The 225,042-nt window shown below is 66.0% G+C and carries 217 protein-coding genes and 2 pseudogenes (1 of these 219 cut by a window edge); 84 read left to right on the top strand and 135 right to left on the bottom strand.

Annotated features, from left to right (window positions below):
* Positions 1–117 precede the first annotated feature (117 nt).
* From QF040_RS27795 to QF040_RS27780, 4 genes are all read left to right on the top strand, one after another.
* Positions 118–1,458, top strand: a complete 1,341-nt coding sequence (locus QF040_RS27795) for an efflux RND transporter periplasmic adaptor subunit (protein WP_429613661.1) — start codon at positions 118–120, stop codon at positions 1,456–1,458.
* Between the two features lie 16 nt (positions 1,459–1,474).
* Positions 1,475–4,639: an efflux RND transporter permease subunit gene (locus QF040_RS27790; RefSeq protein WP_429613660.1), complete on the top strand. Its 3,165-nt coding sequence runs from the start codon at positions 1,475–1,477 to the stop codon at positions 4,637–4,639.
* Entirely contained in the window at positions 4,632–6,053 is a 1,422-nt protein-coding gene (locus QF040_RS27785; RefSeq protein WP_306882594.1) for an efflux transporter outer membrane subunit, read from the top strand. The genes QF040_RS27790 and QF040_RS27785 overlap by 8 nt, the downstream gene beginning before the upstream one ends.
* Positions 6,054–6,169: 116 nt before the next feature.
* Entirely contained in the window at positions 6,170–6,814 is a 645-nt protein-coding gene (locus QF040_RS27780) for a c-type cytochrome (RefSeq protein WP_429613659.1), read from the top strand.
* A gap of 64 nt (positions 6,815–6,878) precedes the next feature.
* Here QF040_RS27780 and QF040_RS27775 read toward each other — a convergent pair whose 3' ends face one another.
* From QF040_RS27775 to QF040_RS27765, 3 genes are read right to left on the bottom strand one after another with little or no spacing between them, the layout of a single operon-like run.
* On the bottom strand, positions 6,879–7,442 hold the full coding sequence (locus QF040_RS27775; protein WP_429613658.1) for a DUF2946 family protein: 564 nt from the start codon (positions 7,440–7,442) through the stop codon (positions 6,879–6,881).
* Positions 7,443–7,446: 4 nt separating this feature from the next.
* Entirely contained in the window at positions 7,447–8,469 is a 1,023-nt protein-coding gene (locus tag QF040_RS27770) for a YheT family hydrolase (protein WP_429614700.1), read from the bottom strand.
* 50 nt (positions 8,470–8,519) lie between these two features.
* Positions 8,520–8,972, bottom strand: coding sequence for a YybH family protein (locus tag QF040_RS27765; RefSeq protein WP_013543846.1), 453 nt, complete (start codon positions 8,970–8,972; stop codon positions 8,520–8,522).
* A 215-nt stretch (positions 8,973–9,187) separates the two neighbouring features.
* Between QF040_RS27765 and rutA the strand changes: the two genes are divergently transcribed.
* From rutA to rutF, 6 genes are all read left to right on the top strand, one after another.
* Positions 9,188–10,300 carry a pyrimidine utilization protein A gene (rutA, locus tag QF040_RS27760; RefSeq protein WP_429613657.1) on the top strand — a complete coding sequence of 371 codons (1,113 nt, stop codon included), beginning with the start codon at positions 9,188–9,190 and terminating at the stop codon, positions 10,298–10,300.
* Positions 10,301–10,312: 12 nt separating this feature from the next.
* A complete protein-coding gene (gene rutB, locus QF040_RS27755; protein ID WP_429613656.1) occupies positions 10,313–11,116 on the top strand; it encodes a pyrimidine utilization protein B in 804 nt (267 codons plus the stop codon).
* A 25-nt stretch (positions 11,117–11,141) separates the two neighbouring features.
* Positions 11,142–11,534: a pyrimidine utilization protein C gene (rutC, locus tag QF040_RS27750; protein ID WP_307511150.1), complete on the top strand. Its 393-nt coding sequence runs from the start codon at positions 11,142–11,144 to the stop codon at positions 11,532–11,534.
* A gap of 82 nt (positions 11,535–11,616) precedes the next feature.
* Positions 11,617–12,435: a pyrimidine utilization protein D gene (gene rutD, locus QF040_RS27745; protein WP_429613655.1), complete on the top strand. Its 819-nt coding sequence runs from the start codon at positions 11,617–11,619 to the stop codon at positions 12,433–12,435.
* The gene (locus QF040_RS27740; protein ID WP_306882587.1) at positions 12,432–13,028 is read left to right on the top strand and encodes a malonic semialdehyde reductase; all 597 of its coding nucleotides are present in this window, start codon (positions 12,432–12,434) and stop codon (positions 13,026–13,028) included. The genes rutD and QF040_RS27740 overlap by 4 nt, the downstream gene beginning before the upstream one ends.
* Positions 13,029–13,066: 38 nt before the next feature.
* On the top strand, positions 13,067–13,627 hold the full coding sequence (rutF, locus tag QF040_RS27735; protein ID WP_429613654.1) for an NADH-dependent FMN reductase RutF: 561 nt from the start codon (positions 13,067–13,069) through the stop codon (positions 13,625–13,627).
* A gap of 162 nt (positions 13,628–13,789) precedes the next feature.
* On the opposite strand, the gene rutR is transcribed toward rutF, so the two are convergent.
* Positions 13,790–14,500 (bottom strand): HTH-type transcriptional regulator RutR, encoded by a 711-nt coding sequence (rutR, locus tag QF040_RS27730; RefSeq protein WP_307646247.1) that lies wholly within the window; start codon positions 14,498–14,500, stop codon positions 13,790–13,792.
* Between the two features lie 250 nt (positions 14,501–14,750).
* Here rutR and QF040_RS27725 point away from each other — a divergent pair, with 250 nt between their 5' ends.
* The 8 genes from QF040_RS27725 (at position 14,751) to QF040_RS27690 (ending at position 21,627) form a co-directional block, all read left to right on the top strand.
* Complete coding sequence (locus QF040_RS27725) at positions 14,751–15,752, top strand: isopenicillin N synthase family dioxygenase (RefSeq protein ID WP_429613653.1); 1,002 nt, start codon at positions 14,751–14,753, stop codon at positions 15,750–15,752.
* A gap of 13 nt (positions 15,753–15,765) precedes the next feature.
* The gene (locus QF040_RS27720) at positions 15,766–16,152 is read left to right on the top strand and encodes a VOC family protein (RefSeq protein WP_429613652.1); all 387 of its coding nucleotides are present in this window, start codon (positions 15,766–15,768) and stop codon (positions 16,150–16,152) included.
* Positions 16,153–16,217: 65 nt separating this feature from the next.
* Positions 16,218–17,324, top strand: a complete 1,107-nt coding sequence (locus QF040_RS27715; RefSeq protein ID WP_429613651.1) for a BMP family ABC transporter substrate-binding protein — start codon at positions 16,218–16,220, stop codon at positions 17,322–17,324.
* Positions 17,325–17,344: 20 nt separating this feature from the next.
* On the top strand, positions 17,345–18,247 hold the full coding sequence (locus tag QF040_RS27710) for an ATP-binding cassette domain-containing protein (RefSeq protein WP_429613650.1): 903 nt from the start codon (positions 17,345–17,347) through the stop codon (positions 18,245–18,247).
* 21 nt (positions 18,248–18,268) lie between these two features.
* Positions 18,269–18,871 (top strand): hypothetical protein, encoded by a 603-nt coding sequence (locus tag QF040_RS27705; RefSeq protein WP_429613649.1) that lies wholly within the window; start codon positions 18,269–18,271, stop codon positions 18,869–18,871.
* Positions 18,864–20,027: an ABC transporter permease gene (locus QF040_RS27700; RefSeq protein ID WP_429613648.1), complete on the top strand. Its 1,164-nt coding sequence runs from the start codon at positions 18,864–18,866 to the stop codon at positions 20,025–20,027. The genes QF040_RS27705 and QF040_RS27700 overlap by 8 nt, the downstream gene beginning before the upstream one ends.
* Positions 20,024–20,956 (top strand): ABC transporter permease, encoded by a 933-nt coding sequence (locus QF040_RS27695; RefSeq protein WP_429613647.1) that lies wholly within the window; start codon positions 20,024–20,026, stop codon positions 20,954–20,956. Before QF040_RS27700 ends, QF040_RS27695 begins: the two co-directional genes overlap by 4 nt.
* Positions 20,953–21,627: a cysteine hydrolase family protein gene (locus QF040_RS27690; protein WP_429613646.1), complete on the top strand. Its 675-nt coding sequence runs from the start codon at positions 20,953–20,955 to the stop codon at positions 21,625–21,627. The genes QF040_RS27695 and QF040_RS27690 overlap by 4 nt, the downstream gene beginning before the upstream one ends.
* Before the next feature lie 7 nt (positions 21,628–21,634).
* On the opposite strand, the gene QF040_RS27685 is transcribed toward QF040_RS27690, so the two are convergent.
* A complete protein-coding gene (locus QF040_RS27685) occupies positions 21,635–22,402 on the bottom strand; it encodes a hypothetical protein (RefSeq protein WP_429613645.1) in 768 nt (255 codons plus the stop codon).
* A 47-nt stretch (positions 22,403–22,449) separates the two neighbouring features.
* Between QF040_RS27685 and QF040_RS27680 the strand changes: the two genes are divergently transcribed.
* From QF040_RS27680 to QF040_RS27670, 3 genes are read left to right on the top strand one after another with little or no spacing between them, the layout of a single operon-like run.
* Positions 22,450–23,049 carry a LemA family protein gene (locus QF040_RS27680; RefSeq protein ID WP_013543848.1) on the top strand — a complete coding sequence of 200 codons (600 nt, stop codon included), beginning with the start codon at positions 22,450–22,452 and terminating at the stop codon, positions 23,047–23,049.
* 13 nt (positions 23,050–23,062) lie between these two features.
* The gene (locus tag QF040_RS27675) at positions 23,063–23,971 is read left to right on the top strand and encodes a TPM domain-containing protein (protein ID WP_429613644.1); all 909 of its coding nucleotides are present in this window, start codon (positions 23,063–23,065) and stop codon (positions 23,969–23,971) included.
* Positions 23,972–23,973: 2 nt separating this feature from the next.
* Positions 23,974–24,510, top strand: a complete 537-nt coding sequence (locus QF040_RS27670; protein WP_307511178.1) for a TPM domain-containing protein — start codon at positions 23,974–23,976, stop codon at positions 24,508–24,510.
* A gap of 117 nt (positions 24,511–24,627) precedes the next feature.
* Here QF040_RS27670 and pdeM read toward each other — a convergent pair whose 3' ends face one another.
* Positions 24,628–25,311 carry a ligase-associated DNA damage response endonuclease PdeM gene (gene pdeM, locus QF040_RS27665; protein ID WP_429613643.1) on the bottom strand — a complete coding sequence of 228 codons (684 nt, stop codon included), beginning with the start codon at positions 25,309–25,311 and terminating at the stop codon, positions 24,628–24,630.
* Between the two features lie 77 nt (positions 25,312–25,388).
* On the opposite strand from pdeM, the gene trxC reads away from it, so the two are divergent.
* Positions 25,389–25,835 carry a thioredoxin TrxC gene (gene trxC, locus QF040_RS27660; RefSeq protein WP_306882573.1) on the top strand — a complete coding sequence of 149 codons (447 nt, stop codon included), beginning with the start codon at positions 25,389–25,391 and terminating at the stop codon, positions 25,833–25,835.
* A gap of 9 nt (positions 25,836–25,844) precedes the next feature.
* Here trxC and QF040_RS27655 read toward each other — a convergent pair whose 3' ends face one another.
* The 20 genes from QF040_RS27655 to QF040_RS27560 all read right to left on the bottom strand — a co-directional run bounded on the left by QF040_RS27655 (position 25,845) and on the right by QF040_RS27560 (position 46,947).
* Entirely contained in the window at positions 25,845–28,595 is a 2,751-nt protein-coding gene (locus tag QF040_RS27655; protein ID WP_429613642.1) for a ligase-associated DNA damage response DEXH box helicase, read from the bottom strand.
* Entirely contained in the window at positions 28,592–30,247 is a 1,656-nt protein-coding gene (locus tag QF040_RS27650) for an ATP-dependent DNA ligase (protein ID WP_429613641.1), read from the bottom strand. Before QF040_RS27650 ends, QF040_RS27655 begins: the two co-directional genes overlap by 4 nt.
* The gene (locus QF040_RS27645; protein ID WP_429613640.1) at positions 30,244–31,371 is read right to left on the bottom strand and encodes a ligase-associated DNA damage response exonuclease; all 1,128 of its coding nucleotides are present in this window, start codon (positions 31,369–31,371) and stop codon (positions 30,244–30,246) included. The genes QF040_RS27650 and QF040_RS27645 overlap by 4 nt, the downstream gene beginning before the upstream one ends.
* A gap of 73 nt (positions 31,372–31,444) precedes the next feature.
* Positions 31,445–31,966 carry a DUF3617 domain-containing protein gene (locus tag QF040_RS27640; protein ID WP_429613639.1) on the bottom strand — a complete coding sequence of 174 codons (522 nt, stop codon included), beginning with the start codon at positions 31,964–31,966 and terminating at the stop codon, positions 31,445–31,447.
* A 76-nt stretch (positions 31,967–32,042) separates the two neighbouring features.
* A complete protein-coding gene (locus QF040_RS27635) occupies positions 32,043–32,702 on the bottom strand; it encodes a phosphatase PAP2 family protein (RefSeq protein ID WP_429613638.1) in 660 nt (219 codons plus the stop codon).
* Between the two features lie 82 nt (positions 32,703–32,784).
* On the bottom strand, positions 32,785–33,951 hold the full coding sequence (locus QF040_RS27630) for a Gfo/Idh/MocA family protein (protein WP_429613637.1): 1,167 nt from the start codon (positions 33,949–33,951) through the stop codon (positions 32,785–32,787).
* Between the two features lie 147 nt (positions 33,952–34,098).
* Entirely contained in the window at positions 34,099–35,061 is a 963-nt protein-coding gene (locus tag QF040_RS27625; RefSeq protein ID WP_306882566.1) for a substrate-binding domain-containing protein, read from the bottom strand.
* 139 nt (positions 35,062–35,200) lie between these two features.
* Positions 35,201–36,232 (bottom strand): ABC transporter permease, encoded by a 1,032-nt coding sequence (locus tag QF040_RS27620; protein WP_429613636.1) that lies wholly within the window; start codon positions 36,230–36,232, stop codon positions 35,201–35,203.
* Complete coding sequence (locus QF040_RS27615) at positions 36,192–37,733, bottom strand: sugar ABC transporter ATP-binding protein (protein WP_429613635.1); 1,542 nt, start codon at positions 37,731–37,733, stop codon at positions 36,192–36,194. Before QF040_RS27615 ends, QF040_RS27620 begins: the two co-directional genes overlap by 41 nt.
* Positions 37,730–38,899, bottom strand: a complete 1,170-nt coding sequence (locus QF040_RS27610; RefSeq protein ID WP_306882644.1) for an ROK family protein — start codon at positions 38,897–38,899, stop codon at positions 37,730–37,732. The genes QF040_RS27615 and QF040_RS27610 overlap by 4 nt, the downstream gene beginning before the upstream one ends.
* A 235-nt stretch (positions 38,900–39,134) precedes the next feature.
* Positions 39,135–39,554 carry a F0F1 ATP synthase subunit epsilon gene (locus tag QF040_RS27605; protein WP_429613634.1) on the bottom strand — a complete coding sequence of 140 codons (420 nt, stop codon included), beginning with the start codon at positions 39,552–39,554 and terminating at the stop codon, positions 39,135–39,137.
* A 22-nt stretch (positions 39,555–39,576) separates the two neighbouring features.
* Positions 39,577–40,977 carry a F0F1 ATP synthase subunit beta gene (gene atpD / locus QF040_RS27600; RefSeq protein WP_429613633.1) on the bottom strand — a complete coding sequence of 467 codons (1,401 nt, stop codon included), beginning with the start codon at positions 40,975–40,977 and terminating at the stop codon, positions 39,577–39,579.
* 131 nt (positions 40,978–41,108) lie between these two features.
* Entirely contained in the window at positions 41,109–41,501 is a 393-nt protein-coding gene (locus tag QF040_RS27595) for a hypothetical protein (protein WP_176662063.1), read from the bottom strand.
* 94 nt (positions 41,502–41,595) lie between these two features.
* Positions 41,596–42,471 carry a F0F1 ATP synthase subunit gamma gene (atpG, locus tag QF040_RS27590; protein WP_198788346.1) on the bottom strand — a complete coding sequence of 292 codons (876 nt, stop codon included), beginning with the start codon at positions 42,469–42,471 and terminating at the stop codon, positions 41,596–41,598.
* Between the two features lie 33 nt (positions 42,472–42,504).
* Positions 42,505–44,118: a F0F1 ATP synthase subunit alpha gene (gene atpA, locus QF040_RS27585; protein WP_093443448.1), complete on the bottom strand. Its 1,614-nt coding sequence runs from the start codon at positions 44,116–44,118 to the stop codon at positions 42,505–42,507.
* 48 nt (positions 44,119–44,166) lie between these two features.
* A complete protein-coding gene (locus QF040_RS27580; RefSeq protein ID WP_429613632.1) occupies positions 44,167–44,697 on the bottom strand; it encodes a F0F1 ATP synthase subunit delta in 531 nt (176 codons plus the stop codon).
* An 8-nt stretch (positions 44,698–44,705) separates the two neighbouring features.
* Entirely contained in the window at positions 44,706–45,176 is a 471-nt protein-coding gene (locus tag QF040_RS27575; protein ID WP_007830193.1) for a F0F1 ATP synthase subunit B, read from the bottom strand.
* 77 nt (positions 45,177–45,253) lie between these two features.
* Entirely contained in the window at positions 45,254–45,517 is a 264-nt protein-coding gene (gene atpE, locus QF040_RS27570; protein WP_007830191.1) for a F0F1 ATP synthase subunit C, read from the bottom strand.
* Positions 45,518–45,587: 70 nt separating this feature from the next.
* Complete coding sequence (atpB, locus tag QF040_RS27565; protein ID WP_176662066.1) at positions 45,588–46,457, bottom strand: F0F1 ATP synthase subunit A; 870 nt, start codon at positions 46,455–46,457, stop codon at positions 45,588–45,590.
* Positions 46,458–46,461: 4 nt separating this feature from the next.
* Positions 46,462–46,947 carry an ATP synthase subunit I gene (locus QF040_RS27560; RefSeq protein WP_306882561.1) on the bottom strand — a complete coding sequence of 162 codons (486 nt, stop codon included), beginning with the start codon at positions 46,945–46,947 and terminating at the stop codon, positions 46,462–46,464.
* 157 nt (positions 46,948–47,104) lie between these two features.
* Between QF040_RS27560 and QF040_RS27555 the strand changes: the two genes are divergently transcribed.
* Genes QF040_RS27555 through lipA form a run of 4 tightly spaced genes read left to right on the top strand, consistent with a single transcriptional unit; the run spans position 47,105 to position 50,014 of the window.
* Positions 47,105–47,998, top strand: a complete 894-nt coding sequence (locus tag QF040_RS27555; RefSeq protein ID WP_429613631.1) for a D-amino acid aminotransferase — start codon at positions 47,105–47,107, stop codon at positions 47,996–47,998.
* Positions 47,995–48,306 carry a YbeD family protein gene (locus QF040_RS27550; RefSeq protein WP_013543873.1) on the top strand — a complete coding sequence of 104 codons (312 nt, stop codon included), beginning with the start codon at positions 47,995–47,997 and terminating at the stop codon, positions 48,304–48,306. Before QF040_RS27555 ends, QF040_RS27550 begins: the two co-directional genes overlap by 4 nt.
* A gap of 12 nt (positions 48,307–48,318) precedes the next feature.
* Positions 48,319–49,023, top strand: a complete 705-nt coding sequence (gene lipB, locus QF040_RS27545; RefSeq protein WP_429613630.1) for a lipoyl(octanoyl) transferase LipB — start codon at positions 48,319–48,321, stop codon at positions 49,021–49,023.
* A 7-nt stretch (positions 49,024–49,030) separates the two neighbouring features.
* Positions 49,031–50,014: a lipoyl synthase gene (gene lipA / locus QF040_RS27540; protein ID WP_307511211.1), complete on the top strand. Its 984-nt coding sequence runs from the start codon at positions 49,031–49,033 to the stop codon at positions 50,012–50,014.
* Between the two features lie 252 nt (positions 50,015–50,266).
* Here lipA and QF040_RS27535 read toward each other — a convergent pair whose 3' ends face one another.
* The 21 genes and pseudogenes from QF040_RS27535 to QF040_RS27435 form a co-directional block, all read right to left on the bottom strand.
* On the bottom strand, positions 50,267–51,166 hold the full coding sequence (locus tag QF040_RS27535) for an Imm71 family immunity protein (RefSeq protein WP_429613629.1): 900 nt from the start codon (positions 51,164–51,166) through the stop codon (positions 50,267–50,269).
* Positions 51,167–51,199: 33 nt separating this feature from the next.
* The gene (locus QF040_RS27530) at positions 51,200–52,048 is read right to left on the bottom strand and encodes a hypothetical protein (protein WP_429613628.1); all 849 of its coding nucleotides are present in this window, start codon (positions 52,046–52,048) and stop codon (positions 51,200–51,202) included.
* Positions 52,045–53,049, bottom strand: a complete 1,005-nt coding sequence (locus QF040_RS27525; RefSeq protein ID WP_429613627.1) for a DUF2345 domain-containing protein — start codon at positions 53,047–53,049, stop codon at positions 52,045–52,047. Before QF040_RS27525 ends, QF040_RS27530 begins: the two co-directional genes overlap by 4 nt.
* Before the next feature lie 6 nt (positions 53,050–53,055).
* Positions 53,056–53,709: an Imm72 family immunity protein gene (locus QF040_RS27520; RefSeq protein ID WP_429613626.1), complete on the bottom strand. Its 654-nt coding sequence runs from the start codon at positions 53,707–53,709 to the stop codon at positions 53,056–53,058.
* Positions 53,710–53,781: 72 nt separating this feature from the next.
* Positions 53,782–54,147: an Imm71 family immunity protein gene (locus QF040_RS27515; protein WP_429613625.1), complete on the bottom strand. Its 366-nt coding sequence runs from the start codon at positions 54,145–54,147 to the stop codon at positions 53,782–53,784.
* 21 nt (positions 54,148–54,168) lie between these two features.
* On the bottom strand, positions 54,169–54,294 hold the full coding sequence (locus QF040_RS27510; protein WP_429613624.1) for a hypothetical protein: 126 nt from the start codon (positions 54,292–54,294) through the stop codon (positions 54,169–54,171).
* A gap of 44 nt (positions 54,295–54,338) precedes the next feature.
* Complete coding sequence (locus QF040_RS27505; protein WP_429613623.1) at positions 54,339–55,361, bottom strand: PoNe immunity protein domain-containing protein; 1,023 nt, start codon at positions 55,359–55,361, stop codon at positions 54,339–54,341.
* Complete coding sequence (locus QF040_RS27500; protein ID WP_429613622.1) at positions 55,358–57,043, bottom strand: hypothetical protein; 1,686 nt, start codon at positions 57,041–57,043, stop codon at positions 55,358–55,360. The genes QF040_RS27505 and QF040_RS27500 overlap by 4 nt, the downstream gene beginning before the upstream one ends.
* The gene (locus QF040_RS27495) at positions 57,040–59,961 is read right to left on the bottom strand and encodes a type VI secretion system Vgr family protein (protein ID WP_429613621.1); all 2,922 of its coding nucleotides are present in this window, start codon (positions 59,959–59,961) and stop codon (positions 57,040–57,042) included. Before QF040_RS27495 ends, QF040_RS27500 begins: the two co-directional genes overlap by 4 nt.
* A 51-nt stretch (positions 59,962–60,012) precedes the next feature.
* Positions 60,013–63,300 (bottom strand): T6SS effector BTH_I2691 family protein, encoded by a 3,288-nt coding sequence (locus QF040_RS27490; protein ID WP_429613620.1) that lies wholly within the window; start codon positions 63,298–63,300, stop codon positions 60,013–60,015.
* A complete protein-coding gene (locus tag QF040_RS27485; protein WP_429613619.1) occupies positions 63,293–64,192 on the bottom strand; it encodes a hypothetical protein in 900 nt (299 codons plus the stop codon). The genes QF040_RS27490 and QF040_RS27485 overlap by 8 nt, the downstream gene beginning before the upstream one ends.
* Positions 64,193–64,211: 19 nt before the next feature.
* Entirely contained in the window at positions 64,212–64,799 is a 588-nt protein-coding gene (locus QF040_RS27480; RefSeq protein ID WP_429614699.1) for a DUF2345 domain-containing protein, read from the bottom strand.
* 220 nt (positions 64,800–65,019) lie between these two features.
* Positions 65,020–67,017: pseudogene (locus tag QF040_RS27475) on the bottom strand (type VI secretion system Vgr family protein); the annotation flags it as partial.
* A gap of 74 nt (positions 67,018–67,091) precedes the next feature.
* A complete protein-coding gene (gene tssH, locus QF040_RS27470) occupies positions 67,092–69,812 on the bottom strand; it encodes a type VI secretion system ATPase TssH (RefSeq protein ID WP_429613618.1) in 2,721 nt (906 codons plus the stop codon).
* A 61-nt stretch (positions 69,813–69,873) separates the two neighbouring features.
* A complete protein-coding gene (tssG, locus tag QF040_RS27465) occupies positions 69,874–70,995 on the bottom strand; it encodes a type VI secretion system baseplate subunit TssG (RefSeq protein ID WP_429613617.1) in 1,122 nt (373 codons plus the stop codon).
* A complete protein-coding gene (gene tssF / locus QF040_RS27460) occupies positions 70,959–72,809 on the bottom strand; it encodes a type VI secretion system baseplate subunit TssF (protein ID WP_429613616.1) in 1,851 nt (616 codons plus the stop codon). Before tssF ends, tssG begins: the two co-directional genes overlap by 37 nt.
* An 11-nt stretch (positions 72,810–72,820) precedes the next feature.
* Positions 72,821–73,312 carry a type VI secretion system baseplate subunit TssE gene (tssE, locus tag QF040_RS27455; RefSeq protein ID WP_013543887.1) on the bottom strand — a complete coding sequence of 164 codons (492 nt, stop codon included), beginning with the start codon at positions 73,310–73,312 and terminating at the stop codon, positions 72,821–72,823.
* A gap of 109 nt (positions 73,313–73,421) precedes the next feature.
* Complete coding sequence (locus QF040_RS27450) at positions 73,422–73,934, bottom strand: Hcp family type VI secretion system effector (protein ID WP_176661952.1); 513 nt, start codon at positions 73,932–73,934, stop codon at positions 73,422–73,424.
* Positions 73,935–74,025: 91 nt separating this feature from the next.
* Positions 74,026–75,516, bottom strand: coding sequence for a type VI secretion system contractile sheath large subunit (gene tssC, locus QF040_RS27445; RefSeq protein ID WP_429613615.1), 1,491 nt, complete (start codon positions 75,514–75,516; stop codon positions 74,026–74,028).
* A gap of 2 nt (positions 75,517–75,518) precedes the next feature.
* Positions 75,519–76,034, bottom strand: coding sequence for a type VI secretion system contractile sheath small subunit (tssB, locus tag QF040_RS27440; RefSeq protein WP_429613614.1), 516 nt, complete (start codon positions 76,032–76,034; stop codon positions 75,519–75,521).
* A 125-nt stretch (positions 76,035–76,159) separates the two neighbouring features.
* Positions 76,160–76,825 (bottom strand): hypothetical protein, encoded by a 666-nt coding sequence (locus tag QF040_RS27435; protein ID WP_429613613.1) that lies wholly within the window; start codon positions 76,823–76,825, stop codon positions 76,160–76,162.
* 233 nt (positions 76,826–77,058) lie between these two features.
* Between QF040_RS27435 and tssJ the strand changes: the two genes are divergently transcribed.
* The 4 genes from tssJ to tssA all read left to right on the top strand — a co-directional run bounded on the left by tssJ (position 77,059) and on the right by tssA (position 81,033).
* Positions 77,059–77,682, top strand: coding sequence for a type VI secretion system lipoprotein TssJ (gene tssJ, locus QF040_RS27430; RefSeq protein WP_013543892.1), 624 nt, complete (start codon positions 77,059–77,061; stop codon positions 77,680–77,682).
* A 72-nt stretch (positions 77,683–77,754) separates the two neighbouring features.
* Positions 77,755–79,101 (top strand): type VI secretion system baseplate subunit TssK, encoded by a 1,347-nt coding sequence (tssK, locus tag QF040_RS27425; protein WP_013543893.1) that lies wholly within the window; start codon positions 77,755–77,757, stop codon positions 79,099–79,101.
* Positions 79,102–79,126: 25 nt separating this feature from the next.
* Positions 79,127–79,909 carry a type IVB secretion system protein IcmH/DotU gene (gene icmH, locus QF040_RS27420; protein ID WP_041944055.1) on the top strand — a complete coding sequence of 261 codons (783 nt, stop codon included), beginning with the start codon at positions 79,127–79,129 and terminating at the stop codon, positions 79,907–79,909.
* A complete protein-coding gene (tssA, locus tag QF040_RS27415; protein WP_429613612.1) occupies positions 79,906–81,033 on the top strand; it encodes a type VI secretion system protein TssA in 1,128 nt (375 codons plus the stop codon). Before icmH ends, tssA begins: the two co-directional genes overlap by 4 nt.
* Before the next feature lie 39 nt (positions 81,034–81,072).
* On the opposite strand, the gene QF040_RS27410 is transcribed toward tssA, so the two are convergent.
* The 6 genes from QF040_RS27410 to QF040_RS27385 all read right to left on the bottom strand — a co-directional run bounded on the left by QF040_RS27410 (position 81,073) and on the right by QF040_RS27385 (position 89,543).
* Positions 81,073–81,894 carry an OmpA family protein gene (locus tag QF040_RS27410; protein ID WP_429613611.1) on the bottom strand — a complete coding sequence of 274 codons (822 nt, stop codon included), beginning with the start codon at positions 81,892–81,894 and terminating at the stop codon, positions 81,073–81,075.
* A gap of 7 nt (positions 81,895–81,901) precedes the next feature.
* Positions 81,902–82,891: a type VI secretion system-associated protein TagF gene (gene tagF, locus QF040_RS27405; RefSeq protein ID WP_429613610.1), complete on the bottom strand. Its 990-nt coding sequence runs from the start codon at positions 82,889–82,891 to the stop codon at positions 81,902–81,904.
* The gene (gene tssM / locus QF040_RS27400; protein WP_429613609.1) at positions 82,888–86,733 is read right to left on the bottom strand and encodes a type VI secretion system membrane subunit TssM; all 3,846 of its coding nucleotides are present in this window, start codon (positions 86,731–86,733) and stop codon (positions 82,888–82,890) included. The genes tagF and tssM overlap by 4 nt, the downstream gene beginning before the upstream one ends.
* Positions 86,734–86,757: 24 nt before the next feature.
* Positions 86,758–88,227, bottom strand: coding sequence for a hypothetical protein (locus QF040_RS27395; RefSeq protein ID WP_429613608.1), 1,470 nt, complete (start codon positions 88,225–88,227; stop codon positions 86,758–86,760).
* Between the two features lie 117 nt (positions 88,228–88,344).
* Complete coding sequence (locus tag QF040_RS27390; RefSeq protein WP_013543900.1) at positions 88,345–88,638, bottom strand: PAAR domain-containing protein; 294 nt, start codon at positions 88,636–88,638, stop codon at positions 88,345–88,347.
* A 59-nt stretch (positions 88,639–88,697) separates the two neighbouring features.
* Positions 88,698–89,543, bottom strand: coding sequence for a M15 family metallopeptidase (locus QF040_RS27385; RefSeq protein ID WP_429613607.1), 846 nt, complete (start codon positions 89,541–89,543; stop codon positions 88,698–88,700).
* Positions 89,544–89,691: 148 nt separating this feature from the next.
* Here QF040_RS27385 and QF040_RS27380 point away from each other — a divergent pair, with 148 nt between their 5' ends.
* From QF040_RS27380 to QF040_RS27350, 7 genes are all read left to right on the top strand, one after another.
* Positions 89,692–90,519: a hypothetical protein gene (locus QF040_RS27380; RefSeq protein ID WP_429613606.1), complete on the top strand. Its 828-nt coding sequence runs from the start codon at positions 89,692–89,694 to the stop codon at positions 90,517–90,519.
* Positions 90,520–90,546: 27 nt separating this feature from the next.
* Positions 90,547–93,558, top strand: coding sequence for a type VI secretion system Vgr family protein (locus tag QF040_RS27375; RefSeq protein ID WP_429613605.1), 3,012 nt, complete (start codon positions 90,547–90,549; stop codon positions 93,556–93,558).
* Entirely contained in the window at positions 93,555–94,433 is an 879-nt protein-coding gene (locus tag QF040_RS27370; RefSeq protein ID WP_429613604.1) for a DUF4123 domain-containing protein, read from the top strand. The genes QF040_RS27375 and QF040_RS27370 overlap by 4 nt, the downstream gene beginning before the upstream one ends.
* Positions 94,434–94,450: 17 nt before the next feature.
* Positions 94,451–94,993: a DUF3304 domain-containing protein gene (locus QF040_RS27365; protein WP_429613603.1), complete on the top strand. Its 543-nt coding sequence runs from the start codon at positions 94,451–94,453 to the stop codon at positions 94,991–94,993.
* Positions 94,990–96,996 carry a T6SS phospholipase effector Tle1-like catalytic domain-containing protein gene (locus tag QF040_RS27360; RefSeq protein WP_429613602.1) on the top strand — a complete coding sequence of 669 codons (2,007 nt, stop codon included), beginning with the start codon at positions 94,990–94,992 and terminating at the stop codon, positions 96,994–96,996. The genes QF040_RS27365 and QF040_RS27360 overlap by 4 nt, the downstream gene beginning before the upstream one ends.
* A gap of 44 nt (positions 96,997–97,040) precedes the next feature.
* Positions 97,041–97,520: a DUF3304 domain-containing protein gene (locus QF040_RS27355; RefSeq protein ID WP_429613601.1), complete on the top strand. Its 480-nt coding sequence runs from the start codon at positions 97,041–97,043 to the stop codon at positions 97,518–97,520.
* 72 nt (positions 97,521–97,592) lie between these two features.
* Positions 97,593–98,093 carry a DUF3304 domain-containing protein gene (locus QF040_RS27350; RefSeq protein ID WP_429613600.1) on the top strand — a complete coding sequence of 167 codons (501 nt, stop codon included), beginning with the start codon at positions 97,593–97,595 and terminating at the stop codon, positions 98,091–98,093.
* A gap of 28 nt (positions 98,094–98,121) precedes the next feature.
* Here the strand turns inward: QF040_RS27350 and QF040_RS27345 are convergent, their stop codons facing one another.
* Positions 98,122–98,616 carry a hypothetical protein gene (locus tag QF040_RS27345; protein ID WP_429613599.1) on the bottom strand — a complete coding sequence of 165 codons (495 nt, stop codon included), beginning with the start codon at positions 98,614–98,616 and terminating at the stop codon, positions 98,122–98,124.
* 200 nt (positions 98,617–98,816) lie between these two features.
* On the opposite strand from QF040_RS27345, the gene QF040_RS27340 reads away from it, so the two are divergent.
* The 5 genes from QF040_RS27340 to QF040_RS27320 all read left to right on the top strand — a co-directional run bounded on the left by QF040_RS27340 (position 98,817) and on the right by QF040_RS27320 (position 103,564).
* Entirely contained in the window at positions 98,817–100,349 is a 1,533-nt protein-coding gene (locus QF040_RS27340) for a class I adenylate-forming enzyme family protein (protein ID WP_429613598.1), read from the top strand.
* Entirely contained in the window at positions 100,330–101,466 is a 1,137-nt protein-coding gene (locus QF040_RS27335) for an SLC13 family permease (protein WP_429613597.1), read from the top strand. The genes QF040_RS27340 and QF040_RS27335 overlap by 20 nt, the downstream gene beginning before the upstream one ends.
* A 39-nt stretch (positions 101,467–101,505) precedes the next feature.
* Entirely contained in the window at positions 101,506–102,216 is a 711-nt protein-coding gene (locus QF040_RS27330; protein ID WP_429613596.1) for a helix-turn-helix domain-containing protein, read from the top strand.
* 72 nt (positions 102,217–102,288) lie between these two features.
* Positions 102,289–103,140 carry a DMT family transporter gene (locus tag QF040_RS27325; protein ID WP_429613595.1) on the top strand — a complete coding sequence of 284 codons (852 nt, stop codon included), beginning with the start codon at positions 102,289–102,291 and terminating at the stop codon, positions 103,138–103,140.
* 103 nt (positions 103,141–103,243) lie between these two features.
* Entirely contained in the window at positions 103,244–103,564 is a 321-nt protein-coding gene (locus QF040_RS27320; RefSeq protein WP_176661975.1) for a hypothetical protein, read from the top strand.
* A 6-nt stretch (positions 103,565–103,570) separates the two neighbouring features.
* Here QF040_RS27320 and QF040_RS27315 read toward each other — a convergent pair whose 3' ends face one another.
* The 20 genes and pseudogenes from QF040_RS27315 to QF040_RS27220 form a co-directional block, all read right to left on the bottom strand.
* Positions 103,571–104,587, bottom strand: coding sequence for a fimbrial protein (locus QF040_RS27315; protein WP_429613594.1), 1,017 nt, complete (start codon positions 104,585–104,587; stop codon positions 103,571–103,573).
* Entirely contained in the window at positions 104,584–107,235 is a 2,652-nt protein-coding gene (locus QF040_RS27310; RefSeq protein WP_429613593.1) for a fimbria/pilus outer membrane usher protein, read from the bottom strand. The genes QF040_RS27315 and QF040_RS27310 overlap by 4 nt, the downstream gene beginning before the upstream one ends.
* A gap of 20 nt (positions 107,236–107,255) precedes the next feature.
* Positions 107,256–107,678, bottom strand: a complete 423-nt coding sequence (locus tag QF040_RS27305) for a fimbrial biogenesis chaperone (RefSeq protein WP_429614698.1) — start codon at positions 107,676–107,678, stop codon at positions 107,256–107,258.
* 3 nt (positions 107,679–107,681) lie between these two features.
* A pseudogene (locus QF040_RS27300) lies at positions 107,682–107,961 on the bottom strand (fimbria/pilus periplasmic chaperone); the annotation flags it as partial.
* Between the two features lie 298 nt (positions 107,962–108,259).
* Positions 108,260–108,817 (bottom strand): fimbrial protein, encoded by a 558-nt coding sequence (locus tag QF040_RS27295; RefSeq protein WP_429613592.1) that lies wholly within the window; start codon positions 108,815–108,817, stop codon positions 108,260–108,262.
* Positions 108,818–109,308: 491 nt separating this feature from the next.
* Entirely contained in the window at positions 109,309–110,199 is an 891-nt protein-coding gene (locus QF040_RS27290) for a DUF4019 domain-containing protein (protein WP_429613591.1), read from the bottom strand.
* 220 nt (positions 110,200–110,419) lie between these two features.
* Complete coding sequence (locus QF040_RS27285) at positions 110,420–111,595, bottom strand: fimbrial protein (protein WP_429613590.1); 1,176 nt, start codon at positions 111,593–111,595, stop codon at positions 110,420–110,422.
* The gene (locus tag QF040_RS27280) at positions 111,592–114,225 is read right to left on the bottom strand and encodes a fimbria/pilus outer membrane usher protein (RefSeq protein ID WP_429613589.1); all 2,634 of its coding nucleotides are present in this window, start codon (positions 114,223–114,225) and stop codon (positions 111,592–111,594) included. Before QF040_RS27280 ends, QF040_RS27285 begins: the two co-directional genes overlap by 4 nt.
* A gap of 91 nt (positions 114,226–114,316) precedes the next feature.
* Complete coding sequence (locus tag QF040_RS27275; protein ID WP_429613588.1) at positions 114,317–115,111, bottom strand: fimbrial biogenesis chaperone; 795 nt, start codon at positions 115,109–115,111, stop codon at positions 114,317–114,319.
* Between the two features lie 215 nt (positions 115,112–115,326).
* Positions 115,327–115,905, bottom strand: a complete 579-nt coding sequence (locus tag QF040_RS27270) for a fimbrial protein (RefSeq protein WP_429613587.1) — start codon at positions 115,903–115,905, stop codon at positions 115,327–115,329.
* 167 nt (positions 115,906–116,072) lie between these two features.
* Complete coding sequence (locus QF040_RS27265; protein ID WP_429613586.1) at positions 116,073–117,116, bottom strand: NADP-dependent oxidoreductase; 1,044 nt, start codon at positions 117,114–117,116, stop codon at positions 116,073–116,075.
* A 118-nt stretch (positions 117,117–117,234) separates the two neighbouring features.
* Positions 117,235–118,587 (bottom strand): ATP-binding protein, encoded by a 1,353-nt coding sequence (locus tag QF040_RS27260; protein WP_429613585.1) that lies wholly within the window; start codon positions 118,585–118,587, stop codon positions 117,235–117,237.
* 38 nt (positions 118,588–118,625) lie between these two features.
* Positions 118,626–119,333, bottom strand: coding sequence for a response regulator transcription factor (locus QF040_RS27255; RefSeq protein WP_429613584.1), 708 nt, complete (start codon positions 119,331–119,333; stop codon positions 118,626–118,628).
* Between the two features lie 145 nt (positions 119,334–119,478).
* Entirely contained in the window at positions 119,479–119,955 is a 477-nt protein-coding gene (locus QF040_RS27250) for a DUF4260 domain-containing protein (RefSeq protein ID WP_429613583.1), read from the bottom strand.
* Entirely contained in the window at positions 119,948–120,412 is a 465-nt protein-coding gene (locus QF040_RS27245) for a Spy/CpxP family protein refolding chaperone (protein ID WP_429613582.1), read from the bottom strand. The genes QF040_RS27250 and QF040_RS27245 overlap by 8 nt, the downstream gene beginning before the upstream one ends.
* Positions 120,413–120,544: 132 nt before the next feature.
* Positions 120,545–120,919 (bottom strand): DUF4148 domain-containing protein, encoded by a 375-nt coding sequence (locus QF040_RS27240; protein WP_307611750.1) that lies wholly within the window; start codon positions 120,917–120,919, stop codon positions 120,545–120,547.
* Between the two features lie 245 nt (positions 120,920–121,164).
* On the bottom strand, positions 121,165–122,964 hold the full coding sequence (gene ptsP, locus QF040_RS27235; protein ID WP_429613581.1) for a phosphoenolpyruvate--protein phosphotransferase: 1,800 nt from the start codon (positions 122,962–122,964) through the stop codon (positions 121,165–121,167).
* Between the two features lie 146 nt (positions 122,965–123,110).
* The gene (locus QF040_RS27230; protein ID WP_354357669.1) at positions 123,111–123,380 is read right to left on the bottom strand and encodes an HPr family phosphocarrier protein; all 270 of its coding nucleotides are present in this window, start codon (positions 123,378–123,380) and stop codon (positions 123,111–123,113) included.
* On the bottom strand, positions 123,349–123,804 hold the full coding sequence (locus QF040_RS27225) for a PTS sugar transporter subunit IIA (protein ID WP_013543931.1): 456 nt from the start codon (positions 123,802–123,804) through the stop codon (positions 123,349–123,351). Before QF040_RS27225 ends, QF040_RS27230 begins: the two co-directional genes overlap by 32 nt.
* 100 nt (positions 123,805–123,904) lie before the next feature.
* Positions 123,905–124,444 carry a hypothetical protein gene (locus tag QF040_RS27220; RefSeq protein WP_429613580.1) on the bottom strand — a complete coding sequence of 180 codons (540 nt, stop codon included), beginning with the start codon at positions 124,442–124,444 and terminating at the stop codon, positions 123,905–123,907.
* Between the two features lie 91 nt (positions 124,445–124,535).
* On the opposite strand from QF040_RS27220, the gene QF040_RS27215 reads away from it, so the two are divergent.
* Complete coding sequence (locus QF040_RS27215; protein ID WP_042578715.1) at positions 124,536–125,033, top strand: TlpA disulfide reductase family protein; 498 nt, start codon at positions 124,536–124,538, stop codon at positions 125,031–125,033.
* Between the two features lie 64 nt (positions 125,034–125,097).
* Here the strand turns inward: QF040_RS27215 and QF040_RS27210 are convergent, their stop codons facing one another.
* Positions 125,098–125,544: a c-type cytochrome gene (locus tag QF040_RS27210; protein ID WP_429613579.1), complete on the bottom strand. Its 447-nt coding sequence runs from the start codon at positions 125,542–125,544 to the stop codon at positions 125,098–125,100.
* Between the two features lie 160 nt (positions 125,545–125,704).
* Between QF040_RS27210 and QF040_RS27205 the strand changes: the two genes are divergently transcribed.
* Both QF040_RS27205 and QF040_RS27200 read left to right on the top strand, forming a co-directional pair.
* Positions 125,705–126,415 (top strand): cytochrome b/b6 domain-containing protein, encoded by a 711-nt coding sequence (locus tag QF040_RS27205; protein ID WP_429613578.1) that lies wholly within the window; start codon positions 125,705–125,707, stop codon positions 126,413–126,415.
* A complete protein-coding gene (locus QF040_RS27200; protein ID WP_307602717.1) occupies positions 126,412–126,999 on the top strand; it encodes a GNAT family N-acetyltransferase in 588 nt (195 codons plus the stop codon). The genes QF040_RS27205 and QF040_RS27200 overlap by 4 nt, the downstream gene beginning before the upstream one ends.
* Before the next feature lie 16 nt (positions 127,000–127,015).
* On the opposite strand, the gene QF040_RS27195 is transcribed toward QF040_RS27200, so the two are convergent.
* From QF040_RS27195 to QF040_RS27085, 23 genes are all read right to left on the bottom strand, one after another.
* Positions 127,016–127,522, bottom strand: a complete 507-nt coding sequence (locus tag QF040_RS27195) for a peroxiredoxin (RefSeq protein ID WP_013543937.1) — start codon at positions 127,520–127,522, stop codon at positions 127,016–127,018.
* 70 nt (positions 127,523–127,592) lie between these two features.
* Positions 127,593–127,862 (bottom strand): 30S ribosomal protein S17, encoded by a 270-nt coding sequence (gene rpsQ, locus QF040_RS27190; protein ID WP_013543938.1) that lies wholly within the window; start codon positions 127,860–127,862, stop codon positions 127,593–127,595.
* A gap of 9 nt (positions 127,863–127,871) precedes the next feature.
* The gene (gene rpmC, locus QF040_RS27185) at positions 127,872–128,123 is read right to left on the bottom strand and encodes a 50S ribosomal protein L29 (protein ID WP_429613577.1); all 252 of its coding nucleotides are present in this window, start codon (positions 128,121–128,123) and stop codon (positions 127,872–127,874) included.
* Positions 128,124–128,136: 13 nt separating this feature from the next.
* Entirely contained in the window at positions 128,137–128,553 is a 417-nt protein-coding gene (gene rplP, locus QF040_RS27180; protein WP_007838137.1) for a 50S ribosomal protein L16, read from the bottom strand.
* Positions 128,554–128,581: 28 nt separating this feature from the next.
* Positions 128,582–129,496, bottom strand: coding sequence for a 30S ribosomal protein S3 (gene rpsC / locus QF040_RS27175; RefSeq protein ID WP_013543940.1), 915 nt, complete (start codon positions 129,494–129,496; stop codon positions 128,582–128,584).
* 17 nt (positions 129,497–129,513) lie between these two features.
* Positions 129,514–129,846 carry a 50S ribosomal protein L22 gene (gene rplV, locus QF040_RS27170; protein WP_007838134.1) on the bottom strand — a complete coding sequence of 111 codons (333 nt, stop codon included), beginning with the start codon at positions 129,844–129,846 and terminating at the stop codon, positions 129,514–129,516.
* A 9-nt stretch (positions 129,847–129,855) separates the two neighbouring features.
* Positions 129,856–130,134: a 30S ribosomal protein S19 gene (gene rpsS / locus QF040_RS27165; RefSeq protein ID WP_007838132.1), complete on the bottom strand. Its 279-nt coding sequence runs from the start codon at positions 130,132–130,134 to the stop codon at positions 129,856–129,858.
* Positions 130,135–130,145: 11 nt separating this feature from the next.
* Positions 130,146–130,970: a 50S ribosomal protein L2 gene (gene rplB / locus QF040_RS27160; RefSeq protein ID WP_013543941.1), complete on the bottom strand. Its 825-nt coding sequence runs from the start codon at positions 130,968–130,970 to the stop codon at positions 130,146–130,148.
* A gap of 2 nt (positions 130,971–130,972) precedes the next feature.
* On the bottom strand, positions 130,973–131,308 hold the full coding sequence (gene rplW, locus QF040_RS27155) for a 50S ribosomal protein L23 (protein ID WP_007838129.1): 336 nt from the start codon (positions 131,306–131,308) through the stop codon (positions 130,973–130,975).
* On the bottom strand, positions 131,305–131,925 hold the full coding sequence (rplD, locus tag QF040_RS27150) for a 50S ribosomal protein L4 (RefSeq protein WP_013543942.1): 621 nt from the start codon (positions 131,923–131,925) through the stop codon (positions 131,305–131,307). Before rplD ends, rplW begins: the two co-directional genes overlap by 4 nt.
* Positions 131,925–132,605 carry a 50S ribosomal protein L3 gene (rplC, locus tag QF040_RS27145; protein WP_013543943.1) on the bottom strand — a complete coding sequence of 227 codons (681 nt, stop codon included), beginning with the start codon at positions 132,603–132,605 and terminating at the stop codon, positions 131,925–131,927. Before rplC ends, rplD begins: the two co-directional genes overlap by 1 nt.
* A 243-nt stretch (positions 132,606–132,848) precedes the next feature.
* Positions 132,849–133,379, bottom strand: coding sequence for a hypothetical protein (locus QF040_RS27140; RefSeq protein WP_429613576.1), 531 nt, complete (start codon positions 133,377–133,379; stop codon positions 132,849–132,851).
* 11 nt (positions 133,380–133,390) lie between these two features.
* Entirely contained in the window at positions 133,391–134,971 is a 1,581-nt protein-coding gene (locus QF040_RS27135) for a hypothetical protein (RefSeq protein ID WP_429613575.1), read from the bottom strand.
* A 148-nt stretch (positions 134,972–135,119) separates the two neighbouring features.
* Complete coding sequence (rpsJ, locus tag QF040_RS27130; RefSeq protein ID WP_007838118.1) at positions 135,120–135,434, bottom strand: 30S ribosomal protein S10; 315 nt, start codon at positions 135,432–135,434, stop codon at positions 135,120–135,122.
* Between the two features lie 24 nt (positions 135,435–135,458).
* On the bottom strand, positions 135,459–136,652 hold the full coding sequence (gene tuf, locus QF040_RS27125) for an elongation factor Tu (protein WP_013539103.1): 1,194 nt from the start codon (positions 136,650–136,652) through the stop codon (positions 135,459–135,461).
* 141 nt (positions 136,653–136,793) lie between these two features.
* Positions 136,794–138,893, bottom strand: a complete 2,100-nt coding sequence (gene fusA / locus QF040_RS27120) for an elongation factor G (RefSeq protein WP_306881965.1) — start codon at positions 138,891–138,893, stop codon at positions 136,794–136,796.
* 95 nt (positions 138,894–138,988) lie between these two features.
* Positions 138,989–139,462, bottom strand: coding sequence for a 30S ribosomal protein S7 (rpsG, locus tag QF040_RS27115; RefSeq protein WP_013543947.1), 474 nt, complete (start codon positions 139,460–139,462; stop codon positions 138,989–138,991).
* Between the two features lie 153 nt (positions 139,463–139,615).
* Positions 139,616–139,993: a 30S ribosomal protein S12 gene (gene rpsL, locus QF040_RS27110; RefSeq protein WP_013543948.1), complete on the bottom strand. Its 378-nt coding sequence runs from the start codon at positions 139,991–139,993 to the stop codon at positions 139,616–139,618.
* A 183-nt stretch (positions 139,994–140,176) separates the two neighbouring features.
* On the bottom strand, positions 140,177–141,346 hold the full coding sequence (locus QF040_RS27105) for a D-alanyl-D-alanine carboxypeptidase family protein (protein WP_307511309.1): 1,170 nt from the start codon (positions 141,344–141,346) through the stop codon (positions 140,177–140,179).
* 41 nt (positions 141,347–141,387) lie between these two features.
* Positions 141,388–142,020, bottom strand: coding sequence for an alpha/beta hydrolase (locus QF040_RS27100; protein ID WP_429613574.1), 633 nt, complete (start codon positions 142,018–142,020; stop codon positions 141,388–141,390).
* 70 nt (positions 142,021–142,090) lie between these two features.
* Complete coding sequence (locus QF040_RS27095) at positions 142,091–142,444, bottom strand: (2Fe-2S) ferredoxin domain-containing protein (protein ID WP_307651059.1); 354 nt, start codon at positions 142,442–142,444, stop codon at positions 142,091–142,093.
* 36 nt (positions 142,445–142,480) lie between these two features.
* The gene (locus tag QF040_RS27090) at positions 142,481–143,605 is read right to left on the bottom strand and encodes a VanZ family protein (RefSeq protein ID WP_429613573.1); all 1,125 of its coding nucleotides are present in this window, start codon (positions 143,603–143,605) and stop codon (positions 142,481–142,483) included.
* A 5-nt stretch (positions 143,606–143,610) separates the two neighbouring features.
* Positions 143,611–144,039, bottom strand: coding sequence for a CopD family protein (locus QF040_RS27085; protein WP_429613572.1), 429 nt, complete (start codon positions 144,037–144,039; stop codon positions 143,611–143,613).
* Between the two features lie 371 nt (positions 144,040–144,410).
* On the opposite strand from QF040_RS27085, the gene hemB reads away from it, so the two are divergent.
* Both hemB and QF040_RS27075 read left to right on the top strand, forming a co-directional pair.
* Positions 144,411–145,397, top strand: a complete 987-nt coding sequence (gene hemB / locus QF040_RS27080) for a porphobilinogen synthase (RefSeq protein WP_429613571.1) — start codon at positions 144,411–144,413, stop codon at positions 145,395–145,397.
* A gap of 65 nt (positions 145,398–145,462) precedes the next feature.
* The gene (locus QF040_RS27075; protein ID WP_429613570.1) at positions 145,463–146,641 is read left to right on the top strand and encodes a magnesium transporter CorA family protein; all 1,179 of its coding nucleotides are present in this window, start codon (positions 145,463–145,465) and stop codon (positions 146,639–146,641) included.
* Positions 146,642–146,725: 84 nt separating this feature from the next.
* Here the strand turns inward: QF040_RS27075 and QF040_RS27070 are convergent, their stop codons facing one another.
* Together QF040_RS27070 and QF040_RS27065 are read right to left on the bottom strand one after the other, a co-directional pair.
* On the bottom strand, positions 146,726–147,094 hold the full coding sequence (locus QF040_RS27070) for a DUF4148 domain-containing protein (protein WP_429613569.1): 369 nt from the start codon (positions 147,092–147,094) through the stop codon (positions 146,726–146,728).
* Between the two features lie 216 nt (positions 147,095–147,310).
* The gene (locus tag QF040_RS27065; protein ID WP_429613568.1) at positions 147,311–147,652 is read right to left on the bottom strand and encodes an alpha/beta hydrolase; all 342 of its coding nucleotides are present in this window, start codon (positions 147,650–147,652) and stop codon (positions 147,311–147,313) included.
* Positions 147,653–147,761: 109 nt separating this feature from the next.
* Here QF040_RS27065 and QF040_RS27060 point away from each other — a divergent pair, with 109 nt between their 5' ends.
* Entirely contained in the window at positions 147,762–148,664 is a 903-nt protein-coding gene (locus QF040_RS27060; protein WP_429613567.1) for a LysR family transcriptional regulator, read from the top strand.
* Positions 148,665–148,711: 47 nt separating this feature from the next.
* On the opposite strand, the gene QF040_RS27055 is transcribed toward QF040_RS27060, so the two are convergent.
* Both QF040_RS27055 and QF040_RS27050 read right to left on the bottom strand, forming a co-directional pair.
* Positions 148,712–149,395, bottom strand: coding sequence for a dienelactone hydrolase family protein (locus QF040_RS27055; protein ID WP_429613566.1), 684 nt, complete (start codon positions 149,393–149,395; stop codon positions 148,712–148,714).
* Positions 149,396–149,450: 55 nt separating this feature from the next.
* Positions 149,451–150,053 carry a 2-hydroxychromene-2-carboxylate isomerase gene (locus tag QF040_RS27050; protein WP_429613565.1) on the bottom strand — a complete coding sequence of 201 codons (603 nt, stop codon included), beginning with the start codon at positions 150,051–150,053 and terminating at the stop codon, positions 149,451–149,453.
* Between the two features lie 74 nt (positions 150,054–150,127).
* Here QF040_RS27050 and QF040_RS27045 point away from each other — a divergent pair, with 74 nt between their 5' ends.
* Both QF040_RS27045 and QF040_RS27040 read left to right on the top strand, forming a co-directional pair.
* Positions 150,128–150,874, top strand: coding sequence for an SDR family oxidoreductase (locus QF040_RS27045; protein WP_429613564.1), 747 nt, complete (start codon positions 150,128–150,130; stop codon positions 150,872–150,874).
* A 5-nt stretch (positions 150,875–150,879) separates the two neighbouring features.
* Positions 150,880–151,533 carry a MarC family protein gene (locus tag QF040_RS27040; protein WP_080898413.1) on the top strand — a complete coding sequence of 218 codons (654 nt, stop codon included), beginning with the start codon at positions 150,880–150,882 and terminating at the stop codon, positions 151,531–151,533.
* A gap of 10 nt (positions 151,534–151,543) precedes the next feature.
* On the opposite strand, the gene QF040_RS27035 is transcribed toward QF040_RS27040, so the two are convergent.
* The 10 genes from QF040_RS27035 to purT form a co-directional block, all read right to left on the bottom strand.
* Positions 151,544–152,005 (bottom strand): EVE domain-containing protein, encoded by a 462-nt coding sequence (locus QF040_RS27035; protein ID WP_429613563.1) that lies wholly within the window; start codon positions 152,003–152,005, stop codon positions 151,544–151,546.
* 85 nt (positions 152,006–152,090) lie between these two features.
* Positions 152,091–153,257 (bottom strand): ABC transporter substrate-binding protein, encoded by a 1,167-nt coding sequence (locus QF040_RS27030; protein WP_429613562.1) that lies wholly within the window; start codon positions 153,255–153,257, stop codon positions 152,091–152,093.
* Between the two features lie 41 nt (positions 153,258–153,298).
* Entirely contained in the window at positions 153,299–155,179 is a 1,881-nt protein-coding gene (locus tag QF040_RS27025) for an AMP-dependent synthetase/ligase (RefSeq protein ID WP_429613561.1), read from the bottom strand.
* Between the two features lies 1 nt (position 155,180).
* Positions 155,181–155,954, bottom strand: a complete 774-nt coding sequence (locus tag QF040_RS27020; protein WP_307602762.1) for an ABC transporter ATP-binding protein — start codon at positions 155,952–155,954, stop codon at positions 155,181–155,183.
* 457 nt (positions 155,955–156,411) lie between these two features.
* On the bottom strand, positions 156,412–157,239 hold the full coding sequence (locus QF040_RS27015; RefSeq protein WP_429613560.1) for an ABC transporter ATP-binding protein: 828 nt from the start codon (positions 157,237–157,239) through the stop codon (positions 156,412–156,414).
* Positions 157,236–158,312, bottom strand: a complete 1,077-nt coding sequence (locus QF040_RS27010) for a branched-chain amino acid ABC transporter permease (protein ID WP_013543968.1) — start codon at positions 158,310–158,312, stop codon at positions 157,236–157,238. Before QF040_RS27010 ends, QF040_RS27015 begins: the two co-directional genes overlap by 4 nt.
* 6 nt (positions 158,313–158,318) lie before the next feature.
* Positions 158,319–159,194 (bottom strand): branched-chain amino acid ABC transporter permease, encoded by an 876-nt coding sequence (locus QF040_RS27005; protein WP_198788684.1) that lies wholly within the window; start codon positions 159,192–159,194, stop codon positions 158,319–158,321.
* Positions 159,195–159,212: 18 nt separating this feature from the next.
* Positions 159,213–160,043, bottom strand: a complete 831-nt coding sequence (locus QF040_RS27000; RefSeq protein ID WP_429613559.1) for a helix-turn-helix domain-containing protein — start codon at positions 160,041–160,043, stop codon at positions 159,213–159,215.
* A 135-nt stretch (positions 160,044–160,178) separates the two neighbouring features.
* Entirely contained in the window at positions 160,179–161,120 is a 942-nt protein-coding gene (locus QF040_RS26995; protein WP_429613558.1) for an alpha/beta hydrolase, read from the bottom strand.
* A gap of 303 nt (positions 161,121–161,423) precedes the next feature.
* The gene (purT, locus tag QF040_RS26990; RefSeq protein ID WP_429613557.1) at positions 161,424–162,623 is read right to left on the bottom strand and encodes a formate-dependent phosphoribosylglycinamide formyltransferase; all 1,200 of its coding nucleotides are present in this window, start codon (positions 162,621–162,623) and stop codon (positions 161,424–161,426) included.
* A gap of 186 nt (positions 162,624–162,809) precedes the next feature.
* On the opposite strand from purT, the gene QF040_RS26985 reads away from it, so the two are divergent.
* The 4 genes from QF040_RS26985 to QF040_RS26970 are packed head-to-tail and all read left to right on the top strand — an operon-like array spanning position 162,810 to position 166,815.
* Positions 162,810–163,697 carry a hypothetical protein gene (locus QF040_RS26985; protein ID WP_429613556.1) on the top strand — a complete coding sequence of 296 codons (888 nt, stop codon included), beginning with the start codon at positions 162,810–162,812 and terminating at the stop codon, positions 163,695–163,697.
* A 52-nt stretch (positions 163,698–163,749) separates the two neighbouring features.
* Positions 163,750–164,598: a 3-hydroxybutyryl-CoA dehydrogenase gene (locus QF040_RS26980; protein WP_307685726.1), complete on the top strand. Its 849-nt coding sequence runs from the start codon at positions 163,750–163,752 to the stop codon at positions 164,596–164,598.
* Positions 164,599–164,639: 41 nt separating this feature from the next.
* On the top strand, positions 164,640–165,455 hold the full coding sequence (locus QF040_RS26975) for a crotonase/enoyl-CoA hydratase family protein (RefSeq protein WP_429613555.1): 816 nt from the start codon (positions 164,640–164,642) through the stop codon (positions 165,453–165,455).
* Between the two features lie 31 nt (positions 165,456–165,486).
* The gene (locus tag QF040_RS26970; RefSeq protein ID WP_429613554.1) at positions 165,487–166,815 is read left to right on the top strand and encodes a serine hydrolase domain-containing protein; all 1,329 of its coding nucleotides are present in this window, start codon (positions 165,487–165,489) and stop codon (positions 166,813–166,815) included.
* Positions 166,816–166,830: 15 nt separating this feature from the next.
* Here QF040_RS26970 and QF040_RS26965 read toward each other — a convergent pair whose 3' ends face one another.
* The gene (locus tag QF040_RS26965; RefSeq protein WP_041943082.1) at positions 166,831–167,607 is read right to left on the bottom strand and encodes a type III pantothenate kinase; all 777 of its coding nucleotides are present in this window, start codon (positions 167,605–167,607) and stop codon (positions 166,831–166,833) included.
* A 134-nt stretch (positions 167,608–167,741) separates the two neighbouring features.
* On the opposite strand from QF040_RS26965, the gene lysM reads away from it, so the two are divergent.
* On the top strand, positions 167,742–168,203 hold the full coding sequence (lysM, locus tag QF040_RS26960; RefSeq protein ID WP_176661842.1) for a peptidoglycan-binding protein LysM: 462 nt from the start codon (positions 167,742–167,744) through the stop codon (positions 168,201–168,203).
* A 111-nt stretch (positions 168,204–168,314) separates the two neighbouring features.
* Here lysM and QF040_RS26955 read toward each other — a convergent pair whose 3' ends face one another.
* On the bottom strand, positions 168,315–168,725 hold the full coding sequence (locus tag QF040_RS26955; RefSeq protein WP_429613553.1) for a rhodanese-like domain-containing protein: 411 nt from the start codon (positions 168,723–168,725) through the stop codon (positions 168,315–168,317).
* Between the two features lie 219 nt (positions 168,726–168,944).
* On the opposite strand from QF040_RS26955, the gene QF040_RS26950 reads away from it, so the two are divergent.
* From QF040_RS26950 to QF040_RS26940, 3 genes are all read left to right on the top strand, one after another.
* Positions 168,945–170,060 carry a TRAP transporter substrate-binding protein gene (locus QF040_RS26950; protein ID WP_429613552.1) on the top strand — a complete coding sequence of 372 codons (1,116 nt, stop codon included), beginning with the start codon at positions 168,945–168,947 and terminating at the stop codon, positions 170,058–170,060.
* A gap of 93 nt (positions 170,061–170,153) precedes the next feature.
* Positions 170,154–170,783 (top strand): TRAP transporter small permease subunit, encoded by a 630-nt coding sequence (locus QF040_RS26945; RefSeq protein WP_429613551.1) that lies wholly within the window; start codon positions 170,154–170,156, stop codon positions 170,781–170,783.
* Positions 170,780–172,759 carry a TRAP transporter large permease gene (locus tag QF040_RS26940; protein ID WP_429613550.1) on the top strand — a complete coding sequence of 660 codons (1,980 nt, stop codon included), beginning with the start codon at positions 170,780–170,782 and terminating at the stop codon, positions 172,757–172,759. The genes QF040_RS26945 and QF040_RS26940 overlap by 4 nt, the downstream gene beginning before the upstream one ends.
* 72 nt (positions 172,760–172,831) lie before the next feature.
* Here the strand turns inward: QF040_RS26940 and QF040_RS26935 are convergent, their stop codons facing one another.
* Positions 172,832–173,584 (bottom strand): glucose 1-dehydrogenase, encoded by a 753-nt coding sequence (locus QF040_RS26935; RefSeq protein WP_429613549.1) that lies wholly within the window; start codon positions 173,582–173,584, stop codon positions 172,832–172,834.
* Between the two features lie 121 nt (positions 173,585–173,705).
* Between QF040_RS26935 and QF040_RS26930 the strand changes: the two genes are divergently transcribed.
* Positions 173,706–174,635, top strand: coding sequence for a LysR family transcriptional regulator (locus QF040_RS26930; protein WP_429613548.1), 930 nt, complete (start codon positions 173,706–173,708; stop codon positions 174,633–174,635).
* Positions 174,632–175,384, top strand: a complete 753-nt coding sequence (locus QF040_RS26925; RefSeq protein ID WP_429613547.1) for a DUF4240 domain-containing protein — start codon at positions 174,632–174,634, stop codon at positions 175,382–175,384. Before QF040_RS26930 ends, QF040_RS26925 begins: the two co-directional genes overlap by 4 nt.
* Before the next feature lie 66 nt (positions 175,385–175,450).
* Here QF040_RS26925 and QF040_RS26920 read toward each other — a convergent pair whose 3' ends face one another.
* Positions 175,451–177,484 carry a PEP/pyruvate-binding domain-containing protein gene (locus QF040_RS26920; RefSeq protein WP_429613546.1) on the bottom strand — a complete coding sequence of 678 codons (2,034 nt, stop codon included), beginning with the start codon at positions 177,482–177,484 and terminating at the stop codon, positions 175,451–175,453.
* 125 nt (positions 177,485–177,609) lie between these two features.
* Here QF040_RS26920 and gorA point away from each other — a divergent pair, with 125 nt between their 5' ends.
* Positions 177,610–178,968, top strand: coding sequence for a glutathione-disulfide reductase (gorA, locus tag QF040_RS26915; RefSeq protein ID WP_429613545.1), 1,359 nt, complete (start codon positions 177,610–177,612; stop codon positions 178,966–178,968).
* 112 nt (positions 178,969–179,080) lie between these two features.
* Here the strand turns inward: gorA and QF040_RS26910 are convergent, their stop codons facing one another.
* Entirely contained in the window at positions 179,081–179,980 is a 900-nt protein-coding gene (locus tag QF040_RS26910; protein WP_429613544.1) for a ketopantoate reductase family protein, read from the bottom strand.
* Between the two features lie 61 nt (positions 179,981–180,041).
* On the opposite strand from QF040_RS26910, the gene QF040_RS26905 reads away from it, so the two are divergent.
* Together QF040_RS26905 and QF040_RS26900 are read left to right on the top strand one after the other, a co-directional pair.
* Positions 180,042–181,559: an AMP nucleosidase gene (locus QF040_RS26905; RefSeq protein ID WP_429613543.1), complete on the top strand. Its 1,518-nt coding sequence runs from the start codon at positions 180,042–180,044 to the stop codon at positions 181,557–181,559.
* A gap of 111 nt (positions 181,560–181,670) precedes the next feature.
* Complete coding sequence (locus QF040_RS26900; protein ID WP_429613542.1) at positions 181,671–182,684, top strand: Bug family tripartite tricarboxylate transporter substrate binding protein; 1,014 nt, start codon at positions 181,671–181,673, stop codon at positions 182,682–182,684.
* A gap of 9 nt (positions 182,685–182,693) precedes the next feature.
* On the opposite strand, the gene QF040_RS26895 is transcribed toward QF040_RS26900, so the two are convergent.
* Positions 182,694–183,389: an ArsR/SmtB family transcription factor gene (locus tag QF040_RS26895; protein ID WP_429613541.1), complete on the bottom strand. Its 696-nt coding sequence runs from the start codon at positions 183,387–183,389 to the stop codon at positions 182,694–182,696.
* A 114-nt stretch (positions 183,390–183,503) separates the two neighbouring features.
* Here QF040_RS26895 and QF040_RS26890 point away from each other — a divergent pair, with 114 nt between their 5' ends.
* Positions 183,504–184,646, top strand: a complete 1,143-nt coding sequence (locus QF040_RS26890) for a cytochrome P450 (protein ID WP_429613540.1) — start codon at positions 183,504–183,506, stop codon at positions 184,644–184,646.
* A 5-nt stretch (positions 184,647–184,651) separates the two neighbouring features.
* Here the strand turns inward: QF040_RS26890 and QF040_RS26885 are convergent, their stop codons facing one another.
* Both QF040_RS26885 and QF040_RS26880 read right to left on the bottom strand, forming a co-directional pair.
* The gene (locus QF040_RS26885; RefSeq protein WP_429613539.1) at positions 184,652–185,623 is read right to left on the bottom strand and encodes a pyridoxamine 5'-phosphate oxidase family protein; all 972 of its coding nucleotides are present in this window, start codon (positions 185,621–185,623) and stop codon (positions 184,652–184,654) included.
* Entirely contained in the window at positions 185,620–186,276 is a 657-nt protein-coding gene (locus QF040_RS26880) for a glutathione S-transferase family protein (protein WP_429613538.1), read from the bottom strand. Before QF040_RS26880 ends, QF040_RS26885 begins: the two co-directional genes overlap by 4 nt.
* A gap of 125 nt (positions 186,277–186,401) precedes the next feature.
* Between QF040_RS26880 and QF040_RS26875 the strand changes: the two genes are divergently transcribed.
* The gene (locus tag QF040_RS26875; protein ID WP_307646458.1) at positions 186,402–187,292 is read left to right on the top strand and encodes a LysR family transcriptional regulator; all 891 of its coding nucleotides are present in this window, start codon (positions 186,402–186,404) and stop codon (positions 187,290–187,292) included.
* Between the two features lie 3 nt (positions 187,293–187,295).
* Here QF040_RS26875 and QF040_RS26870 read toward each other — a convergent pair whose 3' ends face one another.
* Together QF040_RS26870 and QF040_RS26865 are read right to left on the bottom strand one after the other, a co-directional pair.
* Positions 187,296–187,988: a hypothetical protein gene (locus tag QF040_RS26870; RefSeq protein ID WP_429613537.1), complete on the bottom strand. Its 693-nt coding sequence runs from the start codon at positions 187,986–187,988 to the stop codon at positions 187,296–187,298.
* Positions 187,985–188,827 carry a hypothetical protein gene (locus tag QF040_RS26865; protein ID WP_013543994.1) on the bottom strand — a complete coding sequence of 281 codons (843 nt, stop codon included), beginning with the start codon at positions 188,825–188,827 and terminating at the stop codon, positions 187,985–187,987. Before QF040_RS26865 ends, QF040_RS26870 begins: the two co-directional genes overlap by 4 nt.
* 88 nt (positions 188,828–188,915) lie before the next feature.
* On the opposite strand from QF040_RS26865, the gene QF040_RS26860 reads away from it, so the two are divergent.
* The 6 genes from QF040_RS26860 to QF040_RS26835 all read left to right on the top strand — a co-directional run bounded on the left by QF040_RS26860 (position 188,916) and on the right by QF040_RS26835 (position 194,245).
* Positions 188,916–189,896, top strand: a complete 981-nt coding sequence (locus tag QF040_RS26860; RefSeq protein WP_429613536.1) for an ATP-binding cassette domain-containing protein — start codon at positions 188,916–188,918, stop codon at positions 189,894–189,896.
* A gap of 3 nt (positions 189,897–189,899) precedes the next feature.
* Positions 189,900–190,736 carry an ABC transporter permease gene (locus QF040_RS26855; RefSeq protein ID WP_429613535.1) on the top strand — a complete coding sequence of 279 codons (837 nt, stop codon included), beginning with the start codon at positions 189,900–189,902 and terminating at the stop codon, positions 190,734–190,736.
* A gap of 83 nt (positions 190,737–190,819) precedes the next feature.
* Positions 190,820–191,275, top strand: a complete 456-nt coding sequence (locus QF040_RS26850; protein ID WP_013543997.1) for a MarR family winged helix-turn-helix transcriptional regulator — start codon at positions 190,820–190,822, stop codon at positions 191,273–191,275.
* Between the two features lie 92 nt (positions 191,276–191,367).
* Positions 191,368–191,793 (top strand): organic hydroperoxide resistance protein, encoded by a 426-nt coding sequence (locus tag QF040_RS26845; RefSeq protein WP_013543998.1) that lies wholly within the window; start codon positions 191,368–191,370, stop codon positions 191,791–191,793.
* Between the two features lie 268 nt (positions 191,794–192,061).
* Positions 192,062–193,177, top strand: a complete 1,116-nt coding sequence (locus tag QF040_RS26840; RefSeq protein WP_429613534.1) for a DUF2855 family protein — start codon at positions 192,062–192,064, stop codon at positions 193,175–193,177.
* 33 nt (positions 193,178–193,210) lie between these two features.
* A complete protein-coding gene (locus QF040_RS26835; RefSeq protein WP_429613533.1) occupies positions 193,211–194,245 on the top strand; it encodes a serine/threonine protein kinase in 1,035 nt (344 codons plus the stop codon).
* Here the strand turns inward: QF040_RS26835 and QF040_RS26830 are convergent.
* Positions 194,236–195,123 carry a LysR family transcriptional regulator gene (locus QF040_RS26830; RefSeq protein WP_429613532.1) on the bottom strand — a complete coding sequence of 296 codons (888 nt, stop codon included), beginning with the start codon at positions 195,121–195,123 and terminating at the stop codon, positions 194,236–194,238. The genes QF040_RS26835 and QF040_RS26830 overlap by 10 nt on opposite strands.
* Positions 195,124–195,215: 92 nt before the next feature.
* On the opposite strand from QF040_RS26830, the gene QF040_RS26825 reads away from it, so the two are divergent.
* The 3 genes from QF040_RS26825 to QF040_RS26815 are packed head-to-tail and all read left to right on the top strand — an operon-like array spanning position 195,216 to position 199,114.
* Entirely contained in the window at positions 195,216–196,937 is a 1,722-nt protein-coding gene (locus QF040_RS26825; RefSeq protein ID WP_429613531.1) for an acyl-CoA dehydrogenase family protein, read from the top strand.
* A gap of 22 nt (positions 196,938–196,959) precedes the next feature.
* Complete coding sequence (locus QF040_RS26820) at positions 196,960–197,946, top strand: Bug family tripartite tricarboxylate transporter substrate binding protein (RefSeq protein WP_429613530.1); 987 nt, start codon at positions 196,960–196,962, stop codon at positions 197,944–197,946.
* A gap of 28 nt (positions 197,947–197,974) precedes the next feature.
* A complete protein-coding gene (locus QF040_RS26815; RefSeq protein ID WP_429613529.1) occupies positions 197,975–199,114 on the top strand; it encodes a CaiB/BaiF CoA transferase family protein in 1,140 nt (379 codons plus the stop codon).
* Here QF040_RS26815 and QF040_RS26810 read toward each other — a convergent pair.
* A complete protein-coding gene (locus QF040_RS26810) occupies positions 199,100–200,440 on the bottom strand; it encodes a UDP-glucose dehydrogenase family protein (protein WP_429613528.1) in 1,341 nt (446 codons plus the stop codon). The two genes, QF040_RS26815 and QF040_RS26810, sit on opposite strands and share 15 nt — an antisense overlap.
* 96 nt (positions 200,441–200,536) lie before the next feature.
* Between QF040_RS26810 and QF040_RS26805 the strand changes: the two genes are divergently transcribed.
* The 4 genes from QF040_RS26805 to QF040_RS26790 all read left to right on the top strand — a co-directional run bounded on the left by QF040_RS26805 (position 200,537) and on the right by QF040_RS26790 (position 204,618).
* On the top strand, positions 200,537–201,568 hold the full coding sequence (locus QF040_RS26805; RefSeq protein ID WP_429613527.1) for a glycosyltransferase: 1,032 nt from the start codon (positions 200,537–200,539) through the stop codon (positions 201,566–201,568).
* A complete protein-coding gene (locus QF040_RS26800) occupies positions 201,565–202,563 on the top strand; it encodes a hypothetical protein (RefSeq protein WP_429613526.1) in 999 nt (332 codons plus the stop codon). The genes QF040_RS26805 and QF040_RS26800 overlap by 4 nt, the downstream gene beginning before the upstream one ends.
* Positions 202,553–203,314 (top strand): hypothetical protein, encoded by a 762-nt coding sequence (locus QF040_RS26795; protein WP_429613525.1) that lies wholly within the window; start codon positions 202,553–202,555, stop codon positions 203,312–203,314. Before QF040_RS26800 ends, QF040_RS26795 begins: the two co-directional genes overlap by 11 nt.
* A gap of 170 nt (positions 203,315–203,484) precedes the next feature.
* On the top strand, positions 203,485–204,618 hold the full coding sequence (locus tag QF040_RS26790) for a hypothetical protein (RefSeq protein WP_429613524.1): 1,134 nt from the start codon (positions 203,485–203,487) through the stop codon (positions 204,616–204,618).
* Here the strand turns inward: QF040_RS26790 and QF040_RS26785 are convergent.
* The 9 genes from QF040_RS26785 to htpG form a co-directional block, all read right to left on the bottom strand.
* A complete protein-coding gene (locus tag QF040_RS26785; protein ID WP_429613523.1) occupies positions 204,608–206,293 on the bottom strand; it encodes a hypothetical protein in 1,686 nt (561 codons plus the stop codon). The genes QF040_RS26790 and QF040_RS26785 overlap by 11 nt on opposite strands.
* A 166-nt stretch (positions 206,294–206,459) precedes the next feature.
* On the bottom strand, positions 206,460–207,437 hold the full coding sequence (locus tag QF040_RS26780) for a Bug family tripartite tricarboxylate transporter substrate binding protein (RefSeq protein WP_429613522.1): 978 nt from the start codon (positions 207,435–207,437) through the stop codon (positions 206,460–206,462).
* A 4-nt stretch (positions 207,438–207,441) separates the two neighbouring features.
* Positions 207,442–208,659: a VWA domain-containing protein gene (locus QF040_RS26775; RefSeq protein ID WP_429613521.1), complete on the bottom strand. Its 1,218-nt coding sequence runs from the start codon at positions 208,657–208,659 to the stop codon at positions 207,442–207,444.
* A 151-nt stretch (positions 208,660–208,810) separates the two neighbouring features.
* The gene (locus tag QF040_RS26770) at positions 208,811–211,153 is read right to left on the bottom strand and encodes a DUF5682 family protein (RefSeq protein ID WP_429613520.1); all 2,343 of its coding nucleotides are present in this window, start codon (positions 211,151–211,153) and stop codon (positions 208,811–208,813) included.
* A gap of 4 nt (positions 211,154–211,157) precedes the next feature.
* Positions 211,158–212,237: an ATP-binding protein gene (locus QF040_RS26765; RefSeq protein ID WP_429613519.1), complete on the bottom strand. Its 1,080-nt coding sequence runs from the start codon at positions 212,235–212,237 to the stop codon at positions 211,158–211,160.
* Entirely contained in the window at positions 212,234–213,799 is a 1,566-nt protein-coding gene (locus QF040_RS26760) for a DUF5691 domain-containing protein (protein WP_429613518.1), read from the bottom strand. The genes QF040_RS26765 and QF040_RS26760 overlap by 4 nt, the downstream gene beginning before the upstream one ends.
* 55 nt (positions 213,800–213,854) lie before the next feature.
* Entirely contained in the window at positions 213,855–215,204 is a 1,350-nt protein-coding gene (locus QF040_RS26755; RefSeq protein ID WP_429613517.1) for an SWIM zinc finger family protein, read from the bottom strand.
* A gap of 52 nt (positions 215,205–215,256) precedes the next feature.
* Complete coding sequence (locus QF040_RS26750; protein ID WP_307646480.1) at positions 215,257–215,871, bottom strand: hypothetical protein; 615 nt, start codon at positions 215,869–215,871, stop codon at positions 215,257–215,259.
* Complete coding sequence (htpG, locus tag QF040_RS26745; protein WP_429613516.1) at positions 215,868–217,904, bottom strand: molecular chaperone HtpG; 2,037 nt, start codon at positions 217,902–217,904, stop codon at positions 215,868–215,870. The genes QF040_RS26750 and htpG overlap by 4 nt, the downstream gene beginning before the upstream one ends.
* A 292-nt stretch (positions 217,905–218,196) precedes the next feature.
* On the opposite strand from htpG, the gene QF040_RS26740 reads away from it, so the two are divergent.
* From QF040_RS26740 to QF040_RS26715, 6 genes are all read left to right on the top strand, one after another.
* Entirely contained in the window at positions 218,197–220,488 is a 2,292-nt protein-coding gene (locus QF040_RS26740; RefSeq protein ID WP_429613515.1) for an SdrD B-like domain-containing protein, read from the top strand.
* Positions 220,489–220,553: 65 nt separating this feature from the next.
* The gene (locus QF040_RS26735; protein WP_429613514.1) at positions 220,554–221,165 is read left to right on the top strand and encodes a hypothetical protein; all 612 of its coding nucleotides are present in this window, start codon (positions 220,554–220,556) and stop codon (positions 221,163–221,165) included.
* Entirely contained in the window at positions 221,165–221,827 is a 663-nt protein-coding gene (locus tag QF040_RS26730) for a hypothetical protein (RefSeq protein WP_429613513.1), read from the top strand. The genes QF040_RS26735 and QF040_RS26730 overlap by 1 nt, the downstream gene beginning before the upstream one ends.
* A gap of 7 nt (positions 221,828–221,834) precedes the next feature.
* Positions 221,835–222,323: a hypothetical protein gene (locus QF040_RS26725; RefSeq protein WP_429613512.1), complete on the top strand. Its 489-nt coding sequence runs from the start codon at positions 221,835–221,837 to the stop codon at positions 222,321–222,323.
* Positions 222,320–223,159: a hypothetical protein gene (locus QF040_RS26720; protein WP_429613511.1), complete on the top strand. Its 840-nt coding sequence runs from the start codon at positions 222,320–222,322 to the stop codon at positions 223,157–223,159. The genes QF040_RS26725 and QF040_RS26720 overlap by 4 nt, the downstream gene beginning before the upstream one ends.
* Positions 223,160–223,212: 53 nt before the next feature.
* A complete protein-coding gene (locus QF040_RS26715) occupies positions 223,213–223,839 on the top strand; it encodes a hypothetical protein (RefSeq protein ID WP_429613510.1) in 627 nt (208 codons plus the stop codon).
* A gap of 66 nt (positions 223,840–223,905) precedes the next feature.
* Here the strand turns inward: QF040_RS26715 and QF040_RS26710 are convergent, their stop codons facing one another.
* Positions 223,906–224,952, bottom strand: a complete 1,047-nt coding sequence (locus QF040_RS26710) for an ABC transporter substrate-binding protein (protein ID WP_429613509.1) — start codon at positions 224,950–224,952, stop codon at positions 223,906–223,908.
* 59 nt (positions 224,953–225,011) lie between these two features.
* A protein-coding gene (locus tag QF040_RS26705) for a LysR substrate-binding domain-containing protein (RefSeq protein ID WP_429613508.1) crosses the window boundary here: on the bottom strand, positions 225,012–225,042 show its end. It continues 890 nt past the right edge of the window; 31 of the gene's 921 nt are visible here — the last part of the coding sequence; the start codon falls outside the window, past its right edge — the gene reads right to left on this strand; it ends in the stop codon at positions 225,012–225,014.

The raw sequence follows: 225,042 nt of genomic DNA, 5'->3' as shown, positions 1-225,042 counted from the left end.
TATACATCCATGAATGTATGTAAACTACCGGGCTTCCCCGATGGCCCGGCTGTTTATGCTGTCTTCCTGTTCGCCTTGCGAACACGCCATCTCCCGTCTTCGCTTCAAAGGAATCGCATGCCTCTCCTGCATGTCTCGCGCCCATCGTCCTTTTCGCCGCGTCTCGCGACCGTGGCCGCCGTTGTCCTGTTGGTCCTCGCGGGCTGCGGCAAGGGCGATGCGCCCGCCGGTCCCGGCGGCGCAGGTGGTGGCGGTGGCCACCCGCCGGCGCCCGAAGTGGGCGTGGTCGTTGCCACACCGACCGATGTCGGCCTCGTGACCGAACTGCCGGGCCGCCTGGAGGCCTCGCGCATCGCCCAGGTCCGCGCCCGCGCGTCGGGCATCCTGCTCAAACGCGAATTTCGCGAAGGCAGCGACGTGAAGGCAGGCCAGCTCCTGTTCCGCATCGACCCGGCACCGCTGGTGGCCGCTTCGCAGAACGCCCAGGCCACGCTGGCCCGCGCCGAAGCCAACGCCGTGCAGGCCAAGGCCCTGGCCGACCGCTACAAGCCGCTGGTCGAAGCCAATGCGGTCAGCAAGCAGGAATACGCGAACGCCGTCGCTTCGCAAAAAACCGCCGAAGCCGACGTTGCCGCCGGCCGCGCCGCGGTGCAGACCGCCAAGATCAACCTCGGCTATGCCGACGTGACCTCGCCCATCGCCGGCCGCATCGGCCGCGCCCTCGTGACCGAAGGCGCGCTGGTGGGCCAGGGCGACGCCACCGAGCTGGCCGTCGTGCAGCAGATCAACCCGGTGTACGTGAACTTCACGCAGTCGGCCTCCGACGTGCTGAAGCTGCGCCGCGCGCTGGCCGCCGGCCAGTACAAGCGCGCGGGCGGCGAAGAAGCCGCCAGCGTGAGCGTCGTGCTGGAAGACGGCACCGACTACCCGCTGCCCGGCAAGCTGCTGTTCTCCGACCTCACGGTGGATTCGACCACCGGCCAGGTCACGCTGCGCGCCGAAGTGCCAAACCCCAAGGGCGAGTTGCTGCCGGGTCTCTATGTGCGCGTGAAGCTGGAGCAGGCCCAGGCCAGCAATGCGATCACGCTGCCGCAGCAGGCCGTCACCCGCACCCAGCAGGGCGACACCGTCTCGGTGGTCGACAAGGACGGCAAGATCAGCAAGCGCACCGTGAAGATCAGCGCCGCCAAGGACAACCAGTGGGTGGTGCTGGACGGCCTGAAGGCCGGCGAACAGGTGATGGTCGACGGCTTCCAGAAGCTGCAGATGATGCCGCCCGGAACGCCCGTGAAGGCCGTGCCCTGGAAGAAGCCGGACCCGAACGCAGCACCGGCCCCTGCGGCACCCGCGCCCGGCGCCGCCCCCGCAGCCGCGCCGGCTGCAGCGGCCCCAGCCGCAGCGCCCGCGGCAGCCCCCGCCGCGAACGGCCAGGCTTCCGCCCCGGCCGAGAAGAAGTAATTAGGAGCGCGCCCGCATGGCCAAATTCTTTATCGACCGCCCGATCTTCGCCTGGGTGATCGCGCTGTTCATCCTGGTGATGGGCGGCGTGGCAATCACCCAGCTGCCGATCTCGCAGTACCCGCCGGTGGCCCCTCCGGCCATCGTGATCAACGTCGCCTACCCCGGCGCCTCGGCCCAGACGCTCGAGGACAGCGTGCTGTCCGTCATCGAACGTGAAATGAACGGCTCGCCGGGCCTGATCTACATGGAATCGGTGGCCCAGGCCGACGGCACCGGCACCATCACGATCAGCTTCGAGGCCGGCACCAACGACGACCTCGCACAGGTGGACGTGCAGAACCGGCTGTCGCGCGCGACGCCGCGCCTGCCGGCCGCCGTGACGCAGCAGGGCGTGCGCGTCGACAAGTCGCGCAACAACTTCCTGATGTTCGTGATGCTGTCCTCGGACAACCCGGACCTCGACCCGGTGGCGCTCGGCGATTACGCGGCACGCAACGTCGTGCCCGAGCTGCAGCGCGTCGTCGGGGTGGGCCAGGCCCAGCTGTTCGGCTCCGAGAACGCGATGCGCATCTGGATCGACCCGGCAAAGCTGCAGGGCTTCAATCTGTCGGCCACCGACGTCAACAATGCGATCCGCGCACAGAACGCCCAGGTGTCCTCGGGCACCATCGGCGACCTGCCCAACATTCCCGGCCAGGCCATCGCGGCCACCGTGGTCGTGAACGGCCAGCTCGCCAACGTGGAGCAGTTCAAGGACATCGTGCTGCGCGCCAACACCGACGGCTCGACCGTGCGGCTGAAGGACGTGGCACGCGTCGAACTCGGCGGCCAGTCGTACGCCACCTCGGCGCGCCTGAACGGTGTGCCGGCGGTCGGTATCGGCGTCCAGCCGACCCCGAACGGCAACGCGCTGCAGTCGGCCAAGGCGATCCGCGCCAAGATGACCGAGCTCGCGCGCTTCTTCCCGCAGGGTGTGAAGTGGGACATTCCGTACGACAGCTCGCGCTTCGTGCAGATCTCGATCACCGAAGTGGTCAAGACGCTGCTGGAAGCCGTGGCGCTGGTGTTCGTGGTGATGTTCCTGTTCCTGCAGAACTGGCGCTACACGATCATTCCGACCATCGTGGTGCCGATCGCGCTGCTGGGCACGTTTGCCTCGCTGCTTGCGCTCGGTTTCTCGATCAACGTGCTGACCATGTTCGGCATGGTGCTGGTGATCGGCATCGTGGTGGACGATGCCATCGTGGTGGTCGAGAACGTCGAACGCATCATGAGCGAGGAGGGGCTGTCGCCGCTCGAAGCCACGCGCAAGGCCATGAAGCAGATCTCCGGCGCCATCATCGGCGTGACGGTGGTGCTGATCTCGGTGTTCGTGCCGCTCGCGTTCTTCGCGGGTTCGACCGGCAACATCTACCGCCAGTTCTCGGCGGTGATGGTGACCTCGATCGCCTTCTCGGCCTTCATGGCGCTGTCGCTCACGCCCGCCCTGTGCGCCACGCTGCTCAAGCCCGTGGAAGCCGGCCACCACCACGAGAAGCGCGGCTTCTTCGGCTGGTTCAACCGCGGCTTCTCGCGCACGGCCAAGGGCTACGAAAGCCTGGTCGCGCGCATCCTGCGCCGCGCCGCGCGCTACCTGATCATCTACGTGGCGATCATCGGCGCGGTGGCCTACACCTACACGCACCTGCCGAGCTCGTTCCTGCCGCAGGAAGACCAGGGCAACATCATCGTGAACGTGCAGCTGCCCCCGGGCGCCACGCAGGAGCGTGCGCTGTCGGTCATGCAGCAGGTCGAGGGCTTCATCCTGAAGCAGCCTGAAGTGCAGAGCATGGTCGGCGTGATGGGCTTCAGCTTCTCGGGCCAGGGCCAGAACGCGGGCCTTGCCTTCGTGACGCTGAAGGACTGGGAAGAACGCAAGGACCCGGCCCACTCGGCCAGCGCGCTGGCCGGCCGTGCCTTCGGTGCGCTCTCGGGCATCCGCGACGCCTTCATCTACCCGTTGAGCCCGCCGCCCATTCCCGAACTGGGCAACGCCAGCGGCTTCAGCTTCCGGCTGCAAGACCGTTCCGGCGCAGGCCATGAGGCGCTGATCAACGCACGCAACCAGCTGCTGGGCATGGCCGGGCAGAGCAAGATCCTGTCGCAGGTTCGCCCCGACGGCCTGGAAGACGCGCCGCAGCTGCAGATCGACATCGACCGCGACAAGGCCAACGCCCTGGGCGTGAGCTTCGACGCGATCAATGCGACGCTCTCGACGGGCCTGGGTTCGAGCTATATCAACGACTTCCCGAACCGCGGCCGCCTGCAGCGCGTGGTGGTGCAGGCCGATGCGCCCGCCCGCATGCAGCCGGACGACCTGCTCAAGCTGAACGCCAGCAACACGCAGGGCCAGCCGGTGCCGCTGTCGGCCTTCGCGACCACCAAGTGGGTCACGGGCGCCACGCAGACGGTGCGCTACAACGGCTACCCCGCGATCCGCATCAGCGGCGACGCCGCCGCGGGCTTCAGCACGGGTGCCGCGATGGCCGAGATGGAAAAGCTCGCCAGCCAGCTGCCGCAAGGCTTCGGCTTCGAATGGACCGGCCAGTCGCGTGAAGAAAAGCTCGCGGGTTCGCAGGCCATCATCCTGTACGGCTTCGCGATCCTGGCGGTGTTCCTCTGCCTGGCCGCGCTGTACGAGAGCTGGTCGATTCCGCTGGCGGTGATTCTGGTGGTGCCGCTGGGCGTGCTGGGCGTGCTGCTGGCAACGATGCTGCGCGCCTATTCGAACGACGTGTACTTCCAGGTGGGGCTGATCACGATCATCGGCCTCTCGGCGAAGAACGCGATTCTGATCATCGAGTTCGCCAAGGACCTGCAGGCGCAGGGCAAGGGCATCGTTGAATCGGCGCTGGCCGCGGCCCACCTGCGTTTCCGCCCGATCGTGATGACCTCGCTGGCCTTCGGCCTCGGCGTGGTGCCGCTGGTGATCGCCTCGGGCGCCGGTTCGGCCAGCCAGCGCGCCATCGGCACCGGCGTGCTCGGCGGCATGGTGACCGGTACAGCTCTCGCCGTGATTTTCGTGCCGGTGTTCTTCGTGGTCGTGCGCACCCTGTTCAAGGGCAGTGCGCGCCAGCGGGAAGCCGACAAGCGGCATGCGGAAGCCGCCGGCATCGTGGAGGAACCCAAGCATGACTAAGAAACTGATTCCCACGGCCCTGGCCGCAGCGATGCTGCTGGCGGGCTGCTCGCTGATCCCGACCTACGAGCGCCCCGCCGCGCCGGTGCCGACCACCTTCCCCGGTGACCCGTCGCAACCGGCCGGCCAGGCGGCCGCGGCCCTGCCGTGGCAGGACTTCTTCACCGACCCGCGCCTGGCGGGCCTGATCCAGACCGCCCTGGCGAACAACCGGGACCTGCGCGTGTCGGTGCTCAACATCGAGCAGGCGCGCGCGCAGTTCCAGATAGAGCGCTCGGCGCTGTTCCCGGCACTGGGCCTCACGGGCAGCGGCTCGCGCTCGAGCCCGAACAGCTTCCAGGCATTCGACAGCAGCGTGGGCAGCGTGTCGTCGCAGTACAGCGTGAACTTCGGCTTCACCGCCTGGGAGCTCGACTTCTTCGGCCGCATCCGCGCGCTGAAGGACCAGGCACTGTCGCAGTACCTCGCCACAGAAGAAACGCGCAAGGCCGCGCAGATCAGCCTGATCGCCTCGGTCGCCACCGGCTGGATCACGCTGATGGCCGACGACGAGTTGCTGGAGATCACGCGCCAGACGATGGTCACGCGCGAGGAGTCTGTGCGCCTTGCCAAGCTGCGCTTCGACAACGGCGTGTCGTCCGAAATCGACTTCCAGGCCGCCAACACGGCCGCGGAAAGTGCCCGCGCCACCTACGCGCAACAGCAGCGCGCGCGCATGCAGGACGAGAACGCGCTCGCCCTGCTGCTGGGCGCGCCGGTGCCGGCGGACGCCCTCTCGGGCGGCGCCAAGGGCCTGGACGGCATCAAGCCGATGCCCGATGTGCCCGCGGGCCTGCCCTCGGACATGCTGATCGAGCGGCCCGACATCCGCGCGGCCGAGCAGCAATTGATTGCCGCCAACGCCAACATCGGTGCGGCGCGCGCGAACTTCTTCCCGCGCGTGTCGCTGACCAGCGGCATCGGCACCGCGAGCAGCGAGTTCTCGGGCCTGTTCGACCGCGGCTCCAAGGCCTGGTCGTTCGCGCCCACGGTCACGCTGCCGATCTTCGATGCGGGCCGCAACTGGGCCACGCTGCAATCGTCCAAGGCCGGACGCGAGATCGCGGTCGCGCAGTACGAGAAGTCGATCCAGACCGCGTTCCGCGAAGTGGCGGACGCGCTGGCCGGCCGCGCCACCCTGGGTGAAGAGGTGCGGGCACAGCGCGCGCAGGCCACGGCGGAAGCGGTGCGCTTCAAGCTCTCCGATCTGCGCTATCGCAACGGCATCGCCAGCGCGCTCGACCTGCTCGATGCGCAGCGCTCGCTGTTCACGGCGCAGCAACTGGCGGTCAACGCGCGGCTCCTGCAATTGCAGAACCAGGTCACGCTGTACAAGACGCTGGGTGGCGGCTGGGCAACGCGCGACAAGGGTTGAGGCGCCTGCGCGCCCGATATCGGGAGGCCAATCGCCCGCTGGGGCGAGGGGCCTCTCTATAATCGTCGGTTGATCTAGAAAAAGCCCCCCGACGAGCCCCCGTTATTGAGGACGCCATGAGCGCAGACCCGCACTACCAGGCCACAGAAGAAGCCCATACCGGCCCCATCAAGAACCCGAAGCAACTGCTGCTCGCGGTATTTTTCTCCTTCATTGCACCGATCCTGATCATCGTGGGGCTTGTCGCCTACGTGGTCTCGGGCACCAAGCCCGCCGGCACCGCGGAGGGCGACAACATGGCGCTCTACGGCGTGTCGAAGGAATCGCGCGACAAGGAAGTGGCCGAGCGCCTCAAGAAAGTCGGCGCCATCGAGATCCGCGATGCCAACCGCCCGCTCACCGCTGGCGAGGCCGTGTTCAAGGCCCAGTGCGTGGCCTGCCACGGCGCACCGGGCATCCCCGGCGCTCCTCACCTGAACGACGCTGCAGCCTGGGGCCCCCGCATCGGCCAGGGCTATGCAACGCTGCTGGAACATGCGCTCAAGGGCAAGGGCGCGATGCCTCCCCAGGGCGGCGGCGACTTCGAAGACCTCGAAATCGGCCGCGCGGTGGTCTACATGGCCAATGCCGGCGGCGCCAAGTTCCCGGTGCCCGAGCGTCCGGCGGCCGCAGCGCCCGCAGAAGGTGCTTCGGGTGCGGCGCCTGCCGCCTCGGCACCTGCAGCCGCGGCTTCGACGGCTGCAGCAGCACCGGCCAAGTAATCCGCTTCGTCCCAAAGAAAAGCCGGCTCAGCGCCGGCTTTTTTGTGGGCGATCGGCGCCTGGACTACTGTTTTGATAGCGCCGCAGCGGCCCCGGCATGGCGCTGCGCCGGGCTCATGACGTGACCGAAGCGCTGCGGCAGTTCGCTGGCCTGCATCGTCTCGGGCGTCCACAGGCCCTGTTCGATGGCTTCGGCCGCGATCCCCACGTCCTGCGTGTGCACCAGCCCGAGCCCGATCGGCGCGACCAGATAGAGCCGCCCGGCCTCGTCGAGCAGGCAGCCCGAGACGTCGACTGCCTGCCCGGTATGGGCCGTGACGGTGAACCTGCCACCGCCTTCGTCGGCCACGCGCCACACCAGCGGCGCAGCTTCCAGTTCGACATACACACGCTGCGGCCCGTTCTGGAAGAACCACTGCCCTTCGTCGTCGTGCTCGTAGTTGCGATGGATGAAGTCGATCAGCTTGTCGTGCCGCAGCATCGAGCCCTTGGCCTGCACGAACGGCCCCTCGGCTTGCGTGCGGTCGTCGCGCATGTACCAGTTGCCGCGCGCATCAAGCCCCAGCCAGCCGTAGCAGTGCGGCACATTGGGCCATTTGGCGAGCGCTTGCTTGACGATGTCGTCCATGAATTCATTCTCCTGCCGGCTGCGCTGGTGAAGCGTCAGCCAAAACGCCGCCGTGTACCTGCAGCCAGTTGCCCACGCGCTCCGGCATTCCGCGCACATGCCCCGGCGGCAGGCCCAGCGGAAAGCCGACGTGCCCGCCGTGCGCCGGCTGCCACAGCGTCACATGCCGCCCGACCTCGCCCGGCCCCGGCAGGCTGCGGGCCGGAATGAACGGATCGTTGAGCGCGTTCACCACCAGCGTGGGCACGCGGATCTGGCCCAGGTGCGGCTTGGACGAACCCCGCGCCCAGTAGTCGTCGGTGTTGCGAAAGCCGTGCAGCGGCGCGGTGAACACGTCGTCGAAGGTGTAGAGGTCGCGCGCGGCCAGCAGCCGGTCGCGGTCGAACAGGCCCGGGAACTGTGCGAGCTTGGCCATCGCCTTGGGCTTCATGGTCGCGAGGAACATGCGCGTGTAGACCAGCTTGTTGAAGCCCCGGCCGATCGCCTCGCCGCCCGCGGCGAGGTCGAGCGGCGCGCAGACCGAAGCCACGGCGCTGACCGATTCACGCGCCGCGTCGCCCGCCTCGCAGGCCCAGCGCAAGAGCGCATTGCCGCCCAGCGAGACGCCCGCCGCCAGCACCGGGCCGCCGCCGCGCAGCGTGTGCTGGTCGTGCATGCGCTTCAAGATCCAGCCGATCTCTTCGTAGTCGCCCGAGTGGTAGGCGCGCGGCGCAAGGTTCAGCTCGCCGCTGCAGCCTCGGAAGTGCGGCACGGCAAAGGCCATGCCCTGCTCGGCCGCGAACGCCGCGAAGGCCTCCGCATAGTGGCTGCGCGACGAGCCCTCGAGCCCGTGGAACAGCACCAGCAGCGGCCGTGGGCCCGGCAGCGGCGCATCGATGAAATCGACGTCGATGAAATCCCCGTCGGGCGCGTTCCAGCGCTCGCGGCGGTACGCGGGCGCCGTGCCGTCGAAGCGGCGCGCATAGAGCGCGGCCCAGATGGTCTGCAGGTTGCCGCCGGGCAGCCAGCGCGGCGCCACGTAGCCCATCGACGATCGAAGCGAGGAGAAAGAAGAAGAGAAGGAATCGGCGGAAGACATCAATGCAGGGTCTGGGGCGGATCGTTCGCGTCGTCGGGCTCCCGCGCGCTGCCCGGGCTCGCGTGGTGCGCCACCATGCGCCAGCCCTGCGCGGTCTTGTGATAGACGTTGGTGGCCAGCACGAACGCATGGCGCGGGCCTTCGGCGGTGAGCACCTCGATGCGCTCGAGCACGTTGTGCACCGCGCTCGCGAGCGACTCGATCTTGCGCACCCGCGCCGGCATGGCGTGGATCGCGCCGTTGCCGAACATCTGCTCGAACGCGGCGCGGATCGCCACGGCGCCCACCAGCCGCGGGCCGCCAGGGTGCACGCAGAAAACCTCGTCCTCATCGGCCCAGCAGGCCATCAGCGCATCGATGTCGCCGCGCTGCAGCGCTTCGTAGAAAGCCGCTTCGACGTCATCGGCGGTGCCGCCGATGGCCGCGGCGGTGCGGTGTGGGGTCTTGGGCATGGCGTGATTTTGCCGCGCCGTTCGTGACGCCGACGCTGCACCGCTTTGGCGAGGCTTGCACCGCGCCGCCGCAATTTTTCCGGTTCGCCTGCTCCACTTTGGACCAATTGGTCAAAACCCAAGCACCAGAAAAGCCTAACTCATTGATATGAAAGGCTTTATTCGATTGGCACGCACCATGCATAGGACTCCTCAACCCGCAACAGGAGCCCTTCATGAACGTCGGCATCTTCATTCCCATCGGCAACAACGGCTGGCTGTTGTCCGAGAACGCACCGCAGTACAAGCCCAGTTTCGCGCTCAACAAGGAGATCACGCTGAAGGCCGAGCACTACGGCGTCGACTTCGCGCTGTCGATGATCAAGCTGCGCGGCTTCGGCGGCAAGACCGAGTTCTGGAACCACAACCTCGAGTCCTTCACGCTCATGGCCGGGCTCGCGGCCGTCACGACGAAGATCAAGCTTTTCGCCACGGCCGCCTCGCTGGTGATGCCACCGGCCATCGTCGCGCGCATGGCCTCGACCATCGATTCGATCTCCGGCGGCCGCTTCGGCCTGAACCTCGTTACCGGCTGGCAGCGGCCTGAGTATTCGCAGATGGGCATGTGGCCCGGCGACCAGTTCTTCGGCTCGCGCTACCAGTACCTCTCCGAATACATCCAGGTGCTGCGCGACCTCTGGGGCAAGGGCCAGTCCGACTTCAAGGGCGAGCATTTCCAGATGGACGACTGCCGCCTGAGCCCGCAGCCGCAGGCCGACATGAAGGTGATCTGCGCCGGCCAGAGCGATGCGGGCATGGACTTCTCCGCGAAGTACGCCGACTACAACTTCTGCTTCGGCAAGGGCGTGAACACGCCCAAGGCCTTCGCGCCCGCGGCGGAAAAACTCATCGAGGCCGCGCGCAAGACCGGCCGCCATGTCACCACCTATGTGCTGATGATGGTGATCGCCGACGAAACCGATGAGGCCGCGCGCGCCAAGTGGGAGCACTACAAGGCCGGCGCCGACCACGAGGCCATCGCCTGGCTCGGGCAGCAGGGCGCGGCCGACACCAAGTCGGGCGCCGACACCAACGTGCGCCAGATGGCCGACCCGACCTCGGCAGTGAACATCAACATGGGCACGCTGGTCGGCTCCTACGCCACCGTCGCGCGCCTGCTCGACGAAATGGCCGAGGTGCCCGGCACCGAAGGCGTGCTGCTGACCTTCGACGACTTCGTGCAAGGCGTCGAGGCCTTCGGCGAACGCATCCAGCCGCTGATGAAGAGCCGCGCGCATGTGCAGAGCCCCGTGCCGTCGCAGGCCGAACCCGAGCGCCTCGCGGCCTGAAGGGAGACGCACATGACCACGCCCGCCGCGAAGAACACCACGCTCACTTCGACCACGCCCGTCGGCGCGCCGCGCCTGCCCGGTGCGCCCGCGCCGCTCGTGCTGCCCGCGCGCCCCGAACCGCTCGCGCTGCATGCCACCGATTCCGCGCTCATCGTCGTCGACATGCAGAACGCCTACGCCTCGCTCGGCGGGTATGTCGATTCGGCCGGTTTCGACATCTCGGGCGCGCAGGGCACCATCGCCAACATCGCACGCACCATCGCCGCTGCGCGCGCGGCCGGCATGCTGGTCGTGTTCCTGCAGAACGGCTGGGATGCGGCGTATGTGGAAGCGGGCGGCCCCGGCTCGCCCAACTGGCACAAGTCGAACGCGCTCAAGACCATGCGCGCCAGGCCCGAGCTGCAAGGCAAGTTCCTCGCCAAGGGCGGCTGGGACTACGAGCTCATCGACGAGATGAAGCCGCAGCCCGGCGACATCGTCGTGCCCAAGACGCGCTACAGCGGCTTCTTCAACAGCACGCTCGACAGCACCCTGCGCGCACGCGGCATCCGCCACCTGGTGTTCACCGGTATCGCCACCAACGTGTGCGTCGAATCGACGCTGCGCGACGCGTTCCACCTCGAATATTTCGCCGTGATGCTCGAAGACGCGACGCACGAACTGGGCGGCGCGGCCATCCAGAAAGCCTCGGTCTACAACGTGGAGACCTTCTTCGGCTGGGTCTCCACGGTCGATCAGTTCTGCAGCACCTTCGCGCCGCAAGCCGCCCTTCAACCTGCAACGACCGAAGCGGCTGAAACAGCCGTTGCCTGATTCATTTTTTCAAGGAGTTTTCCGAATGCCCAAGCAAGCCATCATCCCTCCCGGCACCGGCGTGCCGCTCGCCCCGTATGTCCCGGGCACGCTCGCCGACGGCATCCTCTACGTGTCGGGCACGCTGCCCTTCGACAAGGACAACAACGTGGTCCATGTCGGCGATGCCGCCGCGCAGGCGCGGCATGTGCTCACCATCATCCAGGGCGTGGTCGAGGCTGCCGGCGGCACCATGGACGATGTGACCTTCAACCAGATCATGCTCAAGGACTGGGCCGACTACGCGAAGATCAACGCGGTGTATGCCGAGTTCTTTCCCGGCACCAAGCCTGCGCGCTACTGCATCCAGTGCGGCCTGGTGAAGCCCGACGCACTGATCGAGATCGCCTCGACCGCGCACATCGGCAAGAAGGCCTGAGCCTCATGAGCGCCGCGCAGGGCCGCCCCAAGCAAGCTCGCTCCCGCCTGGCGGGAAGGCGCGTAGCGCCAAGGGTGCACCAATGACCTCGCTGCACTACGAGGTGCACGGGCCGTCGGACGCGGCCACCACCGTGCTGCTGTCGTCGGGCCTCGGCGGCTCCGCCGGCTTCTGGCGGCCGCAACTCGGCGCGCTGGTCGAGGCCGGCCACCGCGTCATCGCCTACGACCAGCGCGGCACGGGCCGCAGCCCCGCCACGCTGCCAGCGAGCGACTACGCGATCGCCGACATGGCGCGCGACGTGATCGAGATCCTCGACGCCACTGACACGGCGCGGTGCCACTTCGCGGGCCACGCGCTCGGTGGACTGGTCGGCCTGCAGCTCGCGCTCGATGCGCCCGACTGCGTGGCGAGCCTGGTGCTCGTCAACGCATGGTCGAAGCCGAACCCGCATTCGGCGCGCTGCTTCGATGCGCGGCTCGCGCTGCTCGGCGCACTCGGTGCGCGCGCGTATGTCGAAGCCCAGCCGATCTTTCTGTACCCTGCCGCCTGGTGCGCCGAGCATGCGCAGCGCGTGGCCGACGAAGTCGATCACGCCTTCGCGCACTTCCCCGGCGAATCCAACATGCGCGCGCGCATCGCCGCACTGCGTGCTTTCGACATCGATGCGCGCCTTTCCGACATCACCGCGCCCACGCTGGTGACTGCCGCCAGGGACGACGTGCTCGTCCCCTGGACCTGTTCGCAGCGTCTGGCCGACGGCTTGCGCGACGTCACGCTCGATTTCGTGCCGCATGGCGGCCATGCGCACAGCGTGACCGAAGCCGATGCGTTCAACCGCAGCCTTCTCGATTTTCTTGCCCGTGTCGGCACACCCGCCACTCCTCCGGTTCACGCATGACCTCCACACAGATCCTCGAAGACGCCGCACTCGCGCTTCTCTTCACCAGCGCGCGCAGCCACAACGGCTGGACCGGCGAGCCCGTGTCCGATGCCCAGCTGCAGCGCATCTACACGCTTGCCAGCCTGGGGCCGACCTCGGCCAATTGCTCGCCCGCGCGCTTCGTGTTCGTGCGAACGCCCGAAGGCAAGCAGCGCCTTGCGCCCGCGCTGTCCAAGGGCAACCTCGACAAGACCATGAGCGCGCCGGTGACGGTCATCGCCGCATGGGACCGCAGGTTCTACGACAAGCTGCCCACGCTGTTCCCGCACACCGATGCGCGCAGCTGGTTCACCGGCAGCCCCGAGGCCGCGCACGAAACCGCCTTCCGCAACGCCAGCCTGCAGGCCGGCTACCTGCTGCTCGCCGCGCGCGCCGTGGGTCTCGATGCCGGCCCGATGTCGGGCTTCGACAAGGCGAAGGTCGATGCCGCTTTTTTCGAAGGCACCGACTGGACCGTCAACTTCCTCATCAACCTCGGCCACGGCGATGCGTCGAAGGTGTTCGGGCGCCTGCCACGCCTGCCCTTCGACGAGGCCTGCCTGCTGGCCTGAGGCCCGCGGCAAAGCACACGCTTCCCAGGAGTCACGACATGCTGAACACGATGGCCTCCCACCCCGCATCGAACCCGAACGGCCTGCCGCCTGGCGCGCCCTCTTCCTCCTTGCCGAAATCCGACTACCGCAATGCGATGGCGCGGCTGGGCGCGGCCGTCAACATCATCACCACCGATGGCCCCGCCGGGCGCGCCGGCTTCACGGCTTCGGCCGTGTGCAGCGTGACCGACGAGCCGCCGACCTTGCTGGTGTGCCTGAACCGCTCGGCGTCGGTGTACCCGGCGTTCAAGGCGAACGGCGTGCTGTGCGTGAACGTGCTGGCTGCGGGGCACCAGGCGCTCTCCGCGTTGTTCGGCGGCAAGACGCCGATGGACGAGCGTTTTGCCGCCGGCCGCTGGAGCCGCAAGACCACCGGCTCGCCGATGCTTGACGACGCGGCCGTGTCCTTCGATTGCCGCGTGGTGCACGCCACAAGTGCGGGCACGCACGACGTGCTCTTTTGCGAGGCGGTGGCCATCGCCATCGGCGGCGCGGCGGAGGGGCTGATCTACTTCGATCGCCGCTATCACGAGATCGCGGCACCGCCGCAGCACTGAACTCCGTGTGGTCCCCTCTCCCCTCGGGGAGAGGGTCAGGGTGAGGGAGCTGCGGCGCTTGCGCTAGACAGTTGTGGGTTCGAGGCCGCTACCCTCACCCCAGCCCTCTCCCCAAGGGGAGAGGGAGCAATTCATTCAGGCCTCGCCTGAAAAAGAAAATCATCAGCGCGGCGTGATGCCCTGCAGCACGATGCGCTGGATGTTCTGCACCGTCTGTTCGAAGAACGCCGCATCGTCCAGCGTGTGCCCCGAGAGCGCCTGCACCTGCACGCCGAAATCCGCGTAGTGCTGCGTGACCGCCCACAGCGCGAAGATCAGATGGTGCGGATCGACCGGCGCGAGCTTGCCGGCCTCGACCCACGCCTTGATGACTTCCGACTTTTTCTCCACCAGCGTGCGCAGCTCGCGGTCGAGTTCGTCGCGCAGCAGCGGCGCGCCCTGGATCATTTCAAGACAGAACAGGCGCGACGCATCCGGTCGATCGCGCGAGACGACCAGCTTGCGCCGGATGTAGTCGCCGATGGCTTCGCTCGGGTCCTGCTCGGCACTGAAGCCGCGCAGCGGCTCGAGCCACAGCGCGAGCAGGTCGCGCAGCACGTTGACGTACAGCTCTTCCTTGTTGGCGAAGTAATAGAGCAGGTTGCTCTTCGAGACGTCGGCGCGCGCGGCCACCTGGTCGATCGACGTGCCGTGCAATCCGAAACGGGAGAACAGCCCCAGCGCGGCACCGAGGATCGCGCTGCGCTTGTCCTCGATCTGGCGCAGCCGCCGGCTCACGGCGGAGGCGCTGCGCACCGCGGGTTTCGCTCGCTTGCGCGCCGGCTTGTCGGTGGTGTCGCTGCTGGCTGCGGCCAGCGCCTTGGTCTTCGGCATCTTCCCTCGCTTCTTCTGGATTCCGTCATCGTTCGACTGCGAACGACACGCTTGCACGAGCCGTACCCGCAAGCGCTTGCCGTCGCGGCGCACCACTGTAAGGCCACCGTGCATCGCCTTGCGCCAACGCGGCCTGCAGGCCTCGCGCCGCGCACCATGCTGACGCGACAAAAGCGATTTGTCCATTTGGTCCAACTGGCACAGACGTTGCATGGAGCACGGGTACGCACGCCACGCATGAGGAGCACCCATGACCCTTCTGTCCGTCCCCATCATCGATCTCGCGCCCTACTTCGCCGGCAGCCCCGAAGGCAAGGCAGAGGTTGCGAGAAAAGTCGACGAAGCCTGCCGCAGCATCGGCTTCCTGGTCATCACCAACCACGGCATTCCCGCCGATCTGATCTCGCGCGTGGCGACCTTGTCACGCCGGTTCTTCGACATGCCGCTCGGCGAGAAACGCAAGGTCGATCGTCCGCGCGAAGACGCGGTGCGCGGCTACAGCGCGGTCGGCGAAGAGGGCTTGTCGTACAGCCTCGAAGAAGTGGCGCCCGGTGATCTGAAGGAATCGTTTTCCATCGGCCCGTCGAACGTGCCCGACGACGATTACCACCGCGGCCCCGCCGCCGGCCCGCACTTCGAGCCCAACAGCTGGCCACCCATAGACGGCTTCCGCGAAGCGTACGAGGGCTACTTCGAGGCCATGAGCGATCTCTCGCGTTCGCTGATGCGCATCTTCGCGCTCGGCCTCGCGCTGCCCGAGACCTTCTTCGACGACAAGATCGACGAACACATCAGCATGTTCCGCGTGCTGAGCTATCCGCCGCAGCGGGAGCAACCGCTGCCCGGCCAACTGCGCGCGGGCGCGCACAGCGACTACGGCAGCCTCACCATTGTGCTGCCCGACGACAAGGGCCTGCAGGTGTTCAACAAGGCTGGCCAGTGGGTCGACGTGCCGCAAGTGGAAGGCGGCCTGGTGGTCAACATCGCCGACCTGATGATGCAGTGGACCAACGACCAGTGGGTGTCGACCCTGCACCGCGTGATCAACCCGCCCTTCGAGGTGGCGAGCACCAATCGCCGGCAGTCGCTGGTGTTCTTTCACCAGCCGAACTACGACGCGATGGTCGAGTGCCTGCCCAGTTGCCTTGCACCGGGAGAGCAGGCCAAGTACCCGCCCATTTCGTCCGGCGACCACCTCACATCGAAGTTCGTGAAGCAGACGACCTTCGGCGGCACCAAGGCGATGGCCTGAGCCGAAGCCCGACATGGCACACCTCTCCTATGTCAACGTGTTCGCCAAAGACGTGGTCGCGCTCAGCGGCTTCTACCGGCGCGTGTTCGGCTTCCCCGAGATCGAGGCGATCCGCTCGCCGATCTTCCGGGGACTGGACACCGGCAAGTCGAGCCTCGGTTTCAACGCGCTCGATGCCTACGAGCTGCTGCACCTGGCCGAGTTCTCCGACACGCGCGGCGTGAAGTTCCTGCTGAACATCGACGTCGACAGCCAGGCCGACGTCGACCGCATGGTGCCGGTCGCGCTCGAGGCTGGCGCCACGCTCGTGAAGCCGCCTTACGTCACCTACTACAACTGGTACCAGTCGGTGCTGCTCGACCCCGAGGGCAATGTGTTCCGCATCAACTTCATGATGTGACGCGCGCGGCCCCTCCTTCTCTTTTCCTTCTGTCACTCCCCCTGCTTCCCACGAAAGGTTGCTCCATGCTGCGCACACCCACCACCGGCTTCCTCGGCCTTGCACTGACGCTCGCAGCCGGCGGCGCGTTCTTCGTCACGCTGCCCGCCACGGCGGCCGAGGGCTTCACCCTCAAGGACAAGCCCAAGATCGCGATGCTCTATTTCGGCCCCAAGAACGACGGCGGCTGGACGCAGGCCTTCGACGAGGCACGCGTGAAGATCGAGAAGGAGCTCGGCCAGAAGATCCAGTTCGTGGAGAACGTGCCCGAGGACGCCTCGGCCATCAAGCCGGCGGCCGAGAAGTTCATCCAGCGCGGCGCCAACATCGTGATCGGCACCGCCTTCGGCTACTCGGACAGCTTCAAGGACCTGGCCGCCAAGTACCCCGATGTCGCCTTCTTGAACGGCTCGGGCACCACCAACGGCACGAACCTCGAATCGTTCTACGGCCGCACCTACGAGAGCCAGTACCTGTGCGGCATGGCCGCGGGCGCGGCCTCCAAGACCGGCAAGCTCGGCTTCGTCGCGGCCAACCCCTTCGGCGTGGTGAACTGGACCATCAACGCCTTCGCGCTCGGGGCGCAGAAGATGAACCCCAACGCCACGGTCAACGTGATCTACACCGGCGCCTGGAACGACCCCATCAAGGAACGCGCCGCCGCTGCCGCGCTCATCGACCAGGGTGCCGATGTCATCGGCCAGCACGTGGACAGCCCCACGCCGCAGATCGTGGCGCAGGAGCGCGGCGTGTACGGCACCGGCCACCACCGGGACCTTCGCCAGTTCGCGCCCAAGGCGACGCTGTGCTCGTCGGTGTGGGTGTGGGACCGGTTCCTCGTGCCTGAACTCAAGAAAGTGATGGCCGGCGGCTGGAAGCCCGCGCCCTACGGCGCCTTCATCGCCATGAAGGACGGCGGCACCGACATCGCAGGCTTCGGCCCCGCGGTGCCCAAGGACAAGGCCGCGCTGATCACCGCCGAGCGCGAAGCGATCATGAAGGGCAAGCAGGTCTACGCAGGCCCGCTCGCGGACCGCGACGGCAAGGAGCGCGTTGCCAAGGGCGCGGTGCTCTCGGATGCCGATCTCTGGAAGATGGACTGGTTCGTCAAGGGCGTGGTCACGCAGAAGTAGGCCGGAGCCCCGAAGAAGCCATGCCCAACGCGCTCGAACTCACCGGCATCCGCAAGTCCTTCGACGGCTTCGCGGCCTTGACCGACGCCCACTTCGCCGCGCGCTGGGGCGAGGTGCACGCCCTGCTCGGGGAGAACGGCGCGGGCAAGTCCTCGCTGATGAACATCGCCGCCGGGCTCTATGCACCCGAGGCGGGTCAACTGCTGGTGGACGACAACCTGGTGCGCTTTGCCGGCCCGCGCGATGCCGCCCGGCACCGCATCGGCATGGTCCATCAGCACTTCAAGCTGGTGCGGCCGTTCACGGTGGCGCAGAACATCCTCCTTACCGCGCCGCCGCCGGCCGAGTTCCAGAGCCATGGCGAGCGGCTGCGCGAGATCGAACGCGATATCCGCAACAAGGCTGCGGAGCTGGGCTTCGAGATCGATCCCTCGAAGCGCATCGACGCGCTCTCGATTGCGGAGCAGCAGCGCGTGGAGATTCTCAAGGTGCTGCTGGCGGGCGCACGCATCCTGATCCTGGACGAGCCCACGGCCGTGCTGACCGACCAGGAGGCCGCGCGTCTCTTGCAGACCGTGCAGGGGCTCGCACGCGCAGGCGCCGCCGTGGTGCTGGTCACGCACAAGATGGCCGATGTGAAGACGTATGCCGACCGCGTGACGGTGATGCGCGGCGGGCGCACGGTGGCGACGCTGGTGCCAAGTGCGACGTCGGTGGACGAACTGGTGAAGCTGACCGTTGGCGAGTCTGTCGCAACGCAAGGCTTCCAGGCTGCGAAGGCGCCGCGCGGTCCGGTGCGTCTGTCCGTGCGCGGCCTGCGCTCAGCAGCATCGCCGCAGGGCCGCCGCGTGCTCGACGGTGTCGATCTCGACCTCCATGCAGGCGAGATCTACGGCCTGGCCGGCGTCGGCGGCAACGGCTAGGGCGAGCTGGCCGGCGCCATCATGGGTTTGCCGGGCGAAGCCCTCGAAGGCCAGATGCATCTGGCAGGCCACGGCGACCTCAAGACGATGACCGCACCGGCGCGCCGCAACGTCGGCATCGCCGCGATCCCGGCCGACCGCTACGGCCTTGCGCTGGCAGGCAACCTGTCGGTCGCCGAGAACTACGCCATCGGCCGCGTGCACAGCGGGCGCTACGGCCCCGTCTGGCATCTGCGCCGCGGACGCATCCAGCGCGACACGCAAGAAGCCGTGCGCGTCTTCGACGTGCTGGGGGTGCGCTCGGTGGCACAAAAGGCCGCGCTGCTCTCCGGCGGCAACGCCCAGAAGCTGGTGCTCGCGCGCGAGTTCGGCAAGTCGCCCACGCTGGTGCTCGCCCACAGCCCCAGCCGCGGGCTGGACGTGCGCGCCAGTGCCGAGGTGCATGCGCGCCTGCGCGCCGCGCGCGACAGCGGTGCCGCCGTGTTGCTGATCAGCGAGGACCTGGACGAAGTGCTGCAGCTGGCCGACCGCGTGGGCGTGATGACGCGCGGGCGCATCGCCGGCGAGTTCGCGCAACCGGCCGACCGGCAGGCCATCGGGCAGGCGATGGTGGACCATGGCTGAGGCATCGCTCGTTGCCATGGCACATCCCCCGACTGCCGACCTCAAGACATCTGCGGCCGTGCGCACGCCGCAGCCACTCGCCAGCCGCCGCTACACGCTGGAAATCCGCCAGCACATGGCCTGGCGCTGGCAGGCGCTGATCCTCGCGATCGCGCTGCTGGTCGGCTTCGCGATCTCCGCCGCCATCCTCGTGGCCGCGGGCGTGCCCGCCGACGAGCTCGCCAACGAGTTCGTGGTGCAGACCTTCCTGGACGGCCAGAACCTGCGCGCCGTGCTGTTCCAGGCCGCGCCGATGATCCTGGTCGGTCTTGCGGGCGCCATCGCGTTCCGCGCGCGCTTCTGGAACCTGGGCCTGGAAGGCCAGATGGTCTGGGGCGCCATCGGCGCGACCGCCGTCTCGATGTGGCAGATCGGCCCCGAGAACCTGCGCCTGCCGCTGATGTTCGCGGCCGCCGTGGGCTGCGGGTTGCTCTGGGTGCTGGGGCCGGCGTGGCTCAAGCTTCGCCTCGGCGTGAACGAGATCATCTCGACGCTGATGCTCAACTACATGGCGGCCAACTTCCTCTTGCACCTGGTCTACGGCAGCTGGAAGGACCCGAAGGACAACTTCCCCTACTCGCCGCAGTTCCGCGCCTTCGAGCGGCTGCCCGAGCTGGGCGCGGGCGTGGGCAGCGCGATCCTCCTGGCGGGCATCGTGGCGCTGCTGGCTTGGTGGCTGGTGGGCGTGAGCCGGGTGGGGCTGTACCTGCGCTTCGTCGATGCGAACCCGCGCGTGGCGCATGCCAACGGGGTGCCGGTGCGCCGCACGATCTATGGCGCGGTGCTGCTGTCGGGGGCGATGGCGGGGCTGGCGGGCTTTGCGGTGGCGGCGGGCCAGGAGGGGCGGCTCACGCAGGCCTTCTACCAGGGCTACGGCTTCTCGGGCATCCTGATTGCCTTCCTCGCGCGCAACAACCCGCTGGCGGCCACCGTGGTGGCGCTGCTGGTGGCGGCACTGTTCGTCACCGGCCGCAGCCTGCAGGTGTTCTACCAGGTGCCGTTCTCGATGGTGCAGCTGATCCAGGCCATCGTCGTGGTGTGCGTGGCGTCGAGCGACTTCTTCATTCGCCACCGGCTGCGCCGCGTGGGTGCTGGAACGTCGGAGGCTGCAGCATGAGCGGCAGCGTCATCCTCAACTGGCTTGCGAACACGCCGGACTTCGCGGTGCCCTACGCGCTGGCGGCGCTGGGCCTGATCATCTGCGAGCGCGCAGGTGTGCTCTCGCTCGGGGCCGAGGGATTGATGCTGGTGGGCGCGCTGGTGGGCATCGGTGCGCAGATCGCGCTCAGCCAACCAGTCGTGTCGCTGGTGCTGGCGATGCTGGCGGCCAGCCTTGTCTCGGTGCTGTTCGCGGTGATGGTGATCTGGCTGCGGGTGAACCAGGTGATCGCGGGCCTGGCGCTGGTGTTCTTCTGCCAGGGCCTCACGGCGCTGGTGGGCAGCCTGGCCGGGTGGACCAACCATGCCACCGAGGGCATCGGCACGATGGCGCTGGGGCCACTGTCGCTGCTGCCGGGGGTGGGCAGGTTGTTCGAGCAGAACGCGATGGTGTGGCTCACGCTGCCGATCTTCGGTGCGGTGGCCTGGTTCTTCGCGCGCACCTCAACAGGCCTGCGGCTGCGCGCAGTCGGCGAGAACCCGCAGGCGGCCGATGCGGCCGGCATCCGCATCACGGCGTGGCGCTTCGCTGCGGTGCTGGCGGGCTCCGCGCTGGTGGGCCTGGCAGGCGCCTACATCTCGGTGGTGAGCACCAAGCTGTGGATCGCGGGAATGACTGGCGGGCGCGGCTGGATCGCGGTGGGGCTGGTGATCTTTGCGCGCTGGTCGCCCTGGAAGGCGCTCATCGGCGCGCTGCTGTTCGGCTGCATCGAGGCGCTGATCCCGCAGCTGGCCGCGGCCGGGGTGCAGTTGCCGCAGTACTTCGTGATGATGACGCCGTATGCCGTGACGCTCGGGGTGATGGTCTGGGTCGCGCTCGGAAAGCGGAGCCATGACGACGAGCCTGGGGCGCTGGGCCAACCGTACGTGAGGGAAGAACGCCGATGAAGGCCTGGGTCTACAACAAGGAGCGCGAGCTCGACACGGCGCAGTTCGCCGACTACCTGAACCCCGCGACCACCGCGGTCGTCTCCATCGACATGCACCGCGGGCACCTGGACGACAGCCCCGACTGCCCGTGCCCCGCGCCGCGAGCCCGCGACGTGGTCGCGCCCATCGACAGCTTTCACGACGAGGTGCGCGCGCTGGGCGTGCGCATCGTGCACATCAAGTCGGTGCTGCGGCCGGGCGGCGAAGACGACATCCACGGCATTCCGGCCGCATGGCGGCGCACCTTTCCGCTGCATGTGGGCGCGATTCCCAACGCCGACGCGCACGCCATCGAAGGCTCGCGATGGACCGAATGGGTCACCCGCGTCGAGCCCGGCGACATGCGCGTGGACACGAAGCGCAGGCTCTCGGCCTTCTACCCGACCGACCTCGACTTCCTGCTGCGCAACCAGCGCATCGAGACCGTGGTGCTCAACGGCGGCTTCACCGATTGCTGCGTGCTGAACACCGCCTTCGACGCCAACAACCACAACTACCGCGTGATCGTGCTGCGCGACCTGGTGCGCGGCACCGACGCGCACCTGGAGGACGCCGCGCTCGCCATGGTGTCGTTGCACCTGGGGCTGGTGGTCGACTCGTCCGAACTGCTGCGCCAGTGGCGCGAATGAAAGGCGGCTAGCTGCGGCCCAGCCAGCGCTCGGCCACCGCCTGCATCTGCTGGCCCTGCGAGGCCTCCCACACCATCTCGGGCGCGGCCACGTGCACGCCCGGCGGCGCGATGCGCAGCGAGACATCGACCAGCTCGGCCACCTTGGAAGCGCGCACCGGCTGCTCGCTGCTCGGCACCATGAAGCGCACGATCGACAGCATCCAGGCGGCGAGCCGCTCGGCGGGATTGGCGAACTTCGCGTTCAGCGGCTTGCGCGCCGAGCGCACGAGGATCACGCGATCGAAACCGTTGGCGACCACCGCCTGCTCGTCCAGGCTCGCGAGGCCGCGCTTGAGCGCTTCGGGCAGCTTGCCCTGGTCGTGCGGCTGCACGATGGCCAGGGTCCGCACGCCGGAGGCGCGCAGCCATCGCGAGAGTTCGGGCAGGTCGGCGGGCTGCGGCACCCACAGCGCGCGCTCACGGTCGTGGTACAGCCGCGGCGGGTCGAAGGCGATGACCGCGGTGTCGGCCGAGGTCAACGGCCATTGCGCAATCGGAAGGTCGGGGCAGAGGTAGGTTTCGACGCCGCGCAGCCCGTCGCGGATCGGCTCGCGCGCCAGCACGCGGGCATGAGCATACCGATGGCTGCCCGCCAGCCGCCGCAGCAACTCCTGCCCCAGTGCGCCCGTTGCCCCCGCAATCAGCAGGGTTCCGGTGGCCGACGCCGCCGCAGGGCGCACGGCACGGTTCGCGGCCTGCAGCGCCTGGAGAGGGTCTATGGAATCGGAGGGCATGGAGGCACCTATGCTACCTTCCGCTTCTTCTCGCGGAGGTAATGCAAATGATGATGAAGCGCTGGTTCCTGATCCTCGCCGCGGCCGTTTCCCTGAGCGGATGCGGCTACAACGATTTCCAATCCCTCGACGAGGCCAGCAAGTCGGCCTGGAGCGAGGTGCTCAACCAGTACCAGCGGCGCGCCGACCTCGTGCCCAACATCGTCGCCACCGTGAAAGGCGAGGCCAGCTTCGAGCAGGACACGCTCACCAAGGTGATCGAGGCACGCGCCAAGGCCACCTCGATCCAGGTGACGCCCGAGACGCTCAACAACCCCGAGGCCTTCAACAAGTTCCAGCAGGCGCAGGGCGAGCTCTCCTCGGCGCTGTCGCGGCTGATGGTGGTGTCGGAGCGCTATCCCGAGCTCAAGGCCAACCAGGCCTTCCGCGACCTGCGCGTGACGCTCGAAGGCACCGAGAACCGCATCACCGTGGCGCGCAACCGCTACATCGAGAGCGTGCAGGAGTACAACGTGCTCGCACGCAGCTTCCCCACCAACATCACCGCCAAGATCTTCAGCTACGCGCCGAAGCCCAACTTCTCGGTGCAGAACGAAGCGCAGATCTCGACACCACCCACGGTCGACTTCAGCGCCCCGAAGAAGTAAGCAAGAAGCACCGATGGTTGCAGCCCTGATCCGCCGCGCGCTGGCTGCAGTCTTCATCGCAGTCCTTGCGCTGCCTGCGCTGGCGCAAGGACTGCTGCCCGTGCCGACGCTCACCGCGCGCGTCATCGACCAGACCGGCACGCTCGACGCCGCGCAGCGCTCGGGCCTCGAAACCAAGCTCGCCGCCTTCGAGCAGCGCAAAGGCTCGCAGATCGTGGTGCTGATGGTGCCGACCATTCAGCCCGAGGACATCGCCAGCTACGCGCAGCGCGTCGGCGACGCCTGGAAGATCGGCCGCAAGGACGTGGGCGACGGCCTCCTCGTGATCGTCGCCAAGGACGATCGCAAGATGCGCATCGCCACGGCCAAGGCGCTCGAAGGCGCGGTGCCCGACCTCGCGGCGGTTCGGATCATCGACGAGGAGATGAAGCCGCGCTTTCGCAACAACGACTTCGCGGGCGGACTGAATGCGGCGGTGGACCGGCTCATCGGCCTGGTCGATGGCGAGCCGCTGCCGGAGCCTTCGCGCAACAACAGCGGCAGCAACGGTTCAGGCGGTGACTTCGACTGGGAGAACCTCGCGATCTTCCTGTTCGTCGGCGTCTTCGTCGGCGCGCCGATCGTGCGCGCCATCCTGGGCAAGACGCTGGGCTCGGTCGTCATGGGCGGCGGCATCGGCGTGGTCGCGTTCTTTCTCACGACCAGCATGGTCATCGCGGTGATTGCCGGAATGATCGCGCTCATGGTCTCGCTGTTCTCGGGCCTTGCGGGCTTCGGTGGCGGTCGCCGCGGCGGAGGCGGTGGCGGATGGAGCAGCGGCGGGGGCGGCGGATGGGGTGGTGGCGGCGGAGGCGGGGGCGGAGGCTTCAGTTCCGGCGGCGGTGGCAATTTCGGCGGCGGCGGCGCTTCGGGAGACTGGTGAACATGGCAACGGCAACTGCAGAACCGACGCTCTTCTCGAAGCTGGGCCGCATCTGGCGCCATCGATGGACCGACGAAGCCGCGGTGCGCCGCGTGCTGCCGGCCGACGTGATGCAGCGCCTGGCGGCCCGCGTGGCCGCGAGCGAACGGCGCCACAGCGGCGAGGTCCGCATCTGCGTCGAGGCGGGCCTGCCGATGTCGTACCTCTGGCGCCATGCGCCGCCCCGGGAACGCGCCGTCACGCTGTTCGGCAAGCTGCGCGTGTGGGACACCGAGCACAACAACGGCGTGCTGATCTACCTGCTGCTGGCCGAGCACGCGATCGAGATCGTGGCCGACCGCGGCATCGATTCGCGCGTGGACGATGCCGAATGGGCCGCGATGGCGCAGCGCATGGGCGCGGCGTTCCGCGAAGGCCGTTTCGAGGACGGGCTCACGCAGGCGCTGGAAGAAATGTCAGCCTTGCTGGTGGCGCACTTTCCGTTGGCCGAAGACGAGGCCGATACCAACGAGTTGCCGGACGAGCCGGTCGTGCTTTGACTTTCTTTCTCCCTCCCCTTCCGGGGGAGGGTCGGGGTGGGGGCAGGCGGCGTATCCATTGAACGCTCTGCCTGCCCCCATCCCAACCTTCCCCCAGAGGGGGAAGGAGCAAAACCATCAATCCGATGGCGGCAGTGCCCACACGGTCTCGCCGCCCACTGCATAGAAGCGCCGCTCCGGCGCCGTCTCCATCAACCACCCGCCCGTGAACTCGCCGAAGGCCGGCAGCACGGCCTGCCGCGCATCGCTCACGAAACAGGGCAGCCGCACGCTGTCGCGCCCTCGCCCGTAAAGCCTGCACGCCGGATGCAGGTGTCCCGCGAGCACGAAGTGCGTGGCGTGCGATTGCGGATGGTGGCAGCAGGCGAAGGGGCCGAGCAGGAACGGCTCGTCGACCACCTCGATGCCCAGCGCCGCCGGCGGATCGCCCGCGCGGCTGTCGTGGTTGCCGCGCACCAGCGTCATCGCCAAGTCTGCGTGTGTGGAGCGCCAGGCTTCGAGCGCGGCCAGCACCTGCGGCGTGCGGGCCTGCGCCGCGTGCAGGAAATCGCCGAGAAAGACGATGTGCCCGGGCGCATGCCTGGCGATCAAGTCGTCGAGCCGCGCGAGGTTCTCCTGCGTGGTGCCGCCCGGCACCGGCTGCCCCAGCGCGCGGTAGGTCGCGGCCTTGCCGATGTGCAGATCGGCGATGAACAGCACGCGTCCGCCGGGCCACCAGAGCGCACGTTCGGGCAGCAGGTGCAGCAACTCGCCGGCCCATTGGACAGCGAGCGTGGAGGCGGTAAGGTGCGAGGAAGTCACGGCCAAGGAGTGTCGCAAAAGACGCGCAAACCGGCCGCCACCTTGCAATTCAACCGGACGAGCCCCAGTTTTTCCTCATGACCGAATCGCCCCCGAAGCTCATCGTCTGCCCGCACTGCCACACGACCAACCGCGTGCGCGCGGAGCAGCTGGGCAGCGCACCCGATTGCGGCAGTTGCCACAAGGCGCTGTTCACCGGCCACTCCACCGCGCTCCCGGATGCGGCCACCTTCGACCGCCACATCGCGCGCAACGAGATCCCGGTGCTGGTCGATTTCTGGGCGCCCTGGTGCGGCCCTTGCCGCCAGATGGCGCCCGGCTACGAACAGGCCGCGGCCCAGCTCGAACCGCACGTGCGCCTGGCCAAGGTCGACACCGAGGCCGTGCCCGCGCTTGGCGCTCGCTTCAACATCCGCAGCATCCCGACGTTGGCGTTGTTCCGCGGCGGCCGCGAAGTGGCACGGCAGGCCGGCGCGATGGGCGCGGCGGACATCGTGCGGTGGGTGAAAGCAAACGGCGGCTGATTGATCGGCTCACAACGGCGGCAGCGGCCTTGACGGCCGCCTGCGCTCGCGCCGTGGCTTGGGCGGCGACTTGCCCGGCCCCTCCTGCCCGAACGCCAGCGTGCTCTTCACGCGCTCCACGCCACCGGCCGTGACCACGCCGCCCGCGGCCTTTTCGAGTTGCTCGACCATGCGCGCAATGCGGTCGGCCACGTTCTCGTTCGACAGCTTCTCGCGGAACAGCTCGACCATCAGCGGAAACGAAAACGGCGTCGGCCGCTCGAGCGCCTTCAGCACGAGTTGCTGCGTGGCCATGCGCTCGAGGCTCGCACGCAGGCGTCCGATTTCCAGCTCCTGCGACAGCAGTTCCTTCTCGGCCTGCTGCAGCAGCTTGTTCTCTGGGTCGTACTTGCGAAACACCTCCCAGAACAACGACGACGACGCCTGCAGTTGCCGGCTGCTGCGCTTCTCGCCCGGATAGCCCTGGAAGATCAGCCCCGAGACGCGCGCGATCTCGCGAAAGCGCCGCTGCGCCAGTTCGCCCGCATTGAGCGATGCCAGCACCTCGTGCAGCAGCGCCGTGTGGGCGTCGGTGTCGCCGTCGCCTTCCGGCAGGCGCAGCACCTGCGGCAGCAGTGCGGGCCAGTCGACCTCGGTCGCGCTCAGCAGCTCGAAGCCGTAGTCATTGACCGCGATCGAGAAGGTGCGCGCCTCGTGCTGCGCGACGCGCCAGGCCAGCAGGCTCGCAAGCCCCAGGTGCACGTGCCGGCCCGCAAACGGATAGAGGAAGAGATGCGAGCCCTCGCGCGTCTTCAGCGTCTCGGCGAGCAGCGTCTGCGGTGTAGGGAGCGCCGACCATTGCTGCTGGATTTCGAGCAGCGGCCGCACGCACTGCAGCTCGGGCGAGTCGTAGTGCGCCTCTCCCGCCCGCGCGAGCTGCTGCACCACTGCGTCGGCCAGCGTGTTCGACAGCGGCATGCGCCCGCCGTTCCAGCGCGGCACCGCGGCGCGCTTGCCGGTGGCGCGCCGCACCCAGGCCGTCATGTCGTGGATGCGCACGAGTTCGAGCAGGCGGCCGCCGAACAGGAAGCAGTCGCCCGGCTTCATGCGCGCGACGAAACCTTCTTCGACGCTGCCGATCTTTGCGCCGCCCAGGTACTGCACCGCCATGCTCGCGTCGCTCACGATGGTGCCGATGTTCATGCGGTGGCGCCGCGCGAGCCGCGCATCGGGCACGCGCCACACGCCCTCTGCATCGGGCACGACGCGCTTGTAGTCCGGGTACGCCGCAAGCGACGGGCCGCCCTGCGAGACGAAGTCGAGGCACCACTGCCAGCTCTCGCGCGAGAGCGATGCATAGGCCGCAGTGCCGCGCACTTCCTCGTAGAGATCGTCGGGCACGAAGCCACCGCCGAGCGCCACCGTCACCAGGTGCTGCACCAGCACATCGAGCGGCTGGTCGGGCGAATGGCGCGCCTCGATGTGCCCTTCTGCAATCGCGGTGCGCGCCGCAGCGCCCTCCACCATCTCGATGCTGTGCGTGGGCACGAGCGTGATGCGCGACGGCCGCCCCGGCGCATGGCCCGAACGGCCCGCGCGCTGCAGCAGCCGCGCCACGCCCTTGGGCGAGCCGATCTGCAGCACACGCTCGACCGGCAGGAAATCCACGCCCAGGTCCAGACTCGAAGTGCACACCACCGCCTTGAGCGCGCCGCTCTTCAGGCCCAGCTCCACCCATTCGCGCACCGCGCGGTCGAGCGACCCGTGGTGCAGCGCGATGGTTCCGGCCCACTCGGGCCTGGCTTCGAGCATCGCCTGGTACCAGATCTCGGCCTGCGAACGCGTGTTGGTGAAGACCAGCGTGGTGCTGCTCGCGGCGATCTCATCGATCACCTGCGGCAGCATCGTGAGACCCAGGTGTCCGCCCCACGGAAAGCGCTCGGCACGGCCGGGCAGCAGCGAATCGATGACAAGCTTCTTCGGCACCTGGCCCTGCACGAGCACGCCGTCTTCGTGGCCCAGCAGCGAATGCATCGCCTCCTGCAGGTTGCCGAGCGTGGCCGACATCCCCCAGACCGCGAGGCCCGGGTTCCATCGCTCGAGCCGCGCGAGCGCGAGCTGCACCTGCACGCCGCGCTTGTTGCCGAGCAGCTCATGCCACTCGTCGACGACGACCATCCTCACGCGGCCCAGCACAACGCTGGCATCGGCGCGTGCGAGCAACAGCGAGAGGCTTTCGGGCGTGGTGACGAGCACGGTCGGCAGCCGTTCGTTCTGCGCGCTGCGCTCGGCCGACGAGGTGTCGCCGCTGCGCGCGCCGGCGCTCCACGGATGCACCTCGGCGCCGAGGGCTTCGAGCGGCTGCTTCAACGCACGCAGCGTGTCGGCGGCGAGCGCACGCATGGGCGTGAGCCACAGCACCGTGAGCGGCGGTGCGGCGGGCCGCGCGGTTTCCTTGCGCGCCTGCGAAAACACCTGCAGCGCGCCGAGCCACACCGCATAGGTCTTGCCCGCGCCGGTGGTCGCATGCAGCATGCCGGACTTGCCAGCGGCAATCGCCTTCCACACTTCGCGCTGGAACTTGAACGGCTTCCATCCGCGCGCAGCGAACCATTCATCGAGATCAGCCTCGACGGTCTTGCTCCTTCCCCTCCCCGGGGAAGGTTGGGATGGAGGCGCGCGGCCTTCGACAAGCTGCTGATCCTTGATACGCCGCTTGCCCCCACCCGGGCCCTCCCCCGGAAGGGGAGGGAGAAATGCGGGGTCGGTCGGGTCGGTCATGACGGCAGCAGCGCAGCCAGCGTCTGCAGCGTGTCGGCTTCCGCCACCGGCTTGTCTTCGCGCCATCGCAGCATGCGCGGAAAGCGCACCGCGATGCCGCTCTTGTGCCGCGTGCTGCGCGCGATGCCTTCGAAGCCCAGCTCGAACACCAGCGTCGGCTTGACGCTCTTCACCGGCCCGAAGCTCTCGACCGTGGTCTTGCGGATGATCGCGTCCACGCGCGCCATCTCCGCATCGGTGAGCCCCGAATACGCCTTGGCGAACGGCACGAGCTTGCGGTCGACTTGGTCGGGCGGGCCGTCCCACACCGCGAAGGTGTAGTCGCTGAAGAGGCTTGCGCGGCGGCCGTGCCCGCGCTGCGCGTAGATGAGCACGGCATCGATGCTGAGCGGATCGATCTTCCACTTCCACCACACGCCCACATCCTTCGTGCGGCCCACGCCGTACTGCGCGTCGCGGCGCTTGAGCATCATTCCTTCGACGCCCATGGTGCGCGCCGCTTCGCGCTGCCGCGCGAGATCGCTCCAGTCGAGGCCGGTGAGCATCGGGCTGGGCAGCAGCGACGGATGCTGCATGCGCACGACGAGGTCGTCGAGCAGCACGCGGCGCGCCGATTGAGGCTCTGCGCGCAGGTCGCGCCCTTCCCATTCGAGCAGGTCGTACGCGATCAGCACCACGGGGATGTCGCGCAGCAGCTTGGCGCCGAGCGTCTTGCGGCCGATGCGCTTCTGCAGTTCGGCGAAGGGCTGCACCTTATCTTCGCGCCACACGGCAATCTCGCCGTCGAGCACCGTGCCGTCAGGCAACGCTTCACCGAGCACGGCGAGCTCAGGGAAGCGCTCGGTCACCAGCTCTTCACCGCGCGACCACAGCCACACCACGCCCGCACGCTTGACCAGCTGCGCGCGGATGCCGTCCCACTTCCATTCCACGATCCAGTCGGCCGGCGGGCCCAGCACCGCATCGAACTGTTCGAGCGGAATGTTGAACGGGTGCGCTAGGAAGAAGGGGTACGGCTGCCCGCTGGTCTTCTGCACCTGCTCGGAATCCGACTCCGGTGCGATCAGCGTCGCGTAGTCGCCCGCCTGCGGCCGCGCGCCGATGTGCGTGTAGCCCATCAGCCGCTGTGCGACGCGCTTGGCATCGATGCCGCCCACGGCCGCGAGCGCCTGCGTGACCTGCAGCTTCGACACGCCGACGCGGAACGCGCCCGTGATGAGCTTGAAGTACACCAGCCGCTCCTCGGCCGCGAGCTGACGCCACTGGGCGCGCAGCCGGTCCGCCAATTCTTCCGGCGCGGTCTTCGCAGCCTCGCGCAGCGGCAGCAGATGCTGCTCGACCCAGGCCGCGAGCCCGAGGTCATGCACTTCGCTCGGCGGCGGCAGCAGGAGCGCGATGGTCTCGGCAAGATCGCCGACCGCGTCGTAGCTCTCGTCGAACAGCCACTCGGGCATGCCCGCGGCTTCCTGCGCGAGGAGGCGCAGCAGCTTGGTGGGCACGAGCTGGCGCGGCTTGCCGCCGGCGAGGAAGTAGACGGCCCATGCGGCATCGGCCGCGTCGGCGTTGCGCAGGTAGCGCTGCAATGCGGCTTGCTTCGCGAGGCTGGATGTGCTCGCATCGAGTTCGCGGTAAAGCGCCGCGAAGTCCTTCATGTCTTCGCTCCTTCCCCTTCCGGGGGAAGGTTGGGATGGGGGCTGGCAGCGTCCCCATCGAGCGCCGCTGGCCCCCTCCCCTGCCCTCCCCCGGAAGGGGAGGGAGTCTCTTGGTCATCTTCGTCTCCGTACTCGGTCTTGAAGCCCTGCGCATCGAGCCCGTTCTCCGTGAGCCACCGCACCATCACCTGCACGCTGCCATGCGTGACGAACACGCGCTCGGCGCCCGTGCCCGCAATGGCCTGCTGCAGGCCGGGCCAGTCGGCGTGGTCGGACATGACGAAGCCGCGGTCCACGCCGCGCCGACGCCGCGTGCCGCGCAGTTGCATCCAGCCGCTCGCGAAGGCATCGGCGTAGTTGCCGAAGCGCTTCATCCACGGCGTGCCCTGCGCGGACGGCGGTGCGAGCACAAGGGAGCGCTTGAGCAGTGCCGCATCGACGCCGGCATCGGAGACGCGCACCGTTTCCGGCAGCGCCACGCCCGCCGCCCGGTACACGGCATTGAGCGGCTCGACCGCGCCGTGCACGACGATCGGCCCGATCGACGCATCGACCCCGTGCAGGATGCGCTGCGCCTTGCCGAAGGCATAGCAGAACAGCACCGACGCGCGGCCGGCCTCCGCATTGGCGCGCCACCACGCATCGATCTCCGCGAACAGCACCGCCTGCGTGGGCCAGCGGTAGATCGGCAGGCCGAAGGTCGACTCGGTGATGAAGGTGTCGCAGGGCACGGGCTCGAAGGGCGTACAGGTGCCATCGGGCTCGGTCTTGTAGTCGCCCGAGGCGACCCACACGCGGCCGCCGTGTTCGAGCCGCACCTGCGCCGAGCCGAGCACATGGCCGGCAGGATGCAGCGAGAGGCGCACACCGTGGTGCTCGATGGCTTCGCCGTAAGGGAGCGTCTGCAGGTTGATGTCCGCGCCGAGCCGCGTGCGCAGCGTGCCGGCGCTGTCGGTGTGCGCAAGGTAATGCGCGTGGCCGATGCGGGCATGGTCGGAATGCGCGTGCGTGATGACCGCGCGCGCCACCGGCCGCCACGGGTCGATGTAGAAATCGCCGGGCGGGCAATACAGGCCCTCGGGCCGGGCGACGACGAGATCCACCTTGTCGGGCATGGCCGCCATCGTAGGCCGGGGCGGGCGGCCGCGCTGCCGAACGGCGACCGCGAAGCGGTGTGGGCCGGCGCCTACTTGCCTGCTACTTCTTGCCGCGCGCGCCCATCATGTCGTTCACGTTCATCTTCATGCCGTTCATCACCATGTCCCCTGGCTTCTGGTCGGGCTTGCAGGGGCCGACCCAGCGGGCCTCCACGACGGTGGTGGCACCGGCGCGGCCCATGAGCGGCGGGCTGTAGGTCGACTTGCTCTCCAGGCGGTAGGCCGTGCTGAGGTCACCGGTCATCACGGCCTGCGAGGTGGCCGTGGTCTGGCCGATCTTGCAGACCGAGTCGATCACCAGCTTGCCGCCCTCCATGCGCATGTCCTGCTTGGCGCACATGTCCTTGCCCATGCCCTGGCCCATGTCGCGCAGTATCTTGTCGGTGGCGGCGTCGATGCATTGCTGGATGGCCTGGGGGCTCCCCTTGCTGCCGGGGCCATCGCTGGTCTGCATTTCCCAGAGGCCCGGTTTGCGCACGGGGTAGTCGAGGGCGAAGGCGGCGCCGGCGCCAAGGCCGGTGGCCACCATGCAGGCAGCGGCAACGGACGAACGGATCTTCATGAGGGCTCCTGCATCGGATGAAAGGCGATGGCAGGTTGTACCGCAGGCGGCACGCCCGGCAAATACAACGGCCGGCCTACACCGGGCGCGCGCCCACGGGCTGCATGGCCACGCCGCGCTCGCGCGAGACGAAGCCGAGCGCGAGGCCCAGCGCCAGCCCGCCGAGCACGTCGATCAGCACATGCTGGCGCACCGCCATCGTCGAATACACGATGGCCACGGCCCATGCCACGTTGAAGAGGCGCAGCCATGCGGGCGCGCCAGCGTCTCGCAACTGCCGCGCGAGCACGATGCAGGTGAACACCGAGAACGACACATGCAGTGACGGAAAGGCATTGCCGGCCGAGTCGACCGTCTTCAGGAAATGCAGCGACGTGCCCGGCGTGGCATCGATCGTGAAGTTCGGTATCGCCGTGGGCATGAACCAGAAGACGACCAGCGCAAGCGCCGTCATCGCCGCGCAGCCGAACGAGAAGCTCCACAGCTCGCGCTTGTCTTTGGCCAGCAGCACCGGCAGCGCGATGTAGCCCCAGAGCGAGAGATAGATGGGCAGCACCGCCGGCCAGAACGCGATCAGCCGGTCGAACGCGGTGAGCGGCAGCACCCACGCCTGGCCCGCGTTCTTCATGATCCAGAAGTACAGCGGAAAGAAGCCGATGGTGGCGACGGTGTTGCCGATCAGCTTCAGCGGCCACAGCGTCTTGCAGCGCAGCCACAGGGCGCGCAGCCATTCCATGGAAGAGGATTCGTCCAAAGAGGAATGCGTCATGGATGCCGATGGCAACGCGGCATGGCCTCGCGGGTGCGAGGCCGGCGCATCACCAGGGCGTCCACTTTAATTGGCTTTGGGCCGAAGCCACCGTGCGCTCGATGAAGCGCACGCCGCGCGCGCCGTCTTCCACGCGCGGATAGTCCGCTGCGAGCGGATCGGCCGACTGCCCCGCGAGCCGCGCGCGGATGTCCGCCGCCACGCCCGCGTAGATGTTCGCGAAGGCCTCGATGAAGCCTTCGGGATGGCCCGTCGGCAACCGGCTCGCGCGCCGCGCCGCCTCGCACAGCCACGGCCCGCCGCGCGTGAAGATGCGCTTGGGCCCGTCGTGCGGCAGGTGCATCAATTGGCTCGGCTGCTCCTGGTGCCATTCGAGCGTGCCGAGCGCGCCCGAGATGCGCAGGCGCAGGTCGTTCTCGAGACCGGTGCTGATCTGCGAGGCGATCAAGACGCCGCGCGCACCACCCTTGAAGCGCAGCAGCAGGCTGCCGTCGTCGTCGAGCATGCGGCCCGGCACATGCGCGGTGAGGTCGGCGCAGAGGCTTTCGATTTCGAGGCCCGTGATGCTCGCGACGAGGTTCTCGGCATGCGAGCCGATGTCGCCGATGGCACCGGCCGCGCCGCTGCGCGCGGGGTCGGTGCGCCAGTCGGCCTGCTTGTTGCTGCCGCTGCCCTCGACATGGCTCGCGAGCCAGCCCTGGTTGTATTCGACGACGATCTTGCGGATGTCCCCGAGCTGGCCCGAGCGCACCATCTCGCGCGCCTGCCGCACCATCGGGTAGCCGGTGTAGTTGTAGGTGACGCCGAACACCGTGCCCTGCTTCGCGACGGTGGCGACCAGCGCATCGGCCTGATCGCGCGTGTGCACCAGCGGCTTGTCGCACACGACGTGAAAGCCCGCATCGGCGAACGCCTGCGCGACCGGAAAGTGCACATGGTTCGGCGTGACGATCGAGACGAAGTCGATGCGCTCATTCGCGGGGCGTTTCAATTCATCGGCGAGCAGCGTCTGCCATTCGCCGTGGTTGCGGTCGTCGGCCAGGCCCAGGTCGCGGCCCGAGGCGCGCGCCTTGTCGGGACTCGACGAAAGCGCGCCCGCGACGAATTCGATCTGGCCGTCGAGCGCCATGGCTTTGCGGTGCACGGCGCCGATGAAGGCGTCGCGACCGCCGCCGACCATGGCGTAGCGGAGCTTGCGGAGAGGTATGGAGCTCATGGGTATTTGGCTTCCGTGTTGTCCCCTCTCCCCTTGGGGAGAGGGTTAGGGTGAGGGCTGGGGCGGTTGCAGGGCACTGCCTTGGCAATTGCTGTCGCCCTCACCCCTGCCCCTCTCCCCAAGGGGAGAGGGAGCAAGACCACAGACTCAGAAAGGCGAGTTCGGGTGGTAGAAATCCTTGGCGTTTTCCTTGGTGATCAGCACCGAAGGAATGATCGTCGTCGCGGGCAGCTTCTCGCCCTTCAGGCGCGCTTCGGCGGTGAGCTTGATCGCGTCGTAGATGAACTTGGGCGAGTAGCTCACGTCGGCGCCGATACGCTTGTCCTTGCCGTCCATGATGGTCTTGACCATGCCCTTGGCGCCCGCGCCGCCGAACACGATCTTGATGTCGTCGCGCTTGGCCTGCTCGATGGCCTTGAGCACGCCCACGGCCATGTCGTCGTCGGCCGCCCAGATCGCGTCGATCTGCTTGAAGCGCGTGAGGTAGTCCTGCGTGACCTTGAAGGCGTCGTCGCGGTTCCAGTTGGCGTACTTGGCATCGAGCAGCTTGATGTCGGGGCTGCCCTTCAACACCGCGTTGAAGGCGTCCATGCGTTCGTTGTCCAGCGTGGTGGCAATGCCGCGCAGCGCGACCACGTTGCCCTTGCCGCCGAGCGTCTTCACGATGTATTCGGCGGGGATCTTGCCGAAGGCGGTGTTGTCGCCGGCCACGTACGCATCCTGCGCGCTGGTGTCGGTAAGGCCGCGGTCGACCACGGTGACGTACGCGCCCTTGGCCTTGACCTGCGCGACCGGCTTGGTCAGCGCAGCCGACTCGAACGGAAACACGACGAGCGCGTTGATCTTGGTGACCGTCGACAAGTCCTGCAGTTGGTTGGCCTGTTCGGGCGCGTTGGCCGCGGTCTTGATCGTGATCTTCAGGTCCTTGTGTTCTTTCTCGAGGTCCTTCTTCGCCTGGTTGGCCCAGTAGTTGATGCCGCCCATGAAGCTGTGCGTCGCAGCGGGAATCGAAACGCCGAGGTTCACCTTTTCGGCGGCGAGCGCAGGCAGGCTCGCGAGCGCTGCGGCGGCGACCGCCGTGAGTGCGATGCGACGGGTGAAAGTTGTCATGCTGGATGTCTCCTCTTGGTGGGTGGAATGAAACGGAAAAAACTTTTGTGGCCGAGCGCCGGGCCGCCCCAAGCCGGCCGCGCCTCCCCCTCGGGGGGTGGAGTTACACGAGCGCAGCGAGTGAAAAGCCGGGGAGCCATCATCTGCGTCCACGCTGCAGGAACGCGACGATGATGATGACGAAGCCCTGCACCGCAGCGTTCAGGTACACGCTGATGATGCTGGTGAGGTTCAGGATGTTGCTGATGACCGAGAGCAGGATCGCGCCCACCACCGTGCCGGTGATGCTGCCCGCGCCGCCCTTCAATGCCGTGCCGCCGACGATCACCGCGGCGATCGCCTCGAGCTCCCACAGGAGGCCGGTGGTCGGCGAGGCCGAGCCCAGGCGCGGCACATACAGCAGCGTCGCGATGCCCACGCACACGCCGAGCAGCACGTAGGTCATGATCTTCACGCGGTCCACGTCGACCGCCGCGTAGCGCGCCACCTGCTCGTTCGACCCGATGGCCTGCACATAGCGCCCGTAGGCCGTGCGGTTGAGGATGACGCCGCCGATGATCGCGACGATCACGAACACCCACACCGGCACCGGAATGCCCGCGAGGCTCGCGTAGTACACGGGCGCGTAGAGGTCCGACAGTTCGTTGTCGAGCGTGAGCGCGCCGCCATCGGCAAAGTACGTGAGGTACGCGCGAAAGATGCCCAGCGTTCCAAGCGTCACGATGAAGGGCTCGATGCGTCCCTTGGTGATCAACAGGCCGTGCGCGAGGCCGAACACCGCGCCCAGCACGATGGCCAGCACCGCGCCCATCACCACCGCCAGCATCGGCGAGCCCGAGGCGGGGCCGGCCCAGTTGATGAACATGATCACGCTGCCCGCAATGAGCGCGGCCATCGAACCCACTGACAGGTCGATGCCGCCCGAGATGATCACGAAGCACATGCCCACCGCGATGATGCCGATGAAGGCCGTGCGCGTGAGCACGTTCATCGCGTTGTCGACGGTGGCGAAGTCGCTGTTGAGCAGCGTGCCCGCGATGCACAGCAGCACGAGGCCGATGACCGGGCCGAGGCCGTGCAGGCGCTCGGTCCAGCGCGGCTTGGCTTCGCTGCGGTGCGCGGCTGCCGCCTCAGGCTGCTGCGACGGGGGAGTTTGCTGTTCCGGTGGCATGAGCGATGAGCTCCTCTTCAGTCAAATGGTCCGCGTCGAGCGTGGCAACCAGCTGGCCCGCGCGCATCACCGCGACGCGGTGGCACAGGCCGATCAGTTCCATCAGCTCCGACGAGACGACGATCACCGCGAGCCCTTCGCGGGCGAGTCGCTGGATCAGGAAATAGATGTCGCGCTTGGCGCCCACGTCCACGCCGCGCGTGGGCTCGTCGAGCACCACCACCTTGGGCTGCGGCTGCAGCACCTTGGCGAGCGCGAGCTTCTGCTGGTTGCCGCCCGAGAGCGAAGAGGCCTTCACATCGAGCGAGCCGGTGCGGATGCCGTAGTCCTTCACCGCCTCGGCCAGCGCGCCGCGCTCGCCTTCCGGCTGCAGCCAAGGCTTGGCATAGCGCTCGAGCGCCATCAGCGTGAGGTTCTGGCGAAGGCCGAAGTCCACGTGCAGGCCCTTGCCCTTGCGGTCTTCGCTCAGGTACGTGAGGCCGTTCTTGGCGGCATCGCGCGGATTGCGCCAGCCCTTGTTGTGGGGCACGGGCTTGCCGAGCATCTCGACGCTGCCGCTCGCGGGGCGCAGGCCGAGCAGGCCTTCGAAGAGTTCGGTGCGGCCCGCGCCGACGAGGCCCGCGAAGCCGAGGATCTCGCCGGGGCGCACCTCGAAGCTCGCGTCCTGCGCCCAGCCGGGCACGGTGAAGTTGCGCACGCGCATGGCCGGCGCATCGGCGGCGACGACGAGGTCGCGCGGCGGGTAGAGGTCGGCGAGTTCGCGGCCGACCATCAGGTTGGCCATCTGGTGGCGCGTGACATCGGGTGTCAGCGCGCGGGCGACGAAGCGGCCGTCGCGCATCACGATCACCTCGTCGGTTACCTGCTCCACCTCGTCGAGCTTGTGCGAGATGTAGACGATGGTCACGCCATCGGCGCGCAGCTGCGCGATGAGCTTGAACAGGCGCTCGGTCTCGCCGGGCGTGAGCGTGGCGGTGGGCTCGTCCATGATCAAAAGGCGCGCGCGGCGGGCGATGGCTTTCGCGATCTCGACGAGCTGCTTCTCGGCGACGATGAGCTTGCGCACCTTGGTGCGCGGATCGACCTGCAGGCCGACGGCGGCGAGCGCTGCGGCGGCATCGCGCTCCATCGTGGTGTCGTCGAGCAACCAGCCCTTTTTCTTTTCGTGGCCGAGGAAGATGTTCTGCGCGACGCTCAGGTCTTCGGCGAGGTTGAACTCCTGGTGGATCAGCACGATGCCCAGCGCCTCCGCATCGCGCGAGCTCGTGAACTGCTGCGGCTGGCCGTTGATGCGCAGCGTGCCGCCGGTAAGCGACTCGTAGCCCGCGAGGATCTTCATCAACGTGGACTTGCCCGCGCCGTTCTCGCCGAGGAGACCGTATACGCGGCCGGGCGCGAGCGCGAAGCTCACGCCGTGCAGCACCTGCACCGGGCCGAAGGCCTTCACCACGCCGTCGAACTCGACGGCGACGCTGCCCTTGGGGTTCTCTGCTCCGCTCATGGCGCCACTCCGCGAACTTTGAGGGTCTCGTGCATCGCGAGCACGCCGGCGCCGACGAGGCCGCCTTGCGTGCCGAGCGGCGTGTACTGGATCTCCAGGTGCCGCGTGGAGAGCGCAAGCGAGCGCTGGTACACGCTCTGCCGCACGGCCGCGAGAAACAGCGGCCCGATGCGCGTGATGCCGCCGCCGATGAACACGTGCGACGGATTGAAGAAATTGACGACCGACGCGAGCATCTGCCCGATCAGGCTGCCCGCTCGCTGGATGATGCCGTTGGCCGCGGTGTCGCCGCCGCGGCTGGCCTGACCGACGTCGATCGCGTCGATGCGGCCGTGCACGCGCAGGCATTCGGCCAGCACCTCGCTCTCGCCCGCCTCGGCCGCCTGCATCGCCATGCGGGTGATCGCGGGGCCGGCCGCCATCGCCTCGACGCAGCCGAGGTTGCCGCAGTGGCAGAGCGGGCCCGCCTGGTCGACGCAGATGTGGCCCACGTCACCGGCCGAGCCCGCGGCGCCGCGGTACACCTCGCCGTGGCAGACGATGCCGCAGCCGATGCCGGTGCCGATCTTGATGACGAGGAAATTGGTGAGCGAGCGCTTGAGGCGCCACAGCTCGCCGAGCGCCATGAGGTTCACGTCGTTGTCGACGAAGACGGGCGCCGCGTAGTCCTCGCGCAGGTAGTCGCGGATCGAGAAGCTGTCCCACGCCGGCATGAGCGGCGGGTTCACCAGTTGGCCGATCTCGAAGTTGACGGGGCCCGGTACGCCGATGCCGATGCCCAGCACGCTCTTCGCGCTGTGGCCGCAGCGGGCGAGCAGTTCGCGCATCAGCGTGCGCACACGGGCCAGGACGACCGCGGGGCCGTCGCGCACGTCGGCGGGTTCGTCGTGCTGCGCGAGCACGGTGAGGTCGGGGCGCAGCACCGCGACGTCGAGGCTGGTGGCGCCGATGTCGATGCCGATGAGCACGCCGAGGCCGGCATGGAGCTGGAGGTTTTCGGCGCGGCGTCCACCCGAGGAGCGCTGCAGGCCCGCTTCGGCGAGCAGGCCCTGGTCGACGAGCCCGGCGATCAGCGCATTGGCCTTGCTCTTGGAAAAGCCGAGTTGTTCGGCCATGGCGTGGCGCGAGCCGCCGGCCGACCAGAAGGTCGTTTCCAGCAACTGCATCTCATGAGCAGTGATGCCACTCCAGGGTGCCACGCGCTTGTCTCCGTGTTCTTTTTGCCTGCTCCGCAGCCTGGGGCTGTCGGGCGAACGCGAATACTAGGGGCAGGCCTTCAGCCGGACAAGGCCGAACTTCGACCAAGTTCAGATCGAAGATGACTCAACACGAGCGTCCAGACGCAAAAAAGCCGCCCGAAGGCGGCTTTTCCCGGGAAGAAGCGCTCGCGCGCTTGCTTGCTTACTTCTTCTGGCGGTACTTGCGCAGCGCAGCGATCTGCGCAGCCATCACGGCCAGTTCGGATTGCGCCATCGCGATGTCGATGTCGCTCTTCGCGTTCTTCAGCGCTTCCTCGGCCGCGGCCCTGGCCACGTTCGCCTTTTCGTCGTCGAGGTCCTTGCCGCGGATCGCGGTGTCGGACAGCACGGTGACGGCGTTCGGCTGCACTTCGAGAATGCCGCCGGCCACGAAGACGAACTCTTCGCCGCCATCGGCCGTTTCGATGCGCACGGCACCGGGACGGATGCGCGTGATCAGCGGGGTGTGGCGCGGATAGATGCCGAGCTCACCGGCTTCACCGGGCAGCGCGACGAACTTGGCTTCGCCCGAGAAGATCGACTCTTCCGCGCTGACCACGTCGACGTGAATGGTGTTTGCCATCTGAGTTCCTATCTATGCCGCCTCAAGCGACCTTCTTGGCTTTTTCGAACGCTTCGTCGATCGTGCCCACCATGTAGAACGCTTGTTCCGGCAGGTGGTCGGCTTCGCCGTTCACGATCATCTTGAAACCACGGATGGTTTCTGCCAGCGGCACGTACTTGCCAGGCGAGCCCGTGAACACTTCGGCCACGTGGAACGGCTGCGACAGGAAACGCTGGATCTTGCGAGCGCGGGCCACGGCGAGCTTGTCGTCGGGAGCCAGTTCGTCCATGCCCAGAATCGCGATGATGTCGCGCAGTTCCTTGTAGCGCTGCAGCGTGCCTTGCACGGCGCGGGCCACGTTGTAGTGCTCTTCGCCGACCACGTTCGGGTCGAGCTGGCGCGAGGTCGAGTCCAGCGGGTCCACGGCGGGGTAGATACCGAGCGAAGCGATGTCGCGCGACAGCACCACGGTCGAGTCCAAGTGGGCGAAGGTGGTGGCGGGCGACGGGTCGGTCAAGTCATCCGCTGGCACGTACACGGCCTGGATCGAGGTGATCGAGCCGACCTTGGTCGAGGTGATCCGTTCTTGCAGGCGGCCCATTTCCTCGGCCAGCGTCGGCTGGTAGCCCACGGCGGAAGGCATACGGCCCAGCAGTGCCGACACTTCGGTACCGGCCAGCGTGTAGCGGTAGATGTTGTCCACGAAGAACAGAACGTCGCGGCCTTCGTCGCGGAACGACTCGGCGATGGTCAGGCCGGTCAGCGCCACGCGCAGACGGTTGCCCGGGGGTTCGTTCATCTGGCCGTAAACCATGGCCACCTTCGACTCGGGCAGGTTGTCCAGGTTCACCACGCCGGAGTCGGCCATCTCGTGATAGAAGTCGTTGCCTTCGCGGGTACGTTCACCCACACCGGCGAACACCGACAGACCCGAGTGAGCCTTGGCGATGTTGTTGATGAGTTCCATCATGTTCACGGTCTTGCCCACGCCGGCGCCGCCGAACAGGCCCACCTTGCCGCCCTTGGCGAACGGGCACACCAGGTCGATCACCTTGATGCCGGTTTCCAGCAGGTCTTGCGAAGGCGACAGTTCGTCGTACGCGGGGGCCTTGCGGTGGATGGAGGCGGTGAGCTCCTGGCTCACGTCGCCGCGTTCGTCGATCGGACGGCCGAGCACGTCCATGATGCGGCCGAGCGTGGCCTTGCCGACGGGCACCGTGATGGGCGCACCGGTGTTGGTGACGATCAGGCCGCGGCGCAGGCCGTCGGACGAACCCAGCGCGATGGTACGCACCACGCCGTCGCCCAGCTGCTGCTGAACTTCGAGGGTCAGTCCGCCGCCTTCGAATTTCAAGGCGTCGTACACCTTGGGCATCTGGTCACGCGGGAACTCCACGTCGACCACGGCGCCGATACATTGGACAATTTTTCCTTCAGCCATGGCGTTTCCTTCTGGATGGATCTCAATAAATTTGCGACAGGTTCTTGCAGAAGCGTCCTGGTGCCAAAACGGGCCGCTTTTGCAAGAATGCCGGACGGGCCGGCACCCTTGAGAACTACTACTTCTTCAGATCAGCACTTCATGGCCGTCGCTTGTGCAGCGAAAGCGTCCGAAGCGGCCTTGCAAGCCTGGCCCAGGGCAGCCTTGTCGGCGCCCATCGAAGCCCAGGTGGCCTTGGTCTGGTCGAGGCTGGCCTTCATCGCATCGGCGGCAGCGCCGCTTTGTGCGCCCACGCAGGTCTGAACCTTCGTCAGGTAGTCGTTGCACTCTTGTGGCAGGTCCGCGGCCGATGCCGTCGGGGCTGCAGCAGCAGGTGCTGCGGCGGCCGGCGCCGATGCCGGAGCGGCAGGAGCGGGCGCAGCAGGTGCAGCGGCGGGAGCCGGAGCAGCAGCGGGCGCTTCTTCCTTCTTGGAGCAAGCAGTCAGAGCGGCAGCAACAGCCACCAGAACGAGAAGTTTCTTCATGTGCGCAAAGTCCCCTAAAAAATAGGCCTGTGTTATCGGACGCGCAGCGCGCGTCCGTTCGGCAATGTGGCCCGTTGCATCGCCTTGATCAAACTCAAACGCCGGCGGCAGCCGCTGCGCCCGACACGATTTCCGACAGCTCTTTCGTGATGCCGGCCTGGCGGGTCTTGTTGTAGACCAGCTTCAGCTCGCTGATCACGTTGCCTGCGTTGTCGGTGGCAGCCTTCATGGCCACCATCCGCGCCGAATGCTCGGACGCCATGTTCTCGGCCACGGCCTGATAGACCAGCGACTCCACATAGCGAACCAGCAGCTCGTCGATCACGCTTTGCGCATCGGGCTCGTAGATGTAGTCCCACGAATGCTGGCCTTCCTCGACCTTGAGCGAGTCTGCAGCCAGCGGCAGCAGCTGCTCGACGAGCGGCTCCTGCTTGATCGTGTTGATGAACTTCGTGTAGCACAGGTACACGGCCGAGAGCTTGCCTTCCGCGTAAGCGTCGAGCAGGGTCTTGACCGGGCCGATGAGCTTGTCCAGGTGGGGCGTGTCACCCAGGTGGGTGACATGCGCGACCACGCGGGCGCCGATGCGGTTCAGGAAGCCGAGGCCCTTGCTGCCGATGGCAACCGACTCGATGGCCACGCCAGCAGCCTGCGCTTCGCGCAGCTTGGTCGTCACGGCGCGCAGCAGGTTGGTGTTCAAGCCACCGCACAGACCCTTGTCGCTCGTCACGATGATGAAGCCGATCGCCTTGGCGTCGCTCTTCTTCATGAATGCGTGCGTGTACTCGGGGTTCGCCTTGCCGAGGTTGGCCGCAATGTTGCGGATCTTCTCGCTGTAGGGGCGGGCGGCACGCATGCGCTCTTGCGCCTTGCGCATCTTGGAAACCGAGACCATTTCCATGGCCTTGGTGATCTTCTTGGTGTTTTCCACCGATTTGATCTTGCCGCGGATTTCCTTACCAGCTGCCATATGAACTCCTTCTTGCGTCGGTCAAGGGGTCGATCAGGCGAACGACTTCTTGAACGAGGTGGCGGCTGCCAGCAGTTCGGCTTCGGCGTCCTGGCAAACCTTCTTGAAGGCTTGCTTCTCGGCGCTGTCGTCCGGCTTGGCGGGCTTCACGTCCCACTTGGCGCCATTCTTTTCCATGGTCTCGAGCAGGGCCGCGTGGCTCGACTTCAGCAGCTGGTGGAAGCCGTGTTCGAACGAGAGCACCTTCTTGACGTCGATGTCGTCCATGAAGCCCTTGTTCACTGCGAACAGCGTGGCATTCATCAGCGAGATCGGCAGCGGGCTGTACTGGGTCTGCTTGAGCAGTTCCGTCACGCGCGCACCGCGGTCGAGTTGCTTGCGGGTCGCTTCGTCCAGGTCGGAAGCGAACTGCGCGAACGCGGCCAGTTCACGGTACTGGGCCAGGTCGGTACGGATACCGCCCGACTGGTTCTTGATCAGGTTGGTCTGCGCCGACGAACCCACGCGCGACACCGAGATACCGGCGTTGATGGCGGGGCGGATGCCGGCGTTGAACAGGCTGGTTTCCAGGAAGATCTGGCCGTCGGTGATCGAGATCACGTTGGTCGGAACGAAGGCGGACACGTCGCCGGCTTGCGTTTCGATGATCGGGAGGGCCGTCAGCGAACCGGTCTTGCCCTTGACTTCACCCTTGGTGAACGCTTCGACGTAGTCGGCATTCACGCGGGCTGCGCGTTCGAGCAGGCGGCTGTGGAGATAGAACACGTCGCCGGGGTAGGCTTCGCGGCCTGGCGGGCGGCGCAGCAGCAGCGAGACCTGGCGATAGGCCACGGCTTGCTTGGACAGGTCGTCATAGACGATCAGGGCGTCCTGGCCGCGGTCGCGGAAGTATTCGCCCATCGTGCAGCCCGAGTAGGCCGACACGTACTGCATGGCTGCCGATTCGGAGGCCGATGCGGCCACCACGATGGTGTAGTCCATCGCGCCGGCTTGTTCGAGGGAGCGCACCACGTTCTTGATCGACGAAGCCTTCTGGCCGATCGCAACGTAGACGCAGGTCATGTTCTGACCCTTCTGGTTGATGATTGCGTCGATCGCCACGGCCGTCTTGCCGGTCTGGCGGTCGCCGATGATCAGCTCGCGCTGGCCACGGCCGACGGGCACCATCGAGTCGATGGACTTCAGGCCGGTCTGCATCGGCTGGTCCACGGACTTACGTGCGATCACGCCGGGAGCGACCTTTTCGATCACGTCGGTCATCTTGGCGTTGATCGGACCCTTGCCGTCGATCGGCTGGCCCAGTGCGTTCACCACGCGGCCGATGAGCTCGGGGCCCACGGGCACTTCCAGAATGCGGCCCGTGCACTTGACGGTGTCGCCTTCGGAGATGTGCTCGTACTCGCCCAGAATCACGGCGCCGACCGAGTCGCGCTCCAGGTTCAGCGCGAGGCCGAACGAGGGGGTGCCGTCCGCCGTGGGCGGGAATTCAAGCATTTCGCCCTGCATCGCGTCGGACAGGCCGTGCACGCGCACGATGCCGTCGGTCACCGAAACCACGGTGCCCTCGTTGCGGATGTTGGCGCTGACCCCAAGGCCCTCGATGCGGCTCTTGATCAGTTCGGAAATTTCTGCGGGATTGAGTTGCATGACTCTTTCCTTCTTTCTTTGAGGCTACAAGTAGAGGGCTGAAGACCGTCAGGCCGCCAGCGCAACTTTCATTTGTTCAAGGCGCGCTTTGACGGAGGTGTCGAGCACCTCGTCGCCGACCACCACACGAATGCCGCCGATCAGTTCCGCGTCCTGCTGGACCGTGACCTGCAGCTTGCGGCCGAAACGTTTTTCGAGCGCAGCCGACACGTTGGCCAGGGCCGCGGCATCGATCGGGAAGGCGCTGTAGACCACGGCGTCGGACGAACCGCTCTTCACGTTGGCCAGTGCCCGGAACTGCTTCGCAATTTCCGGCAGCACCGAAAAACGCCCGTTCTCCAGGAGCGCACCCAGGAAGTTCTGGGCATGGGCGGGCAACGGCGCACCGAAGGCGCCGGCGACCACACCGAGAACCTGTTCGGCCGTGGCCTTGGGGTTGTCGGCGAATTGCTGGAGCTCGGGGTTGGCCGCGATGGCGGCAACCTTGTCCAGCCAGGCGCTGGTTGCGGCAACGTCGGACGACGAGGCCTTGAAGAGCGCCTCGGCGTAGGGACGTGCAATGGTGGCGAGTTCTGCCATGGCTTCTATCAGAGTTCGGTCTGCAGACGGGCGAGCAAATCGGCGTGAACGCCCGCATTCACTTCCTTGCGCAGAATCTGCTCTGCGCCCTTGACGGCCAGTGCGGCAACCTGCTCGCGCAGGGCTTCACGGGCCTTCAGTGCCTGTTGGTCGGCTTCGACGCGGGCAGCCGCAACGATCTTGTTGCCTTCTTCGGTCGCACGGGCCTTGGCCTCTTCAACGATGGCTTGGGCGCGACGTTCGGCGTCGGCAAGACGTTGTGCGGACTCGTTGCGTGCCTGACCCAGCTCGGCTTCCACACGCTTGTTGGCGGCGGACAGCTCGGACTTGGCCTTGTCGGCGGCAGCGAGGCCTTCGGCGATCTTCGCAGCGCGGTCGTCCAGCGCCTTCGCGATCGGCGGCCACACGAACTTCATCGTGAACCCGACCAGGATCAGGAACACGATCATCTGAACGATCAGGGTACCGGTAATGCTCACTTTTCACCCTCTCTTTGGGATTGAATGCGAAGCCATTCCACAGAGGGGAACGACGACACGGGTCCGACGAGAAAGACTTACTTCGGCAGGTTGGCGATTTGCGCCAGGAACGGGTTGGCCGTTGCGAACCACAGGGCGATACCGGTGCCGATAATGAAAGCGGCGTCGATCAGACCGGCCAGCAGGAACATCTTGGTCTGGAGTTCGCCCATGAGTTCGGGTTGGCGTGCGGCCGACTCGAGGTACTTGCTGCCCATGATGCCGATGCCGATACATGCGCCCACAGCGCCCAGACCGATGATCAGGCCGGCGGCCAGTGCAACAAAGCTAATAACTTCCATGATGACTCCTAGAGGACTTTGGTTGAAGAGAAAACGAAAAACAGAAACCGAAACGGGATGATCGATGCGATCAGTGGTGATCGTGGGCCTGGCCGATGTAGACCAGCGTCAGCATCATGAACACGAAGGCTTGCAGCGTGATGATCAGGATGTGGAAGATGGCCCAGGCCGTGCCCGCGATGATGTGGCCGATGGCCAGGCCGATGCCGGTGGCCGAGAGCGACCAGGCACCACCCATGAGGGCGATCAGCAGGAAGATCAGTTCACCAGCGTACATGTTGCCGAACAACCGCATGCCGTGGGAGACGGTCTTTGCGATGAATTCGATCATCTGCATGGCGAAGTTGAAGGGGTACAGCGCCCAGTGGTTGCCGAAGGGTGCGGTGAACAGCTCGTGGATCCAGCCGCCGGCGCCCTTGATCTTGATGTTGTAGTAGATGCAGATCAGCAGCACCGCGACCGACATGCCCATCGTTACCGAGAGGTCGGCCGTGGGCACGACGCGCAGATAGGCGTGGTGCGGGTCGGCGCCGGCGATGCCGAAGATCTTGGCCCAGATCGCCGGGAACAAATCGACCGGGAACAGGTCCATTGCGTTCAGCAGGAAGATCCAGACGAAGATGGTGAGAGCCAACGGAGCGACGAACTTGCGGCTCGTGGCGTTGTGCACGATGCCCTTGGCTTGCTGGTCGACCATTTCAACCAGCAGCTCGACAGCTGCCTGGAAGCGACCCGGAACGCCCGAGGTGGCCTTGCGCGCAGCCAGCCAGAGCAACCAGCAACCCAGGATGCCCAGGGAGATGGAGAAAAACAGCGAATCGAAGTTGAAGACCGAAAGATCGGCCACACCTGCAGGCTTGGAGCTTTGCAGATGCGTCAAGTGGTGAACGATGTATTCACCAGCGGTCTGACCATGTTCCGCAGCGTTTTCAGCAGCCATTCCGTTACTCGTCTCGTTGTTGCCGGCGCCGGGGCGAGAACATCACCGCCAACCAGGCCGCCTTCATTGTCACCACCAAGCCGACCAGCATTGCGGGCCAGCTCAGCGCCGTTATCAGCCTTGGCGCGGCGATCAGCATCGCCACGGACAAAGCCATCTTGACCATTTCCCAGAGGAAGAACCCAAACACCGCAGTGCCAGGATTCAGGGAAGAGAACCTGCCGGTCAGCCCACGAGCGAACACCGCCGATGGAATGACCACTGCGATCGCGCCGTAAGCGGCGGACCAACCCAGATTTTGCCTCCCCGTCAGTCCCCAGATGGCCAAAGCCACCACCAGACCGACAACCAACTGACCCGCGACCACCCGCCAAGGGGAGATCGAAGGGTTCTTTGCTCGCAGTTCACGCGCCTCATCGGCGGTCAACGGCTTGAATTCTGCGTCGAGGTCTTCAGCGACCTCCGACTCCTGTCGGGCGATTGTTTTCATTTCGAATGAAGCCCGGATGACGACCCAGAATTTCTACAAAGCCATTGATTATAAGTAAAAACCCAGCCGCTCCCGCCACATCCGCGTCACGATTGCGAATCGATGGCCACAAGACCTGACGTGAACCCGACTCGGCACACACAACCATAATTCCTTCATGCACCCTATCACCGACGCCTTGCCCGCCACGCTCTGTTACCTCGACGGCGAGTACACCGCCCTTCGCGACGCGAAGATCAGCGTCCTGGATCGCGGCTTCATTTTCGGCGATGGCATCTACGAGGTCGTTCCCGTCTACGGCGGCCAGCCCTTCTGCTTCGAAGAACACATGGCGCGTCTCGATCGCTCGCTGGCCGAGTTGCAGATCGCCAACCCACTCTCCATTGCACAGTGGCGCGACATCGTGATGCGGTTGATTGCACCAGGCGGCAACGCACCACAAGCCGTCTACTTCCAGATCACCCGCGGCGTCGCTCCGCGCGACCACGCCATGATCAAAGGCCTCACGCCCACCGTCTTCGTGATGGTGAACCCGCTGCCGCCCGTCTCCGACGCGGTGCGCGCCAAGGGCGTGACCTGCGTCACCGCAGACGACTTCCGCTGGCAGAAAGCCCACATCAAGAGCACCAGCCTCCTGGGTGCCGTGCTCTCCCGGCAGATCAGCGTCGAGGCCGGCGCGGCCGACACCATCATGTTCCGCGGCGAGTGGCTGAGCGAGGCCTCGTCGAGCAACGTGTGGATCGTGAAGGACGGCGTGCTCATCGGCCCGCCCAAGGACAACCTCGTGCTCACCGGCATCCGCTACGGCCTCCTCGAACGCCTGTGCCAGGAAGACGGCATTCCCTTCGCGCTGCGCCGCGTGTCGCGCGACGAAGTGTTCGGTGCCGACGAGCTCATCCTTTCCTCGGCCAGCAAGGAAGTGCTGCCCGTCGTCACCCTCGACGGCAAGACCATTGGCAACGGCCATCCCGGCCCCATCTACAAGAGCTTGTATGCCGCCTACCAACAGGCCAAGCAACGCAACGCTGAAAAGCAAGGAGCCACTGCATGACCGAGAACATCACCGACGACGCAGTCACCACGCCCATTCCCGATCCGCGCAAGGAATCGCTGATCGAATATCCCTCGCAGTTCCCGATCAAGGTCATGGGCGCCAAGACCGACGGCCTCGTGCACGCGATCACGCAGATCGCCGAGCAGTTCGACCCGACCTTCGACGCCACCACCGTCGAGCTGCGCGACAGCAAGGCGGGCAACTACCTCGGGGTGACCATCACCGTCACCGCCACCAGCCGCGAGCAGCTCGACGACCTCTATCGCGCGCTCTCGGGGCACCCGTCGGTCAAGGTCGTTCTTTGAACTGAGCCTTGCATGACGACGGTCGCAGACCTCCCGGCGGACACCGCCATCGCCCCGCAGTGGCTGGGCCGCGTCGACTACGCCGGCACCTTCGCGGCGATGAAGCAGTTCACGCTGGAACGCTCGGCCGAGACGGCGGACACGTTGTGGATCTGCGAACATGCCCCCGTGTTCACGCAAGGTGTTGCCGGCAAGCAGGACCACATCCTGAACCCCGGCAACATCCCCGTGGTGCAGACCGACCGCGGCGGGCAGGTCACCTTCCACGGCCCGGGCCAGGTGGTCGCGTATCCGTTGATCGACCTGCGCCGCGCCGGCTACTTCGTCAAGGAATACGTCTACCGCATCGAGGAATCGGTGCTGCGCACGCTCGCGCATTTCGGTGTGACCGGCCACCGGGTGCCGGGTGCGCCGGGCATCTACGTGCGGCTGGACGACCCGTTCTCGCATGCGGCGCTGACCGGCCCGCTGCCCGCCAGCGACCCGTTCCGCGGCCTCGGCAAGATCGCCGCGCTCGGCATCAAGGTGAGCCGCCACGCCACGTACCACGGCGTAGCGCTCAACGTCGGCATGGACCTCGAACCCTTCTCGCGCATCAACCCTTGCGGCTACGCGGGGCTGCAGACGGTCGACCTTTCTACAATCGGCATCCAAACCACATGGGAAGAAGCTGCCCGGGTCCTGAGCCAAAAGCTCACCACCTACCTGGCGCCCTAGCAATCCAATGAGCACCACCGAAGTCGTCCGCGACGCCCAGAGCGCCGAAACCTACAACCCCCTGGCCAAGCAGAAGGCCGCGGCCAAGCTCTCGCGCATCCCCGTCAAGGTGGTGCAGACCGGCGAAGTGCTCAAGAAGCCCGAGTGGATTCGCGTGAAGGCCGGCAGCCCCACCACGCGCTTCTACGAGATCAAGCAGATCCTGCGCGAAAGCAACCTGCACACCGTCTGCGAAGAAGCCTCGTGCCCGAACATCGGCGAATGCTTCGGCAACGGCACGGCGACCTTCATGATCATGGGCGACAAGTGCACCCGCCGCTGCCCGTTCTGCGACGTGGGCCACGGCCGCCCCGATCCGCTGGACAAGGACGAGCCCCTCAACCTCGCCAAGACCATCGCCAAGCTGCGCCTGAAGTACGTGGTGATCACCAGCGTCGACCGCGACGACCTGCGCGACGGCGGCAGCCAGCATTTCGTCGATTGCATCCAGAACATCCGCGAGCTCTCGCCGATGACGCAGATCGAGATCCTCGTGCCCGACTTCCGCGGGCGCGACGACCGCGCCCTGGAGATCCTGAAGGCCGCGCCGCCGGACGTGATGAACCACAACCTGGAAACCGCGCCGCGCCTTTATAAAGAAGCGCGCCCCGGCAGCGACTACCAGTTCAGCCTGAACCTGTTGAAGAAGTTCAAGGCGCTGCACCCGGACGTTCCGACCAAGAGCGGCATCATGGTCGGCCTGGGCGAAACAGACGAAGAGATCCTGCAGGTGATGCGCGACATGCGTGCCCACGACATCGACATGCTGACCATCGGCCAGTACCTGTCACCCTCGGGCTCGCACCTGCCGGTGCGGCGCTATGTGCACCCGGACACGTTCAAGATGTTCGAGGAAGAGGCCTACAAGATGGGCTTCAGCCATGCGGCTGTGGGGGCGATGGTGCGGTCGAGTTATCACGCGGATCAGCAGGCGCACGCGGCTGGGGTGTAGGTCGTCGGGTGAGAGCGGCAGACTGACTCAAGGAGAGAACGCCGAACGCAGCCTCGGGCGAGCACACTTTCAGTCAAGGCAACCACGCGCCAGGACGACTCATGCAACCGCCAGCGTCCAGCGTCCAGCGTACTTTACGTCCCTCGTGCAGGGGAAGCTCTTCTCCAACCGCGACTTCAACAGATGCGTGAAGATCGTCCTCAACCAACCAGCGTCCACCGAAGGGGGCTTTCTGCCCGCTTTCGGCCACGGTCAAGGATGTATAGCGGGCGCACTGCGAACCGGTGCGTTCACGTCGTCTGACAAGGCGGGCTGGAGGAATACATAGCGCTTTTCCTCCTCTGGAATAGCACCCCCCTCATAGCGATCGTCACGCCAGAGCTGGCGCCAGGTGGTAGGTTCTCCTTTTCCGTGCGTACCATGGCTCGCCATGTTCGGCGCGGCAGTACCGCCATGCAAATAGGCCATCGTGCCCACTACAGGAAACGGACCTTTGGGCGGCGAAGGCTTGAACAGGCTGATGATCTTCGGAGCAGGCGCCTCGACCGGCTCCCAAATGCCGGAATGCTCGATGACCCTTCCGGTGCGAACCAAGGGAGACTCAGTCGGATCGGGAACCATCGGCAGCGGATCAGGAAAAGTCATGCGCTCGAGTTCCGCCTTCAAGTGATCGTTGAGGAAGGTTCGTGCAACTGTTTTTACAGCGCCGTCAAAGTTGGGCTGAATCGCGTTTGGTGAGCATTCGCTCCAAGCTTGCGCCAACTGCCCGACCGCCAATGCATATTCATCCCATAAGGGTGTAGCGTCACGGTTGATGCCAATATCCCCGTCCGCCAGACGCCACAGCCTTTCCGTTTCGTGACCCAGCGGCCTGTACGCCTGCACCAGTTCAGAGTATGAGGCGTACTTGAATACGCGCTTGTCGCCTTGCTTGAGCCTTGACACAGCTTCGTCCAAATTGGCCAAGCCTTTCAAAATCAAGACCAGTTTTGACTCATGAATTCCGGTCCTTTCCTCAAGTCCCTTGGCGCTGGCTTCGCGAAGGCTTTCTTCGGCGACAGCAGACCACGCTTGATAGAAATCCAGAATGCGCTTCCATGCCGTGTACGAAGTCCACCGCCTGAGCGCGTAGAAGATCTGCTTGCGCTCCAATTCATTGGGCAGCGTAGTACCCGGCTGGCACTGTCATTTCGTGACCTCTCGGTTTTCCTTGGTCGCCATCTCTCGCGGGCCTAGCCGGGCCGTCTGTACGCTGGCAGCCCCCGGCATGTTGATGTAGCCATGAATACCGTTGGCATCGGTCCACCCCGTGGGCTTGATTTCGAACGTCATGCCGGTGACAGGCTCCTTCCAGGGCTTCGCTTTGCCGCTGGCGATAGCTGCTGTCGTCGATATGGGCGGCGGCACCAACCGCAGATTGGGCTTGGGCCGTGGAATGCGCGGATCATTGGCCGGCACGTCCGTGATCGGCCCGCCTGGCGGCGCAGGCATCGGGTTGGCCTGCGCCAGCAGCACCGGCTCGCCCCAGGCGGCTTCCTGCAACGCCTTGTCCTGCGCCTGCACGATGTCCACCCAGGCCTTTATCTCGCTTTGCGCCTTCGTCTTGGCGCCACCCCAGTCGAAGGACTCCACATAATGGCGCGCATCGCCATAGCTCTGACTGTGCATGAAGGCCTGCAACTCGCTCCAGGGTTGCCCTTGAGCGGCCATCTGCATCAATGTGCAGGCCGCGCCGTAGCTAGGCATGAAGCCGCCGAAGTACCAGCCCAATTGATCGGCGACTTGCGAGCGTTCGCCGCCGCTCAGCACGTAGCTCAGGAAGTCCCGCGTCAGATGCAGAAAGTCATCGTCGCTGTGAAAGCCCTTGACCCGCGACAGCCACTGCCCCGCAACTGCCTTGGCCGCATCCGTTTGCCTAATGGCCTCCGCGGGATAGAAGAGCCCGAGAAAGCGCTCGATCTCCCCCACCGCCATGCGAACGGCATCCGACAGGTTCGGCTTGACCTGCTGGATCGGAATGGTGCGTGGAATCACGACATCAACCCCTTCACCAGTGCAATGGCCGCATCGGCATCCGTGGCCGCACCGAAGCGGTCATTCGGTCGCTTCGATTCGCCATCCCACTTGCGCTCGTCCTCGCCCCAGACGACTTTCGCCGATCCCGGCGGCACGCCGTCATGGCGCGCGAATCCGTTGTCATCGACCTTTCCGCGGATAACCGCGCCGTTGTCGAAGATCAGCTTGTAGGCCGCGCCTTTGACGGGCTCCAGATCGTCATAGTGGTGATTCAACTCGATGAAATGCTGGGCTTCGTTGATTGCCCCGGTAGGCAAGAGTGGCAACTCCGTCGGGCTCCCCTTCGGCCCCACAAAACTCTTGCTCGCCCCCTTCACATCCAAGAGCCCCGGCATCTTCAACGTGATGTTCGCCCCATCCAGCTCGATGCTCGTCTGCCCGCCCTTGAGCGTGATCTTCTGCTTGGCCAGCACATGAATCTCGTCATTGCTGCTCGTGACCGTGAAGCCTTCCTTCGCCAGCCATTCGAGTTCGTCGGTATGCGCCTGCACGCTCACCGGCCCCTCCTGCGCGATGACCTGGATACCGCCTTCGTGGCTGTACAGCCCCACCGACTTGCCCGCCGCAAAACTCACCGTCTTGCCCGCCGCCATGTGCGCCTGCTCCTGCGCGGTCCAGTGGATCGCCTCGCCTGCATACACCGTCGCGCTCGCGGGCGTGGCCATGTTCAGGCTCATGTTCGCGTCCAGCACCATGAGTGGCCGAGCGAAGGCCGGCACCGGGTCCTGGCCCTGACGTGAATCCGCGCCCTCGCCGCCCTTGGGCTCCTTCGCGTCCTGACCGTTGACGCTGCCGGGGTAGTGCCCGTTCTTCTGCGGATCGATGTCGTCGATGAGCGGCTGCAGCAATGCCGTCGCATTCAATGCCAGTGCCTTGGCGCCACCGGCTGCGTCCGACAGGTTCTGCGCCTCGCGCAGTGCGCCGGCGAGTTGGCCGCGCACGCTCGCGGTGTCCTGCACGCTGGCTCACGCAACCGCCAGCGTCCACCTTACCTTGCGTCCCTTGTGCAGAGGAAGCTCTTCCCCGACTGCAACGTCAACAGATGCATGGAGGTCGTCCTCCACCAACCAGCGTCCAGCAACTGGAGCCCTCTCGCCACTTTCGGCGAAGGTCAAGGACACAGATGACGTACTGCGAGTCGATGCCGTCGCCTCTTCGGCCGCGACGGGCTGAAGGAAGACGTATTGCGCTTCCTCTTCAGGGACAGTGCCATCCTCGTAGCGGTTGTCTCTCCACAAAAGGCGCCAAGTCACGTTGACACGCAAACTCTCGTTCTCAGTTTCTTGTTTTGCGCGCGGCGCACTTGTTCCCTCATGCAGGTAGTTCATGCACCCGACGACAGCAAGCGGCCCTTTGGGCGATGAGGGCTTGAACAAGCTGAGCACCTTCGGTGCAGGCACGTAGACGGGCTCCCAAATGCCCGAAAAAGGAACGCCACGGCCTGTGCTAATCAGAACAACATCACTGGGATTGGGCACCTCAGGCAGGGCTTCCGGGAAGACCATCTTTGGCAACCACTCCAGATGCCAAGCGCCATAAATGTTTGGAGCGTCATCTAAAGGCTTCCCATGACTGCCCTCCTGAACAATGTCCGGCGCGCATTCGCCCCAGACATCCATCAGCGCATTGGCCGAACGCTTGAATTCATCCCAGTATGGCGTGTGGTCGGTATCGACAGAGATATCTCCCGTCTAGATCAGGCCCATCGGACCAAGCTTGCGCCCCCAATGCTCCAAAGGTCTCTGGGCGCGTACCAATTCAGCGTGGGAGGCATATCTGAAGATTCGTTTGTCGCCTTTGCTGAGCCGTGACACAGCATCCTCCAAGTCTGCGACGCCTTTCAGGATGGAGACAAGGTCATCAGAATGAATGCTGCTCTTGTCCTCCCATCCTTTGTCGCTGGCTTCCCGAAGACTGCTCTCCGTGGCATCGGCCCACACTTGATAGAAATGCAGAATCCGTTTCCACGCCGTCAACGAACTCCACATCTTGAGCGTATGAAAGATTTGCCCGCGCTCGATTTCGCAAGGAAGCATCACGCCCGCTGGCAATGTCATTTCGTGACCTCTCGGTTTTCCTTAGTCGTCATCTCGCGCGCGGGCCAGCACAAGGATCGCCACATGCGAACTCGCACGCCGTGTGCGCACCAGCCCGGGCGCATCGTCCGCGATCCACTGGTTCGGCCCGGCCGCTGGTGCAGCCATGCGCGAGAACATCGCCTTCGGGCTCTGTCGGCTTGCCCGATATCTCAGAGTTTCGGCGCAGACTGATCAACGTCCCATTGCCAGAACGTCGAGCCGTAGTCACTGCCTTCGATAACAGGCATTACTTCATCCTGCTTGAAATAACGGCGACTGCCGGTCAGGGCAGGCGTGAACCACCAGCCCGCTTGAGGACAGGGTTCGCCGCCAATACCACGCAGATGCACTCGCTCTTGTTTGGAAGCGATCTCCACCGTCAACCGTGGCATCGACCGCGCAAAATCCGCGAGATCCTTTGGGTAGACCAGATGTTCACGGAATGGCGCGTCGTCCACGTCGTAGAGATAGGCGACGGTCGCTGCTTCGAATGCCCAATAGCCAAAGTAACCGCCAGCGCCGTCAGGCGACTGTTTCTTGTGGCTGTTGTACCAACCCGTTCCCTTCATGCCGAGATACCACGCCTTGAGGAAGAGCCCGATGTCCTCTTGCTTTTCTTCCATAGGCGTTTCAGCTGTGGCATCGAGCAAGATACCGTAAGGTATCTCGTGGTACCCCGTCTCGAGGTAAGGGCGATCCGGCAAATACTTTCCGAGGAAGTCCTCTATCAATGCATCGTTTTCGTCGGGCGCCCCTCCCTTGAACAACGAGTGAACAGAGGGAATCAAATCTTCGCGATGCAGAAGAATGGCTAGAGACAAGAGCGCCACCACTCGCACGTAGTCGTCCTTGTGCTTGAAGTCAAAGAGCGGCATCGCTGGCTCTTTTTCGTAGACGCGATTGAAATAGGCAGCTTCCTTGTATGCCTGAACAATAGCGCCGAACTGTTCACGCAACTCCCCAATCGGCTGACCAGCGGTGTAGTCCCTCGACATCATTTCATACAGCTCGTCTGCTTTGCGAAGATGTTCGAGCCAGCGCATCTCGTCCGACAAGTTGCCATGGAGGAGTGCGTGCTCTATGTCCTTCATCGTGTGAGTGACATCAAACTCCTTCAAGAACAGGTAATAACTTTCATCTAAAAACTGCTGACGCCGACAGAGGTGAAAGGGAAGATGGGGCGAATTAATCATGGTGCCGACATTCCGAGAGATCCCGTATTTTGTGCGCTACGACGGCGCTCTTCAGCGTTGAGTTGGGCATCACCGAACTCTCTCGTAATCGTGTGATCACGATGCTCATCCGGGTCAAGGCCAGCGTCACTTGTAAGGGCTTTTTCGATCGCCGCATAGTGCTTAGCGACCTGAGGTATCGAAACCATCATTACGTGACGTGAGTAATTTGGACTCGTGCCAAATTTGATCTGCATGTCATTACGTACGCCTTTTCCATATTCCTCCTTGATTCGTTGTCCGATCCAAACGTGGCTCATTTGCATTACATTTTTTTCCGGTTTTTGCGGAGTTGTTGTCTTCGCAGGCGAAAGAGCTTGCTCTCCGCTGACGGCCGGTTCAGCGCTACCACCTCGTTTTCGTTTGCCACGTCCAGCACCCGCCTTTGCGGCCTGCTTAGCCGCCCGAGTGTCGTCTCGATAGGTCTGTAGTTCATCTTTGTCATACACGTCGTCGAGCATCGCCTTCAAGCTCGTCGTCGGCGTCATGTAGCACTTGGCTTCCACAACCGCATACTTTTGTGGCCCTGTGGCTTTCTTTCGCCAGACACCATCGATGCCCCGCCCTCGAGGCCCCTGCAGCGCAAGCTGAACCAAGTGGGTTCCGTCATTTAATTTTCCAGGTGAGATCAAGTCTCGTAGAGGACTCACTGCCCAACGGCCTGCGCCCCCTTTGTCATGAAGACTCCAGCCCGTTCCCCACGCCTTGCCTTCTAAGCAGTGGTAATCCACGATGTGTTCACCAACGATGCCTTGGATCGTCTGCGTCACTTTCGCGAGGACGCTCTGGGTCGGCTGAGTTGTCTTGGTCCCGTTATTTGCGTGGCCCGTATCCACCGATTGGGTTGGCTTGTCGCCCGTCTTTGGATGCGCTTGCACAGGAGGAGGCGCCGTCGCCTTTTTTTCATCGTGCGCATGGTTCGCTCTGGCCCGTGCTTCCGCAGCGCCGCGCGGACGCGACGACGTGGATGGCACAGCGGAAGCAATGGCAGTCAAGACAGCAGCTGTGTCTTCGCCCACCAGTTGGTTCACGAAATCCCGAACTGCGTTAACTCCTTCCGTCAATGGGCCCGATATCTTCCCTCGCATGGATTGAACCCCTGGCAACGCGTCCCTGGCAACGCTCGCCAAACGATCTGGAACCCACCAGTGGGGCGCGGAAAGGTACACGAGCATCTGCTCCATGGCGTCCACCGCCGCATTGGCCCGCGCAATTGCATCGCGTGTCAGCGTGCCCCACTCAAGCGCCTTGATCCATTTGACTGCACCACCCTTCGCCATTCCGAGCATGCGCTCCAGCATGTCCAATCCGGATCGCAGCGCGGGGCCGGCGAGTCGCCGCTCTTTCCACAACGGCTTGAACACCATCTTGAAAACACTGCCAACCTCAGGAATCACTGCAATTGCAGCAAAGCCGAGGTTCATGTAGTCCGACTTTTCAGCGGCAGCAAAACCGCCCTTGCGGTTGATGTGAAAAAGAACACCTGAGATATCTCGCGCATTCATGACCTGTTGAACGACTGGAATCAGGGCGATCGCGCCGCCCACGATCTGCGCGGAAATAGGTTGTTCTTCGACGAAGTCCCCAAGAATCAATGCCTTCAACCAGTCGACGATGTCGTCGACGATGCTCTGGGTCGTCATGATGTAACTCCTGCCGCCGTTTGCTCGATCCCACGGCGTTGTCGTTCCGCTTCGACGAGTTGTTCGCCTTCCGATTTTTTCGCTGGATCGTCCCACTCTGGAGTCTCGAGCGGAGGCGACTCCCAAGCTTTGGGATCCTCGCCATACTCAACGACGTATTCCTGGTTGGGGACTCCATCGATCCGTGCGAACCCCTTGGAGTCCAAAGAACCTGTAAAAACGGCGCCGGCTTTGAAGCGCACCTTGTACGGCGCATTCGCGATCGGCGTCAGATCGTCGTAGTGATAGTTCAACTCGATGAAATACTTCGGGTCACCGACGGCTCCGAACGGCAAGTACGGCAGCTCCGCTGGACTCCCCTTCGGCCCCACGAAACTCTTCGTCGCCCCCTTCACATCCAAGAGCCCCGGCATCTTCAACGTGATGTTCGCCCCATCCAGCTCGATGCTCGTCTGCCCGCCCTTGAGCGTGATCTTCTGTTTGGCCAGCACGTGAATCTCGTCATTGCTGCTCGTGACCGTGAAGCCTTCCTTGGCCAGCCATTCGAGTTCATCGGTATGCGCCTGCACGCTCACCGGCCCTTCCTGCGCGATGACCTGGATGCCGCCTTCGTGGCTGTACAGCCCCACCGATTTGCCCGCCGCAAAACTCACCGTCTTGCCCGCCGCCATGTGCGCCTGCTCCTTCGCGGTCCAGTGGATCGCCTCGCCCGCATACACCGTCGCGCTCGCGGGCGTGGCCATGTTCAGGCTCATGTTCGCGTCCAGCACCATGAGCGGCCGCGCAAAGGCCGGCACCGGGTCTTGGCCTTGACGCGAGTCCGCCCCCTCGCCGCCCTTGGGCTCCTTCGCGTCCTGACCATTGACGCTGCCGGGGTAGTGCCCGTTCTTCTGCGGATCGATGTCGTCGATGAGCGGTTGCAGCAATGCCGTCGCATTCAATGCCAGTGCCTTGGCGCCACCGGCTGCGTCCGACAGGTTCTGCGCCTCGCGCAGCGCACCGGCCAACTGACCGCGCACGCTCGCAGTGTCCTGCACACTGCCAGCGGCCCGCTCCTGCGCCAGCGTCGAGATCAACAGCCCTTCACCCGCGCGCGTGACGACCCATGCATCCGAGCGCAGCTCGGCACCGCTGCCGCGCCACGCACCGCGATTGCTCTCGTCGGGCGATTGCGCATTGAGTTGCCCCAGGTTCAGCTGGCTCGCCGCATGCGAACTGGCAAGCCGCGTGCGCACTTGCCCAGGTGCGTCGTCCGCGATCCACTGGTTGTAGCCGCTGCCATCGAGCGCACGGCTGTGCCAGCCCGAGAGCACGCCCGCGTGGTTGGCCGACGAATCGGTGCCGGCGGACCAGGGCGGCAGATCCTGTCCGTTGTAGAGCTGTTGGCTCACCACGGGACGGTCGATGTCGCCTTCGATGAACGACACGAGCACCTCCGAGCCGACGCGCGGCAGATGGTGCGCGCCCCAGTTCGGCCCGGCCACCGGCGCGGCCACGCGCAGCCACACCGACTGGCGGTTGCTCGCATGCCGGCCTGCGGCGACAAGACTGCCCTGCCCGCTTTGGCTTGAGCCCTGTTGCGTTGTCGCGCGCTGCGACTGCCAATGAAAACGCACCTGCACGCGGTGATCGCGCTGCGTGTGAACGGCGGTCGGCGCCTCGTCGTCATCCGCGCCGACCACGAGCGCAACCATCGCTTCGGGCGCCGTCGGCTTGGGCCGCCAGATCGGCGCGATCTGCGCTTCGGCTGGCTGCGCCTCGAAGCTGTTGCGATAGCTGCCCTTCTCGAGCTCGCCGGCCTCGAGCACCTGCGCGGCCTGCGCGCCGAGGTTGTTGGCGGCTTCGTGGCACACGCGCAGCGTGACGAATTTCTGGCCTTCGTAGCGGTCGTGCTGCGTGAGCGTGAAGCGCTCGCCGGCGCCCAGCTGACGCACGCTGCTTCCAGCGCTGAAGCGCTTGATGCGCGACTCGAACGCCACGAGTTGGTTCTCGGCGCGCCGCGCGGCGGCGGCGTTGTTGGCGTAGCGCTGCGAGCCCGCGCCGTCGTAGTGCTCCAGCACAGGCACGTCGCCCATCGCCAGCGCGCTCTGCGTCGAACCGGTGGGCGCCTGCAGCACGCTGGCATCCCACGCGTTCACCGTGACGGCGTTGCTGACGAGCTGGCGCTTGCTGCTCCAGGCGGTGATCGCGTCCTGCTGCTCGGTGGCGTCGACGCGGTGGAAGCGGATCTCGGGCAGTGCGCAATCGGGCGACTTCGCTTCGCGGTCGAAGATCACCAGGCGATGGTGCGATGGCGTCGTGTTGTTGTTGCTGTTGTTATTGGCGCCGCCGCTCTCGCCATCTTTCGTCTGCTCGTGCTCGAAGCGAAAGCTCAAGCCCTCCTCCGTGAGCAGACGCATCACGAAGGCGAGGTCCGATTCGCGGTACTGCACGCAGGTCGGCCGCACGGGCAGCTCTTGCGTGACTTCGAAGGTGAAGCTGGCGGTGGTGTGGTCGGCGAACACCTCGCTCACGATGTCCTGCACGCTCTTGGCGGCGTACACGAAGCTGTCGCGGCGAAGGCCCAGCGCGGCGAGCCAGGGCTGCAGGTGCAGCCGGTAGCGCGCAAGGCCGCCGTCGCCGCCCAGCGCGTCGACGGCCGTGAGGTAGCCGTGCCAGGTGCGGAAGCTGCCATTGGCGAGCAGGAGGCGCAGGCTCAGCTCCTCGCCGATCAGCGCGAAGGGATCGAACTCGCTCGACGTGGCGAGGGTGTCGATGGTGAAGGCGAAGAGTTCGTTGATGCCTTCGGTGGCGGTGAAGCGTTCGACGACGACGGCATCGTCGATGCTCGCGCTACCTCGGGGCTGCGCCAAGCGAATGAGCCTGGCCTTCTGCGACAACTGCGCTGTGGTCAGTGCACCCAATGTCCCGTTGGTCATGACAGTAGGACTCCCTCATATTTTTTGGAATGAATGTGCGGCTGCATGAGGTCACTCGATCCTGTAGCCCGCGGCGTACAGGGCCTTGCCCAGTTCGTCCAGCTGCTTGTCGGGGTGGTCGAGCCAGTCCTGCAACCGTGTGTCGGCCTCGCCGAAGGCACTTTTCTCGATCCAGTTTTCGACTTCGTCGTCCGATGCGCGCCATAGGATGACTTCGATCAGGACGGAAAGAAGAATGCCCCAGGGGCCAAGCATCATGCCCAGAATGCGCATGGCGCCGAATTCCGCGAGCGCGGTGCACATCGCCGCCGCGCCGGCGATGCGGGCGCTGAAGGTCGCCGCCACATACAGGCTAGCGCTGGCCTGCATGATGTCCACGCCGAGCTTGCACCAGAGCACCGCCCTTCGCACCCCCATCTCGCTTTCCTTCTGCAGGTTGCCGACGTCGTTCCAAACGGCAAAACCCGAGGCGATGCCCGCAAAGATGCCGGAGCCCACCTTGTATCGGCAATATGCGGCCGAAGAAAACGGCACGTGCACCTTGTCGACCAATTCGCGCGCCCGTGCCACCTGCGCGGCCACGTCGAATGTGCATTGCGCAATGACCGACGTGCAGGCCAGTATCTGGCGGTTCAGGACCCAGTTGTCCAGTCCCTCCTGGCGCGCGATGTTCAGCAGATACATGAGGCGAAAGAACTCGGCACTGCCGACGATGACAGACAGGCCCGCGCCGCGAGACGTCAGTTCCTTTTGCCGCTCTGCGCCAGCGTTGACGGAGGTGTTCTTCATGCCATGCCACGCGGCGGATTCGCGCAGTGCCCTGCTGAGCTTGTTGTTGATTCGCGTGTTCTCGATCAGGCGGTCGTGCTCGGTCTTCAGGCCGAAAATCGTGTTCTTCTTCAATGCCTCATCGATGAATGGATCGCTGCACCGTCCGTCGAGCAGATAGCGATAGATGATGTTCGCGCCGAGCTTGTCTACCCTGCGGTTGAAGCCGATCCACTTGAAGAGCATGTAGTCGCGCCCCCACCATTTGGTGCTGTGCCCGCGCCGACCGCCGCCGCCCAGCGTCTCCCAGGCCTCGAAGCGCTGCGCATTGACCTTGGGCTGCACAGGCTTGACCTTGGTGCCAGTCTTGGGCACGGTGATGCGCTGATCCCCCTTGTCCTCCGCTGACCAGGTGTTGGACACATGGATGCCGATCTGCGCCCGGTAAAGGTTGAGCGGCGCCTTCATGTGCTGCGTCCAGGGGTTGACCTTGCTCACATCGTCGAAGTCGGTGTCGCGGTGCTCATAGGCGGCCTTGAGCACCGACGTGACATGCACCTCCTCCTGCTTGAGGCCACAACTCAGAAGCCGCACGAGCAGGTTCTTCTTGCCGTCTATCTTCAGTTCCGCCCATTGCGCATAGAGTGCCATGCCGTCATCGCTGGCGTCGATCCCTTCGAGCAGGCATTCGAGCACCTCGGCGCACGCGAGGCATTCGGCACCGACATCGGGGTCGTAGTCGTCCAGCACCGGGTAAAGCCCTTCGTACTGCAGCCATCTGGCCAACACCTTGCAACGCTCGTCGACCAGGCTCTTCTGGTCGTCGATGAAAGCCTTGTAATTGATCTTGAAGGCATTGAACCGGGTCCAGTCGACCTCCTGGAAGTAATCCGCCGTGTCGTGAAAGTCGGACCATGACCAGATGCGGTCGTCCAGCACTTTCGTCATCAGCGGGCCGGGACGGCTCGCCTCCTGCAACGCCGAAGCATCCGACTGCTCGACGATGTAGTGCGTCTCCGGCTCGCTGGTCGAGATGCCATCGTAGGTGTAGTCGCCTCCGCCGATCGTCACAGTCCTGGTCTTGGCGTCCGCTGCCAGATAAGGCTTGCGCTGCGCGTATTCAGTCTCGGTCATCGGCTCGCGGCTTTTCTGGATGACCCGGTTCTTGTACGAACCATCTTTCTTCGCGTCGTACATCTTGGCGCCGAGCAGACCGCCGCGCCTTGCCTCTTCGAGCGCATCCCGCGGCGACTGGATCACGTGGTAGTCGGTGCGCGCTTCTTCCCTCACGTACTGCATACCGGTCTTCGCTTCATAGCCATAGACGACCGGCACGTCGACGGGTTCGACGTGCGCGTTGGGCCCGAGCTTGCGCTGGTCGAGCTCCTTTTTCGTCAGTTGCCTGTTGCTTTCCTTGTATGCCACCGTCGCGGGCAACTCCTCGATGGCATAGGCGGCCTGGACTTCCGCGCGCCGCTGCGTTTCGTACTGCATGCGGAAGGACTGGAGCTGGTTGAGGCAGCCGTTCAACTCGTAGGCCACGCCCAGCGGATCGTCGAGCGCCAGCAAAATGCCGGGGTGCGTCTTGCTGCGCTGGGACATGGGCTGCAGGTAGTTGGCGACGATGCTCTTGGACCAGTCGCTGCCTTGGTCCGTGGGTGTCTCGAACGAGTTGTTGGCGTACTTCCTCGTATCTGTCTCGACATTCGTGTATCGAAACACCGAAGCGAAGACCGAGTGCCATCTGCGCAGCACATTGGCATCGTGCAAGCCGCAGAGCTTGGGATCCTTGGAGATGCCGCTTCGCGAGTGCGGAGTCAACTCATGAAAAGGGGTGGTGGTCTTCGCCTGCGGGACGATCTCCTCGCGAAGATCGATCTGCGCCCACACGTTCTCCAAGATCCGGTAGTTGACCTCGGGGCAGTACTCCAGCACCTTCTTGATTTCGAACAGGCTGGCATTGGCCCACCCTGCACCCGCCGACCCTTCGCCGTTTTCGGCGTGGATCCGCTGGGGATTGATCCGCTTCATCCGGCTCGCCGGGTCGCCTTCGATCCGGCGCCGTGTCGCAGTGCTCCAGGGATGCTCGCTGAACGCGAGGTAGGCCTCGGTGCATTCCTCGGGCTGCGGAATGGTGATGTAGCCCAGCTTCGTCTGAGGGGCGCCGCCGCAGCGCGAGCACGGCGTCTTGCCCTCCTCCTCGATGCTGAGCGGCGACTTGGGCAGCCCTGGTTCGCTCAGCGAAAACGTACCGGAATGGTTGACGGTGTAGACCTCCCATTGGCCGCGCACGCCATAGATGGTCGTGCGCGCACTGGGGTAATGCACGTACAGATAGCCGCCGCGCATCACTCGCAACCCCGGCTGCGCGTTATCGCCGAAGTTCTCGCCCTGCCACTTGCAATCGGCCCACGGCGGCATCTGCAGGATTGGTGGGAGTTCGTCCCATTGGATCTTCGACTCGTCGCCCACGTTCCGGTCCACCATAAATCTCTTGGGCAACAGCGTCTGCCGCACCGGCAGTACGGCGAGTCCGGTGGCAAGACATTGGGAGCAGAGGGGATCAGCCATGGTCGATTCGCTCAGTTATGGGGAGTCGCGACAGCGCGGTGTCGTGGAACGTCTTCATGGCGTCGAAAGCAACCGTGACTTGCGCGTCCGCGTCGTCGATGCCGGAGCGGCGGGCGTGCCGCAAGGCAGCCAGCGCGCGATCGCGCAACGCATCCAGACCGCCGGCGTCCTGCGCGCCGTCGCCGGCATCGGAATTCTCGCAATGGGTCAGCCAATCACGCATCGCCGTGTTGAACGACGTCACCGCATCGATCTCGTCCCACTGTTCATCCTGCAACTCCAACGACGCCCAGTGGGAACCGGCGGTGGTCGGGATGGTTGGCACCGGCGCCTCCAGTTGCATGTGCAGCGCCATCAATTCGGCGTTCGGCTTGAGCAGCCACCAGTGTTGGGAGGCACGCATCCACGCTCGCCGCTGGGTCGCGTGGAGAGCCGGCCATACCGTCCAGAGCACGGCGGGGTCGTGCAGGCGCACCAGCGTTCGATGCCCAGCGGTCCGCCGCTGGACCAGCAGCCGCGCCATGTTGGCGGCGGCGGCGGCGCCGTCGACGGCGGACACCCAGCCGCAAACGCGCCGTCCACGCCCGTGCATGAGCTCGGACGGCAGCAACTCGCTCAACGCATGCTCCAAGGTCTGCTGGATCAGAGTCCGACCCGCCTCCGTGGTCAGGTCGGCGCCGAGCCAGAGCGGGCAGTTCCGCGAAGTCATCTCATAGCCGGAAATGGCGGGCTGATGACATGCATGCGCCAGGCTGATCCATTGGTCGGTGAACACGTCCACGCCTTCCGGGCAGAACGTCGGATCGACCACCACCCACAGCCTCATGGCCGCGTCTTCCTGGATCTGGCTCAGGAAGTCGTTGATCGTTCGATCCACAATGTCGCTGTTCATCGTTACGTTCAACCTGTCGTCACAGCGAGACCGTACCGGCTTGCGCCGCGGCGGCGCTTTGCGCCTTGAGGATGCAGCCCTTGTAGTCGCCTTGGGGCAGGCCGCTGCTGGCCTGCGTTGCCTGCGGCCCCACGAAGTTGTGCATCCCCCTGAACGTCACCTTCCCCGGCGCATGGATCTTGATGCTCGAGCCTTCCAGCTTGATGTACGCCCCGGCGCTGGTCAGCAGCACGTGTTTGGGTGCTTCGACATCGACGTTCTTCGTCGTACTGGCGATCGTCACCTTCTTGTCGGCGGCGATCTTGGTCGCGCCCTTCTGGCTCTGCAGCGTCACGCTGCCGCTGGCTGCGTGCAGCGTGATGCCGCGCTCCTGATTGGGCTCGGCGCCTTCTGCAGCCTTGGCACCCAGGGTGTAGATGCTCACCCCCTTGGCCACGCTGACCGCGATCTGCCCCTGAGCGGGCAGGTCGATGTCCTGGTTGGCGACGATGGCGGTGTTTCTTGCCGCTGACGGCAATCGCCTCCTTCGGCGTGACGAAGCCGATGCCCATCGGCGCGCTGAACTGCAGGTGCGGCTCGCTGTAGGCGGTGACGCTGCCTTGGCCACCTTCGGTGGCCTTGATGTCGCCGCCGCTGCCGTTTGCTTCGCTTGCCGTTGCGCTGCCTTCCTGCGTCGCCCCGAGCACCTCTGCCACGTGCTTGAGCGCCTCGATGGCGGGCAGCTTGTCCGGTGCCTCTTCGCCCTTGATCTGCGCCTTCTGCGTCTGCGCGCTCTTGGCCAGCGAGGTCGCGAGTTCTTCGGCCTGCTTCGTCTGCTGCTGCGCCTCGCGGCTGGCCATGAACGCACCCTTGGCGTTCTGCTGGGCGTGGGCGCTCACGAGCAGGCCTGCACCTGCGCGGATCGCACCCTGCGCGGTCGTGGCGAGTTCTGCTCCATGCCCCCGCGCCTTGCCGCGCGCGTTGTCGTCCTGCTGCTTGTGATGCCCCAGGTGCAGCCGGCTCTGCGCCTGCGTTGTCGCCAGGCTCGCGCTGCCCTGCCCGGGCGTGTCGTCGAAGACGAGTTGGTTGTAGCCGCCGTCGCCGCCCTGGCTCGCACTCAGCTCCTGGGTCTTGATGCCCGAGAACACAGCGTTGTGCGCATGCTCCTTGGCGTCCTTGCCCTCGCCCGCGAACCACGCTGGCGCATTGCCGGTCGATTGGGCCGCACCCGCAGACTTCTCGTTGTGCTGGGCATCGATCTGCCCAGCACCGTTGTAGAGGGCCGCAACGACGACGGGGCGGTCGATGTCGCCATGGTGGAATTCGACCAGCACCTCCTGCCCCACGCGCGGCAGGGTGACCTGGCCCCAGTTGTCGCCGGCCGCGCTGGCGGCCACGCGGACCCAGGCGCCCAATCGATCCGCCGCAGGGGCGTTGTCCTGTCCGTCGGGGCGGGGCTGTCTTGCGCTGGCGCTGCTGCCGCGCTGCCAGTGGAACTGCACCTTGACGCGGTGGTCGCGGTCGGTGTGCACGGGGGCGTTCTCGCCCGTGCCGATGACGATGGCGCTCTGGCTGCCGTGCACGCTGGGCTTGAGGTGGATGCGCTGGCCGTGGCCGTCGATGCTCAGCGGGCGATAGGGAATGGCCGCGCGCACTGTCGTGAAGTCGTTGCGGTAGTGAGTGACGGTGTCGGGCTTGGCTGCGGCATTGCCGCTGTCCTCCGATGCATCGAACACGCTGGCGATGTCGGGCAGTCCGAGCCGCTCACCGACACCGGCCTTCAAGGCTTCGTCGAAGTTGTTGCGCGCGATGTGGCGCACGGCCAGCACCGCGAAGCGGCGGTCCTCTTCGCTGTCCTTGTCATGCTGCTCGTGGCCGGTCAGGGTGAAGGTGGTGGCAGGTGCCAGCGTGCGCACGGCGCTCTGGCCTTCGAAGCGCTTGTTGCGCAGTTCGAGGGCTTGCAGGGCGTTGGACAGGAGGCGTTCGCCCTGCGCGGAGGTCTCCCAACCGTAGGCACCGGGGTCGTCGCTCCATTGCAGGGTGCGGTGGCCTGCGCCGCGGCTTTGCTGCTGCACGGGCCTCGCGCTCACGCTCTTGTAGTCCCAGCTTTGCTGCGCCAGGCTGTTGGTCTGCAGCTGGCGGCTGCCTCGCCATTGCTGGATGGTGTCTTCGCGCTCGCTCGCATCGGCGCGGTGGAAGCGGATAGTGGCTTGCGTGTTCGCGCGGAAGGCGCCGTTGTGGTCCGCGATGACGAGGGTGTGGCTACCGAGGCTGCCGTCCTTGCCTGTCGCATGTTCGAACCAGTAGTACAGGCCTTCTTCGGCCAGCAGCCGCGAAACAAAATCGAAGTCGCTCTCGTGGTACTGCGTGGTGATGCCGCGCACGGGATAGATGTCGCGCTGGGCAATCTCCCAGCGCCATTGCACGGCCAGCTTGCCCTGGCTTTGATACCGCGCGAACACGGCATCGACGATGTCGAACACGCTCTGGTGCTGGAAGAGGCAGCTGTCCTGGCGGTGGCGCAGGAATGCGAGCCAAGGTTCGATGACGATGCGATAACGGGCCATGCCGCCATTGCTCGAGATGCACTCGGCCTCGGTCACGTGGCCGTGGAAGGGGCGGAGGTCAGTGCGGCTCTGTGCGGTCTGCAGATCGAGGCGCACGCCTTGGCCCATGAGGGTCTTGAGTTCGATGTTCGCGTCGTCACTCAACGCGGTGAGTTCGAAGCGGAAGCCGCCATCGTCCAAAGACTCCACACCGTCCAGGCGTTCGGCCAACAGCTTGTTGGCACCCAGCGGCGTGTGCAGCACCAGCAGGCGATCCTGCTGCGTCGCACCCGCACGCATCTGCGCGCCGAGCGAAGCCGAATTGAAGTCCGTCATGTCTCTGGTTCTCCCTTTGACCCGAACCGCCGCAGCGCCTAGGTGATCCTGTAGCGGAACTCGCCGCTCTTGGCGCAGCTGGCCTTGATCTTCGCGAGCGGCGTCTCGTCCGCCATGCGAGTGAGCACCGCTTCCGCGATCTCGGGCAAGAGCGTGCCGTTCAGGATGTGATCGACGTTGCGCGCGCCCGAATCGACCTCGGTGCAGCGCGCAAGCACGGCTTCCACCAGCGCGTCGTCCCACTCGAACACCGCCTTGTGATTGGTCGCGATGCGGTCGCGGATGCGGCCGAGCTTCAGCGCGATGATCTGCTCGAGCACCGCATCGGTGATCGGATAGAACGGCGCCACTTTCATGCGGCCGAGGAAGGCCGGCTTGAAGGCCTTCATGAGCACGGGGCGCAGCGCCTCGGCCAGCGCGTCGGGTGCGGGGCGCTCGTCGTCGGCCTTGTTCAGGCACGCCTGCATGATCTGCGACGAACCGATGTTCGAGGTGAGGATGATCAGCGTGTTGCGAAAGTCGATCTCGCGCCCCTCGGCGTCGTCCATCATCCCTTTGTCGAACACCTGGAAGAACATCTCCAGCACGTCGGGGTGCGCCTTCTCGACTTCGTCGAGCAGCACGACGCTGTAGGGCTGGCGGCGCACGGCTTCGGTCAGCACGCCGCCTTCGCCATAGCCCACGTAGCCGGGCGGCGAGCCCTTCAGGCCCGAGACGCTGTGCGCCTCCTGGTACTCGCTCATGTTGATGGTGATGAGCTTCTTCTCGCCGCCGTAGAGGATGTCGGCGAGCGCCAGCGCGGTCTCGGTCTTGCCGACGCCCGAGGGGCCGACGAACATGAACACGCCGCGCGGCTTGTTGGGGTCTTCCAGGCGCGCGCTCGCGGTGCGCACGCGCTGGGCCACGGCGGCGAGCGCGTGGTCCTGGCCGATCACGCGTTCGGCCAGCAGCGTGTCCAGGGCGCGCACGGTCTTGATCTCGTCCTTGACCATGCGGCCCAGCGGCACGCCGGTCCAGGCCGAGACGATCTCGGCGACGACGTGCCCGTCGACCTGCAGCGGCACCATCGGCGTGGTGCCTTGCAGGGCGCGCAGTTCGGCGAGCAGGGCGTCGAGCTGGTCGCGTTGGGGGTCCGCACTGGTCGCGGATTTCTTGCGGCTCGCGGCACGTGCGGGTGCCTTCTCTGCGGGTGCAGCCTCGGGCTGTGCAGCCGACTCGTCGCGTTGCGCACGCAGCGCGCGGATGCGTTCGACCAGCGCGGTCTCTTCGGTCAGGCGCTGCTGGCTCGCAGCAAGCTCGGCCTGCAGCGCGCTCTTCCTTTCCGCCAGTTCGGCGAGTCGCACTTCATGGCGTCCGCCAGCCGCGGTGTCGCGCACCAGCGCAGCGCTCTCGGCCTCGATGCGTTCGAGGCCGCGGTTCGCTTCCTCGATGAGTGCCGGCGTCGCGCTCTGGCCGAGCGCCACTTTCGCGCACGCGGTGTCGAGCACGCTCACCGCCTTGTCGGGCAACTGGCGTCCACTGATGTAGCGATGCGACAGGCGCACCGCCTCGGTGATCGCTTCGTCGAGCACGCGGATGTTGAAGTGCTTCTCCATCAGCGGCACCATGCCGCGCAGCATGGCGGCAGCCAGCGTTTCGCTGGGCTCTTCGACCTTCACGACCTGGAAGCGCCGCGCGAGCGCCGCGTCCTTCTCGAAGTATTTCTTGTACTCGCCCCAGGTGGTGGCGGCGATGGTGCGCAGCTCGCCGCGTGCGAGCGCGGGCTTGAGCAGGTTGGCCGCGTCGCTCTGCCCGGCCTGGCCGCCCGCGCCGATCATGGTGTGGGCCTCGTCGATGAAGAGCACGATCGGATGCGGGCTCTTCTTCACTTCTGCGATCACGTTCTTCAGGCGGTTCTCGAACTCGCCCTTCACGCTCGCGCCGGCCTGCAGCAGGCCCATGTCCAGCGTGTGCAGCGCCACGGCGCGCAGCGACTCGGGCACGTCCTGCGCCGCGATGCGCAACGCCAACCCCTCGACCACCGCCGTTTTTCCGACGCCGGCCTCGCCTGTGAGGATGGGGTTGTTCTGGCGCCGGCGCATCAGGATGTCGATGACCTGGCGGATCTCGGTGTCGCGGCCGATCACCGGGTCGAGCGCACCGTCTTTCGCGCGCTGCGTGAGGTTGGTGGTGAACTGGTCGAGCGCGGGTGTCTTGCCCGGCACGCCCGCGGCCAACGCATCGGCCGGCGCTTGCTGCGCATCGCCTTCGGTGGCCGCACCGCCCGAGGCGCCGGCTTCGGCCGCTTCGCTCGAACCGTCGGTGAGCTTGTCGAAGTCGTGCTTCAAATCTTCGAGGCGGATCTTCGCGAAGAGCGGCGAGCCGCGCTGCGCGAGTTGCGCGAGGTCGGGCTCGGTCAAGAGCGCGAGCAGCAGGTGGCCCGAGCGGATCTGCGCCACGTGCGCATCGAGCGAGGCGAGCAGCCACGCCTGCTGGAACAGTTGCTGCAGGTGCTGCGAGAACACCGGCGTGCGCGTGTTGCCGTTCTTGAAGGTCTGGATCTCGCGCTCCAGGTCCGACTGGATCGCGGTTGCGCTGATGCGGTTGGCGCGCAGCACGCGCGCGAGGTCGTTGTCGGTCTGCTCCAGCAGCGCCAGGAACAGGTGCTCCAGGTCCACTTCGTAATGGCCGTTGGCCAGGCACAGGTTGGCCGCGCGCTGCGTGGCCATGCGTGCGCTGCCGTTGAGCTTGGTGATCAGTGTTTTCAGCGATGTGCTCATGAACGGTGGTTGTCTTCTGTCGGTCTTCTTCGTTGAAAGGTCGCTGCCAGTTGCTGCTGCACTACTGCAGGGGCTGGAGTTCGTACTGGGTGTCGCTGCGGTCGCTCTCGGCCTCGCCGGTGGCAATGAAGCTGTCCCACCCGAGGTGGCTGCCGCCGTCGTCGCTCAGCTGCACGGCGGCGACTTCCTCGCGAGCCAGGATCAGGCGCACCTCGTACTCGCAGGTCACGCCAGCGAGCAGCGCCAGCATTTTTTCGAGCGCCTTCGCATGCGCGCGGCCCGGAAAGAATTCGCGCAGCGCGCTGCGCTTGAGCGGGCCGATCCACAGGCGGATGCGCAGGTCGCGCTGCCAGATGCGCTCGCCCGCCATCGCGTTCTGCCCGAGGCTCACATTGCCCTCGCCCAGGCGCGAGCGCTGCTGCACGGGCATGTCGTACCACTTGCCCAGGAACTGCTCGATGCGGATGTTGCTGCGGAAGTAATCGGACAGCACGCGCTGCAGATAAGCCGCCGACATCGGCCGATGCCGCACCGCCGCGGCGTAGCCGGCCACGGTTTCGTCGAACACCGTGCCCGTGCCGTCGGTGAGCGGATCGCGCTGGGCCGTGTGCTCCAGCCCCGCCATCGACAGCAGCACCGGAAGGTAGGCGCGGCTGCGCTCGTGCTCGTAGTGCAGCGGCAGGCGGTACTTGCGCCAGGCCGCATAGAAGAGCGCGGTCGCGCGGTTGGTGAACACGTCGAGGAACGCGCGCGCCGAGCTGTCGCGCAGGTGTTGCTCCCGGCGCATCAGCATCTCGGTGTAGACGATGGGCAATGCGCCCGACACGCCGAGCATGCCGAAGGAGGCGGGCGTGAGCTCGATGCGGCCGAGGCCATGCGCGTCTTCGCCCTGCACGGGCGGCTCGCACAGTTCGGCGCTCGACACCAATTGGCCCACCGCATCGCGCACCGCCAGCGCCTCGATCTCGCTGGGTGGAAAGGTGAGGCTCGTCGAGCTGCGAAAGCGCAGCCAGCGCGGCACCATGCGCTCGCCGGGCACAAGGCGATGGTGCACGTCGCGCTCCTGCCGCTTGAGCAGCACGAGCTCGAGCAGCCGCACCGCCTGGAAGAATTCGAAGCGGTACGGTTCGCGCAGCAGCCGGTCGGCTACAGCAGGATCGATTCGCCGCTGCGGGGTTTGCATCGCACCAGCTCCTCCTTGTCGCGCGCCGAAACGATCACCAACTGGGTGAAGCTGTTCAGGTGCACATAGAGACCGAAGAAATGATCCATCACGCGCGCAAAGGCCTGCAGGCTGCTGCCGACGAAGCCGGCCTCGTCGACCGTGAGCTTGAGTTCGATGCCGCGCACGAAGGTGGCGAAGGGCTTGCCTGGCAGCCACTGCGTGGTGGCCTGCTGGTCGATGCCGGTGATGGCCTCGATCTGCCGCGCCGACACGGCGGATCGGCCGAGGTCGTACAGGCGCAGCATCTCCTTGAGCGCCGGCAATCCGCTGGTGGCCAGCGACAGGTGGTTGAGCGACAGGTGCGACACCAGCCGCCACTGCACGCCCTTGCCGCGCGGCATGCGCAGCGTCTGCGTCGGGCGGCGCAGCATGCGGATCGAGCGCGCCACCGAGTTGCCCTCGATGAAGAGGTCGCCGCCCGGCAGGCCGAAGGCCAGCGAATGCGGCAGGTCGCGGTTGGTGCAGGTGAGGTCGATGCTCAGCGTTTCCGTTTGCGGCAGCGAAGGCTGGAAATCGATGTCGACGATCGAGAGCTCGGTCTCGTAGCCCGGGCTGCGCTGCGCCACCAGCTCGTTGCGCCGCGCGAACCAGTAGTGCTCGGCCTCCTTCGGATGCTCGCCGTGGTGCAGCGAATAGAAGGGCCGGAATTCGATGTAGGCATCGCCGTCGGCGGTCTGCTTCACGAGCTTGACCGAGTCGATGCTGTAGACCTCAAAGCCGAAGGCCCGGCGCGCATCGGCCACCACCGGGTATGCGGCCGCGGCGTGCGTCACGCGGATCGGATCGCTGCGCTGCTTGAAGAGGTTGATGACGGGCGTGCAGCCCAGGCGCAGGTTGCGGCTGGACACGCCTTCGAGCAAACGCGCCGTGGGCGAATCGGCGCGCACGCCGGTCATCACGAGGTGCAGCGTGATCGCGCGGCAAGAGCCGATGTGGCGCAGCGCGTTCGCCAGGTCGATGTCGACGAAGTTGAACTTCTCGGGGAACGCGAAGTACTCGCTCAACAAGCGATAGGCCGGGTGCGAACGCGGCGGCAGTTCGATGAGCGCATGGGCCTCGTCGAAGCCGACCGGATGCAGCGCCTCGCCCTGCACCTGCGTCCATTTGCCGCTGCGCTCGGGCTCCACGAAAACGGCGGCCGTCTTCAGGAAGATCACATCGGCCAGCGCGGTGGCGAGCGAGGGCTCGGCATCGATGAAGGTGCGCAGGCGCGCCATGGTGAGCGCGAGCGTGCCGAGCGATTTCTGCTCGCCGGTGGCTTCGAGGGTGACCGAGAGGCAGCCCGTGGCGTTGCGCGGCAGCGAGGCATGCGCGGGCGCATTCACCACCGAATGGAACACCACGTTGGACACCTGCACGGCTGCCAGCGTCACGTCGTAGACGCTGCGGAAACGGCACGCGCCGCCGCGCACCGGCTGCGAGGTGAGCTCGGTCCCGCGCGCGATGGTGACGGGCTTGCTCAGCTTCGCGAGCGCCGCGCCGCCGGCATCGAACTGCGCGATGGAGCACGAAGGAAAGGGCCGCAGATAGTGCGGATACAGCACCTCGAGCAGCGCTTCGGTGAGCTCGGGGTAGTCGTCGTCCAGCTTCTTGCTGATGCGGGCGGTGAGCAGCGCGAACGACTGGATCATCCGCTCGACGTGCGGGTCCTCGCTGCTGTCGGCGGAGATGGCCAGGCGCGCCGCGATCTTCGGGTAACCCTTGGCGAACTCTTGCGAGTAGCCGCGCAGGAAGGCGAGCTCTCGTTCGTAGAAGGGCAGCAATTCATCCATGGCGTGGCGCTTCAGGCAGAGCGGCTTTTGCCGGTGCCGCGTGTGATCGAGTACTGCAGCGTCGTGGGCTGCAGCATCGCGTCGAAGTTCACCGGTTCGGCAAGCTCGGGCAGCACGAGCAGGGCGGTGATTCCGAAATAGAGCATGTTGGTGCTGGTCTGGCCGTCGACCTCGAGCGTCACGACGACGTCGCGCAGCCGCGACTCGTGGCGGGCAATGGCCTGCTCCAGCGAGCGGCAGATGAACGAGCGGTCGTAGTGGCTCGCGAGGCTCAGGCCCGAGAAGTCGCTCAGGCCGTAGGTCATGACGGAACGACGGCACTCGGGAAACGACTCGAGCTTCGCGTCGTTGAAGACCATGCGCGTGTTGAGCAGGGATTCGAGATCGCGCGCGACCATGTTCTTGACTTCTTCGAGCGACAGGTGCCTGAGCACCGGCGAAGCCGGCCCGCGCCAGTCGTCATCGAAGAGTTTGTCGAGCAAGCCCGGTTCGAATCCATTCATGGGTCTCTCGCCTCGTGCTTTGGATATCGGGCATGGGCGCCGCGCGTGATGGGCGGCGCCAAAAAGAAACCGCGGCCCTCGCGCCGCGGTCGACATGGCCCGAAGGGCGTCAGACCGAGTAGGTCTTGTCGTTCTTGGTGAGGCTCCAGGCGCCTTGCGAATTGCCGCCCTGGTTGCCGCCGATTTTTTGCTGCGTGTACTTCCACTGCACGGCGGCGTACTTCAGCGAGAAGGTCTCGCTCGGCACGCTGGCCACGTCGGTGCTCACGACCTTCGGGTTCACGCTGGCGATCAGCACGTACTTGAGCTTGATCTCCATGTACTGCACGCGCTTGCCTTCGCCGTCGGCGCGATAGAACTGCACCGTCACCTCGTCGAAGGTGGTGCCGCCCGACGCGTGCTGATACAGCAGCGGGCTCACCACGTCCATGTCCTTGGTGAAGATCATTTCGCCGTGCTCGCAGCGCTCGGCGGTATGGCCGCCGGCGGTCGATGCAGTGGCCGAACGCGGCTGCACGATGCTGTGCTGCCAGGAGCTGACCTCGACCCAGTCCTTGTGGTCCTTGTCCTGCGACTCGCCGTTGATGGCCGGGCTGCCGAACTTGACGTAGATATCCTTCATGTTTCTTCCCCTTCTTGATTGATTGGCTGATTGACTGACAGTTAACGTGTTGATGCGCAGCCCCTCGGCCACGCTTCCGATCCGCCTCTTCTTACTTATTCACTGACTTCGGCAGATCGGCGACCAAGCGCAGTGAAATCGACAGTTCATCCAGTTGAAAGTGCGGCCGCAGGAAGGCGACCGCACGGTAGACACCAGGTCGGCCAGGCACTTCGCCCACCTGGATGGCCGCTTCCCGCAGCGGGAATTGCGCTTTCTGTTCCTGCGTCGCGTTGTCGTCGAGCAGCACGTACTGCGCGATCCAGCGGTTGAGGAACTGTTCGACGTTGTGTGCCGAGGCAAAGCTGCCGATCTTGTCGCGCATCATCGCCTTGAGGTAATGCGCGATGCGGGACACGGAGAAGATGTACTGCAGCTGCGCCGAGAGCACCGCGTTGGCGTTGGCGCTGTCGGTGTTGTACTTCTTGGGCTTCTGCAGCGACTGCGCGCCGAAGAAGGCGGCGTAGTCGGAGTTCTTGCAGTGCACGAGCGGAATGAAGCCCAGGTCGCTCAGTTCCTTCTCGCGCCGGTCGGTGATGGCGATCTCGGTCGGGCACTTGAGAGCGATCTCGCCCTCGTCGGTCTTGAAGGTGTGCGTGGGCAGGTCTTCGACCAGGCCGCCGCCTTCCACGCCGCGGATCGCGGCGCACCAGCCGAAGTCGTCGAACGCGGCCGTGAGACGCGTGGCAAAAGCCCAGGCGGCGTTGCACCAGAGGTACTTGGAATGGTCGGTGCCATCGACGTCTTCCACGAAATTGAAGCTGTCGACCACCGTGCCTTCGCGCGGGTGGTAGGGCAGCCGGCCGAGGAAGCGCGGCAGCGTGAGGCCCACGTAGCGCGAGTCTTCCGAATCGCGGAACGACTTCCACTTGGCGTATTCGACGGTGTCGAACACCTTGGCCATGTCGCGCGGCTTGCCCAGGTCGTCGAAGCTTTCCAGGCCCAGCAGCTCGGGCGACGCGGCGCCGATGAAGGGCGCGTGGGCCGCGGCGGCCACGTGCGCCATCTGGTCGAGGAAGTACATGTCTTCCGGCTGGCGCGTGACGGCGAAGTCGCCGACCAGCGCGCCGAAGGGCGCGCCGCCGAAGGTGCCGAATTCTTCTTCGTAGACCTTCTTGAACATCGCGCTCTGGTCGAACTCGACGGCGGCCTTGAAGTCGCGGATCAGGTCGCGCTTGGTGGCGTTGATGACCTTGATCTTGAGCATCGTGCCGGTGGGCGTTTCCTTCACGAGGTACTCGAGGCCGCGCCAGGTGCTCTCGAGCTTCTGGAACTCGGGCGCGTGCATCACGGCGCTCAGTTGCGCGGAAATGAGCGCATCCAGGTCGGCCACGCGGGCGTCGATCATGGCCGAGACGTTGTCGGAGACGATCACCGAGCCTTCCAGCACCTGGCTGACCAGTTCGCCGATGAGGTCCTTGGCGCGGGTGTGCTCGGCGTCGGACTTGGCGACCTTGCTCTTCTCGACGATCTGGTCGAGCAGGTCGACCGAAGCTTCAGGCGAGGCGGCACCGCTCGATGCCGAAAGTGCTTGCGCAGTCATGTTCAGCTTCCGTCCTTCTTGCCGGCGCCCTGCCCCAGGCGCTGGAGTTGCTCGGTGTTGTTCAGCACGTCGGCCAGCAGGTCTTCGAGCTTGCTGTTGCCGGCCATCTTGTTGCGCAGGTCCGCCAGCTTGGTGCGCGCTTCGAGCAGGCGCTTGAGCGGCTCGATCTGGTCGACCACGGCCTCGGGCGAGAAGGCGTCCATCGAATTGAAGGTGAGGTCGACAGCGAAGGTGCCGCCGCGCTCGTCGAGCTTGTTCTCCACCTGGTACGCCGCGCGCGGGGCCAGGCCCTTCATGACGTCGTCCAGGTTGTCGCGGTCGACATTGACGAACTTGCGGTCCTTCAGCTTGGGCTGCTCGACCTCGGACTGGCCAGCCAGGTCGGCGACCACGCCAACGACGAAAGGCAATTCCTTTTTCTCGATGGCATCACCGAGTTCCACGTCGTACGTGAGTTGCACGCGCGGCGGGCGCACTTTCTGCAGGCGCTTTTGCACACTCTGTCTTTTGGTCGCCATGACTTCAATACCTTCCAAATAGGACTGCGAGACGAATTACTACTTTTGTGCGTCTTTAATACGGGAGCGCACGCAATTCAATTAATACTTTGGTTTAGAAAACCAATTCAATGCGCCAAAAAGATTTACTTGAGCGCGTCAAACGGATTGGCGCTTCCACCCGCGCGCGGCGCAGCGGCAGGTGCGGGTGCCGGACGCGCCGCAGGTGCCGGGCGTGCCGCAGCAACCGGGGTGGGCTGCGAAACAGTCGATGTCGAGGCCGACGGTGCTGGCGCAGGAGCCGGATTGCTGGCCACGGGACGGCGCACAGGCGGCTTGGCGTCGGAGCCGGTAGGCACCAGCACGGAAAGGCCGAGGGTTTCGCGCAGCAGCGCGGCGAGCCGGTAGGCGTCGGCGTTGACGTCGCCGCTCAGGGTGTTGTCCTTGCCCAGGTCCTCGATGGAGCGGGCTGCCAGACGCAGGCCGCCCACGGCGGTGATGCTCTTGGCCTGACGGCTGGAGGGGTCGCGGCGCAGCGTTTCCTCGGCGGATGAGATGGCGAGGCTGTAGCGGCCTTCGTTGAAGTAGATCTGCGCGATGCGCGACCACGGCTCACCGCGGGTCGGGTTGTCGGTGGCGATCTTCTGATACTGGCGGATGGCTGCGGACTTGTCGCCGGTGGCTGCGGCTGCAGCGGCGTCGGCTTCCGCCAGGCTCTTGTTGAAGGCCTCGGCGGATTGCGCCACCGCGGCGTCTGGTGTGGTGGTGCAGCCCGACAAGAAGCTGGTGGCGGCGATGGCACCAGCAATCATCGTGCAAGTCATGTACTTTCGAATCAACACAATCCCTCCGCTTGGATCTGACTTTTTTTGGCGGGCCGCAATGATTCAATACGTTGCGGCCAGTGGACAATACACGATACTACATATTGGTTTCCGTTTGAATAACTAAAGTCACGTAACCCAAACTGCTTAATTGCGAAACCAAAGGGCTAATTATTTAAGCCTAATGACACCAATTGATTGCAGTTACATCAGCAGTCCTAATGAAAATACCAGTCACGATTGGCGCGCTGCTGATGACGCTCCTGCTCGCCGGATGCAGCTCTCCAGCGCTCACCATCGCCAACATCGCCCTGGAGGCGAGCGGCCTGAAGAAGCCGGAGTTGCCCGAGTCGCAGAAGCCGCCGCGCAAGGTGTCGATGTCGATCGCGGCGGGCAAGAACCTCAACGCCGACAGCCGCAACCGCCCGCTCGCCGTGGTGGTGCGCATCTACAAGCTGAAGGAAACGACGGGCTTCTACCAGTCGTCGTTCGATGCCTTCGTCACACCCGGACGCGACAAGACGCAACTGGGCGACGACCTCGTCGAGAGCCGTGAGATCACGCTCATTCCCGACCAGCAATACACATGGACCGAAACCGTGCCGCGCACCGCCAACGCGGTGGGCGTGGTGGTGCTGTTCCATTCGCCCGACGCCCAGCGCTGGCGCTTCGCCTTCAACGCCGCGGACGCGGAAAAGACCGGCATCGTGATGGGCGCGCATGCCTGCGCGCTGACGGTGACGCAGGGCGCGGTGGTCGGCCAGCAAAACGCGCAGGGCGGCGCCGCGACCGGCAACGCGCTCAACCTGCTGGGCCCGGTGACCTGCCGGCCCTCGCCGGCTTGATCCGCCCGACGTGCTTGTCCACCAGCAAACTACGATGCGATACTGCCGAAAAATTGAGGGAGCTGATCCGCCGTGAGCTATGCCGCCAAGGTCCTCTGGGGAGAGGGCTTGTTTCTACGCCCCCAGCATTTCCAACGCCAGGACGCGTACCACGAGGCACGCCTGCGCGCCACGGCGCAGACGCTGCATCCGTACTTCTGGGGCGTGCGCTCCATCAGCTTCGACCTCGACGCGCTCGCGAGCGGCATGCTCCGCGCCTCGCAGTTGTCGCTGGTCTTCCCTGACGGCGAACCCTACTCGGCGCCGCAAGCCGACGCGCTGCCCCCGCCGATCTCGCTCGATACGCTCAACCCGGGCCAGAACGAGATCACCTTCTATCTGGTGCTGCATCCGGTGAAGGAACTGGGCAAGAACTACACCGACCCCAATGAAGAAGGCTTTGCCGCACGCTACACCAGCGACGCCACGCAATCGCTCGATCTCTTCACGAACGCAGTGAGCGCCGAGGTGGTGTTCCTGCGCAAGAGCGTGAAGCTCCTGGCCGACACCGAGCCGCGCGAGCAGTTCGTGTCGATCCCGGTGATCCGCATCCGCCGCACCGCCGCGGGCGGCTTCGAAATCGACCGCAGCTTCGTGCCGCCGTGCACCTCCATCGATGCCTCGGCCACGATCTTCCAGCAGCTGCGGCGGCTCCTGGACGTGTTGCAGGCCAAGGTCAATTCGCTCTACGGCATTCACCGCGAGCCGAGCAAGAACATCATCGAGTTCCGCTCGGGCGACATCGCCTCGTTCTGGCTGCTGCACACGGCCAACTCGGCATTCGCGTCGCTCTCGCACCTGTTCCATCACCCGTCGCTGCATCCGGAGCGTCTGTTCCAGGAACTGCTGAGCCTGGCCGGCGCGCTGATGACTTTCGCGAAGACCTATTCGCTCAACGACCTGCCGGTGTACGACCACGAGAAGCCGGGTCCCGCCTTCGCCGAGCTCGACCGCATCGTGCGCGACCTGCTCGACACGGTGATCTCGACGCGCTACTTCGCGATCGCGCTCACCGAGACCCGCAACGCCTTCTACCTCGGGCGCCTGGACTCCGGAAAGATCGACGAGAAGACCGTGTTCTACATGTCGGTCACTGCCAGCATGCCGGCCGCCGAATTGGCCGAGGCCGTGCCGCAGCGCTTCAAGATCGGCGCGCCGGAAGACGTCGACAAGCTGGTGCTCTCGGCCATGCCGGGCGTGCGCATCGTCTATGCGCCGCAGGTGCCGCCGGCCATTCCGATTCGCGCGGGTGCCTGTTATTTCTCCATCGACAGCAAGAGCCAGTTGTACGACCGCATGCTGCAGGCGCAGAGCGTCACCATCTACGCGCCGGCCGGCATTCCCGACATGCAGCTCGAACTGATTGCCGTGACCGGCTGATCTTCTGATCGCAATGAACACCACCATCAACAAGGCCCCTTCCCTGCTCGGCGCCGACGCACCCGCCGCGTCGTTCACGCCCGCGGGCGCCGCCCCCGACGCGGGCGCAAGCCTGCTCGACCTGCTGTACGACGGCTTCGTGATGCTGTTCCTCTTGAAGAAGAAGCAGCAGCCCGCGACCACCGAGCAGTTCCTCACCGGCATCCGCAACTACCTGGGCGAGTTCGAGCGCAACGCGCGCAAGCTCGATGCGACGGCCGAGCAGATCCACGCGGCCAAGTACGCCTTCTGCGCGACCATCGACGAGTTCGTGCTCTCGGCGCCCGAGTTCGCGATCCGCTCCGAGTGGGAGCGCCGGCCGCTGCAGCTCACGCTGTTCGGCGACCAACTGGCCGGCGAGAACTTCTTCCAGATGCTCGAGGTCGAGCGGGCGCACGGCGCCGCGCGCATCCAGACGCTCGAGGTGTTCTATATGTGCCTCTTGCTGGGCTTCCAGGGCAAGTACGCCATCGACGGCACCGAGAAGCTGGCCTATCTCACCGCGCGCGTGGGCGACGAGATCGCCAATGCCCGCGGCAAGCGCACGCCCTTCGCGCCGCACTGGCCGTTGCCCGACCTGATTTCGCATTCGCTCAAGCGCGAAGCGCCGCAGTGGGTGGTGGCCGCGCTGTTCGCACTCATCGGGCTGCTCGGCTTCATCGGCCTGTCGGCCCACATCGGCAGCACGACGCAGGGCACGCTCGCGAGCTACCAGGACATCGTGAAGCTCGGCCCGCGCCAGGCCAACCTGACCATCTCGCTGCCATGACGACGCGGCTCGACCTGCCGGCCCTGCTGGCCCCGATTTCGGAAGCCTCGCCCTGCGGCGAGGACATGCTGTTCTCGCGGCAATTCGACGCCATTCAAGAGGCGCGCAAGCACGACGACCCATCGCTCGAGCAGGGCGAGTGGGTCATCGAACTGAAGGAAGCCAACTGGCCCTTCGTGATCTCCGAGTGCGAGAAGCTGCTGCGCGAATCCACCAAGGACCTGCGCCTGGGCGTGTGGCTTACCGATGCGCTGGCCAGCCAGCGCGGCTTCGAGGGCCTGGCCGATGGCTACCGCCTGCTCACCGGCCTGTGCCAGCAGTACTGGGACCAGCTGCATCCGCTGCCCGAGGGTAGCGACATCGAGATGCGCGTCGGCAACGTCACGTGGCTGATCGGGCGCTCGGTCGAGTTGCTGCAGCGCGCGCCCATCGTGAGCGATGCCAACACCGGCTACAGCGCACTGGTCTGGGAGACCGCGCTCGCGCTCGACCAGAGCATCCGCCGCACGCCCGCGCAGGCCGACGAGCTGCAGCGCAACAAGGTGACGGTCGAGCAGTTCGATCGCATCCGCCGCGCGACGCCCGCGAAGTTCCTGCAGAAGACGCACCGCGACGTGCAGGCCTGCGAGCAGGCGCTGGCCGAGTTCGAGGCCGTGTTCGACGAACGCACCGCCTCCAACGGCCCCAGCTTCCGCGCCGCCAAGGATGCGGCTGCGGCCATCCGCCAGACGGTAGAGCGCTTCGCGCGCGAAGCCGGCGTGCCGATGGACAGCGGCGCGCCGGCAGCGCCCGCAGTAGCGCCTGTTGCAGGCACTCCCGCTCCCTCGCGCATCGAGCCGGTGTTCGATGCGGTGGTGCCGCATCACGCGCCGGCAGCAGCACCTGCCGCGCTGCCGCCCGGCATCCACAGCCGCTCACAGGCCATTGCCCAGCTCAAGGAAGTGGCTGCGTATTTCGAGAAGACCGAGCCATCGAGCCCCGCCGCCTACATGGCGAACAAGGCCGCGCGCTGGGCCGACATGCCACTGCACGCGTGGCTGCGCAACGTGATCAAGAACGAGCAGGAACTGGCCCAGCTGGTGGACCTGCTCGACCTGCCCAAGAGCGACGACGAGTCGCGCTGAGCGGCAACCCGCGAACGCGGGTCGCCGGGCGCTCGATCGTCAGGTACGCCCGACCCGGAATTCGATGCGCCGGTTGCGCGAGCGGCCTTCGTCGGTCGCGTTGTTCGCCACCGGCTGATCCGGCCCCACGCCCGAAGTCGTGAGCGTCATCGGATCGATCCCCTTGCCCACGAGATAACCCTTCACCGCTTCGGCACGCGACTGGCTCAGCGCCAGGTTCGACGCCCGGCTGCCGGCGTTGTCGGTGTGGCCGATGACCGCCACCGACTTGTTGGTGAGCTTCTGCAGGATCGGCGCCATTTCATCGAGGATGTCTCGGCCCTTGCGCGTGAGCGTGGCGCTGCCCAGCTCGAACTCGATGGTGCGGTTGGCCAGCGCCTGATCGACAGTGATCTGCTCCGACACCGGCACGCGCAGGCTGTTCTTGATGGTGTAGGTCGGGTTGAGCGAATTGGCCATGTCGCCCACGATCTTCTGGCGCAGCGCCTCGTTGCCGACCTCGCCGCTCAGCGCCATCTGTGTGCCTTCGATCTGGAACTGCCCGCGGTGGATGTCCTTGAGCGCGGGCGTGATCAGCCGCTGCACATTGGCCGACCAGTTGGCCGGCATGCTCACGGTGTTCACCACCTCGATCTTGTCGAGGACGCCGCTCGGCCCGTAGATGCGGCGCAGCGCCTCGATGACGGCGACGCGCGTGGCCTCGTCGGGCACCTGCCCGCCAGCCACGACCTGCTCGCCCTTGGCGCCGGCTGCGGGCGTGGTTTCGACCCGGGCGCCGGGAGCGGCCGCCGTCTGGGCCTGCACGGCACCGACGAATGCAAGGCCCAGGGCCAACGACAGAACGCGCAAATAACTTTTCATGACCGTGTCATTCCCCGATGAAGACTTCGCGAAAAGCCGCAAGCACGATGTCCAGCGGCAGCTGCGGCTGGTCGAGGTAGCTCACCAGCTTGAACATCGCGTAGTTGCTGTGGATGGTGTCCTCGACCCACTCCGGGTTGTCGATGTCGATGTTGTGCTCGGTGTAGACCTGCGGATGCAGCACGCTCTGCAGGCTGCGCGGCGAGAGGCCGTTGAAGCCGATCACGAGGCGCGAGCGGCCGTCGATTTCGGTGGCCATCAGCACCAGTTCGAAATCGGCCTTGGCAAGAAACTGCGACACCAGTTCGAGCCAGAACGTGGCAATCAGCGAGCGGTCGACCGGGTCGCGCGGCAGCGGCAGCGTGAGCCCTTTTTCCAGGTGCGACACCGCGCTGGCCATCACCGGCTGCAGCAGCAGGCCGAGGGCCAGAATCGCGCGACGCAGCGACACCTTGTGGCCATCGAAGTTGAGCATCTGCTCGATGTGCAGCAAGCTCGTGTCGCGCGTGAAGGCCGCGTAGGTGGCGCGCGAGGCCGACTTCTTGAAGCCCGTCTCGATGGCCGGATCGAGCGCCTCGAAGCGCTTCAGTTCGCTGTCGAGGTCGGTGCCTTCGGCCAGCGCGTTGACCTGCACCGCCATGCGATCCCAGTAAGGGCCGACGAGCATCGGCGCACCGCGCATGAAGTCGAGCGCCTCGTCGACCTCCACCGAGGTGGCCGCGAGGAACGGATAGCGCCTCGACGACTCGTCGCGGCTTGCCTTCAGGTGACCCGCAATGGCCACGCGGCTGCGCGAACCGAGGCAGACGAAATGGATCGGCGCCGCGTTGTCGTAGATGATCTTCCAGCGCGGATCTTCCGACAGCATCTCCATGGTCTGCGACAGCCAGTTGTCGAACACCTTGATGAGCTGCGGGTTGTAGAGCCCCTTCACGAAGTCGCCACGGCCGGGCAACTTGCCGAAGTAGCACAGCTGTTGTGCCTGCAGCGCGCTCATTTGCCGACTCCCTGTGCCGATGTCGCCGGTGCCCCCGGTGCCGTTGCCGCAGGCGTTGCGCGCGATTGCACGGGCACGCCGATCTCCGCCACCGACGAAGGCAGCACGGTGCCACGCAGCCCCTTGCCTTGCGGCGAATCGCCCCCCGTGCCGCCCGACTGCGTGTTCTGGATCACGCGCAGCTTGACGGTCACGCTCGCGTTGTCGCGCGCCCAGGTGAGTTCGAAGCTGCCGTCCGGCAACTTCGTGCGCTGGGCCGTGCTGAGCAGCCGCTCCAGCCCGAAATTGCCCGGCTCGTTGATGAGTTCGACGGTGCGCCCGTCGAAGGTGACGGCGGTGATCCGCGCGCCCGGCGTGCCCTGCGCGTTCGGCCACACGAAGTTGGACCACTGCGGCGGGGTGTTGCGATAGCGCAGCTGCTGGCCGTCGATTTCGACCATGTATTCCGTCAGGCCCGAGACGGGCTGCGGCAGGATCTGGAACAGCGTCTGCGGCTGCGCGGCACCGGCGCCTCCGCCGGCCGCGGCGCCCGACAGCGGCGCCACCCATTGCGAGAAGCCGTTGACGAAATCGGGGCTCAGCGTGAGGCCCTGGTCGCCCCAGGCGCGCGGCGAGAGCAGGTCGCCGCGGCGGATGACCAGCGAGCCCAGCGTCGTCGTCACGAACTTGCCGATGGCGCCTTCAGGTCCGAAGAACTGCGCGATCTCCGCAGGCGAAGCCTCGATCTTCGCGCCCGCCGCGAACGGGTACTTGGTCGCGAGCGATTGCTGGAACGGCTGGTGCACCTGCGCGCTCCAGATCTTGTTGACCTCCACCGCCGTCGGCTGGATCGTCACCGCGTAGGCCTGCAGCAGCGGCCGCACCAACAAAGGCCGGAGGGCCTGGCGCTGCGAGGCGTCCATGCCCGTGAGCATCTGCTCGTCGACGTACTTGAGCGCGTCGGCCAGCTCGGAGCCGTTGCCCTCCAGCGTCTGCTGCATGAGCTGGCGCGCGCCTGGTCCGGGGTCGCCCTGGTTCTTGATCTGGTTGAAGCGCCCCCGAAGCTTCGACAGCGTGCCGAGGTAGCCGCGCAGGAGCGAGGTGTTGTCGCGCTCGACCACCAGGCGCGCCACGCCCGCGAACTCCCGGCCGATCGGGCCCATCGGAATCTCGGTGCGATTGCCGCTCGCATCGATGTTCACATTGACCTGCGACGGCGTGGCGCGGCTGAAGAGGTTCTTGAACCAGTTCAGCGCCCCCGTGCGCGCCTGCTGCAGGCCGGCATTGACCAGCGACGGGTTGTCCCACGAGGTCTGGTCGTAGACGGTGTCGAAGACCTTGCGGATCGGCGAGTTCTGCGGATCGCCCAGCAGGTTCATCGCCACCACGGCCTGCTCGAAGCTGCCCATGTCCTTGACCGCGATGCCCTGCAGGAAGCGCTGCCACTCCTTGGCGTACTCCAGCTTGTACATGGTGGCGAGCGTCTTGCGGATCTGCTCGGGACTGCCTTCGAGCGTCAGGTCGTCGTTGCCCGCAACGTTGAGCACCCAGTCCTTGCTCGATGTTTCCTTGTTGGCGGCATCGCGGATCGCATCGTCCACATACTGCTGCCAGGCCTCGCGCGTGAACGCGCCCGAGATGGCGACGCTGCCGGCGATGGTGCCTTCGCTCTCGGCGCCGGCCGTCGCGCCCAGAATGCGTGCCACCGTCATCGGAGCGAAGCGTGTGGAGGCACGCGCCTTGATCTCGGCATAGACCCGTTCGCGCGCCGGCATGCCGCGCACCACGCGGCGCAGGTTGTCGCGCGTCTGCTCGACCAGTGCGAGGTTGGTGTCGGCCAGCGCGGGCCAGTTGTCGTCGCCCACGCGGCGCAGGTAGAAGGTGATCATGCGTTCGGCGTCGCGGATGACTGCGGCGCGTGGCATGTCGCCTCGATTGCTTTCGAGCCAGCCGCGCCAGAAGCGCGAGATCTGGTCCGTGAGGTGCGCGGTCTCCACCTGACGCTTGTCGGACAGCATGAGGTACGTCTTGAGCGCGTTGTAGGCGTCCTGCACATCCGCCGGCGACGAGCCCGCATACAAGCCGCCGCTCTCTGCAGCGGGCGGCGTTGCCGGCGTGGCGGCCGACACAGCGACCGGCGCGGCAGGGTTGCCCGCAGCATCGGCACGCCGGAGCCGTTCCGGATGCGCGTTGACCTCGCGAAGGAACGCCTGCAGGTTGTCGGACACCGGCGCCAGCATCAGCTGCTTGACGCCGCCGTAGTACTCGGCAACGAGCTTGTCTTCGAGCTGGTTGCCCTGGTAGAGGCCGAGCGACAGCGAAAGCGGCCGGTCGTTGCGGAATTTCTCGAGTTGCTCGATGCGGTCCTGCAGGATGCCGAGCGCCTCGAAGCGCGTGCGCAGCCCGTTGTCGCTGGCCTGCAGCTTGACCACCTTGTCGAGGTCGGCCTGCACGTTCTCCACCAGTTGCCGGTTGCCGAGGTAAGACCAGGTCCATCCGCCAAGCAGCAGCCCCAGCACGGCGACGAAGGCGAAGAAGCTCACGTAGCGCACGCGGGCCTTCACCGGGCTGGAGAACTGCCGCACCGTCTTCTTGTCGGCAAAGATCACCTTGGAGAACAGGTCGCGCAGGAAGAATCCGTTCTGCGAATAGATTTCCTTGGACTTGCTGGCCGCGTTGTTCAGCGTGAGCCCGAAACGCTTGGCGATGCGCTCGGTCGACAGGCTGCGCATCGTGCCCTCTTGCAATGCGCTGGTGAAGTAGAAGCCGCGGAACACCGGCTTGTGCTGGAACGGATTGCTCTCGAACAGCGTGGCCAGGAAGGCGCGCAGCGCAGGCTTGATGGCCGCGAATTCGAGCGGAAAGATCAGGAGCTCGGGCGACGGATCGCTGCCGCGGTGGCTCGCGAAATGCGAGACGCTGATTTCCTTCAGGCCCAGGTAAAGCTCGTCGAAGCGCTTGTCGAACAGGGCCACGGCATCCTGCTTCTCGTCGCCGTCGTAGGGCAGCGATGCGCCCCACACGCGGTCGCGCTCCATCTTGTCGCTGTCGCCGAAGAACTCCGCAAAGCCGGTGATCAGGTCGGCCTTGGTGAACATCACGTAGACCGGCGCGAACACTTCGAGCCGCTCGGTCAGCTCCTGCATGCGCTGGCGCAGGTTCTTGGCGAGCTGGATCGCGAAGTCGGGACGGCTGCCGATCAGCTCGGGAATGCTCGCCGTGATGATGATCCCGTTGATCGGCGCCTTCGGCCGGTACTTCTTGAGCAGGTCCAGAAAGCCGAACCACTCCTTGCGGTCTTCCTGGTGAATCGAATAGCGACCCGCGGTATCGAGCACGATGCCTTCGGTGGTGAAGAACCAGTCGCAGTTGCGCGTGCCGCCGATGCCCTGGATCACCGCGTTGCCCTTGTCGGCGAACGGGAACTGCAGGCCCGAATTCAGGATGGCGCTGCTCTTGCCCGCCGCCGGGTTGCCGATGACCATGTACCAGGGCAGCTCGTACAGCGCCTCGCTGCCCGACATCTGCCCGATCTTGGACGTCTTGATGGTCTTGACCGCCTCGACCATGCGCCCGCGCAGTTCGTCGATCTCGGCCTTGCGCTCGGGATCGCTGTCGCGCACGGCGGCATCGGCCTGGTCTTCGAGCATGTCGCCGAGCTTGCGGTTGGCCGAGCGGGTGCGCATGCGCCGGATGAACCACACGAGCAGCCACAGAAGCAGCAGCACGGCGAAGATGCCGACCGCCCAGATCGCGCCGATCTCGAGCGTCTGCGCGCCGATCAGGAGGAACGCGCCGAGCGCGATGGCGCCGATCACCGAGAGGGTGCGCGGATCGGCCAGGAAACTGAAGAATCGCCGCATAGATGTTTCTGGAATCGGTCCGGTTTAGGTGGCTTGTCGTACGGAGTTCGGAGGAGTCGGCGGGCTCGCTGGGCCGGCCAGCATCGCTGTCCGGGCGCGCGCGTCCTGCACCGAAAGCGCGAGCACGTGCCGTGAATCTCGCACGGCGAGGTGACACGCGAGTGCCACGGCGGTCATGTCGGCCGCGGCCCCGAGATGGCCCAGGCTCGCGCAAACGGAAAGGTTGTTTTCGAAGGGCACATGTGGCAGTCGCTCCTGCACGAGCTTGGCGACTTCGGTGACGCGGCTGGTGCGGTGATCGGCATCGCTCACGACCCAGTCGACGGTGTCGGGCTGCACGGCCGAAGCGGAGAGCAGGCGCTGGGCGAAGAGATCGAGCAGGCTCGCGTCGGGCATGCGCGCGGTGTCGGCCGACTCGTCGCGCTGGCCGCTTGCGCTGCGCGAGAGCACCACGCCCTCGGGTTGCGCGAACAGTGCATCGCCGGCGCGCGCCAGCAGCAGGCCAGCGGCTGCTTCGCCGGGTACGCGGCCGTTGCGGCGCGCAGCCGAATGAAGCAAGCCTTCGGCCTCCCAGCGGGCGATGCACTCGTTGGAAATTGCGGAGTCGGCGGCCAACGCGATCCACAGCGCGGGCCGCTGTTCACGATGAAGCGCGAGGTTGATGCGGTCGAGCAACGCCATCGCGGAGACGCCGGCCTCGCTCTTGAAGCAGTCGACGATCCAGTGCTGAGACGGGTCTGCTTCGCGCGCGAGTTGCTGCACCCATTGCGTGGCGACCGCGCATTCGCCTTCGCTCCATGCGCCCGGCAACAGCAACGAGATGCACAAGTGCGGCGCGGCGGCCGGCCCGGGGATGACTTCGCCGCTCGACACGAAACGCCCGGGCGCTCGCACGGACAGGGCATCGCCGGCATTCAGGATCGCGTCGGTGGCAGAAGCCAGCAGCTCCTGCAGCACGTCGGACATCAAGTGGATGGCGCGCAGCCGATCGTCGGTCAGCGCGTCTGCATCGAAGGCTTCCGGTGCGGGCCGCAAGGTCTCGCGCAGGTGTTCGCGGAGTTCGTTCACGTCGAGGCCGGCGACGCAGCCCGCGAGCATGGGAAAGCCTTCGCCGTCGCGCAGCTCAGGCACCAACTCGGGCGCCTGCGCCTGGCCGACCGCGGTGGCTACCGCGTCGGCATCGTTGCCGCGCGGCGTGTGAAGACTGAATGCGAGCACCGCCATCTGAAGGCGCTCCTGCTGTTGCGCATCGGCCGTTGCCCCCGTCGATGCGGCGGCACCCGTTGCAGCGGACGCACCGCGCGCCGCCGAAGGCAACGCAACGGCGGGCGGCGGGCTCGCGAAGATCCGCCGCAGCACAAGATAGAACACCACCAGCGCCAGCGGCAGCACGACGAGATAGAGCGCGATGTCGCTCGTGCTCGGCATGCGCGCTGTGTAGTTCCAGTAGACGACCACGATCACCCACACCGTGATGAACACGGCGGAGAACATGAGGGTGGGCTTGACCAAGCGCGCCAACATCAAGGACTCGTCGATGCCTTTGTCACCCGGCGACGCACGCGGACGCGATGCCGCATGCCGTGCCTGCAGCCAACGAAGCGGCCTTTGTCATTCGGACGCGGAAGCGATCTGGCTGGAGAGCAACGTGCAGCCGCAGCGGGCCTTGTCGCCATGCCGCGCAACGTACCGGCCGTCGAGCATGACGTAGCGGCTGCCGGTCACGATGGGGTTGATGCCGTGGCCGGGCCGCGGACACGACACGAGGTCGCCGATGCGGGCCACGCGGCGCTCGTCGATGCTCGTGTTCTCGGATGCGGTGATCACGATGCCGCCGTGGTCGGTCTTGTCGTGCAGGACGATCCACGGACGATCGTTGTCCGCGGTGGGTTGATCCTCTTCCATTCGAACTCCCCCTTGCTTGCCTCGTTGGTTTGTCGATGCGACCGATGCCGTGCCGGCATTCAGTCGCGTGGCAATTTGAAACCGGGCTTGCGGTACTCCACGTGACCGTAGTCCTTGATTGAAGACCAACGGCCACCCCACACAAGCCCTACGGACTCGGCCACCTCGCCATAAAGACGGTAGCCCTCCATGGCCCACGGGTCTCTTTCCGAGATCACCAGCTTGCCATTGCGATAGAACGCATTGTCTGCCGCAAGTCCATATTGATGATAGCTTTGATTCGCCTTGGCGAGCGTCACCGTGTTGCCCAACGCAGCGAGTTTGGCCTGCCGTTCGGGACTGCGATAACCCTCGAGCAACGCGAGGTCGTAGCCGTGCTTCTCTTTCATGATCTTGTAGACCAAGAGCAGGCGATTGCGGAAGTCCGCATCGAGCACAGCCCAGTCGCGGCTGCCTTCCTTGGTAAGCGGACGGACCTGTTCGACCTCTGCTGTCGCGAAGATTTCAGGGGGAAGCGCAGGCGGCGGCACGAGCTGCTCGCCCTTGAGAAGCGCCTCGATCTTCGGATCGCTCGTCGCCGCCCAGTCATCGAAAAACAGCACGCGTCCGGTTCCGAAGGCCACGCTCAACAACACCGGGATGACGAGCAAGCCCATGCCCGACAACAACAGATAACGATGACGTACGGCGAAAGTACGCACACCTAATCCGCCATCGCGGACCAACTGAAAACTTGCTTCGGACACCAAGCCGAATCGATGGCCCAACTTGATAAAAAAGACTGCAGTTGCAGTCGTCAAAGTGATCGTGGCTCGCAACACACGCTCACGAAAAGAAGGGAACAAGAAGATGGCAAGCGCAGCCACCATCAAGGCAAAATAACAAAAGAGAGCGAAGAAGATCAACGGTGTTCGAAGAGTGCAATTCATTGTATGAGTCGCACAACACTTCGAACCGTTCGCCGCAACAACTGCATCCAAGTTGCAACGTTGCGTCGGTCACACCATAAGCCGCGGGGAGAAAAAACATGCCTGCTTTCGGGACCACCCATCCATGATGGGCGCGCCAGACGACAACAAGGGACGGCCGAGCCTGCTCGGTTCCAGCACTTCCGCTGCAGACGCATCGTCTGCGACAGCACCCAACGCGGAATCCACGCGCGTGCTCGCGCAACTCGGCGGCCGCGAGAGCGGTGCGAAGTCTTTCTTCAAGCGACCGAGCGTGTGGGCTTCACTCGCACTATTGATCGGCGTTGCGGGTGCCACGACCTACCAACTGCAATCGAAACGCACCGATGCATCGGTGAACGTCGCAACCGCTGCGTCGGTGAAACCCGCACCGGCAGCCGAGGCTTCACCCGTTGCGCGTCCAGCGCCCGAAACACCCGCTCCCGCCAGTGCAACGACACCCGCTGCAGCGCCCGAACCGGCAACCGCACGCATCGTCGAGGGCGAAACGTCCTCACCTTCTCAGCAACAACAGCAATCCACGCCGTTCGCTGCGATCGGCGCGCAGCCCATGGTCGTTCCGCCTTCGGGCAAATCGGCGCGGGCCGCGGCGACATCAAATCCGCCGCGCGCAGAGAAGACGACGATGGCTGCTGCAGCCGCAAAGAAGCCGACGCAAGTCGCTTCGTCGAAGCAGCCTGCGCGCGCAGCCAACGGCAAGCCAGTCAAGACGGCAGCCAATACATCGAAGACGCCGAAGCGCGCCAACAACAACGCCGCACAGACGGCATCGCGTCCCAGCAAGCCCGATCCCGACACCGACCTGCTGACCGCCCTCCTCAGGCGCAGCAAGGCACCGGACCCCGCACCGCAACCATCGGCGCTGGCCGAGGTCGCGGCGGATTGCAAGTCCGGCCAGCGATGCAAACCATGAGCCCCCGTGCCGACGCGAACCACGACGATGCCATCCGCTGACCGCAGCGCGCTCTGGGCCGAGCTCAGCCAGACCAACCGGCTCTACCGTCTCGATACCCCAGGCGCTTCATCGACAACCAACGCCAGCATCGACGCCCTGCGCGTCGAAGGCTGGGTGCAGCGCGAGGCCGTGTCGCAGCCGTTCGAGATGCGCATAGTCTGCCTGAGCCTGCGCGCCGATCTCGCGCTCTCTTCGATGATCGACCAGCCTCTCACGCTGGTCACCGTGCTGGCCAACGGCGCGACCGGTAAGCGCACCGGCCTCATCCGCGCGGTGGAGTCGCTCGGCTCCGACGGCGGCCTCGCGCGCTACCGCCTCACGCTCGTGCCATGGATCTGGCTGGCCACGCAACAAGGGCGCAGCCAGGTGTTCCAGCAACGCTCGGTGGCCGACATCATCGAGCGCGTGCTCGCGCCGTATGCCGACGCGGGCAGCTGGGCTTTCTCTTCCGAGGTGAGTGGCTTCCTGGTCGATGCGCCCATTCGCACCTACTGCACGCAGTACCGCGAGAGCGACTTCGATTTCTTCTCGCGCCTGCTCACCGAAGAAGGCCTGGCCTGGCGCATCGAAGAAGACGAGAAGGCGCCCCTGGGGCACAAGCTCGTGATCTTCTCGGCGAACGACGCGCAGCCCGCGGACCCGGGCTCGCCCATCCGCTTTCATCGCAAGAGTTCGCAGGAGCGCAGCGACGCCGTGCAGGCGCTGGTGCGCCGCATGCGGCAGTCGGTGGCGCAGGTGCATCTGAGCGCGTGGAACGTCGACGGCAAGCGCCAGTTGGCGGGCAGCGCCGCCGCGCGATTCGCGGTCGGCGGCAAGAACGCGCCGCGCATCGAGTACGACGACGTGCTCGGCCTGAACGACCGCAGCCGCGGCTGGGACAGCAACCGCACGCTCGAGCGCTATGCCGGGTTGATGATGGAAGCGGCCGAATGCCGCGCCGACGTGATGCTCGGCCACAGCACCGTGCGCACGCTGCGCGCGGGCACGCGCATCGAGGTCGACGATGCACCAGCGCTTGGATTGCAGGCGAAGCCCGCGCTGCTGCTGGACACCGTCGAGCATGTGGGCATCAACAATCTGCCGAAGGACACCGCGGCATCGATTGCTGCGCAGTTGGGCGATCTGTCGGAGCACCTTGTGTTCGACAGGCCTTGTGCATCCGCCACTGCCGAAGACGATGTGTTCGGGCTGCTGCCAACGGCCACGCGCAATGCGCGCGACGAAGCGAACGATGTCCGCCCGCAGGCGAAGAGCCTTGCCGCAGCGAAGACGCTTGGCTATGCCAACAGCTTCTCGGCGGTGCATGTGGATCGCCCCTGGCGGCCCGTGCTCGCGGCCGCCGACGGCGCGCGGCTCCATGCGAAGCCCACGGCCAGCGGTGTGCACAGCGCGATCGTCGTCGGCCCCTCGGGCGAGACGTCGCCGAACGGCGCGGACGAGCTGTATTGCAACGATCGCGGCGACGTGCGCGTGCGATTCCATTGGCAGACCACCGATTCGGCCGGCGGCGATGTACAGAACAACGGCGGCGGTGATGCGAAAGACAACCGCAGCACGCGATGGATTCGCGTGGCGCAGCGTCAGGCCGGTCCCGGCATGGGCTGGCAATGGCTGCCGCGCATCGGACAGGAAGTGCTGGTGAAGTTCGTCGACCTCGATGTCGACCAGCCGGTGATCGTCGGTGCGCTGTACAACGGGCGTGGCGATGGCGGCATCGAGCCTACGCCTGGTGGTGCATCACGCAATCAGGAAGGCTCAGCAAGCCAGGGCCAGCAGAGCGACGTCTTTGCGCAGGCCCGAAATGGATCGCCGAGCGCGCAGGCCAACCTCGCTGCGGGCCACGCGCCGGCTTGGCACGGCTCGAGCGCCGATGACAAGGGGCATCGCAACGCTGCTGCACTGAGTGGTTTCAAGACGAAGGAGTTCGGTGGTGAGGGGTTCAGCCAACTGGTGTTCGACGATTCGAATCAGCAGTTGCGTGTGCAGTTGCATGCGAGCACGGCGCACAGCCAGCTGAACCTGGGGCATCTGATTCATCAGGCGGACAACTTCCGCGGCAGCTTCCGCGGACAGGGGCTCGAGCTGCGTACCGATGGCTATGCCGCCTTGCGCGGCGGAAAGGGCGTGCTGCTGAGCACGTACCACGGGGCCGGTGGGAAGCAGCTTGAGCCTGTTGGGGACTTTGCCGCAGGCATGGCGTTGCTAAAGCAAGTGCAGCAGTTGGGGCAGGCGCTGAGCGAAGCGGCGATGAAGCACGAGACCGTGCAGCTCGCCGGGCATATCGGTTCTGATAAGGCCAACGTTTCGCTGCTCGACAAGGAGCGCGCGCCGTACGCGGCGATGGAGCATGCGGCGAGCGGGATGGTGACTGGCGATGCGCTGGAGACGGCTTATTCGGATGCGTCGGAAAAGTCCATAGCTACCGGCGATGGCAAGGTGCCGCACACGACCGATGCGGTTGTTGCGCTGGCCGCGCGTGGCGGCTTGGCGATGGTCGCGGGGCAGCAACTGCAGATCGTGGCGGGTGAGACTGCCACGTTGGCCAGCGGTGGGGATATCAACTTGGCGCTGGCAGATGTGCTGAGGGTGCATAGCGGGCAGGCTATTGGTCTGCTGGCTGGGGCGCAGAAGGCGGATGCCGAAGCGGGCTTGTCGATCATTGCGGGCAGCGACGATCTGGACTTTCAGGCGCAGCACGATGAATTGCGGCTGCAAGCCAAGGATGCGTTGAAGATCGCGAGTACCGACAAGACGGTGGAGTTTGCGGCGAAGAAGAAGATTCGCATTGCGACTGCGCAAGGGGCATCGATCACGCTGCAGAACGGGGATATCACGTTTGAATGCCCGGGGAAGATCACTTACCACGCGGTGCAGCGGAAGCTGGCGGGGCCGGTCCAACAGAGCTATCCACTTCCACAGTTCCCGAGCAGCGTGTGCGTGCCGTGTCTATTGAAAGCGTTGAAGTCAGGCAGTGCCTTGGCAGCGGTCCGCGTATGAGCGAGGGGGCATTTGCGCAGAATCCAACTGATATAGCGGCCTTCGACGCTGATATAGGTGCCCTGTTCAGAGACGGCCCGGATCTGATGCATTGGTCCATCCTCATCGACGATGCGTTCGATTATGACAGGCGTCGATTTCCGTCAATAACCGGACAAATCAACCTCTACCAGACCCCTTCCTTGGAAGGCCTTGCTTCAGCCGCTCCTCGTCTGATACCGCTGCAGGTCAGCGACTCTGGACATGCCCTGCTGCGGCGCGCGCTTCAGCACTGCAGTGGTCGTCCCATGTTAAGCGTCGTTGGAAGCCGGTCGCCCATGCACGAAGTGAAAACTCATTGGGAATCTGTGCATTGGATTTCAACGGAAGACGGGCAAAAGCTATTGCTCCGTTTCGCTGATACGCGCGTCCTGTCGATTTTGCCACGCGTACTGCGACCAGACCAGTGGACTGTTCTGGTCGAACCGTTGCAGCGATGGGTCTACGTGGATCGAAGCGGACGTCTAACTCTGTGCGGCGCGGCGCCAATTATCGAAAAAGTAGAGCAAACGATCTCGCTCACGAATGACCAAGTCGACGCGTTTTTGGCGGCGGCTCAGCCCGATGCGATGCTGGATTACGTGCTCGAATATCTGTCCGATGCAATACCCGAAGGTACCGAACCGCTGCAGTGCTACCACTGGGCTCTGGAGATCTGCCGACTTGCGGATGTCCACGGCATCGAGGCGTGGTCCGACCGGATTGCGCTTTTCTGCGCTCAGGCGTTGACACGCGGAGAACTGCACAGCAACCCAACACTTGAAGGCCTGCTGGCGGCGCAAGATTGGCCCAAGGGAAAGCTAGGTCAAGCGCTCGTTGTCAATGGACTGATTTGAAGAATGATAAGAAACCCATGAATGCCCGTGCCTCCGGTTTTTTTTCGATCATCTTGGCTGCGATTATGGTCCTCGCCTTGCCGGCTTGCGCCGAAAAATCGATTCCCGCCAGTGTGCGCGGCTACAGCCATCACATCGAAAACTCAATCTATAACTTCACGGTCAATGGCGCAATGGGCTCCAACCTCGGGACCAATGGAGGCGGAAGCGCATCGTCCTGTTGTGTCATGCTCCCGGCGCGTTGGAGGCCCGGCTTGATGGCCACCGTAGATGTGGAGTACAGCACTCCGCAAGGCGGGCCGCCGCCACCGCCGCCGCCGCCGCGCACTTTCAATGTGTTGATCGAGGAATACACCGAACAGAACAGTGGTGCATTGCAAGTTCACTTCTATCCGCACGGAAAGGTGCGCATCGTGGTATCCAAATACTCCCCTGGTCATCCCAAATACCCGCCATTGGAAGACATAGAGCCCAATTGGGATTGGTACCGCAACTACTGTACCTTCGATGTGCCGTCCGACCCTGTGTGCAAGGCCGTTCCCAAGGAGAAAAGGCAATGACGGCGATCTCACAAAAATCCGACGTCGCTCAGAATCCCGATGTTTTCGGGACTCGAGGAAAAACGCGCCCTCTAACAAACAAGGAAATGATGCAGCGCACCGCCGCTTTATGCGCGGCGACGGGTGATCCGACCAAACCAGCCTGTTCAGGGCAGGTATTCGTGGGGCTGTTTTTCGACGGCACTGGCAACAACGAAGAAGACGACTACAAGTCACCCAAGATCAAGGTCAACGGTGAGAAGCAAAAGGGCACTGTGGCGGATCGCAAGCATAGCAACGTGGTGCGGCTCTATCACGCGTTTCCCGAGTCCAGTCATCAGGGTACGACCGGCTACTACCGATACTACATTCCTGGTGTTGGCACGCCCTTTCCCCAGATCGGCGATTCGGGCGGCATGCTTGGCTCCGGATTCGCATGGGACGGCGAGCCACGGGTGATATGGGGCCTGATCCAGATTTTTAATGCGATACACCAGTACGCCACCGGTGCTGACCTGATTCCTGAGAGCCGAGCCGGTAACATTTCCAATGTGCTCGGCGGGTTCGGTTCTCCAGCGTGGCAGCGCGGTATGGCGCTTGGTGATACTTGGCAACGCAGCCTCAAAGCTGCAATCAAAGGGCGTAAGCCTGAGGTGGAGCAACTCAACATCTCGGTGTTCGGTTTTTCACGCGGCGCAGCTGAAGCGCGAGCATGCGTGAACTGGCTGTTTCAAATATGCGAGAAAAAAGACGGCGGCTATCTTTTCGCCGGCATACCCTTGCGCGTGCAGTTCATGGGCCTTTTGGACACCGTCGCTTCAGTGGGTATTGCTGGCATGTATTCAATGGCAGAAGGTCGTCAGTCCTGGGCCGATGACAACATGCAGATACACCCGGGCGTGGAGCAGTGCCTTCATTTCGTAGCAGGTCATGAAGTGCGGAGTTGCTTTCCCTCTGATTCGGTACGCATCGGCCATCGCTATCCAGCCAATACGAAAGAGTATGTCTATCCGGGTGCGCATTCGGACGTGGGGGGCGGCTACCATCCACTGGCGCAGGGTAAATCCGCGGATCTCGCGCGAGTTCCAGGTTTTGACATGTATCTCGGGGCGCTAGCGGCAGGAGTGCCAATGATCGCATTTGGCAAACTCGAGAAGCCTATTACCGACGCTCTCCAGCCAAATGAAGAAACACTGAAAGCCATACGCGACTATTTCGCCTCCGCAAAAATCTGCCCCGCCCCCGTCGAAGAAATGTTGCGCCAGCACATGGGGTGTTACTTCAGCTATCGCTGGCAAATGACGCAGCACGTGTATCAGCAGCAAACTTTCTTTGTTCGTGCAAGCAAGAGCAATCTATTTACAAAGGACGCCATCACTCTCCTGGATACACAACAGGCTCTGATGAATGTGATTGCTGGCGTCAAGCGTGAGTTGGACAGCCGTATCGACGGCTCTTTCTTTTCCCGGAGAAGCGATGATGCACTGCTTGACTCGCCATACGCTTTCAATGGGTCAGCGGGACGCATTTCGGTACTGATCGGCGCGGGCCTGACAGGTGGCTCGAGAGGTGCGGCACTGATCGATTCGATGCAGGATGGAGTCGATGAAATGGCCAGGGGAGTAAAGCCGTCGCTCAAAAAATGGCGGCAATGGCTTAGCGACAAGAACCAGGCGGAGGTCCACGACTCCGATGCCCCCGAGCGCGACATGCTGACCCTTGTAGATGCATTGAGCGAAGAAACCACGTCACCGCAGACCGTGCGATTCTTCAATGACTATGTGCATGACTCCATGGCAGGCTTTGCAAGCAGCGACAAGGTCAACGAGTTCCTTTTCAATGGCTTTGGCATCGCCAAATTCCGTCGTATTTACTTTGGAGATCGCGGCGACGAAGTAGTGCGCAAAGCGGTAGAAGCTCTCAACAAACAGCAGGTTGGTGCAGCAAAAGCCAAGCGTGCTCAGAGGGCGCAATGGGACCTTGAGTCAGCGAACTTCCAACGAGCCAATCCCAATCCTTGGTAAGGCTGCCAGAGTTGTTAGCTGCGCGCACGATCGCAACTTCGTAGATGGCGCTGGACACTGTGAACCGAACCGTCAACTTGGCACTTTGCATCTTGGCGCTGACTGCTTGCAGCACCAACGAGCGCGCACCGGAAAGCTACAGCGTCAACATCAGCCCGTACAACCACACCGGCGACTACATCCATCAGTTCTACGTGGACGGAGGCGGCGGCGGCAACTCGCGGCCCTACGGTGGCGGCGGCGGTTTTGTCTGCTGCGTTTCCTTTCCAGCCGAATGGCGGCCCGGTCTCAGTGCACATGTGAAATGGACGACGTCCAGCGGGAACCCCAACGACATGAGCCCGGAAGCGGCAGTTGAACATTGGCACGAGAAAACCGTGCCCATCGACAAATACGACGTCCAGGGCGGCATGCTCAACGTGCACTTTCTTCCCAGAGGAGAGGCCCGGCTCATCATCTCCAACAAGGGAGCGGGCGCCAAGGACTACCCCGGTCCTGCTTATCCGGTGAAGCCGTCAAACTGAAGATGGCCAACCGCGACGAGTTGGATCTTCATCCGAGAAAAGCAAATGACCGGATCTCCAAGGCCATATTCCATGGCCTCACGCCTCAGCCGGATGCTGCTCTGCACGCTCATCGCCGCCACCATGGCTGCTTGCGGGGACGACACCGTACCAGTCTCCATCGGCGGCTACAACCACATCCCAAACCGAGCGATTCTGAGCTTCTCTGTTGACAATTCAGGTGGAGCGAACCTCGCTCCCGAAAGTGGCGAAACAGGGAGCATGTGCTGTGCGGCACTTCCAAGGCGATGGCACCCTGGCATGAAGGCGCGGGTTTCATGGACGTATGGCTCCAGTGACCACAATGCCTCTGAACCGCCAATCCATGAAGCCGTGGTGGAAATTCCAGAGTATTCAAGCAAGCGGCCCGGCAACGTTCACGTGCACTTCTACAAGAACCACCAAGTCAAGGTCGTTGTTGCCCGTTATGGCATCGAACATCCGCGCTATCCGATGAGCGCGCAAGACAAGCTTCCATGGGAAACCAGTCAACAGTTGATCGAATACGAGAAGCAAGGGACTCTCCCGGGATGAGCACCGCTGCCGAGCCCATCTGCCGCCCTCACCCCCGCGTCGCGTTCTCCTTCATCTTCGCCAACGCAATCGCCAACACCGCCCCGCCCAGCGTCTTCACCAACCCCGAGTGCTGCGCATAAAACCGGCTCACCTCGTCGATCACCCCCGCGTGCTGCTCTTCGGCATGCGCTGCAATCTCCGTCACCCGCGCGGGTGACAACTGAGAGGCCTGCTCCGGCGTGAGTTGGGTCTGCCCCGGCTGCAACAACCGCCCGAGCACGCCACCCGCCAGCATCGATGCCGCAGCCGGCCCCAGCGTTGCCAATATCTGGTTGAGCACGCCGGCTTGCTGCACCGGCGAAGACTGGCCGAACAACCGACCCACCATGTCGCCGAACGCAGGCGTCTGATCTGAGCGCATCGCCGCTGCGAGCCCCGCGCCGATCGCGTCGGGCGAGGCGTGCTGGGTGATGACCTGGCCCACATGCGGACCACCGGTATCGCTGCCGATGGCTTCTTGAAGAATGTCGAGCAATCCCATGTCGGCGCTCCTTCCTGGATGGAGAGAAGAGAAAGAAGCGCCGATCCTCGACCTGCCCCCCTGAGCGGTGGCTGACCGACCGACCGGCTGCGCGCCTTCGTCGCGCACGGCTCACTGATTACCGGCCTTCTTCGCTATCCTGCCGGCTGGCCAAGACGAAGGATTCGATTTTGCAAACACACCCCGCCATTCAAGCCGCCATGGAACGTGATTTCGGCGCCATTGCCGACCTGGTTCGCCTCCACGCCCAGCACTCGCCCGACCACGCCGCGCTCGCGGACGCGCAGCACGCGCTGAACTACGGCGCACTCGACGCGCTGATGGACCGCATCGCCTCCAGCCTGCAGCGCGACGGCCTCAAGGCCGGCGACGCCATCGCGGTCTGCGCCACGTCGTCGGTGAACTACGCGGCGGTGTTCCTCGGCGCATTGCGTGCGGGCATCGCCGTCGCGCCGCTCGCGCCCGGCTCCACGCCCGCGAGCCTCGCCCGGATGATCGAAGACGCCGACGCGCGCATCCTCTTCACCGACGCCTCGGCCGCCGACGTGGTCGGCCCCGCGAAGGAAGGCGGCATTCCGCGCGTCGCGCTCGACGGCTCTTCGGCGGGACGCGATTTCGCCGGCTGGCTCGCACCGGTCGGCGCGAAGCCCGAGGCCGTCGAGGTGCAGCCCTCGTGGGCCTTCAACATCATTTATTCCTCGGGCACCACCGGCGAGCCCAAGGGCATCGTGCAGGGGCACGGCATGCGCTGGGCGCATGTGCAGCGCGGCGCCAAGTACGAGTACAGCGCCGACACCGTCACGCTGCTGTCGACGCCGCTCTACTCGAACACCACGCTGGTGGTGTTCTTCCCCACCATCGCCTTCGGCGGCTGCGTGGTGCTGATGCCCAAGTTCGACGCCGGCGGCTACCTGCAGCTGGCCGAAGCGCGCCGCGTGACGCACACGATGCTGGTGCCGGTTCAGTACCAGCGGCTGATGGCACACCCGCGCTTCGACGCGCACGACCTCTCGTCGTTCCAGTTCAAGTTCAGCACCAGCGCGCCCTTCAACGCCGCGCTCAAGGCCGACGTGCTCAAGCGCTGGCCGGGCGGGCTGATCGAGTTCTACGGCATGACCGAAGGCGGCGGCACCTGCATCCTCGAGGCGCACCTGCACCCGACCAAGCTGCACACCGTGGGCCAGCCGGCGCCGGGCAGCGACATCCGGCTGATCGACGACGAAGGCAACGAACTTCCGCAGGGCAACACCGAGGTGGCCGGCGAAGTGGTGGGCCACTCGGCGGGCATGATGACCGGCTACCACCGCCAACCCGCGAAGACGCGCGAGGCCGAATGGTTCGACGCCACCGGCAAGCGCTTCATCCGCACGGGTGACGTGGGCCGATTCGATGCGGAAGGCTTCCTCACGCTGTTCGACCGCAAGAAGGACATGATCATCAGCGGCGGCTTCAACATCTACCCGAGCGACCTCGAGGCCGTGCTGCGCGGCCATGCGGCGGTGTCCGACGTGGCGGTGGTCGGCGTGCCTTCGGAGCAATGGGGCGAGACGCCGGTGGCCTACGTGGTGCGCCGCGAGAACGACGCCACCACCGAAGACGCGCTGCTGCAATGGACCAACGACCAGCTCGGCAAGACGCAGCGCCTGGCGCGCCTGCACTTCATCGACGAGCTGCCGCGCAGCGCGATCGGCAAGGTGCTCAAGCGCGAGTTGCGTGACCTTGTCGGCCGCTGAAGCCAAGGCGGCGGCGCCGTCCGAAGAACAGGGCGGCGGCGGCAACGGCCTCTTGTGGGTGCTGGTCGCCGTTGCGGTGCTGTTCGCGTTCCTGCGCCCGCGCGCGCCGATGGACTGGCTGCAACTGGTCGACTGGCAGACGGTGGGCGCGCTCGCCGGGCTGCTGGCCATCACGCAGGGCGTGGAGAAGAGCGGCATGCTGCAGGCGGCCGCGCAGCGCCTGCTCGCGCGCACCCACAACCAGCGCAGCCTCGCAATGCTGCTGACCGCGAGCGCGGCTTTGCTCTCGGCGCTGGTGACCAACGACGTGAGCCTGTTCCTCCTGGTGCCGCTCACCCGCGTGCTCGCCAACCAGGCGCACCTGCCGCTCGCGCGTCTCGTGGTGCTGGAGGCGCTGGCGGTGAATGCGGGCTCCGCCCTCACGCCGATCGGCAATCCGCAGAACCTCTATCTCTGGCATCGCTCGGGCGAGAGCTTCTTCGCCTTCATGGGGATGATGGGGCCGACGGTGGCGGTGATGCTGTTCTGGCTCTTCGTGGCCGTGTGGCTGCTGGTGCCGCGCACGCCCATCGCGCTCAAGCCCGCGGCCGAGGCGGCACCGGTGCAACCGCGCCTGCTGGCGCTGGCGGGCGTGCTGTTCATCGGCTTCGTGGTCGCGCTCGACCGGCACTGGCTGCTGGCGGGCCTTGGCGTGGTGTTCGGCGTGTTCCTGGTGACGTACCCGCGCGTGCTGCGCGGCATCGACTGGGCATTGCTCGCGATCATCGCGTTGATGTTCGTGGACCTGCGCCAACTCGCCGAGCTGCCCGCCATCACCGCGCTGCTGGGCCACTGGCCGATCACCGAGGGATGGCGCGCCTACCTCGCGGCCATCGTCACTTCGCAGTTCATCAGCAACGTGCCGGCGGCCATCCTGCTCGACGGCCACGTGCGCGACCTGCCCGCGCTGGCGGCCGGGGTGAGCGTGGGTGGCTTCGGCTGCGTGCTGGGATCGCTCGCCAACCTGATCGCACTGCGGCTCGCGAAGCTGCCGAACGGGCTGCGCGAGTTCCACCGCATCAGCATTCCGTTCCTGATCGTGTGTGCGGCCTCGGCGCTGCTGCTGCGGCTGGGGTGACAGGCGCGGAGCCAGGCAAGACAATCGACGCCTCCCACCATGCACGCCTCCGCCACGCTCAACACGCTTTCGCTGCGCGACTACGGCAGGTCGCGCGGCAGCCATGCGCACGATCACTTCCAGGTGCTGATCGGCCTGGACGGCGTGCTCGACATCGAGGTCGAAGGCCGGGGCGCGGGCATTGCTGCCGGCGAGGCGCAGGTGGTCGCGCCGGGCGACCGCCACGACTTCGAGGCGCGCGGCGAGGGCAGCGTGTGCCTGGTGCTCGACACCACGCATGCGCTCTGGAATCGGTGTGCCGAGCGCGCCCCTGCGGACGCGCTCCAGCTGCACGCGCTGGCACGCTATCTCGCGCATTGCATGAAGCAGCCGCCGCAGCACGCCTCACTTGCGCTGCAGCACGGGCCCGCACTGTTGCTGGAGGCCTGGGGCCCCGCACCTTCGCCGCTGCAGGACACGCGCCGCCGCCGCATCGATTGGCAGTCGCTCGCGGCCTGGGCCCGGGCGCGCTGGCACGAGCCCCTGACCGTTTCAGACCTGGCCGAGGTCGCCTGCCTGAGCCCCAGCCAGTTCGCACAGCGCTGTCGCGAGGAGCAAGGCGTGAGCGCGATGCACTGGCTGCGCGGCTTGCGTCTGGCGCACGCGCGAGAACTGCGGATGGACGGCATGGGCGTCGCGGAAACCGCGCGGCGCACCGGCTACCGCTCGCCATCGGCGCTCACCGCCGCACTGCGCCGCCGGGGCGCCTGACGACAAGACCGTCGCCTCGCGACGATCGACCGGCATTACGCGACGACTGCATCGCGTAGCCTCGCCGGTCTCATGTCTTCCACCGTCTATGCCCTGCTCGCCATCGCGCTCTGGACCAGCCTTGCCTCGCTCGGCACCGCCCTGTCGCACCTGCCGCCCTTCTTGCTGACGGGCCTTGCGCTCATGATCGGCAGCGTGCCGAGCTGGCCGCTCGTGCTGCGCGACCGCCGCGCCTGGAGGGTGCCGCCGCGCACGCTGGCCCTGGGCATCTATGGCCTCTTCGGCTATCACTTTCTGCTGTTCATCGCGCTGCGGTACGCACCGCCGGTCGAGGCGAATCTCGTCAATTACCTGTGGCCGCTGCTCATGGTGGTGCTGGCGCCGGTTCTGCTGCCGGGCGTGTCGCTGCGGCCGTTGCACGTGATCGCGGCGCTGCTCGGGTTCGCGGGAGCGGCGGTGGCGATCCTCGGTGCGCGCGGCGGCACCGCTCCCGCTTCGAGCGCGGATGTCGGGTACTGGGGCTTTCTTCCCGCGCTGGGCTCGGCTTTCATCTGGGCAAGCTACTCGCTGTGGACGAAGCGGGTGGCGGCGTTTCCGACTTCTGCGATCGGCCTCTTCGGGCTGGTCTCGGGCGCGTTGTCGCTGATCTGTCACGCGCTGCTCGAGCCCTCGGTCGCGCTGTCGACCCGCGACTGGCTGCTGGTCGCGCTCTGCGGCCTCGGCCCGCTCGGGGCGGCTTTTTTCGTCTGGGACATGGCGCTCAAGCGCGGCGACGCGCGGCAGATCGGCATCCTGAGCTACATCACGCCGCTCGCCTCCACGTCGCTGCTGCTGGCCGTGACCGGCCGCCCGCTCACCTGGAGCATCGCGCTTGCCGCGGCGCTGATCATCGCGGCGGCCGTCATGGGGACGCGTGCCCGCTGAACAAACGAACGATGAGCGAATGAACGAATCACGCCCGCGTCCGACGGATCGAGGCGCTTTTTCTGGCTAGAGTGGAGGCTCGGAAAAAACAAGGAGCTCACCCATGGACGGCAAGAACAAGAACGACGACTTCGAAATCACGCCCAAGCTGGTGTTCGACCTGAACCTGGCGCTGTACCTGGACCTGGTGGCCGCGCTCGAAGGCGCAGGCGCCATCACCTACCGCCAGATGGCGGCCCGGGTGCTCAACATCAGCATGGACGCCCGCGCGGACGGTGAAGCTGGCCTCTCGACGGTGCTCGAAGGCGTCGCCAAGGGCTTTGCGGGCCAGGGCGATGGGCTGTCGATCGAGCTGCTGAAGGCCGCGCGCGGACTGCGCGAAGACGATGCGATGGGGGACATCCCCATGCGGCCTGCCGATTGATTCCAGTTACTTGTAGTCCAGCGTGAAGGTCGCCGTGCCGTCGGCACGCCCCGGCGTCACCTTGTCGCCGGTCTGGAAATAGCGCGCGGTGTAGGGCAGCACATAGGAGCCGTCCATCGACGGCCCCACCAGTGCTTCTTCACCAAATTTCACCGGCACGCTCTTGTCGTTCACCACCTGGATGCCCACACCGGTGGCGATGGTCGAGCCAGCCTGCGTGATCTTCAGCACGCCCTGCTCGTTCGAGGCGTCCGGCGTCGCGTCCATGCGCAGGTAGACCGTGTTCTGCGCGTTCTGCCCGGCCTTGCAGTTGAGCTTGATGTTGAACTTGCGTTCGCCCGCGGTGGTGCCCCTGCCCTTGAAGCTGCTCAGCGGCACCTTGCCGAATTCCACCAGGATGTTGCGCGAGCCCAGGTCCACCGAGCACGAGGGCGTGATGATGGTGATGCCCTCGCCCAGCAGGTTCGTGGTGAGCACCGATTTGTTGTCCGCCACGCTGTAGTACTGGGTGTAGGTGCCCTGTGCGAGCGGGCCGTTGCCCGTGACGGTGGCGATCTTGAAGAGCTCGACCTGGAAGCGCGATGCCGCGTCGAAGTTGCCGAAGTCGCTGGTGGTCGTGCGGTCGTGCGGGTAGTAGCTGACTTCGGTTGCGCTGAAGTAGCGCGACAGGCGGATGCCCACGCCGGACACCGCAGTGGTGAACACATGGTCCAAGCCCGGCACCGCGATGCCCTGCAGCATCACACCCTTCACGCTGCCGCCGCCCACGCAGGTCCAGGGCTTGTTGATGGCGCTCGACGGTAACGGGAAGAGTTGCGACTTGAACATCGTGCCCACCGCCGCATCGTTCGGGATGACGACTCGGCCCATTGCCATGTTGACCGTCTTCTCGATATAGCCCGGCGTGACGGTGCACGCGGCCCATGCGCCCTGTGCGCCGAGCAGCAGCGCAAGGGCCGGCATGGCGAAGCGCACGAAACGGCGCGCGGTTTTCGCTGCACGGAATGGATGGCTGCGGTTCATTCCGCTCCCTTCGGTTGCGCATCGACCGGCGCGGCGGCGGCGCATTGGCCGTTCAACTCGCGGATCGGTGGCGGGTTCTTTTCATCGGGCAGGCTGTACGGCACGACGCACTGGTCGGCCTTGCCCTGGCCCCATCGCACGGTGAGCTGTCCGCTGCTGCCGGCGCCGGTCACGAAGGCCTGGCCATCGGGTCCGACGATGCCGACCTCCTGGCCCGCGTCGTTCTCGATCTTCGAGCCGAGCGGCAGCATGCGGCCCTTCGCGTCGGTCAACACCATCAGCAGGCGGAAGCCCACCGAGGTTTCGAACTTCGCGACCACGACGGCGCCGCGCGTGGGCACCACTTCGGTGGCGGCGTTCTTCACCTCCACCGTGTCGCCCAGGTCGCCGGTGCGGATGGCCAGGCGGTTCAGCCGGTACGGCGTGAGGTTGGGAATGACCGCGTTGCCGGCCCAGTCGGTCGCTACGCCGGGCTGCGACTCGAAGCCCACGCCGGACGCCTTGGGCGCCTGCACCAGCGCCACCGTCTCGCCCAGCGGCTGCGACATCGTGACGCCGCCGCCATGAATCAACACACCGCCCGACACACCGAAGGTGCTCTGGCCATAACCGCGGCCCTGCGAATGGCCGACGTCGAAGCGACCGACCTGCGACAGGTAGCTCGCGCTTGCGCTGCCGCTGCTGCCGCCGTCCTGGTTCGCCGCGCCGGCGGTCACGTTGTAGGTCAGGCGGCTGTCGTCGAAGGCCGAGCCGTACACGCTGGCCTGCTGGTTGACGCGGCCGGTGCTGTCGCGCGTGACGGCGTACTGTGCGCTGGCACGCGTGTCGCCGAGCGGGATGCTCAGCGTGAACATCACCTGGCGCACGGCCGGCCGGTTCAGGCTGGTGGTGTAGTTGTAGAAAACGCTGTAGCCGAACTGCTTGTAGTTGCCCGAGTAACCCAGTTGCACCAGCCGGTCTTTCGCGCTGGTGCCCCAGTAGCTTTGCTGGCGCGCAGATGCGAACACCGTGCCGAGGTCGCCGACTTGCTGCGAGACCTCGAAACGCACTTCGTTGCGGCGGCTGTTGAACGACTCGAAGGGCCGCAGGTCCTGCATCTGCACCGCTTCCTGGAAGGTGCGATAGCCGCTGGTCGAGTAGCGGTAGCCTGCCACGCGGAAGTTCGTGCCGGAGGTGAGGAATGCCTTCGAGTAGAGGAAGCGCACCGATTGGCCGTCGTAGGTCTTCACGCCGTTGACCGGCGTGCGGTCGGTGGTGCGCGCGCTCGACAAGTCGACCGACACAGCACCGAAATCGCGCAGGTTCTTGCCCACGCCTGCGAGCAGCGACTGGTACATGTTCGCCATCAAGAGGCCGCCATAAAGCGAGAACTCGTTGCCGAGACCGCGTGCGAGCGTCGCCTGCATGAAGACGGGCTGCGAGAGCGAAGGCCGCACGCCCAACACGGTGCCGCCGTCGTAGCCGTTGCGGTACTTGCCGACAGTGGCCGAGTAGCGCCAGGTGCCTTCGCGCAGCAGTGTGGGCACGGCCGAGAACGCCTGCGTGTATTTGGTCTGGCGCCCATCGGCCTCGGCGATGGTCACCTCGAGGTCGCCGCTGGATGCCGTGGGGTACAGGTCGTCGATGACGAACGGCCCGGGCGCTACGAAGGTGCTGTAGATGACATAGCCGTTCTGGCGCACGGTGACTCGCGCATTGGTCTGCGCCACGCCGCGGATGGTGGGCGCGTAGCCCTGCTGGCTGTCGGGCAGCATCGCGTCGTCGGACGAGAGCTGCACGCCGCGGAACGGCAGGCTGTCGAAGAAGTTGCCCGGCGTGTTGCCGTCGCCGATCAGGAGACGTCCGTTGATCGAGGCGATGTCGCGCTGCATGTAGGTGTTGATGCCCTGCCAGCGGCTTTTGCCATCGATGCCGCGGTTGTAGGTCGAGAAATGGCGGAAGCGCCAGTCACCGAAATTGAAGCCGGCGCGCAAGCCCGCGAACAGGGTGTTGCGCTGCAGGGTCCTGTCGCGCTCGGCGAAAGGGTTGCCATCGAACACGTTCTGCGGGGGCGCAAAGGGGTTGGTGTCGTTGCGGTAGTTGTTGCCGCTGTAGCGCGCGAAATTGAGCTGGTAGTCCAGCATGCCGGCCGTGATGCCCTTGTCCCACTTCTCGGGACCGACCGCGCCGCGCGCCGAACGCTTGAGCGCCGCCTGGGGAATGCTCACGAACAGGCGCTGCTTGCCGGCGTCGTAGGTCACGGCGGCATCGGGGATGACCTTGGTCAGTTCGACGCAGGCCTCGTCCGCGGCCCCCGCGAGTTCGGGGAACACCGCCACGTTGACGCCCCAGGCGTCGAGCATGCCGCGCGTGAGACAGGGTTCGGCATCGTTCTTGCCGTCCTTGGCGGCGAAGCGGATCTCGGTCTGCCCCGCGCCGCGCTCATTGAGCGACACGTCGACCATGTACTTGCCCGCGAGCACGCGGTTGCCGAAGGAGAACAGCGAGAGGTCCGCATGCGGCTGGTCGCCGCCGATGCCGAGAAACTCCTCGTTGAAGCTGGAGCCGGCCAACTGCTCCTGCGCATGGCCGGGCGCGCCGAGTGCGCCCAGCAAGGCGGCGCACAAGGTCAGCCGGAACGGCGCGCGAGGGGCGGGTGAACGGCGCATGACAGCGTGTCTCCGGCGTCTCAGCGCTTGTTGCCGTCGGCGGAAGGCGCGGGCTGCGGGACCAACTCGGCCTTCAAGGCCACGGGCTCGGCACCTGCGGGCACCTGCACGCGTTCTTCGGGCGTCTCACCGCCGTAGTCGTTGAGCGTGGTGAAGTTGACCTGGATGGCCTGCGGCGCCTTCACCGTGGTCAGCAGGTACGTCATCTCGCCGAAGGGCGGCACCATGTCGGCGTTGATCAGTTGCTGGCCGCTGTTGATGTTCAGCGCGGTGAAGGTCACGTGATAAGCCGTCGGGTTGCCGACCTTGAGCACAGCGCCTTGCCCTTCGGTGCCGGTGCTCACCGCCCACTTGAGTTGACCGCGCGATTCTTCGGACTTGCCTACGAGCTTCGAAGGCCGGTAGAACAGCTTGATGCGGCTGCGGACCGCGATCTGGAGCACGTTCTCTCTCCTTCGACTTCTCGGGAATTTCCTTGACGTTGAGCCAGAAGACCGACTCCCGGTCGGCTGGCAGATCGCCCTGCACACGCATGATGCGCAGGATGTTTTCCATCCCCGGGTCCAGCCGCGACAGGGGCGGCGTGACGAGCAGCGGGGTCTTGTTCTTGCCTTCGCCGGCGTCGATCCAGGCCTGGACCACGTAGGGCGAGGTGCCGGTGTTCTTCACCGGGATGGAGGCTTCGCGGTCCCTCTCTCCGAGGATCACGCGGGTACCGCCGAGCATCACGCCCGCGCCGGCCAGCCCCTGGAGGCCCAGCATCAGCAGGATGGCGAAAGCCCAACGGAAGCGATGGTTGCTGCACATAAAAAAGAATCCTTGGGCGCGGGTAAGACGCATGGAACACGCGCGCCCCAGCACGGCGGCGCGCATCGGGGCACCGTCGGAAAAAGGCGAAAAAGAAAGAAATGCCAGCGCCGATGGGACGCGGAAGTCCGGCCGCGGCGCAGGCATGGGCGGCATCGCCGGCCGGCCCGGAGCGGTTATGCGCTCCGGCTGGCCGCGGCAATGCCGCGGACGCTACTTACTTGTAGGCAACCGTGAACTGCGCGACCGCGTTGGCCGGGCCGACCGTGACGGCCGTCTTGGTTGCAACGTAGGCTGCCTGGAACTTCAGCGAGTTGTCGCCCAGACCCAGGATGTATTCTCCCGAACTGCCCGTGTTCAAGGCGATCTTGGCGCCGGTGGAATCACCGAGTTCGATGGCCACACCCGAGGCCGAGCCCACGCCAACCTGACCGGCGTTGGCGAGACGCAGGAGAGTGGCGTCGGTGTCGCCAACGCCCGAGAAGCTGACGGTGGCACCCGTCGCCGATGCGCCGCAGCCCAGCAGGTCGATGGTGAACTTGGCTGGCGTGGCCTTCTTGCCGACCGAAGCGGTGCCAGCGGTTGCACCGTCGAACGCGGTGCGCGAGACCTTGCCGAGCGGCACGGTCAGGTTCTGGCTGTTGGGCGAGATCGAGCAAGGTGCGTCGACGATTTCACCGGTGAAATTGATGGTGCCATCGGCGGCGAAAGCGCCTTGCGACAACACGCCGGCCACAGCCAGCGATGCGAACTTGACGAATACAGACTTTTGCATTTTTGCGTTCCCTGAGGAGATGAATAACTGAATTGCAACCTGCCTTAAGCAGGGCAGGCCGCAGTCTAGTTACCCGAAGACGCAAGATGAACGGTTGTTATCGTCAGTTCACACTGGTTAACAGTGTTATCGAACTGAGCGTGACATACACACGAAAGATAACAACTGGAAACTAACTGTTTGCAGCTTGAAGAAGGAGCTTGCAAAGTTCAAGCCGCTGAAGCGATGAGCGCCTTCTGGAAAATACCGATCCTGAAAAGACGTCTTCCTTGCTCTTCATGCGGCCACACGATGGCTGTCCCGCTTCCGATGCATGAAGCACTTGTCGTGCATCCAGCCGTCGGGCCGTTCGCGCCGCCGGCGATTGATGGACGACGGCGGCGCTGCGCGCAGGCGGATGCGCGTTGTGAAAGCTCAAGCTCAGATGGGACCGGTAGCCACCACGTACAGGATCTTTTGCGGCGAGATCCCGATGTGAAGCCCTTCATTCATCAAACTCCAGCTGTCTCCTTGCGGATCAGCCATTGGGTTCCCGAACGCTGAAACTCCAGCGTCTTGCGGCCCACTTCGCTCAAATCGTCCGCGCGGTAGGTCTGCCGAAATCGGGCGGTTGCGGTCTGACCGTCGATGCTAATCGCCAGCCCCTGGACCGTCACGCTGATGGTCGACTTGCCAGCAATGCGTGCCCGGCGTTCTTCTTCCCAGTTCTTGCGGCTTTGTTGCCTGTTGGCCGGCGTGAACTCTGGCGCATAGGCGAGCAGATAGCGGCCAACGTCCCGCGCCGACCAGGCTGCGGCCCAGGCGTGCACGGCGGCTTCCACTTCGGGCGCGCGGGCATCGGATGCCGAAGATGGCGCTGGCTGCGTCGTGCGGGTGGCCGGCGCTGACGATGTGGCCGGTGCGAGCGGTGCGGCCGGCGTGGCGGACGATGGCGTCGGGGGCGCTATCACATACCCCGTGAAGCGCCAGCTGTTGTTCTCCATCGCAAAGCTGATCCTTTCGGATGCGCTCTTGCCATTGCCCAGCTGGGTCGCCAGATCGACATTGGCATAGAGGCCCGCGGGAAAGCCCGACTCGTTGCCCGCGCGGTACTGCAGGCGCGCCACGCTCGACCAGTCGCGGGCGGTCACCGGCCCCATCGACAGCCGCGCCTTGCGTGTGGTCTCGATGAAGGTGGTCTTGGGCACACGGCTCTTCAGCACGCTCGAGCCCGACTCCCAAAGCTCGCCCAGCCGGTCGGCATCTGCTTTCTGAAGGCTTTGCAATGCTGCACGAACCAACTCGTCGGACGATTTGCCTGGTGGTTGCTGCGCCGCAGCAGCGATCAGCGAGGTCGAAGCCATCAGGCATGCGACGAGAAATTGAGTGAGAAATCGATTCATTGCATGCCTTTTCCTTTGGATCTTGTTCAGCTGCTTGCATGGCGAGCAGAACATGACTTCGCGTTGGCGAGGTCGGTCCGGGTCTTGTGATCAGTTCGAGAACGATGCCGATGCTGCCCGGCAGGCGTCACTTCGGGCGGCCGCCAAGTTGCCGTGCGCCGATCGTCGATGCGGCGAAACGACGAGCCGTTTCGCGATCGATCAAAGGCCGCCTTGACGGCTACTTGTATATGACCGTGAAAGTGGCCGTGCCGTTGGCTTGGCCCGGCGTCACCCGCTCGCCGGTCTGGAAGTAGCGCGCGGTGTAGGGCAGCACATAGTCGCCGTCTTTCGACTCGCCCACCAGCGCATCGTCGCCGAACTTCACAGGTGTCCTGCTGTTTCCGTCGACGATCTGGATGCCCACGCCCCTAGCGTTGCTGGTGCCTCCCTGGGTGATCTGCAGCACGCCATCGTCACCAACCGCCGCCGGGTCCTTGGTTGCGTCCATGCGCAGGTACACGATGTTCCGCACGCCAACGCCTGCCCTGCAGTTGAGCGTGATGTCGAAGTTGCGCTCGGCTGTGACACTGCCTCGGCCCTTGAAATTGCTCTGTGGGACTTTCCCGAAGAGAACATCGATTGTCCCTGGGGCCCTCACTTGACAGCTTGGCAGGATGAATTTGGTTGCATTGGCGCTAAAAAAGGCTCGCATGTTCACCCCTCCCAAATCATCCGTTATATCCATTACATTTCCTGAAAAAAGAACCCCCCCTTGGGAACCCCCCGGAATAACAATAAACTCCAAAACAAACATCTGAGGGTTTCCAAAAACTACGCTGGCGCCTGCAGAAAAGCGCGTCTCGAAAGGAAGAGCCCTTTCTCTTATTGGGTCGGGGTTCCCCCCAAAGTCGTACTTCAATCTATAGCCAATCCCGGGAATATTGGTTGTGTAGACATTGTCAAACCCTGGCACCGCAACCCCAAGGCGGACCGAATAGTGGGCAGATCCCCCGTTCGCATCACAACGTGCGATAGTACCCGTCGGAGGAACTATATTTCTGCGAAAAACCGGGGAAAGCACCTGCCCGATCGTTGCATCGGCCGGCACGACAATGTTGCCAGCGTCCATGGTGAAATCGGTTACTCTTAAATTTGGAACACTGATACAAAGAGCATTTGCGTACTGCGAGAAAAAAGTCGCCGCAAATAGCAAAGGATAGATTGCAATTTTTATTGACTTGGAAATAGACACATCCATTTTTTTCCTCTTGCGACAATTTCTTTTAAGCAGAATCACGTCAATTTTGTTTCCCGATATTGTTAATATTGACTTGTCTTTTACCTGCGCATTTCGGCGCAGGGCGGGAATTTCATGAATTTTTCGCAGAATCAGAAGCTGGCTAAAAAGACTCATTTCATTGCCCTCGTCTGCATATCGCTCGCTTGGTCGCGGGGAAATACTTGGCATTGGCCGTTCAACTCACGGATTGGCGGCGGGTTTTTTTCATCGGGCAAGCTGTAGGGCACGACGCACTGGTCGGCCTTCCCTTGACCCCAACGCACCGTGAGATTGCCGCTTTGTGCGGCGCCGGTTACGAAGGCTTGACCGTCTGGCCCGACGATGCCGACCTCCTGGCCCGCTTCGTTCTCGATCTTGGAGCCCATCGGCAGCACGCCGCCCTTCGCATTGGTCAGCACCATCAACAGGCGGAAGCCCACCGAGGTCTCGAACTTCGCGACCACCACCGCGCCGCGCGTGGGCACCACCTCGGTGGCTGCGTTCTTCACTTCGACCGTGTCGCCCAGATCGCCGGTGCGCAGCGCCAACCGGTTGAGCCGGTACGGGCTCAGGTTGGGAATGACCGCGTTGCCGGCCCAATCGGTCGCCACGCCTGGCTGTGACTCGAAGCCCACGCCGGATGCCTTGGGCACCTGCACCAGTGCGACGCTCTCACCCAACGGCTGCGTCAGCGTGACGCCGCCACCGTGGATCAGCACGCCACCCGACACGCCGAAGGTGCTCTGGCCGAAGCCGCGGCCCTTCGAATGGCCGACATCGAAGCGGCCGACCTGCGACAGGTAGCTCGCACTTGCACTGCCGCTGCTGCCGCCGCCCTGGTTGGCTGTGCCGGCCGTCATGTTGTAGGTCAGGCGGCTGTCGTCGAAGGCCGAGCCATAGACGCTGGCCTGCTGGCTGACCCGCCCGGCGTTGTCGCGGTTGACCGTGTACATCGCACTGGCGCGCGTGTCGCCCAACGGGATGCTCAGCGTGAACATCACCTGCCGCACGGCCGGTCCCTGTCGCCCGGCCGCTCCGTTCAGGCTGGAGGTGTGGTTGTAGAAGACGCTGTAGCCGAACTGCTTGTAGTTGCCCGAGTAGCCCACCTGCACCAGCCGGTCTTTTGCACTGGTTCCCCAGTAGCTCTGCTGGCGCGCCGACGCGAACACGCTCCCCCAGTCCTTGATCTGCTGCGAGATCTCGAAGCGCAACTCGTTGCGGCGGCTGTTGAACGACTCGAAAGGCTGCAGGTCCTGCATCTGCACCGCTTCCTGGAAGGTGCGGTAGCCGCTGGTCGAGTAGCGATAACCTGCCACGCGGAAGTTGGTGCCCGATTCGAGAAACGACTTCGAATAGAGGAAGCGCACCGACTGGCCGTCGTGGGTCTTCTGGCCACTGGCGGGCGTGCGATCGGTGGTGCGCGCGCTCGAGAGGTCGACCGACACCGCGCCGAAATCGCGCAGGTTCTTCCCCACGCCGACCAGCAGCGACTGGTACATGTTCGCCATCAGCACACCGCCGTAGACCGAAAACTCATTGCCGAGACCGCGCGCGAGCGTCGCCTGCATGAACATCGGCTGCGAAAGCGACGACCGAATGCCCAGCACGCTGCTGTCACCGAAATTGTTGCGGTACTTGCCGATGGTGGCCGAATAGCGCCAGGTGCCCTCGCGCAACAGCGTCGGCACGGCCGAGAAGGCCTGGGTGTACCTGGTCTGGCGGCCGTCCGCCTCGAGGACCGTCACGTCCAGGTCGCCGCTCGATGAAGTGGGGTACAGGTCGTCGATGACGAACGCGCCCGGGGCCACGAAGGTGCTGTAGATGACATAGCCGTTCTGCCGTACGGTGACACGTGCGTTGGTCTGCGCCACGCCGCGGATGGTGGGCGCGTAGCCCTGCTGGCTGTCGGGCAGCATCGCTTCGTCGGACGAGAGCTGCACGCCGCGGAACGGCAGGCTGTCGAAGAAGTTGCCGGGCGTGTTGCCATCCCCAATCAGCAGGCTGCCGTTGATCGAGGCGATGTCGCGCTGCGCGTAGGTGTTGATGCCCTGCCAGCGGCTCTTGCCATCGATGCCGCGGTTGTAGGTCGAGAAATGGCGAAAGCGCCAGTCGCCATGGTTGAAGCCGGCGCGCAGACCCGCGAACAAGGTGTTGCGCTGGCGGTTCCTGTTGCGATCGAAGATGGAGTTGCTGTCGAACACGTTCTGCGGGGGCGCGAAGGGGTTCGGGTCGTTGCGCGTGTTGTCGCCGCTGTAGCGTGCGAAGTTGATCTGGTAGTCCACCATGCCGGCGGTAATGCCGTTGTCCCACTTCTCGGGGCCGACCGTGCCGCGTGCCGAGCGCCTGAGTGCCGCCTGCGGGATGCTCACGAACAGGCGTTGCTTGCCGGCGTCGTAAGAGAAGGTCGCATCGGGAATGATCGCGCCCAGGTCGACACAGCGATCGTCGTCGGGGGAGGGCGCAGCAATCACCTCGGTACCAACGGACAGCGCGGGAAAGACCTGGACGTTGACACCCCAGGCGTCCAGCATGCTGCGCGTGAGGCAGGGTTCGGCGTCGGCCTTGCCTTCTTTTTCGATGAAGCGGATTTCAGTTTGCCCGACGCCACGCTCGTTGAGCGACACGTCGACCATGTACTTGCCCGGCAGCACACGGTTGCCGAAGGAAAAGAGCGAGAGGTCCGCATGCGGTTGGTCGCCACCAATGCCGAGGAATTCCTCGTTGAAGCTGGAGCCGGCCAACTGCTCCTGTGCATGGCCCGGCATGCCAAGCGTGCTCAGGAGGGCAGCGCACAGGGTTAGCCGGAATGGCGCGCAAAGAACGGGTGGGCGGCACATGGCGGTCATCTCCCGCGTCTCAACGCTTGTCGCCGTCGGCGGAGGGCACGGAAGGCGCAGGCTGCGGGACGAATTCGGCCTTCACTACCGCGGGCTCGGTGCCCACGGGAACCTGCACGCGTTCCTCCGGCGTTTCGCCGCCATAGTCGTTGAGGGTGGTGAAGTTCACCTGGATAGCCTGCGGTGCCTTCACTGCGGTCAGCGGATAGCTCATTTCGCCAAGCGGTGGAACCATGTCGGCGTTGATCAGTTGCTGGCCACTGTTGATGTTCAGCCCGGTGAAGGTCACGTGATAGGCCGTGGGGTTGCCGACCTTGAGCACGGCACCTTGCCCCTCGGCGCCCGCGCTCACCGCCCACTTGAGCTGGCCGCGCGATTCATGGGACTTGCCTGCAAGCTTCGAAGGCCGGTAGAACAACTTGATGCGGCTGCGCACCGCAATCTGCAGCACGTTCTCTTCGCTCGACTTCTCGGGGATCTCCTTGACGTTGAGCCAGAAGACCGATTCGCGGTCGGCCGGCAGATCGCCCTGCACACGCATGATGCGCAGGATGTTTTCCATGCCCGGGTCGAGCCGCGACAGCGGCGGCGTGACCAGGAGCGGGGTCTTGTTCTTGCCTTCGCCGGCGTCGATCCAGGTCTGGACCACGTAGGGCGAGGTGCCGGTGTTCTTGACCGGAATGGAGGCTTCGCGATCCTTCTCGCCGAGGATCACGCGGGTGCCGCCGAGCATCACGCCCGCAGCGGCGGGCCACTGCAGGCCCAGCGTAAGCATGAGGGCGACGGCCCATCGAAAGCGGTTGTTGCTGCGCATAAAAAGAAAAATCCTTGGTCGGCGAATGACGCACATGGAACGCGCACGCGACCTCGCACTGCGGCGCATCGAGGCACCGACAGGAAAAAAGGGAGAAGGAAACGCCGACGCCGACCCGAACGCTTCAGTCCAGGCGCGGCGGCAGACATGGAGGCACCGCCTGCCGACCCGAAGCGGTGTGCGCTTCGATCGGCTGTGGATGCTGCGGGCGCTACTTACTTATAGGCAATCGTGAACTGCGCGACTGCATTGGCTGGGCCGACGGTCACAGCGGGCCCGGTCGCAACGTACGCAGCCTGGAACCTCAGCGAGTTGTCGCCGAGGCCGAGGGGGTAATCCACCGACCTGCCCGTATTCAAAGCAATCTTGGTACCGGCGGAATCAGCGATTTCGATCGCCACACCCGAAGCAGCGGGCGCACCCACTTGGCCCGAGTTGGCCAGACGCAGGGTGGTCGGGTCGGCAACATCACCCCTACCCGAGAAGCTCACGGTTGCGCCCTGGGCCGATGCGCCGCAACCCAGCAGGTCGATCGTGAAGTTGGCGGGAACAGACTTCCTGCCGACGGTCGCGGTGGTGACGGCGGGCGTCACGTTAGGTGCAGTGATGCCGAACACATTGCGCGAGACCTTGCCGAGGGGCACGGTCATGTTTTGGCTATTGGCCGAAACCGAGCAAGGTGCGTCGGTGATTTCACCAGTGAAATTGATGGTGCCGTCGATGGCGAAAGCGCTCTGCGACAACACGCCGGCCACAGCCATCGATGCGAATTTAATGAATACAGACTTCTTCACTTTGCGTTCCCTAGGAATTGAAATTAATTGAATTGCGACTACCCCAATGCAGGGCAGGCCGCAGTTTAATTACCTAGAGAATCAAGAAGACGCCTATTTATCGTAAATTAACAGTAATTGACTGTGTTATCGCGTCAATCGTGAAAAACGCCCAATTGCAAACAAGCTTAATCATTAGCTATTTGTAAAATAAGCTTTCCAAAATTCTCCCCGCTGAATAGCCGGTTGAGCGCCTCCGGAAACGTGTCAATCCCCAAAACGACGTCTTCCTTGCTCTTTATGCGTCCATCTTTCAAGTATCCGGCGAGTTCTGCAATGGCGATGTGGTACCGGTCGGCATAGTCGAACACCACGATGCCCTCCATCCGCGCCCGGTTCACCAGAAGGCTCAGGTAGTTCCTCGGGCCGGCGCCCGGCATGCTGTTGGCATTGTTGTATTGGCTGATCGCGCCGCAGATGATCACGCGGGCCTTGCGTGCGAGCCGAGCCAGCACCGCGTCGAGAATCTCGCCGCCGACGTTGTCGAAGTAGATGTCCACCCCCTTCGGGCAATGCGTCTTCAGGCCTTCGCGCACCGCACCGGCGCCGGCCTTGTAGTCGATGCAGGCATCGAAGCCCAGCTCCTTGACCACCCACTCGCATTTAGCAGCACCGCCGGCGATGCCGACCACGCGGCAGCCCTTGATCTTGGCGAGCTGCCCCACCGTCTGCCCGACCGCTCCGGCCGCGCCGGAGATGACGACCGTTTCGCCCGCTTTGGGCTGGCCCACGTCCATCAGGCCGAAGTAGCCGGTCATGCCCGGCATGCCCAGCACGTTGAGCCATTGCGTGATCGTGCCCACGCTCAGGTCGATCTTGACCAGCCCGCTGCGCTTGATCTGGTCTTCGGGAATCAGGATGTATTCCTGCACGCCCAGCGTGCCGTACACCGTGTCGCCCACCGCGAACTGCGGGTTCTTCGAGGCGATGACCCGGCCGACGCCGCCGGCGCGCATCACCTCGTCGATGGCCACGGGCGCGATGTAGCTCTTGGCGTCGTTGAGCCAGCCGCGCATCGCGGGGTCGAGCGACAGCGACAGCGTCTTGACCAGCACCCCGCCCTCGGCCGGTTCGCCGACCGGCTCGGTGGTGAACTTCCAGTTCTCGCGGGTGGCCGCGCCTTCGGGGCGTTTGGCGAGGCGGACCTGGCGGTTGGCGAGTGAGCTGCTCATGGTGTCTCCTTGATTGACGGGCGCGACAGTGCGGCGGACGCGGGTTGGAGGCGCATCGTAGCCGCGCACCCCGCGCCGCCTGGTAGCGCAGGCGACAGCGAAAACACCGTGAAAAAACTCAGATTCGCACGACGATCTGCAGGCCGGGATTCGCGTTGCGCACGGTCAACGAACCACCGTGCGCCTCGGCGATCAGCCGGCACAGGTACATGCCCAGCCCGACCCCGCCGGTCGCGCGCGCCCGCGCACCGTCGGTGCGGTAGAAGGGCTCGGTCAGCCGCCCGAGCTGCGTCTCGTCGACACCCGGGCCGAAGTCGCGCACCTCGAGTTCGACGCCCTGCACCTGGCCATCCACCACCGCGCGCAGCGACACGCACGGCGGGCGGGGCGCTTCGGTGCTGTAGCGCATGGCGTTGTCCAGCAGGTTGCGCACCAGGAGGCGGAGGCGCATGCGGTCGATCGAATGCGGCGGCAGGCCTTCGGCCAGGTCGAGGTGCACGTTCTCGGCGCCGGGCATCTCGGCCACGATCTGGCGCACGAGCACGGCGAGATCGACCGGCTCTCGCTGCAGCGCCGCATGCGGGCTCGCCAGGCGCTCGCTTTCGAGCAGGTCGCTGATCAGGTCGCGCATTTCGTTGAGGTCGCGCAGCAGCGCCTCGCGTTCGGCCTGGCCCTCGGGCGTGGCCGGCAGCAGTTCGGCATTGAGCCGGGCGCGCGTGAGCGGCGAACGCAGCTCGTGGCTCAGCGCCAGCAGCAGCCCGCGCTTGGCATCGAGCATGGCCTGGATGTCGTCGGCCATGGTGTTGATGCGCTGCGCGAGGTCGCCCAGGTCGTCGTTGCGGCGCACCGGAATCGGCTCGGTGAACTCACCCCGGCCAAAGCGCTGCGCGCCTTCGCGGATGTCGATCAGCGGCCGCAGCAGCCGACTCACGTAGGCGTAGCCCAGCAGCACGCACGACAGCAGCAGGCCCAGCGTGGCCCAGCCGGTCGCACGCGGCGCAAGCTGCCAGAGCTTGGGCGCCCAGCCGAAGATCACGCGGTGGCCATCGGCCGTCGGGCGGATGAACCACTTGTCGCCGCCGAACATGTCTTCGCGGTCGTGCATCCAGCCTCCGGGGCTGTTCGCGCCGCCCGGGTTGGAATCCCAGTTGACGGTGGGACCGACGATGCGGATCGTGATCGGCAGCCGGGCGACCAGCGCTTCTGCGCGCGCCACGTCGGGTGGCGTGCCGATCTCGGCGACGAGCCGGTCGGCGTAGTCCACCAGCATCGGCTTGGCCGCCTCGGCCCATCCGGTGGAAAACGCCTTCTTCATGCCGCCCATGAAGACGCCCGCCATCACCAGTGCGAGCAACACGAACATCATCACGAGACGGATGCGCAGCGACCGGCGCCAACGGCGCTTGCCCTGTACTTTCTCGTGCCACTGGGCGTGCCATTGCTTGCGCATTTCGGCGCGGCGGCAGGCCATCTCGCGCCACGCTTCTCGATGGTCCCGTCCGCCGAACCTCATGCAGGCTCGCTGCGTGCGACGGCCAGCGCATAGCCGGCGTTGCGCAGTGTCTTGATGCAGTCCAGCGGCTCCAGCTTCTTGCGCAGGCGGCTCACCACGATGTCGACCGCGCGGGTGTAGAGCTCGGCCTCGTGCCCGCGCAGGCGATTGAGGATGTCGTCGCGGCTGAAGACCTTGCCGGGCTCGGCCGCCAGCAGCGCGAGCAGTTCGAACTCGGTGCCGGTGAGCTCGACGCGCTCACCCTGGCGCAGCACTTGGCGCCGGTCGAGATCGATCGAGAGGCCGTCGAACACGCGCAGTTGCGTGCCGTTGTTGCCATGTCCGTTCGCCACCGCCGGCGTGCTGCGCTGGCGCCGCAGGATGGTCTGCACGCGCGCAACAAGCTCGCGCGGCTCGAAGGGCTTGGGCACGTAGTCGTCGGCTCCCAGTTCGAGGCCGACCACGCGGTCCATCACCTCGCCGCGCGCGGTGAGCATCACGATGGGAATGTCGCTCTCCTTGCGGATCTCGCGGCACAGCGCAAAGCCGTCCATCTCGGGCAGCATCACGTCCAGGATGGCCGCGTCGTACTGGCCGGCGCGCAGCTTGGCGAGGCCTTCGCTCGGACGCACGGCACTCTCGAGCGTGCAGCCGAAGCGGGCGAAGTAGGTGGTCAGCGGCGCGGCGAGGTGTTCGTCGTCGTCGATCAGCAGGATGCGCGGCATGGCGGGATTGTGCCTCCTGGCAAACATGTGGCGAATGACTTCGCTGGCCATCAGACCGGTCGGCATCGCAGCGCCACAGCCGGCTTCGGCGTCGTTGCCCGGGCGCACGCGGGCGCCTCGGGGGTGTCGTTGTTGGAGCGCATCTTCACCATGGATCGGCACGGCCGATGCGGCCCAGGTGCGTGAGGCCGAAGCCCGAGGCGTACTTCAGCCCGTAGCCGAGTGCGCGGTCGAGTCCGATGTGAGTGAACCAGATCAGCGCGCCGCCCACGGCCCACGGCATGGCCGCGAGCACACCGAGCACGAGAAGCGCGACAGGTCCGACGTACGAGTGGGCCGCGTTGTAGAGCGCCGCGCCTGTGCGCGGACCCGCAAGGTAGCCGAGCAGCGACAGGTCGGGCACGAGCAGCCAGAGCGCGAACACGCCCCAGCCGAGGCCGAACTGCGTGTAGGCAGCCAAGGCGGCGGCCAGCACGAACGCACCTTCGAGCCGCAGCAGGGTGCGCACGCCGCCGGCTGCCGCGTTCGTTGCATCAGCCGCGGGCGCACCCCGCGTCGCCCATGCCACAGGTGCCGAGGCACGCTGCGCCACGAGCCCGTGCGCGGAGACTGACTCAGCCACGATGGCTCCAGCGGCGGCCGCCACGGTCCATGAAGTCGCGGACCTTCTGTTGTTGCGCGGCGTTCAGGCTGTCGAAGAAGTCAGCAGCGGCCGCAATGATTTCGGGGCTGCCGCTCCTCACTGCGGTGGTCTTCTCGTCGATGAGCCGCGTGGCACCCGCTTGGTCGAGCTTGTTGCCCGCGAACAGTGCCTTGAACTGCGAGCGCGGATCGCCCGCGCCACCCGCGCCGCGCAGGGCTTCACGCTGCGCCTGCAGCTTCTCGGCCAGCACGGTGAGCTTCTGTTTTTGCGCGGTGTCGAGTTCGAGCTTGCTGCCCACGCGCTCGACCATCTTGCTGCGGAACTCGGCGCTGTCACCGCCCCAGCCCTGACGTTGACCTGCACAGCCGGCGATGCTGCCAGCCACCATCGCCGCGCCGGCGAAACCGAAGAGAGTGCGCTTGATCCAGTGTTTCATGAGACGTCCTTGTGTTGTCGGAAGAAGAGGAAGCTCGATGGTGCGATTGGCGCGCTCCGAAGTCCTCTCAGCGCGGTTTCGGCGTGTTTCGTTTTATTGCGACAGGCGAGGCAACAGCGCGCCGAACGCGATTCAGAGCTTGCTGCTGTTGTTGCGCACGGCTTCGGCGCGTGCGTCGACGGGGTTCTGCATCGTCGAGATGACCTTGCTGTTCACGCGCGAACCGGAGGTCACGTTCTGGTCGGGGGCGGCTGCGGTGCGCATGGCTTCGGCCACGACGCGCGCGCGTTCGGTCGAAACCGCCACGGTTTCGGGGCCGCGCGAGCCGCGCACGATGTTCTGGTTCGGCGCCGATGCGGTGCGCACGGCTTCGGCGCTGACCTCGGCGCGGCTCATGGCCGACACGGCGGGCTGAACGCCCTGGTAGCTCTCGGCCTTGGCGCCGGCTGCAGCGAGCATGGCGAACGAGCCGACGGTGACGATCTGGGTCAGGGAGAGGGACTTCATGATGCAAACCTTTCAGGGAGTGTTGAGGAGCCCTGATCGTGCGTGCGCAGGCGCGGCAAGTCCTTTCGCCGCGGTTTCGGCGTGTTTCGTTTTATTGCGGCGGAGCTTTTCGCTCGCCCCCAGGCTGCGCGCACTTCGTGTCGCTTCTCCTTCCCCCTACCGGGGGCATCACCGAAGGCCCGGCAAAGCCGGTTCCTTGGTGTTTCGCGAAAGGGCGGGCTTGCTGCGCGGCGCCGCCGCGGCGGTCAGCCCGTGAGCGCGGCCGAGGGGTCGTCCGACTCGAGCACGCCGCGCGCCCACGGCTCCAGCTTGCTGGTGTCCGCGCGCAGCACCTCCTGCTTCACGGCCAGGATGCGCGACGGATGCATCGAGAAGCTGCGCAATCCGAGCCCGAGCAGCAGGCGCGTGAAGGCCACATCGCCCGCCATCTCGCCGCACACGGCCACGCCCTTGCCCTGGCGGCGGCACTCGGCAATGGTGTCGGCCACCAGCTTGAGCACCGCGGGGTGCGCGGGGTCGTAGAGGTGCGCGACGGACTCGTCGGCACGGTCGATCGCCAGCGTGTACTGGATCAGGTCGTTGGTGCCGATCGACAGGAAATCGAAGTGCTTCAAGAAGGTCTTGAGCGTGAGCGCGGCGGCCGGAATCTCGATCATGGCGCCGAGCTTCACGGCGCCATGCACGACGCCGCGGTTGTCGAGCTCCGTGCGCGCAAAGTCGATGAGCGAAAGCGTCTGGCGGATCTCGCTCGCGTGCGCGAGCATCGGAATCAGCAGGTGGATCTCGCCGTGCGCCGCGGCACGCAGGATCGCGCGCAACTGCGTGAGAAACATCGCCGGATCGGCCAGGCTCCAGCGAATGGCGCGCAGGCCGAGCGCGGGATTCAGGTGCTCCTGCTTGCTGCCGGACTTGCTGTCCAGCTGCTTGTCGGCGCCCACGTCGATGGTGCGGATCGTGACCGGCATGCCCTGCATGCCCTCGACCGCGCGCTTGTAGGCCTGGTATTGCTCTTCCTCGTCGGGCAGGCGCGTCTGGCGCGCAGACGACTCGCGGCCCATGAAAAGGAATTCGCTGCGAAAGAGGCCCACGCCCACGGCACCGGCCTTGACGGCGCCCACGGTGTCCTCGGGCATCTCGATATTGGCGAGAAGTTCGACGCGCTGGCCATCGAGCGTGACGGCCGGCTTGTGCCGCAGCCGCGCGAGCCGGCCACGTTCAAGATCGCCCTGGCGCTGCTTGAAACCGTACTCGGCCAGGATGATCGGTGAGGGGTCGATGATCATCACGCCGGCATCGCCGTCGATGATGACCCAGTCGTCCTGGCGCACCAACTGGCTCGCGGTACGCGCACCGACGATGGCCGGGATGTCCATGCTGCGCGCGACGATCGCGGTGTGCGAAGTGCGCCCGCCCACATCGGTCACGAAACCCGCGAACACGCTCTTCTTGAACTGGAGCATGTCGGCCGGCGAGAGGTCGTGCGCGATCAGCACCAGCGGCACGTCGATGCCGTCGCCCGCGGTGGGATCGTCGTCATCGTCGTGCGTCGCGGCGCGCTTGCGGCGCGGCGGGCTGGGCGCGAGCACCGCGGCCGTCCCCTTCATGCGGTGCAGGAGGCGCTCGACCACCTGCTCGAGGTCGGCCTTGCGCTCGCGCAGGTACTCGTCCTCCATCTCGTCGAACTGGCGCGCGATGATCTCCAGCTGCGTGGTCAGCGCCCATTCGGCGTTGTAGAGCCGGTCGGTGATCCAGTGCTTGACGCCGCCGGTGAGGGCCTCGTCCTGCAGCAGCATCTGATGCACCTCGAGCAACGCGGCGAGCTCGTGCGGCGCATCGTTCGGGCCCATCTGCGCGACGCTGGTCTGCAGCTTGGCAAGCTCGTCGGCGACGGCATTGCGCGCGGTGCGCACACGGTCGATCTCGGCCTCGATTTCCTCGGGCTTGATGAAGTAGTGGGCAACGTCGATGCGGCTGGACACCACCAGCACCGCGCGGCCGATGGCAATGCCACGGGCGACAGGAAGGCCGTGGACTGCGAAGGTCATGGCTTCAGATCTCCCGTCCGCCGCGACCGCGAAGCGAAAGCGAATTCGGGGGATGCCGTCGAACCGGCTTTGCCGGGCGACTGGCATCGCCCCCTGGAAGGGGGTTGGCGTTTACACGAAGTGAAAAAGCCTGGGGGTAAGCCATTTCATTCGCCTTCGCCGAACTTGTCGTCCATCAACTGGACGATGGCGTTCATCGCTTCTTCTTCCTGCGGGCCGTTGGTCTCGAGCTCGACGGTGGAGCCAAGGCCTGCGGCCAGCATCATGACGCCCATGATGCTCTTGGCATTGATGCGGCGGTCGCCGCGCGAGAGCCACACCTCGCAGGGGTAGCTGCCTGCGAGCTTGGTCAGCTTGGCCGATGCGCGTGCGTGCAGGCCCAGCTTATTGCTGATGGTCACGGATTTCTTGATCACTGTGCTTTCTTTTTGCCTGGTTCTGGGGAGCCGCCACCGCCACCTGCATGACGCCCGCGGTGCCACCCGCGATGGCGCGCTGCACGAGCGTGTCGAGCGGTTCGTGGCGGTAGGTGACAGCGCGCAGCAGCATCGGCAGGTTCACGCCCGCCACCAGCCGCGACTGGACGCCGTCCACCAGCTTCTGCGCCACGTTGCAGGGTGTGGCGCCGAACACATCGGCCAGCACCAGCACCTGCGAGCGCGGGGCATGCAGCTGCTGCTGGAGCGTGATGCGAGCGGCGGCCAGCGTTTCCTCGGGCGACACATTGGGTAGTACGTCGAGCGCGACGACGGCCTGCTCGCAGTCGGGAAACACATGCAGCGCGCACTGCCGCAGCGCCTGCGCGAACGGTGAGTGGGCAATGATGAGGATGCTGTTCATGCGGCTCAGGGGACGACGCGTCGATTATGCGGGGGCGCCCAGGGAAAGTAGAGATAAGACATAACGCATCAGCCCGCGAAAAAACGGACAGCGCCGCCCCTCATGGAAGGCGCAGGCCCTCGAAGAAGGTCTTCGACGCCTCGGGCGTGGATGGCTTGCCGAGCACGGTCGCCTGGTAGAGCGCCACGGTGCCGTTTTTCTGCGATTGGGCGAACCAAAGCACCTGCACGGGTGCCGAGCCAGGTTGCGCCGGTTGTGCATCGAGGCGCACCGGCGCGGGCATCGCGGTCGCGCGCGGCAGGACCGCCGGGGCTTCCGCCACCTTCGCGTCGCCCAACTGGCTGCGCGTGGCCGCGCGCCAAGCGTTGAGCCAGGCCTCGGCCTGCTCCGGACTGCCGGCGGAAGCATGGGCAATCGCGAAGGTCACGCCGCCGGTCTCGCAGCCGGCCATGTCGACCTGCACGGATTCGGCGCCCAGCGGCAGCGCGCGGTTCGCGCGGTCGGGCTTGCAAGGCAGGAGCGCGACCAGGCCCGCATCGGCGATCGGCACCTCGCGCCAGTTGAAGGTGGGGCTGCAGGCGGCGAGAAAGGCGGCTGCGGCGGTCAGCGCAAGCCAGGGGCGGGGGGCAAACGACGGCATGGGGGAGCGATTATCGAGCGGGCTCGGGCCCATGCCAGCACGATCCGGCAGGCGGAACTAAAATCGCGCCGCCCTTCTCTCTCCCGCTGCCATGAAAAAATACATCGCTGCCGCCGCCGTCGCTCTTGCATTGGCCGTTGGCGTGGGCGTGTACCTCGGCTCCGGCAACACAGCCGCCCCGGCCTCCACCTTCGTGCTGCTGGACGGCAGCCAGAAGACCACCGCCGACCTGAAGGGCAAGGTCACCCTGGTCAACTTCTGGGCCACGAGCTGCGTGACCTGCGTCGGCGAGATGCCCAAGGTCATCGCGACCTACGACAAGTACAAGTCCAAGGGCTACGACACGCTGGCGGTGGCCATGAGCTACGACCCGCCAAGCTACGTCGTCAACTTCGCCGAAACCCGCAAGCTGCCGTTCAAGGTGGCGATCGACAACACCGGCAGCGTGGCGCAAGCCTGGGGCGATGTGAAGCTCACGCCGACCACCTACCTGGTCAACAAGCAGGGCGAAATCGTGAAGCGCTACGTGGGCGAGCCGGACTTCGCCGAGCTGCACAAGCTCATCGAGAAGCTGCTCGCCGAGGCCTGAAGCTTCTTCGCCCCCAATAAAAAAGGCGCTACCCGGTAGCGCCTTTTGTTTTTTGCAGCCGCTCTTACTGGTTGCGGAAGCTGTCGTGGCAAGCCTTGCAGCTCGCGCCGGTCGGACCGAACTGGGCCTTCAGCGCGTCGATGTTACCGGCCTTGGCGGCAACCACCAGCTTGCCGGTTTCCTCGATCAGCTTCTGCTGGCGTTCCTTGAACTTGGCGTCTTCCTTCCAGACTTCAGGCTTGGCCTTGCCGCCCTCGGTGCCGGCGCCGAAACCCGCCCAGGGCAGCTTCGCCATGTCGGCCACGACCTCGGCATTGGCTGCGGCAGCCGCTGCATCGTAGGGAATCCGGCCGTTGGCCATGGCGCCCAGGCGGCCGAAATGCTGACTCATCACGAACAGCGCGCTCTGGCGGTACTTGATGGCGTCCTCGGGCTTTGCGAATTGGGCAGCAGCGGGCAGGGACATCGCAGCGCAGGCGGCTGCAAGGGCGAACGAGGCAAGTCGGATCATCGTGGGTCCTTGTGTGGGGTGGCAACGCCGTCGAACGCAGCGCTGCGGCCGAGTGTAGGGGCAGGTCATGTCGGAGGCATAGCAACAACCCGAAGCAGCCATCTGCCCGGACTTTGCTAACCTCCGCCTTCCGCAGCCTCGCGCCACCGCGCCCCCATCGATGACCGATACCTCCGTGGCCGCCCTCCAGGCGACCGCCAGCACCGCGGCCCCCACGCGCGTCTGGGACCTGCCGACGCGTCTTTTCCACTGGGCATTGGCTGTCACCGTGATCGGCCTGATCGGAACCGGCCTCAGCGGCATCATGGAATGGCACTTCCGGCTCGGGTACACGGTGCTCGCGCTGCTGCTGTTCCGGCTGCTCTGGGGCTTTGTGGGCGGGCGCTGGTCGCGCTTCGCGGCGTTCATCTATGCGCCGGGGTCGGTCATCAACTATCTGCGTGGGCGGGCGCATCCGGACCACCTGATCGGGCACACGCCGCTAGGGGCGCTCTCGGTGTTCGCGGTGCTGGCGATCCTGGCTTTCCAGGTCGCCACCGGGCTGATGGCCGACGACGAGATTTCGGCCTCCGGCCCGCTCACCCGCTTCGTCTCGGGTGCGGTGGTGAGCTTCGCCACCGGCTGGCACAAGGCACAGGGCAAATGGATCGTGATCACGCTCGTCAGCCTGCATGTGCTGGCCGTGCTGTTCTATGTGCTGGTCAGGCGGCATCGCCTGGTGCGACCGATGGTGTCGGGCGACAAGCTCGTAGCGCGCACCAACGGTGAGGTCGCCGGGAGCCGCGACGACGCGGCTTCGCGCGGGCTGGCGCTGGTGCTGTTCGCGCTGTGCGCGGGCGTGGCGTACTGGGTGGCGTCGCTGCGCATATGAGCTCTTCGATTTCGCGCCCGCTGCCGCTTGCGGACACACCGGTCGTCGTGCTCCTCACGCCCGATGAAGCCCATGAGATCGATGCAACGCGCGCGATCTTCCGCGACTACGCGGCCTCGCTGAACATCGACCTGGACTTCCAGGATTTCGACAGCGAGCTGGCCGACCTTCCGGGCGAATACGCCGAACCGCGCGGCACGCTGCTGCTGGCGCTGGTGGACCCAGCGAACATCAAGGAAGAAATCGGCCGGCAGGCACCGATGCTGCGGCGCGCCGATGGCTCGCTCGCGCACGTGGCAGGCTGCTGCGCCCTGCGCCCGCTCGACAACGCGGACTATGCGAATGCGGCGGAAATGAAGCGGCTGTTCGTGCGCCCCGGCTTTCGGGGACTCGGCCTGGGCCGGCAGCTTGCCGAGGCGATCCTCGACGCGGCACGCGCCGCAGGCTACGGCTGCGTGCTGCTCGATACGCTCGACGACATGGAATCGGCGCGGGCACTCTACGAAGACCTGGGCTTCGAGGAGGTGCCGCCCTACTATCACAACCCCATCGCCGGAGCTCACTACCTCAAGGCCGATCTCTGAGCGATCGGCCGATCAATCAGCCGCGGGCTTGCGCCAGCAGCGTGTCCGCGTCGCTGACTTCGAACTTGCCGGGGGCCTCGACGTTGAGCGTCGCGACCTTGCCGTCCTTCACGAGCATCGAATAACGGTTGCTGCGCAGGCCCATGCCACGGCCCGTCAGGTCGAGCGTGAGGCCGGTGGCCTTGGCGAAATCGGCGCTGCCGTCGGCCAGCATGCGCACCTTGGCGCCGGTCTTCTGGTCGCGCGCCCAAGCGCCCATCACGAAGGCATCGTTCACGCTCACGCACCAGATCTCGTCCACGCCGGCGGCCTTGAAGTCGTCGAAGTGCTGCACGTAGCCCGGCACATGCTTGGCCGAGCAGGTGGGCGTGAAGGCGCCCGGCAGTGCGAACAGCGCGATGGTCTTGCCGGCCGAAGCCTTGGCCACGTCCACCGCGTTCGGGCCGATGCTGCAGCCTTCGCCCTCGACTTCTGAATATTCCTGCAGGGTTGCCGAAGGAAGGGTGTCACCGACTTTGATCATTGAATGCTCCTGAAAAAGAAAAACGGCCCACATTGTGGGCCGTTTCCGGTTGAGTCGTTCAACTCGAAGATCAGACCAGCACGGCCTTCTCGACCAAGCGGGTCACAACCCAGTTCTTGGTCTTCGAGATCGGACGGCTTTCCGTGATCTCGATGGTGTCGCCGAGTTTGTATTCGCCATTTTCGTCATGGGCGTGGTACTTGCTCGTCTTGGCCACGATCTTGCCGTAGAGCTCGTGCTTCACACGGCGCTCGACCAGCACGGTCACGGTCTTGGCACGCTTGTCGCTGACCACCTTGCCGATCAAGGTGCGCTTGAGGGATTTTTTAGCTTCCGTCATGTTCACTCCTTACTTGGCGGCTTGGGTTTCTTGCTGCTTCTGCGCAAGAATGGTCTTGGCGCGCGCGATGTCGCGGCGCGTCACGCGCAGCGTCGAGGTGTTCGACAGCTGTTGCGTGGCTTTCTGCATGCGCAGACCGAAGTGGGCCTTCTGCAGGTCCTTGATTTCGGCTTCGAGGCCTGCAACGTCCTTCGTGCGAAGGGTTGCAGCCTTGGTGACCTTGGCCGGAGCCACGGTTTCTTTTTTCTTACGTGTTGCCATGGATGTTCTCCTCTCAGGCGCCGAGCTGGCGAGCGACGAACGTCGTGCGCAGCGGAAGCTTGGCGGCGGCCAGGCGGAACGCTTCGCGGGCGAGTTCTTCGGGCACGCCGACGATCTCGAACACGATCTTGCCAGGCTGGATTTCAGCGACGTAGTACTCGGGGTTGCCCTTACCGTTACCCATCCGAACTTCGGCGGGCTTGGTCGAGATTGGCTTGTCCGGGAACACGCGGATCCAGATACGGCCACCGCGCTTCACGTGACGCGAAATCGCGCGACGAGCGGCTTCGATCTGGCGCGCCGTGAGGCGGCCGCGGTCGGTGCATTTGAGACCGAAGTCACCGAACGCAACCGAGTTACCCGTGGTTGCGATGCCGGTGTTGCGGCCCTTTTGTTCCTTGCGGAACTTTCTGCGTGCAGGTTGCAGCATTTTTAATACTCCGTAGTTCTAAGACCGATCACTCGGTCTTGGCACCGTCAGCTGCTGCAGCTGGCGCGGCTTTGCGGACGCGCTTAACGGCGGGTTTCGAGTCTGCACCGGCACCGCCGGTTGCTTCGGCGGGCTTGTCGCTGCCATCGGCCGGTGCGGTGTTGCCACCGATCGGGCCGCGGGCGCCGGCACGGGGGCCGGGACCACGACGGTCCGAACCCGGACGGTCGCCACCCGGGCGGCCATCGCGGCGCGGACCACGCGGACGACGTTCTTCTTCAGGACGCGGCGTTTCGACGGCCGGCAGGTCGTTACGACCCAGCGTGTCGCCCTTGTAGACCCAGACCTTGACGCCGATGACGCCGTAGGTGGTCTTGGCTTCCGAGGTGCCGTAGTCGATGTCGGCACGCAGGGTGTGAAGCGGCACGCGACCTTCGCGATACCACTCGCAACGAGCGATTTCGATGCCGTTCAGGCGGCCCGACGACATGATCTTGATGCCCAGGGCACCCAGACGCATGGCGTTTTGCATGGCGCGCTTCATGGCACGGCGGAACATGATCCGCTTTTCGAGCTGCTGCGTGATGCTGTCGGCGATCAGCTGGGCATCGATTTCGGGCTTGCGCACTTCTTCGATGTTCACTGCCACCGGCACGCCAAGCTGCTTGCCCAGTTCGCGCTTGAGGTTCTCGATGTCTTCGCCCTTCTTGCCGATCACGACGCCCGGACGCGCCGAGTAGATCGTGATGCGTGCGTTCTTGGCGGGACGTTCGATCATGACGCGCGAGACCGAAGCGTTCTTCAGCTTCTTCTTCAGGTATTCGCGAACCTTGATGTCTTCGGCCAGCATGCCCGCGAAATCGCGGTCGCTTGCGTACCAGCGGCTGGACCAGTTACGGGTGACCGCAAGGCGGAACCCGGTTGGGTGGATTTTCTGTCCCATATTTCTTCCAGGCCTTCTTAGTTGCCGACCGTCACGTACACATGGCACGTGGGCTTGCTGATGCGATTGCCGCGACCCTTGGCCCGCGCCGTGAAGCGCTTGAGCGTTGCACCTTGCTCGACGTAGATGGTCTTGACCTTCAGCTCGTCGATGTCGGCACCGTCGTTGTGCTCGGCGTTGGCAATCGCCGACTCGAGCACCTTCTTGATGATCACAGCGGCCTTTTTCTGCGTGAACTGCAGAACGTTGAGCGCTTGATCGACCTTCTTGCCGCGGATGAGGTCCGCGACCAGACGGCCCTTGTCGACCGACAGGCGGACACCGCGGAGGACTGCACGTGTTTCAGACATGGTCGTTCCTTACTTCTTCTGGACTTTTTTGTCCGCGGGGTGCCCCTTGAACGTGCGCGTGAGCGCAAATTCGCCGAGCTTGTGGCCGACCATCTGGTCGGTGATGTACACAGGCACGTGTTGCTTGCCGTTGTGCACGGCGATGGTCAGACCGATGAACTCGGGCAGAACCATCGAACGACGCGACCAGGTCTTGATCGGCTTCTTGTCCTTGGTCGTCACGGCCTTGTCGGCCTTGGCCACCAGGTGGTGGTCGACGAAAGGACCCTTTTTGAGAGAGCGAGTCATGAGCTATCCCCTTACTTCTTGCGACGCGACACGATGAAGACCTGCGTGCGCTTGTTGTTACGGGTGCGATAGCCCTTGGTCAGGTTGCCCCATGGGTCGACAGGGTGGCGGCCTTCGCCAGTCTTGCCTTCGCCACCACCGTGCGGGTGGTCGACCGGGTTCATCACCACACCGCGAACGGTCGGGCGAATACCCATGTGACGCTTCGCACCGGCCTTGCCGAGTTGGCGCAGGCTGTGCTCTTCGTTGGCAACTTCGCCGATGGTTGCACGGCATTCGATGTGGATGCGACGCACCTCACCCGAACGCATGCGGACCTGGGCGTAGACGCCTTCGCGAGCCAGCAGCGTTGCCGACGTACCAGCGGAGCGTGCGATCTGCGCGCCCTTGCCGGGTTGCAGTTCGATGCAGTGGATCGTCGAGCCGACCGGGATGTTGCGGATCGGCAGGGTGTTGCCGGCGCGGATCGGGGCTTCGGCGCCCGACAGCAGCGTTGCACCGGCTTCAAGACCGCGCGGGGCGATGATGTAGCGGCGCTCGCCGTCGGCGTAGCAGACCAGAGCGATGTGGGCGGTGCGGTTCGGGTCGTATTCGATGCGTTCGACCTTGGCCGGGATGCCGTCCTTGTTGCGCACGAAGTCGACAACGCGGTAGTGGTGCTTGGCACCGCCGCCACGATGACGGATCGTGATGTGGCCGTTGTTGTTACGGCCGGCCTTCTGGAACTGGGGCTCCAGCAGGGGAGCGTGAGGAGCACCCTTGAACAGGTGGTCACGCGAAATCTTCACCGCGCCGCGTTGGCCCGGCGAAGTGGGTTTCATCTTGATGACGGCCATGATTAAGCGCCTTCCCCGACGAGGTTGAGCTCTTGACCCGGCTTGAGCGTCACATAGGCCTTGCGAACGTTGTCGCGGCGGCCGATGGACTTGCCAAAGCGCTTGGTCTTGCCCTTGGTGTTGAGCACCGACACGCCCTGGACTTCGACCTTGAACATCAGTTCGACAGCGGCCTTGATCTCGGGCTTGGTGGCGTCTTGCAGCACCTTGAAAGTGACAGCGTTCGACTTTTCGCCGACCATCGTGGCCTTTTCGGACACGATCGGGGCGACCAGCACCGCCATCAGGCGGCCTTCTTCGAACGTACGTTCAGCGGCGGTAGGGTTCACGCGGCTCATGCGAACATCTCCTTGAGCTTGTCGACGGCACCCTTGGTGACCAGCACCTTCTTGTAGTGAACCAGCGACACCGGATCGGCGTAACGGGGTTCGACCACGAGGATGTTGACCAGATTGCGCGAGGCAAGGTACAGGTTTTCGTCGACTTCTTCGGCGATCACGAGCACGGACTCGAGATTCATTGCCTTGAAACGGGCTGCCAGCGGCTTCGTCTTGGGCGAATCCACGGTCAGCGAATCCACCACGGCCAGACGGCCTTCGCGAGCGAGCTGCGAGAAGATGGCGGCCATGCCGGCGCGGTACATCTTCTTGTTGATCTTCTGCGAGAAGTTTTCGTCAGGCATGTTCGGGAAGATCCGGCCACCCCCGCGCCACAGCGGCGAGGACGTCATACCGGCACGGGCGCGGCCCGTTCCCTTTTGCTTGAAAGGCTTCTTGGTCGAGTGCTTGACCTGCTCGCGGTCCTTCTGGGCGCGCGTGCCTTGGCGGGCGTTGGCCTGGAACGCAACGACGATCTGGTGAACCAGGTCTTCGTTGTAGTCACGGCCGAACACGGTCTCGGGGGCGTCGTACTTCGACGCGGCCTGGCCTTGTTCGTTCAGGAGTTCGAGTTGCATTACTTCGCTCCTTCAGCCGCTTGCGGCTTGGCCTTGATGGCGGGACGCACGGTGACAAAGCCACCCTTCGAACCCGGGATCGCGCCCTTGATGAGCAGCAGTTGACGCGCTTCGTCGATGCGGAACACGTCGAGGTTTTGCGTGGTCTTGGTCACATCACCGAGGTGGCCCGTCATGCGCTTGCCGGGGAACACGCGACCGGGGTCTTGTGCCATGCCGATCGAGCCGGGAACGTTGTGCGAACGGCTGTTACCGTGCGACGCGCGTTGCGAGCTCATGTTGTGGCGCTTGATCGTGCCTGCGAAGCCCTTACCGATGGAGGTGCCTTGCACGTCCACCTTCTGGCCCACGGAAAACACGCTGCCCGCCGCGATCACGCCGCCAGCCTTGTGCTGACCTGCGGTTTCTGCGGTAACGCGGAATTCCTGGATGATTTCACCAGCTTCGACACCCGCCTTGGCGAGGTGGCCGGCTTCAGGCTTGGTCACGCGCGATGCTTTGCGCGAACCGAACGTCACCTGCAGGGCGACGTAGCCATCGGTCTCTTGGGACTTGATCTGGGTCACACGGTTGTTGGACACATCCACCACCGTGACAGGAACTGCGTCCCCGTCATCGGTGAAGAGACGCATCATCCCCACCTTGCGGCCCAGCAACCCGAGGGAGTTGCTCAGACTCATTTGTTTTCTCCAAAAAATGGAAGCTCCCTTCGCCGCTGCCACTTCAATTGGCGACAGCGTTTGGCCGAATCCCTGAAGGTTTCCGGCCTGCGGAAGGAGGTTGATAAATCTCTGCTCGAACTACACCCCTACGGACGCACCAAGGGCAGAGCCAGCGATTATAGCCCGCGATGCGGGCGCCGTGCAAGCGGTGTTGCAGGCGGGATTTTCGGGGCCGATGCGCCCCTTTTGCCCGTTTTCTGCCTACTTCGCAGGCATCGTGATGATGTTTTCCCCGTCTGGCGTGGACTTCAGCTCGCCGGAAGGCTTCAGGACCGGCGCCGCAGCACCGGTCTGGACAGGAATCGAAATGGCGCTCATGGCGCCCTTTTGCGTGATGAAAACATTGAGGTAGGCGAGACCTTCCTGTTCACTCACCACAGTGACGGTCGCGGACGTGCGTCTGGCCATCGGCAACGCGAGCGTGTCGCTGCCCGAAATCTTCAGCCCAGCGTCGGCTGTGAAGCGCACCGTCGCGCCGTCCGGGTCGGTCACATCACCGAATTCCAACACCACCGGGGTACCGCGCCCCACTTGCGGCACAGCATCGAGCCGGAACCGCAGCGTCACGCCGGAGTCGTTCGGCTTGCGCGCTGCCGCTGTCATGGACGCCTCGCGATGTGAAGTGGACTTGGCATGGCGCGCACCCGGCATGCCGTCGGCCGTGGCCGGCGTGGACAAAGCGGCCATTGCAAGCCAGGCGAGGGAAATCATCGAACGTGGTCGGATGCTCATGACGGCCTTCCCTACTGAATGGTGACGTTGAAGCATGTCGATGCCCCGGAATTGTTGAGATCGCTGACGGCCAGAACGTAGTCGCCCGCCCCCAGGCTGACCTTGCTGCCCGACCGGGCGACCAGGCCGCCACGGAAAATGTCGAAGTCGGGGTTGGCCCCGGTGGGACCGCCGTTGACCGTGAACTGGTAGTCGCGATTGGCGGGCGCATTGAATCGAAGGTACGCAAAGCTGCCGAGCTTGTTGTCGCTGCCTGCGACGTTGGAAACGCAGGCCTGCGTCGGCGCGCCGCCCACGGTTGCCGTCCGATACATCGGCTGCGCCACGTTCGGGACCGTCGGCGACCCACCGTTGTTCGTCTCGGTGTCGCCATAAGGGTCATTGGCTGTGGTGCTGATGTTCTGGCTGGAGAGCAAACCAGCCAGTGCGGACGCGCTGCCGGGCGCGATCGTGTTGAATGCAGCGGTGAAGGGATGGATCGACGAGACCGGCGCGCCGCTCCTGAACAGGATGCCCGTCATCGCGTCGTGGATGGGCTTGAAGCCGACCTGCTGATTCAGATTCCAGAAGATCGCTTGGATCGAGCCTTCCCGGTACCACCCCGGATTGGTCGCCGGCCCCACCGAGAGATTCACGTTGCCGCCCTTTGCCTGTTGGGCTTCCTTCGAATCCACATAGTTGTTCCGCCCGAGCGCAATGCCCGACCAGCCATTGCCCCATCCCTCGGAAAACGCGAGCCGCCTATCGACCCGATCGTCCAGCGAGTGGGACCCGCCTGGAGAGTCATCGCGGCTGAAGGCCGATTGATAGTAATGACCCCATTCATGGGCAATCACAGGTGCATCGAACTCATCGGTGTCCACATCCTCCCGGCCGAGGACGTAGATCTCGCGCCCCGTGCTCCGGTTGATGAAGAAGGTACTGCCGATGTCCCCGGCCGCCACACTCCCGCCAGCCGGCTTGTTGTTGGGACTCCAGAACACGCGCAACATCGGGAACGCCGTTGTCGGCGCGACCGACAACACCTTTTGCATCGCCGTGTAGACCGTGTCGAGCACGGCAAACGGCGCAGCTACGCGTTGGCCCGTGTAGCTCGATCCACCCCAGCCGGTGTCGGCGCGCAGGTCGCGCGTCAACGCGGTGGTGCCAGACGAAAACGCCGATGACTGCATGGAGTAAAGGGCATTGCCCTGAGTGTTGTCGCGAACGCTCACGTCCCAGCTCGGGAAGGAGCCGGTGCGAGTCAGTTGCGCTCTCACACGCACGACGATCGCCGTGTTTGCCGGCACGGCAACCGAGTACGCCCCGCTGTCGTCGGTGGTGGTCACGGCGAGCTGCGCGGAAGAAGTTGCATCGAGCACCTCCAGCATCGCACCGCGCACCGGCTTGACGGAGGTCGCGGAATAAACAAGAGGCCCATTCGTATTCGGAACGGATTCATAGGTGGCCTTGCCGGTCAGGGCAACCGAATTGCCTATCGGAAGGATCGGGAATCCCCCTCCACCGCCTCCACCCCCACCACCGCCGCAGCCCGCCAGCAGTACAGCGGCAACGCACGCCGCGCCCAACGCAAAAGAGAACTTGTGACTCATAGCTGTACTGCCCTCGTTTCAGCCTCGGCCGATGCTTGAAAGATTTACCGGTGCGAGAGGATGCCATAGCCGCACCCTAAAAGACAAAGCCCGCCTGCATTTCTGCAGGCGGGCTTCGTCAAAACGCGACGCTGGGAGTTCTTGCTGCTTACTGCAGCTTGATCTCGACGTCCACGCCGGCCGGCAGGTCGAGCTTCATCAGCGCGTCCACGGTCTTGTCGGTCGGGTCGACGATGTCCATCAGGCGCTGGTGCGTGCGGATCTCGAGCTGGTCGCGCGACGTCTTGTTGACGTGCGGCGAACGCAGGATGTCGAAACGCTTCATGCGGGTCGGCAGGGGCACGGGGCCCTTGACGATCGCGCCGGTGCGCTTGGCGGTGTCAACGATTTCGGCAGCCGATTGGTCGATCAGCTTGTAGTCGAACGCCTTCAGGCGGATGCGGATTTTTTGCTTGGTAGCCATGGTGATGTTTCCTTTGCGTCCGGCTTAGATGTCGAGGATCTTTGCCACGACGCCCGAACCCACGGTACGGCCGCCTTCACGGATGGCGAAGCGCAGGCCTTCTTCCATCGCGATCGGGTTGATCAGCTTGACGGTGATGCTGACGTTGTCGCCAGGCATGACCATTTCCTTGTCCTTGGGCAACTCGATCGCGCCGGTCACGTCCGTCGTGCGGAAGTAGAACTGCGGGCGGTAATTGTTGAAGAACGGCGTGTGACGGCCACCTTCGTCCTTGGACAGCACATACACCTCGGCGGTGAAGTGCACGTGCGGCTTGATCGAGCCGGGCTTGCACAGCACTTGGCCGCGCTCGACTTCTTCGCGCTTGGTGCCGCGCAGCAGCACGCCGACGTTGTCGCCAGCTTGGCCCTGGTCCAGCAGCTTGCGGAACATTTCCACGCCGGTGCAGGTGGTCTTGACGGTCGGGCGGATGCCGACGATCTCGATTTCTTCACCGACCTTGATCACGCCGCGCTCGACAGCGCCGGTCACCACAGTGCCGCGACCCGAGATCGAGAACACGTCTTCCACGGGCATCAGGAACGTGCCGTCCACGGCGCGCTCGGGCGTCGGGATGTACGTGTCCAGCGCTTCAGCCAGCTTCATGATGGCTTCTTCGCCCAGCTTGCCCTTGTCGCCTTCCAGGGCGAGCTTGGCCGAGCCGTGGATGATGGGGGTGTCGTCGCCAGGGAATTCGTACTTGTCCAGCAGCTCGCGCACTTCCATTTCGACCAGCTCGAGCAGCTCGGCGTCGTCGACCATGTCGCACTTGTTCAGGAAAACGATGATGTAGCCCACGCCCACCTGGCGAGCCAGCAGGATGTGTTCACGGGTCTGGGGCATCGGGCCGTCAGCGGCCGAGCACACCAGGATGGCGCCGTCCATCTGAGCGGCGCCGGTGATCATGTTCTTCACATAGTCGGCGTGGCCGGGGCAGTCGACGTGTGCGTAATGGCGGTTGGCCGTTTCGTACTCGACGTGCGCGGTGTTGATCGTGATGCCGCGAGCCTTTTCTTCGGGCGCTGCGTCGATCTGGTCGTAAGCCTTGGCTTCGCCGCCGAACTTGGCCGACAGAACGGTTGCAATCGCAGCCGTCAGCGTCGTCTTGCCGTGGTCAACGTGACCGATCGTGCCCACGTTCACGTGCGGCTTGGTGCGGGTGAATTTACCTTTTGCCATTTTTCAATCCTTGAAAGAGCATTCCCGTGTATTGGTTTTATGTCTGCACCCGATTGCTGGTTCGCCTCGCACGGGAACGTGGCGGCACCGGATCGCAGACAACGAGGGCCGCGCACTGCGCGGCCCTGCATTCTTGGAAACTTACTTGGCGCGTGCGGCCACGATGGCTTCGGCAACGTTGCGCGGAGCTTCAGCGTAGTGCTTGAACTCCATCGTGTACGTGGCGCGGCCTTGCGACATCGAGCGCAGCGTGGTCGAGTAGCCGAACATTTCCGACAGCGGCACTTCGGCCTTGATGGACTTGCCGCCACCGATCATGTCGTCCATGCCCTGCACCATGCCGCGACGCGAGGACAGGTCGCCCATCACGTTGCCGGCGTAGTCTTCAGGCGTTTCGACTTCCACGGCCATCATCGGCTCCAGGATCACCGGGCTGGCCTTGCGGGCGCCTTCCTTGAAACCGAAGATCGCGGCCATCTTGAACGCCATTTCGTTCGAGTCCACGTCGTGGTACGAGCCGAAGTGCAGCGTGACCTTGACGTCCACGACGGGGTAGCCCGCCAGCACGCCTTGCGTCAGCGCTTCGACAACGCCCTTTTCCACTGCGGGGATGTATTCGCGAGGAACCACACCGCCCTTGATGGCGTCGACGAACTCGAAGCCCTTGCCCGCTTCCTGCGGCTCGAGCTTCAGGATGACGTGACCGTACTGGCCCTTGCCGCCCGACTGGCGAACGAACTTGCCTTCGGCATCTTCGACGGTCTTGCGGATCGTTTCGCGGTAGGCAACCTGGGGCTTGCCCACGTTGGCTTCCACGCCGAATTCGCGCTTCATGCGGTCCACGATGATTTCAAGGTGGAGCTCGCCCATGCCGGCGATGATGGTCTGGCCCGATTCTTCGTCGGTCTTGACGCGGAACGACGGATCTTCCTGAGCGAGACGCTGCAGGGCGATGCCCATCTTTTCCTGGTCGGCCTTGGTCTTGGGCTCAACGGCCTGCGAGATCACCGATTCCGGGAACACCATGCGCTCGAGCGTCACGACGGCTGCCGGGTCGCACAGGGTTTCGCCCGTGGTGACTTCCTTCAGGCCCACGCAGGCAGCGATGTCGCCGGCGCGGATTTCGTTGACTTCTTCGCGGTTGTTCGCGTGCATCTGCACGATACGGCCGATACGTTCCTTCTTGCCGCGCACCGGGTTGTAGACGCTGTCGCCCTTGGTCAGCACGCCCGAGTAGACGCGCACGAAGGTCAGTTGGCCCACGAACGGGTCGGTCATCAGCTTGAATGCCAGAGCCGAGAACTTCTCGCTGTCGTCAGCCTTGCGGGTGACGGGTGCTTCGTCTTCGTCGGTGCCGTTGACCGGGGGAATGTCGGTCGGTGCGGGCATGTATTCGACGACGGCGTCGAGCATGGCCTGCACGCCCTTGTTCTTGAAGGCCGAGCCGCACAGCATCGGCTGGATTTCGCCGGCGATGGTGCGCTGACGGATGGCCGCCTTGATTTCTTCCTCGGAAAGCTCACCGCCTTCGAGGTACTTGTTCATCAGCTCTTCGCTGGCTTCGGCAGCGGCCTCGACCAGCTTTTCGCGATATTCGGCGCAGACGGCGGCCAGGTTCGCGGGGATTTCACCGTAGGTGAAGGTCACGCCCTTGTCTTCGTCCCAGATGATCGCCTTCATCTTCACGAGGTCGACGATGCCCTGGAAGTGCTCTTCGGCACCGATCGGGATCTGGATCACGACGGGGTTGGCCTTCAGGCGGTCCACCATCATCTGGCGCACGCGCAGGAAGTCGGCGCCGGTGCGGTCCATCTTGTTGACGAACGCGAGACGCGGAACCTTGTACTTGTTGGCCTGGCGCCAGACGGTTTCGGACTGGGGCTGCACGCCGCCGACCGCGTCGTACACCATGACAGCGCCGTCCAGCACGCGCATCGAGCGCTCGACTTCAATGGTGAAGTCCACGTGGCCGGGGGTGTCGATGATGTTGATGCGGTGTTCTTCGAACTTGCCAGCCATGCCCTTCCAGAAGCAGGTGGTGGCAGCCGAGGTGATCGTGATGCCACGCTCTTGCTCTTGCTCCATCCAGTCCATCGTGGCGGCGCCATCGTGCACTTCACCGATCTTGTGGTTCACACCGGTGTAGAACAGGATGCGCTCGGTCGTCGTGGTCTTGCCGGCGTCGATGTGCGCGGAGATGCCGATGTTGCGGTAGCGCTCGATGGGGGTCTTGCGGGACATGATTTACTTTCGGTTAAATGCGTTGAGCGCTGGGCCTTGAGCACGGGCGACGTCGCCCGACACTCAATACCCAACGCCCAAGCGAAGTTTGATTTTTAGAAGCGGAAGTGGCTGAAAGCGCGGTTGGCTTCTGCCATGCGGTGCACTTCGTCGCGCTTCTTCATGGCGCCGCCGCGGCCTTCCGTGGCTTCCATGAGTTCGTTGGCCAGACGCAGGGCCATCGACTTTTCACCGCGCTTGCGAGCGGCTTCCTTGATCCAGCGCATCGACAGGGCGAGGCGACGGACGGGACGGACTTCGACCGGCACCTGGTAGTTCGCACCACCGACGCGGCGCGACTTCACTTCGACCATCGGCTTCACGTTGTTGATGGCAACGGTGAAAGCTTCGAGCGGGTCCTTGTCAGGGTTCTTCTTTTCGATGAAGTCGAGCGCGCCATAAATGATGCGCTCGGCGATCGCCTTCTTGCCGCCTTCCATGATCACGTTCATGAATTTCGACAGCTCGACATTGCCGTACTTGGGATCCGGCAGGATTTCACGTTTGGGGACTTCGCGACGACGTGGCATTTTTCTAACCTCTTTGCTTCAGCTGGCACCGTTTCCGGTACCGCGAGAGCCAGTCAGGACTCTCACTTACTCGACCCGGGATTGGGTCACTTCGTTCGATGTGCCCGCCAAGGCAACCGAACACCGTTTGTTTTTTGACGACAGGAAGAAGGCTTAAGCCTTCTTGGGACGCTTCGCGCCGTACTTGGAGCGCGACTGTTTGCGGTCTTTCACGCCTTGCAAGTCGAGCGAACCGCGCACGATGTGGTAGCGAACACCGGGCAAGTCCTTGACACGACCGCCGCGAACCAGCACGACGCTGTGTTCCTGCAGGTTGTGGCCTTCGCCGCCGATGTAGGAGATGACTTCGAAGCCATTGGTCAGACGGACCTTGGCAACCTTACGAAGCGCCGAGTTGGGCTTCTTTGGCGTCGTGGTGTAGACGCGGGTGCAGACACCGCGACGTTGCGGCGAGTTCTGCATGGCAGGGCTCTTCGAATTGATCTTTTCGACCGTTCGACCCTGACGCACCAGTTGATTGATGGTTGGCATGAATGAATTAGTCCCAAAACAACCCGGCCCTGGTGGTGAAACCGCCCCTGGTCGTGACTCAGGGAAGCCGGGAATAACGAAAACGTGAAACCCTTCGGAAAATTCCGAAAAGCCCACGAGTATAGCAGGCGGGCTTGAAACGGCAAGGTCAGGCGCAGCCGGCGCCCGCCTTGCCCCGCCCTCTTACTTGATCCAGAGGCGGACGGCGTCCCAGGCGCGGCCGAAGATGCCCGCCTGCTCGACCGCTTCCAGAGCCACCAGCGGCACATCGGCCACGGGCTGGTCGTCCAGGGTCACCTTGAGGGAGCCCACGGCCTGGTATTTGGTGAACGGCGCCACGAGCGGATCGGGACGCGCCACCTGGGTCTTGATCTTGCTGGCGGAGCCGGCCGGGACGGCGACGACGATGGCCTCCGGACGGCCCAGCTTCAGCACGTTTTCCTTGCCCTTCCAGACCGCAGGCGTGGCGGCCGGCTGGCCGGCGTCGAACAGGCGGACGGCGTCATAGGCCGTGTAGCCCCAGTTCAGCAGCTTCTGCGATTCGTTGGCGCGCACGGTCTCGCTCGAGGCACCCAGCACGATCGACAGCAGGCGGCGCCCGCCGGTCAGGTTCGGGAAATCACGCTTGGCAGTGGCGATCATGCAGTAGCCGGCGGCTTCGGTATGGCCGGTCTTCAGGCCGTCGACGGTCGGATCGCGGAACAGCAGCAGGTTGCGGTTGGTGTCGTTGGTCGACGGTGTGCCCGGGTAGCGGTACTTCTTGATGGCGTAGTACTTGGCTTCTTCAGGGAAATCGCGCACCAGGCGGGTCGCCAGGATGCTCAGGTCGCGAGCCGTGGTGGTGTGGCCGGGCGCGGTGAGGCCTTCGGGATTCTTGTAGCTGGTGTTCTTCATGCCCAGCGCCTTGGCCTGGGCATTCATGAGCTCGACGAAATGCTCGACCGTCCCGCCCACACCTTCAGCCAGCGCCACCGTGGCGTCGTTGCCCGACTGCACGATCAGGCCCTTGATCAGGTCTTCAACCGGCACCTGCATCTTCGGATCGATGAACATGCGGGAGCCCGGCATCTTCCACGCGCGCGGGCTGACCGGGAAGGTCTGGGTCAGCGTGATCTTCTTGGCGCGCAGCGCGTCGAACACGATGTAGGCCGACATCAACTTGGTGAGCGAAGCGGGTTCTACCGGGCTGTCGATGTCCTTCTGCGCAAGGATCTGGTTGGCGGTCACGTCCAGCAGCAGGTAGCTGCGCGCGGCGACTTCGGGCGGCGCCGGCACCTGGGCGACAGCGATCACGCCGACCGAGGCAGCAGCGGTCAGCACCAGTGCGCGAAGCGCATTGAAAAAACGGTTCATGGGGAGGATGAGAAGAGACGAAAACAAAGCCCGTGAGGCTTTCATTCAATGCCCGCGCGGAGGTGGCGGGCAACCAGACTTTTGAGCAGCGGCAATTGTCCGTGAAAGAAATGGCCGCCCCCGGGAATAACCGTGACAGGAAGTGACTGTGGCCGCGCCCAGTCCATCACGGCGGAAAGCGGCACGGTGTCGTCGGCTTCGCCGTGGACCACCAGCATGCGATCGTGGGCTTCGACGGGCAGCGTGGCGACGGTGTTGCGCGCGGCGGCCGTTCCGACCAGCACGACCTGCTGGATATCGCGCGCGGCCCAGAGCTTTTCAGCGGCACCGCAGGCAACGAAAGCGCCGAACGAGAAACCGGCAATGGCCAGGGGGCCTTCGGGCGCCAGCTGGCCGACGACATTCAGCATGTCTTCCAGCTCGCCGCGCCCTTCGTCGTGCACGCCTTCGCTGGCGCCGACGCCGCGAAAGTTGAAGCGCACCGTCGTCCAGCCGCACGACACGAAAGCGCGCGCCAGGGTCTGCACGACCTTGTTGTCCATCGTGCCGCCGAACAGCGGATGCGGATGGGCGATCACGGCGATGCCGCGCGGGGTACCGGCAGGCTGGTCGCGCTGCACCTCGATCGCGCCGGCAGCGCCCTGGAGGCTGATCTTTTCGGTCTGGGAGTTCATGGAAAGGTGGATGGGCGGGCCGGCAACGCCGGTCGGGAGCAGGGTACGAGCGAGGCGTCCGCGGGAAAGTTCAGCGACCGACGTCGGCGGGGAGCAGGAGCCGCTCGACGACCTCGCCGTTCTTCAGATGCGACTCGACGATCTCGTCGATGTCGTCGGCATCGACGAAGGTGTACCAGACGGCTTCGGGGTACACCACCGCCACCGGCCCGCCAGCGCAGCGGTCCAGGCAGCCCGCCTTGTTGACCCGCACCTTGCCGGGTCCGGAGAGCCCCGCTTCTTTCACCTTCGCCTTGCAGCGATCGAAGCCTTCCTGCGCGTTGTGCATGGCACAGGAGTCTTCGCCGTTCTTGCGTTCGTTGAGGCAAAAGAAGATGTGGCGGCCGTAGTAGCCGGACGGCGCGGCGGGGGTAGGACTGGGCATCGGTCGATTTTAGTGACCGCAGCCCCGGCGCTCGACCTAAGCCGCGAGCCGCCCCCGGCGCGACAGGGCCGCCACCACGTACGCCAGCACCGCGAAGGGCCAGAGCCATCCCAGCCACTGGGCCAACCCGTGAAAGCGGATGAAGCGGCCCTGCTCCCAGGTGGCCAGGGTCTGCGCGAAGTACGCGCTCTCGGGCGCTTGGTTCAACAGACTCAGCTGGAGCACGAGCCCCACCAGCAGCAGCGCCGCGCACAGGCGACGCGGCGCGGCCACGAGCAGCACGCCCGCAACGAGCGCAGCCGCCATGCCGACCTGAACGGGAAGATTCAGCCAAGCCCAGGCATGGGCGGGCCCGTAGCTCAGGGCTGCCGACAGCGCCGAGGCGGCAAAACCCGCCAGAAAGATCAGCGGGAGCAGCACCGCGCGCTGAACCACCGTGCGCGCCACCAGATAGCCCAACAGGCATGGCACCAGCGCGCCGAGCATCACGCACAACAGCTCCACCGCCGGCACCAGCGGCTCGAGTTCGAACTGGCGCACGGGCAACCAGTCGATGAAGGGCGTGTCGAGCAGCCATTCGGAAATCGCGACCTCCAGCCGCTCGAACACCTGGCCCAGCCCGAAGGTGACGGCGGCGGGGAAGAGCAAGGCAAACGGCCAGAGCGCCAGCAGCACGAGGGCACCGCGCGAATCCTCGATGAACCATTGCGAGCGCGCGCGGCCCCAGTGGGCCACCGCCCCCACCCGCTCGAGCCCCACCGCCAGCACGGCGCCGAGCACCGCGCCGGCCGTGTTCAACCCCAGGTCGACATTGGAAGGAATTCGCGCGGGCAGGTAGCTCTGCGATGTCTCCATCGCGAAGGCGATTGCCGCGCCGGCCACGCTGGCGCGCAGCACCGCGCCTCCGACACCAGCGGTCCGGCGCGTGCGCAGCACCGCCAGAGCGCACAGGAAGCCGAAGGGTACGTAACCCCCGACATTGATCGCGAAGTCGAAACCCGTCCAGTACTTGGGCCACGGCGCTGATAGATAGGCCCAGGGCGCAATGCCCTGGTCGCGCCAGTCGGCAAAGGGATAGAGGCTGGCGTAGACGATCAACGCCGCATAGGCGAGCGCAAGGGGAAGTGCGGCGGACTTGTGCGGCTTCTCCACCGTGTCCATCGGGCTCAGAACGGCTTGACGACGACCAGGATCACGATGCCGAGCAGCAGCAGCACCGGCAGCTCGTTGAACCAGCGGTACCAGCGATCGTTGCGCTGGTTGCGCCCCGCCACAAAACGGCGCAACAGCACCCCGCAGCCATGGTGATAGCCGATAGCTACCAGCACCAGCGCCAGCTTGGCATGCATCCATCCGTTGCCCGGCCCGCGGCCGATGCCGTAGCCCAGCCAGAGCCAGAGGCCGAAGCCCAGCGCCGGAACGGCCAGGAAAGTGGTGAAGCGCAACAGCTTGCGCGCCATCAGCAACAGGCGTTCACGCTCTGCGACCGACTCCGGGGGCACCATCGCAAGGTTAACGAAGATCCGCGGCAGATAGAAAAGCCCGGCAAACCAACTGGCGATGAAGACGATGTGGAGAGATTTGACCCAGAGCATGGCGGCAGTTTAGTGGCGCACCGCGCTGGCGCGCGGGACCGTCACGTAACGCCCGGAAAGCCGCGGACAAAAAAAAAGCCCGACGTCTTCACGTCGGGCTGGGAAGCCCTTTTGCTGTCACACATCAAGGCACCCGCTCAGGGAGGAAAAGCGGGGAGCGGCAAGCCGCCCGCTTCAGAATTTAACAAAGACGAAACAAGGTTTCAAGCGACTGCGCCATTTTCTTTGCAATTCATAACTATTTATTTAGAACTTTATAGCTACGAATTTCCGTAGTTGTCAGACAACCTGTCCCGCGGGCGACAACACGGCGATTGAATGCTTCAGGCACAATTTTCGGGATTATGACGCGCCCTCACTCCCCCCTTGCCATGTTCCCCGCCGGCCGTCCACGGCGCCTGCGCCGGGACGCCTTCACCCGCAACCTGGTGCGCGAGAACACACTGACGGTCAACGACCTGATCTATCCCGTGTTCGTGCAGGAAGGCGAAAAGCGGCGTGATGCCGTCTCCCCCATGCCCGGCGTGGAGCGCCTGAGTCTCGACTTGCTTCTGCCGGTCGCCGAGCAATGCGTGGCGGCAGGCATCCCGGTGATCGCGCTGTTTCCGGTGATCGACGCGAGCCTGAAGACGCCGGCCGGCGATGAAGCGTTCAACCCAGAAGGACTGATCCCCCGCGTGGTCGCCGCCCTCAAGTCGCGCTTCCCCGAACTCGGCGTGATGACCGACGTGGCGCTCGACCCGTACACCAGCCACGGGCAGGACGGCCTTCTCGACGACGACGGCTACATCGTCAACGACGCGACCGTGGAGGTGCTGGTGAAGCAGGCACTCACACAATCGCAAGCTGGCGTGGACATTGTGGCGCCCAGCGACATGATGGACGGCCGCATCGGCGCCATCCGCACCGCTCTGGAAGCCCGCGGCGACGTTCACACGCGCATCATGGCTTACAGCGCCAAGTACGCCAGCGCCTTCTACGGCCCGTTCCGCGATGCCGTCGGCTCGGCCGCGACGCTCGGCAAGAGCAACAAAAAGGTCTACCAGATGGACCCGGGCAACAGCGACGAAGCGCTGCGCGAGGTGGCTCTGGACATCGCCGAAGGCGCCGACATGGTGATGGTCAAGCCCGGCATGCCGTACCTGGACATCGTGCGTCGCGTGAAGGACGAGTTCCATGTGCCGACCTTCGCCTACCAAGTGAGCGGCGAGTACGCGATGCTCAAGGCCGCCGCACAGAACGGCTGGCTCGATCACGATGCCGTGGTGCTCGAAAGCCTGCTGGCCTTCAAGCGGGCCGGAGCAGATGGCGTGCTCACGTACTTTGCCCTTGAGGCTGCGCGTCTGCTACAAAGTTAATAGCTGCCTGAGCCCATTGCATATGGGCGACCAAGGCGGATAGACAAGAAAATCAAGGCGGGGCAATGCGCATCTTCGAAATCAACCGTTCGCAGGTCAGCGAGCACCCGGCGCTCACGCCGCTGGCCGTGCCGGGTGCGTGCGCTGCCAGCGGTTATCTCTGGATTTCGGTCACGCGCGAGGAATTTCGCGCCTCGCTCGCCGAGGTCCAGCAGATCCTCCAGACGCTGTGCCAGACCCAGCTGGTGGACCTGCATGTGGCCGACCTGCTCAACGACCAGCTGCCCTCGCACTACGACTACACCTCGCAGTACGACGTGCTGGTGTTCCGGCGCCTGGCGACCGGCCAGGGGCAGGCGGCGCTAGGCAACGGCGGGGGAAATGGCAACGAAGCGCCGCCCACTCCCGCCGCCACCACTGTGGCTTCCAAGTCCCGAGGCGGCCCACCCGTGTTGCGCCGCGTCGATACCCGTCCGGTCGGCTTCGCGGTGTTCGACCGGGTGCTGCTTTCTGTGCATCCCGAAGACGGCGCAGTGCGCGATGCGTTCGCTGCGCGGCTGCTGGCGGCCGGGTCATCCGACGACCGCGGCGCCCCAGCGCTGGACGTGCGCGCGACCTCCACGCGCGTGCCCACGGGGCCTTCGGACCTGATGCTACGCGTCATCAACCAGATCGTCGACGGCTACCTCGACCTGCGGCGCGAACTCACCAAGCAGCTCGACCATTGGCAGACCGAGCTGATCGATCCGCGCAGCCGCTTCACCAACTGGGGGGCGCTGATGGAGGCGCGGCAGTCGCTGCACCACCTGGACGAGATCTGCGAAGACCAGCGCGCCGCCATGCAGGACTGGATCGACGCGCTCGAAACCCTGCCACCGCCCAAGGGCGAGGCCGAGCAGCGCGAGCGGGAGCTGATCATGATCAGGAGTCGCGACGTGCTGGAGCACATCGAGCGGGTGGTGCACCACGTGCACCGGCTCGAGCAGAATGCCGAGACGGCCGTGCAGATGCACTTCAGCGTCCAGGGCCACCGCGCCAATGACATCATGCGGGTGCTCACCGTGCTGACCGCCATCTTCCTGCCGCTGAACCTGATCGCTGGGATCTTCGGGATGAACTTCGAGTTCATTCCGCTGGTGCACAAGGCCGACGGCTTCTGGATCGCGATGACCGCCATGCTGGTCATCGCGGTGCTGCTGGTGCTGGTCTTCTGGCGCAAGCGCTACCTCGCGCGAACGCGCTGACAACCAACCGTCCGTCCAACGAAAAAGGCCACGCTTTCGCGTGGCCCTTTGCTGAACTGCCCCGAAAGGCGAGTTCTTTCTTTATTACTTGGCGGTAGCGCCCGTGCCTTGCTGGGCTTGAACGCGTGCGTCCATCGGGTTGACCATGGTCGAGACGACCTTGCTGTTGACGCGCGAACCCGAGGTCACGTTCTGGTCGGGAGCGTAGGAGGTGCGAACGGCTTCGGCTTCCACGAGCGAGCGTTCCTTCGACACGGCAACCGTTTCCGGGCCGCGCGAACCGCGGGTCACGTTCTGGTTCGGAGCCGCTGCGGCGCGCACGGCTTCGGCGTTGACTTCGTCGCGGCTCTTGGTCGAGACGGCGGTGTTCACGCCTTGGTAGGTTTCGGCTTGGGCGCCGGTGGCGGCCAGGAGGGTCAGAGCAGCGGCGGCGAGGATGTGCGAGGTCTTCATGTCAATTCCTTGTGTTCGTCGGATGGTTTGTCCACCAGGCTTGCTCGGTCGCTTGCCTGTGCGGCGAGTGTCAAACGAAATTCCCTAGATAAAACGCTCGGATCAGAGACACGGTGTTTCCTCTATTGAAACAATGTGGACACATAGGCATGCAAACGAAAAAGGCCGGGGTCGTACACGCGACCCCGGCCTTTTTAGAAATCTGAATTCTTCGGTCTAGCGGCCCGGACGCGCGCCTTGAGGCCCTTGGAATTGCGGAGGCACTTCGCTGTTTGCGAAGGCGCGCCGGTCCAGGTTCTGGTTCGGCGCGTGGGCAGCGGCAACCGCTTCCGCACGGACCGAAGCGCGGTCGAGCTGGCTCGGGCGAGTCGTCAGCGGCGAGGCCACGACGTCGCCGTAGACATTGCCTCCACGCGAGGCCGCGGCCCCTTCGGCTTCCAGTTGGGCGCGGCTGCCGACGATCTTCAGCGGTTGCACCGGCTCGAAACCCTGTGCGTGTGCGCCGACGGCGGTCAGGATCGACAGGGCTGCAACGGCGATGATGTTCGGGGTGTTCATGGTTCGGCTCCTTCGGCGCGTGGAGCGAGTGTGGGCGCAGGTCGCCTGAGAAAAACGCCGCAGAATCGAACCACCGCGTTCCTCGAACGGAAACAATGGGCTCTTTGACATGGACAGTCTCGATCTGATCAGAACCTTTCGCGAAGTTGCCTCCCACGGCAGCTTCTCGCAGGCGGCCAAGAAGCTCGACATGTCGAAAGCCACAGTCAGCAAATACGTGGCCGAGCTCGAAACGCGTTTCGGTGTGCGGCTCCTGAACCGCTCCACCCGCTCCGTGAGCCTCACCGATGCCGGTCAGCTGCTGCTCGATCGCAGCACCCCGGTGCTCGAGATGGTGGAGCTCACCCAGGCCGAGTTGCAGGACCGCGCCAGCCAGCCCGCCGGTCGCCTGCGCATCTCCGCCCCGCACGGCATGGGCAACGGCGAGTTTCCCAACCTGCTGGCCGACTTCATGCGCTATTACCCCGACGTGAGCATCAGCCTGCAGCTGACCAATCGCACGGTCGATCTTGCGGAGGAAGGCATCGATGTCGACATCCGCAGCGGCCCCGTCGAGGACGCCAATCTCATTGTGCGCAAGCTCCGCCTCATGCAGATGGTGGTCTGCGCCTCGCCGATCTACTGGAAGAAGCATGGCAAGCCCGTGCATCCGCGCGACCTGGCCGGCCACGACGCCCTCACCCACTCTCTTCTGGGCGCCCAGCCGGTGTGGCGCTTCGACGATGGCGGGGAGCCGCTGGACGTGCACGTCAAGAGCCGTATGGACTGCACCGAGGGCGCGCCGCTGATCCGGGTCGCGATGCGCGGCTTCGGCGTAATCTACCTGCCCTCGCTCCTGGTGCAATCGCACATCGAGCATGGCGAACTCGTGCCGGTGCTGCAGGACTACGCGCGCAAGGACATGTGGCTGTCGGCCGCCTACCTTCAGCGGCGCCACAACAGCGCCGCCCTGCGCGCGCTGCTCGACTTTCTCCAGACCCGCGTGGGCGACGCGCCGGGCCTCAAAAAGTAATAAAAAAGCCCGGCGCTGACCGGGCTTTTTCTTGCGCCGAGCCGGAGTCAGCCGACGTGCTTGGCAAAGAACGCCAGCGTGCGTTCTCGCGCCAGCTTGGCGGCCTCGGCGTTGTACGAGCCGCGCTGGTCGCAATTGAAACCGTGGCCGACCGGATAGACATGCACTTCCACCTCGGGATGCGCCTTCTTGAAGCTCTCGACGGTGTCCAGCGGAATCCAATGGTCCTGGTTGCCGAAGTGCGCCAGCACCGGCACCTTGGGCTGGCGGGCGGCTTCTTCGGGCATGGTCATGCCGCCGCCGTAGTACGGCGCCGCTGCAGCCAGGCCCGGCAGCAGGCTGGCCGCGCGCCAGGTCAGCAAACCGCCCCAGCAGTAGCCCACGATGCCGACCTTGCCGGCCTTCGATGCATAGGCGATGGCCGCCTCGATGTCCTGCAGCACGCCGGGCGCGGGCAGCGCCTCGACCGCCGCCTTCAGGGCGGAGCCCTCCTTCATGTCCTCGTCGCTGTAGCCCAACTCGACGCCGGGCTTCACACGCTGGAAGGTCGCGGGCGCCACAGCGAGATACCCCTCCGCCGCATAGCCGTCGGCCACCGAGCGGATGTGCGAGTTCACGCCGAAGATTTCCTGCACCACGACCACCGCGCCGCGCGGCTTGCCCGCGGGTTCGGCCACGTAGGCGGGAAAGCTGAAGCCGTCCTTGGCTGTGAGATCGATGAATTGGCCCATGTTCGTCATGCTCCTGATGGCAATTGAATGAATTGAATGAAGAAAGCTGTCGTTGTCATCGGCGCAGCGCCCGCTCGACGAAATCGAGCCGGTCCTGCCCCCAGAAAATCTCGCCATCGATCACATAGCTCGGCGCGCCGAACACCTGGATGTCGATGGCCTCCTGCGTGTAGGCCTCGTAGCGTTCCTGCACCGCCTGGCTTTGCGATTGCTCCGAGCGCTTGGCGGGCAGGCCGCATTCGACGACCAGCGCTTCGAGCACGTTCGGGTCGCCGATGTTCCGCTCCTGCACCCACACCGCCGCGAACACCGCCGAGCAGACGCGCATCGCAGCCTCGGTGCCGTCGTGCATATCGACCGCAATGATGATCCGCGCCGCATCGTCGCTGGCCACCGGAAAGAACTTGGGCTTGGTGTTCATCGGCAGACCGAGGTGCTGAGAGAACCGCGCCATCTCCACCAGCCGGTAGGCCTGCCGCTGCGGCGCCCGCTTGCCCAAGGGCAGCCCGCCGGACACCGGGAACACGCTCCCCATGTCGATGGGCCTCACGCGCACCGTGGCGCCCGCGGCCGCAGCAATTTCCGCGAACCGGGTATGACCCAGATAGGTCCACGGGCTCTGGGGCGCAAAGTAGTAGTCAACCGTTTTCGTGCTCATACGCCAGCCCTCGAATGATGTAATCCAAGCCGACGGTTTTAACTGACACACAGTTTCTCTGCAGGAGGTAGGTTTTGAATCCAGTGCTACTCATCACCGGCGGCGGACGCGGCATCGGCGCCGCCACCGCCCTGCTCGCCGCGCAGCGCGGTTACGCGGTGGCCGTCAACTACGCCAGCAACTCGCTGGCAGCCGACGAGGTGGTGCGCACCATCCGCGAGGGCGGCGGCACCGCCATCTCCGTGCAGGCCGATGTGGGCGACGAGAGCCAGGTGATCGCGATGTTCGAGAAGGTCGACGCCAAGCTCGGCCGGCTCACCGCATTGGTCAACAACGCCGGCGTGGTCGACCTGCAGGCGCGTGTCGACGAGATGAGCGTGGCGCGGCTGGAACGCATGTTCCGCATCAACGTGATCGGCAGTTTTGTCTGTGCCCGCGAAGCCGTGCGCCGCATGAGCACCAGGCACGGCGGCGAAGGCGGCGCCATCGTCAACATCTCCAGCGGCGCCGCGCGCCTGGGATCGCCGGGCCAGTACGTCGACTACGCCGCCAGCAAGGCCGCCATCGACACGCTCACGATCGGCTTGGCCAAGGAAGTGGCCGAGGAAGGCATCCGCGTGAACGCAGTGCGCCCTGGGCTCATCGACACGGAGATCCACGCGTCGGGCGGCATGCCCGACCGCGCCTTCGAACTTGCGCCGACCGTGCCGATGAAGCGCACCGGCAGTCCCGAGGAGATCGCGGGTGCCATCCTCTGGCTGCTGTCGGCCGAGGCGAGCTACACCACCATGGCCCTGCTCGACGTGACCGGCGGAAGGTAGCCCCCATGAGCACCTCGATGGACCTCATCAAGCCGCTGGTCACGCTGGTGGCCATCGTCAACCCGCTGGCCATCGTGCCCTTCTTCATCCACTACACGCAGGGCTACAGCGACGCGCAGCGCCGCCATACGGTGCGCATGTCGGCGTTCAGTGCGTTCGTGGTCATCGCGGTCAGCGCGCTGCTCGGGTTGCAGCTGCTCTCCTTCTTCGGCATCTCGATCGCGAGCTTCCAGGTTGGCGGCGGCCTGCTGCTGCTCATGAGTTCGCTCTCGATGCTCAACGCCAAGCCGGCCGAGAGCAAGACCAACGTCGAGGAACTGCGCGCCACCGAGGTGAAGGCCTCGATGGGCGCCTCCATCGCGGTGGTGCCGCTCACGATTCCATTGCTGACCGGCCCGGCGACCATTTCTACCGTCGTGATCTACGCCGACAAGGCGCAGCACCTGTGGGAGCTCGCGGTGCTCGTCGGCTACGGCGTGGTGGTCGCGCTGGCAACTGCGCTGGCCTTCTCGCTCGCGCAGCCGATTGCGCGCGTGCTCGGCAAGACGGGCATCAACATCATGACGCGGCTGATGGGCCTGATCCTCGCGGCGCTGGCCGTCGAGGTGATGGCAGACGGGCTCGGCAAGCTGTTCCCGATCCTGTCGAAAGTCGCCTGACCGCGGAGGCTCAGGCCAGCATCTTCTCGATGACCTTCCAGTGCCCAGGCTCCACCGGCGTGATCGACAGCCGGTTGCCTTTGCGCAGGATGATCAGTTCGGCCAGCTCGGACTTGGCGCGCAGCTCGGGCAAGGCCAGCAGCCGGGTCTTGCGCACCGCCTGCACATCGACCAGCAGCCAGCGCGGGTCGTCCTTCTTCGAGGCCGCGTCGTAATACGGCGACTTCGCATCGAACTGCGTCGGATCGGGCTTGATGCCCGAGGCCACGCGCGCGATGCCGGCGATGCCCGGCTCCGAGCAGCTCGAGTGATAGAACAGCACGCCGTCGCCGACCTTCATGCCGTCGCGCATGAAGTTGCGCGCCTGGTAGTAGCGCACGCCCGTCCACGCGACAGTGGCATCGGGCGCGGCGAGCGCATCGTCGATCGAGACTTCGTCGGGCTCGGATTTCATCAACCAGTACTGGGGCATGGCGTTCTCGCGAAGCTGTGTTTTCGCGGAATATAGCCGCTTGCCCCGGCACCGGCACCAGCGCCGGCAGTACCGGGGTTGCCGTTTACGGCGTCACGTAGTCAGACACGACGACCCACTTGCCATCCTTGATCTGCGACAGCCGCGACTGCTCGTTGCCGAGGCGCTTGGTCGCGGTGTAGCTGCTCTTCGGGCTGCCGAACATGTCCGGCTCGAAGGTGATGCTGTCCATCGACTTGATGAAGCTGTCGGTCGTCAGGTTCGGGCCGGCCTTGGTCGCCGCCTTGATGAACGAATCGATGATCACGTAGCCGTACACCGAGAACACCGTCGGGTCTTCGTTGAACTTGGTCTTGTACTTGTTGGCCCAGAAGCGCAGCGGCTGCGACTGCTCGTCGGTGTAGGGGTTCTGAACCGTCATCGTGGCGTAGACGCCGTCCATCGCCTTGCCACCCAGCTTGTGGATGAGGTCGGTGTAGGCCGCGCTCGAACCGAGGAAGGTCGGGTTGAAGCCCGTCTTGCGCGACTCGCCCACCGTGCCGATGGTTTCGCGAATGATCGTGCCCAGCACCACGAGGTCGCAATTGGCCGCCTTCATCTTCGCGACCTGCGAGCTGAAGTCGGTGGCGCCGCGCTTGAACGAGGTCTTCTCCGCCAGCTCCATGTTCGCGGCCTTCAGCCCCGCCTCGGCGCCGCGCTGCACCTCGAGCCCGAACTCATCGTCCTGATAGATCGTGCAGACCTTCTTGGCGCCCTTGTCCTTGATCATCTTGGGCAGCGCCAGGCGGATCTGGTCGTAGTAGGTGGCCGCGAACGAGTACTTCAGCCGGTTCAGCGGCTCGTACATTTCTCGCGCCGCGGTGATCGGCATGTAGTTGACGATGTTCTTGTCGAACTGCACCGGCATCGCCGCCATGTTCTGCGCCGTGCCGATGTGACCGGCCATGATGAAGATCTTTTCCTGGTTCACCAGCTTCTGAGCGGCCAGCACCGCCTTCTTCGGGTCATAGCCCGAGTCCTCGACAAAGAGCTTGAGCTTGCGGCCGTTCAGGGTGCCCTGCTCGTTGAGTTCGTCCACGCGCAGCTGCATGCCGTTGCGCGCCTGCTTGCCGAAGCCCGCGAGCGGACCCGACAGGTCCTGGATCGTGCCGATCCGGATCTCGTCCTTGCTCACGCCCTGTTGCTGCTGCGCGGACGCGAGCGTCGCGATCAGGCCCAGCACGGCCAGAGTCGTCAATGTCTTGAGCTTCATGCGGTTGTCTCCTCGGGTTGACACAAAAAACGTTGGCCCCGTCAGCGGTACATCGCTTCGATGCGGTCTGCGTACTTCGTCTGCACCAGCTTGCGCTTGAGCTTCATCGTCGGCGTGAGCTCCTCGTCCTCGGCGCTCAGCTGCGTCTCGAGCAGGAAGAACTTCTTGATCTGCTCCACGCGCGCGAACTTCGCGTTGACGCGGTCGACCTCGCCTTGGATCAGGTCCAGCACCTCCTGCGCGCGCGTCAGGCTCTCGTAGTTGCTGAACGGCACGTCGTTGTCCTGCGCAAACTTCTCGACGTTCTCCTGATCGATCATCACGATCACCGTCAGGTAGGGTTTCTTGTCGCCGATCACCACCGCGTCGGTGACGTAGGGGCTGAACTTGAGTTCGTTCTCCAGCTCGCTCGGCGTGATGTTCTTTCCACCTGCCGTGATGATGATGTCCTTCATCCTGTCGGTGATGCGGAAATACCCTTCCGCGTCGACCAGCCCCACATCGCCCGTGTGCAGCCAGCCGTCGGCATCGATCGTCTCGGCCGTCTTCTCCGGCAGGTTGAGGTAACCCATGAAGACATTGGGGCCGCGCACCAGGATCTCGCCGGTCTCGGGATCGAGCCGCACCTCGTTGTAGCTGGTGGCCGGGCCGATCGAGCCTGGCGCGATGCGCGACGGCGGCACGCCGGTGGAGGCGCCGCACGACTCGGTCATGCCCCACACCTCCAGCATCGGCACGCCGAGCGCGAGGTACCAGCGCACGAGCTCGGGCGAGATCGGCGCCGCGCCGGTCACCAGGAAGCGCGCACGGTGGATGCCGATGAGCTTGCGCACGTTGTTGAGCGCGAGCCAGCGCGCGATGCGGAACTTCAAACGCAGCCCCGCGCCGATCGGCTTGCCCTGCAGCACGCGGTCGGCAATCTGCTGGCCCACGCCGATGCTCCAGCCGTAGGCGGCCTGCTGCACGCGGCTCGCTTCCTTCAACGCGATCATCACGCCCGAATAGAACTTCTCCCACACGCGCGGCACGGCGGTGAAGACCGTAGGGGAAATCTCGCGCACGTTCTCGGGCACCGTCTCGGGGTTCTCCACGAAGTTGAGGATCGAGCCCGTGTACATCGCGAAATACTCGCCCCCCATGCGCTCGGCGATGTGGCACAGCGGCAGGAAGCACATGCGCTCGTCCGTCTCGCCCTGCGCGAGCAGCGTGTTGTAGCCGCGCATGGTGTAGACCAGCCCGCGGTGGCTGTGCATCGCGCCCTTGGGCTTGCCGGTGGTGCCGGAGGTGTAGACGAGGATCGCGAGGTCTTCGGCGCTGCAGGCGGCGATGCGCTGTTCCAGCGCCTGGGGGTGAGCCTTCATGTGCTCGCGGCCGAGGGCGCGCAGCGCATCGAGGCTGATGACGCCGGGGTCGTCGAGGTCGCGCAGGCCTTCCATGTCGAGCACGATGATCTTGCGCAGCAGCGGCAACTGCGCGCGCACTTCGAGCGCCTTGTCCAGTTGCTCGTCGTCTTCCACGAAGAGCACGGTGGTGCGCGAGTCTTCGCAAAGGTACGTGACCTGCGAGGCCGCATCCGTCGGATAGATGCCGTTCGACACGCCGCCGCAACTGAGCACGGCCACATCGCACAACACCCATTCGATGACGGTGTTGGAGAGGATCGACGCGCACTCCCCATGCCCGAAGCCCAGCGCCAGCAGGCCGCCCGCGATCTCGCGCACGGCCTCGGCGGTCTGGCGCCAAGTCCAGGTGCGCCAGATGCCGAACTCCTTCTGACGCATCCAGACCTTGTCGGCGCGAAGTTCCACCGCCTTCCAGAACACGGCCGGAATGGTGTCGCCTGGCACGACGACATCAAGCCGGGGCTGAAGATGCGCCAGGTCCCAGAGACCGGCAGGAGCGCGCAACGCGAGGGTGCTCATGTCATCTCCAGTTCTTCTTCTTTTTCCAGCGCCGCTCGCCGCGCACGCCGTCGTCCTTCACGCCGAGGTAGAACTCCTTGATGTCTTCCTTCTCGCGGAGGCGCTCGCAGGAATCCTCCATGACGATGCGGCCGTTCTCCAGCACGTAGCCGTGGTCTGCGGCATTGAGCGCCATATTGGCGTTCTGCTCGACCAAAAGAATCGTGGTGCCGCGCTCGCGGTTGATGCGCACGACGATCTCGAAGATCTCTTTCGTGAGCTTCGGACTCAGCCCGAGGCTGGGTTCATCGAGCAGGATCAGATGCGGCGCGGCCATGATGGCGCGCGAGATCGCGAGCATCTGCTGCTGCCCTCCGGAGAGCAGGCCAGCGTCCTGAGTGGCGCGCTCTCGCAGGATGGGGAAGTAGGTGTAGACCGTCTCCATGTCCCGCGCCACGCCGTCGCGGTCCTTGCGGGTGTAGGCGCCCATCAGCAGGTTGTCTTTCACCGACAGGAGCGGGAACACCTCGCGGCCTTCGGGCACGTGGCTCAGGCCCTGCTGCACGATGAAGGCGGGGTCCTTGGCGGTGATGTCCTTGCCCTGGAATTCGATGCTGCCTTTGCGCGGATCGATGATTCCGGAGATGGTCTTGAGGATCGTTGTCTTGCCTGCGCCGTTGGAGCCGAGCACCGTGGCGATTTCGCCCTGCTTGACCTTCAGGCTCACGCCTCGGATGGCCTTGATGGGGCCGTAGGCGCTCTCGACATTGAGCAGTTGCAGAACGACGTCGCTCATGCGGATGCTCCTGAGGTCGGGGAACGGCGTTGGGGCCCCTGCCCCGGGCGGGCCGACGTCACCGGCCCTTCGGGCTCCCCTGCGCTGCTCGCGACGAGCGGGGTCTCGCCGAACTCGCTTCGCTCAAACAGCGGCGAGCCCTGATCCGCCCGTCGCTGCGCTGCTCGGCGGTGCCTCAACGGCCCACCCGGGGCAGGGACCCCAACGCCGTGGGTACGCACAGGGCGATCACTACACCCCGGAGCCCGGTGTGCGGTGCGGGGCGGGCGCCCCCTCTGCGCCGCCGAGGAGCACAGCGTTTCGCGGATCAGGGCTCGCAGCTGTTTGAGCGAAGCGAGTTCTGCGAGACCCCGCGAAATGCGAGCACCGCAGGGGAGCCGCGAAGCGGCCGGCGCAGTGGGGGCGACCGCCCCGCACCGCATACCGGGCGCCTCTCCAAAGAGAGCGAACAAGACATTCACGCCGCCACCCTCCTCAAGCTGCTCACGTCATCCACGGTCCCGAGGTAAGCCTCGATCACGCGCGCATCCGCCTGCACCTCGCGCGGCGTCCCGGTGGCCAGCACCTCGCCCTGGTTCATCGCGAGCACGCGGTCGGACACTTTCGAGACGAGCGACATGTCGTGCTCCACCATCAACACCGACACGCCCAGCTCATGCTGGATGTCCTGAATCCAGAACGCCATGTCGGCCGTCTCTTCGACGTTGAGGCCCGACGATGGCTCGTCGAGCAGCAGCAGCTTGGGCTCTGTGCACAGCGCGCGCGCCAGTTCCACCACCTTTCGAACGCCGTAGGGCAGGCCGGCCACCATCGAGTCGCGGTGATGCTGCAGATCGAGCAGCTCGATCACCTGCTCCGCTTTTTCACGCGCCGCGATCTCGGCGCGCCGAGTGGCAGGCGTGAAGAACACTTCGCTCCAGAACCCCGTCTGCCGGTGCGTGTGGCGGCCGATCAGCAGGTTGTGCAGCACGGTCGCATGCTCGAAGAGCTCAATGTTCTGGAAGGTGCGTGCGATGCCGAGCGCGGCAATCGAATGCGGCGCCTGCTGCGTCAGTGCGAGCGGGCCGGCCGCCTCACCATGCCATGTGATCTCGCCCGTGGTCGGCGTGTAGATGCGGCTGATCAGATTGAAAACCGTCGTCTTGCCCGCGCCGTTCGGCCCGATCAGCGTGAACACCTCGCCACGCCGCACGTCGAAGCTCACCTTGTTGACCGCGAGCACGCCCCCGAAGCGCACGCTCAGGTCCTTGGCCGAAAGGAGGATGTCGCCGTTGCTCGTCGTCATCTCAGCCGGTCCGATTTGGTGAACGACTTCTGCCGCTTGAACAGGCCCTTGCGGTAGAACGGGAAGAGTTGCAGGTACGTCCTGATCTTGAGCCAGCGGCCATAGAGCCCCAGCGGCTCGAACAGCACGAACGCGATCAGCACCACGCCGTACACCAGCCCTTGCAGGCCCGGCGCCTGGCCGATCACCGCAGGCAACCAGTCCTTCCCCATCGAGATCAGCTGCGGCATTGCGATGAGGAAGATCGCGCCGAGGAACGCGCCGTGCACCGAGCCCAGGCCGCCGATCACCACCATCAGCAGCAGGTCGATCGACTGCAGGATGCTGAACTGGTCCGGCGAGATGAAGCTCAGCTTGTGCGCATACAGCGCGCCGCCCAGCCCCGCGAGCGCGGCCGAGATCGCGAACGACATCGTCTTGTAGCGCGCGAGATGGATGCCCATGCTCTGCGCCGAGATTTCCGAATCGCGGATGGCCACGAAGGCGCGGCCCGTCGGCGAACGCAGCAGGTTCAGGATGCCCAGCGTGCTCAGCACCGCCACCACCAGGCACAAGAAATAGAAGCCATCGCCCGAACCCAGCGACCAGCCGAAGAGCTGCGGCGACTTCACATGCAGCCCCGCGTTGCCGCCCGTGACGCTCTCCCACCGTGCGAACACTTCCTCGACGATGAAACCGAACGACAGCGTCGCGATGCCGAGATAGATGCCCTTCACGCGCAGCGCCGGCAAGGCGACGACCACGCCGACTGCGGCGGACAACGCCGCAGCGGCGATCAAGGCAATCGGAAACGGCACGCCTAGATTCGTCAACACGCCCTGTGTGTACGCGCCCGCGCCGAGGAACGCCGCGTGTCCGATGGAGAACTGGCCCGTGAAGCCGGCCAGCAGCATCAGGCCCAAGCCGACGATCCCGTAGATCAGCACGAAGGTCAGTTGCGCGAGCCAGTACTCCTCGATCACCCACGGCGCGGCGATGAGGAACGCGATGAGCAGCCCGTACCAGAACACATGCCCGCCATGACGCGCGAGCCGGATGTCCTGGTCGTAGCTGGTCTTGAAGATGTAGCGCATGAACGTTCAGACTTTCTTGCGCAGCTTTTCGCCGAAGAGACCATTGGGCTTGATCATGAGCATCAGCAGCACCACGATGTACGGCGCCGTGTCCTTGAAGCCATCGGGCAGGTAGAACCCGGCGAACGATTCGACGATGCCGATCACCAGCCCGCCGACGATCGCGCCCGGCAGGCTGCCGAAGCCGCCCACCACCGCCGCCGGAAAAGCCTTCAGCCCGATGAAGCCCATGTTCGCGTGCACGAAGGTGATGGGTGCGAGCAGCATCCCGGCGATGGCCGCGACCGCAGCCGCCAGCCCCCACACCAGCCCGTTGAGCCGCTTCACCGGAATGCCCATGTAGTAGGCCGCGAGCTGGTTCTGCGACGAGGCCTGCATCGCGATGCCCAGTTTGCTGTAGCGGAACATCGCGAACAGCAGCGCGCACAGGATGGCCGTGGCGACGATGATCGCGAGCTGTTCGAGGTTGACCACCAGTTCACCCAGCTTCCAGATCTGGTCCTTGTAGGGCACGGGCAGCGTGTGGGTCTCGGTGCCGATGCCCGGCACCATGGTGATGAGGCCGCGCGCCACGTACGCGATGCCGATGGTCAGCATCACGATGGAGAACTGCGGCTGCCCGAGGATCGGCCGGATCACCGCCAGTTCCAGCAGCACGCCGAAAGCGGCCATCGCCACCACCGCGAGGATCGCCGCGAGCCAGAACGGCATGCCGAAGAGCGACATGCCCGCGAACGCGCCGAAGGCGCCGAGCATCATCAGGTCGCCCTGGGCGAAGCTCACGGTTTCGGTGGCCTTGTAGATCAGCACGAACCCGAGCGCGATCAGCCCATAGATGCAACCTTGCGCAATGCCCGACAGCAGGAGTTGGAGGATCTGCATGGGGCTCCCGTGTCTCGCCTACTGCCTAAAGCCGCCGGCCGCGTCGTGCAGCGCGAGGTGGCGGGAACCCGCCAGGATGTCGCTGGGTTTCAGGCCGTAGACCTGGCGGATCGAATGGCTGAAGTGCGTCGAATCGGGGTAGCCGGTATCGAGCGCGATGTCGGTCAGCGTGGTGGTCTGGCGCACGTAGCGCAGCAGGCTGCGCGCGCGCTTCCAGGCGCGGAAGGCGCGAAACGCCATGCCGGTTTCCTGCTTGAACAAATGCAGGAAGCGCGAGAACGACAGGTGCACCGAGGCCGCGCAGTCTTCGGCCGAGGCGGACGCGGCCGGGTCGGCCACGAGCGCGTCGATGACCTTGCGGATGCGCGCATCGATCGCACGCGGCGCGAGCGCTTCGCCGAAGAAGAGCGCATCGAAATCGAAGCCGTCGAAATCCGTGCCGCGGCCCGACGCGGCCAACAGGTGCGCATGCGCATCGCGCACGCGCTTGACGAACGCCGGCGCATCGACCGGCCCGCAGTGCTGCATGAAGGCGGGCATGCGCGCAGGATCGACGGACTCCGACTCGATCAGCAGATTGAAGATGAGCGGATGCTGGCTCTCGACATGGTGCGGCACCTGCGGCGGCACCACGATGAGTTCGCCCGTCTGCCAGGCGCCGCCACCGATGCGGATGCGGATCGGCGGCACGCCCGCGGGCGACACGTACACGCCGTGCCCGCCCATCGTGCGCTCGGCCGCCGCACCGAGCAGGCCGGCGTAGAACACGCGCTGCGGCGTGAGCCACATGAGGCGTTCGCCTTGCCGTGCGCCGCCGTTTTCCGGGGGCACATTACTCGCTCGCTGCATGGTGTTTGTCTCCTGCATCGGGTCTGGCCTGCCCTGCGGTGGGCGGCTTCGTGTTGGCTGGATCGTAGCGGCGCAACCCTGTGGCGCGGCATGCATTTGCGCGGGGACTTTCCCTAGTCCGCGCCCGGTTCGCTCTCACCTCATCGCGAATGCGCGATGCAACTCGGTGGCGCAAAGCGCAACGGCGGTGTTGGCCTCGTCGAGCACCTTGCCCATCGTGATGAAGCCGTGAATCTGGCGCTCGAAGCACACGTAGTCCGCGCGGTTGCCGGCGGCGGTGAGCGCCTCCGCATACGCGAGCCCCTCGTCCCGCAGCGGGTCGTAGCCGGCGGTGATCACGAGCGCGGGCGGCAGCCTCGACAGGTCGGTGTGCAGCAGCGGCGAGGCGCGCCAGTCGAGGTCGTGCTTCGCATCGGTGATGTAGTGGTCGTGGAAGTACGCCATCGTCTCGCGGGTCAGCAGGTAGCCCTGCCCGTTCGCCTGGTGCGACGGATGGCCGCGGCGCATGTCGGTCGCCGGATAGATCAGCAGCTGGAAGGCGATCGGCAAGTCGCCTGCATCGCGTGCGGCGATCGCCACCACGGCCGCGAGGTTGCCACCGGCGCTGTCGCCTCCGATTGCCAGACGGCTCGCATCGAGCCCCAGGGCCGCAGCCTCGCGGCGCACCCAGCGCGTGGCGGCGAGCACGTCGTCGACCGCGGCGGGAAAGCGGTGCTCCGGCCCCATGCGGTAGTCGACGGCAACCACTGCGCAGCCCGCACCGTTGGCCAGCTCGCGGCACAGCACGTCGTGCGTGTCGAGATCGCCGATGACCCAGCCACCGCCGTGGTAGTACACCAGCACCGGCAGCGGACCGGCGCCCGAACCCAGCGGCCGGTAGAGGCGCACCGGGATGGTGCCGTGCGGGCCCGCTGCCGCGAGGTCGCGCACCTCGGCCACTTCAGCCGGCAGCGGCTGTGTGGCGGCGCGGCGCTCGCGGTAGAAGGCTCGCGCATCGGCGGGCGAAAGCGTGTGGGTCGGCGGGATGCCGCGCGCCTCGATGAAGTCGAGCAAGGCGCGCGCCTGGGGATGCAGCATGGTGTCTCCGGTGATCGAGCTGGCGGGCGCCCAGTGTGGAGCGCATCGCGCATGCGTGGTATCCGCATGCACCCGCCCCTCCACCTCGGCCTCTGGCAAGACACCGCACCATGCCCGCGCCCTTGCGGCGCGGCTTGCGAAAACTGGCTACAGCTGTCTCGGAGGCTGCATCACCGCGACGCATGAGACCGGCGCGGCCGAAGGCCAGAGACACGGTGGAACCGGCTTTGCCGGGCCACTGGTGTCGCCCCCGGTAGGGGGTTGGAGAAGCGACACGAAGTGCGCGAAGCCTGGGGGCGAGCCTTATCTACGGGACTTCACGCGCGAGGCGGCTTCCTTGGCAAGCTTGCGCGCGGTGTCGGTATCGGCCGCGTGCACCAGCGCCACGCCCATGCGGCGCTTGAGAAAGCTCTCGGGCTTGCCGAACAGGCGGATGTCGCTGCCGGGCACCTGCAGCGCCTCGGCCACGCCGTCGAAGGCGATGCCGGTGGCGTCGACGCCGCCGTAGATCACCGCGCTCGCGCCCGGGCTCTTGAGCGAGGTATCGACCGGCAAGCCGAGGATGGCGCGCGCATGCAGCTCGAACTCGTTCTGCCATTGCGTGGCCATCGTGACCATGCCGGTGTCGTGCGGGCGCGGGCTGACTTCGCTGAACCAGACTTCGTCGCCCTTCACGAACAGCTCGACGCCGAAGAGGCCCTGGCCGCCGAGGTCGGCCGTGACGGCTTGCGCGATCTGCTGCGCCTTCTGCAGCGCGGCCGGCGCCATGGGGTGCGGCTGCCAGCTTTCGACATAGTCGCCGCTCACCTGCACATGGCCGATGGGGTCGCAGAACTTGGTTTCGACAGCACCGGCCGCGTCTTTCGCGCGCACGGTCAAGAGCGTGATCTCGTAGTCGAAGTCGATGAAGCCCTCGACGATCACGCGGCCATGGCTGACGCGTCCTCCGGCCATGGCGTAGTCCCAGGCCTTCTGCACGTCGGCGGGGCCGTCGATCTTGCTCTGGCCCTTGCCGGAGCTGCTCATCACGGGCTTGACGATGCAGGGGTAGCCGATTCCCGCGTCGATGGCGGCCTGCAGCTCGGCCAGCGAGTCGCAGAACTTGTAGGGGCTGGTGGGAACGCCCAGCGTCTCGGCGGCCAGGCGGCGGATGCCTTCGCGGTCCATCGTGAGGCGGGCGGCGCGGGCCGTGGGAATCACGCGGACCACGCCCGCGTCTTCGAGCTGCTGGAGCATCGGCGTGGCGATGGCCTCGATCTCGGGCACCACGAGCATGGGTTTCTCGGCCTCGATCAGCGCCTTGAGCTGCTCGGGGTCGCTCATGGTGATGGTGCGCGCATGGTGGGCCACCTGCTGGCCGGGCGCGTTCTCGTAGCGGTCGACCGCGATGGTCTCGACGCCGAGGCGCTGCAGGGCGATCAGCACCTCCTTGCCGAGTTCGCCGGAGCCGAGCAGCATCACGCGGGTTGCGGAGGGAGAAAGAGGAGTGCCAAGGGTTGTCATGGCCGCAACTTTAATCGACCGCTTTGCCTACCGTTCCAAGGTCTCGCACAGCGCCGCTCGCTCCGTATTTCCGCCGTCGGTCGATATGCTTTTCCTTCACAGGTCGGTGGCCTCAGTCTGGGTGTAGAGACAATAGCTCGGGATACGGCGCAAGCATCCAGAACGCGATATCAGGAGGACAGGAAAGTGAACACGAAGAGCGATGAATTTCCGCAAGCGTTGCGAGGCGTGTTCCATCAAATCACCGAGGACATCCTGCTCTTCGGCCCAGCTCGGACGCATTCTCAGCAAGGGGCTGCTTGCGCTACCGCTGGCGCGCTGTTCCTGCTGCTCGGGTTCGGCGCGAGCATTCTGTGGAGTGACAGGCCATTGAATGGCGCCGTCCTGAATTCAATCAGGGATCTCGCGACCATCAGTGTTCTCATTCTTCTCGTGGTTGTTCAGTTGATCTTCCCGAGGCGATTCCTGTTCCAGCGCGGCTCTTCGTTCGCCATCCTCGACCGACGAAACCAATGCGTCTATTGGGCGCTTGGCAACGAGCTCGTGCCGTTTCCAAGGGACAAGGTCCACAGCACCATTGGCACGACCACTGAACGCCTTGCCAATCAGCTGCAATCGGTGCATCGGACATCCGCTCATCTCCGAGCCAGTCGCGCAGGCGACAACGTCTCAGTCGACATCCCCGTTTTCGACGAACTCGATCATCCGAACCATGGGCGAGCCTTGGCGGCGCTGGCGCTGTCGATCTTGTCGGGGTTCATGGCCCAGAAGCCAAAGACCGGGCGGTTGCTCACCAGCGCCGACCTCGGCGATCTTCGACAGCAGCGCGTGGATGGCATCTTGACGAACCTGTACAGGTTCGTCCGTGGCATCAACGATTCCAGTCGCAGCGGGCGCATCTGGCGTTTGCTTCTCGCAGTGCCCTTTGCCGCAGCCCTTTCCTTGCACCAAGTCTTCCTATCGGCTGTCCGATTCACCAGCAAAGCGCCTGTCTGGCCGGAAGCTTTGCTCCGAGAGATCGGACCTCTTCATGCCAAGTCAGCCCTGCAAGCCATCATTTCCTCGAAGCGTTGATCAGCCAGTAGCATTCGTCATCGATTTTTGTTGATATCAAGGAGCATTTTTCATGACGATTCAGACTGTGGGCATCATCGGCGCCGGAACGATGGGCAATGGCATCGCGCAGGCCTGCGCGGTGTCCGGCGTCAACGTGGTGATGATCGACGTCGCCCAGGCGGCCGTCGACAAGGGCCTCGCCACCATCTCGGGCAGCCTCGACCGCCTCATCAAGAAAGAAAAGCTCACTGCCGAGCAGAAGGCCGCGGCGCTCGCGCTGATCAAGGGCTCGACCAACTACGACGACCTGAAGGGCGCGCAACTCGTCATCGAGGCGGCCACCGAGAACCACGCGCTCAAGCTCAAGATCCTGAAGCAAGTCGACGAGTTGGTGGGCCCCGAGGTGATCGTCGCGTCGAACACCTCGTCGATCTCGATCACGCAACTGGCCGCCGCCACCTCGCGCCCCGACCGCTTCATCGGCATGCACTTCTTCAACCCGGTGCCGATGATGGCGCTGGTGGAGCTGATCCGCGGCTACCTCACGAGCGACGCCACGCACGACGCGGTGAAGGCGCTGGCCGAGAAGCTGGGCAAGTCGCCGATCACGGTGAAGAACGCGCCGGGCTTCGTGGTCAACCGCATCCTGGTGCCGATGATCAACGAGGCTTTCTTCGTGCTGTCCGAAGGCATCGCCACCGCAGAGGACATCGACGCCGGCATGAAGCTGGGCTGCAACCAGCCCATCGGCCCGCTGGCGCTCGCGGACATGATCGGCCTGGATGTGTGCCTGGCAGTGATGGAGGTGTACCTCGATCAGTTCGGTGATTCCAAGTACCGTCCCTGCCCGCTGCTCAAGGAAATGGTCGCTGCCGGCCAGCTCGGCCGCAAGACCGGGCGCGGCGTGTACACGTACTGAGCCGGCGTTCCATAAAAGCAAACCAGGAGACAAGAAACGCCATGACCGCCACGCCCACCACGCCACCCGCCGAAGGCTGCATCGACACCCAGGTGCTCGGCCACGTGCTGCTGATCGGCATCAACCGCCCGGCCAAGCGCAACGGCTGGACGCCGCCGATGTTCAAGCAACTGGCCGAGGCCTACACGCGCCTGGACGACGACCCGGACCTGCGCGTCGGCGTCCTGCATGCCTTCGGCGACCACTTCACGGCGGGCCTGGACCTGCCCGCGGTCACCGAGTACATGAAGCGCGGCGAGAAGGCGATTCCGGCCGGCCTCGTGGAGCCGCACGACTTCGGCCTGCCCGACTACCGCCGCCGCACCAAGCCGATGGTGGTGGCCGTGAAGGGCATCTGCTTCACGGTCGGCATCGAACTGATGCTGGGCGCGGACATCGTGGTGGCGGCCGACAACTGCCGCTTCTCGCAGATGGAAGTGCAGCGCGGCATCATGGCCACCGGCGGCGCCACGCTGCGCATGGCCGAGCGCGCGGGCGTGGGCAATGCGATGCTGCACCTGCTCACGGCCGACGAGTTCGACAGCGCCGAGGCCTATCGCCTCAACTTCGTGCAGAAGGTGGTGCCGGCCGGGCAGGAGCTCGACGCGGCGCTGGCCATTGCGCAGCGCATTGCGGCGCAAGCGCCGCTCGCGGTCGTGGCCACGCGGCTCAATGTGATCAAGGCTGTCGAACAGGGGCCGCTCGCGGCGGTGTCGGAATTCATCGAGACGCAGAAGCGCCTGTCGAACAGCGAGGACGCAGCCGAGGGCGTGCGCTCCTTCGTCGAGCGGCGTCCCGCGCGCTTCAGCGGTCGTTGATGACGATGAATTCATCGGAGCCTTGAAGCCCATGCCTTTCTTCCAACGCGCGGCGCTCGCCGCCGCCTTCACCCTGCTCGCCGTGAATACTTCCAACGCCCAGACGCCCGTACCCGCGGCGATGCCCGATCCCGCGGCGACCTCGGTCGATGCGCTCGGCTGGATGAAGGGCTTTCCGCCGCCGCCCGACAAGCAGATCACCTTCGACAACCCGGTGGGCGGCGTGTTTCCGCGCACACGCTGGAGCTTCTCGCATGTGCGCGAGACGGTGCCCACCGCCAACGTGTGGCGCGGCAGCGGTGCGGCGAGCCCCTTGCCTTCGGCGCCGCGCAACGACATCGAAGCGGTCACGTTCAAGCCCCTGGGCAGCGAAGAGACGGTGACCTTCGCGCAGATGATTCCGCGCACCTACACCGACGGCATTCTCGTGATGCACCGCGGCAAGGTGGTCTACGAGAGGTACTTCGGCGCGCTCACGCCCGAGCGTCCGCACATCGCGATGTCGGTGACCAAGTCTTTTGTCGGCACGCTCGCAGCGATCCTTGCGGACGAGGGCAAGCTCGATCCGTCGGCGCCCGTCACCAAATACCTGCCTGAGCTCAAGGACACGGCGTACGGCGACGCCACCGTGCGCCAGGTGATGGACATGACCATCGGCGTGCACTACTCGGAGAACTACGCCGACCCGAAGGCCGAAATCTGGGACTACGCGCGCGCCGGCGGCATGCTGACGCAAGGGCCCAACTACACGGGTCCGAAGTCGTTCTACGAATTCCTCGCGACGCTCAAGAAAGAAGGCGCGCACGACGCCGCCTTCGCCTACAAGACGGTGAACGCCGAGGTGCTCGCGTGGATCCTGCGGCGCGCTAGCAACCAGTCGCTGGCCGACCTCTTGAGCGAGAAGATCTGGCGCCGCATCGGCGCCGAGCAGGACGCGTACTTCATGGTCGACCGCATCGGCGCCGAGTCGGGCGGCGGCGGCTTGAACACCGTGCTGCGCGACATCGCGCGCTTCGGCGAGACCATGCGCAACGGCGGCCGTGCGCCCAATGGGCAGCAGGTGATTCCGAAGGCCGTGGTCGAAGACATCCAGCGCGGCGGCGATCCCGCCAAGTTCGCCAAGGCCAGCTATGCGCTGCTGCCGGGCTGGTCGTACCGCAACATGTGGTGGGTCTCGAACAATCCGCACGGCGCGTACATGGCGCGCGGCATCCACGGCCAGAGCATCTACGTCGATCCGAAGGCGGAGATGGTGATCGTGCGCTACGCCGCGCACCCGGTGGCGGCGAGCGCGGGGAACGATCCGCTCACGCTGCCGGCGTTCCAGGCGGTGGCCGAGGCGCTGATGGCGCGCCCCTGACGATTCGTCTTCAGTTCAGGCGGCGGCCCGTTCGCGGGCAATCACCAGCAGGCCGTCCATGATCAGGCTCTCGACAAGTTCGAAGTGGCCGTTCATCACGGGCGCCATCTTCCAGCCCGCACCACCGGTCATGAAGCAGGCCGGCTCCTCGCCGCAATGCGAGCGCACGTGCTGCACCATGCGCTCGACCGCACCGGCAATGGCGTAGGTGCCGCCGCTGGTGAGCGCATCGCTGGTGTTGGTGGGAAATTCGCGCACCTCGCCGGTCGGCACATGCAGGCCCGCGGTGCCCGATTCGAGCGCGCGCAGCATGATGCCGTGGCCCGGCAGGATCAGCCCGCCGAGGAACTTGCCGCTGGCATCGATCGCTTCCACCGTGACGGCCGTGCCGATCAGCACCACCACCATCGGCCGCGCCGGTCCTTGCGCGAGCATGCGGTGGCGCGCGCCGATCATCGCCACGAAGCGGTCGGCGCCCAGGCGCGTGGGATGGTCGTAGCCGTTGACGATGCCGGCCTCGCCGGCGCTCGACACGACCCAGCGCGGCGTGCAGTCGAAGCGCTCGACGATCTGCTCTTCGGCGCGGCGCCGCAGGGTGTCGCCGGCCACCACGCAGCCGAGCATGGAACCCGGTGCGGGCAGGTCGGCCCAGGGGCCATCGGCCAATCGTTCGATGTGGTCCAGGAACTCCGCGCCCGAGGCCTGCAACGCGGCGCCCGGGTGCGCCCCGTCGTAGAGCGCCCATTTCAGGCGGGTGTTGCCGATGTCGATTGCGAGGAAGGGGGATGCCATGCGCGGGATTATTGCGACTTTGTTGTTATTCATGCTGGCACGTCGCCGACACACGCGGCATGGGACTACGCCCCGCCTCGGCGTTCCGCCGCTACATTCGCAAATTCCATCCACCACGGCACAAGGAGAACACCATGGGATTGCTCAGTTTCATCAAGGAAGCCGGTGAAAAACTGTTCGGCGGCTCGTCGGCCCAGGCGGCCACGCCCGATGCGAACACTGCGGCCGCAGCCGCCATCAAGACCTACATCGAGACACAGAACCTCGGCCTCACCGGGCTCGAAGTGACCTACACCGCCAGCAGCGGCGTTGTGACCCTGGCGGGCCAGGCGCCCTCGCAGGAAGCCAGCGAGAAAGCCTCGCTCGCCGCGGGCAACGTGGCCAACGTCACGAGCGTGGAGAACAATCTGGTCGCGCCCGCCGCACCGCCCGCGCAGTACCACGACGTGGTGAAGGGCGACACGCTCTCGGCCATCTCGAAGAAGTACTACGGCGACGCCAACAAGTACAACGCGATCTTCGAGGCGAACAAGCCGATGCTGTCGCATCCGGACAAGATCTATCCGGGGCAGAAGCTGCGGATTCCAGCGCTCTGATCTTTTAGCCAGCGATGAAAAGGCCTACCGGAAACGGTGGGCCTTTTGTTTTTTTGCTCCTGTTCGGGCCGGGTGCACAGGCCCCCGTCGGCGTGAGTGCCGCCCCGAACGCTAGTTCTGCTTCCAAGGCAGCCCACGCTTGCGCCACCCGCCGATCTGCCCACGGTGGCCACTTTCATCCGGATTCCCCTCGAAGCCTTCGAGGATGTTGTAGGCCTCCAGCCCCAGTTCAGTGGCGCGCTTGGCGGCGGCAATGGAACGCACGCCGCTGCGGCACAGCAGCACCAGCTTCTTGCCGCCTTGGCCGGCAGCGCGCACGCCCTCGTCGAACGCCGGGTTCAACGCCATGCCCGGCCATTGCTTCCAAGCCAATGGCACGGCGCCGGGCACGTAGCCGACCCATTCGCGCTCCGCATCGGTGCGCACGTCGACCAGCACGGCCTCGCCGCTGGCCTGCCATTGCGCCGCCTGTTCGGGCGTCACGTCGCCGGCATAGCCTTTTTCACCAACGGGTTCAGTCATCTCTTTGCGTCCTTCCATTTCATTAGGGTTACCTCGCGGGCCGCCGCATCTTTACCTTGCCTGGGGCCGGCCGGATGGTGGAATTTTTCACCAGTTCGTGAAAACCCTGTTTGTCGCGTTTTCGCGCGCGCCAAAGATCGGGCCTGGGCCTGTCAAACATAACTCCAAGAGCGGGCAGGATTTTTTCGGTCAGTCAGAACTTGTATGGAGAGAGACAACATGACAGAGAGCAAGTCACCCCGCCGCCGCAACCTTCTGAAAGGTGCCGCCGTGGCCGCAGGCGCCATGTCGGCGCCGATGGTCAGCATGGCGCAGACCACGTCGCTGCGCTTCCAGAGCACCTGGCCCGCGAAGGACATCTTCCACGAGTACGCGCAGGACTACGCCAAGAAGGTCAACGACATGGCGGGCAGCCGCCTGAAGATCGAGGTGCTGCCGGCGGGCTCGGTCGTGCCCGCCTTCCAGCTGCTCGATGCGGTAGCCAAGGGCACGCTGGACGGCGGCCACGGCGTGGTCGCGTACTGGTACGGCAAGAACTCGGCGCTCGCGCTCTGGGGCTCGGGCCCCGGCTACGGCATGGACGCCAACATGGTCCTGGCCTGGCACACCTACGGCGGCGGCAAGGCGCTGATGGAGGAGATCTACAAGAGCCTCAACCTCGACGTGGCCTCCTACCTCTACGGGCCGATGCCCACGCAGCCGCTGGGCTGGTTCAAGAAGCCGGTGGCCAAGGCCGAGGACATGAAGGGCCTGAAGTTCCGCACCGTCGGCCTCGCCGTGGACGTGTTCACCGACATGGGCGCGGCCGTGAACCCGCTGCCCGGCGGCGAGATCGTGCCCGCGCTGGACCGCGGCCTGATCGACGCGGCCGAGTTCAACAACGCCTCCAGCGACAAGGTGCTGGGCTTTCCCGATGTGGCGAAGAACTGCATGCTGCAGAGCTTCCATCAGAGCGGCGAGCAGTTCGAGGTGCTGTGGAACGGCCCCAAGCTGCGCGCGCTGCCGGCCGAACTCAAGGCGGTGATCGAGTACGCCACGCAGGCCGCGAGCGCCGACATGAGCTGGAAGGCGATCGACCGCAACTCCAAGGACTACGAGGAGTTGAAGAAGAGCGGCATCAAGTTCTACAAGACGCCCGATTCGGTGCTGCGCGCGCAGCTCGCCTCGTGGGACAAGACCATCGCAAAGAAGTCGGCCGAGAACGCGCTCTTCAAGAAGGTGCTCGATTCGCAGCGCGCCTTTGCCGAGCGCGCGGGCCAGTGGCAGAACGACTATTCGGTCGATTTCAAGATGGCCTACAACCACTACTTCGGACGGCAGGCCAAGAAGTCCTGATGCGCTTCCTGTGACGCGAGGGCACCCGCGGGGTGCCCTCTTTTCATGCCTGCACGCAAGCCGCGCCCGGAGCGCGGCGAGGAGCTCGTTCCGATGCAATCTTTCCTGTTGGCGGTCGACCGGTTTTCTACCTGGATCGGCAAGACCTTCGCCTGGTGCGCCCTGCTGCTCACGCTCCTGATCAGCTGGGAGGTGTTCTCGCGCTATGTGCTGAACCATCCGCATGCGTGGGTGCTCGACGCGCAGATCATGCTGTACGGCGCCATGTTCATGACCGCCGGGGCGTACACGCTTTCCAAGAACGGCCACGTGCGCGGCGACGTGCTCTACGGATTCTTCCGGCCGCGCACGCAGGCGCTGGTCGACCTGGTGCTCTACATCGTCTTCTTCCTGCCCGGCATCGTCGCGCTGACCTGGGCCGGCTGGATCTACGCAGGCGAATCGCTCGCGATCCGCGAGCAGACGTTCTCGGCCGAGCCGCTGCCGCTGTATCCGTTCAAGTTCATCATCCCGCTGGCGGGCTTCACGCTGCTCCTGCAGGGCATCGTGGAGATCATCCGCTGCGTGCAGTGCATCCGCGACGGCGCCTGGCCTTCGCGCGAACAGGACGTCGAGGAAGTCGACGTCGAGAAGCTCAAGGAAATGGTGCACGTGAAGGACGCAGACATCGCCGCGCTCGACCGCGTGGTCGTCGCCAAGGAAGCCGGGGGGGCTGCGCGATGAAGATCCGCCGCGAACTCTGGTTCGGCCTCACCTTCATGGCGCTGATCGTGATCGGCGCCGCCACCGTGCTGCTGCGCGCCGAGACCATCACCAACGGCCACCTGGGCCTTTTGATGCTGTCGCTGGTGGTGGTGGCGATCATGCTGGGCTTTCCCACCGCGTTCACGCTGATGGGCATGGGGATGCTCTTCACCTTCATGGCCTACGACCGCGACTGGCACCGCACGCTCGACCTGATGGTGCAGTCGGCCTACAAGACGATGGCCAACGACGTGCTGATCGCGGTGCCGCTGTTCGTCTTCATGGGCTACCTGGTGGAGCGGGCGAACCTGATCGAGTCGCTCTTCAAGAGCCTGCACCTGGCGCTCGCGCGGCTGCCGGGCGCGCTCGCCGTGGCCACGCTGGTCACCTGCACGATCTTCGCCACGGCCACCGGCATCGTGGGCGCGGTCGTCACGCTGATGGGGCTGCTCGCGCTGCCCGCGATGCTGCGCGGCGGCTACAGCGTGCCGCTCGCGGCGGGCGCGATCACCGCGGGCGGGTGCCTGGGCATCCTGATTCCGCCCTCGGTGCTGCTGATCGTGTACGGCGCGACAGCCGGCGTGTCGGTGGTGCAGCTCTATGCGGGCGCGTTCTTTCCGGGCGTGATGCTGGCGGGCCTGTACATCCTGTACGTGATCCTGATCGCGAAGCTCAAGCCCCAGTGGGCGCCGCCGCTGTCTGCGGCCGATCGCGTGGTGCCGCTGCCGCCGATGTCGCAGCGGCTGGCCGACAGCCCCACGGCGCACGCGCTGGTCGGGCTGCTCAAGGGCCGGCGCAATGCGGAGGTGCCGTTCTCGCACGTGCTGCGGCAACTCGCCATCGTGGCGCTGCCGGCCATCGTGTTCGCGCTGCTGGCCGGCTTCAGCTACCGCGCGGTGACCACCGTCGAGGCCGAGGCGCGCTATGACATCGAGGAGATCGGCGCCGCACGCGGGAGCAGCAGCAGTGGCGCAAGCTCTGGCGGCCTCGCGGAACCGCCGGCCGAAGGCGGGCTCCAGGAGCCGCCGGCGGAAGGCGGATTGCAGGAACCGCCAAGCGACGGCGGACTGCAGGAGCCGCCGAGCGGCGAGGCCGCATCGCCGCCGCCGGCGGCACCGAATTCGTCCACGCTCGCCCCGCCACCCGGCGCGCAGCCATCGGCGGGCGCACCCGCCGCAGCGGCCGAAGGCCCGACGTACCGTGCCGCCCCCACCTGGTGGATCGCGACCTTCGCGGTGTTCGGCGCGATCACCGCGCTCTTCTACCTGTTCCTGAGCTTCGCGCGGCTCGAGATCTTCAAGATGCTGCTGGCGTCGTTCTTCCCGCTGATGCTGCTGATCCTCTCGGTGCTCGGCTCGATCGTGCTGGGCCTGGCCACGCCGACCGAGGCCGCGGCCATGGGCGCGCTCGGCGGCATGCTGCTGGCCGCCGCCTACCGGCGGCTCAACCTCACGGTGCTCAAGGAGTCGGTCTTCCTCACGGCCAAGACCTCGGCCATGGTGTGCTGGCTCTTCGTGGGCTCGGCCATCTTCTCGGCGGCGTTCGCGCTGCTGGGCGGCCAGGCACTGGTGGAGGAGTGGGTGCTCAGCATGAACCTCACGAAGGTGCAGTTCCTCGTGCTGAGCCAGGTGATCATCTTCTTGCTGGGCTGGCCGCTGGAGTGGACCGAGATCATCGTGATCTTCATGCCCATCTTCATTCCGTTGCTGGACAACTTCGGGGTCGATCCGTTGTTCTTCGGGCTCCTGGTGGCGATGAACCTGCAGACCGCGTTTCTCTCGCCGCCGGTGGCGATGGCGGCGTTCTACCTGAAGGGGGTGAGTCCGCCGCATGTCACGCTCAACCAGATCTTCCTGGGCATGCTGCCGTTCATGGGCATCCAGGTGCTGGCGATCGTGCTGCTCTACATGTGGCCGCAGATCGGGTTGTGGCTGCCGCAGCTTCTGTACAAGTAGCCCCGGTGCGGCGGCAGTGACGGGCCTGAGGACTCCGCCACCGTCGCCACGGTCAGGCGATGGAACGGTGCGTCACTGCGCCGTGTAGCCGCCATCGACGGCGATGCGCTGCCCGGTGAGGTAGCGCGCCTTGTCGCTGGCGAGGAACACGATGGTCTGGGCGATCTCCTCGGGCGTTGCGGCGCGGCGCGCGGGAATCGTGGCGAGGAAGCCCGCCTTGGCGTCCTGACTGCCGCCGACGAAGCGGTCGAGCATCTCGGTGGCCACAGGGCCAGGCGCCACGGCGTTCACGCGGACACCCGCAGCGGCGCCTTCGAGCGCGGCGCTCTTGGTGAGGCCTTCGACCGCATGCTTGCTCGCCACGTAGACCGATGCGCCCGCCATGCCCACCTGCCCCGCGACCGAAGAGAGATTGACGATGGCGCCCGAGCCCTGCGCGAGCATCACGCGCATCTCGTGCTTGAGCGACAGCAGCGTGCCGAGCACGTTGGTCGTGAAGGTCGCTTCGTAGTTGGCGGCCGTCTGCTCGGCGATTGCGCCCAGCTCGCCTTCGGTGCCGGCGTTGTTGACCGCCACGTCCAGGCGGCCGAAGCGCTCCACCGTCTGCTCGACCACGCTGCGGATCTCGGCTTCGAAGCGCACGTCGGCGCGGAGGAACTCGGCCTCCACGCCCAGGCCGCGCAACTCGGCGGCGAGCGCCTGGCCAGCCTCCTCGCGGCGGCCGCTCACGACGATGCGGCTTCCTTCATGGGCGAATGCGAGGGCGGTCGCGCGGCCGATGCCGGTCAGCGCGCCTGTGATCAGGACGACGGGTGGATTGTTCATTTCGGGTTCCTTCGGTGGTGAGGTGCTGCGATGGATGAACTTTGATTGATTCCATTCGATTGATATAGACAGGTAGCACTCATATCATTCAGTCCGATCAGGCATGAATGGAGTGCATCGAATGGACAAGCTGCAAGCGATGAAGACCTTCGTGCGGGTCGTCGAGGCGGGAAGCTTCTCGGCCGTGGCGCACGAGTCCGACGCCACGCAAAGCGCGGTGAGCAAGCAGGTCGCCGCGCTCGAACGCGCCCTAGGCGCGAAGCTGCTGGCCCGCACCACGCGCTCCTTGGCGCTCACCGAAGAGGGCGCGCGTTATTTCGAGGAGGCGCAGCGCCTGGTCGCCGAGATTGCGGAGGCCGAAGGCGCGCTGCGCCGTGGCGAGCAGCAGCTCACCGGATGGCTGCGCGTGGCGGCATCGGTGGGCTTCGGGCGCCTCAAGCTGATGCCGCTGGTGCGGTCGTTCCTCGCAGCAAACCCCGACGTGAAGATCGACCTGCGGCTGCACGACGGATTCATCGACCTGGTGGAGCAAGGCATCGACGTGGCGGTGCGTCTTGGCGAGTTGCGCGACAGCAGCCTGCTCGCGCGGCGCATCGGCACGACGAAGCGGGTGCTGGTGGCGCATCGCAGCTACCTGCGCGCACAGTCGAAGGGCACGAAGGGAACGAAAGCGCCCGCCGCGCCGCAGGACCTCCTGCAGCACAACTGCATCGTCTATACCGAGGTGGCAATGCGCAGTGCCTGGACCTTCACGGCCGGCCCCGGCGCGCCGGAGCCGATGGGCACGCAGCGCACCGTGCAAGTGGAAGGCAACTTGCAGACCAACAGCAGCGAGGTGATGCGCGCCTCGATCCTCTCAGGCATGGGCATCGGCTATTCGCCGGAGTGGCTCTTCGACAAGGAGATCGCGAGCGGCGAGCTCCAGCGGCTCCTGCCCGATTGGGAAACGGTCACGGTGCCGATCCACCTGGTGAGTCCGCAGGAGCGCCGGCATTCGGCCAAGGTCAAGGCGTTTGCCGACCATGTCGGGAAGGCGATGGCGCCGGGGTGAGCGATCAGCGCCGCCGCTCCACGCATGGCTGCGGCAAGGCTGTAGCCGCCGCCAAATACGCACGATTGATGTGGAAGAATTCGGCGCAGCGCGCGGCAGCTATCTACGCCTCGCTACCCAGCGCCAACAACAACCAACCGGGTCCACGCATGAATCAATGTCGTCGCGATGCGATGCGCTTGCTCGTGATACTTGCCGCGAGCTCCGGGCTTGGCATCGTTCATTCAGCGCAGCCTGCAAACGCCAAGCCGATGGAGGAACACATGTTCTGGACGATCATCGAGAAGTCAAAGGCGGCGGCGGGTGTCGACCTGAACCGGCGGCCTTCCGCGTTGGAACTCATCCTGGTTTCGCTGTCGCTCGACACCATCCAGGCCTTTCAGAAGCAGTACGAGCAACAACTGCTGAAAGCGAACCGCTGGGACCTGTGGGGTGCCGCCTACGTGATGAACGGCGGCTGCTCGGACGATGGCTTCAGGTACTTTCGCGACTGGTTGATTTCCGAAGGCAGGCAATTGTTCGAGAGTGCACTCGCGGCTCCCGACTCCTTGGCAGCGATTCCACGCCGCGAATACTTCGAACTCGAGCTCTTTGGCTCTGCAGCGTCGAAGGCATTTGCAAAAAAAGGCGGTGGCGAACTTGACCGGGATTTCAAAGCGGAGCTGACCCAGCCCCAGGGGAAGGAGTGGAAGGAGTCCGACCTACCCAAGCTCTTTCCCAAACTGGCATCCAAATACAAGCTTCAGTAGCGGAGCAACGCCCGGCCGCATCCATACCGGGGTTGGAGAAAAGCGTGCGCTGAACGCGCTTGTCTGTCAGCGCCGCCTCTCCACATACGGCCGCGCCTGCAACAGCACGATGCGATCGCCCACCGTCGCCCATTCGATGTCCTGATCGACCGCATTGAACGTGCGCTTCACAGCCGCGCCCACATTGGCAAGCCGCACTACCAGCTCATCGGTCAGCACGTTGCGCCCCTGCTCCACCGGCACCTCCTTCACACCGCCGTCCTTGTCCAACTGCAGCGCCGTCTCTTCCGCTGAGCGGCTCAGCACCTGGATCGCCTTCGACCAGCTCGAATACATCACCTGCTCCGCCACCCGCTGTCCCTCGACCACGCGGATGCCGATGCCGCGCTTGGCCGAGATGTAGGTGACGTGCGGGTGACCCGCGTCGAACGGGTCGCGCGTGATCATCACGCCGGCGTTGGCCGAATCGATGGCGGTCTGCACGAACACGCCCATCAGCACCGACTCGGCGCCGAAGCCCGCGGCGCTGCGCGCCTCCCAGGCCTCCGGGTTGAACACCGAGGCCCAGACCTTCTTGACCGCGAGCTCGAGCGTGTCGCCGGTCTTCACATTGGGCACCGTGGTGTAGAGCCCCGCGCCGCTGAAGCCGGGCAGGTCTTCGGAGTTGGACGAGCTGCGCACGAACACGCCGCCACCGCCCAATTGCGACTGCCATGCGGCGCGCCACGACGCCGCGGTGGCGGCATCGACGGGCCACTTCACGATCTCGTCGCGCAGTTGCGCCAGCGCTTTCTGCCGCTGCTGCGGATCGCTCACGAAGCCGGGTTGCTGCTGCATGCGCGCAATGCGGTCGGCCAGGCCATTGGTTCGCATGAAGCGGTCGTAGTGCGCGAACGGAATGCAGAAGCCATCGGGCACGGTGGTCGATGGAATGCGCGCGGCCAGCACCGCGCCGAGGTTCGCGGCCTTGGAGCCGCACTGCGCGCTGTTGCGCGCACGCAGTGAGGCGAGCGGCAGCAGGCGGGTCTCTCGCAGGTCGGGCTTCACGGCCCGGTCGCTGCCGGGCACCGCGCCTGTAGCCGCGGTGCGCACGGCACGCGGCGGGAGCGCTGCGATTTCTTCCGCAGTGAGACGGCGCAACTGATAACCCGAAGCCGCGACCTTGAGCGCCACCCACCGGCCCGCATGCTCGCGCAGCACGGTCGCGGCATCGCGCACATAGGCATTCGGAATGCCCCAGCCCTTGGCCAGCAGGTTGACGTGCGAGAGCGCGGTCGATGGCCGCTCGGTGAGCACGCCCGCGACCGGCGGCAGGTTGATCGGCACCTGGCGCAGCACGGCGATGTCGTCGGGCAGGAGCGCATTCAGGCCTGATGCATCGTTCACGATGCGCACGCGTCCCGTCGCTGTGCCGAGGTTCATCGGCATGTAGGGCTGTTCCCGGATCAGCGCCTCCTGGCTCACGAAATCGATGCCCGCTTCCTTGGCGACGCGCTCGTGCAGCGTGGAGTTGGTCTTGAACTTCACGGGCGCGAAGAAGCTGGCCTTCACCTGTTCGTCGGCCTGCTTCAGCAGGGGCACGGTGAGCCGGTCGCCTTCCCAGAATTCGTAGGTGAAGGTGCCGATGTTCTGTTGCCAACTCAGCGTGCCGAACAGGAAGCGGCGATCTGGCACGAGGTAGTTGCGGTCGATCTCGCGCTTGCCCGCGCGCGGCGAAAGGCCGGTGTCGCGCACGAAGCGCACATGCAACTGGTAGCGCGGCGTGTCGATGTAGTGGGTGCGCACCGGCTTGGCCTGGCGGTCGACGACGAACAGCACATGGGCCAGTTGCATCGGCGTGCCGGGGTCGTAGACGCGAGCGAGCGCGTCGAAGTCGCCCTGGCTGCGCAAAGCCGGCAGCGATGTGGCCACCGCGGGGCGCGGCACGGATGGTGCCGCTGGACCTTCGGGCTGCGGCTCGACCTGCCGTCGGTAGAAGGAAGGCTTGGCCGCAAGTTGCGCGTCGGCCGGCAAGGGTGCGATGGCCACCGCGCTCAACGCCAGTGCCGATAACCAGGCCGGCACCTTGCGCGCGCGATGTGGGGTGCTGTTGTTCTTCATGGAGTGTCCCTCTCGTTGCAGGGCGAATTCTCGCTCGCGTTCCGGCAGGGCCGCATCGCGCCAAGTCCCGCCGGCAGCACTGCCATCGACCGGCCGCTACAGTCGCCCGAAAGGAGCTTCTTCTCATGCCCACATTCGACTTCGACCTCTTCGTCATCGGCGGCGGCAGCGGCGGCGTGCGCGCCGCGCGCATGGCGGCACAGACGGGCGCACGCGTGGGCCTGGCCGAAGCCGCCGACCTCGGCGGCACCTGCGTCAACGTGGGCTGCATCCCGAAGAAGCTCTACAGCTATGCAGCGGGCTATGCCGAATCCTTCGAGGAAGCCGCGGGCTACGGCTGGAAGCTGCCCGCCGAGCCGCAGTTCGACTGGGCGCACCTCAAGTCCCAGCGCGCCAAGGAGATCGGCCGGCTCAACGGCATCTATGCGTCGCTGCTGAAGAACTCGGGCGTCACGCTCGTCACCGGATGGGCGCAGCTGGTCGACGGCCACACGGTGGAAATCGACGGCAAGCGCCACACCGCGCGCCATCTGCTCGTGGCCACCGGCGGCACGCCTTATGTGCCGGAGATTCCGGGGCGCGAGCACATCGTGACCTCTGATGCGATGTTCGATCTCGACCCGTTCCCCAAGCGCCTGCTGGTGGTGGGCGGCGGCTACATCGCCTGCGAGTTCGCATCGATCTTCAACGGGCTGGGCTCGAAGGTGACGCAACTGCACCGCCGCGCGCACCTGCTCACCGGCTTCGACGACGACGTGCGCCAGTTCCTCGCGAACGAGATGGGCAAGGCGGGCGTCGACGTGCGCCTGAATTGCGAGGCCTCGCTGATCGCGCGCGGTCCGAACGGCCTGGTCGTGACGCTTGCGCGCGGCCAGCAGATCGAGGCCGACACCGTGCTCTTCGCCACCGGCCGCGTACCCAACACAGAGGGCCTTGGCCTCGAAGCGGCGGGCGTGAAGCTCGATGAGAACGGCGCGATCGCGGTCGATGCGAACTACCGCACGTCGGTGCCGTCGATCTACGCGGTGGGCGATGTCTCCACGCGCGTGCAGCTCACGCCGGTCGCGCTCGCCGAGGCGATGGTGGTGGTCGATGCGCTGTTCGGCAAAGGCAAGCGCCGCATGGACTACGAGTTCATTCCGACCGCCGTGTTCACCCACCCGAACATCGGCACCTGTGGCTACACCGAGCTCGATGCGCGCGCGAAGTTCGGCGAGGTGACGGTATTCTCGAGCGAGTTCAAGTCGCTGCGCCACACGCTCTCGGGCCGCAGCGAACGCACGTTCATGAAGCTGGTGGTCGACAAGAAGAGCGACCGCGTCGTGGGCCTGCACATGGTAGGCGCGGACGCGGGCGAAGTCGTGCAGGGCTTCGCGGTGGCGATGCGCGCGGGCGCGACGAAAGCGATCTTCGACAGCACCATCGGCATCCACCCGACGGGCGCCGAAGAGTTCGTGACGATGCGCGAACCCATGCCTGGATAGGGCTCGCCCCCAGGCTTCGCGCACTTCGTGTCGCTTCGCCAACCCCCTACCGGGGGCAACACCTGCGGCCCGGCAAAGCCGGTTCCGCGGTGTTCCACGAAAAAGACGAACTTCAACGAGGCTGCTGCTTGCCTTCTAGCAGCTTCACCATCACGAACAGCACGCGGTTCGCGGGCGTGGGCACGCCGAGCGCTTCGCCGCGGCGCACGACCAGGCCGTTGAGATGGTCGATTTCGCTGAGCTTGCCGCGTGCGAGGTCCTGCGCGGTGGATGAATACTGCGAGGGCATCGACTGCGCGATGGCGCGGATCGCCGCATCGGTGTCGCCCGGAATGACGACGCCTTCGGCTGCCGCCACGGCGAGGCATTCGGCGACCACGTCGCGGATGACGTCGTTCACGCCCACGCCCTTCACGAGTTCGCCATAAGGCAGCTGCGACACCGCCGACAGCGCGTTGTAGGCGCAGTTCAGGATCAGCTTGGCCCAGAGCGAGCCGCGCACGTTGTCGGATATCTGGGTGGGCACGCCGGCGGCGATCAGATGCTGTGCGACCTGTTCGCTCGCGCGCGATGGGGCGATCACCAACTCGCCGCGACCGTGGTGCTTCACATGACCGGCGCCGGCCATCTCGGTGGCCACGTAGACCACGGCCGCCGCGACTTCATTCGAAAGCACCGAACGCACGCGCTCGTCGTTGTCCACGCCGTTCTGCAGCGTGAGCACCAGCGCATCGGGCGAGAGATGCGGTTTGATCTGCGCGGCGGCTGATTCGGTGTCTGTGGATTTCACGCAGAACAGCACGAGATCAGCGCCCCGCACCGCGCTCGCTTCGATGCTCGCACCGAGGCGCACCTGCTCGTCGAAGGTCTTCGTCTCCAACCGCAAGCCGTTCGCGCGAACCGCGTCCACATGCGAAGGCCGCCCGATCAGCACCACTTCATGCCCCGCACGCGCCAGCATGGCGCCGTAGTAGCAGCCGACTGCGCCGGCGCCCATGACTGCGACTTTCATCGGTTCGTTTCCTTGGTTGTCCGTCCGGCTAAAGGTTAACCGCCCATTGCACAATGCCGCCATGCCCTACATGCCCACATTCGTCGCCCCCGCCCGCTTCACCGACGCCGCTGCCGCACTCGAACAGGTCAAGGCGATCTACCAGAGCGGGCTCGCCCATCTGCGCGAGTCGATGCTGCGCTTCGTGGCCGGGGAGGCGCTGCCGGGCCGGGTGCGGGCCTGCTACCCGTTCGTGCGGGTGCATACGCACACCGTCTCGCGCCACACGCCGCCGGCCAATGCGGGCCTGAGCTACGGTTTTGTCGCCGGGCCGGGCCGCTACGAGACCACGCTGACGCGGCCCGATCTTTTCTCGCGCTACTACCTCGACCAGTTCCGCCTGCTGCTGGAGAACCACCAGGTCGAGTTGGAGGTCGGCACCAGCACGCAGCCGATTCCGATCCACTTCTCGTTCGCCGAGAACGACCACATCGAAGGCACCATGAGCGAAGACCGCCGCGCGCTGATGCGCGACGTGTTCGACCTGCCCGACCTGGGCGTGATGGACGACGGCATCGCCAACGGCACCTACGAGGCACGCGACGGCGAAGCGCAGCCGCTGTCGCTCTTCACGGCCGCGCGGGTCGACTACTCGCTGCACCGCCTTCGCCACTACACCGGCACCGCGCCCGAGTGGTTCCAGAACTTCGTGCTGTTCACCAACTACCAGTTCTACATCGACGAGTTCGTACGCCTCGGCCACGAAGCGATGGCCGACGAGAACAGCGAGTACATCGCCTTCATCGAGCCGGGCAATGTGGTCACGCGCCGGCGCGGGCTCGATGCGGGCGCAAGCGCCACCTTCGGCCACCTGCTCGATGGCAGCCAGGGCACCGCGCCGCCGCGGCTGCCGCAGATGCCGGCCTACCACCTGGTGCGCGAGGACTACAGCGGCATCACGATGACCAACATCGGCGTCGGCCCGGCCAATGCCAAGACCATCACCGACCACATCGCCGTGCTGCGCCCGCACGCCTGGATGATGCTGGGCCACTGCGCGGGCCTGCGCAACACGCAGCAGCTGGGCGACTACGTGCTGGCGCATGCCTATGTGCGCGAGGACCATGTGCTCGATGAAGAGCTGCCGCTGTGGGTGCCGATTCCTGCGCTGTCGGAGATCCAGCTCGCGCTGGAGAAGGCTGTGGCCGACATCACGCGCTACGAAGGCCCCGATCTGAAGAAGATCATGCGCACCGGCACCGTGGCGAGCACCGACAACCGCAACTGGGAGTTGCTGCCCGGCAACCAGCCGCAGCGCCGCTTCAGCCAGAGCCGCGCGGTGGCGCTCGACATGGAGAGCGCGACCATCGCGGCCAACGGCTTCCGCTTCCGCGTGCCCTACGGCACTTTGTTGTGCGTGAGCGACAAACCACTGCATGGCGAGATCAAGCTGCCCGGCATGGCCAACCACTTCTATCGCGAGCGGGTGGAGCAGCACCTGCGCATCGGCATGCGGGCCATCGACATCCTTCGGGAAGAGGGCTCGAGCCGGCTGCACAGCCGCAAGCTGCGCAGCTTCGCGGAGGTCGCTTTCCAGTAATAGTTGGCAGTGGGCAGGCCCTTTTCAGGGTTTCTACCTAGTCGCTCGCGCAGGTGTTTTGCACATTTCGCGGACATCATCCGGTTACTTTTGAAAACAACCGGAAACAAAATGCTTAGATCGTCACCTTCTGCCCTGTCCCGCCGCGATTTCAGCGCATGGGTGGCGGGCGGCGTCGCCGCCGCCGGCGCTGGCCAGGCCGCACTGCTGTGGCCTCGCTCGGCCGGTGCGGCCGAGCCGCAGCTGGTCGCCAAGTTGCGCATCGTCATTCCCGCCAACGAAGGCGGCGGCTGGGACCAGACGGGCCGCGCGCTCGGCGCGGCGCTGCTGGCCTCCGGCGCGGCGGGCGACGTGGTCTACGAAAACGTCGGCGGCAAGGGCGGCACCATCGGCCTTGCGAAGTACGTCGAGAAATACGATGCCGACCCCGACACCCTCTTGATGAGCGGCATGGTGATGGTCGGCGCGGTCGCGCTGCAGAAGCCCGCCGTCACGATGGCGCAGGTCGCCCCGGTCGCGCGGCTCACCAGCGATTACGAAGTGGTGGCGGTGAAGGCCGATTCCCCCATCAAGACGCCCAAGGACCTGATCGCAGCCCTTCGCGCCGATGCGGCCAAGACCGTCCTTGCAGGCGGTTCGGCCGGCGGTGTCGACCACATGTACGCCGGCATGCTGGCGCGCGTGGCCGGCAACACCGCGGGCCTCGTCTACCAGCCGTACCCCGGCGGCGCCCAGGTGGTTGAAGCGCTGGAAACCGGCAAGGCGGTCGCCGGCATCTCGGGCTACAGCGAATTCAGCGAGGCACTGGCCAGCGGCAAGCTGCGCGCGATCGGCGTGTCGTCCAAGCGGCCGTTCCTGGGCATTCCGTCGGTGCGCGAACAGGGCGTGGACGCCGACCTCGCCAACTGGCGCGGCGTGCTCACCGGCAAGAAGGTGCCCGCCGAGCGGCGCGCCGTGCTGCTGGAAGCCGTGCGCCGCGCGACCGGCGCCGATGTCTGGCAGAAGACCATCAAGCGCAACAACTGGGATGCGTACTGGATGGCCGGCAAGGATTTCGAGAGCTTCCTCGAACTCGACCTGGCGATGGCCGGGCCGATGATCTACCTGCTGAAACTCAAGGCCTGAAGACCGCCCTCAGGCGAACAGCTCGGGCATCTCGCGTTGCGCCTTGGGCGTGAGCGCGAGTTCGCGCCCGTCGAGCTCTTGCCGCACCCAGCCGCGGCGCAGCGACAACTGCAGCCACGCCGCACCCAGCGCGCCGCCCAGATGCGGACGCCGCTCGCTCCAGTCGAGGCACGCGCAGGCAAAGCGCCGACGCGAACGGCGCACCGCATCGACTTCGACCCCCAGGCTCTCGAGCGCGATCGCGCCTTCGGGCGTGAGTTCATACGACCCGCTCTGCAGCCCGCTGAGCCAGCCTTGCGCATGCAGCCGGTCGTGCAGCGCGACGCCGGCCGTGCCGGCCATGTGGTCGTAGCAGGTGCGCGCGGCGCGCAGGCGACTCGGCGTGTTCGGCTTGAACCCGGCCGCGCGCGGTGCGCCGGCCACGACCATCAGGCTTTCGAGCGCGGCCGCGACGTTGTCGTCCGCAAGCCGGAAGTAGCGGTGCTTGCCCTGCACGAGCACTTCTACCAATCGCTCCTCTTTCAGACGTGCGAGGTGCGCGCTCGCGGTGGAGGCGGCCACCTCGGCGACAGTGGCGAGTTCGGTCGCGGTGCGCGCGTGGCCGTCCATCAGGCAGTTGAGCATGCGGGCGCGCGCCGGTTCGGCGATGGCGCCGGCGAGGCGGGCCAATTGGAGATCTGCGTTGGCGTTCGAGGTCGTGTCCATGCGGCCAATCGTAGAACGCTGCGGCAATCCACACTTCGTTCGCGGGCGAAGTGTGGCGGCAGCGGCGATTGCACACTGCGAGCCATGAACACCAGCCCCACTTCTCTCGTCGACATGCCTGTCGATCCAGTCGCGGCCGTCATGCACGCAGACCCTTATCCCTTCTATGCGCAACTGCGCGCAGGCCCGCCGCTCGCGTGGAACGAGAAGCTGCGCGTGTGGGTCGCGAGCCGCGCGGACGTCATCGCATCGGTGCTGCTCGCGCACGGGGCGCTGCGTGTGCGGCCTGCTGCCGAACCGGTTCCGCGCGCCATCGTGGACAGCCCGACTGGCGAGGTGTTCGGCCATCTGGTGCGCATGAACGACGGTGCTGCGCACCAGGCGCATCGACCCGCGCTGCAGCGCGCGCTGGCCGGGCTGGACCTCGATATCGTGCACGCGGCGGCCCTCCAGGTTGCGCGCAACGTGCCGGCGGCGCCTTTGTCGGATGCTTTGTTTTCGATGCCCGTGCAGGCGGTCGCTCACCTGCTGGGTTTTTCGGATGAAGCGCTGCCGCAGGTGGACCTCTGGATGCGCGATTTCGTCGCCTGCCTGTCGCCGCTGTCGACGGCGGACCAGTTGCAGGCAGCGAGCGTTGCTGCAGGCGAATTGATGACGCGCTTCGAGGTGCTGACCGCGAGCGCACCGCCCCGCAATGGCACGCTGCTCGCGGCCGTGCTCGCCGAGAGCGATGCCGGCGCGCCGCTCTCGCGCTCCCTGCTAGCCAACCTCGTCGGCCTGCTCTCGCAGACCTGCGACGCGACGGCCGGCCTATTGGGCAACAGCCTCATCGCACTGGTGCGCGAACCTTCATTGCGCCAGGCTGCGCGCACCCGCGACGGACTGCAGGCCATCGTAGAAGAGACGGCGCGGCACGATCCTTCGGTTCACAACACGCGCCGCTTCGCTGTCGAGCCCATCACCATCGCAGGCACGCCGCTGGCGGCGGGCGATGCGGTGCTGCTGGTGCTGGCCGCCGCCAACCGCGACCCGGCTTTCAATCCCGACCCCGACCGCTTCCAGCTGATCCGCGAACGGCGCCGCATGCTCGGCTTCGGCCACGGCATGCACGCCTGCCCAGGCCAGGCGCTGGCCTGCACGCTGGCGGCTGCGGGGCTCGACGCGCTACTGCAACGTCAGCCCGATCTCGACGCGATCCGCGCACGCGGCTGGCGCTATCGCCCTTCGGCCAACGCGCGCATCCCGGTCTTCCACTGACGGGTTCAGCCGCGCGCGGTGGCCCAGTGCCCCGTACCCGCAAGGTGCGGCGACAACTGCGCATCGCCCCAACGCAGCGGCAGCGCGGCCGGGCGGCGCAAGGCGTGCTCGACATGCAGGCGCAGCAGACGCTCGGCGCCCTCGAACTCGGCAAGCTCGGGCCCGTCCAGCACGATCTCCGCGGTGGCCGCCACGTGGAGCAGCTCGCCGCTGTCGTAGTCGATGAACAGCAGACCCGCGCGCGGATGCGCGAACAGGTTGCCGAGGGTGTTGAAGAAACGGTTGCCGTTGAAATCGGGCACGGTCAGCACACCGCCTTCGTCGACGCGCACGAAACCGGGTCGGCCGCCGCGGTGCGACACATCGACGCCGTGCGACCTGGCATCGGCTTCGTCGCCCGCGGCTGCCGCCTCCGGGTAGGCCGTGGCGATGAACAGCGTGTCGGCGCTGCCGATGAGCCGCTCGGCATCGAGGTCGAGCCTGTCTAGCCATTGCACCGGCGCGCTGTCCGTCCGCGCAGCCGCGAACACCGGCTCGCGCGCCTGGATGTACCGCGGGCAATTGCCGAAGCTCTGCTGCACCTCGAGCATGAAACCCGTCGCATCCAGCGATTCGACCGTGCCGTTCATGCGGTTGCGCCGGCGCGTGTGCGGCTCGATGCCCAGGAGGCCGAGCGGGGCGCCTTGCGCGAGTTGGCCCGCGAGCGGATCACCGGCCGCGGGCAACGCATCGATGCGCAGATGCGTCGCATCGGGCGAATGCGCGAAGCCCGCGGGCGCCGCGAGCACGCTGGCCCAGGGCTGCAGGTTTGCATCGAGGCTGCCGACCACGACGAACGGCAGTTGCGCGAAGAACTCGCGGTGCTGGTCGGGCATGTAATCGCGGATGACACGCGGCCCTGCGAACGCCATCTGCTCGCGCGAGCCGGCCTGCAGTTGCAGCGCGCGCTCGCCGGCGTGGAAAGGTGCCGAGATCATGCGACCCCCGCAAGCCCGACCGGCGTACGCACCATCGGCACGAAACCAGGCAAGGCTTCAATGCGCGCGAGCCACTCGCGCACTTGTGGATAGGCTTCGAGCGACACGCGGCCTTCGGGTGCATGCGCCACGTAGGCGTAGTTCGAGATGTCGGCGAGCGTGGCTTCGGGGCCGGCGAGGAAGGGTTGGCGTTCGAGGTGAATTTCCATCACCGCGAGCAGCGCATGCGAACGCGTCACCGTCTCGGTCGGATCGACTGCAAGACCGAACAGCGCCATGACGCGCGCAGCCGCCGGGCCGTAGGCCAACGGGCCGGCCGCCACCGAGAACCAGCGCTGCACCCGCGCCGCGCCCACCGCGTCCTGCGGCATCCAGCGCGATGGGTCGGCCGAATAGCGCGCATTGAGGTAGACCAGGATCGCGTTGGAATCGGCCAGCGTGACATCGCCGTCTTCGATCACCGGCACCTGGCCGAACGGGTTGCGCGCCAGGAATTCGGGCGTGCGGTTGTCGCGCTGCTTCAGGTCGAGCTCGATCACCTCGAAGGGCAGGCCGAGCATCGAGAGGAACAGGCGCACGCGGTGCACGTGGCCCGAGATGGCGCTGCCGTAGAGCTTGATGGGTTGCGCGGGGCGGGCGGCGATGGCGTTCATGAAAAGTCCTTTGCAGTGTCGAGACGAGGGCCGGGTTGGCGTGATCCCGATTCTTCTCTCTTGCATCCGATGAATGAATAGCCATTTCTGTATTTGACTGCTGCGTTTTCCGGTTTAATTGCGGCATGGACCGCTTCAAAGCCATGCAGACTTTCGTGCAGATTGCCGATCAAGGCAGCATGACGCGCGCCGCCGAGTCGCTGGGCACCTCGCTGCCCGCGGTGGTGCGTTCCTTGGCAGCGCTCGAGGCGCACCTGGGGGTGCGCCTTTTTCACCGCACCACGCGCCGCCTGTCGCTCACCGAAGAGGGCCGCCACTACCTGCCGAGCGCGCGCGAGGTGCTGCTCGCAGCCGACGCCGCCGATCGCGCGCTCAACGCCGAGGCGCGCGAGCCGGCGGGCCAGCTCACCATCACCGCGCCGGTGCTGTTCGGCCACATGTATGTGGCGCCGGCCATCACCCGCTTCATGAAGCGCTACGACAAGGTGCGCTGCAGCGTGCTGCTGTACGACCGCGCGGTGAACTTGCTGGAGGAGAACATCGACGTGGGCATCCGCATCAGCCCGCTGGAAGATTCATCGCTCGTGGCGCAGACGCTGGGCACCATCCGGCGCGTGGTGGCGGTGAGCCCCGACTACCTCGCGCGCCACGGCACGCCGCGGCATCCGCGCGAGCTGAACGGCGCACCGTGCGTGCGCGGCCGCATCGATGCGCCGCCGCAATGGCAGTTCCACGAGGCCGGCAAGACGATCAGCGTGACGCCGAGCAACCGCCTGGAGTTCAACCACCTCGCGCCCGCCGTCGAGGCCTGCGCCGCGGGCATGGGCTTCGGCACCTTCTTCTCGTACCAGGTGCTGCCGTACGTGGCGCAGGGACGCCTGGCGATCGTGCTCGAAGACTTCGAGCCGCCGCCGCGGCCGGTGAGCGTGATCTATCCGAACGCGCGGCTGCTGCCGGCCCGCACGCGGGCTTTCATCGACTGGATGAAGACGGAGTTCAGCGGCTTGCGGATGTAGCCGTCATTGCGCAACAGCGGGCGCGGGTGCCGGGAGCGGCTTGCCGTCGCACAGCGCCGCGGCATCGGTCGCCATGCTGCGCACCGCCTCTTCCATGCCGAGGTTCAGCACCGACATGAACTCGCCATTGCCGCTCGCCCAGTTGGTGCGCGTGCCCATGCCGTGATAGAGGCGCGTGGCCACCTCGCCGCCGGGCAGCCGGTAGCTCACCTTCAGCACCACATGCGAGACAAGGTTGAGCCCCGCGGACCACGCATGGGCCAGGCGCAACGCGACCACCGCCGAGACCTGCCGGGGACCGGCGGCCGCAGCGGGCGCGCCGACGATGGGCTGGTAGCCATAGCGCTGGGTCGACAGCAGCGCGCCGCGCGTCCACATGCCCGCATCGCCGCTGCGCAGCGACTCCACCGCCCTCGGCGTGGCATGCACCGTCGGCATCATCAAGGTGAGGTTGCCGACGTAGACCTGGTTGTTGCGGGCATCCTCGATGGCCGGCAGGTAGAGCTTGCAGCCCTGCGGCACACGAAGGGTTTCCACCGGCGGACCGTTGGGACGCTGCTCCGGTTCCGGCGCCTGCTGGTAGACCATGTCGAGCGGCTCCGTTTCGGTGACCGCCTGCGCGAGGCCGGACATTGCGCCGAGCGCGAACAAGAAGGCCGCTGCCAGGCCGGTGCGAGGTTGCGAGGGTCGCTTCATGGCGCGGCCGTCCGGACCGAATACATCGCGTTGTCCTGGTCGCGAAATGCGACGCGGCCGGGCTGCTCGTCGAAGCCTTGTCCACCCAGCGTCAACCACGTGCCGTTGACGTTGAACCGCACCGTGCGGATCGCGCCGGAGCGCGCACCCGCCAGGTCCAGCCCCACCACGTGCAGCGTCTGCCGGATCGAATCGCGCATCACCGCCTTGAGCTGCTGGCCGTCGTTGGCGCCCAGCCGCCGAACGACGGTGGCGCGCGCACCGCCGCTGACGGGTGTCTGGTAGATCGTCGCGGAACGGTACGAGGGCTCCTTGTTGCCGTCCTGCCAGAGCAGCGCCGTGGTGCGCGTGGTGAAGGCGCCCAGCCCGGGCTCCAGCATGTACTGCAGCAACAGCACGAGGTAGGCGGGGCCGGACTTGGTGGCTGCGATGCGGGCGTTCTGCTCGGCCTTCGGCGGCATGCCCGCGAGCACTTGCGAGGAGGCGATCTTCAGCGGGAATGCATTGGGCGTATTCAGCACCTCGCCGAGGGCGAGGCCGGCCTCGACCCGGTAGTCGTAGTCGAGCAGGGGACCGACGATGGCACCGACCTCCGCGCTCATTTCCTTTTGCCGCACCTGCTGCACCGAAGAGTCGATCAGCGCACCGATCAGGCCGCCGCCCGTGGCCTCGCTCAGGCCGGGCGCCTGCGCGGAGAACATGAAGCTCTCTTGCGCGACGACCACCCGCACATCGACCTCCTGGACCTTCGCCCGGTCCGCCGCCGCGAGCGGCCGGTGGAATTGCGCGCAGGCGCCCAGCAGCAGCACGACCGACAGCGCCAACAGAAAACGCAGCATCTTGGGATCTTTCCTGGCGGTATTCGCCGGGCGTCGATTGTGCCGGGAGTTGCGCCGAACCCGCGCCGCTTGTCCATCCGTTGAAGCGATGGCGACGCGCGGCGCGGGCCTGCGCCAGAATGGCCGCGTGCCATCCTCTTCTTCCACCCCTCCCCTCTTCCACGCCAGCCACTTGCGCAAGCGCTATGGCGACACCACGGTCGTGGACGACCTGTCGTTCGAGATCGCGCCGGGTGAATGCCTCGGCGTGATCGGCCCCAACGGCGCCGGCAAGACCACCACCATCCGCATGTGCCTGGGCCTCACCGCGCCCGACGGCGGCGAGATTTCGGCGCTGGGTTTGCAGATGCCGCGCGATGCGCTCGCCATCAAGGCGCAGTTGGGCGTGGTCACGCAGTTCGACACGCTCGACCCCGACTTCAGCTGCGCCGAGAACCTCGTGGTGTACGGCCGCTACTTCGGCTTCAGCAAGGCCGAGGTGCGCGCACGCGTGCCGCAGTTGCTGGAGTTCGCTGCGCTTTCGCACAAGGCCGACGCGAAGCCGGGCGAGCTCTCGGGCGGCATGCGCCGGCGGCTGTCGCTGGCACGTGCGCTGGTGAACGACCCCAAGCTGCTGCTGCTCGACGAGCCGACCACCGGGCTCGACCCGCAGGCGCGCCACCTGATGTGGGAGCGGCTGCAGGTGCTGCTGCAACAGGGCAAGTCGATCCTTTTGACCACGCACTTCATGGACGAGGCCGAGCGCCTGTGCTCGCGCCTCCTGGTGCTCGACCACGGCCGCAAGATCGCGGAAGGCAAGCCGCGCGACCTGATCGCCGAGCACCTGGAGCCCGACGTGGTCGAGGTGTATGGCAACGGTGCGCTGTCGCTGGCCGAGTCGCCCGAACTCAAGGCGATGGCGGCGCGTGTCGAAGTGAGCGGGGAGACGGTGTTCTTCTATACACAGGACGCGCGGCGGCTGCTCGACGCGCTCACGCGGCACGGCGGCCTGCGTACCTTCCATCGACCCGCGAATCTCGAAGACCTTTTCCTGAAGCTCACCGGGCGGCAGATCCGCGAGGACGGCTAGACCATGAACACGACGACAGCAACGACAACGACGACGAACGCCCCGACGCCCTCTCCCTGGCGCGCACCCGAAATCTCTCTGCGCTGGTGGCCCGTGTTCCTGCGCAACCTGCTCGTGTGGCGCAAGCTCGCGATCCCGAGCCTCATCGGCAACATCGCGGAGCCGCTGATCTGGCTCGTGGCCTTCGGCTACGGCATGGGTGCGCTGGTGGGACAGGTGGCGGTGGACGGTGTGAAGGTGCCCTACATCCTGTTCCTCGCGAGCGGCTCGATCTGCATGAGCGCGATGAATGCGGCGAGCTTCGAGGCGCTGTATTCGGCGTTCTCGCGCATGCACGTACAGAAGACCTGGGACGGCATCATGAATGCGCCGGTCGGGCTCGATGACATCGTGATGGCCGAGATGCTGTGGGCCGCGTTCAAGTCGATCTTCACCGTCACCGCGATCTTGTTCGTGATGCTGGGCCTGGGCATCAGCCACAGCCCGAAGCTCGTCGTCGCGTGGCTGGTGCTGATTGGCGCGGGCATCACCTTCTCGTCGATCGCGCTGATCTTCAATGCCCTCGCCAAGGGCTACGACTTCTTCACCTACTACTTCACGCTGTTCATGACGCCGATGATGTTCCTGAGCGGCGTGTTCTTTCCGCTGGAGCAACTGCCCTCGGCGGTAAAGGCGGTGGCCGCATGGCTGCCGCTGACCAACGCGGTGGCGCTGGTGCGGCCGCTCTTCATGGACCAGTGGCCGGCCGACTGGTGGCTGCATGCGGCGGTGCTCGCGGTGTATGCGGTCGTGGCGTTCTGGATTGCACTGGCGCTGACGCGCAAGCGCTTCAAGGCCTGAAGCTTCCTGGCTGAACGCATCCTCGAAACGGATGCTTTCAAATTAAATTGCACACAATTCAATTGCTCGCTAGAATTCCTGCCATGCGTTCCACCACCGTCTCCGCCGACGAAATGCTCAAGCTGGACAACCAGCTCTGTTTCGCCGTGTACTCCGCCTCGTTGGCGATGACCCGGCTCTACAAGCCGGTGCTGGAAAAGCTGCAGCTCACCTATCCCCAATACCTCGTCATGCTGGCCCTCTGGGAGCAGGACGGATTGATGGTCTCCGAACTCGGCGAACGCCTCTCGCTCGACTCCGGCACGCTCACCCCGCTGCTCAAGCGGCTCGAAGCCAACGGCTACGTGGCCCGGGTGCGCGACGTGGCCGACGAACGCCGCGTGCACATCACCCTCACCGCCGCCGGCCGCAAGTTGAAGACCCGTGCCGCCAGCGTTCCCGGCTGCCTCATGGCCGCCACCGAATGCTCGGTGCCCGAACTCATCTCGCTCACCCAGCAGATCCAGACCCTGCGCGACCGCGTCAAGAAGGCGGCCTGACCGAGAACGTTTTTCTTTCTCCCCGCTTCGATCAAAGACGAGAGAAGCATTTTTTTCACCTGTCCCCTCCCTCCATCATCAAAGGAAACACCATGACCACCAAGCTCGACAAAGTGCTCTACACCGCAGAAGCCCACACCGTCGGCGGCCGTGACGGCGCAGGCAAGTCCAGCGACGGCGCGATCGACGTCAAGCTCAGCTCGCCTGGTTCGGGCAAGCCCGGCACCAACCCCGAGCAGCTGTTCGCGGTCGGCTATGCCGCCTGCTTCATCGGTGCGATGAAGGCCGTCGGCCCGAAGATCAGCGTGAAGGTGCCCGACGACGTGTCGATCGACTCGAAGGTTTCCCTCGGCCCGACGAACGGCGGTGCTGCCTACGGCATCTCGGTGCAACTGGCGATCACGCTGCCCGGCCTCGACGCTGAACAGAAGCAGAAGCTGGTCGACACCGCTCACCAGGTCTGCCCGTATTCGAACGCCACCCGCGGCAACATCGACGTCGAACTCACGATTGTTTGAGCTCGCCCCCAGGCTGCGCGCACTTCGTGTCGCTTCGCCAACCCCCTACCGGGGGCAACACCTGAGGCCCGGCAAAGCCGGTTCCTCGGTGTTCCCTTGAAGGGATCCGACAGTTTCAAAGAAAGCGCCTCAGCCACAAGCCGGGGCGCTTTTTTCATGGCCGGCGTTGTCTCACGGGCGACGCGGAGAGGGACAACGCGATAGCGCCTTTCATCAAGCTTGGCTAACGTGGCCGCACGCCCTTCAACGCACCGTGGAGATCGACCCCATGAGCACCACCAGCCTCCTCGTCCGCAAGGACAACCTTCCCACCACGCGCCTGCACACCGCCACCGACCAGCCCTTGGCCGACGGCCAGGTGCGCGTGCGCATCGACAGCTTTGCGCTCACCTCGAACAACATCACATACGCCGCGTTCGGCGATGCGATGAGCTACTGGCAGTTCTTCCCCTCCGAGGAAGAAGGCTGGGGCTCGATCCCCGTGTGGGGCTTCGCGAGCGTCGTGCAGTCTTTGCACCCCGGCGTGGCGGTGGGCGAGCGGCTCTACGGCTACTGGCCGATGGCATCGAGCGCGGTGCTGAGCCCCGACCGGCTCTCGCCCGGTCGCTTCACCGATGTGGCACCTCACCGTGCCGAGCTGCCCGCTGTCTACAACCAGTACTTCCGCTGCAACGCCGATCCGCTCTACACCACCGACACCGAAGACCTGCAAGCGCTGCTGCGACCGCTCTTCATCACCTCGTGGCTGATCGACGACTTCATGGCCGACAACGACTTCTTCGGCGCCACGACCATGCTGCTGTCGAGCGCATCGAGCAAGACGGCGTACGGCACCGCCTTCCAGTTGCACCAGCGCTTGGGGCTGGAGGTGATCGGCCTCACCTCGCCCGGCAACGTGGCCTTCTGCGAAAGCCTGGGCTGCTACCACCGCGTGGTGACCTACGACGCACTCGACAGCATCGCGGCGGACACGCCCAGCGTTTACGTCGACTTCGCGGGCAATGCCGGGCTGCGCAACGCCATCCACACGCGATTCGCGAACCTCAGGTACAGCTGCTCGATCGGCGGTACGCATGTGGAACAGCTCTCGGCCAAGGGCGCGGGCAAGGACCTCCCGGGCCCGCGCGCCACGCTGTTCTTCGCGCCTGCGCAGATCAAGAAGCGCACCGCCGAATGGGGCGCGGAGGAATTCGGCCGGCGCATGGTTTCGGCCTGGCGCAATTTCCTCGCCACGGTGACCGACGCCAGCAACCCCTGGCTACACGCCGAGCAGCACCGCGGCGGCGAGGCGGTGCAGGCCGCCTACGCGCAGGTGCTGGCCGGCAAGGGCGACCCGCGCACGGGCCATATCCTCTCGCTTTACAAACAACCCGGCGGGCGGTGACGCGAACCGGGCGGGGGTGGCGACAATCGCCGCATGACCCTTTCCCCCGCAGCGCCCGCCAATACCCATCCCTATGAGAGCCTCACGCCAGACGTGGTGCTCGACGCGCTCGCGACGCTCGGCCTGCACGGCGACGGCCGGCTCACCGGCCTGAACTCGTACGAAAACCGGGTCTACCAGGTGTTCCTGGAGGACCGCAGTGCGGTGGTGGTGAAGTTCTACCGCCCCGAGCGCTGGAGCGAAGCCGAGATCCTCGAGGAGCACGGCTTCTCGCTCGAACTGGCCGCCGACGAAGTGCCGGCTGTGCCGCCCCTTGTTTTCGACGGCAAGACCCTGCACCACCACGCGGGCTTCGCTTTCAGCGTGAGCCCCTACCGCGGCGGCCGCGCGCCCGAGCTCGACAACTTCGAGGTGCTCGAATGGGTCGGCCGCTTCCTCGCGCGCATCCACACCGTGGGCAGTGCCAAGCCTTTCGAGGCCCGCCCCGCGCTCGACCTGCAGACCTTCGGTCTCGACTCGCGCGATTGGCTGCTGGAGAACGACAAGATCCCGCTCGACATGCAGCGCGACTGGGAAAAGATGTGCAACGAGGCGCTGGACATGGTCCGCGCGACCGCCCTCGCGCTGCAGCCGCCGGCCTCCGATTTCAAGCCGCGGAAGCTCCGCCTGCATGGCGACGTGCACCCCGGCAACATCCTGTGGACGCCCACCGACCGCCCCGGCGGCGGCCCGCACTTCGTCGACCTGGACGACGCGCGCACCGGCTTTGCCGTCCAGGACTTGTGGATGCTGCTGTCGGGCGACCGCGCGCAGCGCACCTCGCAGCTGTCGGGCCTGCTCGACGGCTACGAGCAGTTCCGCGAATTCGACCGCCGCGAGCTCGCGCTGATCGAGCCGCTGCGCACGCTGCGGCTCATCCACTACAGCGCTTGGTTGGCGCGGCGCTGGGAAGACCCGATCTTCCCGATCAACTTTCCGTGGTTCGGCTCGAGCGATTACTGGAAGGGGCAGATCCTCGTGCTCGAAGACCAGTGCGAGCAGATGGCGGAAGAGCCTCTTTACGCCTGAGCCGCGGTTTCCGCGACGCCCTGCAGCAGCCGCTCGACCAGCACGTTGGGCGGCCCGCTGCGCCAGACACCGTAGGACTCCGACTGCACCACCGGCCGATCGAGCGGCCTGAAGACCGCGCCGCGCAGCGCCGAATTGCGCATCGCCTGCGGCACCAGCGCCACGCCCATGCCTTGCGACACCAGCGACACGACGGCCAGCCAGTGGCGCACTTCATGCCGCACCTCGGGCAGGAAGCCCGCATCCGCGCAGATCGACAGGATGCGCTCGTGATAGTCGGGTGAAGCCTCGCGCGAGAACAGCACGAAGGGCTGGTCGCGCAGGTCGGCCGGGGCCAGCACCTTCTTGCGTGCGAGCGAATGCCCTGCAGGCAGGCAGCACACGAAGGACTCGGACAGCAGCAAGCGGTGATGCAGCTCGGGCGGCATGCGGCTCGTGTGGACGAAGCCCAGGTCCAGCCGGTCGTGCAGCAGCTCCGATATCTGCACGCCCGAATTGAGTTCGTTCAGCGTGATGCGCACCGCCGGATGCTTCGCCTGGAATGCGCGCAGCGCCGGCGGCAATCCGCGATAGAGCATCGCCCCGACGAAGCCGATGCGCAGCCGCCCCGCCGAACCGCTCGCCACATCGCGCGCCTCGGTCGCCGCCTCTTCCGCCTGCTGCAGCAAGCGCCGCGCCGAAATGCGCAGCGCCTCGCCCGCGTGCGTGAGCCGCACTTCCTTGCTGTTGCGCTCGAAGAGCCGCGCGCCCACCGAGTCCTCGAGCTGGCGGATCGCGACCGACAGCGGCGGCTGCGAAATCGAGAGACGCCGCGCGGCGCGCCCGAAGTGCAGCTCCTCGGCCAGCACGGAGAAATAGCGCAGGTGTCGCAGTTCCATGAATAGGCAGATCGAATCGAACAAGACCAATTCGATATTAGACACAGATCATCATGGGTTCAACAATGCGGCGAACCCAGGAGACAAAACGCATGCCTGAAAACGCCGCACCTGCCGCGCTGCCCACCGCGCACGCCCATCCGATTCCCGACCGCCACGGCCAGAACCTCTTCACCGCCGACACCGAGCTGCACGACCTGCTCGCGCTCTACCTGCCCGAGGACCTGGGCACGCACATGCAGCCGCACTTCGAGCGCCTGGGCGGCCTCGCGGGCGGCCTGCTCGACGAACTGGCCGGCACCGCCGACCGCAACCCGCCCACGCTGAAGCAGCGCACCCGCACCGGCCTGAACGAGCAGAAGGTCGTCAAGCACCCGGCGTATGTGGAGATGGAACGCCTCGCGCTCAGCGAGTTCGGCCTGGCCGCCATCTCGCACCGCGACGAGACGCTGGGCTGGAAAGGCAAGATGCCGCCGCTCGTCAAGTACGTGCTGACCTACCTTTTCGTGCAGGCTGAGTTCGGCTTGTGCTGCCCGGTCTCGATGACCGATTCGCTCACGCGCACGCTCAAGAAGTTCGGCAACCCTGAACTGGTCGCGCGCTTCCTGCCGCGCCTCACTTCGCTCGATTTCGACGAGCTCGCACAGGGCGCGATGTTCATGACCGAGCAGGCCGCGGGCTCCGACATCGCCGCCACCGCGACGATGGCACGGCGCGAGGCCGACGGCAGCTGGCGCATCACGGGCGACAAGTGGTTCTGCTCGAACCCCGACGCCGATTTCGCGATGGTGCTCGCGCGCGCCGAAGACGGCGTGGCGGGCATGAAGGGCGTGTCGCTCTTCCTCTTGCCGCGCCGGCTGGAGGACGGCAGCCTCAACCACTACCGGATCATTCGCCTGAAGGACAAGCTGGGCACGCGCTCGATGGCCAGCGGCGAGATCCGGCTCGAAGGCGCGGTGGCGTACCTCGTCGGCGAAGAGGGCCGCGGCTTCGTGCAGATGGCCGACATGGTGAACAACTCCCGCCTGTCGAACGGCGTGCGCGCCGCGGGCCTCATGCGCCGCGCCGTAGCCGAAGCCGAATACATCGCCGCCGAGCGCCGCGCCTTCGGCCGCACGCTCGACCAGATGCCGCTGATGCAGCGCCAGCTCGACAAGCTGCGCCTGCCGGCCGAGCAGGCGCGCACGATGGTGTGCCAGACCGCGCTCGCGCTCGCGCGCTCCGATGCCGGCGAGCCCGATGCGTACGCGCTGCTGCGCATCCTCACGCCGCTCATCAAGTTCCGCGCCTGCCGCGATGCGCGCAAGGTGACGGGCGATGCGATGGAAGTGCGCGGCGGCTGCGGCTACATCGAGGAGTGGAGCGATCCGCGCCTCGTTCGCGATGCGCACCTGGGCTCGATCTGGGAAGGCACGAGCAACGTCGTGGCACTGGACGTGATTCGTGCGGTGAAGCGCGAGGGCTCGCTGCCGGTGCTGCGCGCACATTGCGAGAAGCTGCTGGACGATGCGGCGCTCGCCCCTGCGTTTGCCAAGGCCTTGAGCGATTCGCTGGCACGCGCAGCAGCGTTGGCCGAGACCGCGGCCCGCGAAGGCGGCGACGTGCTCGCGCGCCAGGCCGCGTCGGCGCTCTATCACTGCACGAGCAGCATCGCGATGGCGTGGGAGGCGAGCCACAGCCGCTCGGCCGCGCGCCTGCGCTGGGCGCAACTGGTGCTGCTGCACCGCGTGCTGCCGCGCGACCCGCTCGCGCCCGACGCGATGCCCGCGGACTGGAACGCCACCGCGACGCGCAACGTAGAAACCACTGCCTGATTCAAAAGAACGGAGACATCCTTTGCGACACCTCACCCACCTCTTCGCAGCAGCCACCGCCTGCGCCGCACTGCTGAGCGCAGCACCCGCCGCCCAGGCTCAAGGCCCCTTCCCCTCCAAGCCATTGACACTGGTCGTGCCCTTCCCACCGGGCGGCCCGACCGACGCCATGGCCCGCACGCTGGCCGCCGAGATGAAGGACCGCCTCGGCCAACCCATGATCGTGGAGAACCGCGCGGGCGCAGGCGGAAACATCGGCGCCGAGTACGTGGCGCGCGCCGAGGCCGACGGCCACACGCTGCTGTTCGGCACCTCGGGCCCGCTCGCCATCAACGCGAGCCTCTACCGCAAGATCAACTACGACCCGGTCAAGAGCTACGCACCGGTGATCCAGGTCGGCTACCTGCCGAACATCCTGGTGGTGAACCCCGCGCTGCCGGTGAAGACCGTGCCCGAACTCGTCGCGTATGCCAAGGCCAACCCGGGCAAGCTGAGCTATGCCTCGTCGGGCAATGGCGCGTCGTCGCATCTTGCGGGCGTGCTCTTCAACTCGGTGGCCGGCACCGACCTGCAGCACATCCCCTACAAGGGCACGGGCCCCGCGCTCAACGACCTGCTGGGCAACCAGGTCAGCATGACCTTCACCGACATCCTCACCGCGCTGCCCTACGTGAAGGCCGGCAAGCTGCGCGCGCTGGGCGTGGCGACGGTCGAACGCTCGCAGGCGCTGCCCGAGGTGCCGACGATCTCGGAGCAGGGCTACAAGGGCTACGACGTGAGCGTGTTCTTCGGCATCGTCGCGCCGGCCGGCACGCCCGCGGACCGCGTGGCCAAGCTCAACCACGCGTTTGCCGAAGTGCTGAACTCGCCGAAGGTCAAGCAGATGTTCGCGGCGCAAGGGCTCGAAGCCTCGGCCGATACCTCGCCGCAGAAGCTCGGCCAGTTCATCGTGAGTGAATCGGCCAAGTGGAAGGACGTCGTGAAGAAGTCCGGCGCGCAGCTCGATTGATGATGAATGACGAAGGCATCGGACTGAAATGACATCACCCCAAGGCGCTCTCGCGGGCATCCGCGTGCTCGACATCTCGCGCATCCTCGGCGGCCCCTACTGCGGCCAGATCCTGGGCGACCACGGGGCCGACGTGCTCAAGGTCGAGCCGCCGCAGGGCGACGACACGCGCACCTGGGGCCCGCCGTTCAAGGAAGGCGTGGCCTCGTACTACCACGGGCTCAACCGCAACAAGCGCGTGCAGCACCTGGACTTCTCGACCGAGGAAGGCTGCGAGGCGCTGCTCGCGCTGGTGGCCGAGGCCGACGTGCTGATCGAGAACTTCAAGACCGGCACGATGGAGCGCTGGGGCATCGGCTACGAAACGCTGTCGCAGCGCTTTCCGCGCCTCGTGTGGTGCCGCGTGTCGGGCTTCGGTGCCGACGGTCCGCTGGGCGCACTGCCCGGCTACGACGCGGCGGTGCAGGCGATGACCGGCATCATGAGCGTGAACGGCGAAGCGGAAGGCGGGCCGCTGCGCGTGGGCCTTCCCGTCGTCGACATGGTGACGGGGCTCAACGCAGTCATTGGCGTGCTGCTCGCGCTGCAGGAGCGCAACCGCAGTGGCCGCGGGCAGTTCGTGGAGGCGGCGCTCTACGACAGCGGGCTCTCGCTGCTGCATCCGCATGCGGCCAACTGGTTCATGGACGGCACGGCGCCGCGCCGCACGGGCAACGCGCATCCCAACATCTATCCCTACGACGCGCTGGCCACGGGCACCGATCCGGTGTTCGTCGCGGTGGGCAACGACCGCCAGTTCGCAAGCCTGTGCCGCTGCATCGGCCTGCCCGAACTCGCGGACGATCCGCTCTATCGCACGGCCGGTGCGCGCTCGGTGCACCGCGATGCGCTCAAGCAGCGGCTCGAGGCGGCGATGACGGCTTTCGACGGCCGCGCGCTGGTCGATCAATTGATGGCGGCCGGCGTGCCTGCAGCGCCGGTGCTGCCGGTAGCCGATGCGCTGCAGCATCCGCACACGCTGCACCGCGAGATGGTGGTGGAGATGCCCGGCGGCTACCGCGGCATCGGCGCGCCTGTGAAGCTGAGCCGCACGCCGGCGAGCTATCGCCATGCGCCGCTGACGCCGGGCGACGCGTTCCTGCCAACGGACGATTCAGCGCCGCACTGAACGCCCACGGCCGATGCCGTAGTACGCGATGCCGGCGGCTTCGACTTCGGCGGCGTCGTAGATGTTGCGGCCGTCGAAGATCGCGGGCGTCTTCAACGTGCTCGCGATGCGCGCGAAATCAGGGCGACGGAACACCGGCCATTCGGTCACGAGCGCCAGCACGTCGGCGCCCTGCAGCGCATCTTCCGGCGTGTCGCACCACTGCACATCGTCGCGCTCGCCGACGATGGCACGCGCATTCGGCATTGCCGCCGGGTCGTGCACCTGCACGCGTGCGCCCGCTGCCCAAAACCGCTCCAGCAGCACCAGGCTCGGCGCATCGCGCATGTCGTCGGTGTCGGGCTTGAAGGCCAGGCCCCAGAGCGCGATGGTCTTGTGCGCGATGTCGCCTTCGAAGTGATGCGTCATCAGGTCGAACAGCCGGCCCTTCTGCTCATGGTTCGCGGCTTCCACCGCCGAGAGGATGCGCAACACCTGCCCGCCGCGATCGGCCGCGTGCCGAAGCGCCCGCACATCCTTCGCCAGGCACGAGCCGCCGTAGCCCGCGCCCGCCTGCAGGAAGTCGGGGCCGATGCGCCGGTCCGAGCCGATGCCGCGGCGCACCATCTCGATGTCGGCCCCCGCATGCCCGGCCACGCGCGCCATCTCGTTCATGAAGCTGATGCGGGTCGCGAGCATCGCGTTGGCGGCGTATTTGGTGAGTTCGGCCGAACGCCGGTCCATCACCAGCAGTTGCGTCGCGGGGTCTGTGACGAAGGGCGCATAGAGCTGCGTCAAGAGGTCGATGGCCACGGGGTCGGCAGCACCGATCACCACACGGTCGGGCTGCCGGCAGTCGCGCACGGCCGAGCCTTCGCGCAGGAACTCGGGGTTCACCGCCACCGCGATGCGATGCGCTGCACCGCGTTGCGAAAGCTCCGCGCGCAGCACGGCCTCGACCTGCTCCGCGGTGCCGACCGGCGCGGTGGACTTGCAGACGACCACCGCGTCGCGATCGCGGTGCTGGCCGATGCTGCGCGCCACGGCCATCACGTGCTGCAGGTCGACGTCGCCTTCGGCATTGGCCGGTGTGTTGACCACGATAAAGAGAACTTCTCCATGCAGGCTCGCGGCGCGCTCGTCGGCCGTAAAACGCAATCGCCCTGCAGCAAGCCCCTCTGCGACCAACGCCTCCAAGCCCGGCTCGTGCAACGGCATCTGCCCCTGCTGCAAGCCTTCGATGCGGCTCGCATCGGCGTCTGCACACAGCACATCGTGCCCGGCCTCGGCCATGCAGGCGGCGAAGCTGAGGCCCACATAACCGGCGCCGAAGATGGCGAGCTTCATGCGCGCGCCCCTTTCTTAAGGCACTGGCAGCAGCGGCGGTTGTGAGATAAAAGCAGGATGCAAGCCTTCAAAACAATGTCCGGACAGGAAAATTCGATGATGCCCGATCAAGTTGCCGCGCGTTGCGCACTGGTCCTGGAGACCAACAACCTGCGCGGCGGAGCGGATGCCGAAGCCGCCGCAAGCACCAGCCTGCAGCGCCTCGTCGCCCTGCTGGCGAAGCAGCAGGTGCCGCTCACGGCCCTCGCGCAGGTGGTTATCACGCACGACGGGCTGAACGCCGCATCGTGCGAGGCCGTCGCTGCGCTGGCGGGCCGCCCCATCGACTTCGTGCGCATCGACGCCGCCACCGGCTACTACAACGCCAAGAACGTCGGCTTCGCGGCCACCGATGCGGCGCGCTGCGACCATGTGGTGTTCGCCGACGCCGACTGCCTGCCCGACGACGACTGGCTGCTGCAGATGCTCATGCCCTTCACGCGCGGCGCCGATGCGCCCGCCGTGGTGGCCGGCCGCACGAGCTACGCGGCCAACATCGTGGGCACCGCGCTCACCACCATCGATTTCATGTACTTCCCCAACGCCGACCATGCGGGCGCAACAAGCAACTTCTACGCGAACAACGTGGCCTTCCGCCGCGATGTGTTCGAGCAGCACAGCTACCAGGCGCTCGATGGCGTGTACCGCGCGCACTGCCAGGTGCTGGGCATGCGCCTGAAGGCCGCCAACGTGCCCATCCACTACGCGGCCGCAGCGCACACCGAGCACCGTCTGCCCGACACGCGCACCGAGGCGCTCAAGCTGCGCTGGATGCGCGGTCAGGACACGTATTCGCTCACGCCGCACCTCTTGCGCAGCTATGTGTCGGCGCGCTGGCAATGGCTGGCGAAGAGCGGTCCGATCGGGCCGCTGTGCGTGCTGTTCACGCGGCTCGGGTTCAGCGTGCGCGCGCTCAACCACCAGGACCTGCCTCCGCTGCGCGGCCTGCGCTGGCTCGCGGGCGTGGCGTTGATCGTGGGCTTCTCGGCCATCGACATGCTGGGTGCCTTCGCGCGCGGCATCGGCCTGCACACGACCGGCCGCACCAACGCGGATGCGCAAGCGCTTTCCTACCATCGCCCGACATGAACAAGAAAAACATCCTCAGCCTTCTCGTGCTGGCAGGCGCGTGCGTCACAGCCGGTGCCGCCGACTTCACCGGCCGCGGCATTTTCAACTTCAAGTCCGACAGCGGCTGCCCCTTCTCCGCGCTCGCGGGCCCCGCCAACGAATGCAACCGCCTCGCGCTGGACGATGCCGACACGCGCGCCGCGCTCGACAGCGCCGCGCACACCATCCGCTTCGCCAACCCGCGCGTCTACGGCGAGAAGACCATCGTGGGCGATGTGCTGCTGCAGGGCTCGGGCCAGTCGCGCAGCACTGGCCAGCGCGTGCCATTGACTTTCCATGCGCTCGTGAGCCGCTCGGGCAACGAATGGTCTGTGAGCAGCCATGCGCACTCGCCCATTGGCGGCGAGTTCAGCGACATCAAGATCGATCCGTACCAGGTCGTGGTGATCGAGGGCAGCACCGAGCGCGTCGTGTTCACGCCGGCGCAGATCAGCGAGACGCTTTCCAAGCCTTCCATCGCCGCACGCCTCGCCAACGAGATCGTGCAGGTGCAGGACAACCGCACGGATGGCGCCACCGATGCGGACATCACCGTCGGCCTCGGCCTGAGCCGCGCCTCCAAGTCGGTGGCGCGTGCGCGTTTCCGCGCGCCATCGGCCAAGGGCAGCGAGCTCTCCGAAGCGATGCGGCAAGGCAACTGGTCGCTCGAACTGCAGGCGCTGAGCGGGCAGATCCCGCGCCAGGTGGTGCAGCGCGACCTGTTTCTCTATGGACTCGAATCGCAATCGCTGCTGCAGCCGCTGATGCAGCGCGGCTTCAAGAAGAACGAGAAGCTGGTGCTCGGCGCCGCGGGCGGCAAGGGCTATGTGCGCTACGACGGCCAGCAGCGTGAGTTCGCCGGCGCCGACGCATCGGCGCGCGCGTTCCTGCAGGACAGTTTCATCGGGCTCGTGCTCGGTTGGCAGCAGCAGCAACCACAGTTGGCCCCGGTGGCCAAGGCCAATGGACGCTGACGCTGTCTCGCCGGCCACCCCATTCGACTGCCTCGCGCCGCCGACGTTGCGCGGCTGGCCGGCGCTGCAGGCGCGGCTGGTGCACCACATCAAGCGCGCCGCCTTGCGCCAGATGCATGCGAGCCGCGCCGGTGAAGTGATGCTGTTGCGCCTGTACCTCGTCGGCGAGGAATCGTCCGAACAGGCGCTGCAGCGCGAGCTGCGCACCAGCGCGCCCGAGTGGCTCACACGCCAGCTCGACCAGCACCTGGCCGACGAGCAGTTGCATGCGCGCCTCTTCGCCGATGCCATCGTCGAGCGCGGCGGCACCGCGCAAGCGGCCGCATCGCCCGAAGAGGCGCCGCAGCCCGACTGGTTGAGCCAGCGCAAGCTCGGGCGCTGGCAGCGCCTCATCCGGCGCCATGCGCCGCACTTCGCGCACGGTGGCCTCGTGCCGGCCTATGCGATCGGTCTTGCCGCCGAGCAGATGGCCTCGCGCATCCTGCAGCGCCATTGCGCGCTGATCGGCCCGCAGCACGCGCTGCATCCGCTGCTCACGCGCGTGCTCGCCGACGAAGACCGCCACATCCGCCTGTGCAGCCACACGCTGCAGCGCTGCGTGGCGCCGCACGAAGAAGCACGGCTCGCGCAGCTGATGCGCGAGGTGCGCGACACCGAGCGCGGCTTCGGCATCACCGGCGCGCTGGGCATGTACGTCGCGGGCGTGGCCTTGCGCCTGCGCCCCGGCCGTGCGCGGCCGGTCGCCGCTTGAGAGGCAGAGAGGCAATCCGACATGACCGCTCATCCCCCGCAAAGGGCCCCACTCTGCGTTGCAAATGCTCGCCATAGCCCGAGCTATGGCGAGCATTTGCGCCTTGATTGGAACCCTTTGCAGGGGCTGCTCGGTCACGCCGAATTGCCTCTCTGCCTCTGAGTCCTTCGATGCCGCCGCGCATCGTCTACCTCGCGACCGCGGACGCGCGCGGCCACCTGATGCGCGCGCAGCTCGTCGCGCATTCGCTGCGCGCCGCGGGCGCCAGCGTTCAGGTGCTCACCACCTCCGACGAAGGCGCACGTTTTCTCGCCGGCTTCGGCATCGAGGCGCCGGTGCTCTCGCGCCACTACGCGGTGCAGTTCGACCGCGAACAGAACATGCTGCGCCGCGAGACCGACCGCAACGTGGCGCACTACGTGTTCCGCCCGGGTCGCATGCTGCGCGACATCCTGCGGCTGCGCGCGTTGTTCCGCGAGGCGGACCTGGTGGTGAACGACTCCTTCCACCCCGCGCTGCTCTTCATGGGCTGGATGCCGGGCTGGCGGCGCAAGGTGGTGCATGTGTACGGCGCGAGCCTGCGGCATGCGCTGGAGACCAATTTCAGCGGGCGCATGCCGGCATGGATGGCGGGCATCTTCGGCCGCATCGTCGCCTGGCAGATCGACCGCAGCCGCGCGCGCATCGCGCACGACTTCGCCTACGGCGCGCCGCAGGACGACGGCCGCGGCGGTCACCGGCTCGCCACGCCGGTGGCGGTGATGGGCGCCGACACGGAGGCGCACGACGACCTCGCACCGCAGGCCGCGGTCTACCTGAATCCGCATTTCCAGGAGTCCGCGCTGGCCGACGGCCTGGAGCGCGGCTTGGCCGATGCGCGCGTGCCGGCGCACCTCGTCGGCGAAGGCTATGCGCAGCGCGCAGGCTGGCATGCGCAGGACGAACACTGGATCGAGATGGCCGCGCGCAGCGCCTTCATCGTCTCGGCGCCCGGCATGGCGGCGCTGTCGATCGCGGCGGTCTACCGCAAGCCGATCCTGCTTCTGTTGACCGACCAGCCCGAGCAGGCGATCAACGCGCAGCGTGCTGCGCACCTGGGCCTGCACCATCGCATCGTGGTGTGGCAGGGCCGCACCGGCGACTTCGCGCGTGCCGTGACGACGGCCGCGAGCGAACTGCTCGCACTCGCGGACAGCGGCAATGCCCACCAGGCGGCACAGGAAGGGCGCGAGGCCGCCATCGCACGCCTGCAGCACTGGACGGTGCTGCTCCACGACCTCGCTGCTGAAAAACCTACCCGGTAACCCCGCGCGCCGAATCGCGCAGTGCGCGGAACACGCGGGCCAGCGCCCGCACCGGCCGCATCTCGGACCACTGCACGGGTGACGACACCGTCGGCGGCATCGAGACCACGCCCCGCGCGGTGCGAAGCGACACCTGCAGCTTCCTGAGCGTGAAGCCCGGCGCCGCGACCGCACGCCGCCCGTTGCCGCGGGCCGCATCGGCTACGACGAACTGCAGCACCAGGCACTTCCTGCCGGCCGTGGGCTGCACCTCGAACACCAGGGTGCGCCGCTTTGCGCCCGTGGTGCAGGAGCCGGGCAGCACCACGCCATCGAACATCGCGTGGACGCTCATGGCCTTGAGATTGCAACGGTAGTCGATGCGCACTTCGAGGCGATGCGGCTGCTGGCGCGAGAGCGTTTCCGCCAGCGACGGCAGCGGGATCACCAGGCACGCCGACTCGCCGACGCTCTTCGCGCCCTCGGCATCGGGCGCCGACCAGCCGTGGCTCAGCCAGCCCGCGGCAGGGCTGCCCGGATGAAACAGATACGGACGGCTCAACTGCAGCTCGGCCACATCGCGCAGGCCGCGGCTCTGGTCGTCGAAACCCCAGCGGGTCATGAAGGCGCGGTCGATGGCGGTGGCGGGCCATGCGGCGACATGGCGTGGCGCCGTGTCGGCCGTGTTGGCCACTTCGGCCATGTCGGCGATGCCGCAGATGGCACTCATGAAATCCATCGCGCCGAGTTCGGGGCCGACCGGTATCCATGCCGAGCACGCCACCGGCAGTTGCCCCGCCGCATTGCGGTCTGCACGGATCAGCGCATGCGCGGGCTTGCGAAAGTAGCGCGCCTCGGTGAGCACGCTGGACGACAGGCTGGCCGCGAAATGCACGTTGGCCGCCGACAGCAGCGCATAGGTGTTCTCTCCGGTCCATGCCACATTGGGAATCGCCCGCGCAACAGGCGCGAGGTCGTGCAGCGCGGGCTCGTAGGGATGCGGCTTGATCACCAGCAGGTCGACACTGCGCGCGAGCTCGCGCAGCGGCGCGACCACGCTCGCCGGGTGCATCGTGCGCCCGCCGCTCACCAGCGACAGGTCGACCAGGCTCTGGCCGAAGAAGAGCCCGATGCGAAGCCGCGGATCGAACAGCGCCGGTGCGCCGTGCCGCGCGAAGTGGCCCTTGAGCACGGACGCGTGGTTCCAGAACACCTCTTCATCGACGCGGCGCGCCTGCAGCGCCGCTGCGATGACCGCATCGTTCGTGCGCGCGCAGAAGTGCAGGTGCTCGGTGAAGCGGCGCGGATCGATCTCGATGTCCAGGTAGCTCGCGCCGCTGCGTGCAATGCAATGCTGCAGCGCCGGCGTGAGGCCCCAGCCGATCACCAGGCAGCCGGGGTCGAAGGCCGGCAGGCCCTCGCGGCCGTGCACCGGCAGCAGGTCGGCGATGCAGGCGCGGGCCCAGCCGGCGGGCGTCGCGGGCAGATCGAGCCGGGCCATGAGGCGCGCCACGTCGATGCGGCCGCCGCCTTCCAGGGGCGCCATCTCGCGCATCGGCAGGCCCAGGCGGCCGAGCGATGAATCGAAAAAACCCCGCAGGAATCGCCGGTTCGCGGCGTGGTACGGAAGACCGTTGGCGGCGGAGCGAAAGAAATCGTCCGCGAAGATGACGTGATTGAACCGGCGGGTTGTCATTGACTGGGTGCGAGCCGGCCTGCCCTGTGCAACCCGTCCGCGCGACCTTTCCATGTGCGAGGCGCCAATCTAGGCAGCCACTCTTAGTACAGAGTGAGAACGGCGGCGCGCTCGCGCAAAGTTCGTGCAAAGGCCTCGTGAAGGGGTCTGAAACGCTGCCCGTTAATCAGTCGAGCGACAGGTTGAGGCTCTTGATCAACGGATGCCAGCGCGCCATTTCGTCGCCGATGAGCGCTTCGAACTGCGCCGGCGTGCTGCCCACCGGCTCCACGCCGAACTCGGCGAGCTTGCGCAGCACCACCGGGTTGTGGATCGCGCTGGCCACCGTCTGCTGCAGCCGCGCCACCAGCTCGGGCGGCGTGCCCGCGGGCACCACCAGGCCCATGAGCGCGGCGGCCTCGATGCGCGGCATGCCGAGCTCCGCGAAGGTGGGCACCGCGGGCAGCTGCGGCAGGCGGGTGGCATTGGCGACCGCGAGGGCGCGCGCCTTGCCGCCCTGGATGAACCGGTGGGCCGCGGCCAGGTCGCTCATCATCGCGGGCAGTTGCCCGCCCGCGAGGTCGGCCAGCGCGGGCGCGGCGCCGCGGTAGGGCACGTGCACCATGCGCAGCCCGGCCTGGCGCTGGAGCAGTTCCATCGCCAGGTGCTGCACGGTGCCAGTGCCGGCGGAGGCGAAGCTCACCTTGCCCGGAAACGCCCGCGCATCCGCGATGAAAGCACGCGCGTCCTTCACCCCGCTCGACGGGCCGACCAGAAGCACCATCGGCAGCCGGCCCAACAGCGTGACCGGCGCGAAGTCGCGCGCCGGGTCATAGCTCAGGTTGCGGTAGAGCGCCGGGTTGAACACCAGCGTGCCGTTGTCGGTCGAAAGCACGGTGTAGCCATCGGCCGGCGCGCGGGCCGCCTCGATGGCACCGAGCGCGGTGTTGCCGCCGGCGCGGTTCTCGATCTGCACCGGCTGGCCGGTGTCGATGGCGAGCTGGGTGCCGAGGGTGCGCGCGACGATGTCGGCGATGGCGCCCGGTGGGTACGGCACGATCCAGCGGATCGGCTTGGACGGGAAGTCGCGCTGCGCTTGCACTGCCCTGCCCGACACGGCCGCAAGGGCCAGTGCCGCAAGCTTGCGTCGGGACAGACCGGGCATCAGCTCACGCGGCGCGGCTGGTTTTGAGGCCTTGGCCTGCGGCCCACGTTGCGACGTCTTCGCGTTTGATCGCGGCAGCCATCAACCCCGGAAATGCGTCGGGCGTGCACGCGAACGACGGCACGCCGAGCGCGGCCAGCTTGGAAGCCAGGTCGCGGTCGTAGGCGGGCGCGCCCTCGTCGCTGAGCGCGAGCAATGCGATGAACTGCACGCCGGCTTCGACCAGCTCGTTGGCGCGGCGCAGCAGGTTGTCTTCCACACCGCCTTCGTAAAGGTCGGAGATCAGGATGAGGATGGTGTTGCGCGGCTCGCGCACCAGGCTCTGGCAGTAGCCGACCGCGCCGTTGATGTCGGTGCCGCCGCCCAGCTGCACGCCGAACAGCAGGTCCACCGGGTCCTGCAGCTGCTCGGTCATGTCGACCACGGCGGTGTCGAACACCACCAGCTTGGTCGCCACCGCGGGCAGGCTCGCCATGACCGCGCCGAAGATGCTCGAGTAGACGACCGAGGCGGCCATCGAGCCGCTCTGGTCGATGCACAGGATCACCTCGCGCTGCGGCTGGCGCGCCTTCCGGCCGTAGCCGACCAGCGTCTGCGGCACCACGGTGCGGTATTCGGGCTGCCAGTGGCGCAGGTTGGCGCGGATGGTGCGGTTCCAGTCGATCTCCGAATGGCGCGGGCGGCGGTTGCGCTGGCTGCGGTTGAGCGCGCCGCTCACGGCGCTGCGCATCGGCTCCTCGAGCTTCTTCATGAGCTCGTCGACCACCTTGCGCACCACGGCACGCGCGGTGTCCTTGGTGCCGGCCGGAATCACGCTCGCGAGCGCCACGAGGTTCGCGACCAGGTGCACGTCGGGCTGCGCGCTCTCCAGCATCTCGGGCTGCAGCAGCATCTGGCGCAGGTTCAGGCGCTCCATCGCATCGCGCTGCATCACCTGCACCACCTGGCTCGGAAAGTACTTGCGGATGTCGCCGAGCCAGCGCGCCACGCTGGGCGCCGAATCGCCGCGGCCGCCACGCTGCCCGCCCTGGCCGAGGCCGCGCCGGCCATCGGCTTCGTAGAGCGCGGCGAGCGCCTGGTCGATCTCTCGCACGCGGCCCTCGACGGCGCCGCAGCTGGCATTGGCTTCGCTGCCCAGCACGAGCCGCCAGCGCTGCAGGCGGTCGGTGGGTGGCAGTGGTGCTTCTTCAGCGTCGGCGGGGTCCTGAAGATTCGCGCTCATGGAGTCACCTCTGTGCTTGTATTGCTCCCTCTCCCCTTGGGGAGAGGGCGGGGGTGAGGGTCAGCGACGACAGCAAAGGCGGTGCAGATGCGAAGGCTCATGCCCTCACCCCAACCCTCTCCCCAGAGGGAGAGGGAGCAAGAGCCAACGTTCATGCTTTCACTCCCAGCAGTTCCCGCAGCAGCGGCAGCGCGAGCACCGCGCGTGATTCATCCCACTCGGTGGCGGCCACGGCGGCCGGCAGCGTGCCGCCGACCGCGCCGCGTTTCGCACGCTCGCCGAGCGCGCGCCGGTCCGAACCCGAAAAGTCCGCGAAGCTGCGCCGCACCAGCGGCAGCACCTGCACGAAGTGTTCTTCGCCGAGCCCCGCAAGCCAGCGGTCGACCAGCGACCAGACGGCTTCGTCGTGCAGCAGCACCATCGCGTTGCGGTTGAGAAAGCCTTCGAGCCACGCGGCGGCTTCAGTCGGCGGTGCGCCGGCCGAAAGGTTGCGCGCGAGCTGCTGCGAGGCGCCGTCGCTGTCGATCTGCGCATCGTCCAGCAGCAGCCGGCAGCTCACGCCGCGCAGCAGCGGCGCGCCGGTTTCGCCGAAAGCGATGGAGCGCAGCGCGGCGCGCCAGGCGGCGGTGGTTTCTTCGCCGTCGCGCAGGCGCACCGCATCGTGCGTGGCGATGAGCCGGGTGCGCAGCGCCTCGGCGGCTTCGGCATCGAGCGCGCCGCAGGCAATCGGCAGGCCGATGGCGCCGCGCACGATCAGGCTGTCGAGCACGTGGGAGAGCAGCGCGCTGTCGGTCTGGCGGACGCTGCCGTAGCGGAACACGTTGGCCAGCGGCGGCACCGCGCCGATGAGCTGCACCGCGTCGCCGGTGAGCGCGGCACGGTCTTCGAGCGCGCGAGTCACGGCCTGCACGGCGACCGGCAGGTCGGCGAGCAGCACGATGTCGACCTGTTCGGCCAGCGCCGTGAGCGAGGTCTCCGCAGTCAGCCCTTCCATCACGCGCGCGCTCGCGGCATGCGCCACGGTCGCGCCGAAGCGGCTGGCTTCGATGATGCGCAGCGCGAACTCGGGCTGCCATTGCAGCTGCCACACCTCGTGGAAAGTGCCGCGGCTCGCGCGCTGGCCGGCGGTGATTTCGCCCCATGGCAAGTCGAGCAGCCGCAGCCGGTGCAGCAGGTGGCTGCGCGCAAGGTCGTTGGGCTGGCGCAGGTCGAGGTCGAGCGTCTTCGCGGTCGCCTCGGGCTTGAGGCGCAGGCTTTTCTGCGCCTGCTCGATGTCGCGCTGCAGCGGCACGGTCGGCACTTCGGCGGGCACCTGCCCCATGCGGTCGCCGACGGTGAGGCGCTGGTGGATCAGCGTGAGCGGCGCCTGCTCGCCCATGCAGATTACGCTGCGCACCGCCTCGTCGAGCTCGGGCAGGCCGGGCGCGGGACGCTCGCGCAGTGCAGCGAGCGTTTCGGCGAGGCGCGTGGCTTCGATCAGGTGGGCGGAAGAGCAGTCGAGGTCGTGTTCGCGCAGCAGCCTTGCCGCGCGCGCGAGCCAGCCGGTCGTGCGGCCGGCCACTTGCTCGCCTTGCTGCCACAGGTGCTCGTACCAGCCGGGCGAATCGATGCCCGCGCCGTAGCCGCTCGCGCTCGTGAGGTGGCGATAGGTCCACGGCACCCAGGTGGCGAGCACCTTGAGCTTGGGCAGGCCCTTGAGCAACGCGGCGTCAGCCTTGGCGGTGACCGTGCCCTGCAGCGCGGGCACGTGCCAGGCGCCGCAGACGACGGCGATGCGCTGGTGACCGGCCTTGACGGCTTCGCGGATCGACTGCCGCATGAAGGCTTCGCGCAGTTGCTCACGCTCCATCGCGCGCTGGCCGCGGCGGTCTTCGGGCGTTTCGGCGCGCACGGCGGTCATCGCTTCGGCGATGGCGCCGAACAGGTCTTCGCCGTCGCCGCGCTCCTCGACCATGTGGTTCCACCAGCTCTCGCCATCGGCATAGCCCGCGGCGTGGGCGAGCCAGTCGAAGGGGTCGTCGGGCAGTGCGTTGGCGGCCTCTTCCTGTTCGGGCGCTTCGACCGTTTCGGCGACCGGCACCTTGTCGGTCTCGTCGTCGTCGAGCGGCGTTTCGACTGGTGCTTCTGCCTCGACAGCCTTGGCCTCGTCGGCCGCGCGCGCCGCCTGCTCGATGGCCATGCGATGCGCCTGCGGCAGATCGATGAAGCGCGTGGGCAGCGCGTGCTTCACGCCCCACTGCAGCGCCTGCCACTCGGGCGAGAACTCGGCGAAGGGATAGAAGGCGGCCAGGCGCGTGTCGTCGTTCGCATGCACCAGCATCGCGACTGGCGGGCGGAGGTCCGCATGCGCCATGAAGGAAAGCAGGCCCTCGGCCTCGGGCGGGCCCTCGACGAGGATGCAGTCGGGCTGCAGCGACTCGAAAGCGCGCAGCAGGCTGCGCGCACAGCCGGGCCCGTGGTGGCGGATGCCGAAGTAATGCAGCGGTGAGGCCATGGGCTCAGAGTTGCTCTCGGCAGGCGCGGTACAGGTCCTTCCAGTCGGAGCGTTCCTTCACCACGGTCTCCAGGTATTCCTTCCACACCACGTGGTCCTGCACCGGGTCCTTGATGACCGCGCCGATGAGGCCCGAAGCCACGTCGGCCGAGCGCAGCACGCCATCGCCGAAATGGCCGGCCAGCGCCATGCCGCTGTTGATGACGGAAATGGCTTCGGCCGTCGAGAGCGTGGAGGTCGGTGACTTGATGCGCGTCTTGCCGTCTTCGGTCTGGCCGTTGCGCAGCTCACGGAAGATCTGCACCACGCGGCGCACTTCCTGCAGCGCGGGCGGCTCGGCCGGCAGCGCGAGCGCGCGGCCCAGCTCGGACACGCGCTTGACCACGATCTGCACTTCTTCTGCTTCGCTCGCCGGCACCGGCAGCACCACCGTGTTGAAGCGTCGCTTGAGCGCGCTCGAGAGTTCGTTCACGCCCTTGTCGCGGTTGTTCGCGGTGGCGATCACCGAGAAGCCGCGCACGGCCTGCACCTCGCTGCCGAGTTCAGGGATGGGCAGCGTCTTTTCCGACAGCACGGTGATCAGCGTGTCCTGAACGTCGGCCGGGATGCGGGTGAGCTCTTCGACGCGCGCGATCTTTCCGAGGCGCATCGCGTGCACCAGCGGGCTCGGCACGAGTGCCTTTTCCGACGGGCCGTGGGCCAGCAGCTCGGCGTAGTTCCAGCCGTAGCGCAGCTGCTCTTCGCTGGTGCCGGCGGTCCCCTGGATCAGCATGGTCGAGTCGCCGCTCACGGCCGCGGCCAGGTGCTCCGACACCCACGACTTGGCAGTGCCCGGCACGCCGTAGAGCAGCAGCGCGCGGTCGGTCGCGAGCGTGGAGACCGCGATCTCCATCAGGCGCGAATTGCCGATGTACTTGGGGCTGACCTCGAAGCCGTTGGCGAGCTTGCCGCCCATCAGGTAGGTGAGCACGGCCCAGGGCGAGAGTTTCCAGTTGGCCGGGCGCTGGCGGTCGTCGACCTTCTGGAGCGCATCGAGTTCTTCGGCGAATTGATGTTCGGCATGCTGGCGCAGGACATTGCTCATGGACGGCCTTGGGATGAGGAAGAAGAAGAGGAAGAAGTGGACGAAAGACGAAGGGTCGAGAACAGCTGGCGCGCACGCACGATGCGCGCGGTGTCGCTCAATGCGCTCGCGAGGCCGGGGCTTTCCTCGGCGGCGCGCGGCAGGTCGGCCAGCAGGTGCAGCGCATCGGCATGCAGCAGCGCGGCCGCGTTGCCGAGCACCTGGCGCAGCACGTAGTCGTTGACGAGGTCGCCGCGCTCCACGCGGGTGCGCAGCGCGCCCGCAAGCTGGAGCGAGAGTTCGGCCGATGGCGTTTCACCGGGTGCGCAGGCCTGGTCGGCGAAGGCGATCACGTTCTGCACGCCGCTGTCCGCCAAGCCGAGTTCGATCACCCAGTGGCGCTCGCGCCGTTCGCGGGGCAGCAGCGCCAGCAACTGGCCGACCCAGGCGCGCTGGCTGTATCGGGTGTGGTGGTGGTCGAGCATCGCATCGCCCCAGTCGACATTGGCCGTGGCGAGGATGGCTTCTTTCCAGCCGCGGAACAGGGCATCTTTCCAGTCGCTCTTCTCGGCCCAGCCGAGCAGCGCGGCAGGGGCCATGCCGGTGTGCGTGGTCCACCACGAGAGCGGCGCTTGCCGCACCAACTGGTAGAGCCACCAGGCGCGCTCGCCGAGGCTGTCGTGGGTGGGGCGCACGGGGTCGATGGCGTCGTCCTTCCAGCGCGGGTCGGCGGCCTCGGGGGCGTTCAACTGCCAGACGCCGCCCACCTGCGACAGCAGCGGCGCGAGGAAGGCTTCGATGCGCTGCACATGGGTGCTGGCGGGCAGGCGCTGCAGCAGCTCGACAGCAGCCTGGCGCACGTCGCGGGCGCGGTCCTTGAGCTGGGCGTCGATCAAGACTTCGTCGTCGGGGCCGATATTCCCGGCCAGCGCGCCGAGCAGCGCGGCGCGTTCCTTGGCGGGGAGTTGCGGCAGTTCGGCGGCGAGGCGCTCGCGCGCGGCGGCGGGGTCGCTGCGGCGTTGTTCGACCAGCACCGCGCGGCGTTGCTCGAGGCTGCCTTCGTCCCAACGCGTCTGCGCATCGGCTTGCTCGCTGGCGCCGACGGCGTAGCGCCAGTCGTCGTTGCGCGCGGCGAGCCAGAGGCCGCGCTCGCCGAGCGCCGGGATCACGGAAGGCCGCAAGTCGATGGCGCGGCGGCCGGCGTCGAGTGCGGTGGGCAGAAGGTTGTGGGGGAGGCGCAGGCCCGCGGCAGTGACCGCGGCGAGACCTTCGTGCTGCAGGCGCAGCGGACCGCTTGCCAGCGCATCGGCGATGGCAGCCTGCAGCGCAGGATCGTTCAGCACGGGGCGTTCATCCGCGGCGGCAATCGGCGCATCGGAGGGCGAGAGGCCCGGCGCCACGAAGCCGGCACGGCGCCCGATGGCGACGGCGCCTGCGACGCGCAGCAATTGGCCTTGGGCGTCGCCGGACTGGATCGCCTGCAGCAATCCGCCGAACTCGCCCGCCATTGCATCGGCCGCCGGCACGGGCTGGCGGGCGGTGCCGACCAGTGCGCTCTGCAGCAGCGTGTTCCAGTGACTCATTCGATGACCTCCGCGCTGCGCGCTGCGGTATTCGCCTTGGGAGCGGCCCGGCGGCTCATGCGCGCACTCCAGCCAAGGTCCAGACCGGCGCACTCCCGGCCGCTGCACCCGACGCCCAGGCAGTGAGCGGCGCGAACTGCTCACCGTCCCATTCGCCGAAGACCCGCAGCGGCGCGCCGCCCGAGTGCGCGAGCAGTTGCCACGCCTCCTGCGTCGCCAGTTGCATCGGCAAGGCCTGCGGCGCGGCGTCGAGGCGCAGCCACCACTGGTCGCCGTGCCGCGCGGGAATGGCTTCGCCCCACGCCATCGGCAGCAGCGGTTGCCAGGGATTGGCGGCGATCTGTTGCGCCATGCGTTGCCACTCGTCGGGGGTATCGGTTGCCGGCGCAGTCGATGCAGGCGCGTCCGCCAGAAGCTCGGCCACCAGCGCGCGCTGCGACGCGTGGCCCGGATAGAAGCACAGCACCGCGGCGCGCTCGCTGCCGCTGACCCAACCGGTTTCGAAACCGCGACCGCCATGCGAGTAGTCGAGCAGCAACGCGCGCCGCCCGCTCGCGCGGCCCTGCAGCCACACATGGCGCTCGACCAGCTTCGCATCGCGCTCGTCGGTGCATTGGCCCAGCACGAGCCAGTGGTCGCTGATGCGTTCGCCGTCCGCGAGCAGGCCTTCGCGGTCCTGCGGCCATCCGAGCGCGATGCGCAGGTCGGCCAGCGTAGCGGGCGAGAGCGATTCACGGCGCGGCACCGCATCGACGATCAATTGAAGACGCCCGAGCCGGTCGAGCAGGCGCGCCGGCCAGCCTTCGCCCGCGCCGATGAGTTCGGCCGCCTGCGTGATGCGCTGCCCGAGCCCCGGCGCCTGCGCATCGACCATGCGCGCGGCCATCGCGCCCCAGGCCTGCTGCTGCTCGCTGCCGAGCGCGGCGAGGCCGCGCTGGGTCTGGTCGTCGAGCCAGCGCGCGAGCTCCTGCACGCCGGCCTCGATGCGCTTCCAGCGCTGCGCGTCGCGCTTGGCGGCCGCGGCGGGATCGGGCGCGGCCGCAGGTTCGGCGGCGCGCGCTTCTTTCTTCTCGGCCTTGTCGCGGCGGGAGGCGATCCACTCGGCCACCCACGGCGGCGGCGCGGCGGCGGTGAAGCTGGCGCCGTTTTGCGCGCGCAGCAGCATCAACGCGAGGCCGTGCTTGCAGGGGAACTTGCGGCTGGGGCAGGAGCAACGGAAAACGGGGCCGGAGAGATCGACCTGCGTCTGGTACGGCTTGCTGCCGCTGCCCTGGCATTCGCCCCAGACGGCTTCGTCGGAATACCCGAGCGTGGGCCACTTGGCCGGCGCGAGCAGGCCCTTGGCGGCCTTGGCCGACGCATCGTCGGGTGCGAGTGCCAGGACGGCTTCTGTGCTGAGAGTCATCGGGGCACCCTCGCGCCGGTCCGCGGCGCGGATGAATGGAAAGACGCGGCCATCAGGGCGCGACGGGATTGCCCGGCGTGCCGAGGCTGCCCGCCGGAGCGGCGGCAGCGGCAGGGGCCGGTGTGCTGTAGGAAACGCGCACCGCGGGCGGTTGCTGCTGAGGTGCGGGGGTAGCGACCGGCCGGGTCACACCGCCTTTGCTGACCGTGAGCGGCGCGGCCGTCGGAACCAGCGCCACGGGCGCGGCACCAGTGACGCCGGACGTGCCGGAAATCGGCACCGTGGCCCCGACCGCCGCCGTGGTGACCGGTGCGGCGCCGCCCGCGGGCGCGTACCCCGGCTTGCCCTCATTCGGGTCGTGCAGCACCACGCTCTTGCCCACGCCGACGCCGGTGCCGATCGGCCCGATGCCGACGCCGACACCCACGCCCGCGGTGCCGGCCACCACGCCGGTGTTGTTGACAGAGACGCCCGCACCGAGCGGGCCCCAGCCGGTGTTCAGGCCGACGGAGAAATTGCCGTCCTTGGTGGCACCGAGCCCGAGCGAGAGCCCGGGCACCAGCGGAATGCCGATGTGATAGTGCGAACAGCCGCTCACCAGGAGCATCGCCAGCAGCGCCGCCGGAACGACCGCTGCTGCGCGAAGGGTGCGCGGCCGGGTCGTCACACCAAGAGCGCGTTGACGCGCCTCACGTAGGCGGCAGGATCTGCCGGCAGCCCGCCTTCGGCGAGCAGCGCCTGGTCGAACAGGATGTTGGCGAGATCCTCGAAGTGCTCGGAGCTCTCGAGCTTCTTCACCAGCGCGTGCTCGGCGTTGACTTCGAGCACCGGCTTCAGGTCGGGCGCGGGCTGGCCGGCTTGCTTCAACATGCGCGCGAGCTGCGTGCTCATGCCGCCGTCCTGCACCACGAGGCAGGCGGGCGAATCGACCAGGCGGGTGGTCACGCGCACGTCGTCGGCCTTGTCCTTGAGGGCTTCCTTCAGGCGCTCGAGCAGCGGCTTGAAGGATTCGGCGGCCTCTTCTGCCGCCTTCTTCTCGGCCTCGTCCTGCAGCTTGCCCAGGTCGACCGCGCCCTTGGCCACGCTCTGCAGCGGCGTGCCGTCGAACTCGGTGAGGTAGTTGAGCGCCCACTCGTCCACGCGGTCGGTCATGAGCAGCACCTCGATGCCCTTCTTCTTGAAGACCTCGAGCTGCGGGCTGTTCTTGGCGCCGGCCAAGGTGTCGGCCGTGATGTAGTAGATCGCGTCCTGGCCGTCCTTCATGCGCGCCTTGTAGTCGGCCAGGCTCACGGTCACGGCGTCGCTGGTGCTGGAGGCGAAGCGCAGCAGCTTGGCGATGCGATCGCGGTTGCCCATGTCCTCGCCCAGGCCCTCTTTCAGCACCGCGCCGAACTCGGCGTAGAACTTGGCGTACTTGCCCGATTCGTCCGCCGCAGCGGCGGCGGTTTCGGCGGCGGTGGGCGCGTTCTTGTCGACCACGTCCGTCACCGCTTCGGTCGGCTCGGGAGCCGGCACCGATTCGCCCGAGCCCACGTCGATCTTGCCCTCGCCACTCTCGGGCGAGGTCTTCTGCTTCTTCGCCAGGTCTTCCAGCATGGAGAGCACGCGCTTGGTGCTGCCCTCGCGGATGGCCTTCACGTCGCGGCTTTCCTGCAGCAGCTCGCGGCTCACGTTCAGCGGCAGGTCGGCCGAGTCGACCACGCCCTTCACGAAGCGCAGGTAGTTCGGCAGCAGCGCCTCGGCGTCGTCCATGATGAAGACGCGCTTGACGTAGAGCTTCACACCCGCGCTCTTGTCGCGGTTCCACAGATCGAACGGCGCCTTGGCGGGGATGTAGAGCAGCTGCGTGTACTCGGTGCTGCCCTCCACGCGGTTGTGGCTCCAGGCGAGCGGCGCCTCGTAGTCGTGGCTGATGCTCTTGTAGAACTCCTCGTACTGCTCGGGCGTGATGTCCTTCTTGGGACGGCTCCAGAGGGCGTTGGCCTTGTTGACCGTTTCCCATTCGCCGGTCTTCACCATGTCGCCGGGCTGATCGTTCTCGCCTTCCTTCCACTCTTCCTTTTCCATGAGGATCGGGAGCGAGATGTGGTCGGAATACTTGCCGACGATCTGCTTGAGCTTCCAGGCGTTGAGGTATTCGTCGGCATCGTCGCGCAGGTGCAGCGTGATGCTGGTGCCGCGCTCGGCGCGGGTGATGTCGGCCACCTCGAAGTCGCCGGCGCCGCCGCTGACCCAGCGCACGCCCTGGTCGGCCGGCAAGCCGGCGCGGCGCGATTCCACCGAGATCTTGTCGGCCACGATGAAGCCCGAATAGAAGCCCACGCCGAACTGGCCGATGAGCTGCGCGTCGGCCTTCTGGTCGCCGCTCAGCTTGCTCATGAAGTCCTTGGTGCCGCTCTTGGCGATCGTGCCGAGGTTGTCGATGGCTTCCTGGCGCGACAGGCCGATGCCCTTGTCGGTGATGGTGAGGGTGCGGGCGGCCTTGTCGAACGAGAGGCGCACGTCCAGCTCGGGCTGGTCTTCGTACAGCTCGGGGTGGTCGAGCGCCTCGAAACGCAGCTTGTCGCACGCGTCGGACGCGTTCGAGATCAGCTCGCGCAGGAAGATTTCCTTGTTGGAGTAGAGCGCGTGCGTGACGAGGTGCAGCAGCTGCGCGACTTCGGCCTGGAAGGGGAGTTTGGTGTTGGAGGAGTCAGCCATGAGAGAGAGAGAGAGAGAAATGTCGAAATCGAAAAAATTCTAAGTCGGCGCGGCGACCGAAGACGACGCAGCGCCAACTTCTTCAACTAAGGGTGCAGTGTTCGAAAAACAACGATTGAGCGGGTGAACGCGCGCAGCTTTCCACGGTTGGCTCGGAACAATTTGGCAGCGATCTCCAAAATGTGAACTTTTGCATCATATAAGTTACCGAAATTAACATTTGTGAATTACTCTCCGCTCCCTGTGATTGCAACCGGGGCCGCACTGCCCAAAGGAACGGAGATGTTGTTCGATGACGAGCGTGGCACCGTCGATTGCCGCCGGCCCGGCCGGAATGCCGTGGCGCCTCGTCGTCGCGCGGCTGGCTGCCGGCTGCGCGGCCATGCTGGCCTGCCTTGGCCTCGGCCTTGCCCGGGCCGAGACCAGCCCGACCAAGGCGGCCGCCGTGCCGTCCATCGTGGCTGATGCCCGCATCCAGCCCATGGACCGCGCCCAGGCCGAGCAGGCACGCCTGAAGGCGCTCATCGAGGCCGCCCCCAAGGCTTACCAGGACAACTTCATGAGCGCGCCGGAAGCCGGCGCCGCATCCGCCGACGACGCCACCGGGGAGGCCGAGCAGCCGCAGGGCTTTCGCGCTTGGCTGGTCGAAAGCCGCATCGGCTTCGGCGATTCGAAGGCTTCGGGCTACGGCCGGCAGCGCGCGACCGAGTTCGGCCAGCGCCTCGAATACCGCCAGGAAACGCTCAATTACGGGGAGTTCGTGCTGCAGGCCGATGGGCGGCATCTGAGCGGCAACAGCCTGGCGAGCGGCAGCAGCATCGGATCGCTCGGCTACGCACGGGATGCGAGCAGCGGCCGCATCACGCTGCGCAACCTCGGCTTTCCGATCACGCCCGAGACCTTCGCCGACAGCGCGGTGGGCGACATCTACAGCGAACTGACCGAGGGCCTGGGCCGCAATTACCGCCTGTCGCTCGGCAGCACCACGGTGCGCGGCGCATCGACGCGCATCTTCAACAACGGCACCGACCTGCGCGCCGGCTTCGGCGAACGCGGTGCCCTGACCGGCGGCCCCTATCCCGGCTTCGAGAAGAGCCAGGGCACGCTCGGCTGGCTCGGCCTCACGCAGCGCCTGGGCGACAAGTGGTTCGCCGCCGCGCAGGTGGATCAGGCGCGCGACATTCCGGCTTACTACATCGACCCGCTCACCGGCCAAGGCTTCGGCGCGAAGAGCGTCACGAGCTGGGCCACGTCGCTGGGCTATGGCCGCGAGGTGGCGCAGAGCGGCGACTTCAAGGTCCGCGCCACGCTCCTGGGCAGCCGCATCAGTTCGCAGACGCCTGGCGTCGCCACCGGCGATTCGCAGGGGTTCTTCGTCGAGGCGAGCGCACGCACGGGCCTCTATCGCCACGAGTTCGGCGCCTACACCGCAAAGCCGAACCTGTACTTCGGCGACTACGCCGTGGCCACCGGCACGCGCGGCGCCTACTGGCGCGTGGACCGCAACACGAGCCGCATGAGCTGGGGCGGCGGGCTCGACCACGAGCGCGCGCAGCCCGACGCCAACTTCAATCTCTCGGGCTACAGCCGCACCGGTGCGAACGGCAATTTCCAGTACCTGTTCGACCGCAACACGTCGGCCGGCGGCAGCGTGAGCGTCTACCAGACGCGCTATGAAAAGGCCGAGCGCGCATCGGCCAGCAGCGGCAGTGCCGACTCGCGCAGCCTCTATGGCAACGCCTTCTACCAGACGCGTTTCTTCGACCTGCCGCGCAGCCGCCTGAGCCTCACGGTGCGACGCAACGAGCTGATCGTTCTCGGCGACCAGGCCGCCACCGGCCAGGAAGTGCAGTGGGAGCAGGACTGGGTCGGCGGGCGCTACGAAAACATGCGCCCCGAGCTCACCACCACCCTGGGCTACGCGCACGACAAGAGCGGCGGCGTGGCGCGCAACTACCCCACGGCGGGCATGCAGTTCCGCTACTGGCTCGCCAGCAGCTTCAACATCGCCGGCAACCTGCGCTACACCTCGCAAAGCGGCGGCCTTTACACCAGCCGCGGCCTCTCGGGCTCGCTCACGGCCGAGAAGGAACTCGCCAAGGGCTGGCGCCTCGGCTTCGCGGCCAGCTTCAACCAGGCGCGCGCCGCCGTGGTGCCGACGTCGATCTCCGGCCCGCAGCTCTACCGCAGCAACGACAAGACCGCCTATATCTACCTGCGCTGGGAGGGCAGCGCGGGCGCCGCCTTCCAGACCGCCGGCATGCGCGGCAACGGGACGGGCGCGGGCGGCGGCAGCGTGGCCGGGCGCGTGTTCTTCGATGCCAATCGCGATGGCGCGCAGCAGTCCGGCGAAGGCGGCGTCGCCAACATCGAGGTGCAGCTGGACGGCCGCTACCGCACCACGACCGACCGCGACGGCCGTTTCGAATTCCCGCTGGTGACGACCGGTCGCCATCAACTGACGCTCACCCTCGACAGCGTGCCGCTCCCCTGGGGCGCGGCCGGCGACAGCGGCGTGAGCGTCAATGTTCCCTTGCGTGGCCAGGCCACCGCCGAGATCCCCGTGGTCAAGGTGGGCGAATGAGCGACGTGTTTTCCCCGGTCTTTTTTCGTGTGTCTCCTTTCATCTTTCTCAACCAAGGCAATTTCATGATTCGCAGTTCCATCGCCCATCGCATGCTCGCCATTTCCGTGGCAGCCCTCTCCCTCTTCGTCGGCGGCGCCGCCATGGCCGAAAGCCAGTACGGCTCGGGCACCGGCACCATCACGGCGCAGGCCAATGTCAAGCTGAGCGTGGTCGTGCCCAAGCTCATCCTGCTGCGCGTGGGCGCAACCAACACCACGCAAGACACGGTGAGCTGGACGTCGGCCCTGAGCATCCCCGGTGTGGCGCCGACCACCCCCCTGGCCACGGCCGCCAACACCAACGTGGACTGGAGCGGCGCGGCGCCGACTGTGACCACCACCACCGCCGCCGGCGCGCTCACCGTGTACGCCTGGACCAACGCCGGCGCCGGCACCATCAACTGCGCAGTGGCCGCATGGAACGCCACCGGCGGCCCGACGAACGCCAACTTCACGGTGGCGACGACCGGCACGCTGCCGCACCCCGGCGCCAACCTCGGCGCCTGCGCCTCGACGCCGTTCGCCTCCAACACGGTGGCCACGGGCACCTGGACGTACGCTCTGGGCGGCACGCCGGCCAGCTGGCTCGCGAACACGTACACCACCACCATCACCTACACCGCACAGGGCATCTGATGCATTTCCGGGCAGCGCACGCCGACGGATCCGACCGCAAGGCACGGAGCCGGTGGCACGGCCTGCTCGCAGCCGTGGTGCTGGCGGCGGGTGCCGCCATGCCCGCGGGCGCGGTCATCACGACGGTGTCGGACACTGGCGGCGTCTACGCCATTTCGCTGCGGGTCGGCTCCCTGAGCGGCGTCGACACCGTGGCGTTCAGCGTTACGGGCAACAACGTGGCCCTGGCGCCCACGGCGGTGACGGGCTCGCAGCCCATCGACGTCTCGGTCACGCCGATCCGGCCCGCGAATTCGTCGGGCACCGCACGGCCGGTGACGCTCAAGGTCGATTCGCTGGCGGGCCTGTCGTGCCAATCGGGCGGCTGCGGCAGCACCGTCATTCCCTTCAGCCAGATCAGCTGGGTCGCCAGCAACAACGGCGCCGCCGCCACGGGCGACATCCAGAACGGCCGCTTCAACGACACCAACAACCAGCAGATCGCGAGCTTCAATGCCAACGCGACCTTCTGCTCGTTCCCGCTCATCATCTTCTGCCTGGGCTACACCTACCAGTCGAACGCGATGAGCGCGACGCGACTGCAATTCAGCTACGACAACGACGTCGTCTACCCGGCCGGCAACTACAAGGGCACCGTGCGCTTCACGGCGTCCATGGAGTGACGCGCGCATGCACGCCCTCGTTCCGAGAACCGCCGCATGCGCCGGCCTCCTGCTGTGCCTGGCGCTTCCGGCCAGCGCGCTGGTCGCGCGGCTGGACGACTCCACCTCGCCGCGCGCCCAGGTCAACACCGACTTTCGCAACGTGCAGCCCATCGACGGCACCAGCTTCAACCTGCCGTTCGGGCGCATCGAATACCGGCTCGCCACCGCGCCCTACATCGGCCGGCGCGCGCGCATCTTCTACGTGATTCCCGCGGGCATCCCGGGCCTGCGATCGCCTTCGGGCCTGCAGGTGCAGTGGCGCGGCAATGGCGCCTTCACGAGCGGCACCGCCCGCCCGGGCGAACGCGTGCCGGTCTGGAGCGGCACCGTCGCGACGCCGTGGATGAACGAGACCTTCGACCTGACACTGCGCATCGATCCGCGCGAACTTCGCCTGCCATCGGGCGCATCCCTGAGCTTCGAATCGATCTTCGAAATCGAGACCCTGCCATGAACAAATTTCTTCTTCACACCCGCACGCTGCCGCAATGGCTGCGCGCCTCCTCCTTCTTCCTGCTGCTGGCCTGTGCCGGCGCCGCGACGGCCGCGCCGTTCGAGATCGCCGTCTCCCCCTCGCGCTTCGAGGTGTCGGGCAAGAGCGGCGTGCGCCTGGGCCAGTCGCTGGACATCCACAACCTCGCGTCGGCCCCCACCGAGGTGTCGGTGCGCACCATCGACTGGAGCTACTCGGCCGACGGCAACATCACCTACCACGACGACCTGCAGCCCGGCAGTTGCCGGCCCTGGGTCGCGCTGGAGCGGCGCAGCGTGACGGTGCCGGCGCGCGGCAAGAAATCGTTCCGCTTCCAGGTCGATCCGCCGGCGGGTTCGCCGCGCGGCGAGTGCCGCTTCATGATCGCCATCGAGGGCACCGAGCCCGCGCAGCAGACCCTCATCCAGGGCGGCGGCGCGAGCCTGAGCCTGCCGGTGACCGGGCGCATCGCGGTGGCGGTGTACCTCATGCTCGACGGCGCCGAGCCCAAGCTGGAGATGAAGCAGATCGCGAGCAGCGTGGCCGGCGGCAAGCGCCGCACCGTCGTGACCGTGACCAACACCGGCGACGCGCACGGCCGCCTCGAAGGCAGCCTGGACGCGACCGACAGCAAGGGCCGCGCCTTCGAACTGGTGCCCGAGGGCACGCCGATCCTGCCGGGCCAGACCCGCACGCTCGCGCTGGTGCCCAAGGCCGAGAGCGGCCAGCCCGCGCCAGAGCCCGTTTACCCGGTGAAGACCAGCGGCGCGCTGGACTGGGACAAGGGCAGCTTCAAGGTGGACGCGGAGCTCAAGTGAGCCTTGTCGCGGACATGCGGCGTGCCCGAATCACCCGCACTGCGGTTCGCGGCATGGCGACGCTCGCCTGTGCGGCGGGCATTGCCGCGACGATGCCCGCCGCACAGGCCGACTCCAGCACATCGGCCACCAGCGCCAACGTTCCGCGCAGCACGCAGGCGAGCCTGGACTTCACGATCGGCATCCAGAAGTTCATCTTCTTTCGCATCGGCGACGGCAACTTCCCCAATCCCGGCGGCACGACCGGCACCGTCACCTTCACGCTCACGCCCTCGATTCCCGGCGTCCCCAACACGCCCGCCGCCGGCAACAACACCGCTGTGAACTGGAGCGGCGGCGCGCCGAGTTTCGCGGTGACGCCCAACGGCAACGTGCTGCCGGTGGAGGTGCGCAGCAACGCCGGGCAGGTCACCCTGCGCGCCACCGCGACGGCGCCGCTCGCCAGCGGCGCGAACACCATTCCCCTGTCGGAAATCACGATCGCCTCCAGCGACGCCAACCTGCCTGCGCCGGCGATCCCCAATACCAGCACCGGCAGCGCCGTGAACGTTGTCGGCACCAGCTTCAACAACCTGGTGACGCAGCGCAACGCGAACTGGACCTTCTCGTACCTGAACTCGGCCAGCCGCGTTGCCGGCACCTACAACGGCACGGTGACGTTCACGGCCAGCACGCCCTGACCTGCCGGCACGCCATGCGGCGGTGCCTGCAGGTGTGGGACGAACGGGTCCGAGCCCCGCTGCCCCTTATCGCGGCTGCGATTCGACCTCTCGCGTCCACCGATCGATCAGCCGCTTGCGCTCGGACGCCTGCCCGTACTTCTGGAAGTCGTACTTGATCAGCTTCACATCCGCCATCGACGGAATGCGTGCATCGGGCTTGAAGGTCTTGTTGGCCGGCGACTGCAGGCTGCCCACGGTGCCGCCGATGGCCTGGCCCTTCGGGCTCATGAGCCAGTCGTAGTAGCGCTTGGCGTTCTCCTTGTTGCGCGCGCCTTTCACGAGCGCGATGCCGCCGATTTCGTAACCCGTGCCTTCGCACGGCGCGGCGGTCTTCACAGGAAATTTGTCATACCGCCAGCGCTCGAAGCCGAAGATGAAGCTCACGCCGATCGCCACTTCGCCCTTGGCCACGTTGGGCGCCTGCGCCTGGCCGCTGCGGGTGTAGCTGGTCACGTTCCTGTGCAGCTGCTTCAGGTAGTCGAAGGCCGCGTCCTCGCCCATCTGCTGCACGAGGCCCGCGATGATGGTGTAGGCCGTGCCGCTCGAGGCAGGGTGCGAGATCTCGATCTCTCCCTTGTATTCGGGCTTGACCAGGTCGGCCCAACACTTGGGTTCATGCAGCTTCTTTTTCCTGAGCACGTCGGTGTTGAAGCCGAAGCCGATCGCGCTGGTATAGAAGCCGCCCACCATGTTCTGCGACAGCGCGTACTGCCGCACCGCCCAGTCGTGCAGGTCGTTGATGTAGGCGGGCCGATAGGGCTCGAGCAGCCCCTGTTCGGCCGCCTGCAGGAACGGGTCGCCGGTGCCGCCCCACCAGATGTCGGTCTTGGGGTTCGCGGCTTCGGCGCGCAGCTGCGCACCGATTTCGCCGGTGCCCTTGTGCGCCTGCTGCACCTTGATGCCGGTCTCGCGCGTGAAGGCTGTTGCAGCGGCTTCGCACCAGCCGGCGTCGGTACTGCACAGCGCGTTGACCGTGCCCTGCGCGGCCGCGTTCTGCGACGGCAGGAAGAAAGCCGCGAAGCCGGCGAAGGCCATGGCGACCGCGATGTTCCGGATGGCTGGGGTGCGCATGTGCTTCTCCTCGGATCGGTGGGGGGTTCGAAGGCGCAGGATAGCGCCCGGCTTGCAGATCACGGCACGATCAGCAGCGGCGGCAGGTGC

It is taken from the genome of Variovorax sp. W2I14 (assembly GCF_050435205.1).
In the GTDB taxonomy this organism is placed as follows: Bacteria; Pseudomonadota; Gammaproteobacteria; order Burkholderiales; family Burkholderiaceae_C; genus Variovorax; species Variovorax paradoxus_C.
This window is presented reverse-complemented; position numbering and strand designations above follow the sequence as displayed.

Bases quoted from the DNA above. Each gene is read 5' to 3' on its own strand.
- QF040_RS27795 (WP_429613661.1), top strand. From the start codon at position 118: ATGCCTCTCCTGCATGTCTCGCGCCCATCGTCCTTTTCGCCGCGTCTC.
- QF040_RS27790 (WP_429613660.1), top strand. From the start codon at position 1,475: ATGGCCAAATTCTTTATCGACCGCCCGATCTTCGCCTGGGTGATCGCG.
- QF040_RS27785 (WP_306882594.1), top strand. From the start codon at position 4,632: ATGACTAAGAAACTGATTCCCACGGCCCTGGCCGCAGCGATGCTGCTG.
- QF040_RS27780 (WP_429613659.1), top strand. From the start codon at position 6,170: ATGAGCGCAGACCCGCACTACCAGGCCACAGAAGAAGCCCATACCGGC.
- QF040_RS27775 (WP_429613658.1), bottom strand. From the start codon at position 7,442: ATGGACGACATCGTCAAGCAAGCGCTCGCCAAATGGCCCAATGTGCCG.
- QF040_RS27770 (WP_429614700.1), bottom strand. From the start codon at position 8,469: ATGGGCTACGTGGCGCCGCGCTGGCTGCCCGGCGGCAACCTGCAGACC.
- QF040_RS27765 (WP_013543846.1), bottom strand. From the start codon at position 8,972: ATGCCCAAGACCCCACACCGCACCGCCGCGGCCATCGGCGGCACCGCC.
- rutA (WP_429613657.1), top strand. From the start codon at position 9,188: ATGAACGTCGGCATCTTCATTCCCATCGGCAACAACGGCTGGCTGTTG.
- rutB (WP_429613656.1), top strand. From the start codon at position 10,313: ATGACCACGCCCGCCGCGAAGAACACCACGCTCACTTCGACCACGCCC.
- rutC (WP_307511150.1), top strand. From the start codon at position 11,142: ATGCCCAAGCAAGCCATCATCCCTCCCGGCACCGGCGTGCCGCTCGCC.
- rutD (WP_429613655.1), top strand. From the start codon at position 11,617: ATGACCTCGCTGCACTACGAGGTGCACGGGCCGTCGGACGCGGCCACC.
- QF040_RS27740 (WP_306882587.1), top strand. From the start codon at position 12,432: ATGACCTCCACACAGATCCTCGAAGACGCCGCACTCGCGCTTCTCTTC.
- rutF (WP_429613654.1), top strand. From the start codon at position 13,067: ATGCTGAACACGATGGCCTCCCACCCCGCATCGAACCCGAACGGCCTG.
- rutR (WP_307646247.1), bottom strand. From the start codon at position 14,500: ATGCCGAAGACCAAGGCGCTGGCCGCAGCCAGCAGCGACACCACCGAC.
- QF040_RS27725 (WP_429613653.1), top strand. From the start codon at position 14,751: ATGACCCTTCTGTCCGTCCCCATCATCGATCTCGCGCCCTACTTCGCC.
- QF040_RS27720 (WP_429613652.1), top strand. From the start codon at position 15,766: ATGGCACACCTCTCCTATGTCAACGTGTTCGCCAAAGACGTGGTCGCG.
- QF040_RS27715 (WP_429613651.1), top strand. From the start codon at position 16,218: ATGCTGCGCACACCCACCACCGGCTTCCTCGGCCTTGCACTGACGCTC.
- QF040_RS27710 (WP_429613650.1), top strand. From the start codon at position 17,345: ATGCCCAACGCGCTCGAACTCACCGGCATCCGCAAGTCCTTCGACGGC.
- QF040_RS27705 (WP_429613649.1), top strand. From the start codon at position 18,269: ATGGGTTTGCCGGGCGAAGCCCTCGAAGGCCAGATGCATCTGGCAGGC.
- QF040_RS27700 (WP_429613648.1), top strand. From the start codon at position 18,864: ATGGCTGAGGCATCGCTCGTTGCCATGGCACATCCCCCGACTGCCGAC.
- QF040_RS27695 (WP_429613647.1), top strand. From the start codon at position 20,024: ATGAGCGGCAGCGTCATCCTCAACTGGCTTGCGAACACGCCGGACTTC.
- QF040_RS27690 (WP_429613646.1), top strand. From the start codon at position 20,953: ATGAAGGCCTGGGTCTACAACAAGGAGCGCGAGCTCGACACGGCGCAG.
- QF040_RS27685 (WP_429613645.1), bottom strand. From the start codon at position 22,402: ATGCCCTCCGATTCCATAGACCCTCTCCAGGCGCTGCAGGCCGCGAAC.
- QF040_RS27680 (WP_013543848.1), top strand. From the start codon at position 22,450: ATGATGATGAAGCGCTGGTTCCTGATCCTCGCCGCGGCCGTTTCCCTG.
- QF040_RS27675 (WP_429613644.1), top strand. From the start codon at position 23,063: ATGGTTGCAGCCCTGATCCGCCGCGCGCTGGCTGCAGTCTTCATCGCA.
- QF040_RS27670 (WP_307511178.1), top strand. From the start codon at position 23,974: ATGGCAACGGCAACTGCAGAACCGACGCTCTTCTCGAAGCTGGGCCGC.
- trxC (WP_306882573.1), top strand. From the start codon at position 25,389: ATGACCGAATCGCCCCCGAAGCTCATCGTCTGCCCGCACTGCCACACG.
- QF040_RS27655 (WP_429613642.1), bottom strand. From the start codon at position 28,595: ATGACCGACCCGACCGACCCCGCATTTCTCCCTCCCCTTCCGGGGGAG.
- QF040_RS27650 (WP_429613641.1), bottom strand. From the start codon at position 30,247: ATGAAGGACTTCGCGGCGCTTTACCGCGAACTCGATGCGAGCACATCC.
- QF040_RS27645 (WP_429613640.1), bottom strand. From the start codon at position 31,371: ATGGCGGCCATGCCCGACAAGGTGGATCTCGTCGTCGCCCGGCCCGAG.
- QF040_RS27640 (WP_429613639.1), bottom strand. From the start codon at position 31,966: ATGAAGATCCGTTCGTCCGTTGCCGCTGCCTGCATGGTGGCCACCGGC.
- QF040_RS27635 (WP_429613638.1), bottom strand. From the start codon at position 32,702: ATGGAATGGCTGCGCGCCCTGTGGCTGCGCTGCAAGACGCTGTGGCCG.
- QF040_RS27630 (WP_429613637.1), bottom strand. From the start codon at position 33,951: ATGAGCTCCATACCTCTCCGCAAGCTCCGCTACGCCATGGTCGGCGGC.
- QF040_RS27625 (WP_306882566.1), bottom strand. From the start codon at position 35,061: ATGACAACTTTCACCCGTCGCATCGCACTCACGGCGGTCGCCGCCGCA.
- QF040_RS27620 (WP_429613636.1), bottom strand. From the start codon at position 36,232: ATGCCACCGGAACAGCAAACTCCCCCGTCGCAGCAGCCTGAGGCGGCA.
- QF040_RS27615 (WP_429613635.1), bottom strand. From the start codon at position 37,733: ATGAGCGGAGCAGAGAACCCCAAGGGCAGCGTCGCCGTCGAGTTCGAC.
- QF040_RS27610 (WP_306882644.1), bottom strand. From the start codon at position 38,899: ATGCAGTTGCTGGAAACGACCTTCTGGTCGGCCGGCGGCTCGCGCCAC.
- QF040_RS27605 (WP_429613634.1), bottom strand. From the start codon at position 39,554: ATGGCAAACACCATTCACGTCGACGTGGTCAGCGCGGAAGAGTCGATC.
- atpD (WP_429613633.1), bottom strand. From the start codon at position 40,977: ATGGCTGAAGGAAAAATTGTCCAATGTATCGGCGCCGTGGTCGACGTG.
- QF040_RS27595 (WP_176662063.1), bottom strand. From the start codon at position 41,501: ATGAAGAAACTTCTCGTTCTGGTGGCTGTTGCTGCCGCTCTGACTGCT.
- atpG (WP_198788346.1), bottom strand. From the start codon at position 42,471: ATGGCAGCTGGTAAGGAAATCCGCGGCAAGATCAAATCGGTGGAAAAC.
- atpA (WP_093443448.1), bottom strand. From the start codon at position 44,118: ATGCAACTCAATCCCGCAGAAATTTCCGAACTGATCAAGAGCCGCATC.
- QF040_RS27580 (WP_429613632.1), bottom strand. From the start codon at position 44,697: ATGGCAGAACTCGCCACCATTGCACGTCCCTACGCCGAGGCGCTCTTC.
- atpE (WP_007830191.1), bottom strand. From the start codon at position 45,517: ATGGAAGTTATTAGCTTTGTTGCACTGGCCGCCGGCCTGATCATCGGT.
- atpB (WP_176662066.1), bottom strand. From the start codon at position 46,457: ATGGCTGCTGAAAACGCTGCGGAACATGGTCAGACCGCTGGTGAATAC.
- QF040_RS27560 (WP_306882561.1), bottom strand. From the start codon at position 46,947: ATGAAAACAATCGCCCGACAGGAGTCGGAGGTCGCTGAAGACCTCGAC.
- QF040_RS27555 (WP_429613631.1), top strand. From the start codon at position 47,105: ATGCACCCTATCACCGACGCCTTGCCCGCCACGCTCTGTTACCTCGAC.
- QF040_RS27550 (WP_013543873.1), top strand. From the start codon at position 47,995: ATGACCGAGAACATCACCGACGACGCAGTCACCACGCCCATTCCCGAT.
- lipB (WP_429613630.1), top strand. From the start codon at position 48,319: ATGACGACGGTCGCAGACCTCCCGGCGGACACCGCCATCGCCCCGCAG.
- lipA (WP_307511211.1), top strand. From the start codon at position 49,031: ATGAGCACCACCGAAGTCGTCCGCGACGCCCAGAGCGCCGAAACCTAC.
- QF040_RS27520 (WP_429613626.1), bottom strand. From the start codon at position 53,709: ATGGATGTCTGGGGCGAATGCGCGCCGGACATTGTTCAGGAGGGCAGT.
- QF040_RS27515 (WP_429613625.1), bottom strand. From the start codon at position 54,147: ATGACATTGCCAGCGGGCGTGATGCTTCCTTGCGAAATCGAGCGCGGG.
- QF040_RS27510 (WP_429613624.1), bottom strand. From the start codon at position 54,294: ATGGCTGCACCAGCGGCCGGGCCGAACCAGTGGATCGCGGACGATGCG.
- QF040_RS27505 (WP_429613623.1), bottom strand. From the start codon at position 55,361: ATGATTAATTCGCCCCATCTTCCCTTTCACCTCTGTCGGCGTCAGCAG.
- QF040_RS27500 (WP_429613622.1), bottom strand. From the start codon at position 57,043: ATGACGACCCAGAGCATCGTCGACGACATCGTCGACTGGTTGAAGGCA.
- QF040_RS27495 (WP_429613621.1), bottom strand. From the start codon at position 59,961: ATGACCAACGGGACATTGGGTGCACTGACCACAGCGCAGTTGTCGCAG.
- QF040_RS27490 (WP_429613620.1), bottom strand. From the start codon at position 63,300: ATGGCTGATCCCCTCTGCTCCCAATGTCTTGCCACCGGACTCGCCGTA.
- QF040_RS27485 (WP_429613619.1), bottom strand. From the start codon at position 64,192: ATGAACAGCGACATTGTGGATCGAACGATCAACGACTTCCTGAGCCAG.
- tssH (WP_429613618.1), bottom strand. From the start codon at position 69,812: ATGAGCACATCGCTGAAAACACTGATCACCAAGCTCAACGGCAGCGCA.
- tssG (WP_429613617.1), bottom strand. From the start codon at position 70,995: ATGCAAACCCCGCAGCGGCGAATCGATCCTGCTGTAGCCGACCGGCTG.
- tssF (WP_429613616.1), bottom strand. From the start codon at position 72,809: ATGGATGAATTGCTGCCCTTCTACGAACGAGAGCTCGCCTTCCTGCGC.
- tssE (WP_013543887.1), bottom strand. From the start codon at position 73,312: ATGAATGGATTCGAACCGGGCTTGCTCGACAAACTCTTCGATGACGAC.
- QF040_RS27450 (WP_176661952.1), bottom strand. From the start codon at position 73,934: ATGAAGGATATCTACGTCAAGTTCGGCAGCCCGGCCATCAACGGCGAG.
- tssC (WP_429613615.1), bottom strand. From the start codon at position 75,516: ATGACTGCGCAAGCACTTTCGGCATCGAGCGGTGCCGCCTCGCCTGAA.
- tssB (WP_429613614.1), bottom strand. From the start codon at position 76,034: ATGGCGACCAAAAGACAGAGTGTGCAAAAGCGCCTGCAGAAAGTGCGC.
- QF040_RS27435 (WP_429613613.1), bottom strand. From the start codon at position 76,825: ATGATTGCTGGTGCCATCGCCGCCACCAGCTTCTTGTCGGGCTGCACC.
- tssJ (WP_013543892.1), top strand. From the start codon at position 77,059: ATGAAAATACCAGTCACGATTGGCGCGCTGCTGATGACGCTCCTGCTC.
- tssA (WP_429613612.1), top strand. From the start codon at position 79,906: ATGACGACGCGGCTCGACCTGCCGGCCCTGCTGGCCCCGATTTCGGAA.
- QF040_RS27410 (WP_429613611.1), bottom strand. From the start codon at position 81,894: ATGAAAAGTTATTTGCGCGTTCTGTCGTTGGCCCTGGGCCTTGCATTC.
- tagF (WP_429613610.1), bottom strand. From the start codon at position 82,891: ATGAGCGCGCTGCAGGCACAACAGCTGTGCTACTTCGGCAAGTTGCCC.
- tssM (WP_429613609.1), bottom strand. From the start codon at position 86,733: ATGCGGCGATTCTTCAGTTTCCTGGCCGATCCGCGCACCCTCTCGGTG.
- QF040_RS27395 (WP_429613608.1), bottom strand. From the start codon at position 88,227: ATGTTCTCCGCCGTGTTCATCACGGTGTGGGTGATCGTGGTCGTCTAC.
- QF040_RS27390 (WP_013543900.1), bottom strand. From the start codon at position 88,638: ATGGAAGAGGATCAACCCACCGCGGACAACGATCGTCCGTGGATCGTC.
- QF040_RS27380 (WP_429613606.1), top strand. From the start codon at position 89,692: ATGATGGGCGCGCCAGACGACAACAAGGGACGGCCGAGCCTGCTCGGT.
- QF040_RS27375 (WP_429613605.1), top strand. From the start codon at position 90,547: ATGCCATCCGCTGACCGCAGCGCGCTCTGGGCCGAGCTCAGCCAGACC.
- QF040_RS27370 (WP_429613604.1), top strand. From the start codon at position 93,555: ATGAGCGAGGGGGCATTTGCGCAGAATCCAACTGATATAGCGGCCTTC.
- QF040_RS27365 (WP_429613603.1), top strand. From the start codon at position 94,451: ATGAATGCCCGTGCCTCCGGTTTTTTTTCGATCATCTTGGCTGCGATT.
- QF040_RS27360 (WP_429613602.1), top strand. From the start codon at position 94,990: ATGACGGCGATCTCACAAAAATCCGACGTCGCTCAGAATCCCGATGTT.
- QF040_RS27355 (WP_429613601.1), top strand. From the start codon at position 97,041: ATGGCGCTGGACACTGTGAACCGAACCGTCAACTTGGCACTTTGCATC.
- QF040_RS27350 (WP_429613600.1), top strand. From the start codon at position 97,593: ATGGCCTCACGCCTCAGCCGGATGCTGCTCTGCACGCTCATCGCCGCC.
- QF040_RS27345 (WP_429613599.1), bottom strand. From the start codon at position 98,616: ATGGGATTGCTCGACATTCTTCAAGAAGCCATCGGCAGCGATACCGGT.
- QF040_RS27340 (WP_429613598.1), top strand. From the start codon at position 98,817: ATGGAACGTGATTTCGGCGCCATTGCCGACCTGGTTCGCCTCCACGCC.
- QF040_RS27330 (WP_429613596.1), top strand. From the start codon at position 101,506: ATGCACGCCTCCGCCACGCTCAACACGCTTTCGCTGCGCGACTACGGC.
- QF040_RS27325 (WP_429613595.1), top strand. From the start codon at position 102,289: ATGTCTTCCACCGTCTATGCCCTGCTCGCCATCGCGCTCTGGACCAGC.
- QF040_RS27320 (WP_176661975.1), top strand. From the start codon at position 103,244: ATGGACGGCAAGAACAAGAACGACGACTTCGAAATCACGCCCAAGCTG.
- QF040_RS27315 (WP_429613594.1), bottom strand. From the start codon at position 104,587: ATGAACCGCAGCCATCCATTCCGTGCAGCGAAAACCGCGCGCCGTTTC.
- QF040_RS27310 (WP_429613593.1), bottom strand. From the start codon at position 107,235: ATGCGCCGTTCACCCGCCCCTCGCGCGCCGTTCCGGCTGACCTTGTGC.
- QF040_RS27295 (WP_429613592.1), bottom strand. From the start codon at position 108,817: ATGCAAAAGTCTGTATTCGTCAAGTTCGCATCGCTGGCTGTGGCCGGC.
- QF040_RS27290 (WP_429613591.1), bottom strand. From the start codon at position 110,199: ATGAATCGATTTCTCACTCAATTTCTCGTCGCATGCCTGATGGCTTCG.
- QF040_RS27285 (WP_429613590.1), bottom strand. From the start codon at position 111,595: ATGAGTCTTTTTAGCCAGCTTCTGATTCTGCGAAAAATTCATGAAATT.
- QF040_RS27280 (WP_429613589.1), bottom strand. From the start codon at position 114,225: ATGCCGGGCCATGCACAGGAGCAGTTGGCCGGCTCCAGCTTCAACGAG.
- QF040_RS27275 (WP_429613588.1), bottom strand. From the start codon at position 115,111: ATGCGCAGCAACAACCGCTTTCGATGGGCCGTCGCCCTCATGCTTACG.
- QF040_RS27265 (WP_429613586.1), bottom strand. From the start codon at position 117,116: ATGAGCAGCTCACTCGCCAACCGCCAGGTCCGCCTCGCCAAACGCCCC.
- QF040_RS27260 (WP_429613585.1), bottom strand. From the start codon at position 118,587: ATGGCCTGCCGCCGCGCCGAAATGCGCAAGCAATGGCACGCCCAGTGG.
- QF040_RS27255 (WP_429613584.1), bottom strand. From the start codon at position 119,333: ATGCCGCGCATCCTGCTGATCGACGACGACGAACACCTCGCCGCGCCG.
- QF040_RS27245 (WP_429613582.1), bottom strand. From the start codon at position 120,412: ATGAAACACTGGATCAAGCGCACTCTCTTCGGTTTCGCCGGCGCGGCG.
- QF040_RS27240 (WP_307611750.1), bottom strand. From the start codon at position 120,919: ATGAAGTCCCTCTCCCTGACCCAGATCGTCACCGTCGGCTCGTTCGCC.
- ptsP (WP_429613581.1), bottom strand. From the start codon at position 122,964: ATGACCTTCGCAGTCCACGGCCTTCCTGTCGCCCGTGGCATTGCCATC.
- QF040_RS27225 (WP_013543931.1), bottom strand. From the start codon at position 123,804: ATGAACAGCATCCTCATCATTGCCCACTCACCGTTCGCGCAGGCGCTG.
- QF040_RS27220 (WP_429613580.1), bottom strand. From the start codon at position 124,444: ATGCCGTCGTTTGCCCCCCGCCCCTGGCTTGCGCTGACCGCCGCAGCC.
- QF040_RS27215 (WP_042578715.1), top strand. From the start codon at position 124,536: ATGAAAAAATACATCGCTGCCGCCGCCGTCGCTCTTGCATTGGCCGTT.
- QF040_RS27210 (WP_429613579.1), bottom strand. From the start codon at position 125,544: ATGATCCGACTTGCCTCGTTCGCCCTTGCAGCCGCCTGCGCTGCGATG.
- QF040_RS27205 (WP_429613578.1), top strand. From the start codon at position 125,705: ATGACCGATACCTCCGTGGCCGCCCTCCAGGCGACCGCCAGCACCGCG.
- QF040_RS27200 (WP_307602717.1), top strand. From the start codon at position 126,412: ATGAGCTCTTCGATTTCGCGCCCGCTGCCGCTTGCGGACACACCGGTC.
- QF040_RS27195 (WP_013543937.1), bottom strand. From the start codon at position 127,522: ATGATCAAAGTCGGTGACACCCTTCCTTCGGCAACCCTGCAGGAATAT.
- rpsQ (WP_013543938.1), bottom strand. From the start codon at position 127,862: ATGACGGAAGCTAAAAAATCCCTCAAGCGCACCTTGATCGGCAAGGTG.
- rpmC (WP_429613577.1), bottom strand. From the start codon at position 128,123: ATGGCAACACGTAAGAAAAAAGAAACCGTGGCTCCGGCCAAGGTCACC.
- rplP (WP_007838137.1), bottom strand. From the start codon at position 128,553: ATGCTGCAACCTGCACGCAGAAAGTTCCGCAAGGAACAAAAGGGCCGC.
- rpsC (WP_013543940.1), bottom strand. From the start codon at position 129,496: ATGGGACAGAAAATCCACCCAACCGGGTTCCGCCTTGCGGTCACCCGT.
- rplV (WP_007838134.1), bottom strand. From the start codon at position 129,846: ATGTCTGAAACACGTGCAGTCCTCCGCGGTGTCCGCCTGTCGGTCGAC.
- rpsS (WP_007838132.1), bottom strand. From the start codon at position 130,134: ATGACTCGCTCTCTCAAAAAGGGTCCTTTCGTCGACCACCACCTGGTG.
- rplB (WP_013543941.1), bottom strand. From the start codon at position 130,970: ATGGCCGTCATCAAGATGAAACCCACTTCGCCGGGCCAACGCGGCGCG.
- rplW (WP_007838129.1), bottom strand. From the start codon at position 131,308: ATGAGCCGCGTGAACCCTACCGCCGCTGAACGTACGTTCGAAGAAGGC.
- rplD (WP_013543942.1), bottom strand. From the start codon at position 131,925: ATGCAACTCGAACTCCTGAACGAACAAGGCCAGGCCGCGTCGAAGTAC.
- rplC (WP_013543943.1), bottom strand. From the start codon at position 132,605: ATGAGTCTGAGCAACTCCCTCGGGTTGCTGGGCCGCAAGGTGGGGATG.
- QF040_RS27140 (WP_429613576.1), bottom strand. From the start codon at position 133,379: ATGAGCATCCGACCACGTTCGATGATTTCCCTCGCCTGGCTTGCAATG.
- QF040_RS27135 (WP_429613575.1), bottom strand. From the start codon at position 134,971: ATGAGTCACAAGTTCTCTTTTGCGTTGGGCGCGGCGTGCGTTGCCGCT.
- rpsJ (WP_007838118.1), bottom strand. From the start codon at position 135,434: ATGGCTACCAAGCAAAAAATCCGCATCCGCCTGAAGGCGTTCGACTAC.
- tuf (WP_013539103.1), bottom strand. From the start codon at position 136,652: ATGGCAAAAGGTAAATTCACCCGCACCAAGCCGCACGTGAACGTGGGC.
- fusA (WP_306881965.1), bottom strand. From the start codon at position 138,893: ATGTCCCGCAAGACCCCCATCGAGCGCTACCGCAACATCGGCATCTCC.
- rpsG (WP_013543947.1), bottom strand. From the start codon at position 139,462: ATGCCACGTCGTCGCGAAGTCCCCAAACGTGAAATCCTGCCGGATCCC.
- rpsL (WP_013543948.1), bottom strand. From the start codon at position 139,993: ATGCCAACCATCAATCAACTGGTGCGTCAGGGTCGAACGGTCGAAAAG.
- QF040_RS27105 (WP_307511309.1), bottom strand. From the start codon at position 141,346: ATGAACCGTTTTTTCAATGCGCTTCGCGCACTGGTGCTGACCGCTGCT.
- QF040_RS27100 (WP_429613574.1), bottom strand. From the start codon at position 142,020: ATGAACTCCCAGACCGAAAAGATCAGCCTCCAGGGCGCTGCCGGCGCG.
- QF040_RS27095 (WP_307651059.1), bottom strand. From the start codon at position 142,444: ATGCCCAGTCCTACCCCCGCCGCGCCGTCCGGCTACTACGGCCGCCAC.
- QF040_RS27090 (WP_429613573.1), bottom strand. From the start codon at position 143,605: ATGGACACGGTGGAGAAGCCGCACAAGTCCGCCGCACTTCCCCTTGCG.
- QF040_RS27085 (WP_429613572.1), bottom strand. From the start codon at position 144,039: ATGCTCTGGGTCAAATCTCTCCACATCGTCTTCATCGCCAGTTGGTTT.
- hemB (WP_429613571.1), top strand. From the start codon at position 144,411: ATGTTCCCCGCCGGCCGTCCACGGCGCCTGCGCCGGGACGCCTTCACC.
- QF040_RS27075 (WP_429613570.1), top strand. From the start codon at position 145,463: ATGCGCATCTTCGAAATCAACCGTTCGCAGGTCAGCGAGCACCCGGCG.
- QF040_RS27070 (WP_429613569.1), bottom strand. From the start codon at position 147,094: ATGAAGACCTCGCACATCCTCGCCGCCGCTGCTCTGACCCTCCTGGCC.
- QF040_RS27065 (WP_429613568.1), bottom strand. From the start codon at position 147,652: ATGAACACCCCGAACATCATCGCCGTTGCAGCCCTGTCGATCCTGACC.
- QF040_RS27060 (WP_429613567.1), top strand. From the start codon at position 147,762: ATGGACAGTCTCGATCTGATCAGAACCTTTCGCGAAGTTGCCTCCCAC.
- QF040_RS27055 (WP_429613566.1), bottom strand. From the start codon at position 149,395: ATGGGCCAATTCATCGATCTCACAGCCAAGGACGGCTTCAGCTTTCCC.
- QF040_RS27050 (WP_429613565.1), bottom strand. From the start codon at position 150,053: ATGAGCACGAAAACGGTTGACTACTACTTTGCGCCCCAGAGCCCGTGG.
- QF040_RS27040 (WP_080898413.1), top strand. From the start codon at position 150,880: ATGAGCACCTCGATGGACCTCATCAAGCCGCTGGTCACGCTGGTGGCC.
- QF040_RS27035 (WP_429613563.1), bottom strand. From the start codon at position 152,005: ATGCCCCAGTACTGGTTGATGAAATCCGAGCCCGACGAAGTCTCGATC.
- QF040_RS27030 (WP_429613562.1), bottom strand. From the start codon at position 153,257: ATGAAGCTCAAGACATTGACGACTCTGGCCGTGCTGGGCCTGATCGCG.
- QF040_RS27025 (WP_429613561.1), bottom strand. From the start codon at position 155,179: ATGAGCACCCTCGCGTTGCGCGCTCCTGCCGGTCTCTGGGACCTGGCG.
- QF040_RS27020 (WP_307602762.1), bottom strand. From the start codon at position 155,954: ATGAGCGACGTCGTTCTGCAACTGCTCAATGTCGAGAGCGCCTACGGC.
- QF040_RS27015 (WP_429613560.1), bottom strand. From the start codon at position 157,239: ATGACGACGAGCAACGGCGACATCCTCCTTTCGGCCAAGGACCTGAGC.
- QF040_RS27010 (WP_013543968.1), bottom strand. From the start codon at position 158,312: ATGCGCTACATCTTCAAGACCAGCTACGACCAGGACATCCGGCTCGCG.
- QF040_RS27005 (WP_198788684.1), bottom strand. From the start codon at position 159,194: ATGCAGATCCTCCAACTCCTGCTGTCGGGCATTGCGCAAGGTTGCATC.
- QF040_RS27000 (WP_429613559.1), bottom strand. From the start codon at position 160,043: ATGCAGCGAGCGAGTAATGTGCCCCCGGAAAACGGCGGCGCACGGCAA.
- QF040_RS26995 (WP_429613558.1), bottom strand. From the start codon at position 161,120: ATGCTGCATCCCCAGGCGCGCGCCTTGCTCGACTTCATCGAGGCGCGC.
- purT (WP_429613557.1), bottom strand. From the start codon at position 162,623: ATGACAACCCTTGGCACTCCTCTTTCTCCCTCCGCAACCCGCGTGATG.
- QF040_RS26980 (WP_307685726.1), top strand. From the start codon at position 163,750: ATGACGATTCAGACTGTGGGCATCATCGGCGCCGGAACGATGGGCAAT.
- QF040_RS26975 (WP_429613555.1), top strand. From the start codon at position 164,640: ATGACCGCCACGCCCACCACGCCACCCGCCGAAGGCTGCATCGACACC.
- QF040_RS26970 (WP_429613554.1), top strand. From the start codon at position 165,487: ATGCCTTTCTTCCAACGCGCGGCGCTCGCCGCCGCCTTCACCCTGCTC.
- QF040_RS26965 (WP_041943082.1), bottom strand. From the start codon at position 167,607: ATGGCATCCCCCTTCCTCGCAATCGACATCGGCAACACCCGCCTGAAA.
- lysM (WP_176661842.1), top strand. From the start codon at position 167,742: ATGGGATTGCTCAGTTTCATCAAGGAAGCCGGTGAAAAACTGTTCGGC.
- QF040_RS26955 (WP_429613553.1), bottom strand. From the start codon at position 168,725: ATGACTGAACCCGTTGGTGAAAAAGGCTATGCCGGCGACGTGACGCCC.
- QF040_RS26950 (WP_429613552.1), top strand. From the start codon at position 168,945: ATGACAGAGAGCAAGTCACCCCGCCGCCGCAACCTTCTGAAAGGTGCC.
- QF040_RS26945 (WP_429613551.1), top strand. From the start codon at position 170,154: ATGCAATCTTTCCTGTTGGCGGTCGACCGGTTTTCTACCTGGATCGGC.
- QF040_RS26940 (WP_429613550.1), top strand. From the start codon at position 170,780: ATGAAGATCCGCCGCGAACTCTGGTTCGGCCTCACCTTCATGGCGCTG.
- QF040_RS26935 (WP_429613549.1), bottom strand. From the start codon at position 173,584: ATGAACAATCCACCCGTCGTCCTGATCACAGGCGCGCTGACCGGCATC.
- QF040_RS26930 (WP_429613548.1), top strand. From the start codon at position 173,706: ATGGACAAGCTGCAAGCGATGAAGACCTTCGTGCGGGTCGTCGAGGCG.
- QF040_RS26920 (WP_429613546.1), bottom strand. From the start codon at position 177,484: ATGAAGAACAACAGCACCCCACATCGCGCGCGCAAGGTGCCGGCCTGG.
- gorA (WP_429613545.1), top strand. From the start codon at position 177,610: ATGCCCACATTCGACTTCGACCTCTTCGTCATCGGCGGCGGCAGCGGC.
- QF040_RS26910 (WP_429613544.1), bottom strand. From the start codon at position 179,980: ATGAAAGTCGCAGTCATGGGCGCCGGCGCAGTCGGCTGCTACTACGGC.
- QF040_RS26905 (WP_429613543.1), top strand. From the start codon at position 180,042: ATGCCCTACATGCCCACATTCGTCGCCCCCGCCCGCTTCACCGACGCC.
- QF040_RS26900 (WP_429613542.1), top strand. From the start codon at position 181,671: ATGCTTAGATCGTCACCTTCTGCCCTGTCCCGCCGCGATTTCAGCGCA.
- QF040_RS26895 (WP_429613541.1), bottom strand. From the start codon at position 183,389: ATGGACACGACCTCGAACGCCAACGCAGATCTCCAATTGGCCCGCCTC.
- QF040_RS26890 (WP_429613540.1), top strand. From the start codon at position 183,504: ATGCCTGTCGATCCAGTCGCGGCCGTCATGCACGCAGACCCTTATCCC.
- QF040_RS26885 (WP_429613539.1), bottom strand. From the start codon at position 185,623: ATGATCTCGGCACCTTTCCACGCCGGCGAGCGCGCGCTGCAACTGCAG.
- QF040_RS26880 (WP_429613538.1), bottom strand. From the start codon at position 186,276: ATGAACGCCATCGCCGCCCGCCCCGCGCAACCCATCAAGCTCTACGGC.
- QF040_RS26875 (WP_307646458.1), top strand. From the start codon at position 186,402: ATGGACCGCTTCAAAGCCATGCAGACTTTCGTGCAGATTGCCGATCAA.
- QF040_RS26870 (WP_429613537.1), bottom strand. From the start codon at position 187,988: ATGAAGCGACCCTCGCAACCTCGCACCGGCCTGGCAGCGGCCTTCTTG.
- QF040_RS26865 (WP_013543994.1), bottom strand. From the start codon at position 188,827: ATGCTGCGTTTTCTGTTGGCGCTGTCGGTCGTGCTGCTGCTGGGCGCC.
- QF040_RS26860 (WP_429613536.1), top strand. From the start codon at position 188,916: ATGGCGACGCGCGGCGCGGGCCTGCGCCAGAATGGCCGCGTGCCATCC.
- QF040_RS26855 (WP_429613535.1), top strand. From the start codon at position 189,900: ATGAACACGACGACAGCAACGACAACGACGACGAACGCCCCGACGCCC.
- QF040_RS26850 (WP_013543997.1), top strand. From the start codon at position 190,820: ATGCGTTCCACCACCGTCTCCGCCGACGAAATGCTCAAGCTGGACAAC.
- QF040_RS26845 (WP_013543998.1), top strand. From the start codon at position 191,368: ATGACCACCAAGCTCGACAAAGTGCTCTACACCGCAGAAGCCCACACC.
- QF040_RS26840 (WP_429613534.1), top strand. From the start codon at position 192,062: ATGAGCACCACCAGCCTCCTCGTCCGCAAGGACAACCTTCCCACCACG.
- QF040_RS26835 (WP_429613533.1), top strand. From the start codon at position 193,211: ATGACCCTTTCCCCCGCAGCGCCCGCCAATACCCATCCCTATGAGAGC.
- QF040_RS26830 (WP_429613532.1), bottom strand. From the start codon at position 195,123: ATGGAACTGCGACACCTGCGCTATTTCTCCGTGCTGGCCGAGGAGCTG.
- QF040_RS26825 (WP_429613531.1), top strand. From the start codon at position 195,216: ATGCCTGAAAACGCCGCACCTGCCGCGCTGCCCACCGCGCACGCCCAT.
- QF040_RS26815 (WP_429613529.1), top strand. From the start codon at position 197,975: ATGACATCACCCCAAGGCGCTCTCGCGGGCATCCGCGTGCTCGACATC.
- QF040_RS26810 (WP_429613528.1), bottom strand. From the start codon at position 200,440: ATGAAGCTCGCCATCTTCGGCGCCGGTTATGTGGGCCTCAGCTTCGCC.
- QF040_RS26805 (WP_429613527.1), top strand. From the start codon at position 200,537: ATGATGCCCGATCAAGTTGCCGCGCGTTGCGCACTGGTCCTGGAGACC.
- QF040_RS26800 (WP_429613526.1), top strand. From the start codon at position 201,565: ATGAACAAGAAAAACATCCTCAGCCTTCTCGTGCTGGCAGGCGCGTGC.
- QF040_RS26795 (WP_429613525.1), top strand. From the start codon at position 202,553: ATGGACGCTGACGCTGTCTCGCCGGCCACCCCATTCGACTGCCTCGCG.
- QF040_RS26790 (WP_429613524.1), top strand. From the start codon at position 203,485: ATGCCGCCGCGCATCGTCTACCTCGCGACCGCGGACGCGCGCGGCCAC.
- QF040_RS26785 (WP_429613523.1), bottom strand. From the start codon at position 206,293: ATGACAACCCGCCGGTTCAATCACGTCATCTTCGCGGACGATTTCTTT.
- QF040_RS26780 (WP_429613522.1), bottom strand. From the start codon at position 207,437: ATGCCCGGTCTGTCCCGACGCAAGCTTGCGGCACTGGCCCTTGCGGCC.
- QF040_RS26775 (WP_429613521.1), bottom strand. From the start codon at position 208,659: ATGAGCGCGAATCTTCAGGACCCCGCCGACGCTGAAGAAGCACCACTG.
- QF040_RS26770 (WP_429613520.1), bottom strand. From the start codon at position 211,153: ATGGCCTCACCGCTGCATTACTTCGGCATCCGCCACCACGGGCCCGGC.
- QF040_RS26765 (WP_429613519.1), bottom strand. From the start codon at position 212,237: ATGAGCAATGTCCTGCGCCAGCATGCCGAACATCAATTCGCCGAAGAA.
- QF040_RS26760 (WP_429613518.1), bottom strand. From the start codon at position 213,799: ATGAGTCACTGGAACACGCTGCTGCAGAGCGCACTGGTCGGCACCGCC.
- QF040_RS26755 (WP_429613517.1), bottom strand. From the start codon at position 215,204: ATGACTCTCAGCACAGAAGCCGTCCTGGCACTCGCACCCGACGATGCG.
- htpG (WP_429613516.1), bottom strand. From the start codon at position 217,904: ATGGCTGACTCCTCCAACACCAAACTCCCCTTCCAGGCCGAAGTCGCG.
- QF040_RS26740 (WP_429613515.1), top strand. From the start codon at position 218,197: ATGACGAGCGTGGCACCGTCGATTGCCGCCGGCCCGGCCGGAATGCCG.
- QF040_RS26735 (WP_429613514.1), top strand. From the start codon at position 220,554: ATGATTCGCAGTTCCATCGCCCATCGCATGCTCGCCATTTCCGTGGCA.
- QF040_RS26730 (WP_429613513.1), top strand. From the start codon at position 221,165: ATGCATTTCCGGGCAGCGCACGCCGACGGATCCGACCGCAAGGCACGG.
- QF040_RS26725 (WP_429613512.1), top strand. From the start codon at position 221,835: ATGCACGCCCTCGTTCCGAGAACCGCCGCATGCGCCGGCCTCCTGCTG.
- QF040_RS26720 (WP_429613511.1), top strand. From the start codon at position 222,320: ATGAACAAATTTCTTCTTCACACCCGCACGCTGCCGCAATGGCTGCGC.
- QF040_RS26715 (WP_429613510.1), top strand. From the start codon at position 223,213: ATGGCGACGCTCGCCTGTGCGGCGGGCATTGCCGCGACGATGCCCGCC.
- QF040_RS26710 (WP_429613509.1), bottom strand. From the start codon at position 224,952: ATGCGCACCCCAGCCATCCGGAACATCGCGGTCGCCATGGCCTTCGCC.